Source organism: Arsenicicoccus cauae (assembly GCF_043162025.1).
Lineage (GTDB): Bacteria > Actinomycetota > Actinomycetes > Actinomycetales > Dermatophilaceae > Arsenicicoccus > Arsenicicoccus cauae.
On sequence record NZ_CP171001.1, the window covers coordinates 1,850,987 to 2,078,725 of the forward strand.

The following is a 227,739-nucleotide window of genomic DNA, read 5'->3' on the forward strand; positions in this document are numbered from 1 at the left end:
CTTCATCGACTTCCTGACCAACCCCGGGCTCGCGTGGAGCCTCACCGCGGCGGCCGCCGTCCTCACCGCCCGCCGCGACGAGACGGCGTGGGGCCGGGTCGGCCGGCTCGTCTGCGGCGGAGCCGGGTGGGCGGTGGGCTACGGCGCCACCTGGATGGCCAAGTGGCTGATCGTCGGGATCCACTCGGGGTTCGGGGCGATCCGTCGTGAGATCAGCGAGGTGGGCGGCAGCCGGCTCAGCGGGACGATGGAGGGCCGCGTCGACCTGAGCCCCGGCGCCGCCGTCCTCAAGAACTGGCGCACCTGGATGGAGGTGCCCACCGCCGGCACCCTCGCCGGGGCCTGCCTGGTCCTGCTGCTCGTCGGGCTGGTCGTGGGCCTCGTCCGGCGCCAAGCGCTGCTGGAGCCGCTGCTGCTGGTCGTCTGCGCCGCCATCGTGCCGGTGTGGTACGAGGTGCTCAAGAACCACAGCCAGATCCACGCGTTCTTCACCTACCGCAGCATGGCCGGCGCCGCGGGGATCCTGGCCATGGCCGGCGCGACGCTGCTCGCCTCTCGACGCGTGGGGTCGTCGCGACGGCATACAGCCGCATCGGAGCAGCCGTGAGGCGCGCCCTCCCGCTGCTCGTCGCCCTGGTCATCTCGATCGCGGGCAGCTGCTTCGCCGTGGCCCAGCCCCAGGTCTGGGGCGCGGACGAGGCCGCCCACCTGTTCCGGGCCTACCAGGTCTCGACGGGGGGCTGGGCGCCGCAGCGGCTGGAGGAGCGCGGTCCGATTCCCCGCTACGGCGGCCAGGTGCCTGCGTCCTTCGTCCGGCTGGCAGACTCCGGCACCGCGCGACAGTGGTCCAAGCCCCAGCGCGGTCCGGTCTTGGGCAACCCCGACGCGCGCCGCCCCCTGCTGGACGCTCCCGTCGGCACCGAGACCACCGAGGCCAAGTTCGTCAACACGGCGGCCTACGCGCCGACCAGCTACGCGCCGGCCGTGGTCGGGCTGTGGACGTCCAGGCTGGCCGGCCTCGACGTGGGAGGGACCATCCTGGTCGCGCGGCTGCTCGGGGTCCTGACCGCGGCGGTCGCCGGCGCGCTGGCCGTCTGGCTCCTGCGGGGCACAGGCTGGGAGTACCTCGCCGCCGTGGTGGCCTGCCTGCCCAGCGTCATCTTCCAGGCCGCGACCGTCTCCGCGGACACCATGACCAACGCCGTCACCCTCGTGCTGGCGGCGTCCTTCGTGCGGCTCACGCTGACCGACTCCCCGCCCTCGCGCGCCGCCACCTGGGCCCTGGCCCTCAGCGTGCTCCTCGTCGGCGTGGCCAAGCCGACATACGCGCCGATGGCCCTGCTGCTGCTCGTGGTCCCGGCGTCCAGGCTGGCCTGGGGGCGGAGCGCGACCGGGCGCGGCCCCTCCCGAGCCGTAGGTGCCGGGGTCGTGGGGACGTCCCTGGCCGTGTCCGTCGGGTGGCTGTCGCTGGCTGCGGGCACCACAGCGGGGATGGGGGTGGTCTGGGACCCCCGGGACCCGACGGCCGTGCGTCCGGACGACCAGCGCGCCTTCGTCCTGGGGCACCTCCCCGAGATGGTGCGGATCGCGTACCGCACCCTCGCGGACAGCACCCCCAAGTACCTCCGCGAGCTCTTCGTGCAGACCGGCTACCAGGTGGAGGGCTCGGGAGGCGCCATGATCCTGGTGCTGATGGCGCTCGCCCTGGCGTGGTTCCTGGCGCCCCGGCCGGTCGTCAGCCGCGGTCGGCTGGCGACGGTCGCGCTGGTCGTCGCCGCCTCGGGAGCGTTGATCTTCGGAGCGCTGTACCTCTCGTTCACCCCGGTCGGGCTGTGGGCCGTGGCAGGCGTTCAGGGCCGCTACTTCTACCCGCTCCTGCTGCCGGCTCTGCTGTGCCTCCGGGCGCTGCTGCCGGCACGCCTCGTCGGTGATGGCGCGACAGGGGCCGACGACGGGCGGGTCGCCGCCAGATGGGTCGTGGGCCTGGTCGTGGGAGCCTGCGCCCTGGCCGTCCTCAAGTACGTCCTGCTCACCTGGGCCACCGTCTCCTGAGCCCCGCCGGACGGTCAGCTGTCGACCGGGGTCGCCGACCCGCGACCGGGAGGCCGGATGCCGTCCGTGGTCGCGCACGCTCGGAGCCTAGGCGCATGACTTCCACCCCCATCAGCATCGGCCGGCACGTCATCGACCGGGACCACGCTCCCTGCGTGATCGCCGAGATGTCCGGCAACCACAACGGCCAGCTCGAGGGGGAGCAACCTCCACCAGCTCTACCAGGAGGCGCACACGCCCTGGGAGTGGCACCAGCCGATCTTCGACCGGGTCCGCGAGCACGGGATGATCCCCTTCTCCAGCCCGTTCGATCCGACCGCCGTCGGATTCATCGCGGGTCACGTCCGCCCGGGACACCCGGGCCCCCGCGCAGGGCGCTCGGGGTCAGGTGGGGTACGACGCAGGTGGGGCCCGCGCACGTCGCGGGAGCCCCACCTGCGGGTGCCGTCGTCAGGACTGCCAGACGTAGGCCAGGCCCCCCGAGCCCACCTGCTGCTGGTAGCTCGTCCATCCGAGCAGCGATTCGTCGACGAAGGGGACGTCACGAAGGACGCCGTCCTTGGCCATCATCAGGGCGCTCGCGTACCACCCCGTGAATCGCTCGGGGGCGGTGATCTGCGAGAGACCGCCGAGGCTGCCGCCCGGGAGCGGGTCGTACACGCTCTTGAAGGAACCGGCGGCGACCCCCTGAGAGGTGTAGACACGAAGGGTCCCGTCGGCGCGGTTGCGGGCCAGCAGGTCGAAGTGGTTGTCATAGCTCGCGTCGCCGATCCCCAGGATCACGTCGAAGGCGCCCCACCCGCTGGACAGGGCCTTGCGAGGGAGGAACATGCCTGCGCCGGGCGAGCTCACCTTGCCGTTGCCGGGGTACAGCCACAGGACCCCGGCGGCGTCGCGAGCGACGAGGTCGGGCTTGGTGTCGCCGTTCCAGTCGCCCCCGAAGGCCGGGACGTACTGCTGCCAGCCCCCGCCGAGCGACAGTCGCGCCTGCAGGCCACCTGCCGCGTTGCCGCGGTAGAGCCACAGGGCACCGTTGGGCTCACGTGCGGCGAGGTCGCCGTGCCCGTCGCCGTCCCAGTCGCCGACCGAGAACACGTGGTTGTAGATCCCCCAACCCGACCCGAGCGACGTGCGGCCGGCCGACAGCGGCGCCTGGGGGTTGGTGCTGTTGCGGTGGAGCCACAAGGTCCCCGAGGCGTCCTTGGCCACCACGTCGTTGTAGCCGTCCCCGGTGAAGTCGGAGGTCGACTTCGGCGAAGTCTGGCGCACGTCGAAATCCTTGGCGATGGCCTGCGGGTCGGCGACGGAGGCACCGGCCCGGGTCAGCTCGGGGGTGGTGCCGCTCAGCCGGTAGATGCCGGTGTAGGCGTCGCCGTTCCCCGTCTCGGCCGGCGTGGGGTCGGTGTCGATGCGCAGGTAGTAGGCCTGGCGGTCCTGGGTGAGGCGCGGGTTGGACACCTGCTGGCCGACGACGCCCCGCCACCGGACCGTCGCCTCGCCCGTGGCGCTGACGACGACGAGGGAGGACGACCGGTCCGTGTTGCGGACGGCGGCCAGGATCGCGCCGTTCGGGGCGACCGACACGTCATAGGCGCCGGGCGCGCCGAGGGTGGACTGCGCGCCGGTGGCAGTGCTCGTGCGCACCAGGACGCTCGAGCCGTCGGCGGCGTAGCGCACGCCGACCGCGGTGGTGCCGTCCGCGAGGAAGGTGGAGCGTTCCGGCACGACGCTGCCCGTGGGGCGCGGGACGGTGGTCGTGGCACCGGTGTCGAGGACCCGCACCATCGTGCGCAGGGGCACGCCCTGGCTGTCGTACACCGTCCACAGGAGCTTGCGCCCGTCGGGGGAGAAGGACGGCTCGGAGTGGTAGTCCGTCCCGCCGGCGGAGACGGCGGTCACGGCCCCGGTGCCGTCCGCGCGACGCAGGACCAGGTCACCGCCCTGGTCGGCGTTGGCGCGGGTGACCGCGAGCCACATGCCGTCGGGCGAGAACGCCGGGGTCTCCGTGCCGGCGTCGGAGCCCACGGGGATCCCGGCCGAGGTGTCGTTCTGCATGAGCAGGGGGCCGTTGTCCCACGTCGACACGGCGAGGTCGGGCGTGCCGCGACCGGCGTCCTCGAACATCGCCAGGCCGTCGACCGGGGTGCCGCTCGGGTCGGCGAAGACGCAGGTCTGCGTCCCGGTGGAGAAGGGCACCACCAGGCGGTACGCCACCGGGGCGTTCGGGGCCGTGTCTCGGTCGACGGCGATGCCGGTGGCCCCCGCGGCCACCGTCACGGTGCGCCACTGGGTGCCGGTCGAGATGCGGCGCTGCACCGTGATGCTGCCGGTCGGGGCGGCCGAGGGCTTCCACAGCAGCGCGGTGCGGTCGCGCAGCTGGGAGAGGTCGATCTCGAGCGCCGCGCACTGCGGGCTGACCGCCGCGGTGGTGGCGCGGGCCGAGCCCTGCGTGGTGCCGCTCGACTTGCGTGCGGCGGGGCTCTGCTGCAGGCGACCGGAAGTGACGTCGACGGTCTCGGGGGCGGTGGACGGCCGCGCCGGTGCGGGTCGGAGCCGCTCGTGCGACGACGACGTCGTCATCCGGTCCCTGACCTTGTCGTGACCATCGACGGCGGAGGCGAGCCCGACGGTGGGCGCGCCGAGCGCGACGACGAGCGAACCGGCGATGGCGAGGCCCAGGCGGGACCTCCCGCGCTGCAGGCGATGACGCTGATGCATATCTCCCCTTGTTACTACGAGTGATGATTGATTACATAGTGTCATGCCCGGGAGAATTCTGGCAGGCGGCCGGCGAGAGTTGTTGGCCGGGGTGTCGCGGGGCGCTCGTTAGGGTGTCGGCCATGACCTCGGGACTCAGGCACCAGATGAGCTACTTCGACGCGGTCCGGGGTCTGTCCGCGCAGCTCGTCGTCCTGGGCCACGCCGCCGTGCTGGCCTTCCCGGTGCTGTTCGCCGTCCGCGGGACGGACGGCCGGTTGGGCGCCCGCCCGGACCAGTTCCACGTCCAGTCCTACGGCGTCGTGATCTTCCTGGTGCTGTCGGGCTACCTGATCACCATGTCGGTGCAGCGACGGCGTCGGGACCCTGCCTACGGCTTCCGGGCGTACCTGGTGGACCGGTGGGCCCGCATCTTCACCCCGCTGCTGCCCGCCATGGTCGCCGTCGTGCTCATCGACCGGCTCGTCTTCTCCGGCGGGGCCACCTCGCGCTTCATCGTCCTTCGTCACGACCTCACCACCGTGGTGAGCAACCTGCTGATGCTTCAGGACAACGCGGTGCTGCGCCAGGCGGCCGCCGCCACCGGCCAGCCGCTCGCGGCGCGATCCCTCGGCAGCGCCGCCCCCTGGTGGACGGTCGCCCTCGAGTGGTGGATCTACGTCGGGTTCGGGGTGGTCGCCCTGGTGCTGTTGCACCGGCCCACGACCGCTCGCGGCCTGCTGGCCCTGCCCGCGCTGGTCTTCGCGGCGGCGACGGTCCTCGGGACCGTGGAGGGAGGCAGCGGGCTGATGCTCGCCTGGCTGGTCGGCTTCGCGTACGCCTGGTGGGCACCCGCGATGCAGGCGATCCCGCGGTCCGTGCACGCCGGCCTCACGCTGCTGACGGTCCTGTGGTTGTGGTGGTGCTTCGACGTCGTCCACCTCGGCGTCTACGCCCCCACCGTGTGCGTGCTCACCGGCGTCGCCGTCGTGTCGGGCTTCCACATGCTCGACTGGTCCGCGGTCCTCGGCCCCGTGCGCAGGCCGGTGGCCTTCGTCTCGGAGTTCTCCTACTCGCTGTACCTCGTGCACTTCTCGGTCATGATCTGGCTGGTGCACCTCGTCGAGGGGCGCGTGACGGGGCCGGAGCTCTACGTCCTGCTCGTGGCCGCGGGCAACGGGGCGGGCCTGCTCTGGTGGTGGTTGTTCGAGCGCCACTTCGGTCGGGTCCGCGACGCCCTGCGCCCGCTGGTCACCAGGCGGTCCAGCCCCCCGTCCACAGCGATCACCTGTCCTGTGACATAGGCTGATTCGTCCGACGCCAGCCAGCGCACGACGCCCCGGAAGTCGCCCTCGGTGGCCATGCGGCGCAACGGGGTCAGGCCCTCGTAGCGCTCCACGAACTCGTCGGCCTGGCCGCGCGCGATCCCGCCCGGCGCGAAGGCGTTGCACCGGACCTCGGGGGCCAGCACGGTGGCGAGATAGCGCGTCAGCTGGGCGATCCCGCCCTTGGAGGCCCCGTATGCCGCGGGGTTGCCCATGACGGTCCCGGCATACAGGCCCATGTTGGGGCCGACCAGGCCGTAGATGCTGGAGACGTTGACGACGCTGCCGTGACCGGTGCGTCGCAGGAGCGGGAGCAGCCGCCGGGTCAGGCTGAAGGGGACGGTGAGGTTGAGCCGCAGGGCCAGCTCGAAGGCGTCGTCGGTCTGCTCCTCGAACGGGACGGCGTAGCCGGGCACGCCCGAGGTGCCGGTGAAGGCGGCGTTGTTGACGAGCACGTCGCACGCGCCCAGCCGCTCGACCTGCGACACCACCGACCTCAGGGCGTCGGCGTCGAGCAGGTCCGCCGTGACGCCACGGTGGTCGCCGTCAGGCAGCTCGGCCAGGGCCTGGTCCACGAGACCGCCGTCGCGGTCGACCACGACCACCCGGGCACCCCCCTCGGCGAGAGCGGCGCACAGGGTGCGACCGAGCGGTCCGCCGCCGCCCGTCACGACCGCGGTCCGGCCCGTCAGGGCCGAGGCGCCGCCGCTCATCGTCCGGCCTGCTGCTCGTCGTCGGCGTCCAGCCACGGCAGCTCGAGCAGGCCGGCACCGAGCAGCGCCTCGATGAGCCGGAACTCGTACTCGTCGTCGATGGAGAAGGCCTGCGGCTCGGGGATCTCGTACATCCCGTGGCGTCCCTCGTCGAACCAGGACACCTGCAGACGGCGCACGAAGTCCGCGCGCCAGACGTAGAAGTTGCCGTTGATGCGCAGGAAACGACCGGTGTCCTGGCGGCGGGTCACACCCCTGCCCTCGGCGTAGTAGCGCTCCACGGGGCCCGACGGCGTGGTCTCTCGGACCCCGACCCAGGTCGGCTGAAAGGTCGGCTCGGACACGCTGATGACGCCGTCGAGGTCCGGTGACCCGTGCAGCTGCGAGATGGCCTCGGCGATCTGCTGCGGGACCCGCGAGGGGCTGGTCGGGTCGAGCAGGACGAAGACGTCGTAGGGCGAACCCTCCTGCTGCTCCACCGTCTCGAGCGCGTGCTGCATCACCGGGCCCATGGGGGTCCAGTCGGTGGCGAGCCGGTCCGGGCGCAGGAAGGGCACGTCCCCTCCGTGCGCGCGGGCCACCTCGGCGATCTCGGGGTCGTCGGTGGAGACGATGCAGCGGGTGATGCCCGGGCACAGGGCGGCGGCCTTGATGCTGTGGCAGATCAGGGGCAGGCCCGCGAGCTCACGGACGTTCTTGCCGGGCAGGCCCTTGGAGCCGCCCCGTGCGGGGATGACGGCCAGGACGCGCGGCGCCGCCACGCCGACGCCGTCGTCGGCATCTCCGGGGGCGGGGGCGGGGGCGGGAGCAGGGGTCGGGTCGGTCACGAGGTCCTCCGATCGGGACGGGTGGGGGTCGACCGGTGGTCGGCCCCACGGGCGCGGTCGCACAGACGCATGGTCTCGAGCGCCTCGGGGAGCGTGGGGGGCGCTGCGGGGTCCTCCTCGGCGCTGCGGTCGCCGAGGACCGCTGCGGCCTGACGGGCCATGACGACGTTGCGGTCGGCGTCGTCCGCGAACGCGTGCTCGTGCCGCCGTCCGTCGGCGCTGACATGGACCACCGTGTGGGACAGCAGGTCCCAGTCCAGGCGGAGGTCCGGGCCATCGAGGCTCAGGTGCCGGCGACCGGGGCGGGACACGTAGTCGAGCCGGGCCAGGACCCGGTCCTCGTCAGGCGTGGTCCAGGCGAGCGTGGCGGCCTGCTCGGCCGGCATCTGCAGTGGGCCGGATCGGTCCAGCGCCGCCCAGGACAGGTCAGGGGGGCCGAGGAGCGCCGTGGCGTAGTCCAGCTCGTGGACGAGGTCGCGCAGCACCCCGCCCTCGTCGGCGCGCGCCGAGTAGCTCTCGCGGTAGTCCCTGCCGGGCCGCCAGTCGGGGAGCCAGGACTGGCAGGCGACGTGGGCGGACAGCGGCCGGGCGGCCGCGCGCACGAGGCCGAGCACCAGGGCGTACGCCCGGTGGCCGCGCAGGGGGGCGGCCACGCGGACCCGGTCGGCGCGGTCGTGACGCGAGAGGGGGTCGGCGTCGACGGCGGCGGGGGACAGGGGCTTCTCCACCAGGACCCGGGCCGCCCCCGCGTCCAGCGCCACGAGCGCGTCGGCGACGTGCCGCCCGGTGTCGGTGGCCACGACGACGAGGTCGGCCGTGGCGCAGGCTGCCGGCCCGCCGTCGTCGCCCACCACCCCGTCGGCCTCGGGACGCGGCCGGACCGGCCAGAGGTCGACCGACAGACCCAGGGACCGCAGGACCTCGACGTGCCGCGCACCGATCGACCCGCCGCCTCGGACGACTGCGTGCACGGGCACCTCCTGGCTGTGATGTGCGCCCCATGCTGCCATGCGCCTCCGGGGCCGGCCGGGTCACACGCCGCCGCCCGGCGCTCGACCGGGGAGGGGCGCCGTCGCAACTATGCTGGGCGGGTGCCCGCACCCAGCCCTCAGACCGACGCCCGTTGGGCGGTGCTGGGGGCGGGGGGTCACGCGCGCAGCGTGGCGGACGTCCTGCGCCGCAGCGGGAAAGCGGTCGTCGCCGTGAGCGGAGCCCCCTCGGGGCCCTGGCCGGACGACGTCGAGCTGCTGGCCGACGACGCGCAGGCGCTGTCCTACGCCCAGCGCCACGGGGCCGCGCTCGTCCCCGGGATCGGCGCCAACCACGTGCGCCTCCGAGTGGTCGACCGCGCCCGGTCGCACGCCTGCGTGCCGCCCGTCGTGGCCACCACCGCCACCGTGGCACCGGACGCCGTCCTCGGCGACGGCACCGTGGTCCTGGAGCACGCGCACGTCGGTCCCCAGGCATCCCTGGGCCGGGCCGTCGTGGTCAACACGGCCGCTGTCGTGGAGCACGACGTCGTCGTGGGGGACGGGGTGCACGTGGCGCCGGGGGCCGTCGTGCTCGGCGGGGCGAGCGTGGGCGACCTGACCCTCCTCGGCAGCGGGGCGCGCATCCTGCCCGGCGTCCGCGTCGGGGCGGGGTGCGTGGTGGCGGCGGGCGCGGTCGTCATACGCGACGTCCCCGAGGGCGCCCGAGTGGCCGGTATCCCGGCCCGACCCATCCACGACCGGCAGGCCGAGCAGACCGAGGAGCAGCAGTGAGCGTGCGAGCAGCGAGCATCGGGGCGCGAACGATCCCGACCGAGCGGGACGTCTACGTCATCGCCGAGGCGGGGGTCAACCACAACGGCGACCTGGAGATCGCCCACCGCCTGGTGGACACCGCCGCGGACGCCGGTGCCGACGCCGTGAAGTTCCAGACCTTCGACGCGGCCAAGCTGGTGTCGAGCGTCGCGGCCACCACCCCCTACCAGCGGGACCGCGGCGGCGCCCAGGACCAGCGATCGCTGCTGGAGGCCCTGACCCTGCCGATGACCGCGTGGGCGGAGCTGCAGGCCCACACCCACGAGCGCGGGCTGGAGTTCCTCTCGACCCCCTTCGACGTCGACAGCGCCCACGCCCTCGCCGAGCTGGGCCTGCCCGCGATGAAGGTGTCCAGCGGCGAGCTCACCAACCTGCCCTACCTGCGCGAGATCGCCGCCCTCGGCGTCACGATGCTCGTCTCCACCGGGATGGGCACGGCCGACGAGGTCGCGGCCGCCGTGCAGGCCTGCTCCGCGGCCCCCGGGCTCGTGCTCTTCCACTGCGTCTCCGCCTACCCCGCCCCCATCGAGGAGTGCAACCTGCGCGCGATCCCGGCGATGCAGGAGGCCCACGAGGTGCCCGTCGGCTGGTCCGACCACACGCCCGGCCTGCAGACGGCCCTCGGCGCTGTCGCCCTGGGGGCACCCGTCCTCGAGAAGCACTTCACGCTCGACCGCACCATGCCCGGCCCGGACCACATGGCCAGCCTGGAGCCCGCCGAGCTCGCGGACTACGTGCGCTCGACCAAGGCCCTCGCCGTCGGGCTCGGCGACGGGGTCAAGGTGCGCCAGCCGTCCGAGCAGGACAATGCCGTGCTGGTCCGGCGCAGCTGGCACGCCGGGCGCGACCTCCGCGCCGGGGAGCGCCTGGAGGGCGCCGACCTGTCGCTCCTACGTCCCGAGGGGGGCATCAGCCCCGCCGTCGACATCCGCGGACGCGTGCTCGTTCGCGACGTCGCCGCGGGGGCCCAGATCGTCGACGCCGACCTCGCGGACGTCGCACCGCAGGCCGGGGCGGCCCGATGACGCAGGGATCCCGGACGGTGGCCGTCTTCGTCGGCACGCGGGCCGACCTGGGGCCGCTGTCGCCGGTCATCTCGGCGCTCGCCGACGACCCCGACGTCGAGCTGCACATTCTGACGGGCGTGGCCTACGACGTCGGCTCGCTCGCGTCGACGCTGCAGGACGTCGCGCCTCGCGCCCGGACCGAGGGGCGGCTGCACGCCCTCTGCCCCCCGGTCGAGCACCTCGACCCGCACGCCGTGGTCCGGCACGGCGCGCGCCTCGCCGAGGGGGCGGCGCGGCTGCTGCCCGAGCTGCGTCCCGACACGCTCGTGGTCCTCGGGGACCGCTGGGAGCTCCTCTACGTGGTGCCGGCGGCCTTCCTGCTCGGCATACCCGTCGTGCACCTGCACGGGGGAGAGGTGACCGAGGGGGCGGTCGACGAACGCGTCCGGCACGCCGTCACCAAGCTCGCCGACCAGCACTGCGTCGCGTCGCCCGACGCCGCCCGCCGGGTGCGGCAGATGGGGGAGCCCGCGGAGCGGGTGCACGTCACCGGAGCGCCCGGCCTGGACCGGCTGGCCTCCTCGACCGCCCTCAGCGACGCCGAGCTCGCCGACCTGCTCGGGGTGCCGGTCCTGCGGCCGCTCGCGCTGTTCACCTACCACCCGCCCACCGCCGAGGGCGAGGTCCCGGTCGCGCAGTGGGCGTCCGAGGCGCTCCGCGCGACCCTCGACACCTGCGGCACCGTGATCGCGACCCACCCCGGCCTCGACCCCGGCCGCGAGGAGATCCTCGCCGTCCTCGAGCAGGCCGCTCTCGAGCACCCCGAGCTCGTGGTCGTCGAGTCCCTCGGCAGCCGCTACCCCCGCGCCCTGCACGCCGTCGACGTCGTCGTCGGCAACTCCTCGTCCGGCATCATCGAGGCCGCCAGCGCCCACGTGCCCGCTGTCGACGTCGGTGAGCGGCAGCGGGGACGCCTGCGGGGCGACAACGTGATCCACGCCGCCGAGGGCTACGACGCCGTGCGGGCAGCCATCGAGCAGGCCCTGTCGCCCCAGGGGCGGGCGGCGGCAGCGGCGGCGGACAACCCCTATGGTCGGGGGGACGCCGCCGCGCGGGTCCTGGCGGTGGTCCGCCGGGCTCCGACGGGGGGCCGCACCAAGCCGTTCGCCGAGATCGAGGGAGCCGACCGATGACCGCGCGCGACCTGCACCGCACCTGCATCGCCGAGATGGGCACGATCCGTGAGGCCCTCGAGGTGATCGACGCGGCCGCGACCACGGTCGCGCTCATCACCTCTCCCGACGGCGTCCTGCAGGGCCTGCTCACCGACGGAGACATCCGGCGTGCCCTGCTGGCCGGCGCTGCGCTCGACGACCCGGCCCTGCCCTTCGCCACCAAGACCCCGTCCACGGTCAGCGCGGGTTCCCCCCGCGCGCTCGTGCTCGACCTCCTGCGAGCCCGCCACCTCAACGTCGTCCCCGAGGTCGACGAGGGCGGACGGCTCGTCGGGCTGCACACCCTCTTCGACGTGGTCGGCAGCGAGCCGCTGCCCAACGTGGCGGTCATCATGGCCGGTGGCAGGGGCACCCGCCTGGGCGAGCTGACCAGGGACCGGCCCAAGCCGCTCATGACCGTCGCCGGACGCACGATCCTCGAGTGGATCATCCTCAACCTCGTCGGCGACGGCATCCGCGAGATCTACGTCAGCGTCAACTACCTCGCCGAGCAGATCGAGGAGCACCTGGGGGACGGGTCCCGGCTCGGCTGCCAGGTGCACTACCTGCGCGAGGAGCCGCACAACCCCCTCGGCACCGCCGGCTCGCTCACCCTCCTGCGCGACCGCCGCCCGGACCTGCACGACCCCGTCCTGGTGATGAACGGCGACCTCATGGTCCAGTTCGGTGCCCAGGAGCTGATCGACCGGCACGAGCGCAGCGGTGCGCGCCTGACCATGGCGACCCGCAGCTACCAGCACGAGATCCCGTTCGGGGTCGTCGACTGCGACGACGCGGGCTTTGTGACCGGGATCAGCGAGAAGCCGACCATCAGTGTCGACATCAACACCGCGGTGTATGCCGTGGACGCCGACGCCCTCGAGCTCCTCCCGGACGGGCGTCCCAGCACGATGCCGGAGCTCGTGCAACAGTTGCTGGACCGTGGCGACCGCGTCGCCACCTGGACGATGTCATCGGATTGGATCGATGTGGGCACCCCCAAGGACCTTGCCCGCGCGAAAGGACAGGCGTGAAAATGACCGCACCGCAGCAGGACTCGTCCTCCGGGGCCACTCTCAAGGGCAAGCAGGTCCTGGTGACGGGCTCGGACGGGTTCATCGGCTCGCACCTCGTCGAGCGGCTCGTCGCCGACGGGGCTCAGGTCAAGGCCTTCTGCCTCTACAACTCCAACGGGTCCTTGGGCTGGCTCGACGAGTCACCGAGCTTCCAGCAGGCGCTGAAGGACGGTCAGGCCGAGGTGGTCCTCGGCGACATCCGCGACCCCGAGCACGTGCTGGCGTCCGTGGCGGGCATGGACGTCGTCCTGCACCTCGCGGCCCTCATCGCCATCCCCTTCTCCTACGTCGCGCCCCGGTCCTACGTCGAGACCAATGTCATCGGGACGCTCAACGTCCTCGAGGCCGTCCGTCGCCACGGCACGCCGAGGATGGTCAACACCTCCACCTCCGAGGTCTACGGCACCCCCAAGGAGGTGCCCATCACCGAGACCCACGAGCTGCGCGGCCAGTCCCCGTACTCCGCCACCAAGATCAGCGCGGACAAGATGTGCGAGTCCTACGCGTTGTCCTTCGAGACGCCGGTGACGATCCTGCGCCCGTTCAACACCTACGGCCCGCGCCAGTCGACCCGCGCGGTCATCCCGACGGTGCTGTCGCAGATGCTCGTCGGAGCCGAGGAGATCCGGCTCGGGGCCGTCTCGCCGAAGCGCGACTTCACCTTCGCGACCGACACCGCCGACGGCTTCGTGCGCGCCGCGCTCACCGACGTCGCCCCCGGCGAGGTCATCCAGCTCGGCACCGGTCGCACGGACTCCATCGGCGAGATCGTGGAGATCTGCAAGCAGGTCACCGGCTCGACCGCCCGCATCGTCACCGACGAGGACCGCCTCCGCCCGCCCGGCTCCGAGGTCGAGATCCTGCTCTCCGAGCCCCGCAAGGCCAAGGAGCTGCTGGGCTGGGAGCCCACGGTCTCGCTCGAGGACGGGCTGGCCCAGGTGGCCGAGTGGCTGCGTCCCCGGGTCGACGCCGACAAGGCCGCGAGGTACCACCGATGAGCGACGCCGAGACCGCCCGGCACAGCGTGGGCGGGGAGGCCAACGCCCCGAGCGCCTTCGAGCAGGGCTTCGTGCCGCTGTCCGTCCCCAACATCGGCGAGCTGGAGCGGCGCTACGTGCTCGAGGCCGTCGAGTCCGGCTTCGTGTCCTCGGTCGGACCGTTCGTGTCCGAGTTCGAGGAGCGCTTCGCAGAGTATGTCGGCGCCGGCTACGCCGTCGCGACCTCCTCGGGCACGGCCGCGCTGCACGTCGCGCTGATCCTGCTCGGGGTCGAGCGCGACGACGAGGTGATGGTCAGCGACTTCACGTTCGTCGGGTCGATCAACCCGATCGCCTACCTCGGAGCGCGTGCCGTCCTGGTGGACAGCGACGCCTCCTGGGACCTCGACCCCGACCTGGTGGAGCGCGAGCTGCAGCGTCGCGCCGACGCCGCCGAGCCCCTGCCCAAGGCCCTGGAGGTCGTGCACGTCCTCGGGCAGCCGGCCGACATGGGGCGGCTGCTCGAGGTCTGCGACCGCTTCGGCGTCGCCGTCCTGGAGGACGCCGCGGAGTCCCTCGGCGCCACCTGGACGAGCGGGGCGCTGGCGGGCCGTCATACGGGCACCGTCGGTCGGATCGGCTGCTACTCGTTCAACGGCAACAAGGTCGCCACCACCGGAGGCGGCGGGATGATCGTCACCGACGACGAGGCCCTCGCGCGCCGGGCCAAGCACCTCACGACCCAGGCCAAGGTCCCCGACATCGGTTACCTGCACGACGAGGTCGGCTACAACTACCGCCTCACCAACATCGCCGCCGGGCTCGGTCTGGCCCAGCTGGAGCGGCTGCCCGGCTTCCTCGAGGCGAAGCATCGCATCGCCCGTCGCTACGACGAGGCCTTCGCCGACCTGCCGCTCACGCTTCCCCCGCGTATCGAGGGCACCGAGTCCAACGACTGGCTCTACTCCGTCCTCGTGCCCGAGGACAAGGGCGGCCGGGACGCGTTCATCGCGCACCTGAAGTCGCACCGGGTCCAGGGACGCGCCTTGTGGCGCCCCCTGCACGCGCAGCCGCCGTTCGCGGGGTCGAGCACTCTCGGCGGTGCCGTGGGGGACGACCTGTTCGCTCGTGGCGTGTCCCTGCCGTGCTCCACCGACCTGACCGAGGCCGATCAGCAGCGGGTCGTCGAGGCCGTCCTGGCCTTCTTCGCCTGACCCGTCCGCGCGCTGGCCCGTCCGCCATGATGACGGGGCGCCGGAGGCAACCGCTGATCGGGCGAGGTCTCGGGCACCTGCCGCCGGGTCGGGGCCTGAGGAGGGCCGTATGGCGGTCCGCACCCCCATGCAGTGGACCCCCGAGTCGAACGCCGGCTCCAGCACGGCGGGGGTCCGCACGGCAGCGACCCCGACTCGCAGTACGCCTTCGTGCGGGACCTGATCTTCCGCTACCGCCAGCACCCGGAGCTGGGGTGGGGGCTCCACGAGGTCATCGATCGAGGTCGTTCTCTACGGCTACCGGTGGCCCCGGCGTGCACGGCCCGGACGGCCGCCGACTCTACTGATCCGTGCCCTCCCCCTTGCCGCGATCGTGAGGGTCTGGTCCGACATCCTCGGTCCAAACCCTCACGATTTCTGGGGGTGGCGAAGTCAGGCGGGGACGACGACCCCGGCGCGCAGGAGGGCCCGCGCGGCCTCCTGCCCCAGCTCGGCGGCGGTGGTCTCTCCGCCCTCCAGCATGATGTCGACGGCGGGCCGGCCGGTCGCGGCGATCCGCTGCAGCCCGAGGCGGCTGTCCAGCATGATCTGGGCGTCGTCGGCCGGGACCGGGGAGACCGTCACCCGCAGGTGCGGGCGCAGGCGGAGCCGCGACGCGTCGTCGAGGTCGAGCGCGGCCTGCACCTGCGCGATGGGGGAGATCGGCGAGAGTCGGCGGCTCGACTCGTCGCGGCGGGTCAGGGCGCGAGAGATCGCGGCGTCGTCGAGCTGCTCGATCGCGCGCACCAGCGCCTCCCGCGCGACGGCGAACCCGCTCGTGTCCGAGGCGATGTCGACGCCCAGCGCCAAGGACCGCCGGACCTGCAGGTCGGCGGCCGCCCGGTCGAGGGCGAGCTGGCCGATGACCTCGGCGGCGGCATACGGCGTCCAGGTGTGGACCCCGATGGTGACGTGCGAGGAGATCTCGCCGAAGGTCGAGGCCGCGTGGATCGTGCCCCGCGGGAGGTAGAGGACGTCGCCGGGCTCGAGGGTCACGTCGAGGATCGGCTCGGCCCGGGCAGCCTCCTCGACCTCGCTGCGTCGCTCGGCCCACGGGTGGTGCCGCAGCGGGGCCTCCAGCACGGGGGCGTGCAGGACCCAACGCTTGCGGCCGCTGGTCTGCACGACGAAGACGTCGTGGACGTCGTAGTGGTCGGCGAAGCCCTGGCTCTGCGGCGGCGTGATGTAGGCGTTGATCTGGACGGGGTGGCCGAGGTCGACGGCCAGCTGCTGCCCGAGGTCCACGAGTGGCGGCCAGGTGCGGTGCAGGCCCTGCGCGACGATCGTGGCCCCGCCCGCGAACTCGCGGTGGAGCTGGTCGTCCCCGACCTGGTCGCGCACGCTGGCCCCGACACCGCCCGCCGTGGTGAACAGGCTGTCGGGCAGCGGGGACCCGTCCTTGGCCAGCCGCAGGAAGGGCGCCCTCAGACCGCGACGGGACACCATCTCGTCCACCGCGCCGGGACCGAACAGGTCGGTGAAGTCCCGTCCGTCCTCGGCCAGGGCCTCGGCGCCCGTGCGCAGCAGCGGACGACGGCCCCAGACCTCGGCGGCGAAGGTCTCGACGTCGCCGACGAGGCGGGCGAGCGCCGGGCGGGCGCTCGCCTCCTCACCGGCGGGGGTGGTCGTGCGACTCGCGGTGCCGGCCGTCATGCCCCGGGCTCGATCGTGGGACCGCGTCCCTCGGACTGGTCCTCGTCGAGGTCGGCGCCGGCGAGCTCGGGGTCGTCCCCGTCCGTCGAGGGGGTGGTCTCGTCGGCGTCCCCCGACTGACCGGTGCTGCTCTCGTCCTGGGTGGGGTAGAGCCCGGAGCGCGACACCTGGCCGGCGTCTCCGTCCTGGGCCTGGTCCATCACCGAGGGCTCCTCGGGCTGCTGCGTGGTCATGCCTGCCTCCTCGCGTCGCGGATCTGGTGCCTGGACCATACCGAGCCGAGGCCCCCGGCATACGTGGCAGGTGGTGAGGGACACGCCTCCCGGCCGCCGCCGGGAGACCCGGGCGCAGGTAGGCTCGGCCCGTGGCTTCCAACACCGACTTCGACCTGTTCACGACCTCCGAGGAGCACGAGGAGCTCCGCGCGATGCTGCGCGAGGTGGTCGCCGACAAGATCGCCCCCGCTGCCGCCGAGGTGGACGAGCAGGGGGTCTTCCCCCAGGTCGCCTACGACGCCCTGCGCCAGGTCGACCTGCAGGCGCCGCACGTCGCCGAGGAGTACGACGGCGTGGGCCTGGACGCCCTCGGCACCTGCATCGTCATCGAGGAGGTGGCCCGCGGGTGCGCCTCCTCCTCGCTGATCCCCGCGGTCAACAAGCTCGGCTCGATGCCGGTGATCCTGGCCGGCTCGGAGGAGGTCAAGCGCCGCTACCTGCCGCCGATGGCCCGCGGCGAGGCGATGTTCTCCTACGGCCTGTCCGAGCGGGAGGCCGGGTCCGACACGGCCGGCATGCGTACCCGGGCCCGCCGCGAGGGCGACGACTGGATCCTCAACGGCACCAAGGCCTGGATCACCAACGCCGGGGTCTCGGAGTTCTACACCGTCCTCGCGGTCAGCGACCCCGACGGCCGCCGCGGCGCCAACGTCACCGCCTTCGTGGTGGAGAAGGGCGACGAGGGCTTCGGCTTCTCCGAGCCCGAGCGCAAGCTCGGCATCAAGGGCAGCCCCACCCGCGAGCTGCACCTCGACAACGTCCGCATCGGCGATGACCGCCGCGTGGGCGAGGTCGGCGACGGCCTCAAGATCGCGCTGCGCACCCTCGACCACACCCGCATCACGATCGGCGCCCAGGCCGTCGGCATCGCGCAAGGAGCCCTCGACGCGGCCGTGGCCTACGTCAAGGAGCGCAAGCAGTTCGGCAAGGCGATCGCGGAGTTCCAGGGCATGCAGTTCATGCTCGCGGACATGGCCATGGAGCTGGAGGTGGCGCGGCAGATGGTCTACGTCGCCGCCGCGAAGTCCGAGCGCGGCGACGCCGACCTGCCGTTCTTCGGCGCAGCCGCCAAGTGCTTCGCCTCCGACATGGCGATGAAGGTCACCACCGACGCGGTCCAGGCCCTCGGCGGCGCCGGCTACACCAAGGACTTCCCGGTCGAGCGGATGATGCGCGACGCCAAGATCACCCAGATCTACGAGGGCACCAACCAGGTGCAGCGCCTGGTCATGGCGCGTCAGCTGCTCAAGGGCTGACCGGCCGTATGACGCCCGACGCCTCCGTCGTCGCCGTGGTCGTGACCTGGAACCGCCACGACCTGCTCCTCGAGGTGCTGGGGGCGCTGCGCGCCCAGACCCTGCCGGTCTCGCGGGTCGTCGTCGTCGACAACGCCTCCACGGACGGCACCGCCGAGACCCTGCGGTCCCAGGCCGACGACGTCGTGACCGTCACCGCGCGCACCAACACCGGTGGCGCCGGGGGTTTCGCGCTCGGCATACGGCGGGCTCTCGAGCTGGGGTGCGACGCGGTCTGGCTCATGGACGACGACACCGTGCCGGAGCCCGGGGCGCTCGCCGCCCTCGTCCGGGCCCGCGACGAGTTCCCCCTCGGCACACCGGCCGTCGTGGCCAGCCGGGTCGTGTGGACCGACGGGCGCGACCACCCGATGAACACCCCTCGGCCGTCGCCGTTCGCGTCGTCGGGGGAGCGGGAGGCGGCGGCGTCGGTCGGCTGCGTGCCGGTGCGGTCCGCGTCCTTCGTGTCGATCCTGTGCGACGGCGCCGCGGTCCGGGAGCGGGGGCTGCCGGTGGCCGACTACTTCCTGTGGAACGACGACTTCGAGTACTCCACGCGCCTGATCCGGGGTGGTCACGGTCTGGCCTGCCCGGCATCCGTCGTCGTGCACAAGACGCGGACCTTCGGGTCGACCGACGCCGACCCGGGGCCACGCTTCTACTACGAGGTGCGCAACAAGGTGTGGATGTGGACGCGCTCGCGCTCGCTCTCTCCGGTGGAGAAGGCCGTCTACGGCGGCTCCTCGCTGCTGCGGTGGGGGCGGACCGTCGCGCGGTCGCGGGACCGGGGAACGCTGGTGCAGGGCCTGGTCAGGGGCCTGCGCGACGGGGTGGTCCGTGGCCCGCGACGCACGGAGGACGTACTGGCCGAGGCCGTGGGGGAGCAGGCGTGACCGAGGTGAGCGGGCTGCCGTTCAGCGTGCTGATGTGCGTCTACCGCGGCGACGACCCGGAGCACCTGCGCGAGGCCCTCGACTCCGTGACGGTGGAGCAGACGCGGCGCCCCGCGCAGGTCGTGCTGGTGCAGGACGGCCCGGTGCCGACCCCGCTCGACGAGGCGATCCAGCGGCTGGTGGCGGGGGCGGTGGTGCCGGTGGAGCTCGTGCGCCTGCCGGTCAACCGCGGTCTCGGGGTCGCCCTCACCGCTGGGCTCGCGCGATGCGCCCACGACGTGGTGGCCCGCATGGACGCCGACGACATCGCGCTGCCCGAGCGGTTCGCGGTGCAGCTGCCCGTCATCGAGCGGGGCGCCGACGTGGTGGGGTCGGGGATGCTGGAGATCGGGCGCGGTCGCGACGACGTGGTCGGTCGCCGGGTGCCGCCGCTGACCCCCGAGCGGATCGTCGAGTCCTCCCGGATGGCGCAGCCGTTCAACCACCCGACCGTGGTCTACCGCCGGTCTGCCGTCGAGGCCGCGGGGGGCTACCAGGACTTCAAGCAGATGGAGGACTACCTCCTGTTCGCCCGGATGATCCAGGGCGGGGCGCGGGTGGCCAACGTCGCCGACCCCCTGCTGTGCTACCGGGTGGGCGAGGGCGCCTACGCCCGGCGGGGCGGGTGGTCGATGCTGCGCACCGAGCTGGCCCTGCAGCGGCGCTTCCTCCGGATGGGGTTCACGACCCCGGCGCAGTGCGTGCGCAACGTGCTCGTCCGCGGGGTCTACCGCCTGGTGCCCGAGCAGCTGCGGCGTGTGGCCTACGGCGCGATCATGGCGCGCCGCGGCGAGCGCTGACCCGCCTCGGACCGGTCCTCAGGGAGGGGCTGGTCGTTCTTGATCTTGTCGAAGAACGCCTGCGCCTTGGTCGTGTCCCACTTGACCGCCACGCCGGCCGCCGTGGGGTAGGCCGGGTTGGAGATCGGCACGACCAGCGACTGGCCGTCTGCGCCGGACGAGGCCCGCATGGCCTGCAGGACGCGGGTGAGGTCGGCCGGGGAGGTGCCGTCCCCGATCTTGACGCCCTCGGCCGCGCTGTGCGTGAAGCCCCAGTACCGCCAGGGGAGCAGGACGGTGGCAGGGCTGGCGGCCTTGCGCATGATGGCGCCGAGGAACTGGCGCTGGCGCTTGGCCCGACCGAGGTCGCCCTCGGGGTCGGAGTACCGCGACCGCACGAAGCCCAGCGCCTGCGGCCCGCTGAGCGTCTGCTCGCCCTTCGTGAGGTTGATGCCGGCCTTCTCGTCGACCATGTCGAACGGCACGTTCACGGACACGCCGCCGAGCGAGTCCACGACCCTGGCGAACCCGCCGAAGCCGATCTCGACGTAGCCGTCCACGTGCACGCCGGTCGCCTGCTCCACGGTCTCGACGAGCAGCGTCGGCCCCCCGATGGAGTAGGCGGCGTTGATCTTGTTGCGGTGGTGTCCCGGGATCGGCACGTAGGAGTCGCGCGGCAGCGACACGAGCGCCGACCTCTGCCCGGTCTCGGAGACGTGGACGAGGATGATCGAGTCGGTCCGCTGCCCCGCGTCGTCGCCGGTCGCGAGCTGCTGCTGCTCCTCGGAGCTGAGCCCGGCCCGCGAGTCCGAGCCCACGAGCAGGTAGTTGAAGCCGCTCACCCGCGCGGGACGGTCCCCCGCAGGGGAGGCGTCCACGGTGGACACGGAGCTCCACGCGTGCAGCGGGGTGATGACGAGGAAGGCGATCCAGGCCAGCAGCGCCACGAGCAGCAGCGCCACCACCCGCCGACGGCGGTGCACCCGCCGCGGCGGGCGACCCGGTCGCGCGCCGTGGTGACGCTCCGGGGGCCGGGTCGGCGGCGGCTGGACGGGCCGGGGCGACTGGGCGGGCATCTGCCGGGTGCCGGAGCGGACGTCGTCCCCGTGGTCGTATGCCGCGCCCGCCGGGTAGGCCGGGCCGCCGTGACGGGGTTGGTCCCCCCAGCCGGCGTCGTGCCCGTCGCCCCGCCTGTCGTCAGGCATGTCATCACGGTCGCGGGATTCTTCAGGAGGGCGGCGACCGGTGATGCGACTCGCGCCCCCCAAAGGGTTGCGCGGGCTGGACATCCGGCCGCGACGCTTGCGCGTGTCGACGACGTAGGAATCGGTGTCGTCGTGCGGGTGTCGGTCGTCAGCGGGCGTCATCGGTCGGGCCGGCCTCCGGGTCGGGGACGTCGGTCATGTCTTCGGGACGCATCACCGTAGCCCCAGGTTGCCCCTGGGGCCTGGACGCCACCTCCGGGTGTCGGGCGGCGGCCTCGTCGAGGGCGATGCGGCGGGAGAGCCGGGTGAACCGCACGTCCATCTCGCGGAAGCGCAGGTGGGTGCTCATCATGTAGCCGAGGAAGGCGATCACCAGGATGTAGAGCACCAGGTCGGTGCCACGTCCGACGCCCACGGCCCGGGCCAGGCCGACCCAGACCGACGGGAAGATGATCGAGTACACCGCGAAGGCGGCGAACGCGAACATGCCGAGGCGGCGGATGGCCTGGGTGCGCGCACCCCGCGCCGTGGTCATCCGCAGGAGCACGACGACGACGGCGGCGATCAGCGCGAGCTGGATGAGGGCCTTCACTTGAACATCAGCTCCACGAGGATGTTGACCGAGTTCCACAGGGACTGGCCCTTGGAGACCGAGTAGTCGGTGTAGAGGATGTGGACCGGCTCCTCGGCGTATCGCACGCGTCGGCCGTCGATCTGCAGCGCCCCGATCTGCGCGACGATCTCCGAGGCGTGGGCCATGCGGTTCATCGTGATGTCGAGCCGCTCGACGACAGGCCTGGACAGCACCCGCAGCCCGTTGTGCGCGTCGGTGAGGCGGGTGCCGGTGGAGAGGTTGGTGTAGGCGACGGCCAGGCGCAGCACGAGCTTCTTGAGCGGGCTGGGCTGGGTGCGCTCGTCCAGGAACCGCGACCCGAAGATCACGTCGAGGTCGTCGCGGCGGATGCGGTCGAGCATCCGCAGGACGTCGTCCACCTGGTGCTGGCCGTCCGCGTCGAAGGTGACGACGTACTCCATCCCCGGGTCGGTCAGGGCGAACTCGAAACCGGTCTGCAGGGCGGCGCCCTGCCCCATGTTGACCGGGTGCTGGACGAGTCGGGCCCCGGCCGCGAGGGCGCGTGCCGCGCTCTCGTCCTTGGACCCGTCGTCGACGCACACGATGTTGGGGAAGGTCCGGCGGGCATGCGTGATGACGTCGCCGATCACCGTCGCCTCGTTGTAGAGGGGGACGACCAGCCAGACGTTCTCGTTCACGCGCGCCACGATACGTGCCTTTCCGCGGAGGCGGTCGGCGCCATGCGGGCGGGGAGGCGCGAGCGGTCGCGCACGCCCGTCTAGGGTGGGCGCATGACCGATCGGGCCGTCACCGTCCTGCTGACCGTGTATGCCGGGGTGCGGGCACCTCACCTGCGGGAGGCCCTGGAGAGCGTGGCCGCCCAGACCCGGGTGCCCGACGAACTGGTGGTCGTGGCCGACGGCCCGCTCACTCCCGAGCTCGAGGCCGTGCTCGCGACGCACCGCCCGGCGTGTCGATCGCGGCTGGTCCGCCTGCCCCGCAACCTTGGGTCCGGACCGGCCTCCCAGGCGGGCATGGCGGCCGTCACCGGGGACTGGGTCGCCAGGGCCGACGCCGATGACGTGTCCGTCCCCCACCGCCTGGAGCGTCAGCTCGCGGCGCTCGACGAGGCGCAGGCCGCGGGACGCCCGCTGGACGTCGTGGGTGCCGCGATGACCGAGTTCTCCGACGCGGGAGACCTGGCGGGCGCAGGCGGGGGCAGGCCTGCCGGGCGTCAGGTGCTGGGGGTGCGCAGGCTCCCCTCCGGCCACGACGCGATCGCGGCGTACCTGCGGATCAACAACCCGATCAACAACCCGACCCTGCTCGTCCGCGCGCAGGCCGTGAGGGCGGTCGGCGGGTATCGCGCGGTCCCGTTCATGGAGGACTACGACCTGATGGCGCGGCTCCTCGCCGCCGGCTGTCGCTTCGCCAACCTCGACGAGCCGCTCGTGCTCTTTCGCATGAGCGGCGAGACGATGAAGCGGCGCACGGGGGCCCGCATCCTGCAGGGGGAGTGGCAGATGCAGCGCAACCTCCAGGCGTACGGCATCACGCGGGGGTGGCAGCGCTGCCGTAACCTCGTGCTGCGCCTGGGGTTCCGACTCCTGCCGAGCGGGCTCCTGAACCGCGCGTACTCCGCTCTCTTCCGACGCTGAAGGACCCTCGTGGACATCCAGAACCACCACTACGGCCACGCCTCCGTCATGGCCCGCCACGCCGGCCTGTCCCGGCCCCGGCACGTGCGCGGTCTGCTGCAGCACGGCTGGACAGTGGAGTCACCCATGGCCACCCACTTCGCGGACTTCCCCGACGTCGAGGCGTCGGGACGTCGTGAGCTGTTCGTCTGGACCCACCACGCCCGGGGCTGGGACCCCGCGGAGGAGTCGCGCCGGACGCGGGCGGTCGGCGCGCCATGGGCCTACCTCGTGGCCGACGCCGCCCTGGACCTCACCCCGCCGGGGGAGGGCACGCTGATCTTTCCGCTGCACGGCTCGCACATCGACGCCGTGGTCGGTGACCAGGCCGCCCTGGCGCGCTACTACGCCGAGACCGAGGGGCCGTGCACGATCTCGGTGCACGTCGAGGACCTCGGCCGGCCCGAGGTGATCGAGGCCTGGACCTCGGCCGGTCACACCCTCGTGTCCGCGGGCGCGCGTGGCGACGTCGACTTCCTGCCCAGGATCCTGGCGATGATCCTGCGTCACCGCCGTGTCGTGTCCAACCGGCTCATGACCTCGATCCTGTATGCCGCGTCCATCGGTCGCGAGGTCGCGGTGCACGGTGACCCCCTGTCGTTCGCGTTCGAGAGCGACGCCGCGATCCGCCGGATCGAGGAGCTGTGGCCCGAGCTCCACGGCTCGCGCACCGACGGCGCCACCGTCCAGGCGATCGCCCGGGACGAGCTGGGCTTCCAGCACGTGCTGCCGGCGCGTGAGCTGCGCGAGGCCTTCGGCTGGGCGCGCCCGGTGAGCCCGGGCCCGGCCTTCGACTACTGGCTCCGCGCGCCGCTGCAGAAGGCCCTCAACGTCGTGGGCGTGGGCAGGCGTGACGAGGGGTTCGTGGCGGCCAAGGGACGACCGGACCCGATGCTGTGGCTGAGGCACCCCCTGTCCCACCTGCCCCGGGGGCTCCCGAGGCGCCTGCCCCAGGTGGACCCTTTGCCGGAGCCGCTGCACGTGGGCGACGCCCCGGTCCTGCCCTGAGCTCAGCCGCGCATGACGCGGACGAACCTCGCGCCGGCCAGCGCCACGCACAGCAGCGCCAGGGGCGCTCGGACGTACCACGCGGCGGCCCCCTCGATCGGTGCCAGGGCGCCGGCCACGCACAGCACGGTCCCGGTGGCGACGGCGGGCGCCATGGTCGCGGGCCGCCAGCGCTCCGAAGACACGTGGCGGGAGAGCAGCCAGGCGCCGAAGGCGAGCGCGGCGTAGGTCACGGTCATCCCGGCCGCGGTGACGGGGACGTCGCCGGTCCGGCTCAGGGCCACCGCGGCCAGGGTGCCGAGGATCACGCTGAGCGGCGTCACGACAGCGAGACCCGTGCTGCGACCCTCCGCGAAGACGAGGTGCACGCTGCCGAGATAGACCACGGAGAGAAGTCCCCCGAGCGCCATCCAGGCCACCGCCGGCGTCATGGAGGCCGGGTCGAAGCGCGCATCGGCGAGCACCACCAGCACGAGCGGTGCCACTGCCGACACGAAGCCGGAGGCCGCCGCCGTGATCAGGGCGATGTCGCGCCCGGTTCCCTCGATCAAGGGGGCGCGCTCACCCCTGGGCGCGGCGTAGACGAGCGGCGCCCACGCGTTGTTGAGCGCCGTGGTCAGGACGCTGGGGGCCGATCCGAGGAGGATCGCCAGCTGCATGCGACCGGCGTCGGTCGTCCCGAAGGCATGGTTGACGACGAACACGAGCACGGCCGTCGAGAGGTACAGCCCGACCGCGTGCGGGACGGTGGGGACGCCGATGCGCAGGGCACGGGTCAGGTCTCCCCGCTGGGGCCGTGGGCGGGCGCCCCGGACGGTGAGGGCCAGGCCCAGCACCCCTGCCAGGAGATAGCCTGCGGCCAGGCCCGCGACGTAGTCGACGGCGGTCGCGCGATGGAGCAGCACCAGGCCCAGACCGATGACCGGGCCCCCCAGCGTGGCCACGAGCGCCAGCGCGACGAAGGGCAGCGGCCGGTCGACGACGCGCAGGAAGGCCTGGGCGTTCGCCATACCGGCGAATCCCGCCGCCGCGACGCAGCCCAGCGCCACCAGCCAGGGGTCGTGGACGCGCACGACGAGGTCCAGCGCGGGCGCCGCGACCGCGGCGAGCACGCACAGGCCTGCCGCGATGGCCGAGGCCCGCACGGTGAGGGCCGAGGCCCCAGGCACCCCGGACGCCTCGATCAGACCGTGCCGCGTGATGGCTGCGGCCAGCCCGAGGCTGCAGACCAGCATGGTGACCTGGATGAGCTGGATGAGGAGCGAGACCCGGCCGAACTCCACGCTCCCCACCGCGCGGGTCACCGCCGGCGTCACGAGGGCGTTCGCCAGGATCGGTGCCGCGGTGCCGATGGTGTAGACCATGCCGCGTCCGAGGACCGCCCTGCTGCTGCCGTTCGCGGCCGTCGAGCTCATGGCGCAAGGCAACCACGACCCACGCCTCGGCCTCACCTCGGACACGCGACCGGCAGCCACCGAGCCGACTACAGGGGGTGAAGTAGGGTGAAGCGACACCTCGCCGCACACCTCTTGGGAGTATCGCGTGAACCCAGATCTCGTCGTCGTCGGCGCCGGCCTCTTCGGGCTGACCGTCGCCCAGCAGGTGGCGGAGCGCTTCGGCCGCAAGGTCCTGGTCCTGGACCGTCGCCGCCACGTGGGGGGCAACGCCTACAGCGAGATCGACCCCGAGACGGGGATCGAGGTGCACAAGTACGGCGCGCACCTGTTCCACACGTCCAACGAGCGGGTGTGGGACTACGTCAACCGGTTCACGTCCTTCACGGGCTACCAGCACCGCGTCTACACCAGCCACGGCGGCGAGGTCTACCCCATGCCGATCAACCTCGGCACGATCAACCAGTTCTTCCGCGCCGCTTACTCCCCGGACGAGGCACGGGCCCTGATCCGTGAGCAGTCTGCCGAGCTGGGCGACAAGGAGCCCGAGAACTTCGTCGAGAAGGGCGTCTCGCTGATCGGCCGACCGCTCTACGAGGCGTTCATCGCCCACTACACCGCAAAGCAGTGGCAGACGGACCCGGAGAAGCTGTCGGCCGACATCATCAGCCGCCTCCCCGTGCGCTTCACCTACGACAACCGCTACTTCAACGACACCTACGAGGGTCTGCCCACCCGTGGCTACACCCACTGGCTGCAGACCATGGCCGACCACCCGGGCATCGAGGTGCGCCTCGAGACGGACTTCTTCGACGAGAGCCAGGACCTGTCCAAGGGCAACGTCGTCGGCAACGTCCCCGTCGTCTACACCGGCCCCGTCGACCGTTACTTCGACTACCAGGCGGGCCGCCTCGGCTGGCGGACCATCGACCTGGAGGAGGAGCGCCTGGACGTCGGTGACTTCCAGGGGTGCCCGGTGATGAACTACCCGGACGCAGACGTGCCGTTCACACGCATCCTGGAGTTCCGCCACTTCCACCCCGAGCGGGACATGGCCAAGGACAAGACGATCATCCACCGCGAGTACTCCCGCTTCGCCGGTGACAGCGACGAGCCGTACTACCCGGTCAACACCCCCGAGGACCGCCAGCAGCTGCTGGCCTACCGCGACCTGGGGCGTGCGGAGCAGGGGGTCCTGTTCGGGGGCCGCCTCGGCACCTACAAGTACTTCGACATGCACATGGCCATCGGCGCCGCGCTCAGCATGGTCGACAACAAGCTCGCCCCGCACTTCGAGCGCGGCGAGGCGCTGGTCAGTGGAGGAGTGGACGCGTGAGCGAGGCTGGGACCACCATGACGACCCGACGTCCGATTCGTGGACGTCGCCCCGTCGACGATCTCGCTGGCGAGGGTCGACGCACGGCGATGCGGGTCATCTTCCCGTACGACGGCGACCTGGACACCCTCAACCTGTACATCGACCTGCCGAAAGGTGCCAGCCAGGAGGAGGTCCACCCCGACGACGTCCTGGGACGGCACAGCGTGCGCGTCCGCCCGGGTCGACGACTGTCCATGGGGTCCTACTTCAACGCCTTCCCGGCGTCCTACTGGCGACGGTGGACGGTGGCGACCGAGACCCGCCTGACGGTCCGCACGCGAGGCGAGGGCGCGGTGATCGTCTACCGCTCCAACGCGCGCGGCAACCAGCAGCGTGTGGACTCCGTGCGTGTGGACGGCGAGACCACGTCCACGTTCGACCTGCCGTTCACGACCTTCGGCGACGGCGGCTGGTACTGGTTCGACCTCGTGGCGGGGACCGACGGCATGGTCCTCGAGGGCGCCGACTGGTCCGTCGCCGAGAGCGACCGCCCCTACGGGACGGTCAGCCTGGGTGTCACGACCTTCAACCGGGCCGACTACTGCGTCCGCAACATCGGCGTGGTCGCCGACGACGAGGACCTGCGCGCCGTCCTCGACGAGATGATCATCGTCGACCAGGGCACCAAGCTGGTCGAGGACGAGCCCGAGTTCCCCGCGCTCGCAGAGCGGATGGGGGAGCAGCTGCGCGTCATCCGGCAGGACAACCTCGGTGGCTCGGGTGGGTTCGCCCGCAACCAGTACGAGGCGGCCGTGGGAGGCAGGAGCGACTACGTCGTCATGCTCGACGACGACATCCAGCTCGAGCCCGAGTCCATCATCCGCATCACGACCTTCGCCGACCTGTGCCGCAGGCCCACCCTGGTGGGCGGCCACATGTTCGACCTGCTCAACAAGTCGGTCCTGCACACCTTCGGCGAGATCGTCGATCCCTACCGCTGGCAGCCCGCGCTGCCGGGGCCCGACCAGTACCTTGGTCACGACTTCGCGCGGACCCCGCTGCGCAAGACGGCCTGGATGCACCAGCGCGTCGACGTCGACTACAACGGCTGGTGGATGTGCCTCATCCCCACCCAGGTCATCCGTGAGATCGGGCTGTCCCTGCCCGTCTTCATCAAGTGGGACGACGCCGAGTACGGCCTGCGCGCGAAGGCGGCGGGCTACCACACGGTCTCGCTGCCGGGGGCGGCCTGCTGGCACGTCTCCTGGATCGACAAGGACGACCTGGTGGGGTGGCAGGCCTACTTCCACACCCGCAACCGGCTCATCTCCGGCCTGCTCCACAGCCCGTACCCCTACGGTGGCGAGCTGGTCCGCCGGGCAGAGATGGACGACGTCAAGCACCTGGTCTCCATGCAGTACTACACGGTCGAGGGGCGTCTGCAGGCGCAACGAGACCTGCTGGCCGGTCCGGACCGTCTCCACGAGATCCTCCCTCAGCGCCTCCCGGAGCTCCGGGCCCGTATGGCGAACCACGACGACAGCACGCTGCGGCCCGAGGTGGACGAGTTCCCGCAGGTGCATGCGCCCAAGCCGCGTCGTCCACGCAGGTGGGGGACCCCGTCGATGAGCCGGATGGTCCTCGAAGGGGGCAAGGCCGTGGCCCGGCAGTTCCTCCCGCTGCGTGAGGGCGCCGAGCACAACCCGCAGACCCTGATCGCCCACAAGGACAACAAGTGGTGGAACGTCGCCCAGTACGACAGCGCGCTGGTGACGAACGCCGAGGGCACCGGCATCGCGTGGTACCGCCGCAAGCCGGAGCTCATGCGGTCCATGCTGCGTGAGTCGGCGACCAACCACGCCAGGATCCTCGCCGAGTTCCCCAGGCTCCGTCAGGCCTACCAGGAGGCTCTGCCCCGCATCACGTCCTTCGAGGCGTGGGAGCGGACCTTCGGCATCGAGCCGCGGGACCGCGGCACCGAGCAGTGAGGACGAGCAGCGCTCCGTGGACAACCCCTCGTCGATCACCGCACAACCCTTCCGGGAGCCCGGCCACAGCGCTGGGCTCCTGGAGATCCCGAAGTGGCGGTTCCTGCTCCGGCTCCTAGTCCGCAAGGAGCTGCGCGTGCGCTACCGCGGCTCCGCCCTCGGGCTGCTGTGGAGCTATGTCAAGCCGGCGGTCCAGATCGTGGTGTTCTACCTCGCCCTCGGCAAGTTCCTCCGGCTCGAGGAGTCGATACCGAACTACGTGATCTATATGTTCGGCGGCATCGTCATGATCAACTTCTTCAACGAGGTCTTCGGCAACACCACGAAGTCCATCGTGTGGAACGCCGACCTCGTCAAGAAGATCTACCTGCCCCGTGAGCTGTTCCCGGTGGCGAGCGTCTGGGTGGCCTTCGTGCACTTCGTCCCGCAGCTGCTGGTACTGCTGGTCGGGGCCCTGATCGCGGGGTGGCGGCCCGGCCCGCTCAACCTGCTGGCCGGCCTCGGGTGCGTGACCATCGTCGGTGTCCTCGCGCTCGGGATGGGGCTGCTCTTCGGGTCGATGAACGTCCTGTTCCGCGACGCCGAGAACTTCGTCGACCTGATCGTCATGGTGGCGACCTGGCTGTCGCCGGTGCTCTACACCTGGCAGAAGGTGCACGACGAGGTGCCGGGGTGGGCCTGGACGATCTACCAGGCCAATCCCCTCACCGCTGCCGTCGAGCTGGCGCACTACGCCTTCTGGATCCCCACGTCCGGCGTCGTGCCCGCCGGGCAGGATGCCGCGGTGCTGATGCCTCCCCACTGGGTGTGGTGGAGCGCGCTCGGCCTGGCGGTGTCGTCCCTCGTCCTGCTGCTCGGTCAGCTCGTCTTCCGCCGGCTCGAGGGCCGGTTCGCCCAGGAGCTGTGACCGTGACCGACACGCCTGCCGACCTCACCGTGGTCCGCGTCGACCACGTCGACAAGCGCTTCACGCTGCGGCACTCCCACTCGCTCAAGGAGTGGGCCATGTGGACCGTGCGCGGACGCAAGGGGGAGCTTTCCGAGACCTTCCTGGCCCTCGAGGACATCAGCCTCCAGATCGAGCGCGGCGAGTCCGTCGGGCTCCTGGGCTTCAACGGTTCCGGCAAGTCCACGCTGCTCAAGCTGCTGTCGGGCGTCATGCTGCCCGACCGGGGCACCGTCGGGATCCGGGGTCGGATCGCCGGGCTGATCGAGGTGGGCGCGGGCTTCCACCCTGACCTCACCGGCCGGGAGAACGTCTATCTCAACGGCTCGATCCTCGGCATGTCCGAGGCGGAGATCGACGCCAAGTTCGACGCCATCGTGGCGTTCAGCGAGATCGAGAAGTTCATCGACACCGAGGTGAAGTTCTACTCCTCCGGCATGTTCTTGCGCCTGGCCTTCGCGGTCGCCGCTCACTCGGAGCCGGACATCTTCCTCATCGACGAGATCCTCGCGGTGGGCGACGAGCCCTTCCAGCGCAAGTGCCTGGACCGCGTCGCCGAGCTCAAGGCCCAGGGGCAGACCCTGGTCGTCGTCACCCACGACCTCGACATGGTCCAGCGGGTGTGCGACCGGGGCGTGGTGCTCGAGCGCGGGCAGCTCGTGCACGACGGTCCCATCGGGTCCGCGGTCGAGCACCTGCGCGGCGGCCGGCCATGACCTGGGTGTCGTTCCTGCCGTCGCTCGTCCTGGCCGGGCTGCTCGTCATGGTCCCGGGGCTTGCGGCGGGAGCCGTCGCCGGTCTGCGACGGGACGCCCTGTGGGGTCTGGCTCCGCTGCTGTCCCTCACCGGCATCGCCCTCGGCGTCCTCCTGGGCCCGAGGCTGGGACTGGCGTGGGGGCTCGCCCCGGTCGCGGTCGGCAGCCTGGTCCTGTGCGCGGTGACCGCCGCGGTCGGGCTCGGCTCTTGGGCCTGGGGCCGCATGCGCGGCCCCGCAGGCGGCGCCGTGAGGGTGGCGCGCAGCCGGTCGTGGAGGGCATTGTTGCCCTCCGGCGCCTACGCCCTGGCGGTCCTGGCGACGAGCGGCTGGATGGCGGCGATCACCGTCCACGCGATCGGGGACGTGTCCTCGATGCCGCAGAACCTCGACGCAGTCTTTCACCTGAACGCCATCGAGCGGGTGGTCGCGCATCGCGACGCATCACCCGCGACGGTGTCCGCCACCGCGGTCAGCACGACCCCCGTCCCGTTCTACCCGCCGCTGTTCCACGCGATGGGTTCGCTCCTGGTCCTGGTGACCGGAGCCACCCCCTTCGCCGCGGCCAACGTCCTGGCCGTGGTGATCGCCGCGGTGGCCTGGCCGGTGAGCGTGCTGCTCCTGACCGGCGCGGTGCACGGTTCTCGGGTCCAGGTGCTGCTTCCAGCCGGTATGGCGGCGGCCACCCTCGCGGTCTTCCCCTATCTGCTGCTGTCCTTCGGCGTGCTGTGGCCCAACAGCCTCGGCCTGGCGGCGGTGCCCGCCGTCGTCGTCCTCGTCGCTGTCGTCCTGGGGCTCGTGCGGGTGCCGGGCCTCGGACGGGGGAGGGCCACGGCTCTCGGCCTGGTGTCGGCGATCGGTCTGGCCTATGCCCACCCCGGCACGGTCTTCTCCGTCGTGGCCCTGGCGGTGCCGATGGGAGCGGCCGCGCTGACCAAGCTCGTCCTGCGGTCCTGGCCGCGAGGTGGCGTGCGTCGCTGGGGTTCCCTGGCGCTCGTCGCCCTCGTGGCCGGCGCCGTGAAGTGGTACTGGCCGGGGATCCTGGACGACCCGCTGTTCAAGCCGGTCCGGTCCTTCGACTGGCCTGCGACCCGCACCCTCGAGCAGGCGTTCGGCGAGGCGATCGCCCTCAGCACGGAGTACTCCCCGGCAGCGTGGCTGGTCGCGGGCCTCGTCGTCGTGGGGGCCGGTCTCAGCCTGCACCGGCACCGGGGACGCTGGCTGGTCCTCACCCACGCGACGCTGGTCTACCTCTATGTGCAGGCGGCCGGCAGCGACGACCAGCTCTCGAGCGACCTGACGATGTTCTGGTACAACGACCGGTTCCGGCTGGCGGCCATGCTCGCCATCACTGCCGTGCCCCTCGCGGCCCTGGCGCTCGGCGAGGCGTTCGACCGCGTGCTGGTTGCGGCGCGTCACCTCTCCCGGCGACGTCCCCTGCCCCTGCCGCTCACGCGATGGGTCGCCCTGGGGCTCGTCGTCGTGGCGCTGGTGGCTCTGACCCCTGGCGACCTGTCGCCGTTCGGTCCGTACATCACGGTGACCAAGTCCTACCGGCCGGCGAGCGCCGACGAGGTCCTGCTGGACCCGCAGGAGCAGCGTCTGTATGCCGAGAAGCTCGCACCCACCGGGCCGCAGGACACCGCCACGGTGGTGGGCAACCCGTGGAACGGGTCCTCCCTCGCCGGCGCGGCCAGCGGGCGCGAGCCGGTCTTCGGGCACCTCGTCACGACGCCGGACGCCGACCGGGCCCTGCTCAAGGAGCGGTTCAACCAGCTGGACTCGGACCCCGCCGTCTGCGCGGCCGTTCGCCGGCTCCACGTGGGCTACGCGACGGAGGACACCGACTACTTCCAGCCCTGGGACCGCCGCACGCGCACCTACCCCGGTCTGGTCGACCTGCAGAAGGTACGCGGCCTGACGCCGATCGCCCACGAGGGCTCGGTGACGATCTATCGGGTGACGGGCTGCGGCCGAGGCTAGCCGTCGGCCGGGTGCGCGTGGGGGCGAGACGGCCGTCTCGCCCCCACCGCGTCGCCGGTCCAGGCGTCCGGGTCCCGTCGGTCAGTACACGTGGACCCGCGTGCCCTGGCCGCTCGCCCAGGTGATGTACCCGCCCTGGAAGTTCTGGCGCACGGCGCCGCGCGCCAGGCGCTTCTCGCCGGACGTGGGCAGGCCCAGGCTGGAGTTGCTCGAGCCCACGGAGTTGTAGGCGGACCGGATGCCCCCTGCCACCGGGTAGCCCGCGGTGCCGGGGATCGTGTAGATCGAGCCGCGCGTGAACGGCTGGGCGGTCCCACCGCGCACCGCTCCGACCGGGCCGGCGGCGGCGCCCAGGGTCGTGTTGCGCGAGCCGCCGCCCTTGAGCCACACCTGCAGGTAGCTGCCCGAGATGATGCCTCCCTGACCGCGGATGCCCCACGAGACGACTCGGCCCTGGGTGGTGGTCATGTAGGCCCCGTCGGCGGCGGGCAACTCGTCGCTGGCCGGGTAGCCCTGGTAGATGCCGCCGTAGCGGCCCCAGACGTTCTCGAGGTCCTGACCCAGGACACGGGTCCCGCCGGGCCCGGAGTAGATCCGTCGGCCGCCGGTGAAGATGGTCTTGAGCAGGCCGTTGGAGACGGTGCTCTCGCCGACGGCCACGCGTCCCAGCGAGCTCATGCCCCCCAGCGCGGCGTACCGCTTGTAGATCGGGCTGTTGAAGCCCGCGCCGTTCCAGCCGGCGAGGGCGGCGGCGCCGTCGCGCAGCTCGCCCATGCGCGGATAGAGGTAGCGACCGGGGCAGGCGGTGTTGCTGGACTCGCGGTGCGCGGCGATGTTCTTGGCGTAGTACGCGCTGCCCTTGGGGTACTTCGACGTGGTGCCGTTGTACTCCGAGTACAGCGTCGTGTTGCCGTAGGGGTTGATGTAGAACTGCGAGATGCGCATGGCGATGCCCTGCTTGAGGGCCCACATGCCCGCATCGGGGACGGGCGTGGTGTCGTAGTTGCCGAGGATCGAGATGCCGAACGTGTAGTTGTTGAACGAGTCGGCGTGCGCGCCCTTGACCGGGCGGTTGAGGCCGCCGTAGCGGCCCTCGAACCTCTGGCCGTACTTGTCGACGATCATGTTGTAGGCGACGTCGCACCAACCGAGGCCCCCCGTGTCGTACGCGTAGATGCCGCGGATGATCGAGGCCGACTGCGCCTTGGTGTAGGCGTTCTGGCCCGCGGTGTGGTGGACCACCACGACCTTGGACGTCTCGCGGGTCGAGGGCACGCAGCCTTTGCGCAGGGACTCGTCGGCTCCCCACCCTGCACGGGTGATCACGGACGGGACGTATGCCGCGTTCGCGGCACCGGGCACGTTTGTGGGGGTGAGCTGCGCGTCGGCCGCCGTCTCCTCGGACCTGACCGCCGCGAGCGACGCGGTCCTCAGCAGGTCCTTGGCCGAGGCGGCGACGCGGACCTGGACGCGGGTGGCGCCGTCGACCCAGATGGGCTCGGTGCCGTACTTGGTGACCTTGCCCGACTGCTGCTCCTTGACGGCGTCGACGGACAGCTCCTGCCAGTCCTGCCAGCCGGCGGCGGTCTGGGCGCGGACCGCGACGGTGGCCTTGGCGGCCATCGCGGTCGTGCCCGGCCAGGTGACGCCGACGAGGTTGCCGGTGGCGGGGAGGTCGACGACGGCGTCGGTCGCGGCGCCGGCCTCGAGGGCGGGGTCCACGGCTGCCTTGCCGGGGGTGGTCACGGGCTTGCCCGCGCCGTCCTTGGGGACGGAGGCGTCCTGCACGACCTTGGTCTGCGGCCCGGCCTGCTGGACGGTGGTGCGGACCTTGTCGCCGAGCGCGTGCTTGGTGACGTCGGGGGTGATCGGTCCGTTCTTGGCGGGCGCGGCGGTGGGGGCGGGACCCTGCACGGCCACGGACGGCAGGGCCACGAAGCCGAAGCTCAGGCCGAGGGTGGCGGAGAGCAGCGTGGTGCCCTTGACGAGGGTGGTGCGAGAGGTCTTCACGAGGGGGTCTCCAGTGGGTCGAGACGAACGGGTCACAGGGAGCTGACGGGCTTGAAGTACGTGGAGCGCAGGGCGGAGCCGCCGACGACGCTGCGCAGGCGGTCGCCGGTGATGTCGACGTATCCGCGGGAGCCCTGCAGCCGGAGCGTGAGGACACGGCCTCCCCACAGGCCCTTGCCGTCGCGCGCGAGCACGGTCAGGCGCTGGAAGGACCCGATGGCGGGGTAGGCCCGCTCGAGGGTGCTGACGGGGACCGAGATGGTCCAGGTGTTGACGGACGGGGCGAGGCCCGTCTCGTAGGGGTCCGCCTGGGCGGGCAGGTAGGACACGTTGCCGTAGACGGTCTGACCACCGTTGGAGGAGCCGAACTCGGTGTGGGCGGGGATGCCCGACCGGGTGAGGATGGTGCCGCTGCTGGCGGCCACGGCGGCGCGGGAGCTCGCCGTCTCTGCGGTGATCCCGCCGAAGACCTGGCACGCGGTGGTGTCGCAGATGTCGTAGGTCGAGGTGCGCGGCGCGCGCAGCCAGCTCGCGGCGTAGGAGCGGGCCGCGACCGACTGCGCGGCGAGGGCCTGGACGGGCCAGCTGCCGGGGCTCTCGAACGGCACGACCTGGCGGACGTAGCTCTCCATCGTCGTGGTGACGACGGGGGAGACGCCGGTGCCCGAGCGGATCCCCGTGAGGGAGCCGAGGTAGGTGGCGACGGGCTTGAGCGTGGACCCGAGCGCGGTGACGGTCCCGTCGGTCGCGCGGATGGTCCACCGACCGGAGGACGTCGAGCGCAGGGCCTTGCGCTGCCCGGTGGCGGTGGTGAACCAGAGCGTGGCGGTGGTGCTGGTGCCACCGGACGTCGGCAGCCCCACCTGCCAGGAGGTGACCGGGGTGGCGCCGTCGACCGTGGACAGGCGCACGGCCTGGCCCTTGCCGTCGTCGGCGACGAGCCCCGGCTCGGCCGCCACGCGGACGGCGTTGCCGAGCCGGCCGGCCACGCCGACGCGGATGGTGGGGTCGGACAGGCGCGTCTGCGTCGCGCCCGGGTAGTAGTGGCCGATGATCTGCTGCCACGTGCGGCCCTGCCTGGCGGCGTTCATGGCGCCGTACTGGGACATGCCGCGGCCGTGGCCGAAGCCGCGCCCGGTGATCTCGAGCGTGCCGTCGGCGGGTCGGCTGTAGGTCTCGGCCGCGGACGCGGGCGCTCCGGAGCCGGCGACGACGACGGCCGACATGGTGGCGACGACGGCGGCGCGTCGTGACGCTGGTGTGATGCGCATGGGTCTCCCAGGTCCTGGACGGGGGCTGGTCCAAGAACTCTCCTCGGCCGGTGCCGAGCTGGATGGCTAGTTCGCCCCGGAACGATCCAATTACTAAAAGTAATCGTCTCGTTACTGAGCGTATGTCATCACAGGCACACGCGATCCCGGAACCTTTGACGCCGATGTAGCCCTTTTTGGACTAATTACACGCGTGTGTCTTGTGAGGTTGATGGGGCACTTGTGACAGTTGAGGCGTGTTCGGCCTTCCCTCGGGGCCCAGGCTGACCCGATCGGGCAAACGCAGCATGATCGGGGGTGACTAGCCCGTCGACGGGCGAGTGACTACCTCACGAAGCCCGTCAGGCGTCCCGCCCCCGCACCAGCTCCGCCCGCTCCGCGGCGAGGATGCCGTCGAGCGCCGCCGGTAGGCGGGCGGCGCCGGTGGCGTGCCCCGTCCCCGCGGCCGTGGTGCGGACCAGCACGAGGCTGCCGTCGCCGCACCACGCGCGGACCATCCGGTCCAGGGCGTCCTCCAGGTCCTGGGCCGTATGCCGCCCGCCGGTGCCTCCCACCACCAGGCACGTGCGGCGGTCGTCGCCGGTCAGAGGATCGTCATACCGGCGGGTCCCGTCCCCCCGCCGCCAGGCCACGGCACCCTGGCCGGGAGAGTCGAGGGGATCGAACCGGTCGCCGTAGGTCGCGAGCTCGCGTGCCTCGTCCAGCACGCCGGCGGGCACGGGACCGGGGTGGGCGCGGGCCAGGCCGGCGAGCGTGACCAACGCCGCGTCGCCGGGGGCGTCGGCCGCCAGCGCCGGGTCGTCGGTCACGACGAGGTCAGCGTCGAGCGCCTCGGACCCGGTGACCAGCGTCGCCCCCGTCCACCATGTCGCCAGCGCCCAGTAGCCCGCGCGCCAGTGGGCGGGCAGCGCCAGACCCACGGTGCTGCCCGGCTCGAGGGCCCACTCGTCCTGCAGGGCGTTGCCGGCCTTGCTGGCCCAGGTGAGCAGGACCCGCGCGCTCAGCTCGATCCGCTCGCCGTCGCAGGCGCCCCCGGTGCGGTCGTAGCACGTGATCGCGGGGCGGCTCACGTCACGGGCCTGCAGGGCGGGGAGGAGTGTGCGCAGGGTCGGCATCGGCCCAGCCTAGCGAGGGGACCTACTAGGCTGACGGAGCCACATCTCGAGGACGACGGAGGATGACGGAGGATCACGGATGGCGCTGGGGCAGGTGGCGAGGACGCTGGGGCGGGTGGCCGGCGTCACCGCTGGGGCGGCGATCGCCACGGACGCCGCTCGGCGGCTGCACGCAAGCTCCCGCTGGGGCGTGCGGGCGCGGCTCGGAGCGGCCGGTGACCTGCCCGAGTGGGTGCTGCCGACGGACGTGCTCGCGTCGTACGCCGAGGCCGAGGAGCACCGCGAGGCGGCCGACGACCTGGGGCTCCCCATGGTGCTCGACGAGGTCAACGCGTGGGCGGCCCTGGGGGCGCTGGCCGCCCTGCTGCGTCTGGTCGACGACGGGACGCGCCGCAGCCACGTGGTCGACCTCGGGGGACGTTGGTCCCCGCTGTCCCGGTGGTGCCGCGCGCTGGGCTTCTCCGTCGCGCGCGAGGTCCCGCACGAGCGTGGCAGCGTCGACCTGCTGACCCGGCTGCACCCGGCCGGTGCCGTGGCGGCCGACGTGGACGCCGTGCTGGAGCTGGCCGGGGTGGTCCTGCGGCCGGGCGGGGTCGTCGTGGTGACCGTGCCCGTCGGGGACGCCGACGCCGAGGGCGCCATGGGGCGGGCGGACCTGCGGGCCCTGGAGGCTCGGGCCGACGGCTGGGGGCTCCGCCTCGTCGGCGACCTCGACGGCGAGGTGGGACGACGTCTGACCGCCGCCGTCCGGGTCGCTCGCGAGGACGAGCGGGACCGCACCGACGGCAGCGCCTACGCCCTGGCGCGGCTGACCTTGCGGCGCCGGTGACAGACGCCGGGAGCCGTCCCGTGCGCCGGATCCGGCTCACCCGCCCGCTGGACCTGCGGTCGACCCTCTCGAGGCTCCAGCGGGGCAGCGGCGACCCGACCGGTCGGCCCACCTCGACCGGCGGCTGGTGGCGGGCGATGCGCACCCCCGAGGGCCCGGTGACGATCCACGTCGAGCGACGAGCCGACGAGGTGGTGGCGGAGGCCTGGGGGCCGGGAGGCGGCTGGTCGCTGGATCACCTGCCGGGCCTCGTGGGAGAGCACGACGACCCGACCGGGCTGGTGCCGGTCCACGACGTCGTGCGGGATGCCCACCGTCACCACCCGGGCTTCCGGGTGGCGCGCACCGGCCTCGTCGTCGAGGCCCTCGTCCCGGCCGTCATCGAGCAGAAGGTCACCGGTCAGGAGGCCTTCGGCGGCTACCGCCGCCTCGTGCGGACGTATGGCGAGCCCGCCCCCGGTCCCGGCGAGGCGCTCGGCCTCGTGGTGGCACCCCCCGTGGCCGTCTGGCGCCAGGTGCCGTCCTGGGCGTGGCTGCAGGCCGGGGTCGACGGGGCCCGCTCGGCGACGATCCAGCGGGCGCTCGCGGTGGCGCCGCGCCTCGAGGAGTGCGTCGAGCTCGACCCGCGCGAGGCCCACCGTCGGCTGCGCGCCATACCGGGGATCGGGGTGTGGACGGCGGCCGAGGTGCGCCAGCGCGCGCTCGGGGACGCGGACGCGGTGAGCTTCGGTGACTACCACGTGGCCCGCAACGTCGGGTGGGCGTTGACGGGTCGCGACACCGACGACCAGGGGATGGCCGAGCTGCTCGAGCCCTATCGTGGGCACCGTTTCCGGGTCACCCGGCTGCTCGAGCTGAGCGGGCGGGTGCGCCCGCGCCGGGGGCCGCGCATGGCGCCGCGCACCCACCTGCCCCGCGCCTCCCGCAGGTAGGCACCGCTCCCAGACCTCGCACGCCCCGAGGCCGTCACGTGGCGATGCGCACCACCGTCGGTCGCGTCGAGGTCGGGTACCGCGCGTACCCCAGGTAGGCGCGACCCGGCTCCAGGCCCCGCCACACCAGCCAGGGGGTGGCCGTGACCCCGCCCGTCAGCAGCGAGGTCCGCGGGTTGACGGTGAACGACGCGTCCCGGCCACCCTGGACGGCACAGCTCTCGAGGGTGAAGGAGCCCACCCCCGTCACGGCATATCCCGTCACGACGAACCGGTAGGTCCCGGCGCTCGGGGCGGTGATGTCGAGCCGCTCGTCGGCCGACTCGGTCTCGGCGGTCGCGACGTGGCTCCACTGCCCGGCGACCAGCCGCTCGAGACCCAGGTCCAGGTCGTCGGCCGCCGTGGCGCCGTCCAGGTCGCCGCGCAGCAGGACAGCGCCGGCGGGCACGCTGATCGGGGGAGTCGTCCAGGCCGCGCCCTGGCTCACCGTCCCGGGGTCGCGGCGGATGGTCCCGAGCCCGGTCACGGGGGTGAACCGTCGCGACGCGGGGTTGGCCACGCGGATCGGCAGCCGGCCGGACCGTCCGGAGACCGACAGCTCGCCGGGCTGGCTGAAGCCTGCCCGGGACACGATCGGCAGGTGCAGCGTCGCGCCGCCCGCGGTGGGCGTCAGGGTGACTCGTCCCTTGGCCCAGGCGCCGTTGGTGGACGCGGACGGACGGAGGACGAGCGTGAGCGTCGCGGGCGACCCGGCGGTGGCGGTGATGCTGGCCGGGGCGGTCACGACATACCCGGGGAGGGTGGCGCGGACGGTCCAGGTGCCGCTCCGCGTCGCGGTGAACCGCCGGGTCACCGTGACGTCCCCGCCCTGCAGCGGCACTGCGAGCGAGGCGAGGTTGAGGTCGGTGGGGTCGAGCGGGGTGCGCCCGCTGTCCACGCCCTGGCCCTGCGCGAACCTCGCCATGTCCTCGGGCGTCGCGTCGAGCAGCAGCCCGGGGTCGAGGGCGGCGGCCGGGGCGACATACCCCGCCCCCTGCACGAAGGGGTCGCTCGTGGTCGTGTCGGCGCTGGTCATCATGAGCGCGGACCGGATGGCGCTGGGCGTCCACGCCGCCTCGCGCGCATGGCGAGCCTGCAGCAGGGCCGTCAGCCCGGCGACGTGCGGGCTCGCCATCGACGTGCCCGACATCGACTCGTACACCGAGGGCGCCGTGGTCGACCAGCCGGCCTTCCAGGGGACGGATGCCGCCACGATGCCGAGACCGGGGGCGGCCAGGTCCGGCTTGATGATCCCGGACCCCGCGGCGGGGGTGGGCCCACGCCCGGAGAAGTCCTGCACCGCCGTCGGAGAGGTGTGGCTCGCGGCCGCGACCGTGGTCACCCACGGCGCGGCGTGGTCGACCGTCCCGGCCGCCGGGCCGTCGTTGCTGGCCGCAGCGACGACGCTGATGCCGGCGGCGTCCGCACGCTGGAAGGCCAGCGACACGGGATCGGTCACTGCGTCGGAGGCCCCGGAGATCGAGTAGTTGAGCACGTCCACGCCGTCGAGCACGGCCTGGTCGACGGCGCCGACGGCCGCGTCGTCCAGGCAGTAGTTGTCCCACGCGCCGTCGCCGTCGGCGTCGACCCCCTGGTAGTCCCAGCAGACCTTGTACGCGGCGACGGCCGCCCCGGGGGCGATGCCCGCGCTGCGCCCCCACGTGCCGCCCATGTCGACCGACAGGCCGGCTGCGGTCGAGGCGGTGTGGCTGCCGTGCCCCTCGTTGTCCCTCGGTGACCAGTAGTCGGGGTTGGCTCCGCTGGGTGCCACCTTGACGAACCCCGGGTCGTGCGTCGGCACGGCCCGGGCGGAGACGAGCTTCTGGTTGCACAGGGTCGGCTGCCAGGCCTCGACGGGGTTCGTGCCCGCCTGCCCCGAGCAGCTGCCGCGGAAGGTGCCGCCGTCGGCCTTGGCCATCGTCGTCGTGGCGCCCCGGTCGAGGCTGTATGCCGTCCCCACCGCACTCGTGGCCGCCGTCGCGAGGGCGGAGCCCCGGAAGCTGGCGTTCTCCGGCCACACCCCCGTGTCGAGCACGCCGACCACGACGCCCAGACCGGCGGCCAGGGTGTTGGTGGTGGCGGGGACCTGGGCAGCGCCGACCTTGGCCCAGACGCCGGACGCGCCGGTCAGGCCGAGGGCGTCGGGGGTCTGGTAGACGGTCGGGCGCCGGCGCTGCACGGGGTCGACGGCGGCGACCTCGGGGTCTGCGTGCAGGGCGGTGACCTGCGCGGCGTCGAGCCGGGCGCTGAAGCCGTTGGTCGCCAGGGTGAACTGGCGCTCGATCCGGACCGCCCGCCGGGCGGCGACGGCGCGGTGGCTGTGCTCCAGCATCGTGCGGTAGTCGCGGACCGCGCTGCTCGTCGCCTGGAAGCGGCCACCCTGGGGCGCCTTCGTCCGCGGCGCCACGGCGGCCGGGGGCGCCTTGAGCGTCACGATGTAGTACCCAGGTGCAGTGCTCGCGCTGGACGCCGGCGCCTGGGTGCGGCTCGGGGCCGCCGGGGTCATCCGCGCCGCCGTGCTGCTCCCCGTCGTGCTGCTCCCCGCCGTGCTGCTCCCCGCCGCGGCGGGCGCGGTGAGCAGCAGGGTCAGGGCGCCGGCGAGGGCGATCCGTGACCACCGTGACAGGAGGGGGACTGGCATGGGGGCTCCGTTCGGAGGGCCGGACGCTACAGAGAATAAGCACGCAGAGTAGTCTGAAACCACCCTCAGTGATCGAATGGCGGCACGGTGCGAGTGGGTCGCTACCGGGCACGACGAAGGCCCGGTCCTGCAGGACCGGGCCTTCGCGTCGGGCGCCCCCAGTAGGATTCGAACCTACGCACCCGCCTCCGGAGGGCGGTGCTCTATCCCCTGAGCTATGGGGGCCCAGCAGCACGACCGAGCGGCGACTCCTCATGGAGCAGCGACAGGTTCGTGCGGAGATCGACCATAGCAGCCTAGGCTCGCAAACATGGAATGGGACCAGGGGGACGGTGAGCGGCCGGGCACGGTGCTGGTGTGCGACGACGCCGACCAGATCCGGACGCTGATCCGGCTCAACCTCGAGCTCGAGGGCTACGACGTCATCGAGGCGGGCGACGGGGTCGAGGCCCTGGAGATCCTGCGCGACCCGGGCATGCCCCGGCCCGACGTCATCACCGTCGACGCCCTGATGCCGCGCCGGGACGGCTGGTGGATGGTGGGGATGATCCGCGCCGACCCCGCGCTCGAGGACATCCCGATCGTCATGGTCACGGCGTCGGTCCAGCCGCACCACCGCGTCCAGGCCGAGCAGGCCGAGGTGGACGGGTTCATCGCCAAGCCCTTCGAGCCGGACGAGCTGCTGGCCATGGTCGGGATCCTCGCGGCCAGCGGGCGCGCGTGACCGGGAGCCTGCCGGACGGGTCGAGCTTCGCTCTCTCCCAGCAGATCTCGTATGCCGCCACGCACCTCGGGCACGCAGTCGACCCGCAGGCGGTGCCGCTCGCGCCGTCCCGGGACGGCGCGCACGACTGGGTCTCCGCGATGCCGCTGCGCCTGGCCGCGGGCGACCCGGACACCGCCGCCCACCACGCCACCCGCCTCGCCGGGGCTCTGGGGTCCATCGCCCCGGCGCTCGGGGTCGACGTCCTGCCGCGAGGGCTTGTCGGTCTGCGGCTGGACGACCCCACCCTGGTGACGCTGTCGCTCGCGCTGCCGCGCGGCTGGGCGGACGTCGCCCCCGCTCCCGTCGCCCCCGCCCACCGGCCGTCCTCCCGGCGCAGCCTGCAGGACCCGCGGTATGCCGCCCAGCTCGCTCACGCCCGGCTGTGCCGTCTCGCGGGGCAGCCGCCCGGCGCCGGGCTCCCGCCCCACGACGTCCTGGTCCGCCTGGTCGACGCCTGGCGCGTGCGGGACCGCCTCATGACGGACGGCCGGGCGCACCACCTGGCGGACTGGCTCGCGGCATACGGCGCGTCTGTGCTGGTCTGGACCCGAGAACCCCGCCCGCGCGACCTCGACCCCCGGGTCGTCGTCGCGGCCCGGGACGCGCTGGCCGACGGCCTGCGCGCGTCCGGGGCCAGGCCCACCGAGAGGTTGTGACCATGCACGCGCACGAGGCCGGCGCCCTGCACGCCGACGGCTACTCCGCCGCTCCCGAGTGGCTCCCGTGGCCGAGCGACGTCAACGAGCTCGAGCCCGGGCTGTGGGCACGCAACGTCACCAAGGACGAGGCGGGCGAGCTGGTGGTCGCGGGCGTGCCCGTCTCCCGGATCCGCGACGAGTTCGGCACCGCCGCCTATGTCATTGACGAGGACGACTTCCGCTCTCGCGCGAGGGAGTTCAAGCAGGCGTATGCCGCGGCCTTCGCCGACCCGGGGCTGGGCGGCGGCGCCGACGTCTACTACGCGGGCAAGGCCTTCCTGTGCACCGCGGTCGCGTCCTGGATCCGCGAGGAGGGGCTCTGCCTGGACGTGTGCACGGGCGGCGAGCTGGCCGTGGCGCTGCGCGCCGGGCTTCCAGGGGAGCGGATCGGTTTCCACGGCAACAACAAGACGGTCGCCGAGATCGAGGCGGCGGTCGACGCCGGCGTCGGGCGGATCATCGTCGACAGCCACGCCGAGATCGACCGGGTCGCCGCCGTCGCCCGCTCCCGCGGCGTCGAGGTCGGGGTCATGGTCCGCGTGACGGCCGGCGTCGAGGCGCACACCCACGAGTTCATCGCCACCTCCCACGAGGACCAGAAGTTCGGCTTCTCGCTGGCCGGGGGAGCGGCCTTTGCGGCCTGCGAGCGCATCGTCGCCCGCCCCGGCCTGCGCCTGCTCGGGCTGCACAGCCACATCGGGTCCCAGATCTTCGAGACCAGCGGGTTCGAGCTGTCGGCGCGGCGCGTCCTGGCGCTGCACGCCCGCGTCCGCGACGAGCTGGGCGTCGCCATGCCCGAGCTCGACCTCGGCGGCGGCTACGGCATCGCCTACACCACCCAGCACACCCCGCTGCCACCCGCCGAGCTCGCCCAGCAGATGGCGGAGATCGTGCGCCGCGAGGTGACCTCCCTCGGCATCGACGCCCCACGCGTCTCGATCGAGCCCGGCCGCGCCATCGCCGGTCCGTCGACCTTCACCCTCTACGAGGTCGGCACCGTCAAGCCCGTCCAGGTCGACCGCGGCGCCACCCGCCTCTACGTCTCGGTCGACGGCGGCATGAGCGACAACATCCGCACCGCCCTCTACGGCGCCGACTACTCCTGCACCATGGCCAACCGCCGCAGCGACGCCGCCCCCGTCATCTCCCGCGTCGTGGGTCGGCACTGCGAGAGCGGCGACGTGGTCGTGCGCGACGAGTACCTCCCCTCCGACGTCATCCCCGGCGACCTGATCGCGGTCCCCGGCACGGGCGCCTACTGCCGCGCCATGGCGAGCCAGTACAACCACACACCGCGGCCCCCCGTGGTGGCGGTGCGCGACGGCGAGGCCCGGCTGGTCGTGCGGCGCGAGACCGTCGAGGACCTCCTCGCCCTGGACGTCGCCGACGCCTGACGGCGGGTGGTGACACCTGGCGTGACAGGTCTCGCGTCGGGAGACACTGACGTCGGCCCCCAGCTGGTGAGGGCGCACCGTGTCTTCGCGGTGGTGGGCTACGGCCTGGGCATCACCATCGCCAACCTGACAGGTGTCACCGCAGCCGCCGCGGTTGCGGGCGCTGGAACGCTCGCGGCGCGGGGAGTGCTGGTCCTCGTGCAGCGACGCGTCAGTAGGATGGGGCCCGACCTAGGGTCATCCAGCGAGACGATGCCAGTCCAAGGAGTGGACGCAGGATCGGTGTGCCCATAGCCCGCAACAACACTGAGGGTGACCTCGGTGCACGTCATACGGGCACGTGGGTCTGTCGACCACCCGGACCATCTGAGGAGCAGCGCACGTGGAGGACAGCGACAAGCAGACCCCGATCCGGGTGGCCCTGCTGGGCTGCGGCGTCGTCGGATCGGCGGTGGCGCGGCTGCTGACCGAGCAGGCCGACGACTTCGAGGCCCGCATCGGCGCCCCGGTCGAGCTGGTCGGCATCGCCGTCCGACGCCTGGGCCGGGACAGGAGCGCCGCGGGCGTGGATCCCGAGCTGTTCACCACCGATGCCGAGGAGCTCGTGACCCGGGCCGACGTCGTCGTCGAGGTCATCGGCGGGATCGAGCCCGCCCGCAGCCTCATCCTGCGAGCCTTCGAGCACGGCGCCGGGGTCGTGACGGCCAACAAGGCGCTCCTCGCCGAGAGCGGTCCCGAGCTCTACGCCGCGGCCGAGGCCGTCGGCGTCGACCTCTACTACGAGGCGTCGGTGGCAGGCGCCATACCCCTGCTGCGTCCGCTGCGCGAGTCCCTGGCGGGCGACGACGTGCGCAAGGTCCTCGGGATCGTCAACGGCACCACCAACTACGTCCTCGACAAGATGCACACGACCGGGGCCGGCTTCGGCGAGGCCGTGGAGCAGGCCCAGGCCCTGGGCTACGCCGAGGCGGACCCGACCGCCGACGTCGAGGGCTTCGACGCGGCCGCGAAGGCCGCGATCCTCGCCTCGCTCGCCTTCCACAGCCGCGTGAGCGGCAACGACGTCTACCGCGAGGGCATCACCGAGGTGACCGCCGCCGACGTGCAGGCCGCCGAGGCGATGGGCTGCGTCGTCAAGCTGCTCGCGATCTGCGAGCGCGTCGAGGCCACCCCCGAGCGACCCTCGGGCATCAGCGTGCGGGTCCACCCGGCCATGATCCCGACCTCGCACCCGCTGGCCGGCGTCCGCGAGGCCTTCAACGCCGTCTTCGTCGAGGCCCGATCCGCGGGCGAGCTCATGTTCTACGGTCGTGGGGCCGGGGGCGATCCCACCGCGAGCGCCGTCCTCGGTGACGTCGTCGCCGTCGCCCGTCACCGCGTGCTGGGCGGGCGCGGACCGGGGGAGTCGGCCTACGCCGACCTGCCCACGCTCGACATGGGCGACGCCCGCACGCGCTACTTCATCAGCCTCGACGTGGCCGACGAGCCCGGCGTGCTCGCCGCCGTCGCAACGGAGTTCGCGCGTCACCAGGTGTCGATCGAGACGGTCCGGCAGCAGCAGCTGGCCGACGAGGACCACGACGTCGAGGAGCGCGCCGAGCTGGTCATCGTGACCCACGCCGCGCCCGACGCGGCCCTCGGCGCGACGGTCGAGGCGCTCGCCGCCCTGCCGCAGGTCCGTGAGGTGTCGTCCGTCATGCGCGTCGAAGGAGAGTGACATGGCCCACCAGTGGCAGGGCGTGATCGAGGAGTACCGCGAGCGGCTGCCGATGCTGGCCGGCGCGCCCACGGTGACCCTTCACGAGGGCGGGACCCCCCTGATCGAGGCCCGGCACCTCTCCGAGCTCGTCGGGGCGCAGGTCTACCTCAAGTATGAAGGCCTCAACCCCACCGGCTCGTTCAAGGACCGCGGGATGACGACGGCGATCTCCGTGGCGGCCCGCGCCGGGGCCAAGGCCGTCATCTGCGCCTCGACCGGCAACACGTCCGCGTCGGCCGCGGCCTACGCCACCAAGGCCGGCATGACCTGCGCCGTACTGGTCCCCGACGGCAAGATCGCCATGGGCAAGCTGTCCCAGGCCATCGCCCACGGCGCCACGCTGCTGCAGGTCGACGGCAACTTCGACGACTGCCTGACGGTGGCGCGCAAGCTCGCCGAGGCCTACCCCGTCGAGCTCGTCAACTCGGTCAACCCCGCCCGCATCGAGGGGCAGAAGACCGCAGCGTTCGAGGTCGTCGACGCGCTCGGCGACGCCCCCGAGATCCACTGCCTGCCCGTCGGCAACGCCGGCAACATCACCGCCTACTGGCGTGGCTACCGGCAGTATGCCGAGATCACCGACGGCCTCGCGCCGGTCGCCACGCGGCGTCCTCGCATGTGGGGCTTCCAGGCCGAGGGGGCCGCCCCGATCGTCAAGGGTCACCCCATCGACCACCCCGAGACCGTGGCCACCGCCATCCGCATCGGCAACCCCGCCTCCTGGCAGCAGGCCGAGGCCGCGCGCGACCAGTCCGAGGGGCTCATCGACGCCGTGACGGACGACCAGATCCTCGCCGCGCACCGCCTGCTGTCCTCGCGCGAGGGCGTCTTCGTCGAGCCGGGGTCGGCCGCCTCCGTCGCCGGACTGCTGAAGTCCGCCGAGGCGGGCCTGGTCCCGCGCGGCGCCAGCATCGTGTGCACCGTCACCGGGCACGGCCTCAAGGACCCCCAGTGGGCCCTGCGCATGGCGGACGGCTCCGAGGTCGAGCCGGTCAAGGTGTCCGTCGACGCCGTGTCCGTCGCGTCGGCGCTCGGGCTGGAGGGGTGACGTGGCCTCGGTGACCGTCCTGCCCGAGGGTGCCGCAGTCCGGGTGAACGTCCCGGGCAGCAGCGCCAACCTCGGGCCGGGCTTCGACGCGATCGGGCTCGCGCTCGGCGTGTGGGACTCCTACGACGTGGTCGTCGAGGGCGACGCGCTGGTCATCGACGTGACGGGGGAGAGCGCCGACGAGGTGCCCCGCGACGCCTCCCACCTGGTCCACCGCTGCCTCGCCTCCGGCCTGGCACGGCTGGGGGTCGACGTGCCTGCCGGCCTGCACCTGGTATGCCGCAACGGCGTCCCCCACTCGCGGGGGCTGGGCTCCTCCGCCACCGCCGTCGTGGCCGGGTATGCCGCCGCCACGGCGCTCGTCGACCTCGCCCGCGGTGGCGAGGGCGCCGTCGACCTCGACCTCGTCAACCAGCTGGCCGGCGAGCACGAGGGCCACCCCGACAACTCCTCCGCCAGCGTCTACGGCGGGATGACGCTGTCGTGGTCGACCCGGCCCCCGGCTGTGGCGCCCGTCCGCACCGTGCAGGTCGAGGTGCACCCGGACGTGGTGCCCGTGGTGCTCGTGCCCGACCTCACCCTGTCCACCTCGACCGCTCGCTCCGTGCTGCCGCAGGAGGTGCCGCTCAAGCACGCGGCGCTCAACTCCGCCCGGGCAGCCCTCCTCGTGGAGGCCGTGTCGCGCCGCCCCGAGCTGCTGCTGGACGCGACCGTCGAGTGGCTGCACCAGGAGCAGCGTCGCGAGGCCTACCCCGCGTCCATGCGGCTGCTGGACCAGCTGCGCGAGCTCGGCCACGCGGCCGTGGTCTCGGGGGCGGGTCCGACGGTCCTGGTGCTGACGACCGCGGACCGGGTCGGCGAGGTCCGCGCCCTGCCGCTGCCGCAGGGATGGCGGTCGGCGACCCCCGGCATACCGACCGTCGGCGTCAGCGCCGTCCGGCTAGGGGTGAGCCGCGGCGCGCCGCCCGTCTGACGCAGTCTTGGCGTCACCTGCGCACCCCGGGTGATAGATTGGGTCTGCATCGAGCACGACGGTGGTTCGGCCCGATGATCCCGGATCTGCAGGACGCACGTTCCTGCGCCCAGGCCCTCATCGCTTCCCGGCCGACCCGCGACGTCGCGGCTCCGACCTCATCGCCCACCACACCTGTGGGTGCGGCGCCGGGCGCGCGGGGACCCGACACGATGCGATCCCACCGACCGACCAGCGGTCAGAGGCCACCGGCCGCGGCGCGAGCGCTGCGAGGCGGGCTGAGCCGCCAGGTGGACCGAGCGCCGAGAGCTGTTCTCGGCTACATCACCTGCCCAGGCGCGGATGCCGGGCAGACGACGAGGGGGAAGGAACCTTCGTGACCGACAACACCGAGACCACCGTGACCGGTGGGACTCAGCGACGCACGACCGCGCTGTCGGCGATGCGTCTGCCCGAGCTGCAGGCCGTGGCCTCCGAGATGGGCATCCCCGGCACCGCCAAGATGCGCAAGAGCGACCTGGTCGCCGCCATCCGCGAGCGCCGGGGCGGCGGTCGCACCGCCACCGCCACTGCCGCCGACGCCACCGGCCCCACCGACACGGCCGGGGCAGCAGGCTCCGGCCCGGTGGCCACGGCGCCCGCCGCGGCAGCGACGGCCCCCGCCGCGCAGGCTCGAGGGGCTGGCAGCGAGGAGGCCCCGCAGCTGCGTCGCGACGAGGGCCAGGACCAGCCCCGCCGGGACGAGGCCCAGCGGCTGCGCCGCGACGAGGGCCACAAGGTCGTTCGCGACGAGGCTCCGCCGAGGGGCGCGCAGGTCGGGGACCGCCCCGAGGACCCCGAGCGCAACGACCGCGCCGACCGCGCCGACCGTAACGACCGCGAAGAGCCGGGGGAGCGCCCCGAGCGCCGGACCCGCCGGGGTCGCCGTGTCGCCTCGTCCCCGAGCGCGGCGCCGCAGGGTGAGCGCGGCACCGAGGCGGACCGCCGCACCGCCGACCTCGCCGCCGAGCTGCGGCGTCAGGCCGAGAGCCAGCAGGCAGGGGGCGACGTCGACGGGTCCGGCACCCCGGGCCGCGACCAGCGTGACGCCGGTGGACGCGACGACCAGCGGCCCCGCCGGGACCGTGACGGCCGGGACCGCGACAACCGGGACGGCGGCAGCCGCGACCGCGACAACGCCGGGCGCGACAACGTCGGGCGCGACAACGTCGGTGAGCAGCGTGACGCCAATCGCGACCGCGGAGGGCGGGACAACGGCGGGCGGGACCAGCGTGACGGCGGCCGCGACAGCAGCAACCGTGACCGCTCCGCCCGCGACAACGGCGGTCGGGACAACCGTGACGGCCGTGACGACAACCGGTTCGACGACGAGCAGGGCGGTCGGCGGCGTGGCCGCCAGCGCAACCGTGACCGCAAGCGGCGCGGACGCACCGACGACCTCCGCGTGGGTGAGGACGTGTCCTACAACGACGAGGACGTGCTGCTGCCCGTCGCCGGCGTGCTGGACGTGCTCGACAACTACGCCTTCCTGCGCACGAGCGGCTACCTGCCCGGCTCGGGCGACGTCTACGTCACGCTCGGGATGGTCAAGAAGTTCGGCCTGCGCAAGGGCGACGCCGTCCAGGGCGTCATCAAGGACCCGGGCGAGGACGGCACGGGTCAGCACCAGCACGGCAAGCAGGGCAAGTTCAGTGCGCTGGTGCGGGTGGACGCGATCAACGGCCAGACGCCTGACGAGGCGCGCAGCCGCGTGGACTTCGCCAAGCTCACGCCGCTCTACCCGCAGGAGCGTCTGCGTCTGGAGACCCAGCCCAACGTCCTCACGACGCGCATCATCGATCTGGTGTCGCCGATCGGCAAGGGTCAGCGCGGCCTGATCGTCGCTCCGGCCAAGGCCGGCAAGACGATGGTCATGCAGGCGCTGGCCAACGCGATCACGACCAACCACCCCGAGTGCCACCTGATGGTCGTCCTGGTCGACGAGCGTCCCGAGGAGGTCACCGACATGCAGCGCGCCGTGCGCGGCGAGGTCATCTCCTCGACCTTCGACCGGCCGGCGTCGGACCACACGACGGTCGCCGAGCTGGCCATCGAGCGGGCCAAGCGCCTCGTCGAGATGGGGCAGGACGTCGTCGTGCTCCTCGACTCGATCACCAAGCTCGGGCGCGCCTACAACCTGGCCGCCCCGGCGAGCGGGCGCATCCTGTCCGGTGGTGTGGACTCGGCCGCGCTGTACCCGCCCAAGCGCTTCTTCGGCGCGGCGCGCAACATCGAGCACGGCGGCTCGCTCACCATCCTCGCGACGGCTCTGGTCGAGACGGGCTCCAAGATGGACGAGGTGATCTTCGAGGAGTTCAAGGGCACCGGCAACATGGAGCTCAAGCTCGACCGGCAGCTCGCCAACCGCCGCATCTTCCCGGCGGTCGACATCAACGCCTCGAGCACGCGTCGCGAGGAGATCCTCCTGTCCAGCGAGGAGCTCAAGATCATGTGGAAGCTGCGCCGCGTGCTGGCAGCCCTCGACCAGCAGGCCGGTATCGAGCTCCTCCTCGACCGCCTCAAGAAGACCAAGAGCAACGTCGAGTTCCTGATGCAGGTGCAGTCCAACTCCCCCTTGAAGGGCGACGACGACTGAGCCGAGGACACGAGCGAGGGACGAGCGAGGCCCGCAGGCGAGGCAGAGTCGGCGCCGTCGAGCATGACGACGACTGAGCCGAGGACACGAGCGAGGGCCCGAGGTGACGCAGCACGCGTCCTCTCGGGCCCTCGATCGTGCGGGACCGACGCCTGGTCGCGGCCAACCGCCAGATCGAGCAGCCGCTCCAGGCGCGGGTCACGGCGTCGGTCAGGCGCACCTCGTCGGGGTTGAGGACACCGGCATCGGCATACCCGAGGAGGACCTGCGCGACGTCGGGCGACGGTTCTTCCGCGCCAGCAACGTCACGGCGCAGACGACCCCCGGGACGGGGCTCGGGCTGTCGATCGGGCAGTCCATCGCGGCGGCCCACGGGGGGTCGGATGAGCCTGGACTCGGTCGCCGGGCAGGGCACGACCGTCACCCCCCACCTCACCTCGGTGGCCGAGGGAGAGGCCCCCGAGGACGAGCACCACGGCGCCTCCTGACCCCGTCCGACCAGGAGCAGGAATGCCCGCGGCCGGGCCTGCGTTAGGTCAGGTGTGCCGCCGTCTGGCACAATGGAGAGGTTGCCGGTTCACGAGAACACGCTCGACCCGGCGCACGAGATCTCAGAGGGAGACCACCATGAAGAAGGACATCCACCCGGAGTACGTCGAGACGCTGGTCACCTGCACCTGCGGCTCGCAGTTCACCACCAGGAGCACGGCGACGTCCGGCAAGATCAGCGCCGACGTCTGCTCGCAGTGCCACCCGTTCTACACCGGCAAGCAGAAGATCCTCGACACCGGTGGTCGCGTCGCCCGCTTCGAGGCGCGCTACGGCAAGCGCCAGAAGTAAGCACCTCGCCTGGGCCGGTCCCATCCGACGTCACGTCGGGGGACCGGCCCTTGGCGTCCCACCCCGTCCTCGACAGGAGTCCTCATGCTGGAGTCCGCCCGCTCGATCGTCGACGAGCACGCCGACCTCGAGCGTCAGCTGGCCGACCCCGCGGTCCACGGTGACCAGGCCGCGTTGCGTCGCCTCAACAAGAGGTATGCCGCCCTGGCGCCCACCGTCGCGGCCTACCACGCCTGGCGCGCCGCGACCGAGGACGTGGGCGCCGCCGAGGAGCTGGCGGCGGACGACCCGAGCTTCGCGGAGGAGCTGCCCGCCCTGCGGGACGCCCGCGACCGGGCCGAGGACAGGTTGCGCCGCCTGCTGATCCCGCGCGACCCCGACGACGACCGGGACGTCATCCTCGAGGTCAAGGCGGGGGAGGGCGGGGAGGAGTCGGCGTTGTTCGCCGCCGACCTGCTGCGCATGTACCTCCGGTTCGCCGAGCGGCGCGGCTGGCGCACCGAGATCATCGACGCGACCGAGTCCGACCTCGGCGGCTACAAGGACGTGTCCGTGGCGGTCAAGGCCAAGGGCACGCTCGAGCCGGGCGACGCGCCCTGGGCTCTGCTCAAGTACGAGGGTGGGGTGCACCGCGTGCAGCGTGTCCCCGTCACCGAGTCGCAGGGCCGCATCCACACCTCCGCCGCGGGCGTGCTCGTCATGCCGGAGGTGGAGGACGTGGCCGAGGTGGAGATCCACGACAACGACCTCAAGATCGACGTCTACCGCTCGTCGGGGCCGGGCGGGCAGAGCGTCAACACGACCGACTCCGCCGTGCGGATCACCCACCTGCCGACCGGGACGGTGGTCTCCTGCCAGAACGAGAAGTCCCAGCTGCAGAACAAGGAGTCTGCGATGCGCGTGCTGCGCGCCCGGCTGCTGCAGGTGGCCCGGGACGAGGCGGCGGCCGCGGCGTCGGACGCGCGACGCTCCCAGGTCCGCACGGTGGACCGCTCGGAGCGGATCCGCACCTACAACTTCCCCGAGAACCGCATCGCCGACCATCGCACCGGCTACAAGGCCTACAACCTCGACCACGTCCTGGATGGCGACCTCGACCCGGTCGTGGCCTCCGCGGTCGAGCGGGACGAGGCCTCGCGGCTGGCCGCGGTGGCGGGGTCCGAGGCGTGACCGACCTGCGCGGCGTGGTCAGCGCGGCGACGGACCGCCTGGCGGTGGCCGGGGTGCCGTCACCGCAGGTCGACGCGGTGGCACTGGCGGCATACGTCCTCCGTTGCGACCCCGGCGAGGTGCACCGGGGCCTGGTCCTCGGGACCAGGCTGACCGAGGAGCAGAGCAGCCGGTATGCCGAGCTGCTCGACCACCGCGCCGCCCGTGTCCCCCTCCAGCACCTCACGGGCCGCGCGGGCTTCCGGCGGCTGGAGCTGTCCGTCGGGCCGGGGACCTTCGTGCCGCGCCCCGAGACTGAGCTCGCCGTCGAGCTGGTGCTGGCCGAGCTCGGGGCCACCGGGGCGACCGTCCACGGGAGAGCGCCTGTCGTCGTCGACCTGTGCACGGGCTCCGGGGCGATCGCGTTGGCGGTCAAGGACGAGCACCCGAGAGCGCAGGTCCATGCCGTAGAGGCCTCTGACCAGGCCTTTCGACGAGCCCGCCACAATGCAGGGAGGCTCGACCTCGACGTGACGGTGACCCTTGCGGACGCCACCGGGGACCCGCGCCACGCCGTGGACCTGGCGCCGCTGGAGCCGCTCGTGGGGCGCGTCGACGTGGTCGTGTCGAACCCGCCGTACGTCCCCGAGGACGCCGTGCCGCGCGAGCCCGAGGTCCGTGACCACGACCCCGCCATGGCGCTCTACGGCGGGGCGGGGGACGGGCTCGGCATACCGCTACAGGTGGCGCGCACCGCGGCCGTCCTGCTGCGCCCCGGCGGCCTGCTCGTCATGGAGCACGCGGACACGCAGGGGGAGACCCTGCCCGCCGCCCTGCGTGCCACGCGGGAGTGGGTGGACGTGCGCGACCACCTCGACCTGGCCGGTCGGCCGCGCACCACCACCGCTCGTCGTGCCGGACGCCTCGACGAGGGGGAGACCTCGGGCCGATAGGCTCACCGGCATGAGCGACAGCCCTGCCCACTTCGACTGCACGACGCCCGAGGGGCGACAGGAGGGCGTGGCCGCGGCGGCCGACGCCGTGCGACGCGGTGAGGTCGTCGTGCTGCCGACCGACACCGTCTACGGCGTCGGGGCCGACGCCTTCAACCCGGACGCGGTCGCGGCGGTGCTGGCGGCCAAGGGGCGCGACCGGCACATGCCCCCGCCCGTCCTCGTGCCGCACGCGCGCACCGTCGACGGCCTCGCCATCGACGTCCCGTCCTACGCCCGTGACCTCATGGACCGGTTCTGGCCTGGCCCGCTCACCCTCGTGCTGCTGGCCCAGCCGTCCCTGATGTGGGACCTCGGCGAGACCAACGGCACCGTGGCCCTGCGCATCCCGCGGGACGAGACCGCCATCGCCCTGCTGAGCGAGGTGGGTCCGATGGCCGTGACCAGCGCCAACCTCACCGGCGAGCCGGCCGCGATGACGGCCCGGGAGGCCGAGGCCATGCTCGGCGACGCGGTGGGGGTCTACCTCGACGGGGGCCCCTGCGAGGACGGCGAGGCCTCCACCATCCTCGACTGCACCCAGGAGCGGCCGCGCGTCCTGCGCGACGGGGCCGTCGACGAGGACGCCCTGCGCGAAGCGCTGGGCTCGGTGCGCCTCGAGGGCGACGACGCACCTGACGCGCCCGGGGGCCCCGGCACGCCGACCGAACGGCCCGGCGGCGCCAACCTCTAGGCTGAGGCCGAGGCACCGTCGCCCGTCACCGCCCACCCCTCGCACCCGGGAGCACACGCATGTCCGACACCCCGTTCTACGGCTCCGACTACGAGGCCCTCGAGGCTCTCGACCCCGAGATCGCCGGCGTCCTGCAGTCCGAGCTGACCCGCATCCGCAGCGGGCTGCAGCTGATCGCCAGCGAGAACCTCTCGAGCCCGGCCGTACTCACCGCTCTGGGGTCCACCCTCTCCAACAAGTACGCCGAGGGCTACCCGGGTCGCCGCTACTACGGCGGCTGCTCCGAGGTCGACAAGGCCGAGCAGATCGCGATCGACCGGTGCAAGGAGCTGTTCGGCGCCGAGCACGCCAACGTCCAGCCGCACTCCGGCGCGAGCGCCAACCAGGCGGTCTACGGCGCGTTCTGCCAGCCCGGCGACAAGCTCCTCGGCATGTCGCTGCCGCACGGTGGCCACCTGACCCACGGCGCCAAGGTGTCCTTCTCCGGCAAGTGGTTCGACATCGCGCACTACGGGGTCGACAAAGACACCGAGGACATCGACTACGACCAGGTTCGTGACCTTGCGCGGCAGCACCGCCCCAAGGTGATCCTCGCGGGCGGCTCGGCGATCCCGCGCCTCATCGACTTCCAGGCCTTCCGCGACATCGCGGACGAGGTCGGCGCGATCTTCTGGGTCGACGCCGCGCATTTCATCGGTCTCGTGGCCGGCAAGGCGATCCCGTCGCCGGTGCCGTATGCCGACGTCGTCACCTTCACGACGCACAAGGTGCTGCGTGGCCCCCGCTCGGGCGCGCTGGTCTGCAAGGAGGAGCACGCCGCCAAGCTCGACAAGGCCGTGTTCCCGCTGATGCAGGGCGGTCCGCAGATGCACACCGTGGCGGCCAAGGCCGTCAACTTCAAGGAGTGCATGCAGGCCGACTACCAGCAGTACGCCAAGGACGTCATCGCCAACGCGCAGCGCCTCGCGGCCGGGCTGGCCGAGCGCGACATCCGCCCGACGACCGGTGGCACCGACACGCACCTGGCGCTGCTCGACCTGCAGAAGGTCGGGGTCACCGGGGCGGACGCCGAGGCCCGCTGCGACGCGGCCGGGATCGTCCTCAACAAGAACGCCATCCCCTTCGACCCGCAGAAGGCCAACGTGGCCTCCGGCGTCCGCGTCGGGACCCCCTCGGTGACGACGCAGGGCATGGGGCTGCCGGAGATGGACGTGATCGCCGACGTCATCCACCGGGCCGTGACCCAGACCGACGGCGACCCCGAGCACGCGGTGGCCAAGGAGATCCGGGCGACGGTCGAGGACCTCTGCACGCGCTTCCCGGCCTACCCGCGCTGACCCGGCCGAGGGCGAGCCGGCGTGCGTGAGTACCTCTTCGTCATGGTGGTCGCAGCGGCGATCACCTTCCTGACGACGCCTCTCGTGCGCTGGCTCGCCGTCCGCACCGGGGCCATGACCGCGGTCCGGGACCGGGACGTCCACGTCGTCCCGATCCCGCGGCTGGGGGGAGTGGCGATCCTGCTGGGCTTCCTCGGGGCGGTGCTGCTGGCCTGGCGCCTGCCCTTCCTCGGGGGGCACGTCCAGGGGCGGGCGGCGGCCGAGAGCGTCTTCAGCGACGGCCGTATGACGGGGGTGGTCGTCGGCGCCGTCCTCGTGTGCCTGGTCGGTGCCGTGGACGACGTGCGCGAGCTCGACTGGCTGACCAAGCTCGCCGGGCAGGTCCTCGCGGCCGGGATCATGGCCTACCAGGGCCTGCAGCTGCTCTCGGTCCCGGTCTTCGGGCAGACGGTCCTGCCGCTCGCGGTGATGATCGCCCTCACCATCCTGGTGGTGGTGGTGACGACCAACGCCGTCAACTTCGTGGACGGCCTCGACGGGCTGGCCGCGGGCATCGTGGGCATCGCCGCGCTCACCTTCTTCGTCTACAGCTATGTCGTGTCCATGTCCTACAACCCGCCCAACGTCTTCTCCTCGGCGACGCTCATCTCCGCGGCCCTGGTCGGCTGCTGCGCCGGCTTCCTGCCCCACAACTTCCACCCCGCGCGGCTGTTCATGGGCGACAGCGGGGCGCTGCTGCTCGGCCTGCTGCTCGCCGCCGCCACGATCTCCATGACCTCCCTGGACCCCACGCAGGTGGGCATGGCGGCGGGCCGCTCGACGGAGGTGCTGGCGTGGCTGCCGCTCGTGCTGCCCCTCGCGATCCTCTCGCTGCCGCTGCTCGACGTGGTGCTGGCGGTCGTGCGGCGCACCCGCGCCGGCATCCGGCCCTGGCACCCCGACGCCCACCACCTCCACCACCGGATGCTGCGCGCCGGGCACAGCCACCCCCACGCGGTGCTGCTGCTCTACCTCTGGGCCGCGATCGTGTCGGTCGGCGTGCTGGCGGTCGCGATGTTCGACGGCTGGGCCCCCGTCATCGCCGTCGCGGCGGCCGTTCTCGTCGCGAGCTTCCTCACGTTCAGCCGTCGCAGCTCCCTGCGGCGACCGACCTTGTGATAGCGTTCACAAGCGCTCGACGGCGAGTGCGCGGAGGCTGATCACCCGCCCCGCCACCCCGTTGCTCGAGCCCCAACCGACCCGAGGACAGCCCCTTGCCCGCACGGCGCCCCCGCACCCCCAGCCCGGACGTCTCGTCCGCGATGCTGCGCACCGCGGTCCTCGGCTCCGTGGCGGCGCTGCCCCTCGTCGCCGGGGCCGGCGCGCTCTACCGCGGCTGGCGCGGCCTGGCCAGCGCCTCCCTCGGGGCCGCCACCACCACCGCCTTCTTCGCCGCCGGCGTCGTGGCCGTCTCGGCGCTCGTCAAGGGGCCTGCTGCAACGGTCCTGCCCGGCGCCTTCGTGGTCTACGCCACCCAGCTGGGCCTGCTGCTCCTCGTCCACCCGCTGCTGCGCGAGGCCGGGTTCATGGAGCCGATGGCCTTCGCCGGCGGGGCCGTCGCCGGCGTGCTGGTGTGGCAGGTGTGCCACACGGTCGCGTTCGCCCGGGGGCGTCACGAGATCTACCCTGGCCTGGGTGAGGGGGACCGCCGATGAGCGACCCCGACCAGCGCGAGCCGGCCGGCGAGCAGCACACCCCGCGCACCGCAGACGCCCTGGCGCACTCGACCGCCACCGACGTGACCTCCTACCTCATCTCGGGCCCCGTCGCCTTCGGTCTCATCGGCAAGGGCCTCGACGTCTGGTGGGGCACGGGGTTCGCCCTGCCGGTGGGCATCGCCGTCGGGTTCACCCTTTCTCTGTATGTCATATGGGTCCGGTACGGTAGGGCCTGACTGTGATGACGAGTCCACGCCCCGCCGCCGTTCGCGTCCACATCGTCCTGTTCAGCATCAACGAGGAGACACAGTGATCGTCACCGCCAGGCCTGCCGTCGGTAGCCTCCCGGCGTCCAGCGGCGAGGGATTCACCCCGCCCTCTCCCGGCGACTTCTACGTCCCGCTGATCGGTGACTGGTTCACCCGCCCGATGCTGCTGGCCCTGCTGTCGGTCGTCCTCCTGGTCGGGTGGCTCCTGTGGGCCTCCAAGCGCGTGGCCGTCGTCCCCACCAAGCGCCAGTGGTTCCTCGAGCAGGCCTACGACTTCGTCCGCAACGGCGTGGCCCGCGACATGATCGGCTCCCGCGACTTCAAGCGCTTCACCCCGCTGCTGTTCGCGCTGTTCCTGTTCATCATCGTCAACAACTGGTTCGGCTCCACGCCGTTCACCAACTTCCCGACGCTCAGCCGCATCGGCATGGTGATCCCGCTCGTCGCGATCGTCTACATCGGCTACCACTACGCCGGCATCAAGAAGCACGGCCTCGGCGGCTACTTCAAGATGCTCGTCCCCGCCGGCGTCCCGATCTTCCTCGCGCCGATCATCTTCATCCTCGAGTTCGCGAGCTTCTTCCTCATCCGGCCGCTCACGCTCACCCTCCGTCTGTTCGGCAACATGTTCGCCGGCCACATGCTGATGGGTGTGTTCATCCTCGGCGGTGCCTACCTCCTGCTGTCCGGCAACCCGGGCTTCATGGTCGCCGGCGTCGGCGCCTTCGTCATGGGCTTCCTCATGCAGCTCCTCGAGCTGCTGATCCAGGCCATCCAGGCCTACGTCTTCGTCATGCTGGCCGCCTCCTACTTCGGTGGCGCCGTGGCTGACGAGCACTGATCCACCGGCCCAGCGCCGTTCGACCACAACCAAATACACCCCACAGACTCCCGGGCGGGCAGCCTCCCGGGTCACCCACAGAGAGAGAAATCTAGAGATGCAGCACTTCCTGGAGATCAGCGGCTCGATGTCCCTCGTCGGCTACGGCATCGCGACGCTCGGCCCGGCCATCGCCATCGGTCTCATCTTCGCCGCCCTGATCAACGGCATCGCCCGCCAGCCCGAGGCCGCCGGTCTCCTGCGTCCGCAGGCCATCTTCGGCTTCGCCGTGGCCGAGGCCCTCGCGATCCTGGGCTTCGTCCTCTTCTTCATCAACAACTGACGACCTCGCGCGTCACCCGCTCGAAGTCCGTCGTCTAGGTAGGAGAAGAACGTGCAGCTAACTGCCACGTCGCTCGTCGCGGCCGTGCCTGCCGCCGAGGGCGGCAACGACATGCCGCTGATCCCGCACATCCCCGAGCTCATCTTCACCATCGTGGTGTTCGCGATCCTGTGGTTCGTCGTCGCCAAGAAGGTCGTGCCCAACCTCGAGCGTGCGTATGCCGAGCGCACCACCGCGATCGAGGGCGGTATGGACAAGGCCGAGGCCGCGCAGCGCGAGGCCGAGGCCGCCCTGGCGGAGTACAAGTCGCAGCTCGCCGAGGCTCGTGACGAGGCCGCTCGCATCCGCGAGGAGGCCAAGGAGCAGGGCGCGGCGATCGTCGCGGAGATGCGTGGTCAGGCCCAGGCCGAGGCCAACCGGATCACCGAGTCGGCGCACAAGCAGATCGAGGCCGAGCGCCAGCAGGCGGTCGTCTCGCTGCGCTCCGAGGTGGGCCGCATCTCGACCGACCTGGCGAGCCGCATCGTCGGCGAGTCGCTGCACGACGAGACCCGCCAGAAGGGCATCGTCGACCGCTTCCTCGCCGAGCTCGAGTCCGGTGACATCCGTCCCCAGGCCGTCGGCAGCGGTGCCGCCACCGGCTCGTCCCGCGCCGGCGAGCAGACGGACGGGGCGTTCTGATGCAGGGCGCGTCGCGCGGAGGACTCCTCGAGAGCCGCAAGGCCCTGCAGGGCGTCCTGGAGACGGGGGCCGACTGGTCCGCCGTGTCCGAGGACCTCTTCTCGGTCGCTGGGGTCATCGACGGGTCCGCCACCCTGCGCCGCGCGCTCGCCGATCCCTCGCGGGACGCGGAGAGCAAGCGGGGCCTGGTGCGCCGCCTGCTCGAGGGCAAGGTCCAGCCCGGCACGCTCGACGTGCTCGGTGCGGTCGCCTCCCAGCGCTGGACCAGCGAGCGGGACCTGTCCGACGCCGTGGAGCGGCTGGCCGTCGAGGCCCAGGTCGCCATGTCGGAGAGCGCGGGCCGTGCGGACGACGTCGAGGAGCAGCTGTTCCGCTTCGAGCGGGCGGTCGCCGGCTCGCCCGAGCTCCGCGAGGCGCTCGGCGACCCCCAGCTCCCGGCCGAGCGCAAGGGGCAGGTCGTCGACCAGCTCCTGGCGGGCAAGGCCCACCCCGAGACGCGCCGGCTGGTCCACCAGGCCGTCGTCGCGGGACGTGGGCGCAAGGTCTCCACGGCGATCGAGGAGTACCTCGCCGTCGCCGCCACACGGCGGGAGCAGCTGAGCGCGGTAGTCACCGTCGCCAGCCCCCTCTCGCAGGAGCAGCACGACCGCCTGGCCGCGGCGCTGGGCAAGACCTACGGCCGCCCCGTCCTGCTCAAGGTCGTCCTCGACCCGCAGGTCGTCGGCGGCATCCGGGTGCAGGTCGGCGACGAGGTCGTCGACGGCACCATCGTCACCAAGCTCGACGCAGCGCGCCGCCACTTCGGCGCCTGAGTGCGGGTCCGACGCACCACCAGACACACCAACGTCGGTCCGCGCGACCGCTACGAGGAGAGAAGTTAGAGATGACGGAGCTTTCGATCCGTCCGGACGAGATCCGGGACGCCCTGGACAGCTTCGTGCAGTCGTACCAGCCTGGTGCGGCCTCGCGCGAAGAGGTCGGCCGTGTCGTCGACGCCGGTGACGGTATCGCCCACGTCGAGGGCCTGCCCTCGGCCATGACCAACGAGCTGCTCGAGTTCGAGGACGGCACGCTCGGCCTCGCGCTCAACCTCGACGTGCACGAGATCGGTGTCGTCATCCTGGGTGACTTCTCCGGGATCGAGGAGGGCCAGCCGGTCAAGCGCACCGGTGAGGTCCTGTCCGTGCCCGTGGGCGACGCCTTCCTGGGTCGCGTGGTCAACCCGTTGGGCCAGCCCATCGACGGGCTCGGCGAGATCCAGGCCGAGGCTCGCCGCGCGCTGGAGCTGCAGGCCCCCAACGTCGTGTCGCGCAAGTCGGTCCACGAGCCGATGCAGACCGGCATCAAGGCCATCGACTCGATGATCCCGATCGGTCGCGGCCAGCGCCAGCTGATCATCGGCGACCGCCAGACCGGCAAGACCACGGTCGCGGTGGACACGATCATCAACCAGCGCGCCAACTGGGAGTCCGGCGACCCCGACAAGCAGGTGCGCTGCATCTACGTCGCCATCGGCCAGAAGGGCTCCACGATCGCCTCCGTGCGCGGGACCCTCGAGGAGGCCGGCGCGATGGAGTACACCACGATCGTCGCGGCCCCCGCGTCCGACGCCGCGGGCTTCAAGTACCTCGCGCCCTACACCGGTTCGGCCATCGGCCAGCACTGGATGTATGACGGCAAGCACGTCCTCATCGTCTTCGACGACCTGTCCAAGCAGGCCGAGGCCTATCGCGCCGTGTCGCTGCTGCTGCGCCGCCCGCCGGGCCGCGAGGCCTACCCCGGCGACGTCTTCTACCTGCACAGCCGCCTGCTGGAGCGTTGCGCCAAGCTGTCCGACGACCTCGGCCACGGCTCGATGACGGGTCTGCCGATCATCGAGACCAAGGCCGGTGACGTGTCGGCCTACATCCCGACCAACGTCATCTCCATCACCGACGGGCAGATCTACCTGCAGGGCGATCTGTTCAACGCCAACGTCCGCCCGGCCGTGGACGTGGGCATCTCGGTGTCCCGCGTCGGTGGCTCCGCGCAGATCAAGGCGATGAAGGAGGTCTCTGGCCGCCTCAAGGTCGACCTGGCGCAGTTCCGCGCCATGGAGGCCTTCGCGATGTTCGCCTCGGACCTCGACCCCGCCTCGCGCCAGCAGCTGGCCCGCGGCGCCCGTCTGGTCGAGCTGCTCAAGCAGCCGCAGGCGTCGCCGATGGCCGTCGAGGACCAGGTCCTGGTCGTGTGGGCCGGCACCTCCGGCAAGCTCGACGACGTCGAGGTCGACGACGTCCGCCGCTTCGAGGCGGAGTTCGTCGACTACGTCAAGCGCGAGCGCGGCGGCATCCTCGACGCGATCCGCGAGACCAAGAAGCTCGACGACGACACCAAGTCGGCGATGGACGACGCCATGACGGCCTTCAAGCAGCAGTTCCGTCCGGGCACCGAGCACGCGGGCATCCACCCCGGCCACGAGGAGTTCGACTCCATCGAGGACGACGAGATGGACCGCGCGCAGATCGAGCGCCACTGACCTGACGCGCGCGTCGGTGCCGGGGGAGACCCCGCGGGGACACCCCGGCACCGGCCACCGTCACCAGCGGCACCCCGGACACCAGACACTCCAGGCAAGAACCCCAGGAAGGCGGCAACTACATGGGTGGGCAGATGCGGGTCTACCGCCAGCGCATCCGGTCCGTCAGCGCGACCAAGAAGATCACCAAGGCGATGGAGCTCATCGCCGCCTCCCGCGTGGTCAAGGCCCGCGAGGCCGTCATGAGCGCAGCCCCCTACACCCACGCGCTGACGCGTGCGGTGTCGGCGGCGGCGTCATACGCAGGCGAGGATCACCCGCTGACCACACGCACGAGCGAGGGCCGACGGGCCGGCGTCCTCATCATCACCAGCGACCGCGGCCTGGCCGGGGCCTACTCGGCGTCTGCGCTCAAGACCGCCAACGAGCTCATGGAGCGCCTGCGCTCCGAGGGCAAGGAGGTCGTGCCCTACCTCGTCGGTCGCAAGGCCGTGGCGTGGTTCAAGTTCCGCGACCGCCAGTACGCCGAGGCGTGGGAGGGCTTCACCGACGCGCCGAAGTTCGAGCACGCCCGGGAGATCGGCGAGCGGGTCATGCGGGACTTCCTGCGGGACAGCGAGGACGGGGAGGGCGTCGACGAGATCCACGTCGTCTACACCCGCTTCCGCACGATGGTGACGCAGCAGCCTCGCGCGCTGCGGCTCCTGCCCCTGGAGGTCGTCGAGAAGGGCCAGCGTGTCGAGGTCGACGAGGGCTTCATGGAGGAGCCCGACGACGAGGGCCTGCAGCCGCAGTTCAGCTTCGAGCCGGACGCCGAGACGGTGCTGGACGCCCTGCTGCCCAGGTACGTCACGTCGCGCATCTACACCTGCCTGCTGGGTGCGGCCGCCTCCGAGCTCGCGTCGCGCCAGCGCGCGATGAAGTCGGCGACGGACAACGCCGAGGAGCTCATCAAGACCTACACCCGCCTGGCCAACCAGGCGCGTCAGGCCGAGATCACCCAAGAGATCAGCGAAATCGTGGGCGGCGCGAACGCCCTCGCGGACGCCAAGTAAGCCGCCCAAGACAAGAAGGTAGAGACAGCCATGACTGCCACCATGAACGAGGCCCAGCAGGGCGCCCCCGCCGAGGGCGGCGTCGGCCGGGTCTCCCGCTCCATCGGCCCCGTCGTCGACGTGGAGTTCCCCGTCGACGCCATGCCCGACATGTACAACCTGCTCAAGGTCGACGTCGAGCTCGGCGGCGAGACCAAGACGCTGAACCTCGAGGTCGCCCAGCACATCGGTGACAACCTCGTGCGCGCCGTGTCCCTGCAGCCGACCGACGGCCTCGTCCGCGGCGCGACGGTGCGCGACACCGGCGGCCCGATCACCGTCCCCGTCGGCGACGTGACGCTCGGCAAGGTCTTCAACACCACCGGCGAGGTGCTCAACCTCGCCGAGGGCGAGCGCTTCGAGGTCAACGAGCGCTGGGGCATCCACCGCCAGGCGCCGGCCTTCGACCAGCTCGAGTCCAAGACGCAGATGTTCCAGACCGGCATCAAGGTCATCGACCTGCTGACGCCGTACGTGCAGGGCGGCAAGATCGGCCTGTTCGGCGGCGCCGGCGTGGGCAAGACGGTCCTCATCCAGGAGATGATCGCCCGCGTCGCCCGCGACCACGGTGGCGTGTCGGTGTTCGCCGGGGTCGGCGAGCGCACCCGCGAGGGCAACGACCTCATGGTCGAGATGGAGGAGGCCGGCGTCCTCGGGCAGACCGCCCTCGTCTTCGGCCAGATGGACGAGCCGCCGGGCACCCGCCTGCGGGTCGCCCTGTCCGCGCTGACGATGGCGGAGTACTTCCGCGACGTCCAGAAGCAGGACGTGCTGCTCTTCATCGACAACATCTTCCGCTTCACGCAGGCCGGCTCGGAGGTCTCCACCCTCCTCGGCCGTATGCCGTCCGCCGTGGGCTACCAGCCCACGCTGGCCGACGAGATGGGTGTGCTCCAGGAGCGCATCACCTCGACGCGCGGCCACTCGATCACCTCGATGCAGGCGATCTACGTGCCCGCCGACGACTACACCGACCCGGCCCCGGCCACGACCTTCGCCCACCTGGACGCGACCACCGAGCTCTCTCGCGACATCGCCTCCATGGGCATCTACCCGGCCGTGGACCCGCTGACCTCGACCTCCCGCATCCTCGACCCGCGCTACATCTCCCAGGACCACTACAGCACCGCGGTCCGCGTCAAGGGGATCCTGCAGCGCAACAAGGAGCTGCAGGACATCATCGCGATCCTCGGCATGGACGAGCTCTCCGAGGAGGACAAGATCCTCGTCAACCGGGCTCGCCGCATCCAGCGCTTCCTCTCGCAGAACACCTACGTCGCCAAGCAGTTCACCGGCATCGAGGGTTCGACGGTCCCGCTGGAGGACACCATCGAGGCGTTCACCAAGATCTGCGACGGCGACTACGACCATGTCGCCGAGCAGGCCTTCTTCATGTGCGGTGGCCTCGACGACGTCGAGCGCCAGTGGGCGGAGATCCAGAAGAACCTCTGACCTGCACCCGTCAGCACGACGGCGGGCCATCTCCTCCAGGGAGATGGCCCGCCGTCGTCGTTCCCACCCGTATGCCGGGCGCCGGTCGGATCCGTGGTCAGCGCCTGTCGCGCGCCGCCCCGAAGCGGGCGAGGAAGGCCTGCATCTCCGGTGCTGCGGTGCCCGGGGTGAACTCCTGCAGCACGGCGGCCCGCCCGGCGGCGCCCTGGGTCGCCCGGCGGGCGGGATCGGCGGCCACCTCGCGCAGCGCCTGCGCCAGCAGGTCGGCGCGTCCGGCGGGGATCACGTGCCCGGTCTGACCGTCGCGGACCAGCTCCGAGACCCCGGCGATGCTGGTGGTGACGACCGGGAGCTCGGTGGACATCGCCTCCATGAGCACGACGGGCAGGCCCTCCTGGAAGCTCGGCAGGCAGAACACGTCGGCCTCGCGGTACTCGAGGGGGAGGTCGTCCTGGCCCAGCGGCCCCACGAGCTCGACGACGTCCTCCAGCGCGCGCGCGGCGATGGTGGCGGCCAGCGTCTCGTGCAGCGGCCCGGCGCCGACCATGCGGACCCGCAGGGGGACGCCGGCGTCGCGCAGCTCGGTCACGGCGTCGAGCAGGACCGGCCCGCCCTTCTCCGGGACCAGGCGACCGACATACAGAACCCGCAGGGGCTCGCCCTCGGTCCGCACGCGGCCCTCGGGCGGCGGGGGATAGGCCTCGGGGTCGACCGTCATCCGCACGACGTCGAGCCGTGGCCACACCGCGGGGTCGACCATGCGCATGAGCTGGCTGCGGCAGAAGTCTGAGATGCAGGCGACCCCGCCCGCGGACCGGACCTTGGCGGGGAGGTCGAAGCGCTGCACGGCCTCGAACTCGGTCGGGCCGTGCATGCTGAAGCTCCAGGACCAGTCCTCGCCGAGGTCCTTCGCGAGGGCCACCGTCAGCCGGGCGACGTCGGCGGCGGCGTTGGCGAAGTGCACGTGCACGTGCCGCAGCCCTCGTCGCCGCATCTCGCGATGCAAGGTGACGGCCTCGGCGAAGTAGAACAGCTGCCAGAGGCGGGCCCTCGGTGTCAGCTCGCCGGTGCGCAGGGCCCGGGAGAGGCCGCGCAGCCAGGCGTCGGGCTGGGTGCGCAGCAGGGCCAGGTTGGCCAGGGCGGCGCGGCGCTTGTCCTTGACGACGTAGGTCGTGCGTGCGTCCTCGCGCATCGCCTGGGAGGCCAGCTGCTGCTGAGGACAGGGGTTGAGCGTGAAGGTGTCGACCCGGGTGCCACGCTCCCGGAGCGCATGCACCTCACGCTCGATGAAGGCGTGCGAGAGGGCGGGGTACTGGCTGACGAGGTAGGCGACGGCGAGGTCGTCCGACCCCTGCGGCTGGGCGGTGGTCACGGAGCTCCTAGTGGTGACGGGCTGGTCAGCGCGTGGACGTGTCACGCTCCCACGCGGCGGTCGTCGTGCGACGGGCCTCGCGTCGGGCGTAGGCCGTGACGAGCACGTAGACGAGGGCGGACGGGATCATCGTCGGACGCCGCACGATCAGGTCGACGAGGGCCTTGGAGGTCGATCGCGTCGACGTGGAGAAGTCCGTCGTGCGGCCGTCGTCGACCATGGCGCCTGGATCTTCGTGCGCCAGCTGCGCGTTGCCGCGCGCCACGCGGGTGCGCACCTTGACGAGCTGGCGGAGCGTCCGTGGGACCTGCACCTCGAAGGTGCCGTCGACGATGATCCGCTCGTCGAGGGAGAAGATGCGCTGCGCGAACAGGTCGTCGCCGAGCAGGTCGGGGAACTCGACGAAGCGGGACCGGCCGGCGCGAGACATCCCGTAGACGCCGAGGCCAACCAGCTTGTCCTGCACGTAGGGCAGCTCGGCGAAGACGTCGTAGAACGCGCGCACGGGCCAGGTGGCCCGGGCGGTGGCGAACCGCACCTGGGGCGCGGCGGCTCGCGGCAGATCCGTGTCGAGGACGTGGACCATGGCGTCCAGGGCGTCCGCGTCGAGGACGATGTCGGCGTCCAGATAGATGCGGGGGAAGGCCGTGGCGACGGCGTCGGCCGCGTTGATGGCCTGGACCTTGGAGGGGGCGGGCAGGTCCAGCACCTGCACGCCCGTATGCCGGCGGGCGCGCTCCACCGTGTCGTCGGTGCAGCCGTTGGCCGCGACGATCACCTCGAGGCGCCCGGCGCGAGCGTCTTCGTCCAGGGCCTCGAGGCAGCGGTCGATCACCCCGCCCTCGTCGTGGGCGGGGATGATCACGGAGGCGCGTGGAGCATCGAGGGGCGTGCTCACGGGCGAACGTCCTCGTAGGTGCGGCCGGTCTCGCGGTCCTTGGCGGCGAGCCGCCGGGCATAGACGGCGCCGAGCGCAGGCGCCCTGCGCAGGACCTCGGCCTTGAGCCTGATGCGTCGAGCGCTGGGCATGAGCTGCGAGGCCACGGCGAAGTGCTCTGCGGCCGTCGGCACGTCACCGCGCCGTAGCGCGGACTCGCCGAGATCGACCTGCTGCACGGCCGAGCCTCGCTCGAGCCGCAGGTCCAGGAATCGGCGCTCCTCGGTGCTGAGACTCGCACCGTGGAGCTCCGCCACGTGGGCGAGGACCTGCTGCTCTCCGGCATACATGCGCTCGCTCTGCGTGGAGAGCGAGCCGGCGGCACGGCGGTAGAGCGCGTGGTGCGCCGTGACGAAGCGGGCGGTCCAGCCGGCGTAGATGGCGCGCGCCCAGAAGTCGTAGTCCTCGCAGACCCGCATCGACTCGTCGAAGCCACCGATCTCCTCCCACATCCGTCGCGGGAAGACGGAGAAGACCGAGACGAAGTTGTTCTCCAGGATGCGTCGGCGCTGCTCGGCCGCCGCAGGCGTTCCTGAGGGGAGGACGGTGCGGCCCTGCACGATGCCGGCGCCACTCATCAGATGCGCGTCGCAGGTGACGAAGGTGCGCTCGTCCCCGTCCGCCAGCCAGCTGTCGACCGCCGTCTGCACGTACGGCGGTAGAAGGATGTCGTCGGCGTCCAGCAGCGCGACCAGCTCACCGCGAGCTTCGCGGATGGCCGAGTTACGGGCACCCGGCAGGCCCCGGTTCTCCTGGGTGACCACCCGGACGAGGTCCCCGTAGGCCGCGGCGATGGCCCCGGTCCGGTCGTTCGAGCCATCGTTGGTGATGACGACCTCGATGTTCGGGTACGTCTGGGTGAGTGCGCTCGTCACGGCTGCGCCGAGGTAGGCCTCGGCCTGGTATGCCGGGATGATCACCGACACGAGCGGCTGGCGCGCTGGCATGGGTACTCCAATTCGTCGGCCGTGGGTGAGTCTAGTTCGGGGGGATCGGCAGAGGTCATGACCAGCATGCCAGCCCACCGCAGGTGCGCTCGCTCCGCGTGCGCACGGCCTACATCCTGTCATCTGGTGGGCGGCCTCGTGAGTGATTCTCGGCAGCCGGGGCCCTCTGACGTGCACAAAGATCCTGGAAGCTGGTGGGTCGAGGCGCGCGCGCTCGTAGGATGGTCGGGTGCTCCTCATCGTTCATGCTGCCCCTTCGCGCCCTGACGCGGACATGTCTGTGCCCCGAGGGGTGTGCGCGTGACGGCAGGTCCGGACGATGCCCCGGCGACGCCCAAGGGATCCACGTCGGCGGCCCGGGTGCTTCTCAGGGGTGCGAGCTGGCAGTCGCTGGCCTTCCTGGTGCCCCTGGCCCTGAACCTCATCCTGACCCCGTTCGTCTTCCACGGACTGGGTGTCGAGGCGTACGGCAAGTTCCTGGTCGTCAACAGCCTGGCCACGGCCATGGGTACCTTCGACGGGGGGATCGGGGCGAGCGCCCAGCGCTACTTCACCATCTACGCCGGTCGGGACGCCCGAGACGAGATGACCCGGCTGCTGGTTTCCCTGATCGGGATCGTGACCCTGGTGTCGGTGGTCGTCTTCACCGGCCTGTGGATGGCCTCACCGGCCATCGTGAGGTTCTTCAGGACGTCGGCCGAGCTCGAGGCCGAGACCACCTTCCTGCTACGGACCATGGTGGTCGTGGTCGGGGTCGCGCTGGTGCGGCAGCTCTTCGCCTGCGTGCTCTACAGCATGCAGAAGTTCTCGATCCCGAGCATCACAGGGATGATCGGCCACGCCATCTACGCCGCCGGCATGGTCTGGACCGTCAGGTCCGACCTCGGTCTGTACGGCGTCGCCTACACGTTCATGGCGCAGCAGGTGCTCAGCACCGTGGTGATCATTCCGTCCGCCATGCGCTTCCTGACCCGCAGCGGAGTGCGGTTCATCTCGGGCAGCGAGCTCAAGGACTTCTTCAGCTATGCCTGGAAGGCACAGATCGCCAGCGTGCTGGAGATGGCCGGCCTCCAGGGCGACATGCTGATCGTCGGACGGTTCGCGGCTGCACAGGTCGGCATCTTCGGCCCCGGGTCCCAGTTCGCCTTCCAGCTGCGGTCGTTGCCGGCCAACGCCGCAGGCACGCCGATGCAGGCGCTGATCGGTCGATGGGTGGGGGAGTCGGGCGAGGACGCGACTCTCCCGCGATTCGAGAAGCTGCAGCGTCTGTGGGTCAAGTTCGTCTCCGGCTGGGTTGCCGTGGGCGTGCCTGCCTGCCTCTTCGGCGTCACCGAGTGGCTCCGGCTGGACACCTCCCTGCCCGGCCAGGTGGCCGCTCTGGCGCTGGTGGGTCACTTCTTCCCGTTGCTGGCGATCCCCACGATCCTGTGGGTCCTGACCCTGGGGCGACCGGAGCTGGACATGCGGTACGGCCTGGTCAACGTCACGCTGAACCTCGGCCTCACGGTCGCGTTCATCATCCCGTTCGGGGTGCTGGGCTCCGTGGCCGCCACGGTCATCGCCCAGCTGATCTCGTTCCTCTTCCTGCTCAGGCAGGTTCGCCTGCGCCTGCCGCAGCGCCCTCGGACGCCGCTCGCGGAGGTTCCCTGGGCAGAGATGGCTCTCACTGCGTCGGTGTCCTATCTCTGCGTCTACGGCATGAGCCTGGTCATCGAGGCCGGCTTCATCCCCCAGGGCGCACTCGCCTTGGTGTGCTGCGGACTGGCGGCGGCGCCTGCGGGAATCATCTACGTCCTGTTGGTCGTTGGGCCACGAGAGATCAAGGACATGCTCGACCGGCGCCGTTCCGGACGCGACCTCGTGGCCTGACACCGATGCCCGAGAACCACTGCTCGACGAACCTGGGGACATGACATGACCACGAGACCCGCTCGCCGATCGCTGGGTGCTGCAGCGATCGTCCTGACCATGGGCGGGCTAGCCGCCTGCACCGGCTCGCCCGACTCGCCCGACACGCCGAGGTCGCCGTCCGCGACCCCGACGACGTCGACCGGCAGCGGCAGCAGGACGCAGATGGCTCGTGCCGAGGCGCCGACGAAGGTCGCGTCGCCCAAGGCCGCCAACACGCCGCCGAGCCGGCTGTTCGCCCCGGACAACGTGTTCAAGCTGGACATCACCAAGGCGCCGCTCGACAAGGACAGCGCCGCCATGATCAAGAACCTGCAGGGTCAGATCACCCCCCACTGGGGTGGGGTCGCCGCGTTCAACACGGACCAGTACAACGCGAGCTACTACGTGGTGGACAGCACCACTCCCAAGCAGGACGTCGCGTTCTACGACTGCCAGAAGAAGGGTGGGGCCCCGGCCGGCATCCTGGACGGCCCGGCCATGTTCAAGCAGGTGCCGATCCCGGCCAATGCCCAGCCGGCCAACGGGACGGACAAGGCGCTGTCGATCTACAACCGGGACACCGACCAGCTCTGGGAGTTCTGGGTCATGGAACGCACCAAGGGCGCGAAGCCGGGCTGGAGAGCGTGCTGGGGAGGCCGGATCGACCAGGTCTCGACGGCGCCGGGCTACTACGACCACCCGTTCGGGGTCGCCGCGTCCGGGCTCGCCCACGTCGGCTACATGGTCACGATCGATGAGGCCCGCAAGCGACAGATCGACCATGCCATGGGGCTCGTCCTGATCAGCACCGGCGATCCCAGCCGGACCTGGTATCCCGCTAACCGCAGCGACGGCAACTCCACCGACCCCACGGCCATCCCCGAGGGTGCGCGGCTGCGGCTCGACCCGTCCGTCGACGTCGAGAAGCTCCAGATCTCACCCATGGCCAAGGCGATCGCGCGCGCAGCCCAGAAGTACGGCTTCATCGTCGTGGACACGGCGGGCGCGGTATCCGTCATCGCAGAGTCGGGTCAGCGGGAGAAGGCTGCGACGGGCACGGACCCCTGGCCCCAGATCCTCGGGGGCCAGCCGAACTACAAGGCCCTCGAGGGATTCCCGTGGGACAAGGTGCAGGTGGTCCAGCGGGAGTACGGCAAGCCGGCCAGCTGACCGTACGTTGCGCAGCGAGAAGGCGCCCCCGCCCTGGTGGGTGGAGGCGCCTTCCGTTGTGTCGCCGGGATGGATCCTCACGGTCCTCAGCGGCGGCGGATCTCACGCGCAGGGGCGCCCGCCATGACGGCCCCGGGGGCCACCTCGCCGCGCACGACCGAATGGGCCGCGATGACCGCGCCGTCGCCGATCCGGGCACCGGGCAGGATCGTGCAGCCGGCGCCGATCCAGACGTCGTCACCGATGACCACCCCGTCCCCGGACCACGGCTGGTCCACGATCCTGGTGCCCGCCTCGATGCCGTGGTTGGACCCGATGATCGACGAGTGCTGGCTGATCAGGCAGTCCTGGCCGATGACGATCGGCGCGCCCGAGCAGCGGATGTTGTTGAACTCGCCGACGTAGGTGCGGTCCCCGATCACGAGCCTGGCGCCCGACAGACCGCCGCCGTCGTCGCAGAACACGACGGTAGGCCCCGAGATGTACACGCCCTTGCCCAGCGCGACGCGGGTCGGATCGCCACGGAAGATGGCTCGTGCCGTCACGTAGGCACCCGGGTTCCTCCGGCGGAGCTGCTCCTTGGGGAGCCACTCCTCCCGAGCGAGTCGGTAGACGTCCTTGAGGCCCATGGCTACCTTCCTGTCCCTGCGGGATCCGCTGCGTCGTTCGCTCGCTCTGCCAGGGCACCGGCGTCGCGCACCGGGCGCTTGATCATGAACTCCCGGCCCGCGATGCCGGCGACGAGCCAGACCAAAGTGTTGGGCAGCGGGAAGGGGTTGGGGCTGGTCATCGTGGGCACCAGCCAGGCGAAGAACGCCATCACGACGAACAGCCACCAGCCGTAGTGCTCGGGCGTCCGACGATCGGGGCGCAGCAGCACGATGAAGGGGCCCGCCAGGCACACCACGGCCCACAGGAGGCCGCCAACCAGACCGGTCTCCACGGCACGGGAGAGGAAGACGTTGTGGATCTCGATGGTGACGGTGGTGATGGGGTAGACCGGCGACTGCCGTACCCACTCGACGCCGTGGTCGATGAAGGTCGACCAGCCGACACCGAACAGAGGGTTCTGGTCCAGCGCACGCCAGCCGGCCTCGTACGTGTTGGCGCGGTCGTAGAGCGACCGCGACGTGCTGAACCGGGAGGTCACCAGCTCGTAGACCGTCGGGATCGCCACCACGGCGGCCGTACCCACGACGGCCACGGCGACCCCGGCAGGAACCAGCCAACGGCGCAGGGCCGGCACGAGGAGGGTCACGGCGAGGATCCCCAGGAGGGCGCCGGCCCAGGCCGAGCGGGTGGCCGTCAGCATGACACCGACCATGCATGCCGGGATGGTGACGAGCGCCAGCCAGCGCCACGGCCCGCGGAAGCGATACACCGCGAACCCAGCGGCGAACATGCACAGGTTCATGGTGAAGCCGTTGGCCTCGCCGGTCAGGAACGGGCCCACCGCCCGGCTGTCCCCCGCCACGAGCGGGTTCGTGTCGAGGAAGTCGACGATGTACCGGGGAAAGACCAGCTGGCGGGGGCCGACGATGGTGAACCAGGCGTTGGTGCCGAGGTACAGCCCCATCGGGACGAGGGTCTTGAGCAAGAGGTCCCGGCGTCGCCTGGTGGTGAAGACCAGGGCCCCGACGAGCAGCATGACGAAGGGAACGATGATGCGGTCCAGCAGGGCATAGAAGCCTTGGGACGTGAACAAGGTGTTGGCCGTCAGCGCCGACCAAGCCGTCCAGAGAGCGGTGAAGATCATGACTCCGTAGACCGGGCGCCAGCGCAGCCGGTCTCGCGCCGGCTCGAGGAGCAGGAGCGTCAGCGTCCCGAGGAGCATCACCCGGTCGAGGGGCACGGGGATGCCCAGGGAACCCCACTGGCCGGAGAACATGTTGGCCACCAGGTAGGCCAGCATGAGCCAGACGTAGAGCGGGACCGGCTCGGCCCCCACCGGTCGCGCGGTGGGGGTCGGCGCCGTGGCGACCTCGGTCACGCCTCGTCGCCTCGGGTGGCGCCGTGGTCGCGCAGGACGTCCACCTCGTGCTGCCCGCCCTGCCCGTGCCGGCCGACGACAACCGCCTCCGCGCGGCGCCCGGAGCGAGCGTTGCGGCGGTCGAGCAGCACGGCGAGCAGGAGCGCAAGACCGAGGCCGAGGACCAGGCCGCCGAGGGCATAGCGCTGCTGGTTGGAGGCCTTGGTCGACTCCGCGAGCTCGGCGGGCTTGACGACGATCAGGTTGGCGGCCTGGGAGCCCTGGGAGATCTGCTGACGGTACTTCTCCGACAGGGCGTCCATCTGCGCCTGCAGGACGGCTGTGCGCGACGCCGTCTGTGCAGCCCTCTGCTGGGCGGCGGCGACGGTGGCAGCCGGCCGATCCGCGCCGATGGCGCGCTGAGCGGTCGTGTTGGCGGCCTCGCTGGCTGCCTTGGCCTGGCCCCAGTCGGAGGCGACCTTGTTCAGCTGCTGGAGCGTGACGGCGGGGTCGCTCTCGCCCTTCTTGGAATTGACGGCCTCAGCGAGGTCGTCGGCAGCCTTCTGAGCCGACTGGACGGCAGCTTCCTTGTCCGGGCTCTTGGCCTCGATGCGGATGACGTTGGAGTCCGGGATGGGGGAGGCCGTGACCTCGGTGCCGGCTGGGATGTCGCCCTTGCCCTCGACGCCACGATCGTTGACCCACCGGGCGTAGTTGGCAGCCATCTGCTGGGTGGCCTGAGGAAATCCTGTGATAGCCCCGGCTGAGATGTTGCCGCTGCCCACGGTGGTGCGTGCCTCGGCGGTGTAGATGGGTGCCTTCGCCGCACCGAGCATGTAGCCCACGACGGCCAGCGCGAGCGGAATGGCCAGCGCGAGCCACCACCGCTTGGCGAGCGCCGAGAGTGGGGAGGACGGGGTGGGCTGGGGGTGTGCTGTGGTCACGAGACTCCTTCAGAGGGACGGTCGGACCGTCGTGGTGCTGTCGTTGGTGGTATCAGTGGTCGGTCGTTGGTGCAGGCGCCGCGTCGACCTGCCGCCCGGCAGCCACGACGTAGGCCTCTCTGCGCCGGCGGCTCACGCGCGTGCCCATCCCCAGGGGGAGCATGCTGAGCAGCGCGACCGAGATCGCGGCCGGCGTCGGGCGCACGCGGAGGCTGTCCAGAGCCGACCTCCGGGCGCGGCGTCCGTCGCCCAGCAGCAGATACTCGCGCGCCAACCTGGCATCGTCCTGAGCCATCCGCTGGCGGAAGACGTCCGCGTCACCGTGCCGACCCGATGCCATGGCCTCACGAAGGATCCACTGGGAGGCCTCCAGGCTCGGGACGACGTTCTTGACGCTGTCGTTGGCGCCGTGGATCCGGTAGCGCACCAATGCGCGCCGCACGTACCAGCTCGACGCTGCGTCCTCGGCGGCCGACAACACAAGGAAGAAGTCGTACGACGTCCCCGCCTGCGCAGGAACGGCATCCCAGTCGATGGCCGAGCGGCGGAGCAGCGCCCCGGCCAAGGTCACGGCGCCCTGGGCCGCGATCGCGCTGAAAGGTGTGTGCAACCCCTCAGGCAAGGACTCTCGGTGGGTGTCGTGCTGCAAGGTGGTGGTCGCCTCGACCAGGGGCCGGCCGGCGACGTCGACGAGCTGGAGGTCGCAGAACGACGCGGTCAGCTCGGGGCGGCCTGCGAAGGGGGCCGCGAGCGTCTCGAGCGCATCCGGCTCGAAGGCGTCGTCGTCGTCGAGCTTGATCACCAGCTCGCCGCTGGCCCGGCGGAAGCCGTCGATCGCGTTGGCCATCATCCCGATGTTCTCCGGACGGCCGACGTAGGTGATGCGGTCGTCGTCGAACGAGGTCACCACCTCGCGGGTCTCGGGGTCGTCGGCGTTGTCGCAGACGATGACCTCCAGGTCCCGCAGGGTCTGTCCGAGGACCGACCCCAGGGCCTCGCGCAGCATCGCGGGCCGCTTGTACGTCGGCACGACGACGGAGACCAGTGGCGGTCTGTCGTTCGCGGTCATGGTCGTCTCCCCCCAGAGGTGCTGGCACCACCCAGCGGCGACTCGCTCGAGCCCCATGCCTGGCTGGTCTTGGCATTCAGCGTCCAGGTTACCCAGCGTGGTCGTCTGACGGCAGCCTCTTGTCGAAGCCCACTCCATGTGTGGAATCAGGTGCTTCGTAGTAGTCGGAAATTACGCAATGTGTAAGCACAAGATGGGCATCTAGTCACCTTTCACCATTCTTTCGGACTAGTCACCACGCAACGGACAGCATCGTGGATTTCGTCCTCCCGGCGCGGTCCGTGGCTCCTCGTCCGGGCTTGTAGCATGAGACGAATCGTCCCCGAGGGTGGAGGAGCCTTCCGTGCCACTGCAGGTCCAACTCGTCTCCGCGGATCGTCCGGTCTGGGAGGGCGAGGCCTCCGCCGTCACCGCCCGCACCACCGAGGGCGAGCTCGGCATCCTGCCGGGCCACGCACCGCTGCTGGGTGTCCTGGTCGAGGGTCAGGTCTCCATCACCTCCGGCGAGGGGCGCCAGGTCGTCCAGATCGACTCCGGCTTCCTCTCCGTGCACGACGACAAGGTGACGTTGGTCGCGGAGCACGTTGACACCGACGCGGCACCTCGCGCCGAGCGCCACTAGGTCGCGACGGTGGCGGGCATGGAGGTCGCGGAGCTCGCGGTCGCCGGTGCCCTCCTGCTGCTCGTCGTGCTCACGACGCTGGTCTTCGTGCGTCGGCGCCTGATCTCCGACGGCGCACCGATGTTCCTCTGTGCCGTCCGTCCCACGCGTGAGGATCCGTGGCGCCTGCGCCTGGCGCGCTACGACACCGACGCTCTGCTCTTCTTCACCCTCTCCGGGGTGTCCCTCGTCCCGAGCCACGTCATGCCGCGAGCGGGGGTCGAGGTGCTGGGCGTCCACACGCCGTCCCGTGGAGAGTCCCCGTCCCTGATCGACGACCCGCTCGTCATGCGGTGCGCCCAGGGCGAGGTGGCCTTCGACCTGGCATTGCCTCGTGACGACTGCACCGCGGTCCGGTCCTGGCAAGAGGCGCGGCCACCAGGGCGTCCCCCGCGCGCAGCCTGAGCTCACCTCGCGCGCGGGGGCCGCAGAGCCCGTCAGCCGTGACTGGACGATCAGCTGGAACGACCGCCGCCCGGCTGCCAGAGGACGTCGCCACCTGCGTCGAGGTTCGCGACGCGGGCGAGGATGAACAGCAGGTCCGAGAGGCGGTTCAGGTACTTCGCGGTGAGCACGTTGACGCCGCCCTCGCCCTTGTCGGCTCCCTCGGGTGCGGGCTGTTCGCCATACCGCTCGAGGGCCGCCCAGGTGCTCCGCTCGGCCCTCCTCACGACGGTGCACGCGAGGTGCAGGTAGGCCGATCCGGGCGTCCCGCCCGGGAGGATGAACGACCGGAGCTTGTCGAGCTCGCCGTTGTAGCGGTCGCAGTCGGCCTCGAGCCCGTCGATCCACGGCGCCTGGACCCGCAGGGGCGGGTACTCCGGGGTCTCGCTCCGCAGCGGGTTGCACAGGTCCGCTCCGACGTCGAAGAGGTCGTTCTGGATCCGCGTGAGGGTGGAGACGACGTCCTCGCGCAGCGACCCGGCGGCGACCGCGATCCCGAGGGCCGCGTTCGCCTCGTTGCTGTCCGCGTAGGCCTGCAGTCGCGGGTCGGTCTTGCTGGTGCGCGAGAAGTCGCCGAGGTGGGTGGTGCCGTCGTCGCCGGTCCGGGTGTAGATGCGCGTGAGGTTGACCATGACGTCATCGTCCCACGCGGGCCTCCTCCGACCTGGACGGGGAAGCGACGCACTCCCACCGCGGACCGCGTCCGTGGTGTTCAATGGGTGACGACACATCACTTTGAGTATCCGGTCTGTCGGCGACGCACCGGCCGACCACGTGGGGGCCCGATGGTCAGAGCTCGTACGCACCCCTCGGTGACGACGGTGGAGGTCGTCGTGCCCGGGGCCGAGCTGCGGGTCACGGGGCGCCTGGACGCGGGCAACGACCACGCCCTGCGCGAGGAGCTGCACCGGGCCATCGTCTTCGGTGAGGGCGAGCTGATCCTCGACCTGGCGGGAGCCGAGATCCACGACTCGACGGCGCTGGCCCTGGTCGCGGGCGTGCACCACCGGGCCGCGCGCGCAGGACGGACCCTGGTCATCGTCGACCCGTCCGACCGCTTCGAGCGGGTGGTCGCCGCGATGCGGCTCGGCAAGGTCCTCCAGCGCCGCCGCCGCCCGGTGCCGGAGCCTGTGGCCACCGTCACCGTCGGCGGCCCTCCCGCCAGGGGCTGACGCGCCGGTAGTTTGCCGACATGGCTGACGAGCAGATGACCGAGCGCCCCAAGGACCGACCGTGGGTGATGAGGACCTACGCCGGCCACTCCTCGGCCGCCGCCAGCAACGCGCTCTACCGCCGCAACCTCGCCAAGGGACAGACCGGCCTCTCCGTGGCCTTCGACCTCCCCACCCAGACGGGGCACGACCCCGACCACGTGCTGGCGCGGGGCGAGGTCGGCAAGGTGGGCGTCCCCATCAGCCACGTCGGCGACATGCGGGCGTTGTTCGACGGCATACCCCTGGCCGAGATGAACACCTCGATGACGATCAACGCCACGGCCATGTGGCTGCTCGCGCTCTACGACGCGGTGGCCGAGGAGCAGGCCGAGGAGGCCGGAGCCGATCCCGGCGAGGCCCGGCGCCGACTGGCCGGGACCACGCAGAACGACATCGTCAAGGAGTACCTCAGCCGGGGGACCCACGTCTTCGGCCCGGGGCCGTCGCTGCGCCTGATCACCGACATGATCGCCTACACGGTGACCGAGATCCCACGCTGGAACCCCATCAACATCTGCAGCTATCACCTCCAGGAGGCGGGCGCGACGCCCGTGCAGGAGCTCGCCTACTCGCTGTCGACGGCCACGGCCGTGCTCGACGCCGTCGTCGCCGCGGGTCAGGTGCCTCAGGAGAGCCTGGGCGACGTCGTCGGCCGCATCTCCTTCTTCGCCAACGCCGGCGTGCGCTTCGTCGAGGAGATGTGCAAGATGCGGGCGTTCGTCCAGCTGTGGGACGAGCTGACGCAGGAGCGCTACGGAGTGCAGGACCCCAAGCAGCGCCGCTTCCGCTACGGCGTGCAGGTCAACAGCCTGGGTCTGACGGAGGCGCAGCCGGAGAACAACGTGCAGCGCATCGTCCTGGAGATGCTCGCCGTCACCCTGTCCAAGGACGCCCGCGCCAGGGCCGTGCAGCTGCCGGCCTGGAACGAGGCTCTCGGCCTGCCGCGGCCGTGGGACCAGCAGTGGTCGCTGCGGATCCAGCAGGTGCTGGCCTACGAGTCGGACCTGCTCGAGCACGAGGACATCTTTGCCGGCTCCACCGTGGTCGAGGCCAAGGTCGCCGAGCTGGTCGCCGGGGCCAAGGAGGAGATGGCGCGCATCGAGGCGATGGGGGGCGTGATCGAGGCGGTGGAGTCCGGCTACCTCAAGTCCGCGCTCGTCGCCTCGCACGCCGAGCGACGCCGGCGCATCGAGGCCGGCGTCGACAAGGTCGTCGGCGTCAACTGCTTCCAGGGCACCGAGCCCAGCCCGCTCACGGCGGACCTGGACACGGCCATCCACGTGGCCGACCCCGACGTGGAGGAGCGAGCCGTCGAGGCGGTGCGCCGCTGGCGGGACGAGCGCGACGCTGACCCGGACCGACGTGCGGCGGCCCGGGAAGCGTTGGAGCGGCTGCGCACCGACGCGGCCTCCACGACCAACCTGATGGCCGCGTCCATCGAGTGCGCCAGGGCCGGCGTCACCACGGGGGAGTGGACCGACGCGCTGCGGGAGGTCTTCGGCGAGTACCGCGCGCACACGGGCGTCTCCTCCGCGCCAGTGGCGGGCGGTCCTGACCGTATGTCGACCGCCGAGGACAGCGGGGTCACCGACTGGCGCGGTGAGCTGGCCGACGTCCGGGACGCGGTGCGGCGCACCGGCGACGAGCTCGGCACGCACCTGCGCTTCCTCGTGGGCAAGCCGGGGCTGGACGGGCACTCCAACGGCGCCGAGCAGGTGGCGGTACGAGCTCGAGACGCGGGGTTCGAGGTCGTCTACCAGGGGATCCGGCTCACCCCCGAGCAGATCGTGGCTGCCGCTGTCGCCGAGGACGTGCACGTCGTGGGCCTGTCGATCCTGTCCGGTTCGCACATGTCGCTCGTGCCCGAGGTGCTGACGGGCCTGCGTGAGGCCGGGGCGACGGACGTGCCCGTCGTCGTCGGGGGAATCATCCCGGACGCCGATGCCCGGCGGCTGCGCGAGCTCGGCGTCGCGGCGGTGTTCACGCCCAAGGACTTCGGGCTCAACGACATCATGGGTCAGGTGGTCGAGGTCATCCGTCGGGCGCGGGGCCTGGACTCGCGGCCAGAGTGAGGGACCATGAGCGACCTGCAGTGCCCTGCAACGCTGCTCGTCGCCCGGGATGGTTGTGCGGCCTATGCCCATCCGGGTCTGCTCACCGACGACGGCGGCTGGCTCACCGACGTCGGCGCGACCCAGATGGTCGTCCTCGCCGGTCGACTCGCCGCGGACCCCTCGGTGCGCATCGCTGCCGTCTACACCAGCCCCCTGGCACGCTCGGTGCAGAGCGGGCGACTCGTCTCCGAGACCCTCGGCGTGCCGCACGAGGTCGTGGGTGGGCTGGAGGAGCGGTCTGTCGGCGAGTTGGTCGGACAGCGGGTGGGCCACCCCGTCATGGCCCACGTGGTGCACGCCTGGCTGACGGGCGACCTCAGCGCCACCGTCCCCGGGGCCGAGGACGGCCACCAGGTGGCGCGGCGGGCCCGCCAGGCGATGGAGGCCATCGCCGACCAGCACCGTGGGGAGTCCGTGCTCGTGCTCGCGCACCGGTGGATCATGGCCGTGGTCCTGCCCCGGCTGTGCCACAACGTCCGGGACGACCTGGCGGTCGATCACGTGGTGCCGCACGGCGTGCCCGCACGGGTGCGCATCGACGCCGATGGCTGGGTCCTCGACGAGTGGCCGGGTCATCCGCCCCCCCAAGGGAGCAAGGGCTAGCGGCGAGCAGCCTCGTCCAGGGCTGCGAGGACCTCTGGGCCGGCGTCAGGGTGCAGCTTGCGCGCAAACGGTGGCCCAGCATCCCGGGCCTCGCGCACGTGCTGAGGCGTCAGCCACTCGGGGCTCGAGCCGTCCTCAGGGAAGTGGGCGAAGGTCGTGGGAGCCTCTGCCACGTCCACCCCCGCCGCGGTGAGCGTCGAGGCCACGTACAGCTCGTCCGGAACCTTGCAGCTGGCAAAGAACGCCCTCTCATGCGGGTCCTGGCGATAGTGCTGCAGCAGCACCTCGACGGCATGGCGGGACAGCACCTTCCACTGGCTCGCCTTGCGGACCATGCGACGTTCGCCGCGGCGCGGAACGCCGATCCACCACCGGTGATCCGCCCGCTTCGGAGAGTCATTGAGGTAGAGGCGGCCCCGAGCGGCCAGGGTGATCCTCCAGGCGACGGCGACCGCGGCCCGGTGCAGGGGGCGCGGAAGCGCCGGACCTCGAACGATGCGCCATGTGTTGTCAACGGTCACCGGGTCGGGGTCATGCAGCGCAAGCATGGCGTCGGCCCCACGTTGCGCCACCCGCTGCTCCCACGCCGCCAGGTCGGCGATGGGGTAGTCCTGACCGGACACAAGCACCACGTAATCAGGGTCGAACAGGCGCAGGGCCGCGGCGTAGCACTCCAGCTCGGCGTCGACAAGAGACCAGTCGCCCCACCAGGTCGGGATGTCGCTGACAAGCACGGTGGCGCCGGCCTCTTCCAGCATGGCGCGGTCCAGTGCCGCCGCCGAGCTGTAGCGGACCAGGACAGCAGCGTCGGGGGACAGCTGTCGAATTCTGCGCACGAGCCTGGCGACAGCGTCGGCCCGGGTGTGGCAGAGGACGACGTAGCAGAATCGGGGCTCGGTCACATCGATTAACCCTACCGGGCAGTGAGGGTTCGGGTCATCGTTACGGGCGAGCCAAGTGTCAGAACAGGCGCGAGGCGGACGTGTCGATGCCCTTGAGGTCGTCGTAGTCCAGGGTCACGCAGCGGATGCCCCGGTCGGTGGCCAGCATCCGGGCCTGCGGCTTGATGAGCTGGGCGGCGAAGACGCCGGTGACGGGAGCGAGGGCGGGGTCGCGGTTGAGGAGCTCGAGATAGCGCGTCAGCTGCTCGACGCCGTCGATCTCTCCGCGCCGCTTGATCTCGACCGCCACGTGGCCGCCGCTCTCGTCCTTGCACAGGATGTCGACGGGGCCGATCGCGGTCATGTACTCCCGTCGCACCAGGGAGTAGCCGTCGCCGAGGGTGTGGATGTGCTCGGCCAGCAGCCTCTGCAGGTGCGCCTCGACCCCGTCCTTGACCAGTCCGGGGTCCACGCCGAGGTCGTGGGAGCTGTCGTGCAGCACCTCGTGGATCACGATGCGCAGGGCGTCGCCCGACTTCGCGTTGCGGACGACCCACACGATGGTGGCGCCCTCGGCGGCCTCGGTCTCCTCGGGCGCGACCTCGGCGAGCGCGCACGGCGGCGTCATCCAGTTGAGCGGCTTGTAGCTGCCACCGTCGGAGTGCACCAGGACCGAGCCGTCCCCCTTGATCATCAGCAACCGGGTGGCCAGGGGCAGGTGGGCGGCGAGCCGACCCTCGTAGTCGACGGAGCAGCGGGAGATGACGAGTCGCACGACAGGTCACCCTAGTCCGCGGACACCGTCGAGGCCGTATGCCGCCGGCCCGCCGCGTGGCCGCGAGCGCCGGGCGACCGGCATACCCGCCAGTAGTTTTGTGACCAAGCCCGCAGTCCGTCAGTCTTGCCACCGACATCACCCCCCTCAAGACTTCCAGGCATGGAGCGATCGTTGGACACCATCGGAGTGGTCGGGCTCGGCACCATGGGTGCGGGCATCGTCGAGGTCTGCGCACGGCACGGCCTCGCCGTCGTCGCCGTCGACATGGACGACGCCGCCGTCGCCCGTGGGCGCGGGCACGTCGAGCGCTCGACGGGTCGCGCCGTCGAGCGCGGCAAGATGTCGGCCGAGGAGCAGCAGGAGGTCCTGGCGCGGGTGACCTTCGCCGCGGACCTCGAGGCGGTCGCGGACTGCGACCTGGTGGTCGAGGCCGTGCCGGAGATCCTGGCGATCAAGCGGGACCTGTTCGCCCGTCTCGACGGCATCGTCAAGGAGTCCTGCGTCCTTGCGACCAACACCTCGAGCCTGTCGGTCACCGAGCTCTCCGTGGCGACCAGCCACCCCGAGCGGGTGCTCGGCCTGCACTTCTTCAACCCCGCTCCGGTGCAGAAGCTCGTCGAGATCATCTCCACCGTGGTCACGGACCCCGACATCGTCACGGCCGCCCGTGAGCTCGCCGAGCGGCTGGGCAAGACCCCCGTCGTGGTCGGCGACAAGGCCGGGTTCATCGGCAACTACCTGCTCTTCGGCTACCTCAACCACGCGATGAGCATGTACGAGTCGCGCTACGCCACCCGCGAGGACCTCGACGCCGCCATGCAGTACGGCTGCGGCTACCCGATGGGACCGCTCGCACTGCTCGACCTGATCGGCCTGGACACGGCCTACCAGGTCCTCGACACGATGTATCGCGAGGGTCGGGACAAGCTGCACGCCCCCAGCCCGATCCTCAAGCAGATGGTCACGGCCGGGCTCCTCGGTCGCAAGACCGGACGCGGCTTCTACACCTACGAGGCACCCGGCTCCGGCACCATCGTCGCGGACGCGCTGACCCCCGTCGAGTCGGCGTCCCCCCGCCCCACCCGCGACGTCGCCACGGTCGGCGTGGTCGGCACCGGCACCATGGCCGCCGGCATCGTCGAGGTGTTCGCCAAGGCCGGCTACCCGGTCACCGTGGTCGGCCGCTCCGAGGACAAGGCCGCCGGCGTTGCCGCGGCGATCGGCGCGAGCCTGGACCGGGCGATCAGCAAGGGCCGGGCGACGGAGGAGACCAAGGCCGAGGCGCTCGGCCGGATCACGTCCGTGACCGACGTCGCGGCGCTGACCGACGTCGACCTGGTCGTCGAGGCGATCGCCGAGGACGTCGACGTCAAGACCGAGATGTTCCGCCGGCTCGACGCGGTCTGCAAGCAGGGGGCGATCCTCGCCACCACGACGAGCTCGCTGCCCGTGATCCAGGTGGCGGCGGCCACCAGCCGCCCCGCCGACGTCATCGGCATGCACTTCTTCAACCCCGCGCAGGTGATGAAGCTCGTCGAGGTGGTCACGACCGTCTCGACCGCCGGGGACGTCGAGGAGACCGTGCTGCAGCTGTGCAAGGCCATCGGCAAGGTGCCCGTCCGCTGCGGCGACCGGGCCGGGTTCATCGTCAACGCGCTGCTGTTCCCCTACCTCAACGACGCGGTCAAGATGCTCGAGGCGCACTACGCCACGGCTGACGACATCGACACCGCGATGAAGAACGGGTGTGCCCTTCCCATGGGGCCCTTCGAGCTGCTGGACGTGGTCGGCCTAGATGTCTCCTACGCCATCCAGCGCCAGCTCTACCTGGAGTTCCGCGACCGTGGCTACGCCCCGGCGCCGCTGCTGGAGCACATGGTCACCGCGGGCTACCTCGGCCGCAAGACCAGGCGGGGCTTCCGCACCTACTGACCATCGTCGGTATGCCGACGCGCCCTCCCGCCCGTCCCGGCGGAGGGAGGGCGCGATCTTTGCGACAATGGAGCCATGCCCAGAGCCAACCGCCGCAGCGAGCAGCACGTGCCGCTGGCGATGGGGCGCCTCTCGGGCATGGAACGCCGTGAGGTGCACCCCGACGGCGCCTGGATCGTGCGCCGCGTCCGGGGCGCCGCGACCGGCAAGGTCTATCGCTGCCCCGGGTGCCAGCAGACGCTGAGCGACGCGATCGCGCACGTCGTGGCGTGGCCCGCCGACGGGCTGCGCGGGCTGCCGGACCGGCGCCACTGGCACGGGCCGTGCTGGTCCGCGCGCGACCGGCGCCACTAGCCCCGTCATACAGCCCGAGGGACCGGACCGCACCGCCGGTGCGACCCGCCCACAGCCCACAGCCCACTGTCCACTGTCCGAGGAGTCGAGCTCGCTTGCCCAGCCACGAGATCCGCGCCAACACCGTCCTGCCGTCCCGCCGCGAGGAGATCGAGCTGCACACCGCCGACGGCCTGCGGCTCGTGGGCGAGCTGGCGCTCCCCGTCGACCGCGACCCCGTGGCAACCCTGGTGACGCTGCACCCCCTGCCGACCCACGGCGGGTTCATGGACAGTCACGTCTACAAGAAGGCCGCGAACCGGCTGCCGGCGCTCGCCGACATCGCCGTCCTGCGCTTCAACACCCGCGGCACGAGCTCGCCGCGGGGCACCAGCGAGGGAGAGTTCGACCACGCCGAGGGGGAGCGCTTCGACGTCGCCGCGGCCATCGAGTACGCCGAGTTCCACGAGACGCCGCCGCTGCCGCACCGGTGGCTGTTGGGCTGGTCCTTCGGCACGGACCTGACCCTGATGTACGGCCTCGACCCCGCCATCGAGGGGGCGATCCTGCTGAGCCCACCGCTGCGCTGGACCGGGGACCAGCACCTGCGGGAGTGGGCCGTCGACGGGCGCCCGCTCGTCGCGCTGGTGCCGGAGCACGATGACTACCTGCAGCCCGCGCAGGCGCGCGAGAGGTTCGCCGTCGTCCCCCAGGCCGAGGTCGTCGGGGTCGACGGGTGCAAGCATCTGTGGGTGGGGGAGACCTACGTGCGGCGGGCCCTGGACGAGATCGTCGCCCGGGTGCGGCCGGGCTTCGGTCCGCTGCCGACGCAGTGGGACGGCGAGGTCGAGGAGGGCTGACGGCCCGCGCTACGTCGCCGGCTCGGCCGGCTCGGCCGGCTGGGGTGCAGGGCCGTAGCCCAGCGCGGCGACGAGATGTTGCACGTAGTGCTCCGGCATCCGCCGGCCGAGCACCTCGGCGCGGGCGCGGGCCCCCATCCGGCGGTAGTGCTCGGCGTTGGCCGGGTCCATGACGTGGTCCATGGCCTCCCGCAGGCGGGCCGGGTCCGGCGGGACGACCACCCCGGTGACGCCGTCCTCGACGTAGTCCCGCACGCCCATGGCGTCGGTCACGATCACGGGCTTGCCGAGGACCATCGCGTTGAGGAAGGTCTGCTGGCCCGCGCTGCGCGAGGACCGCTCCAGCGGCGCCACCATCGCCCGGCACCCGAGCAGAAGCTCGGTGAACTCGTCGTGGGAGGTGGGGCGCGCGTGCAGCCCCGGCACGGGGGTGGGGGGCGTCCAGCGGCTCGCGACGTGGGCCTCATGGCCAGACCCTGCCAGGGCAGTCGCCAGCAGGTCGTAGTCGCGCAGCGAGTTGCCGCCCGCGAACAGGTAGCCGCCGTCGTGCGTCTGCCGGTCGTACTCGGCGTACAGGGTCATCGGGAAGGGGGTGAAGACCACGCGCTCGACCGGCACCCCCCAGGTCCGGGCGAAGACGGCTCGCTCCTCCTGCGACAGCACGGCGTAGTGCACGTGCGGGCCGTCCAGCGCGCGGATCATCAGCCGCGCGATCTGGGGGAGGTGGGGTTGCAGCCACGGCAGCCGTGCCGCCAGCGTCCGGCTGCCCGGCTCCCAGGTCGCGTCCGTGACGAGCATCCGGGGGCGTCGCCGACGGTGCCGCAGCGCCAGGGCGAAGACCAGGTCGCGGTAGAGGTCGCGGGCCGTCACGGAGCCCCGCAGCACCAGCGCCTCCCGGCGGTACGACCGGGCCCACAGCTCCAGCAGGGACAGCAGGGGACGTCCCGGGCGGGGGTGGGAGGCTTCCATGAGCCCGCGCCAGGCGGGCTCCTGCGGGTCTCCGACGGTGGACAGGATCGGCGGGCGGGCCGTCGTCACTGGGCCTCGACTCCTCGTCGCGGTGGGGGTTCGGCTGCGGGGCGTCGACCCATCCTCGCACCGATCAGGGGGCCCGCTCGAATCGGGTCACCACTCGGCACCCGCTCGTCATCCCCTCGTCACCCCCTCGTCGCCGCCGCGTCACCGCCTCGCCGGCGTCGATCAGAGGCGACGCTGTCGAGGGACCAGGACCTCCTCGTAGAGCAGGAGGAGGGCAGCCGCGGTCGGGATCGCCAGCAGGGCGCCCAGCATGCCCAGCAGGGTGCCCCCCGCCAGGGCCGCGACCACGGTGATGGCGCCGGGCACCGCCACGGTCCGCTGCATGATCCGGGGCACGATGATGTAGTTCTCGACCTGCTGGTAGACCACGTAGTAGACGAGTAGGACCAGGCCGGTCTGGGGGCTCTGGATCAGGCCGGCGGCCGTGACGAGCGCGCCGCCGAGGGTCGCTCCGACCATCGGGATCAGGCCGAGGAAGGCCACGGTGACGGCGAGCACCTCGGCGTACGGCACGCCGAGGACCCTCATCGCGATCCAGCTGAGCAGGCCGTTGATCGTGGCTACGCCCACCTGGCCGATGGCATAGCTGCCGACCCGGCGCATCATCTCCTCGGAGAGGTAGACCACGCGGGCACGGCGGGACGCGGGGACCACGGCGTAGGCCGCCTTCTTGGTCGTGGGGAGGCTGGCGAGGAAGTACAGCGTGAGGATCAGCACCGTGAAGGTCTGGAAGATGCCGCTCCCGAGGGCCTGCCCGGCCCCGATGATCCCGCCCGCCACCGTGGACAGGAAGGTCTGGTCGCGCAGGCGCTCGGTGAGCTGCTGCTGGATCTGGGCCGTGAGGTTGTAGTCCTTGTCGAGGTTCTGGACCCAGGGCTGCCCGAGGAGCTGGTTGACGTAGTCGGGAGCGTTCTGGATCAGGGCGGAGGACTGCTCGACGACGGGCGGGACGACGAGCCCCGCCAGGAGGGCGAACACCACGAGCAGGCCGAGGAAGACGATCCCGACCGCCGTGCCGCGGCGCAGCCCGCCCGTCACGAGGCGCTGGACCAGGGGGTCCAGGGCGAGGGTGAGGAAGAACGCCACCGTCAGCAGTGTCAGCGTGAGGCTCAGCGCGTCGATCATGTTCCACAGCGTCACGGCCGCCAGCACGCCGATGGCGCCGGCGAACCCGATGGCGAAGGGCGACTGGTGGAGCAGCGGGACCCGGTCGCGCGCGTCCGCCGTGGCCCCCTCCGGCGCCGCCTCGTCCGCCGTGACGGCCCGAGGCTCGGCCTCGGTCCCGTCCGCGACGTGGGTCGTGACGTCGGCCGTGATGTCGGCGGCGGGCTCCATCCGGTTGCTCTCGGCCAGGGCCGCGCGCTGCCGTTCTCGATAGGCGTGCCAGCGGCGTCGTGCGGCGACCGTCCGGTCGACCAGGGGGATCCTCACGCTCCGAGGGTATGCCGGGGGCCCGGCCGCCACGTGGGTCCCACGCGGGCGGCCGGGCCCCGGCATACGTCCGCTGCCGACGGCCGAGGGCTCAGACGTTGCGGAACCGGTCGATCTGCTCCTGCAGCTCGGCCCGCATCTGCGGCTTGGAGACGCCGAGCCCCGCCTCGGGGGCGAGGGTGAGCACACCGACCTTGCCCTGGTGGGCGTTGCGGTGGACGTCGAGCGCGGCCTGGCCGACCTCGTCCATCGTGTAGGTCTTGGACAGGGTCGGGTGGATCAGGCCCCGGCGGATCAGGGAGTTGGCCTCCCACGCCTCGCGGTAGTTGGCGAAGTGCGACCCGACGATGCTCTTGAGGTTCATCCACAGGTAGCGGTTGTCGAACTCGTGCAGGTAGCCCGACGTCGAGGCGCACGTGACGATCGTGCCTCCCTTGCGGGTGACGTAGACGGACGCGCCGAAGGTCTCGCGGCCCGGGTGCTCGAAGACGATGTCCGGGTCGTGGCCGTTGGTCAGCTCGCGGATCGTGGACCCGAGACGCTTCCACTCCTTGGGGTCCTGGGTGCGCTCGTCCTTCCAGAACCGGTATCCCTCGGCATTGCGGTCGATGACCAGCTCGGCGCCCATCTTGCGGCAGATCTCGGCCTTCTCCGGGGAGGAGACGACGCAGATCGGGGTGGCGCCGCCGGCCAGGGCCATCTGCGTGGCGTAGGACCCCAGGCCACCCGAGGCGCCCCAGATCAGGACCCGGTCACCGAGCTTCATCCCGGCGCCGTTGCGCGAGATGAGCTGACGGTAGGCCGTGGAGTTGACCAGGCCGGGGGAGGCGGCCTCCTCCCAGGTGAGGTGCTCCGCCTTGGGCATCAGCTGGTTGGCCTTGACGATCGCGAGCTCCGCGAGGCCGCCGAAGTTGGTCTCGAAGCCCCAGATGCGCTGCTCCGGGTCGAGCATCGTGTCGTTGTGGCCGTCGTGGTGCTCCAGCTCGACGGACAGGCAGTGCGCGACGACCTCGGTGCCGGGCGCCCAGATGTTCACCCCGGGACCGGTGCGCAGCACGATCCCGGCGAGGTCCGACCCGACGACGTGGTAGGGCAGGTCGTGGCGCTTGGCGGTCTCGCTCGTGCGGCCGTAGCGCTCGAGGAAGCCGAACGTCGAGACGGGCTCGAAGATCGAGGTCCACACCGTGTTGTAGTTGATCGAGCTCGCCATGACGGCGACCAGCGCCTCGCCGGGCGCGAGCTCGGGGAGGGCGACCTCGTCCAGGTGGAGGCTCTCGCGAGGGTCCTTGTCGCGGCTCGCCCGGCCCTCGAAGATCCCGACCTCGTCCTTGTGCACCGTCACGGCGCGGTAGGACTCCGGGACGGCTAGACCGGCATAGGTCTCGGCCGACCGGTCCCCGCTCATGATGGCGTCGCGGATGGCGGTCATGGCGTCGTTCGTCATGTCTGCTCCTGGGGCGTGGGGCACCACTGCGTGCCGCCTCAGCAGCGACGCTACTGGCGGGTTACGTCGTGGCGGTAGGGGTCTGAGACATCCGACACAGGCGTGACGTGCCTCACTCGGGGGCTAGCATGGCGGGGCGCGGACGAGCCGGGCGCGGCGGGGCAGGCGTTGGACGTCGTGCCCCGGGGATGCGGGGGACCATGCGGGTGGGCAGGACCGGGCCGGCGGCTCCGGCGGAACTCGTCGTCTCGCGGCGTACGGCGCTGACCGGCACCCTGCTCTGCGCCGTCTCCGGCACCGGCCTCGCCGTCGCGGACGACGGTCACCTGGAGCTGGCACTCGGCCCCACGTCCTCGCCGCAGGCGCGCCGCGCGGCCGACCGTGACTGCATCAACCACGTCCGGACCCACCGGCCCGTCCTGTCCCTTACCTTCGACGACGGGCCGGACCCCCGCTACACCCCCGCGGTCCTGGACCTCCTGCGCCGGTATGCCGCCCGCGCCACCTTCTTCGTCGTCGGCGCCAACGCCGCGGCCCACCCCGGGCTGGTGGCGCGCATGCGGGCGGAGGGCCACGAGGTGGCCAACCACACCCACGACCACGCCCACCTGACCGAGATCGGCGACGCCGAGGTCCGCGACCAGATCGTCCGCGGTCGTCGTGTCGTCGGTGACGTCGGCCCGCGGCTGCTGCGGCCGCCGGTGGGCCGGACGAGCGCATCGGTGTCGCGGGTCGCCCGGTCGCTGGGGGAGCGCCAGGCCTTCTGGAGCTCCTGCCTCGAGGCCTGCCTGCACGACGGCGCGCGGGTCGGTGGCACGGGCCTCGGCGAGGCGCTCGAGCCCGGTGCGGTGGTGCTGGCCCACGACGGAGGTCGGGTCGAGGGGCGCTGGGCCCAGGAATACCCCCGCGACCAGACGGTCGAGGCCCTCCCGCACCTGCTGGAGGCGCTGGCCGGTCGTGGGCTGAGCTCGGTGCCGGTGAGCGAGCTCGTGCGAGTGGGCCGCGTCCGCTGAGTCTGTGGTCGCCGCGCCCGGCGTGCCGTCCGTCGTCTGGGAGGAGAACTCGCGGGCGAGCAGGGCTGTCGGGATCGGCATGCCCACCACCATGGGGCCGTCGCGCCGGCGGCGACGCGAGCGCCCGGCCCCGCACGGGGTCGGGCGCTCCGGCATACGGCCAGGGCAGGCTCAGTGCATGCCACCCGGCGCGGGCTCGACGAGCTCGACCAGCACGCCCCCGGCGTCCTTGGGGTGGATGAAGTTGATGCGCGAGCCGGCGGTGCCGCGCCTGGGCTCGGGGTAGAGCAGGCGCAGGCCGCGCTCCTTGAGCGTGGCGCAGACGTCGTCGATGGACTCCACGCGGTAGGCCATCTGCTGGATCCCGACACCGGACTTGTCGATGAACTTGGCGATGGTGCTGTGCTCGTCGAGCGGGGCGAGCAGCTGGATGTGCGAGGTGGAGTCGCCGACGGCCATCATCGCCTCGGCGACGCCCTGCTCCTCGTTGACCTCACGGTGGGCCATGGTCATGCCGTACTTGGTCTCGTAGAACTCGATCGCCTCGTCGAGGTCGCGGACGGCGATGCCGACGTGGTCGATGTGCGTGAACAGTCCCTGCAGCGTGTTGTCAGCCATGCCTCCAGCCTAGGACCGGGGCTCGCGGGGACTCACCCGGGGGTCGACCGACGGCGCGGTATGACGAGGCTCACGCCGCACCGTGGCGCGACGCCGGTCACCCTCCGCCGGGCGGTGCCCCGGGACCCCGATAAGGTGGGCGGGCACCGAGCCCGACCCACCACCGCTGCTGGAGGCCTTCACATGTCCGCAACTGCCAGTCCGTCCGTCATCGTGGCCGGCGCCCGGACCCCGATGGGGCGGCTCATGGGCTCCCTCAAGGGGTTCTCCGGAGCCGACCTCGGCGCCGTCGCCATCAAGGGCGCCCTCGACAAGTCCGGCGTGGCCCCCGAGCAGGTCGAGTACGTCATCATGGGCCAGGTCCTCGGCGCCGGCGTCGGCCAGATCCCCGCCCGCCAGGCCGCCGTCAAGGCCGGCATCCCGATGACCGTCCCCGCCCTGACCGTCAACAAGGTCTGCCTCTCAGGGCTCGCCGCGATCGCCCTGGCCGACCAGCTGATCCGCGCGGGCGAGTTCGACATCGTCGTGGCGGGCGGCCAGGAGTCCATGACCAACGCACCGCACCTGCTCGCCAAGTCGCGTGACGGGTTCAAGTACGGCGACGCCACGCTCGCCGACTCGATGGTGGTGGACGGCCTGTGGGACGTCTTCACCGAGCAGCCGATGGGCCTGCTGACCGAGGCGGAGAACTCCGGCGACAAGGCCGTGTCCCGCGAGGAGCAGGACGCCTTCGCCGCGCGCTCGCACCAGCGGGCCGCGGCCGGGTGGGAGGCCGGGCGGTATGACGAGGAGGTCGTCCCCGTCACGATCCCGCAGCGCAAGGGCGACCCGATCGAGTTCCGGACCGACGAGGGGGTGCGGGGTGACACCACCGCCGAGTCCCTCGCCACGCTCAGGCCGGCGTTCAGCAAGGACGGCACCATCACCGCGGGCACGGCCTCGCAGATCTCCGACGGCGCCGCCGCCGTGGTCGTCATGAGCAAGGCCAAGGCCGAGGAGCTCGGCCTCACCTGGCTCGCCGAGATCGGTGCCCACGGCAACGTCGCCGGCCCGGACTCCTCGCTGCAGCAGCAGCCGGCCAACGCCATCGCCGCGGCCTGCCGCAAGGAGGGCATCGAGCCCACCGAGCTCGACCTCGTGGAGATCAACGAGGCGTTCGCCGCCGTCGGCATCGCCTCGGCCCGCGAGCTCGGCCTCGACGAGGAGCGGATCAACGTCGACGGCGGGGCGATCGCCCTTGGTCACCCCCTCGGCATGTCCGGCGCCCGCATCGTGCTGCACCTCGCGCTGGAGCTCAAGCGCCGGGGCGGCGGCACCGGCGTCGCCGCGCTGTGCGGTGGCGGTGGCCAGGGCGACGCGCTGATCGTCAAGGTCGCCAACTAGCAGACCCGCCGGGGGCGGGGGCATCGACCGGCCTTCGCACCGCAGGCTGATGCCCCTGCCCCCGGTAGGTACGACCACGCCGCTCGCCAGGCCGAGCGGCGCACCCCCAGGAGGAGCTGACAATCGTGTCCCGCCAGGTCGACATCCCGTCCCTCGTCGAGCAGGCCCGCGCCGGTCGTCCCCGCGCGGTCGCCCGCCTCATCTCGATGGTCGAGGACGCCCATCCGGCCCTTCGCGAGGTGATGGCGGCGCTCGCGCCCCACACCGGTCACGCGCACGTCATCGGCATCACGGGATCGCCCGGCGTCGGCAAGTCGACCTCCACCAATGCCCTGGTCACCGCCCTGCGCCAGCGTGACCTCCGCGTCGGCGTGCTCGCCGTGGACCCCTCGTCGCCGTTCTCCGGGGGCGCGCTGCTCGGCGACCGCATCCGCATGTCCGACCACGTGCTCGACCCGCAGGTCTACATCCGCTCCATGGCCTCCCGCGGCCATCTCGGGGGCCTGTCGTGGACCACGCCGCAGGCGCTGCGGGTGCTCGACGCCGCGGGCTGCGACGTGGTCCTCGTCGAGACGGTCGGCGTGGGGCAGAGCGAGGTCGAGGTGGTCGGGCTCGCCGACACGACCATCGTGCTGCTGGCGCCCGGCATGGGCGACGGCATCCAGGCCGCCAAGGCCGGCATCCTCGAGATCGGTGATGTCTTCGTCGTCAACAAGGCCGACCGCGACGGTGCCGACAACACCGTCCGCGACATCCGTCACATGATTTCCCTCGGCGACCGCACCGAGGCGGGCCTGTGGCGCCCGCCGGTGCTCAAGACCGTCGCCCACAGGCACGAGGGCGTCGACGAGGTCGTCGAGGCGCTCGACAAGCACGTCGCCTGGATGACCGACCGGGGCGTCCTGCGACAGCGGCGCCTCAAGCGAGCGACCGACGAGATCGAGTCGATCGTCATCAAGAACCTGCGCGAGCGGATGGGCGACCTGCGGGGCGATCACGGCATGGAAGCCCTCGCCGCGGCCGTCGTCGATGGTCGCAGCGACCCCTATGCCGCCGCGGACCAGGTCATCGGCGACCTCACCTGAGCGCGGCGCCAGCTCGTCGGGCGGGCTTGTTGGGCGGGCGCGTGGGTCGCGTCCGTGGGCCGCGTCCGTGGGCACCGTCACGATGTCCGCTCCGTCACGTGGTGCCGACACGCCGTTGCGTACAGTGGTGAGGTGCCGTTCACGCTCGCCCATCCCGCCCTGGTGCTGCCGCTGCGCCGCAGCGGGCTGCCGCTGACCGCGCTGGTGGCGGGCTCCCTGTCGCCAGACCTCCCGCTCTATGTCCCGGGGGGTCTGCTCGGCAGCCGGGACGAGGGACACTCGTGGACGCACACGTGGTTCGGTCTCGTCGCCTTCGACCTGCCCATGGGGATCCTGCTGGTCCTCGCGTGGACCTACCTGCTCAGCGAGCCCCTGCACGACGCCGCACCGGACGCGCTGCGGGACCGGCTGCGACCGCGCCGCGCCCGCCCGCGCTCGCGCTCGGTGTGGTGGTCGGTGCCCGTGGCCGTGCTGCTGGCCAACCTCGGGCACCTCGGCTGGGACCAGCTCACGCACGAGCCGAGCTGGACGACGGCCCGGCTGCCCGTGCTCGAGCAGGACCTCGCGGGCCTGCCCGTCGCGCGCTGGCTCATGTACGCCTTCTCCGTGCTCGGACTGGCCGCCATCGCGTGGGTGGTGTGGCGCGAGCTGCGGGACCGACCGGCGCGCCGCACGCCCCGCGTGAGCCCGGACCTGGCGCCGTGGATCGTGCGGGCACCGCTGGTCGTCGCGGTCGCGCTCGCGATCCGCACGATGATCACGATCGGCCCCTACCTGGGCACGCACGCCCTGCTCTACTACATGCTCACCTCGGCCATCGCCGCCGGCGTCGCGGTCCTGCTGGTGGTCTGCGTGGTGTGGCAGATGCTGGCCCCGGTGGACCGGCCGGAGGCGGTGTGATCGCCGAGCCCGACCAGCTCGCCGACGCCTTCGTCGAGGCGTGGAACCACCACGACCCCGACGCGCTGGCCGCGATGTTCACGGCGGATGCCGACTTCGTCAACGTCGTGGGCCTCTGGTGGCGCGACCGGGCCGGCATCCGTGGAGCCCACGCCTACGGCTTCGAGCGGATCTTCGGACAGAGCCGTATGACGCTCCGCCGTCGTCGCGTCCGCCGTCTCGGCGAGGTCGCCGTGGTCGTGGCGCAGTGGTCGCTGACCGGTCAGCTCTCGCCGACCGGGGACCCGGTCGGTGAGCGTCGCGGCGTGCTGACCCTGGTCGGACGCCGCGGCGAGGACGGGTGGTGTGCCGTCAGCGCGCACAACACCGACACCGTCCCCGGCATGGAGACGCACGTCGCGCGAGACGGAGGCCTCGCCCAGGCCGACTATCGGTAGCGACGGCGCACGCCGGGCGGCGGACGCGCCGGCACACGGCCCTCTATCCTGCCCAGGTGAGCACCCCCCTCAACCTGCCGTTCGACCCGATCGCTCGCGCCGAGAGCTCCTGGCGCGAGCGCTGGGGCGAGTCGGCGCCGTCCCGGCAGATGGCCACGGCCACGAGTCTGCTGCGGGTGGCGCAGATGCTGACGATCGCCTTCGACCAGGCGTGCGCGCAGCACGGGTTGACCTTCGCACGCTACGAGGCGCTGGTGCTCCTGACCTTCGGCCGGGACAGCGGCCTGCCGATGAGCGTCATCGGGGAGCGGCTCATGGTGCACCCCACGAGCGCGACGAGCATCGTGCAGCGGCTCGAGGCGCAGGGTTTCGTGCGGCGCGTGCCCAACCCGGCGGACGGCCGGGGGACGCTCGCGCAGATCACCGACGCCGGGCGCGCGGTGATGGAGGCGGCCACGCAGGACCTGCACCGGCTGGGCTTCGGGCTGGACGTGCTGACCACGCCCGAGCACGAGCAGCTCTTCGCCCTGCTGCGGCGGGTGCGCGTGGCGGCCGGGGACTTCACCGGCTGACGCCAGGGCTGGGTCTGGCGCGATCGGCGCTGGCAGCCTGGTGACAGATACTAGGACGTCCTAGTAAATTGGTGACCATGACGATCCAGGAGACCCAGCGCAGCGCCTCCGCGGCCCCCACCCCCGACTCGGCCGAGCGCCGCCGCGACGGGCGTCGCCGCTGGCAGCAGCGGTATGACGAGGCGGTCGCCAAGGGCCGCATCCGGGGCGGCGACTTCACCACCCTGTCCGGCGTCGAGGTCGACCCCGTCTACGGCCCCACCGACGAGCAGGCCGCCGCCGACGAGCGCATGGACCGCATCGGTTGGCCCGGCGAGTTCCCCTACACCCGAGGCCTGCACGCCACCGGCTACCGCGGCAAGAGCTGGACGATCCGGCAGTTCGCGGGCTTCGGCAACGCGGTGCAGACCAACGAGCGCTACAAGATGATCCTCGCCCGCGGGGGCGGCGGGCTGTCCGTGGCCTTCGACATGCCGACGCTCATGGGGCGCGACTCCGACGACCCGATGAGCCTCGGCGAGGTCGGCCACTGCGGCGTCGCGGTGGACTCCGCGGCCGACATGGACATCCTCTTTCGCGACATCCCGATGGGCGACACGACCACCTCGATGACCGTGTCCGGTCCTGCGGTGCCGGTCTTCTGCATGTATCTCGTCGCCGCCGAGCGTCAGGGCGTCGACATCTCCACCCTCAACGGCACGCTGCAGACTGACATCTTCAAGGAGTACATCGCGCAGAAGGAGTGGCTCTTCGCCCCCGAGCCGCACCTGCGGCTCATCGGCGACCTGATGGCCTACTGCGACGAGCACATCAAGGCCTACAAGCCGCTGTCCGTCTCGGGCTACCACATCCGCGAGGCCGGGGCGACGGCCGCCCAGGAGCTCGCCTTCACCCTCGCCGACGGCTTCGGCTACGTCGAGCTCGGGCTCTCCCGCGGCCTCGACGTCGACTCCTTCGCGCCCGGCCTGTCCTTCTTCTTCGACGCCCACGTCGACTTCTTCGAGGAGATCGCCAAGTTCCGCGCCGCCCGGCGCATCTGGGCGCGCTGGATGCGCGACGTCTACGGCGCCACCTCCGACAAGGCCATGCAGCTGCGCTTCCACACGCAGACCGCCGGGGTGTCGCTGACCGCCCAGCAGCCCTACAACAACGTCGTGCGGACGGCGATCGAGGCGCTCGCAGGCGTCCTCGGCGGCACCAACTCGCTGCACACCAATGCCCTTGACGAGACCCTCGCGCTGCCGACCGAGCAGTCCGCCGAGATCGCCCTGCGCACCCAGCAGGTGATCATGGAGGAGACCGGCGTCACCAATGTCGCCGACCCGCTGGGCGGTTCGTGGTACGTCGAGGCCCTGACCGACACGATCGAGGCCGAGGCGGAGGCGATCTTCACGCGCATCCTGTCGATGGGCCAGGTCCCGGTCGACTCCGCCGACAAGGCTCGCCTGGCCGAAGTCGTGCGCGACAACGTCGGCAAGGCCGAGGGCGGTGTCTGGCCCATGACCTCCGGCATCCTGCGCGGCATCGAGGAGGGCTGGTTCATGTCCGAGATCGGGGACGCCGCCTTCACCTACCAGCTCGCGCTGGAGTCCGGTCACAAGAGGATCGTCGGCGTCAACTGCCTCACCGAGTCGGTCAGCTCCGAGCTGGACATCCTGCGCGTCTCGCACGAGGTGGAGCGCGAGCAGGTCGCGACGCTCTCGCAGCGTCGTGCCGGTCGCAACGAGGACATCGCCGCGGACGCGGTCAAGCGGATGGTCGAGGTCTCCCGCACGCAGGACAACATGATCCCCGCCATGCTCGACGCGGTCCGCGCCGAGGCGACCCTCGGCGAGATCTGCGACGCGCTGCGCGAGGAGTGGGGCATCTACCGCGAGCCCGCCCGCTTCTGATCCGGTCTCGCCCGACCGCGGGCGTCGTTCGGTTACCCGGCGTCGGTCCGGGTGCGACACAATGCCCGTATGACGTCGCAGCCGTTCTCCACCGCCGCCGCTCGTGGCGCGGTCGACCTGTCCGGACTCAGCCAGCCGCAGCCCACGGGCACCCGTGCCCCCGCGCCCGCCCCCGACCAGGGTGGGGGCGCACGTCCGGGCTCACCGGTCGTGGTCGAGGCCACCGAGGCCACGATCCAGCAGATCATGCAGCAGTCGGTCAGCGTGCCGTCGGTGCTGCTGGTGTGGAGCGCCACCCGTGGCGGGCGTGAGGTCGTCGCCGACTTCGCGGCGGTGGCCGAGGCGAGCGGCGGCCGGTTCGTGCTCGCGACGGTGGACGTCGACGCCAACCCCGGTCTGGCGCAGGCCCTGCAGGTGCAGCAGATCCCGATGGCGGTCGGTCTGCTCCAGGGTCAGCCGGTGCCGCTGTTCGTCGGCAGCCAGCCCAAGGACGTGATCCAGCAGTACGTCGACGAGCTGCTCAAGGTCGCCGTGGCCAATGGCATCACCGGCCGCGTGGACGTGGGGGAGCAGGCCGACGCCGAGGGCGAGGTCCCCATGTCGCCCGAGCACGAGGAGGCCTTCACCGCCCTCGAGCGCGGCGACTTCGAGGGCGCGCGGGCGGCATACGACAAAGCCCTGGCCAAGGACCCCAAGGACCGGGACGCCCAGGTGGGCAAGGCCCAGGTCGACCTGCTGGAGCGGACCACCGGCGTCGACCTGCAGGTGGCTCGCACGGCCGCTGCCGACAACCCCGCCGACGTCGAAGCCCAGCTGCTCGTCGCGGACCTGGACGTCATGGGCGGGCATGTCGAGGACGCCTTCCTGCGGCTCGTCGACCTCGTCCGCTCGCTGGCGGGCGATGACCGCGAGAGGGTCCGTGTGCACCTGATCACGCTCTTCGACGTCGTGGGCAGCGAGGACCCCCGCGTCAAGAAGGGGCGCACGTCCCTCATGTCCGCCCTCTTCTGATCAGCGCGCGAACCGGCCGGGGTCGTCCCAGGTCGGTTCGTCCCAGCAGACCAACGCGTCCGCATCGCACCGCGACGATCACGTCGCGGTCGTCCGCTGACACGGGGCGCAGATGCGTCGCCGGTCTCCAGCATGGCGAACGCGAGGGCCACCCCCACCATGCTCCTCCCGGGCCAGGAGACGGGCCGCGCCGTGGAGTACCACGCGAAGGATGGCGGGCGCAGGACCTCGAGGGTGGGCGTGCGCCCAACCAGGGGGGCGCACGACAACCGTCAAGCAATTGTCTGGGGGTCAGCGCGTGGCGTGCCCGCCGTCCCACTCCAGCATCGTCGTGCCGTTGGACTCGCGGGCACCGAGCGCGCGGTAGGTCGCGAGGGCGGCCTGGTTGTCGGTCTCGGTGAGGGTCCACACGGCGTGGCACCCGCGCTCGGCCGCGACGGCCTGCAGCTCCCGCAGCAGGGCGCTGCCGATGCCGCGGCGCTGCTGCGCCGGGTCCACCGCGAGCTCGTAGACGAACATCTCGGTGCCCTTGTCGGGGTGGCACATCTCGACGCCGGTGACGAACCCGACCGGCCGATAGCCCTCGATCGCAAGGACGAGGTGGTGGCCGGGCATCGCGAGGAAGCGTCGTGCCCCCTCCTCGGAGGGAGGGGTGTCGAACAGGTCCCCGGCGGCCAGCACCAGCAACGCGTCGCGGGGTCCGAGGCGCGTCAGCCGCAACGCGCTCATCGGGCGGCGGCCTCGCGCTCGTCGCGGGGCAGGCACTGGATCATCGCGTCGGCCACCTGGCCGACGGCGGTGGGGGAGCCGGCGAGGTGCCAGGTGTGCCCGCCGACCGGCACGAGCCGGGTGACCCCGCCGGCCGCCTCGACGAGCGCCTGCCCGGGGTACCAGTCCCAGGGGTGGCAGTCCGCCTGGTACCACACGCCCACGCGACTGTCGGAGGTCCACGCAAGGTCCACCGACGCCGAGCCCAGCATCCGCACGGTGGCGCACAGCCGGGTCGCCTCGGCCCACGGCGCGATCATCTCGGGCCGCCCGAACCTCGTGGGGTGCAGGTAGGTCGCCGCGCTGACCAGGTCGAGCGGGAGGTCGCGGACCGGGTCCACGGGCACGCCGTTGCAGGTCGTGGGGTGGTCGCGGCCGCCGAGCCACAGCTGGTCGCTCTCGGGGTGGTAGACCGCGCCGAGGATCGGTCCGTCGTCGTCGACCAGGGCGAGGGCCGAGCACCAGTGCGTCATACCGTGCAGGAAGTTGTAGGTGCCGTCGACGGGGTCGATGAACCAGGTGCGCCCGCTCCCGGCCGGCGCGCTCGTGCCCTCCTCGCCGACGAGACCGTCGTTCGCGCGCTCACGGCGCAGCCGGGTGCCCACGAGCTCCTCGGCAGCGTGGTCGGCGGCGGTCACCACGTCCGACACGGAGGTCTTGCGGGTCCCCTCGAGACCCGCCGCGCGCATCTCCAGCGCCAGGGTGCCGGCGGAACGGACCAGGTCGGCGGCGAGAGCGAGGTCGTCGGCAGAGGTCATGGGGGCCAGCCTAGTGGTGCTCCCCGGGCGGTCCGCCTACCCGCCCAGCGCGGCGGAGACCACGGCGCGGGCCTCCTCCTGGACCTGGGCGAGGTGCTCGGGGCCCTTGAAGGACTCGGCGTAGATCTTGTAGACGTCCTCGGTGCCGGACGGGCGCGCTGCGAACCACGCGGACTCCGTCGTCACCTTGAGCCCGCCGATCGCCGCCCCGTTGCCGGGAGCCTCGGTCAGCTTGGCCGTGATCGGCTCTCCGGCCAGGGACTCCGCGGTGACGTCCGCGGGGGAGAGGGCCTTGAGCTTGGCCTTCTGGTCGCGGTCGGCGGGGGCGTCGACGCGGGCGTAGGCCGGGTCTCCGTGGCGCGCCACCAGCTCGGCGTAGTGCTGCGAGGGGCTCTTGCCGGTCTTGGCCTGGATCTCGCTCGCCAGCAGCGCGAGGATGATGCCGTCCTTGTCGGTCGACCACACCGAGCCGTCGAAGCGCAGGAAGGAAGCACCCGCCGACTCCTCGCCGCCGAACGGCCCGGAGCCGTCGAGCAGCCCCGGCACGAACCACTTGAAGCCCACCGGCACCTCGACGAGCCGCCGCCCGAGGTCCGCCGCGACCCGGTCGATCATGGACGACGACACCAGCGTCTTGCCGATGAACCCGTCGGCGGGCCACTGCGGGCGCGCGCCGCCGTAGAGGTACTGGATCGCCACGGCGAGGTAGTGGTTGGGGTTCATCAGCCCACCGTCGGGGGTGACGATCCCGTGCCGGTCGGCGTCGGCGTCATTGCCCGTCGCGATGTCGTAGCGGTCCTTCTGCGCGATGAGCGAGGCCATGGCGGACGGGGAGGAGCAGTCCATCCGGATCTTTTCGTCCCAGTCCAGGGTCATGAACCGCCAGGTCGGGTCGACGAGCGGGTTGACCACGGTCAGCTCGAGGCCGTAGTGCTCGCCGATGGCGCCCCAGTAGTCGACCGCCGCGCCGCCGAGGGGGTCGGCGCCGATGCGCACGCCCGCCTCCTTGATGGCGGCCAGGTCGATGACTTCGGCCAGGTCCTCGACGTAGATGCGCTTGAACTCATAGGGCTCGCACTGCGCCCGCGCCTCGGCGAAGGACACGCGCCGGACGCCCTCGAGCCCGGCCTTGATGTAGTCGTTGGCGCGCGCCGCGATCCACCCGGTCGCGTCGGTGTCGGCCGGGCCACCGTGCGGCGGGTTGTACTTGAAGCCGCCGTCGCTCGGCGGGTTGTGCGAGGGGGTGACGACGATGCCGTCGGCGAGTCCGCTGTCGGCGGGCAGGTCGTCGACCCCGCCGACCTTGCCCTTGTTGGCCCGCAGGATCGCGTGCGACACGGCGGGGGTGGGGGTGTAGCGGTCCTCGGCGTCCACCATGACGTGCACACCGTTGGCGACGAGCACCTCGAGCGCGGACGCCCACGCCGGCTCGGACAGGCCGTGGGTGTCGCGCCCGATGAACAGCGGCCCGTCGAAGCCCTGCTCGGTGCGGTAGTCCACGATCGCCTGCGTCGTCGCCAGGATGTGGTCCTCGTTGAACGCGGTCCGCAGGCTGCTGCCGCGGTGCCCCGACGTCCCGAAGGCGACCTGCTGGTCGACGTCGTCCGGGTCCGGCTTGCCGGTGTAGTAGGCGGTGACGAGGTGGGCCACGTCGACCAGGTCGCGGGGCTCGGCGGGCTGTCCTGCACGGTTCGCGGTCATGGGCTCATCCTTGCACCCGTCGGCCGGGGTGGCACCTGGCAGGCTCGCCAGGTGACGCACCCGGCCGGCGGGTCGCCGCAGCCGGATTCGCCGTACGACGGGCCGCGGGTCCGATCAGTAGGCGCCGCAGTTGGGCAGCTGCGTGAGCCCGTTGAACCGCGACTCGAAGAAGGTCGTCGCGTACGCCGCCGTCGGGATCGCTCCGCCCAGGTGGGTGGGGGTGATGATGGGCTGGAACCACACGTTGGCGCCCCGGGAGCACCAGTCCTTGGCCAGCTGCCGGGGGACGGCATACGGGATGACGTCGTCGGTCAGCGAGCTCGTGACGAGCACCGGCGCGTTGGGCTTGGTCCGCCCGATGCGGTTGTCGGCCACCAGGGAGCGCAGCGGCTCCTCGGTGAAGGCCTGGTCCATCGGGCGGCCGTCCTTGGTGAGGGTGCTGCTGCGGATGAAGGCAAGGTCGAACAGGTTGATGACGCAGTTGCCCTCCACCTTGGGCAGCAGCGCCACCCCCTTGGCGTTGAGGTAGGTCGAGGGGTCGACGTGGTAGGCCGAGAACAGCCCGGCGGTGGCGTAGAGCTCGAAGGCGGAGTAGAGCGACCCGTCGATCTGCTTGGAGACCGGCGCGAGGTCGGCGGGCGGAGCACCCGCCACCGTGCCCTTGACGTCCAGCTCGGGAGCGTAGCTGCCCGCCAGCTCGGCCGCGGCCGCCGCGGCGCCACCGCCCTGGGAGTAGCCGGACAGGCCCACCGGCGTGCGGGTGTCGGTGCCGGGCAGGCCGACCCGTTGCGTGGCGCGGGCGAGGTCGAGGACGGCGTGCCCCTGGGCCTCGCGGACCATGTAGGTGTGGGTGCCGGGGGTGCCGAGGCCCTGGTAGTCGGTCAGCGCCACCGTGTAGCCGCGGAACAGCAGGTCCTTGAAGAAGATCGTCTCGTACTCCGTCATGGCCTTGAGCTGGCGGGACGGGGCGCAGGCGTCGGCCATGCCCTGGGTGCCGGCCGCGTAGCTGATGATCGGGCGCTTGCCCGGGCCGACCCAGGGGGCCTTCGGCGAGACCACGACGGCCGTGACGGCGATCGGGGTGCCCTCGCGGTCCGTGGAGGAGTACATGACCCGCCGCGCGTCGTAGGACAGGGACGAGGCGTCGAGGGGGTCGAGGACGTTGTCCGCCTTCTCCTGGCGGATGACCGTGCCGGGCGTGCTGGGGATCTGGGCGGGCGGCTCGTAGAACGCCGGGCGCGCGGGCTCCGGGGTGTCGCTGAGGGTGCTGGCTCCGGCCGTGCCGGGGATGGCGTGCTCGTCGGCGGAGGCGGCCGGGGCGATGGCGCACAAGGACGCGAGGGAGGCGGCAAGGACGGCGGTCGCGACGGTGCGACGGCGGGGCAGGGCAGAGGACAACGGTGTCTCCTGTCGGGAGGTGAGGTGCCGCGAGGCTACCCACCGGTAGCGCCCTTTGCCTAGACCCTGTTACTCACGGGATCGCATGCCCATGCGGTGGCGTCCCGCCGACGTCGTGGCCTCCGAGCACGCCGAGGGGGCCCACCTCGGGTGGTGGGACCCCCTCGGGTCGTATGCCGCGCCGGCGTCCGTCAGGCCTGGGTCTCGCCCGGCGTGGCGTCCAGCTCGGGGCGGGACGCCGCGTCGGCCCCCACCTCGTCGGGGCTCGGGGCGCCCGTCCCGGCGCCCTCGTCCTGGGACGACGTCGAGGTGGAGGACAGCTCGGGGCGCGCCTGGCGCAGCACCGCGGCCCGCTCGGAGGGGACGGGCTCCTGCGCGCTGAACCACACCGTCGCAAACGGCGGCACGGTGATCTCGGCGGAGCAGGGCAGGCCGTGCCAGGGGATCTCCTCGGCGACGACCTGCCCGAGGTTGCCGACCCCGGAGCCGGCCCACTCGGTGGCGTCGGTGTTGAGCACCTCACGCCAGATGCCGGGGTGGGGCAGGCCGATGCGGTACTGGTGGTGGGGGCCTCCGGAGAAGTTCGACACGCACGCCATCGCGGGCCGGCCCTCGTCCTCGTCCTTGCCGTAGCGCAGGAACGAGAAGACGTTGCCCTGCGCGTCGTTGGCGTCGATCCAGCGGAATCCCTCGCCGGACGTGTCCAGCTGCCACAGGGCGGGGGACTCGCGGTAGGTCGCGTTCATCGACTTGACCATCTGGTGCACCGCGAGGTGCCAGGGCTGGTCCAGGAGCCACCAGTCCAGGCTCTGGGCGTCCGCCCACTCGGCCTCCTGGGCGAACTCCTGGCCCATGAACAGCAGCTGCTTGCCGGGGTGGGCCCACATGAAGCCGAGGTAGGCGCGCAGGTTGGCCAGCTGCTGCCAGCGGTCCCCGGGCATCTTGCGCAGCAGGGAGCCCTTGCCGTAGACGACCTCGTCGTGCGAGATCGGCAGCACGAAGTTCTCGCTGAAGGCGTAGACCAGGCCGAAGGTCATCTCGCCGTGGTGGTACTGCCGGTAGATGGCCTCGTGCTCGACGTAGTCGAGGGTGTCGTGCATCCAGCCCATGTTCCACTTGAAGCCGAACCCCAGGCCGCCGATCTCGGTCGGCCGGGTGACGCCGGGCCAGGACGTGGACTCCTCGGCGATGACCATGGCGCCCGGGTGGTGCTTGTAGACCGTGGCGTTGGTCTCCTGCAGCAGCTGGACCGCGTCGAGGTTCTCCCGGCCGCCGTACTGGTTGGGCAGCCACTCGCCGTCGTTGCGGGAGTAGTCCAGGTAGAGCATCGAGGCGACCGCGTCGACCCGCAGCCCGTCGACGTGGAACTCCTCCAGCCAGTACAGGGCGTTGGCGACGAGGAAGTTGCGCACCTGCGGGCGGCCGAAGTCGAACACGTGCGTGCCCCAGTCGGGCTGGTCCCCGCGGCGGGGGTCCGGGTGCTCGTAGAGCGCCTCGCCGTCGAACTTGGCCAGGGCGAAGGCGTCCTTGGGGAAGTGCGCCGGGACCCAGTCGAGGATGACCCCGACGCCGGCCTGGTGCAGCGTGTCCACGAGGTGCCGGAACTCGTCCGGCGACCCGAAGCGCGAGGTCGGGGCGTAGTAGCCGGTGACCTGGTAGCCCCAGGACGGGCCGTAAGGGTGCTCGGCGACGGGGAGGAACTCCACGTGGGTGAAGCCGAGGTCCTTGACGTAGGCGACGAGCTGGTCCGCGAGCTCGGTGTAGGTCAGCCCCTGCCGCCACGAGCCGAGGTGGACCTCGTAGATGCTCATGGGCTGCTCGTGGCGCTGCGTGGCGTCGCGCTCGGCGATCCAGGCATCGTCCGACCACGTGTAGGTCGACTCGTCGACCACCGAGGCGGTGGCCGGCGGGATCTCGGTGCGCCGGGCCAGCGGGTCGGCCTTGGCGCGCCACTGCCCGTCCTTGCCCAGGATCTCGTACTTGTAGCGCGCGCCCGGCTCGACGCCCGGGACGAAGAGCTCCCACAGGCCCGAGCCGCCGAGCGAGCGCATCGGGTGCCCCTGGGAGTCCCAGGTGTTGAAGTCGCCGGCGACGCGGACGGTGCGGGCGTTGGGTGCCCACACCGCGAAGCTCGTGCCGCGCGTCGTGCCGAGCGGGCCGTCGTAGGACCGGACGTGCGAGCCGAGGACGTCCCACAGCTGCTCGTGGCGGCCCTCGGAGATGAGGTGGATGTCGACCTCGCCGAGCGTCGGCCAGAAGCGGTAGGGGTCGTCGACGGTGTGCTTGAACCCGTCGCCGTAGTCCACCGCCACGCGATAGTCCGGGACCTGGTCGGCCTCGATCGTCGCGGTCCAGACACCCTCGTGCTGGTGCTCGAAGGGCACGACGCGGCCGTCCAGGACCAGGTCGACCGACGCCGCGCGCGGCTTGAAGGTGCGCACGGTGACGACGCCCTCGCCCTGGTGCGGCCCCAGCACCGAGTGCGGGTCGTGGTGGTGGCCGTGGACGAGCCGGTCGATCTCGTCGGTGTGCACGGGGACCGGCTGCGGGCCGGACGGCTTGACGGACGGGGCCGGCGCCGCCGGGGTCGGCGACGCCTCGGGTGCCGCGGCCGTGACGGGCGAGGGGAGGGGTGCCTCGGGGGCGACGGGCGGGACGACCGGCACCGTCGGGGCCCCCTGCGCCTCGGGGCCTGGGTCAGAGGTGTCGGGGCTCTCGGTGCCGCGGGCCGCGGCGCGCGAGCGGACCTCCTGGACGGCCGACCCGGCGGCGTTGCGGGCGACCTCGGCGACCTGCGAGGCCACCGCGGCGCCGACGGCGCCCACGACGCCGGACACCGCGCCCAGCAGTCGCGAGGGACGCTCGCCGTGCTCGCCGTGCTCGTCCTCCTTGGACGGCTGATCGTGCCGCGTGCTGCCGGAGCCGGTGGTGCCGGCGTCGGCGCTGCTCACGGTCGAGGCGTCGGTGCGGGGTTCGTCGTGGTCCTTCATCGGTGTTCCCTTCGCTGCAGCCACCAGGCGCTCGACGGCGCCGATGGGGATGGGGAGCCACGAGGGACGGTTACGTGCCTCGTAGACCACTTCGTACAGGGCCTTGTCGAGCTCCATGGCGCGCAGCACCTCGGGCTCGTGGCGGGGGTCTTGATCGGTGGCCTCGGCGTAGCCGTCGAGGAAGGCCTCGCGGGCGGCGTGCGCCCACGCGGCGGCCGTCTCGGACCGGCCCGCGTCCTCCTGCGCGACGGAGCCGGCCGCGTAGTCGAAGGACCGGAGCATGCCGGCCACGTCGCGCAGGGCCAGGTCGGGGACGGTGCGCTCGGCGAGGGGGCGCAGCGGCTCGCCCTCGAAGTCCAGGAGCACCCAGCCGCGGCCGGGCACGTCGAGCACCTGCCCGAGGTGGTAGTCGCCGTGGATGCGCTGCAGACGAGGCCAGACGGCGTCGCGGGCCGCGGCCAGGATCTCGTCGACCTCGGCCTCCATCGCGCGCAGCGGCGCGTGGGCCTCGGCGGCCAGGACCCAACGGCTGCGCATCGACAGCGCGAGGGTGCGGTGGTCCTCGTCGGTGGCCTCGGCGGTCTCCATGGCCTCGGCGAGCGTGCGGTGCACCTCTCCGGTCGCCCGGCCGAGGGCGCGGGCGCGCTCGGTGAAGTCCGTGCCCCGGCTCGCGGCCTCGAGCGCCACGCGCCAGGCGTCCCGCACGTCGGGCAGGAACTCCTGGGCGAAGGCGAGATGCCCGCGCAGGTCGTGACCGCCGTCGGACCAGCTGCCCCGCAGGGAGCCGAGGGGGCGCGGGACCAGCGTCGAGCCGGCCCCGGCCAGGGCCGTCTGCACGGTCACGTCCGGGTTGTCACCGGCGGACAGCACGCGAAAGACCTTGACGATCAAGGGGGACGGTGCACCGGAGGCGTCGTCCGCCTGGACGACGACCGAGGTGTTGGACTGCTCGCCGGACAGTACCTTGGCGCTGCGTATGTCGACGTGCCCGACGCCGTCCACGGGGCTGCCCTGTGCGCCGGCGTCGGCCTTGCCGTGGTCCGGGGTGGCCTCGGTGTCGCCCTCGACGATGGTGCGGACGAGCTCGGCGACGTAGACCGGGTCGTGCGGCGCGTCGTAGACGTAGCGGGTGCCGAGCACTGAGTGCTCCACCGTCGCGACGAGCGCGTGCTCGCCGCCCTCGAGCGGCGCCGCGCGGTAGGTGAGGGGCACCTGGTAGAGCACGGGAGGCTCGGCCGCGGTGTCCTTGACCAGCAGCGTCTCGATGCCGACCTCGCCCTCGGGGTCCTGGAAGCGGTAGCTGCCGACCCGCGCGAGCGCGGGGCCCTGCCCGGACCCCTTGCTGGTGTACCACCGCTGCTCGCCGATCCAGGCCTGGACGGCGTCGAGCTTGCTCGGCGTGATGCTGGCTCCCGCCTCGATCTTGGACGTGCCTGCCATGTCAGTCCTCGTTCCCGGTCCTGCGGACCAACTTGAGCCAGAAGAAGTCTCGCGAGCCCATGGTCACCGTGAAGCGTGCCTGCTCGTCGACGGGGACGAAACCGCTGCCGCCGAACAGGTCCTGGACCTGGGCGTCGGCATACTCGCTGGGGAGCTGGACCCGGGTGCCCTGGGGGCGCGGCGAGAGGTTGTTGACGCACAGGACGGTCTCGGCGGGGGTGTCCTCGTCGGCCTCGTCCGGGGTCACCTCGCGCAGGAACGCGAGGATCGCGTCGTTGTCGCTCGGCATGACGGTGAAGGTGCCCATCCCCATCACGGGGTGGTGGCGCCGCACCTGCAGCATCCCGCGCATCCAGTGCAGCAGCGAGGAGCTGGACGCCATCGCCGCCTCGACGTTGACGTTGTTGTGGTGGTAGACGAGCGACTGGATGACCGGCAGGTAGAGCTTGCCGGGGTCGGCGCTGGAGAAGCCGGCGTTGCGGTCGGGCGTCCACTGCATCGGCGTGCGCACGGCGTCGCGGTCGTTGAGCCAGATGTTGTCGCCCATGCCGATCTCGTCGCCGTAGTAGAGGCACGGCGACCCCGGCAAGGACAGCACCAGGGCGTTGATCAGCTCGATCTCGGCGCGCGAGTTGTCGAGCAGGGGCGCGAGCCGGCGCCGGATGCCGACGTTGGCCTTCATGCGGGGGTCGGGGGCGTACCAGCCGTACATCGCGGCGCGCTCCTCGTTGTCGACCATCTCGAGGGTGAGCTCGTCGTGGTTGCGCAAGAAGGTGCCCCACTGCGTGCCAGTCGGGATCTCGGGGGTGTCCTCGAGGACCTTGACGATGGGCGTGGCCTTGCCCTCGCGCAGCGCGTAGTACAGCCGCGGCATCACCGGGAAGTGGAAGCACATCTGGCACTCCGGCGCCTCCTCGGTGCCGAAGTAGTCCACCACCTCGTGCGGCATCTGGTTGGCCTCGGCCAGCAGGATCCGCCCGGGGTACTCCTCGTCCACCATGCGCCGCAGCTGCGCCAGGAACTCGTGGGTCCTCGGGTGGTTCTCGCCGTTGTGCCCGTCCTCCTCGAACAGGTAGGGGACGGCGTCGAGCCGGAACCCGTCGATGCCCATGTCCATCCAGTAGCGGACGATGTCGAACATCTCCTCCTGGACCTTGGGGTTCTCGAAGTTGAGGTCCGGCTGGTGGGAGAAGAAGCGGTGCCAGAAGAACTGCCGGCGCACCGGGTCGAAGGTCCAGTTGGACACCTCGGTGTCGACGAAGATGATGCGCGCGTCGGAGTACCTGGTGTCGTCGTCGGACCAGACGTAGTAGTCGCCGTAGGGGCCGTCCGGCTCGGAGCGGCTCGCCTGGAACCACGGGTGCTGGTCGCTGGTGTGGTTCATGACGAAGTCGGTGATGATCCGGATGCCGCGGGCGTGGGCCTGCGAGATCAGCTCCTTGAACTCCGGCAGCGTCCCGAACTCCGGCAGCACGGCGCGGTAGTCCGCGATGTCGTAGCCGCCGTCGCGCAGGGGCGACGCGTAGAACGGGGGCAGCCACAGGCAGTCGACGCCGAGCCACTGCAGGTAGTCGAGCTTGCCGAGCAGGCCGGTGAAGTCACCGGCGCCCGACCCGTTGCTGTCGGCGAAGGCGCGAACGAGCACCTCGTAGAAGACAGCCTTGCGGAACCAGCGCGGGTCGTGCTTGAGCCCGGGCTGGGCGAGGTTGAGGCCGTGCACCTGTCAGAACCTCCGGACGTGGATGATGTGGGCGGGTTCGGCGTCACGACCGAGTCGGACGAAGTTGTCCTGACCCCAGTGCCAGGACTGCTGGGTCATCTCGTCGTGCGCCACGAACCCATCACCGTAGCCCAGCCCGAGGGCCGGCATGTCCAGGTGGACCCAGGACTCCCGGGTCGAGTGCGGGTCGAGGTTGGCGACCACGATGACGGTGTCGTCGTGACCGCTGAGGGTGCGGGCGGTCTTGGAGAACACGATGATGTTCTCGTCGTCGCAGTGGTGAAAGGTGATGTTGCGCAGCAGCCGCAGCGAGGGGTGCCAGTGGCGGACCTGGTTGAGGGTGCGCAGGTAGCCGTCGAGCGACTGCCCCTCCTTGGCGCCGCCGGGCGCGTAGTCCGCCCAGCGGCGGTCCTTGAGCTGGTACTTCTCGTTGTCGACCTGCTCCTCGGCGCCTGGTCGGGCGACGTGCTCCATGAGCTCGTAGCCCGCGTAGATGCCGTAGGTCGGCACCAGGGTCGCCGCGAGCGCCGCCCGGACCTTCCAGGCCGCCGGGCCGCCATACTGCATGTAGGGCGTCAGGATGTCGTGCGTGGTCGGCCAGAAGGACGGGCGCATGTACGCGGCGGCGTCCCCGGCCAGCTCGCGGACATACTCCTCGATCTCCCACTTCTCGTTGCGCCAGGCGTAGTAGGTGTAGCTCTGCTGGAAGCCGATCTTGCCGAGCGTGTGCATCATGGCCGGCTTGGTGAACGCCTCGGCCAGCCAGATGATGTCCGGACGTGACGCCGCGACATCACTGATCAACCATTGCCAGAACTCCACGGGCTTGGTGTGCGGGTTGTCCACGCGGAACGCCGTCACGCCGTGGTCGATCCACACCTGGATCACGTCGCGGACGGCCTGGTAGATGCCGTCCGGGTCGTTGTCGAAGTTCAGCGGGTAGATGTCCTGGTACTTCTTGGGCGGGTTCTCGGCATACGCGATGGTCCCGTCCGCGCGGGTCGTGAACCACTCCGGGTGCTCGGTGACCCAGGGGTGGTCCGGGGAGCACTGCAGAGCGATGTCGAGGGCGACCTCCAGCCCCAGCTCGCGCGCCCGCGCCACGAAGGCGTCGAAGTCCTCGAAGGTCCCGAGGGACGGCTCGATCGCGTCGTGCCCGCCGGCGGCGGAGCCGATGGCATAGGGGGAGCCCGGGTCCAGCGGACCCGCGGTCAGGGTGTTGTTGGGGCCCTTGCGGTTGGTCGTGCCGATGGGGTGGACCGGGGTGAGGTAGACGACGTCGAAGCCCATGTCCCGGATGGCGGGGAGCCGCTCGGCCGCGGTGCGCAGCGTGCCGGTGTGCCAGGTGCCGTCCTCGTCCTGGTAGGCGCCCTCGGAGCGGGGGAAGATCTCGTACCACGCCCCGGCCAGCGCCAGCGGACGCTCGACCAGCCAGCTCTGCTCGGGGGAGGGAGACACGAAGTCGCGCAGCGGGCGGGCCGTGAGCTCACGAGCGACCGCGTCGCCCGCTCCGGCATACAGCCGCTCGGGGACCGGCCTGGAGGTGTCCCGCAGGGCGGCCACGGCCTCCCGCAGGACCTGCTGCTGCTCGTGGGAGCGCTCCACCTCGGCGAGGGCCCGCTCGAGGACGAGCGCGCCCTCCTCGAGCATGAGCTCGACGTCCACGCCGGCCTCGACCTTGATGACGGCGTCGTGGTGCCAGGTGCCGTACGGGTCGGACCAGCCCTCGACCCGGAAGGACCACAGGCCCTCCCGGTCGGCGGCCACCTGCGCCTCCCACAGGCTCAGGCCGACGTTGGTGGAGCGCATCGGGACGTATGCCGTGCGCCCGTCCGGATCGGTGATCGCCACGGAGGCGTTCACGGCGTCATGACCCTCGCGGAAGACCCGCGCGGTCACGGGGAACGGCTCGTGCACGACGGACTTGGCGGGGCGGAGGCCCCCGTCGACGCTGGGGGTGACGTCGAGCACGGGGATGCGGCCGATGGGGGTCTGGGGGGCTGATGACAGTCGAGGGGCGGTCACTCGCGTCACGGTACCCAAAGAGTGTGTCCGGCTCGCACCCGAGAGGCTGGCGTATCACCCAGCGGAGCGATTCCCGGGCCGTTCTCGCGGATGACGGCGCGGCGCGGCGAAGGTGGTCTCCGGAGGGGGCCCGTCCACTAGAGTTGGGCGCAGTCCCGGACCGCCCCAGGCCGCGCTGCAGCGGACCGTCGGATTCTTCGCGTCCGGGTGGACCACGACCCCGGAGGCGACATGACGCAGGACGCGACCCCGCTCGACCCCAGCTTGAGCTGGCTGGCGGACGAGACCCCCCTGCCTTACGACACCACGACGACCGGGCCGGCGCTCGAGCCGGCCAACCCGCTGGCCAAGGCCCCCGTCGGGCGCCCGCCGCGGACCGTGGACGGCTTCGCCCGCGAGTTCTTGCGCGAGCTCAACTTCGGCGAGGGCGTGGCCCTGTCGCGGTCCTCGCAGAACGACCAGTACCTCGCGCTCGCCCGCACGATCCGGCACTACCTCATGGCGGACTGGCTGGAGACGGCGCGGCGACGCCGTGAGCACCCGACCAAGATGGTGGGCTACCTGTCCGCGGAGTACCTCCTCGGACGGCAGATGGGCAACGCGCTGCTCGCGACCGACCTCGGCGCGATCGCCGACCAGGCGCTCAGGAGCCTCGGCCTGGACCTGCGCACGCTGCGCGCCCAGGAGGTCGAGCCCGGCCTCGGCAACGGCGGCCTGGGCCGCCTCGCCGCGTGCTTCGTCGACTCCCTCGCCACGATGGACGTCCCGTGCATCGGCTACGGCATCCGCTACGAGTACGGCATCTTCCGGCAGACCTTCGAGGGAGGGCGCCAGGTCGAGGTGCCCGACTCGTGGCTCTCGCTCGGTGGTCCGTGGGAGTTCCCGCACCCCGACCGTGCCGTGACGGTCGGCTTCGGCGGCAGCACCGAGACCTACGTCGAGGAGGCCGCCGACGGCTCCGGCCACCAGATCACGCGCAGCCGGTGGGTGCCGGCGTGGAACGTCCTCGGCGTGCCATACCACTACATGGTCCCGGGCTACCAGAACGGCGTCGTCAACACCCTGCGCCTGTGGAGCGCCCGGGCCACCCAGGCCTTCGACCTGCAGATCTTCAACTCCGGCGACTACGCCACGGCCGTGCGCGCCCAGACCTTCGCCGAGAACATCTCCAAGGTGCTCTACCCCGAGGACTCGACCCCGCAGGGCCGCGAGCTGCGCCTGCAGCAGCAGTACTTCTTCGTCGCGTGCTCGCTCAAGGACTTCATCGACCGCACGCTGGAGAAGGACTTCGACCTCCACCGCCTGCCCGAGCGGATCATCTTCCAGCTCAACGACACCCACCCCGTCATCGCCATCCCGGAGATGATGCGCCTGCTGATGGACGAGCACGGCATGGAGTGGGACGAGGCGTGGTCGGTCACCCAGCGGTGCTTCGCCTACACCTGCCACACCCTGCTGCCCGAGGCCCTCGAGGTCTGGCCGGTAGAGCTCGTCGGGCGCCTCCTGCCGCGCCACCTCGAGATCATCTACCGCATCAACGAGGAGTTCCTCGAGACGGTCCGCGAGACCTTCCCCGGCGACGAGCTGCGGGTGCGTCGTATGTCGATCATCCAGGACCACCCCGAGCGCGCCGTCCGCATGGCCAACCTGGCCACCGTCGCCGGGGTCAAGGTCAACGGCGTCGCCGAGCTGCACTCCCAGCTGCTGCGGGACAAGGTGCTGCCGGACTTCTCCGAGCTGTGGCCGGACAAGTTCACCAATGTCACCAACGGCGTGACCCCGCGGCGCTTCATCCGGCTGGCCAACCCGACGCTCTCCCAGCTCATCACCGACACCATCGGCGTGGGCTGGGAGACCAAGCTCGAGCGCCTGGAGAGCCTCGAGCCCTACGCCGAGGACGAGGAGTTCCGGGAGCGCTTCGCCGCGGCCAAGCAGGCCAACAAGACGCGGCTGCGGGAGCTGCTCGCGGTGCGGGACGGCATCGAGCTGCCCGAGCACGGCATGGTCGACGTGATGGTGAAGCGGCTGCACGAGTACAAGCGCCAGACGCTGAAGCTCCTGCACATCGTGTCGCTCTACGAGCAGATCATCTCGGGCAAGGTCGCCAAGGACGCGATCGTGCCCCGCACGTTCGTGTTCGGCGCCAAGGCGGCCCCCGGCTACCACATGGCCAAGGAGATCATCTACCTCATCAACTCCGTTGCCGCGACGGTCAACGCGGACGAGCGGGTCAAGGGTGTGCTGACGGTGGCCTTCCCGGCCAACTACAACGTCACCCTCGCCAACAAGCTCATCCCCGCGGCGGACCTGTCCGAGCAGATCTCGCTCGCGGGCAAGGAGGCGTCCGGCACCGGCAACATGAAGTTCGCCCTCAACGGGGCGCTCACGATCGGCACCGACGACGGCGCCAACGTCGAGATCCGCAAGCTCGTGGGCGACGACAACTTCTTCCTGTTCGGGATGGATGAGCCGCAGGTCGCGGCGCTGCAGGCCAAGGGCTACGTGCCCAGCGCGGTCTACGAGTCCAACCCCCAGCTCAGGAGCGCCATCGACCTGATCGCCTCCGGGCACTTCACCGGCGGCGACCGCGGCCTGGCGGCGACGGTCGTGGACGACCTGCTCTACAACGACCGGTTCATGACGCTCGCGGACTTCCAGTCCTACATCGACGTGCAGGGCGAGGTCGACGAGGCCTATCGCGACCAGGAGCGCTGGACGCGCTCGGCGATCCTCAACGTCGCCCGCAGCGGGTTCTTCTCCTCCGACCGGTCGATGAAGGACTACCTGCGGCGCATCTGGATGCCCACGCACGACTGACCGCCCGGACGCCGCGCCGCCGACCCCCACCCCCGACCCTCACGATCGTGGGGGGGGTGGGGGGCTGCCGCGTCTCGGTCACCGTCCTGCGTCAGGGCGAGGTGCCTGAGGTCGAGGTGGCGCAGGCCGGGCCGGCGGCGGCCGTGGTCGCCCGGATCGCCCTGGGGTGAACGGCCCCGCGCGATCCGCGGAGGCCGCTCGCGATCCGCCGAGGGGTGCGAGGGTGCGGTCAGCGGATCGCGCGGAAGATCTGCATCGACGGCCCCGCGGCGACGCGCTCCTCGCCGGGGACCAGGCGCTCGCCGGCGGCGTCAGGGCGCTCCCACGTGCTGTCCCACATCAGGCGGTAGGCCTTGACCGCGTCCACGTGGGGGAGCGTCACCGTGACGTCGTGCGCCGACCCGTGGAAGCACAGGAGGAAGGACTCGTCCTCCACGCAGTCGCCGTCGACGTACGCGAGCAGGGTCGCGTTGCCGGGGTCGTCCCAGCGCGACGCCGTCATCGGCTCCCCGTTGACGCCGAACCACATGAGGTCCGCCGTCCCGTCGGGGTGCCCGGGACGCACCCCGAAGAAGTGCCGCTGCCGCAGCGCCGGGTGCTCGCGACGCAGCCGCGCCAGCCAGGCCGTCGTCGCGACGAGGTCCTCCTGCCAGGGCTGCAGCGACCAGTCGACCCACGAGGCGCCGTTGTCCTGGCAGTACGCGTTGTTGTTGCCGCGCTGGGAACGCCCCAGCTCGTCGCCCGAGCCCAGCATGGGGATGCCGGCGGCGACGAAGAGGGTGCCGAGCAGGTTGCGCATCGAGCGGTGCCGCAGCGCCTGGGTGGCGGGGTCGGCGGGGCCCTCGGCGCCGTGGTTCCAGGACCGGTTGTTGTCGGTGCCGTCGCGGTTGTTCTCGCCGTTGGCGCCGTTGTGCTTGACGTCGTAGGCCGTCAGGTCGGCCAGGGTGAAGCCGTCGTGCGCCGCGACGAAGTTGACCGAGGCGACGGGGCTGCGGTCGTGGTGGCAGAAGAGGTCCTCCGACCCGGCGAGGCGCGTGGCGAGGTGCGAGACGCCGTGCCCGGACTGGCCGTGGGCGCTGCGGGCCTGGTCGACGAGCCAGAAGGTGCGCACGTCGTCGCGGAAGCGGTCGTTCCACTCGGCGAACGGCGGCGGGAACTGCCCCGTGCGCCACCCGTTGAAGCCGATGTCCCAGGGCTCGGCGATGAGCTTGGTCCGGGACAGCACGGGGTCCGACCGCAGGGCCATGAGGAAGGGGTGGTCGGGGTCGTAGCCGTCGTCCTTGCCGCGCCCGAGCGCGACGGCGAGGTCGAAGCGGAAGCCGTCGACGTGGCACTCGGTCACCCAGTAGCGCAGGGAGTCCAGCACCAGGCGCAGGGGCACGATGTGGCGGGTGTCGAGGGTGTTGCCGCAGCCCGTGACGTCGACGTCCCGGCCGCGTCCGTCGAGGCGGTAGTAGGTCGCGGCGTCCAGCCCCCGCAGCGACAGCGTGGCGCCGTCGACGCTCTGCTCGCACGTGTGGTTGTAGACGACGTCCAGGATGACCTCGATGCCCGCACGGTGCAGGGCCTTGACCATCCCCTTGAGCTCGGCGAGCACGCCCTGGGGGTTGGTCGCGGCGGCGTACGGCGCGTGAGGGGCGAAGAAGCCGAGCGTGTTGTATCCCCAGTAGTTGGCGAGGCCGCGCTGGACGAGCTGCGGCTCGGACTCGAAGGCGTGCACGGGCAGCAGCTCCAGGGCCGTCACGCCGATGCGCGTGAGGTGGGCGATGGTGGCGGGGTGGGCGATCCCGGCATACGTGCCCCTCAGGTGCTCGGGGACCCCGGGCAGCCGGGCGGTGAGGCTCCGCACGTGGGCCTCGTAGATGACCGTGGAGGAGATCGGGTTGCGCGGGTGGGTGTCGCCCTCCCACTCGAACCGGCCGTCGACGACCACCCCGCGGGGCACGTAGGGCGCGCTGTCGCGGGGGTCGATCACGTCGATGTCTCCGTGCAGCGAGGCGTCGACGCTGTGGCCGTAGACCTCGGGCCGCCAGGTGACCGAGCCCTCCACGGCCCGGGCGTAGGGGTCGAGCAGCAGCTTGGCGGGGTTGTGCCGGTGCCCCTCCCAGGGCCGCCAGGGCCCGTGCACCCGGTAGCCATAGCGCTGCCCCGCCCGCACCCCGGGGATGGTGTCGAACCACGTGCCGAAGGCCCTGTGCCGCAGCGGGATCCGTCGCTCCGACGCGCCCGTGCGGTCCTCGGGGTCGAACAGGCACAGCTCCACGGCGTCAGCGTGGCCGGCGTGGACCGCGACGTCCGCCACGTCCACCCCCGAGAGCGGATCGGCCCGCAGGGTGACGCCGAGCGCGGGGGTGTGGTCGGTGGTCGTCGGGGCCATGGCGCCGAGTGTAGGGCGGCCGCCGCTGCCGCCCCCTCACGTGGGTCGGTCGCGCGGGGCGGCGGGGGTGCTTCGCGTCTCCCCGTGCCGTTACGGTGGAGGTATGACGGATCCCACCTCCCTCCCCAGCTTCCCGCCGCCCGCCGACGAGCACCCCCTGCGCGGCCAGGTCCTCTCCGCCCTCCACGACGACGGCCTCATGGCGGACCTCGACGCCGACGGCGACGTCTCCTACAAGGTGCAGGGTCAGCAGCTGTTCGTCCGGTGCATCGAGGGCGACGTCACGATCATGCGCGTCTTCGGCCAGTGGCAGATCGGCGAGGACGTCCCGGCCGACGAGCTGACCCAGCTGCGCGCCTGCAACGAGCTGTCGCTGCGCATGAGCGTCGTCAAGGCCGGTCTCGCGGGCGGCACCCTCGTCGTGACCGCCGAGCACGTCATGCTGCCGGGCATGGACGTCAAGGTCCTGCTGCCCATGACGACCTCGGTCGTGCTCGCCGCCGTGCAGACCTGGCACCAGATCGCCACCGGCCAGGCGAGCTTCGAGGAGGACGTCGACGGCCAGGGCGGTTCCCAGCAGCCCTGAGCCAGGCCGTGCGCCTTCGCGCCCCTGCCCTCCCTCGTGAGGGGAGGGGCGCGCCCGTCCTCGCCCGGATCGTCCACGGACGAAGTTACCTGCGGGTAATATGGTGGGGAGAGGCCCTGGCGCGACGCGCCGCGGTGTGGTGACCACCACTGCGCCGGAGCGTCCCGTCAGGGCACAATGCCAACCGTGCGGCGTCGCCGTCCTGGCGCACGCCGCGAGCACCGAGAGAAGAGGACCCGCACGCATGGACATCGTTGTCTGCGTCAAGCACGTGCCGGACGCCCAGGGCGACCGCGGCTTCGACGACACCGACTGGACCACCGACCGCCAGGCCGTCGACGGCCTCATGTCCGAGCTCGACGAGTACCCCGTCGAGGAGGCGCTGCGGATCATCGAGGCCGGCGAGGGCACGCTGACCGTCATCACGATGGGCCCGGACGCCGCCGCCGACGCCGTCAAGAAGGCCCTGCAGATGGGCGCCGACAAGGGCGTCCACGTCAACGACGAGGCGCTGCACGGCAGCGACTCGGTCGCCACCTCGCTCGTCCTCGCCGAGGCCATCAAGAAGGTCGGGCAGCCCGACCTCGTGATGTTCGGGATGGCCTCGACCGACGGCGGCATGAGCGTCGTCCCGGCCATGGTCGCCGAGCGCCTGGGCCTGCCGCAGGTCACGCTGGCGTCCGAGCTGAGCGTCGAGGGGTCGTCCGTCTCGATCCGCCGCGACAGCGACACCGCCACCGAGCGCATCGAGGCCTCCCTGCCCGCCGTCGTCTCCGTCACCGACCAGACCGGCAACGAGCCGCGCTACCCCTCCTTCAAGGGGATCATGGCGGCCAAGAAGAAGCCCGTCGAGACCTGGTCGCTCGCCGACCTGGGCATCGACCCGGCGCAGGTGGGGCTGGACGCCGCGGCGACCAAGGTCGAGCAGGCCACCCCCCGCCCGCCGCGCGAGCAGGGCACGATCGTCAAGGACGAGGGCGAGGGCGGCAGCCAGCTCGCGGAGTTCCTCGCGTCCAAGAAGTTCATCTGAGCCGGCCACGGCGACAAAGGAGTTCACTGACATGGCTGAAGTTCTCGTGCTGGTCGACCACACCGACGGCAAGCTCAAGAAGACATCCGCCGAGCTGCTGACGCTGGCGCGCCGCATCGGCGAGCCGAGTGCCGTCTTCCTCGGCAAGGGCGTCGAGACCGCCCTGCCCGTCCTCGCCAAGTACGGCGCGGAGAAGGTCTACGTCAACGACGACGAGCAGATCGGGCAGTACCTCGTCGGCCCGACGGTCGACGCGCTGGCCGCGGTCGTCGCGCAGGCGTCCCCGGTGGCGGTGCTCATGACGACCGGCACCGACGCCAAGGAGGTCGCCGGTCGCCTCGCGGTCCGCTGCGGGGGTGGCGTCCTCACCGACGCGACCGACGTGCAGGCCGGCGGGGGCGGCGTCCTCACGACACAGTCCGTCTTCGCCGGCAACTGGACCGTCCAGGCCACCGGCACCAAGGGCCCGACCTTCGTGACGGTCAAGCCCGGCTCGACCGCTCCCGAGGCCGTCCAGGGCGCCGCCGCCCAGGAGTCCGTCGCCGCGGAGATCTCCGAGGCCTCCAAGGGCGCGCGCATCGTCGACAGCCAGCCCAAGCAGTCGACGGGTCGACCCGACCTGTCCACCGCGCAGATCGTCGTCTCCGGCGGTCGCGGCACCGGCGGCGACTTCTCCAAGGTCGAGGAGCTCGCCGACTCGATGAAGGCGGCCGTCGGCGCTTCCCGCGCGGCCGTCGACGCCGGTTGGTACCCGCACTCCTCGCAGGTCGGCCAGACCGGCAAGCAGGTCTCGCCGCAGCTCTACGTCGCGTGCGGGATCTCCGGCGCCATCCAGCACCGGGCGGGGATGCAGACGTCCAAGACGATCGTCGCGATCAACAAGGACGAGGAGGCGCCGATCTTCGAGCTCGTCGACTTCGGCGTCGTGGGCGACCTGTTCACGGTCCTGCCGCAGGCGACCGAGGCGATCCGCAAGCGCTGATCGATGCAGGGAGGGGCCCGGGGCCGTCGCCGCGCACGCGTGGGGGCGGCCCCTTCCCGTCATACGGGCTCTAGGGTGGGAACCACCCGGCGGGGTGCCGACGTCCACGGGAGGGCGCGGGCAGCAGCACGTGCAGCGGTGCAGAGGGGGAGATGCATGACCACGCGACGGTCCCAGGTCGTCGTGCTCGGGATGACGGCCGTCCTGGCGAGCACCCTCACCGGGTGCTCCCAGGAGACGCGCCGCACCAGCGCCGGCGTCTGCGTCGACGCCCAGACCAACGAGCGGCTGCCCGACAGCGAGTGCGACGGCCGCCGCACCCGAGCGGGGTTCGTGGGAAGCCCCGCGCGGTGGTACTACTACAACGACGGGGCGCGCGTGCCGGGGGTGGGGCAGCGGGTGAGCGGTGGGTCGTTCAGCGCCCCCAGCAACCACAGCTATGTCACCGGCGGCGTCGACCCCAAGGGCACCTCCACGCTCTCGTCCGCGTCGGTCAAGGGCGGCAAGGGGACGACGATCTCGCGAGGCGGCTTCGGCGGGTCCGGCGGCAAGGGCAGCAGCTGATGCGCCGCGTCCCCTCCGAGCCCCGGACCGGCTGGCGCGAGACGGTCGAGTCCCAGGGCCTGGTCTTTCCCGTCACCGTCCGACCCGACGGCACCGAGCGGCCGTACTGGAACGAGAACGCGTACTACGAGCTCGGCGCCGCGGAGGTGGACCAGCTCGAGGAGGCCACGGAGCAGCTGCACGGCATGTGCCTCGAGGCCGCCCGCCACCTGGCGTCCGGGGCCATGGGTCCCCTCGGGCTCCCGGAGGGGTCGCTGCGGCTCGCCCAGGCCTCCCTCGACGCGGGCACCCCGTCCCTCTACGGCCGGTTCGACCTGCGGTACGCCGGGGTCGACGAGGGGCCGCCCAAGCTGCTGGAGTACAACGCCGACACGCCCACGGGCCTGCTCGAGTCCGCGGTCGTCCAGTGGTTCTGGCTCGAGGACACCCACCCCGACCGCGACCAGTGGAACTCTCTGCACGAGAGGCTGGTCGCGGCGTGGCAGGACCTGGCGCCGCGCCTCACCCAGCCCGTCTGGTTCGCCCACCACGAGGGGGAGGCCACGGGCGAGGAGTGGATGACCGTGACCTACCTGCGCGACACGGCCGAGCAGGCGGGGCTCGCCACGCAGGGCATCACGATGGGGCAGATCGGCTACAACGAGGCCGCGGAGTACTTCGTCGGCCACGAGGCCCAGATGCTGCGCACCTGCTTCAAGCTCTACCCCTGGGAGGACATGCTCCGCGAGCCGTTCGGTCGGTGGGTCGAGCCGCGCCCCAACCCGATGTACGGCACCACCTGGCTCGAGCCGCCGTGGAAGGTCCTGCTGTCCAACAAGGCCCTGCTCGCCGCGCTCTGGCACCTCTACCCGGGGCACGAGCTGCTGCTGCCCGCGTACCTCGACGAGCCGCACGGCCTGACGGAGTGGGTCGCCAAGCCGCTGCACGGGCGCGAGGGCGCAAGCATCCGCGTCCACGCCGAGGGGATCGAGCACGAGCAGCCCGGCGGCTACGGCGCCGAGGGCTGGTGCTACCAGCAGTGGTGCCCGCTGCCGCAGCTCGACGGCAACAAGGTCGTGCTCGGCAGCTGGGTCGTGGACGGCCGCGCCGCGGGCGTCGGCATCCGGGAGAGCGACGGCTGGATCACCGACGACGACGCGCGCTTCGTGCCGCACCTGATCGACACCGCATCACCCAGCGAGGCCCAGCGTGCCGCCTGGGTCGACGACGACCGGAGGGGACCCCGCCGATGAGCGAGCTGCTCGAGTCACTGCTGTACGCCGCCCTCTACTGCCTCGCCGGGATCGCCCTGCTGGCCGGGGGATTCGTCACGATGGACCTCCTCACGCCGGGGCGGCTCGGCGCCCGCATCTACACCGAGCGGTCCATCAACGCCGCTCTCATCGTCGGCGCCGAGTTCCTCGGGCTCGGGGCGATCGCGTTCACGACCATCTGGACCAACGGCAGCGCCGGCGTCGGAGCGGCGCTGGCCTGGACGTTGGCGTTCGGTGTCCTCGGGATCGCGCTGCAGGCCGTGAGCTTCCTCGTGCTCGACGCCATCACGCCGGGGTCGTTGCGGGCCATCGCGGTCGAGCAGGCGCTGCACCCGGGCGCGATCGTCGCGGCGTCGGCGATGCTGGCGGTGAGCGCCATCGTGTGCGCGTCGATAGCCTGACCGGGTGACGGACGACACCCGCCGCGCCTGGCGGCCCCTGCCCACCGACCGACCCGTCCGCGTCGCCCTGCTCGGCCACGGTCTCGCGGGCAGCGTCTTCCACGGCCCCCTGCTGGCCGCCGACCCCCGGTATGCCGTCGCCGTCGTCATGACCTCGTCGCCCGAGCGAGCCGAGGCCGCGCGCGCCGCCCACGCCGACGTCGAGATCGTCCCGGACGCCGACGCCGTTTGGGAGCGGGCCGACGACCTGGACCTCGCGGTCGTGGCCACCCCCGGCGAGACTCACGCGCGGTTCGGCATACGGGCCCTGGAGTCCGGGCTGGCGTGCGTCCTCGACAAGCCGGCCTGCACCACGGACGTCGAGGGAGCGGAGCTCCTCGCGACCCGCGACCGGACCGGCGTGCCGCTCACCGTCTTTCACAACCGCCGCCTGGACGGAGACTTCCTCACGGCCGTGCGGCTGCTGCGGGAGGGCCGGCTGGGCGAGCTGGTGCGCCTCGAGTCCTCGTTCGAGACCTGGAAGCCCACCGTCACCAAGGCCTGGAAGGCCGGCGCGAGCCCCGCCGAGGGTGGCGGCGTGCTCTACGACCTCGGACCGCACCTGATCGACCAGGCGATCCGGCTCGCAGGCCCGGTCGAGGAGTCGTATGCCGAGCTGCGCGCGCTCCGCGCGGGAGCCGTCTCGGACGACGACGCCGTCGTGGTGCTGCGGCACGCGTCCGGCGTCGTGAGCCACCTGACCATGAGCACCCAGGCCCGCCGCCCGGGGCCGCGGATGCGGGTCCTCGGCACCGAGGGCGCCTGGAGCTGCTACGGCGTGGACGGGCAGGAGGGCGCCCTCGGTGCGGGCGCCTCGCCGCTCGACGCGGACTTCGGGCTCGCCGGGGCCGGGCGGGGGAGCGTGCTCACCACCGACGCAGGCGACAAGGCGGTGCCGATGGAGCGGGGGGACTACCCGCGGTTCTACGCCGAGCTGGCCGATGCGCTGCAGGGACGGGGCACGGTCCCGGTCGATCCCGCCGACGCCGTGGGCGTGGTGGGTCTCATCGCAGACCTGCATCGTCGTCACCCGGTCCGATCACGCCCGTAGACTCGATGGCGTGCTGCCGGATCACGCTGACCTCGCCTATCTCGACCATGCCGCCACGACCACCGTCCGCCCCGAGGTGATCGAGGCGGTCGCCGCACGCCGATCCGTGGTCGGCAACCCGTCCAGCCTGCACACGGCAGGCCGGGCCGCGCGGCGCGTGGTCGAGGAGTGCCGCGAGCAGATCGCCGAGGCGGCGGGGGCGCGCCCGTCCGAGGTCGTCTTCACCTCTGGCGGGACCGAGGCCGACAACCTGGCGGTGGTCGGCGGCTATCGCGCACGCCGCGCCGCGGACGCCCGACGACGCCGCGTCCTGGCCAGCCCGGTCGAGCACCCTGCCGTGCTCGATGCCGTCGAGCACCTGGTCACCCACGAGGACGCCGAGGTGACCTGGCTGGAGGTGGACGAGGTCGGCCGGGTGCGGCTCGACCAAGCCCGGGCGGCCCTCGAGGAGGACCCCGCGTCCGTCGCTCTGGTGAGCCTCATGTGGGCCAACAACGAGGTCGGCACGATCCAGCCGGTGCGCGAGCTGGCCGAGGCGGCCGCCGCCCACGGCATCCCCGTCCACACCGACGCCGTGCAGGCGGTGGGGCACGTGCCGGTGGACTTCGGGGCGTCCGGGGTGACCCTGCTGTCCCTCACCGCGCACAAGCTCGGCGGGCCCGTGGGGGTGGGCGCCCTCCTCGTGCGACGCGACGCGGCCGTGTCGCCGCTCACCCACGGCGGAGGTCAGGAGCGGCAGATCCGCTCCGGCACGCTGGACACCGCCGGCATCGTCGGCCTGGCCACGGCGCTCGAGATCGCCTGCCACGAGCGGGAGCCCGAGACCGAGCGACTCGTGGGGCTGCGCGACCAGCTGCTGCAGGGGGCACTGGGGCTCGGTCTCGGCATCCGCGTCGGGGGCGACTGGGAGCCCGGTGACGCGACCCGCCGACTGCCCGGCAACGCCCACCTGCTCGTGCCCGGCTGCGAGGGCGACTCGTTGCTCTATCTCATGGACGCGGCCGGCGTGCTCTGCTCCACGGGCTCGGCCTGCCACGCCGGCGTGCCGCAGCCCTCGCACGTCCTGCTCGCCATGGGGCTCAGCGAGACCGAGGCCCGTGGGGCCCTGCGGCTCACCCTCGGCCACACCTCGACCGAGGCCGACGTGGCTCGGGCGCTGGGAGCGCTGCCGGCCGCCGTCGAGCGTGCCCGACGCGCCGGGTCGCTCTCGGTCTCGGGGGAGGTCGCGAGCTGATGCGTGTCGTCGCCGCGATGAGCGGAGGCGTGGACTCGGCCGTCGCGGCCGCCCGCATGCTCGACGCCGGGCACGATGTCGTGGGCGTGCACCTGGCCCTGTCCACGTCCGCCGCGACGCTGCGCGAGTCCGCGCGCGGCTGCTGCACCCTCGAGGACGCCGGCGACGCCCGCCGGGTGGCCGACCGGCTCGGGATCCCGTTCTACGTCTGGGACATGGCCGCACGCTTCAGGGCCGATGTCGTCGAGGACTTCCTGCAGGAGTATGCCGCCGGCCGCACCCCCAACCCCTGCCTGCGCTGCAACGAGCGGATCAAGTTCGCGGCGCTGCTCGACAAGGCCCTGGCGCTCGGCTTCGACGGCGTCGCGACGGGGCACTACGCGCAGGTGGTTGAGGAGGTCGGCGCCGACGGGACGGTGCGGCGCGAGCTGCACCGCGCCGTCGACCCTGCCAAGGACCAGAGCTATGTGCTCGGTGTGCTCGACGCGGACCAGCTCGCGCGCTCGTTCTTTCCGCTCGGCGACTCCACCAAGCCGCAGATCCGCGAGGAGGCGGCGGACCGCGGCTTCGCGGTGGCCAAGAAGCCCGACTCGCACGACATCTGCTTCATCGCCGACGGCGACACCCGCGGCTGGCTGGCCGGGCGGCTGGGGGAGCAGCCGGGCGAGATCGTCGACGAGACGGGGTCGGTCGTCGGCAGCCACCAGGGCGCCTACGCCTACACCGTCGGGCAGCGACGCGGCCTGCGCCTCGGGCGGCCGGCCGCGGACGGTCAACCGCGGTATGTCGTGGACGTCGACGTCCCCCGCAACCAGGTGGTCATCGGCCCGGCGGACCTGCTCGGCATCGATGCCATCCGCGGCGACCATGCGCGGTGGTGCGGCGAGCCGCCCGCCGGCGAGGTCGAGGTCGGCGCGCAGCTGCGGGCCCATGGCGAGGAGCTGCCGGCCCGGGCCTGGGTCGACGGCGACGACGTGCAGGTCCGGCTGCAGGAGCGCACCCGGGGCGTGGCCCCCGGGCAGTCCGTCGTGCTCTACGACGGCACCCGGGTCGTGGGGTCGGCCACGATCGCCGAGACCTGGCGCACCTGAGACCTCCGCGGCATGAGGGCCGCCGGGGCCGGGTATGCGACGTACCCCATCAGCGGTCGGCACCCACGACGTCGGCCGCACGACCGCCAAGGAGACGACCATGACGGACATCGATCCGCAGAGCACGGAGCTGCGCAACCACGAGCTCGCCGACGAGGACACCCGCCAGCACACCGAGACCGCCGTCGAGGGTGACACGCAGGACCAGCAGGACACCGAGCGCGCGCACTCGGAGGACCCCGCCGAGGGCTGAACCTCCCTGGTGAGAGGCGACAGATGGGGGTCATCCGCGACGGGTGACCCCCATCTGTCGCCTCTCGGACGAAGTGCGAGGTGGGAGCCGGATCGCGCTACCGTCGGGGCGTGACGAGAGCGACAGGGATGGGTTCGTGGCCGGGCACCGACGTGCGCGAGACGCAGCGTGGGGTGCGCGAGCTCCTCGCCGAGCACGGCCTGCCCTACCTGCCCGAGCTGCCGGACCGCGGTCCTGGCGCCGACATGATCGGGCGCGCCGCGGCGCTCCTCGTGGACCTGCACGTCGACCTGCAGCCGATGGGCTGGCGGTTCGTCGACCGTCCCGGCCGCGACGCCGAGCGTGCGCGCACCTGGTGGCGCCAGGACCTCGACGAGCTGGCCGAGACCTTCGACGGCTACGAGGGCGAGCTCAAGGTCCAGGTCGCCGGGCCGTGGACCCTCGCGGCGTCGGTGTGGCTGCACCGCGGCGAGCGCAGCGTCGTCGACCCGGGCGCCGTGCGTGACCTGGCGGGCTCGCTCGCCGAGGGCATCAGGGGCCACGTGGCCGAGGTCGAGCGCCTCGTGCCGGGGGCCCGCGTCGTGCTCCAGCTCGACGAGCCGTCGCTGCCAGGCCTGCTCGCGGGCCGCCTGCCCACCGCCAGCGGCTTCGGCCGGATCCCCGCCGTCGACTCGTATGTCGCCGCCAACCTCGTGGGGGAGGTGCTGCAGGCGGCGGGGGATCGGCATACGGCCGTCCACTGCTGCGCCAAGGGCACGCCCCTGGCCATGCTGCGCACCACCGGCGCGTCCGCGCTGGCCGTCGACGCCACGGTGCTCGGCCCCAAGGGCTGGGAGTCCTTGGCGGCGACGCTGGAGTCGGGCACCGACGTGTGGCTCGGCAGCTATGCCTCGGCGTCGCCGCTGCCGACCGTCGCCGCCGTCCACGACGGGTTGGTCCGTCGTTGGCACGAGCTGGGCCTGGCCGCAGCCGATCTCGCGGAGGTGACGGTCTCCCCGGCGTGCGGGCTCGCGGGCCTGTCGCCGTCCGACGCCGTCGCCGCGCAGCGCCTCGCCGTGCAGGTCGCGGAGGCGGTCACCGAGACGGCCCTCGGGTGAGTGCTCCCGGGATCCCCTGGCAGCTCAAGTGGATCGGGCTCGTGCTCATCTGGGGATCCAGCTTCCTGCTGATGAAGGTCGGGCTCGACGCCCTGGCGCCCCTGCAGATCTCGACGCTGCGGGTGCTGTCCGGGGCGCTCGTCGTCATCACGCTGCTGCACCTCGGGCGGGGCCGGCTGCCCAGCCAGCGCCGCGCCTGGCTGCACCTGCAGGTCGTCGGATTCTTCCTGTGCACGGCGCCGTTCACGCTCTTTGCGCTCGGCGAGACGCGAGTCAGCTCGGCGCTCGCCGGCATCGGCAACGCGGTCACGCCCATCGCCACCGTCGTCCTCACCATGCTCTTCGTCCGGGACGAGCACTACTCGCTGCCGCGCCTGCTCGGGGTGGTGCTGGGCTTCCTGGGGGTCGTGGTGATCATGCAGCCGTGGGCGGTGCACGAGCGGCCGGACCTCCTGGGTTTCGGCATGACCTTGGCCGCAGGCATGTCCTACGGCGTCGGCTGGACCTGGCACCGCGTGCACCTCAAGCGCTACGACCCGGGTGGGCTCAGCATCCCGGCGGGCCAGCTCGTGAGCGCCTCGGGGCAGCTCGTGCTGCTGCTGACGGTGTGGTGGGCGCTCGGCGGTTCCGGGCTGGCGGCACCGTGGTCGGCGCGACTGGTGCGGCCCGAGGGGTCGGTGACGTGGTCGCTGCTCGCCGTGCTCGTGCTCGGGGCGGTCGGCACCGGGTGGGCGTTCACCGCGCAGTTCGACGTGGTGCGGGCGGCCGGGGCGACCGTGGGGACCTCGGTCACCTATCTCATCCCGGTCGTGTCAGTGCTCCTCGGGGTGCTCGTGCTGGGCGAGCACGTGACCGCGTGGACGTTGGTGGGATTCGCGTTCGTGCTCGCAGGTGCGCTGCTGATCGGCCTCGGCAACCGATGGGCCACGGCATACGGCGCCCGCCGAGGCGCGGGGCGCACCATCGGCTGATCACTTCGCGGGCAGGGACCGCGCGAAGCCCAGCCCCACCTCGAGCCAGCCTCGCAGACCCTCGTCCGTCGCCAGCGTCCGCTCGTCGACGACCAGCCAGTTGTGCAGCGCCCGGCCCTGCATCACCATGCGGCTGGTGCCGGGCTCGGTGGCCAGGCGGTCCGCCTCCTCCGGGTCGCAGCGCAGCATGAGGCTGCCGCGGCTGGTGGCGGCGACCGCCAGGTTGCCCGATGCCAGGAAGGCCAGCCCGCCGAACATCTTCTTCTCCGTCACGTCCAGGTCGTCCTGCACGTGCGCCCGGATGCGGGCGGCGAGGTTCTCGTCATACGCCATGACACCGATCATGACCCCGCGGGGCGCAGGCAGGGGCCTGTCGGACCTGTCTGGCACGATGCTCGTATGGCGAGGAGCAAGCCCCCCACCAGCGGGGTCACCGACGACGAGGCGGACATCCCGACGAGCGGCACCGAGGTCGCCGACGCGTCGGTCGCGGCTCGTCACGAGTGGACCGACCTGGCCCAGCGCGTGGTGGAGGCGCAGGAGGCCTACTACGGCCAGGACGCCCCGACGATCTCCGACGCCGAGTACGACCAGCTGATGCGTCGCCTGCAGGCGCTCGAGGACCAGTTCCCTGACCTGCGGACGCCGGACAGCCCGACCCAGCGGGTGGGGACCTTCCACCAGGCGACGGACTTCGCCCCGGTCACGCACCTGGAGCGGATGCTCAGCCTCGACAACGTCTTCTCCGCCGACGAGCTCGCCGAGTGGCTGGCGCGGGTCGAGCGGGGGCTGGAGGGGGCGCCGCACTACCTGTGCGAGCTCAAGATCGACGGGCTCGCGATCAACCTGCTCTACGAGGGCGGTCGTCTGACGACGGCGGCCACGCGCGGCGACGGCCGGGTGGGGGAGGACGTCACCCCCAACGTCCGCACGATCGAGGGGATCCCGCACCGGATCACCGGCGACGACGTGCCGGACGTGCTGGAGGTGCGCGGCGAGATCTTCTTCCCGATCGAGGCCTTCGGCGACCTCAACGCGAGCCTGGTCGAGCAGGGCCGGGCGCCGTTCGCCAACCCGCGCAACGCGGCGGCAGGATCCTTGCGGCAGAAGGACTCTCGTATCACCGCGACGCGCCCGCTGCACATGCTGGTGCATGGCATCGGCGCGCGGTCGGGCTTCCCGATCACCCGCCAGAGCGAGGCCTACGAGCTGCTCACGGCGTGGGGCTTCCCGACGTCCAGCCACTACCGGGTCTTCGGCAGCCCGCAGGAGGTGCTGGACTTCGTCGCTCACTACGGTGAGCACCGGCACGACGTCGAGCACGAGATCGACGGTGTCGTCGTCAAGGTCGACGAGATCGCGCTGCAGGGGCGGCTCGGGACGACCTCGCGGGCACCTCGGTGGGCCATCGCCTACAAGTACCCGCCCGAGGAGGTCAACACGACCCTGCTCGACATCCGGGTCAACGTCGGCCGGACGGGCCGGGTGACGCCCTACGGCGTGATGGAGCCGGTCAAGGTCGCCGGGTCGACCGTCGAGATGGCGACCCTGCACAACGCCTTCGAGGTCGTGCGCAAGGGCGTGCTCATCGGCGACACCGTCGTGCTGCGCAAGGCCGGCGACGTCATCCCCGAGATCCTCGGCCCGGTCGTGGACCTGCGCGACGGGTCCGAGCGGGAGTTCGTCATGCCGACCCACTGCCCGGCGTGCGGGACCGAGCTCGCCTACGAGAAGGAGGGTGACAAGGACATCCGCTGCCCCAACGCCCGGTCCTGCCCGAGCCAGCTGCGCGAGCGCATCTTCGGCCTGGCCTCGCGGGGAGGTTTCGACATCGAGGCGCTCGGGTGGGAGGGCGCGATCGCGCTCCTCGACGCGGGCGTCATCGCCGACGAGTCCACGCTGTTCGACCTCACCGCCGCCGACGTCGCCCGGGTGCCGCTCTACACCCGCGCCGCCACCAAGAAGGAGCTGGCCGATCCGGAGGCCGTGCCCGCGCCGGGCGTCGTGGACGGACGCGTGCTGTCGGCCAACGGCCGCAAGCTCGTGGACAACCTCGCCCACGCCAAGGAGCAGCCCCTGTGGCGCGTCCTTGTGGCGCTGTCGATCCGACACGTCGGACCGACAGCGGCCCGGGCGCTCGCCACGCACTTCGGGTCGATGGACGCCATCCGCGCGGCGTCGGTGGACGAGCTGGCGGACGTCGAAGGGGTCGGGGGCGTGATCGCCGAGTCGGTCGTGCAGTGGTTCGAGGTCGACTGGCACCGCGAGATCGTCGACCGGTGGGCGGCGGCCGGGGTGCGCATGGCGGACGAGCGGGACGCCTCCGTCGAGCGCACCCTCGAGGGTCTCACCGTCGTCGTGACCGGCTCGCTCGAGGGCTTCACCCGTGACTCCGCCAAGGAGGCGATCATCGCGCGCGGCGGCAAGGCGGCCGGTTCGGTCTCCAAGAAGACCGACTTCGTCGTCATCGGCGAGGGCGCGGGCAGCAAGGCCGCCAAGGCCGAGGAGCTGGGACGCCCGATCCTGGACGAGGCCGGGTTCGTGCGCCTGCTCGGGGAGGGCCCGGACGCGGTGTCCTGACGGGGCGTTGCGCCGGTTGCCTGATCCCCTCCATCTGGGGGCCCTCGGCAGCCCACCCCGCCGAGAGCGCCGGGAGCAGGCTTGAGGGCCCAGCGTCACGATCCGGCCACGCAGGCCGCGGAGGTCGAGGGACTCACCCGTTCAGCGGCATACTCGTGCGCACCGGCGCGGCAGGAGCAGGCGCCCTGAAGTGAGACTGGAGTCTCGGCCATGAGCGACCAGACGTGGCAGATCATCTCGATGGTGATCTACCTGATCGGCATGATCTACATCGGCTACTGGGCCTACCGGCGAACGGCGGGCCTCGGCGACTACATGCTCGGCGGGCGCGGCCTCGGCCCCGCCGTCACCGCCCTGTCCGCCGGAGCCGCCGACATGTCCGGCTGGCTGCTCATGGGTCTGCCCGGCGCGATCTACAAGACCGGGCTGGTCGAGGCCTGGATCGCCGTCGGCCTGACGATCGGCGCCTGGCTCAACTGGAAGCTCGTGGCACCCCGCCTGCGGGCCTACACCAAGGTGGCGAGCGACTCGATCACCATCCCGAGCTTCCTGGAGAACCGCCTGCGCGACCGCTCACGCCTGCTGCGGGTCGCCTCCGGCATCATCATCCTCGTCTTCTTCACGTTCTACGTGTCCTCCGGGATGGTCGCGAGCGGCGTCTTCATGGAGAAGTCCTTCGGGATGGAGTACCACGTCGGGATGCTCCTGATCGTGGCGGTGACGGTCGGCTACACCCTGTTCGGCGGCTTCCTGGCGGTGAGCTACACCGACTTCGTCCAGGGGCTGATGATGTTCCTGGCCCTGATCGCCGTGCCGCTGCTCGGGCTGTTCGCGGTCGGCGGGCCGTCCGGGGCGATGGAGTCCATCCGACAGGCCAACCCCGACGCCTTGTCGATGGTCAAGGGGGCCACCGCCGTCGGCGTCATCAGCTCGCTCGCCTGGGGCCTCGGCTACTTCGGGCAGCCGCACATCATCGTGCGCTTCATGGCGATCCGCACCGTCGAGGAGACCAAGCAGGGCCGTCGCATCGGCATCGGGTGGATGGTCCTGTCCTGCCTCGGTGCCATCGCGACCGCGTTGATCGGCCTCGCCTACTTCCAGCAGCACCCGGCCGACAAGATCACCAACCCCGAGACGGTCTACATCGCGATGGGGCAGATCCTCTTCCACCCGATCGTCGCCGGGTTCATGCTCGCCGCGGTCCTCGCCGCGATCATGAGCACCATCTCCTCGCAGCTGCTCGTGACCTCGTCCGCGCTGGTCGAGGACCTCTACCAGATCATCGCGCGCCGCGAGGGGTCGGACTCGTCATACGTCCTGCTCGGTCGCCTGGGCGTGCTCGCGATCTCGGTCATCGCCGCGGCCCTCGCCTGGACGACGGACTCGCCGATCCTCGCGCTCGTGGCCTTCGCCTGGGCCGGCTTCGGCGCCGCCTTCGGGCCGACGATCCTCATGGCGCTCTTCTGGCGCAAGCTCACCGCGCAGGGCGCCATCGCCGGGATGGTGGCCGGTGCCATCCTCGTCGGCATCTGGGGAACGCGCGACGGTGGCATCTTCGACCTCTACGAGATCCTGCCCGGCTTCGTCGGCAACCTGGTCGTCACCACCGTGGTCAGCCTGATGACCCACCGGCACGACGCGGAGATCCACGCCGAGTTCGACGAGACCGTCCGTCAGGTGCGTCGCGAGGAGCGTGCGGCCGCCGCAGAGGCCTGACCGGCAGGAGGGGCGGCGGCGCGCCACTAGACTGGCGACCATGTCTTCCCTGTCCCGTGACCAGGTCGCGCACCTGGCCAACCTCGCGCGCATCGAGATGACGGACGCCGAGCTCGACACGATGGCCGGGGAGCTGGCCGTCATCCTCGACTCGGTGGCCCAGGTGGGCGAGGTCGCCGCCGCCGACGTCCCCCCGATGTCGCACCCGATGCCCCTGACCAACGTGACCCGCCCTGACGTGGTCCGCCCCGGCCTGACCCGCGAGCAGGCTCTGTCCGGCGCGCCGGAGCAGGAGCTCGACCGGTTCCGGGTGCCGCGCATCCTGAGTGAGGACTGATCTCCCGTATGACGACCACCGACCTCACCCGCCTCACCGCTGCCCAGATGGCCGACGGCCTCGCGGCCGGTGACTTCACCTCCCTGCAGCTCACGCAGGCCCACCTCGAACGCATCGCCGCCGTCGACGGCTCCGTCCGGTCCTACCTGCACGTCGACGCCGAGGGCGCCCTCGCCACAGCCCGCGAGGTCGACGAGGCCCGCGCCGCCGGCGAGCCGCTGCACCCCCTCGCGGGCGTGCCGATCGCCGTGAAGGACGTCATGACGACCGTCGGGCTGCCGACGACCTGCGGCTCCAAGGTGCTCGAGGGCTGGATCCCACCGTACGACGCCACGGTGGTCAGCAAGATCAAGGCCGCGCGCCTGCCGATCCTCGGCAAGACCAACATGGACGAGTTCGCGATGGGGTCCTCCACCGAGCACTCGGCCTACGGCCCGTCGCACAACCCCTGGGACCTCGAGCGCACCCCCGGCGGCTCGGGCGGGGGCTCGAGCGCCGTGGTCGCGTCCTTCCAGGCGCCCCTCGCGACCGGCACCGACACCGGCGGCTCGATCCGCCAGCCCGCCTCGCTCACCGGCACGGTCGGCGCCAAGCCGACGTACGGGGGCGTCTCCCGCTACGGCCTCGTCGCGCTCGCCTCGTCCCTCGACCAGGCCGGCCCCTGCGCCCGTACCGTCCTGGACACCGCCCTGCTGCACGAGCTGATGGGTGGTCACGACCCGCGCGACTCGACGTCCATCGACCAGCCGGTGCCGCCGGTCGTCGAGGCCGCCCGCAGCGGCGACGTCTCCGGCCTGCGCGTCGGCATCGTCAGGGAGCTCACCGGCGAGGGCTACCAGGCGGGCGTCCAGCAGCGTTTCGACGAGGCCGTCGAGCTGCTCCGCGCCGGTGGCGCCGAGATCGTCGAGGTCTCTTGCCCCCACTTCGACTACGCCCTCGGCGCCTACTACCTGATCCTGCCGAGCGAGGCGTCGTCCAACCTCGCCAAGTTCGACGCCATGCGCTACGGCCTGCGCGTCGCCCCGGCCGGGGTCGAGGCGCCCAGCGCGGAGCAGGTCATGTCCGCCTCCCGCGAGGCGGGCTTCGGCGACGAGGTCAAGCGGCGCATCATCCTCGGCACCTACGCCCTGTCCAGCGGCTACTACGACGCCTACTACGGCCAGGCGCAGAAGGTCCGCACGCTCATCGCGCGCGACTTCGAGGCCGCCTTCGCACAGTGCGACGTGCTGATCTCCCCGACGATGCCGACCACTGCCTTCCGGCTGGGCGACAAGCTCGACGACCCGATGGCGATGTACCTCAACGACGTCGCCACCATCCCCGCCAACCTCGCCGGCATCCCCGGCATGTCGGTGCCCGTGGGGCTCGCGCCCGAGGACGACCTGCCCGTGGGGCTGCAGGTGCTCGCGCCGGCCATGGCCGACGACCGGCTGTACCGCGTGGCGGCCTACGTCGAGCGCGAGCTGGAGAAGGCCTGGGGCGAGCCGCTGCTCGCCAACGCGCCCGACCTGGGAGCCGCGACGCCTGCCCCCGGCACGCCCGACCAGACCTCCGAGACGCGGAAGGACGGCTGACCCATGGCCACCACGCACGTCGAGCCCGTCCTCGACTACGACGAGGTGCTCGAGCGCTTCGACCCGGTGATGGGCCTCGAGGTCCACGTCGAGCTGAGCACCGCGACCAAGATGTTCTGCTCCTGCGCCACGGAGTTCGGCGCCGAGCCCAACACCCAGGTGTGCCCGGTCTGCCTCGGCCTGCCCGGCGCGCTGCCCGTCGTCAACGCCAAGGGCGTCGAGTCGGCGATCCGGATCGGCCTGGCGCTCAACTGCGAGATCGCGCAGTGGTGCCGGTTCGCGCGCAAGAACTACTTCTACCCGGACATGCCCAAGAACTTCCAGACCTCCCAGTACGACGAGCCCATCGCGTTCGACGGCTACCTGGACGTGGAGCTCGAGGACGGCACCACCTGGCGGGTCGAGATCGAGCGGGCGCACATGGAGGAGGACACCGGCAAGTCGCTGCACATGGGCGGCGCGACCGGTCGCATCCACGGCGCCGACTACTCGCTGCTCGACTACAACCGGGCGGGGATCCCCCTGATCGAGATCGTCACCAAGCCGGTGGCCGGCGCGGGGGAGCGTATGCCGGAGGTCGCCAAGGCCTATGTCTCGGCGATCCGTGACCTCATGCGGGCGCTCGACGTGAGCGACGCGCGCATGGAGCAGGGCTCGATGCGCTGCGACGCCAACGTCTCGCTGATGCCCAAGGGGTCGACACAGCTCGGCACCCGCACCGAGACCAAGAACGTCAACTCGCTGCGGTCGGTCGAGCGGGCCGTGCGCTACGAGATGACCCGGCACGGCGCGATCCTGTCGTCCGGCGGCACGATCCTGCAGGAGACGCGGCACTGGCACGAGGACACCGGGGTCACGACCTCGGGGCGTGAGAAGTCCGACGCCGAGGACTACCGCTACTTCCCCGAGCCCGACCTGGTGCCCGTCGCCCCGAGCCGCGAGTGGGTCGAGGAGCTGCGCGCCACCCTGCCCGAGCCTCCCGGCCGGCGGCGCAAGCGGCTGCAGGGGGAGTGGGGCTACTCCGACCTGGAGATGCGCGACGTCGTCAACGCCGGCGCGGTGGAGCTGATCGAGTCCTCCGTCGCCGCCGGCGCCACGCCCGCCGCCGCCCGCAAGTGGTGGATGGGTGAGGTGTCCCGTCGCGCCAACGACCAGGTCCGTGACCTCGCCGACATGGGCGTCACGCCGGAGCACGTCGCCGAGCTGGACGGGATGGTCCGGGACGGCCGGCTCAACGACTCGATGGCCCGTCAGGTCATGGACGGCGTGCTGGCCGGCGAGGGGTCGCCTCGCGAGGTGGCCGACGCGCGGGGCCTCGAGCTGGTGCAGGACGACTCCGCGCTCGAGGCCGCGGTGGACGAGGTGCTCGGCCGCAACGCCGACATCGTCGCGAAGATCAAGGACGGCAAGGTGCAGGCCGCCGGGGCCCTGATCGGTCAGGTCATGAAGGCCATGAAGGGCCAGGCCGACGCCGGCAAGGTCCGCGAGCTGATCATGACCAAGTGCCAGTGACCGGGCGCGCGTAGCCATCGCAGCCGGGGTCACCCACCGAAGGTGACCCCGGCTGGGGCATACCGGCCTGCTAGGAGGCCCGCTGCGCCCGGGTTGGGCTGGCCGAGCCAGGCGGTGAACAACGCCTGCGAGGTGGCGGTGCGCATGGCCGAGCCCAGCGACGAAGTGCGGTCGGACCTCACGCACCCGCTCGTCATAGCTGCGGACGTCGAGCAGCAGCACCGCGCGGTCAGGGGTGACATTGCTCCTGGCCCAGGACTGGAGGGGCAGCGCGTCGGTGTCGGCGCGAAGAGCACGCACGGGCCCCTCGCCGTTGCGCAGCACGCCCACCACGTCGCTGGCCAGGACGTCGGCGACGGCGACCGCGACGGCTCTCGTGGTCGCTGCGTCCTCAGCGGCGGCCGGCGCCGAGCAGCCCGCCCAGCACGTCCCGGATGATCGTGCCCGTGTCGAAGCCCCGGGCCTCGCGCTGGTCGGCGTTCTGCTGGGTGCCCATCCCCGTCTGCCCGGTGGCTGAGCCGAGCACCGAGCCGAGGATGTCGCCGAGGACGGTGTCGCCCACGCCCCCACCCTGCGCCTGTCCCAGGCTGCCGCCGGCGCCGGCCTGGCCGAGGACCTGCTTGGCGAGCCAGGACATGACGATCGGGGCGAGGATCGGGATCAGGCGCTGCACGAGCGGCCCGCCGACGCCCTGCAGGCCGCCGAGCTGCTGGGCCACCTGCTCCTGGTTGCCCCCGAAGATGTGGGCGGCGATGGCCTCGCCGTCGCGGGTGTCCACGGCCCCCAGGTCGACGGGGCCGTCCGTCAGCCGGGGGTCGTGCTGGCTGAGGGCCCCGGAGATCGACCGGGCGCCCGCGGGGTCGGCCGCGTTGGCCTGCAGGCCCCCCAGCAGCGCGGGCAGGACCGCGGCGGCGGCGTGCTGCACGTCCTCGGGCCGGGCGTCGAGCTGCTGGGCCAGGTCGGCCACGGGAAGCGTGCGCAGGATCTCGTCGACGGCGGTCATGGGGGCTCCTCGGGATAGGGGTCGGGGTGGTCCACCGCCAACCTACGACAGGCGGGGGCCCGTGGGAGCACCCGCACCGCCCGCAGTGGAGCGAGGGCTTCGGCGGGGGGGGGGTGATCCACACGGTCCTGCCGCACCGACGGGGCCGACCTCGCCGCCGCCCTCGACGCGCTGCGTTCCTCACCCGCGCCACTTCCCCTGGTGGAGAGCAGGATCCGTGACGAGACGGATGAGCTGCGCAAGCACGTCAACGTCTTCGTGGACGGGGTCGACGTCGAGCGGGGCGCAGGCACCGGCACGGTGCTGCGTGAGGGGGCCACGGTGATCATCCTGTCCGCCGTCTCGGGCGGGTGAGCGAGCCTCGGCGGAACGACATACGGTGGGGGGCATGACCCTCGTGACCCTTGCCGACCAGGACTGGATCGACCGCGTGGGCCCGGTGCCCGGGGTCGAGATGATCCCGTGGGACCTCACGGGCCCGTGCCCGCGGGCGGACGAGGTGGAGATGGTCGTCGCCCCTTACACCCTGTCGGCGGACGGGTTCGAGCGGCTCGCCGACCTGCCGCGGCTGCGGGCCTTCCAGCTGCTGTCGGCCGGCTACGAGCACGCCGTCCCCTTCGTCCCTGAGGGGGCGAGCCTGCTCAACGCCCGTGGCGTCCACGCCGCCGGCACCTCCGAGCTCGCCCTCACGCTGACCCTGGCGGCGCAGCGTGGCGTCCCCTGGATGCTCGAGGGCCACCGCCGGCAGCACTGGCAGGACAAGCACTTCGAGCCCGGGCTGGCCGACCAGCGCGTCCTCGTGGTCGGCTACGGCGACATCGGGCAGGCCATCGTGCGCCGGCTGCAGCCGTTCGAGCCCGAGATCACCGTGGTCGCGAGCCGGGCCCGCGCCGGGGACGACCTCGTCGAGCGGGTGCACGGCATCGACGAGCTCGACGCCCTCGTGCCGCACCAGGACGTGATCATCCTCATCGTCCCGCACACGGACGCCACCGACCGGCTGGTGGACGCCGACTTCCTGGCCTCGATGCGCGAGGGGGCGCTCCTGGTCAACGTCGCCCGCGGGCGCGTCGTCGACACCGACGCCCTCGTCGCCGCGACGCGGTCGGGGCACGTGCGCGCCGCCCTGGACGTCGTCGACCCGGAGCCGCTGCCCGACGGTCACCCGCTGTGGTCCACCCCCGGGGTCCTGATCGCGCCGCACGTCGGCGGTCTGGCGCACGGGTTCTGGCGCCGCGCGAGCGATCTCGTCCGCCGACAGCTGCACCACATCGCGTCGGGCGAGCCCTTCGACAATGTCGTGGAGATCGCGCGGTGAGACACTGTCCGCATGGCTGAGCACATCACCGTGACCCGCGAGGACAGCCGGCACCGCTACGAGGTGCGGCTGGACGGCGAGCTCGCAGGCTTCGCCGACGCCTACGTCGAGGGTGACGAGGCCGGTGGGAGTGGGGTGGTCGTCGTGCCGCACACGGAGGTGGACCCCGCCTTCGGCGGGCAGGGGGTCGGCTCGGCCCTCGTCCAGGGGCTGCTCGAGGACGTGCGCGCTCGGGGTCTGGTCGTGCGGCCGCTCTGCTCCTTCGTGGCGGCCTACCTCGACAAGCACCCGGAGTACGCCGACCTGCGGGCCTGACCGGTCCGCCGAGCCGGGTGGATCAGGCGGGTGATGCCGTGCCGTCGGTGTCGTCGTCCCGGGTCAGCGCCGCCTCCAGCACCGCCACCAGATGGTTCTCGAGGTCGTCCGGGCCGACCTGGGCCGGGTCCAGCAGGTGCTGCAGGGCGCCCCCCTGAAAGGCCGCGAAGAGCAACCGGGCGAGCTCCAGGCTGCTGACCGGCAGCCGTATGCCGTGCCGCCGCAGGTAGCCCTCCAGCGTGGCCGCCGTCTCCTGATGGCCGCGGGCGACGACCTCGCGCCAGGCCGCCCCCGCCTCGGGGTCGCGGATGGCGTGCAGCATGAGCTCGGTCTGCAGCAGCAACCATTGCTGGCGCTCGCCGGGCTGGTCGGACCACAGGGTCAGCACCCCGTGCAGCAGCTCGCGTGGCGTGAGGTCGTCCTCCTCCGACAGCTCGCGGACGCGGTCGCGCAGCCGGGCGGTGCGCTGCGCGACGAGCTCGACCACCAGCTCGTCTCGGGACGCGAAGTTGGAGTAGAACGCCCCGCGTGTGAATCCCGCACGGTCGCAGACGTCCTCGACGCTCGTGCCGTGGAACCCCCGCTCCGCGAATGCCTGGGACGCCGCGGCGAGGATCCGCTGACGGGTGGCCTCGCGACGTGCGGACCGCGGCGGGGCATCACTGCGAGTGGTCATGCCCTCACGATACACCTGTGAATTGAATACGGGAATGAACCCGGATACGCTGGTGTATCAGAAGATGTCCCCAGTCCTCCCCGCAGGACGACCCGAGCCCGGTCGATCCCGGGCACCAAGGAGCAGTGCGTCATGGCGCTCATCGCCCACGCAGCAGCCGTCGACGGGCCGCACGGCCCGTTGCTCCTGCCGACCTCGCTGGCCGCCCGCAAGGGAGAGGTGACGGTCGTCGCCGGTGACCCGGGGCCTGCGGCCACCACCCTCGCGCTGGCCCTCGGCGGTCGCGTCCGTCTCGACGACGGGAGCATCACCTGCAACGGCGACCCCGAGCCGCACGTCCGTCGCCGTCGCGTCGCCCTCGTCGACGTCCCCGGCGTGACCGAGCCCGAGCCCGGTCTGCCGATCGAGGTCGTCGTGGGGGAGGAGCTGGCCCTTGCCGGCCTACCGTCCCGGCGAGCCGACATCCGCGCCTTCCTTCGTGAGCGTGGCGCCGAGGAACGCTCGGCGCAGCGGTGGGAGTCCCTCGAGCCGTCCGAGCACGTCCGCTGGCTGGCCGAGATCACCGCACAGCGTGAGGACGTCACCGCCGTCGTGCTGACCAGCCCGGACCGGTGGGGCGGCTCCCCGCACGCCTGGCACGGCGTCGCCCAGGTGCTGGCGGACCAGGGTCTGGTCGTCGTGGTCCTGGCGACCCACTCGAGCGTCCGTCTCCTCGGCCTCGAGAGCACCTACGAGCTGGGGGTGTCCGCATGAGGGCCCATCGTCTCGCCATGGCCGAGCTGCGACGGCTGACCAGCGGACCGCTGCTCCGCCTCGCCCTCGCCGCCATGCTGGTCATACCGAGCCTGTATGCCGGCCTGTACCTCTATGCGAACCGTGACCCCTATGCCAACCTGCGCAACGTCCCCGCCGCCGTCGTGGTGGAGGACGCCGGGACCACGCTGGCCTCCGGGGAGCGCCTGGCGGTGGGGGACCAGGTCGCACGGACCCTCCTCGACGGCCACACCTTCGACTGGCACCGCGTCTCGCGCGCGGACGCCGTCGCGGGCGTCGACGACGAGCACTACGACTTCGCGCTGATCATCCCGGCGGGATTCTCCGCCGACCTGGCCTCGGCGGGATCCACCTCGCCGCGGCAGGCCCACCTCGAGCAGTACACCAACGACACCAACGGCTATCTCGCCCGCACCATCTCCAGCACGGTCGTCGCGGAGGTGACGAAGTCCGTGGCCTCCCAGGTCAGCTCGACCGCCGCGGCCCAGCTGCTCGACGGGATGAGCACCATCCACGGCAAGATGCAGCAGGCCGTCGACGGCGCGGGGCAGCTCGCGACGGGCGTGGGGCAGCTGGGTGACGGGGCGGGACGGCTGTCCACCGGAGCCTCGTCGCTGCGCGACGGTGCGGTCCAGCTGCGGGACGGGGCGAACCGCCTGGCCAGTGGGGCGGACTCGGCCCGCTCCGGTGCGTCGGCGCTCGCCGACGGGGCCGGGCAGCTCGACGACGGCCTGGCGACGCTGGACACCAAGACCGCGGCGCTGCCGGGACAGACGGCACAGCTCGCCTCCGGCGCCCGTCAGGTCGCCGACGGCAACGCCGCCCTCGCCAAGGGTGCGACCCAGCTCGCGTCCGGCGCCACGGCGGCGTCCACGGGAGCCGGACAGCTCAAGGCCGGTGCGGACACCCTGCACAGCGGTGCGGCCAAGGTCGCGGCTGGCGCCCACCAGGTCGCCGCCGGCAACGCCAAGGTCGCCGAGGCGGGGTCGCTCGCCAAGGACGGCGCCGCCCAGATCGACCGGGCCCGCAAGCAGCACAAGGGTGAGCTCCAGGGGCAGATCGACGCCCTCAGCCAGCAGGTCGCGGCGCTGGGCGAGGCGATCGACGCGCTGCCCGCCGACGACCCCGCCCGCGCGCGCCTGCAGCGCATCCACGACACCCTGCAGACGCGCCTCGGGAGCGCGGACGACGACCTCGCGTCCCTCGACGCGGCCCTGGACCGGGCGTCCGCCACCGTCACGAGCGCGTCGGGCAAGCTCACGACCCTGGCCGAGGGGTCCCAGCAGGTCGCGGCGGGTGCTGACCAGCTCACGTCGGGCAGCGCCACGCTCGCCGACAAGCTGGGCGAGCTGCAGGCCGGGACGGGCCGGCTCGCCACGGGCGCCACCACGCTGTCGGCCGGCGCCACCAAGGCGGCCACCGGTGCCGGCCAGGTCGCCGACGGTGCGGACCGGCTGGCCGCCGGGTCCGTCCAGCTGCATGACGGGATCGCCGCGGCGCACGCCGGCAGCACCAAGCTCGACGACGGGGCCACGCGGCTGAGCGCGGGCCTGGACACCCTCGCCACCGGAGCCCACACCCTGGCGTCGGGCGAGGACAAGGCCGTCGCCGGGGCACAGCAGCTCGCCGCCGGGGCCGGGCAGCTCCGCGACGGCGCGACCAAGGCCCAGCAGGGTGCCCAGCAGCTGCACGACCAGCTGGCCGCCGGGGTCAAGCAGGTCCCGGCCTACACCCAGCAGCAGCGTGAGGCCGCGGCGCAGACGGTCGGCAACCCCGTCGCGGTGCGGGCGAGCAACCCCGCCCAGGCCGCGAACTACGGCGCCGGGCTGGCCCCGTTCTTCGTCAGCCTCTCCCTGTGGATCGGTGCCTACGTGCTCTTCCTCCTGGTCAAGTCCCTGTCCACCCGGGCCCTCGCCGCGCAGCAGCCGGCCTGGCGGGTCGCCCTCAGCGGGTGGATGACCCCCGCCCTGGTCGCCGGCGGCCAGTCCTTCCTGGTCTACTGGCTCGTGCTCCAGGGCCTCGGCTTCCACGTCGAGCACCCGGTGTGGGCCGTCCTGTTCATGGCCTTCGTCTCCATCACGTATGCCGCGGTCCTGCACGCCCTCACCGCCCGGTTCGGAGCCGTCGGCAAGTTCCTCGGCCTCGTGCTCCTGGTGGTGCAGCTCGTCTCCGCGGGCGGGACCTTCCCCTGGCAGACCCTCCCCGGGCCGCTCCGGGTGCTGCACCACCTCCTGCCCATGAGCTACGCCATCGACGGGCTGCGCCACCTGATGTATGGCGGCCGCATGGCCTTCGTCGCCCTCGACGTCGCCGTGCTGGCGGCATACCTCGGGGTCGCGCTGGCGGCCGCCGGCTGGGCGGCCCACCGGGCCCGCATCTGGACCCCGGCGAGGATCAAGCCCGACCTGGTCCTGTGATCTCGGCCGGCACCACCGCAAGGCCCCGAACTGCGGGTGGGTCCGGCACGCTGTAGCCAGCACCGGACCCACCCGCGCGCTCACCCCCACCAGCAGGAGAGCCCATGTCGGCCAGCCCGTTCGCCATCGATCCCTGGCGTCTCGTCGAGGAGCACGTCGACCCGCAGCGCCTCGGGCTGACCGAGGCGCTGCTGACCGTCTCCAACGGCGTCATCGGTCTGCGCGGCGCCCTCGAGGAGGGGGACCCGGCGTTCGAGACCGGGGTCTTCGTCAGCGGGGTCCACGAGACCTTCCCGCTGTCCTACCCGGAGAAGAGCTACGGCGACCCGGACCAGGGTCAGGCGCTGGTCAACGTCCCCGACGGGATGCGGGTCCGGCTGCTCGTCGGCGACGCGCCTCTGGACATCACGGCCGGCACCGTCCACGAGCACCGCCGGGTGCTGGACATGCGCACCGGCGCCCTCACCCGCGAGCTGGACTGGAGCGCACCGGGCGGCGACCGCATCCGGGTCACGACGGGCCGGCTCACGTCGCTGGTGGAGCGTTCGCTCGCGGCCGTGCGCTACGAGGTCGAGGCGGTGCAGGGGCCGGTGCGGCTGGTCGTGCAGTCGGACCTCGCCGCCAACGACACAGTGCCCATCATCGACAACGACGACCCGCAGGTCGCCGCGGCGCTGCGCCGGCCCTACCGCGGCGTGCGTCGCACCGCGTGCGGGGACGGTGGTGTCCTCGTCCACGAGACCATCCGCAGCGGCGTACAGGTCGGCTCGGGCTGCGACCACGTGATCACGGTCACCCGCGCGAACGGTCGGGTCGAGCGGGTCCACCCGCGGGTCGTCGTCGACGAGGACCACGTCCGCACCACCGCCGTCGTAGAGCTCGAGGCGGGGGACCGCCTGACCATCCTCAAGCTGCTGGCCTACGTCCGCGACGGGGACCGCCCCTTCGGCGTGCTCGGCGACCACGTGCGCGCCCACCTGGCCGTCGGGCACGACCTCGGGTGGGAGCAGCTGGTCGCCGGCAACCGCGAGCACCTCGACGCCTTCTGGGACGACGTGCACCTGGAGGTGGAGGGGGACGACGAGCTGCAGCAGGCGCTGCGCTACGCGCTCTTCCAGGTCTACCAGGCCAGCGCGCTGATCGAGGACGCCCCCATCGGCGCCAAGGGGCTCACGGGCGGCGGCTACAGCGGCCACACCTTCTGGGACATCGAGGGATTCGTCGTCCCGACGCTGACCATGGTCGCCCCCCGAGCGGCCCACAACCTCCTGCGCTGGCGGTCCTCCACGATCGGCGCAGCCCGCGAGCGCGCCGAGCAGCTGGGGCTGCGCGGCGCCTCCTTCCCCTGGCGCACCATCGACGGGCACGAGGCGTCGGGCTACTGGCCCGCAGGGACCGCCGCGATGCACGTCAACGCGGACATCGCCCGCGCGTTCGATCTCTACCGCCACGTCCGGGGCGAGCTGCAGTTCGAGCGGGCGCACGGCGTGGAGGTGCTCGTAGAGACGGCGCGGCTGTGGATCTCCCTGGGGCACAACGACCGTCAGGGACGCTGGCACCTCTACGGCCTCACCGGTCCGGACGAGTACACCGCGGTCGTCGACGACAACGTCTTCACCAACCTCATGGCGGCGCGCAACCTGCGGGCCGCGGTCGCCTCGTGCGGGCGGCACCCCGACCGGGCGCGCGAGCTGGGCGTGGGCAGCGAGGAGACGGCCACCTGGGCCCGGGCCGCCGACGCCGTGCACGTGCTCTACGACGAGCACCTCGGGGTCCATCCGCAGTGCGAGAGCTTCACCGAGTACGACGAGTGGGACTTCGCGTCGTGGGGCGACCGCTACCCGGTGCAGGAGCACGCGCCCTACGTCCAGATCTATCGCCACCAGATCGTCAAGCAGGCGGACCTGGTCCACGCCCTGTGGTGGTGCGGGGACGACTTCACCGACGAGCAGACCGCCCGCGACCTCGACTACTACGAGGCCCGCACCGTCCGCGACTCCTCCCTCTCGGCCGGGATCCAGTCGGTGGTCTGCATCCAGACCGGCCACCTCGGACTCGGCCTGGACTACCTGCGCGAGGCCGTGCAGGTCGACCTGCACGACCTGCAGGGCAACACCGAGCAGGGTCTGCACCTCGCGTCGCTGGCCGGGGCCTGGCTCGCCCTCACCGCCGGGCTCGGCGGCCTGCGCGAGGACGGTCCGCTGGTCCAGCTGTCCCCCCGCCTGCCCGACGGTCTGACGGGCTATCGCTTCAGGTTCCTGTGGCGGGACGCCCGGATCGAGGTGCACGCCCGCGAGCAGGTCACCGTGAGCGTGGCCGGCGTGGACTCCCTCGACCTCGTCCTCTACGGCGACCAGGTGACCATCACGCCCGACGAGCCGGCCGTGGTGCCGGTCCGGTCGGTCGAGCCGCTGCTGTCCACGCCGCGTCAACCGGTCGGACGATCGCCCCGCGACCTCGCCGGTGCGTGAGGATGGCGGTATGACGGACACCTCCCGCACCCTGCTGCTGATGCGTCACTCCGAGGCCGGCCACGGCGGCGGAGGCGACCACGCCCGCACCCTGACCAGCGGGGGCCGGGACGACTCGCGTATCGCCGGTCGGTGGATCGCCGAGCACGTCGGGGCCCTGGACCTCGCGGTCGTCTCGAGCGCGACCCGCACGCGCCAGACCTGGGAGGCGGCCACCGAGGGAGGCGCCCAGGCGGCGGCGGTGGACCTGTCGGACGAGGTCTACGACGCGGGTCTCGCCGAGCTGCTGGCCCTGCTCACGCACCTGCCCGACGAGGCTCGCACCGTCCTCGTCCTCGGGCATGCCCCCGGCATCCCCGCCCTCGCACGCACCATCGCCTCCAAGGACGGCCCGCGCGACGTGGCCGATGCCCTCCAGCGGGGGTTCCCGACCACCACGCTGTGTCGCTTCGAGGTCGAGGGGGACTGGCTCGACGTCGGGGCGGCCACCGCCGACCTCGTCGACGTGGTCGTGCGCCAGGACTGACCGGTGCGGCTCCTGGTCACCGGAGGCACGGGGTGGGTCGGCCGGCACGTGGTGCGGGCGGCGCGGGCTGCGGGGCACGACGTGGTGCACGCGTCGCGCACCCCCGGGCCGGACGGCGTGCGCCTCGACGTGCGGGACGGCGCCGAGGTCCGCCGGTGCCTCGAGACGGTCCGCCCCGACGCACTCGTGCACACGGCATACGACCAGCAGGACTGGGTCACGACGACCACCGGCACCGTCCACGTCGTGCGCGGCTGCGGGCTGGTCGGGGCGCGGCTGGTGGCACTGTCCACCGACCTGGTCCTGCCGAGCCGCGAGGCCTGGTCGGACGAGAGCGTGCCGCCCGCGCCCACCACGCCGTATGCCGCCGCGAAGGCCGCCTGCGAGGCCGCCGTGGCCGCCGCGCTCGACGACGCCGTGGTCGTCCGCACCTCGCTCGTCGTCGGGCGGGGCAGCACGCACCACGCGCTGGTGCACGCCGTCGCGGCGGGGCAAGGCGCGCTGCGCGGCGACGAGATCCGGTGTCCCGTCCACGTGCTCGACCTGTCCGCCGCCCTGGTGGAGCTGGCCACCGAGGCCCGCGGCGTGCGGGGTCTGGCCCACGTCGCCGGGGCGCAGGCGATGAGTCGCCACGACCTCGGCCTCCTGGTGGCCCGTCACGAGGGGCTGGACCCGGCCCGGCTGCCGGTCGCGTCGAGGGGGGACGCGCCCGGCCCGGCGTGCGTCCGCCTGGACTCCACCCGCGCGGCGTCCGTGCTGCGCACCAGGGTCCGCCCGGTCGCGGAGGCGCTGGCGGCCGAGGCCACGATCACGACGGCGGCAGGATGACGATCCGGTCGTCGCCGTCGCGCTCGTCCCCGCGAAAGGTGTTGCTCGTGATGATCCACAGCCGGCCGTCCGGGGCGCGCTCGACGGTCCGCAGCCGGCCGTAGGTCCCCTCCAGCAGCGCCTGCGGCTCCCCGGTTTTGCCGCCCTGCAGGGGAACGCGCCACAGGCGCTCGCCGCGCAGCGCTGCGACGTAGGCCGCGCCGTCGGTGCCGATCGCCAGCCCGCTGGGGGAGGCCTCGTCCGTGCGCCAGACCACGAGCGGGTCCGTGAAGCGCGTGTCGCGACCGCCTCCGTTGTCCTCCTGCCGGCCCTCGACCGTGGGCCAGCCGTAGTCGCGGCCCTCCTGGATCAGGTTGAGCTCGTCCCAGGTGTTCTGCCCGAACTCCGTGGCCCACAGGCGCTGCTCGGCGTCCCAGGCCAGGCCCTGCACGTTGCGGTGGCCGCGCGACCACACCGAGGACGAGGGGTCGGGGTTGCCGGGGGCGGGGGCGCCGTCGGCGGTGACCCGTAGGATCTTGCCGCCGAGCCAGGAGGCATCCGGGGCCCGGTCGCGCTCCGAGGCGTCCCCGGTCGGCACCCAGATCATCCCGTCCGGGCCGACCTTGATGCGACCGCCGTTGTGGATCCCGCCCGCCGGGATGCCCGACAGGACGACGCGCTCCGGCATCAGCCGGTCCCCCTCCAGGCGCAGCCGCACCACCCGGTTGTCCTGCCTGGTGGTGTGGTAGACGAAGACCCTCTGGTCCGTGGCGAACTCGCGCGACACGGCGATGCCCAGCAGCCCACCCTCGCCGTTGGCCTCGACGCCGTCGATGCGCCCGACCTCGACCGGCCGGGCGCCCTCCCGGACCCGCAGCACGCGCCCCTCGTCCCGGAGCGTGACGAGAGCCGATCCGTCGGGCAGGAAGGCGAGCCCCCACGGGACGTCGAGGCCGGTCGCCACCTCGACGGGGCTGCTGGCGGGGGCGGGGGCGGCGGGCGAGTCGGATGCCGGAGCCGTGCTCGAGGACGCCGGGGCCGAGGTGCCGGACGTGGCGGTGGAGATCGTGGAGGAGGAGGAGAAGGTAGCGGTGGAGCTGGCGGTGGTCTGCGTCGAGGCGGTGCAGGCCGTGACGGCGGTCAGGCCGACGAGCAGCGGCAGGGCGAGTCGGCGGGGCGTCGTCATACGACCAGTCTGCGACCCCGGCCAGGGAGGGACCACCCGGCCGCTGTCCGTGACCTGGGACATGATGCCCACATCGCGAGACTGCCGCGCGCCCCCTTTGACGCGGGGCCTCCCCTGGGGGACTGTTGACCCGTGGCCCAAATCCTCGTACTTCCCTAGCGCGCCGTCGACCTGCGACAGCGCGCCACCCCTGCGTCCCGGCACCCGGGTCAGGGGTTTTTTCATGGGTGGCCACGAGCGCACCGGACCCGCACAGGGTCGGCACCCGCCGACCCGACGACGATGTCATCCCGAAAGTGGTGAGACACAGTGACCGACACCACGTCGACCGCTGCCACGCCCGCTCCGCGTCCCGATGGCGCCCTTCCCGCCCCCAGCCCCTCCAGCGTCGCCGCAAACGTGCGGCACCGGACGCCGGTCCAGGTCACGGGTGCGCAGAGCCTGGTCCTCGCGCTCGAGGCGCTCGAGGTAGACACCGTCTTCGGCATCCCGGGCGGGGCGATCCTCCCGGCCTACGACCCGCTCATGGACTCCAGCTCGGTGCGCCACGTCCTGGTGCGCCACGAGCAGGGCGCGGGCCACGCCGCCCAGGGCTACGCCTCGGCGACCGGCAAGGTGGGTGTGTGCATGGCGACGAGCGGGCCGGGAGCCACCAACCTCGTCACGCCGCTGCTCGACGCCTACATGGACTCCGTCCCGATGGTCGCGATCACGGGCCAGGTCGGCAGCGCCTCGATCGGCACCGACGCCTTCCAGGAGGCCGACATCCGCGGCATCTCGATGCCGATCACCAAGCACAACTACCTCGTGACCGACCCGGCCAAGATCCCGCAGGCGCTGGCCGAGGCCTTCCACATCGCCGGCACCGGCCGCCCCGGTCCGGTCCTCGTCGACATCACCAAGGACGCGCTCCAGGCGAGCACCACGTTCTCCTGGCCGCCGACCTTCGAGCTGCCGGGCTACCACCCGGTGACCCGGCCGCACCACAAGCAGATCCGCGAGGCCGCGCGCCTCATGCGCACCTCGCGCCGTCCGATCTTCTACGTCGGGGGCGGCGTGATCCGCGCCGAGGCGCACGAGGACCTGCGCCGCCTGGTGGAGCTGACCGGCATCCCCGTCGTCACCACGCTGATGGCCCGCGGCGCCTTCCCCGACTCGCACCCCCTGCACCTGGGCATGCCCGGCATGCACGGCTCGGTGGCCGCGGTCACCGGCCTGCAGAAGGCCGACCTGCTGATCACCCTCGGCGCGCGCTTCGACGACCGGGTCACCGGCCAGCTGTCGACCTTCGCGCCGGGCGCGGCGGTCATCCACGCCGACATCGACCCCGCCGAGATCGGCAAGAACCGCGTCGCCGACGTGCCGATCGTGGGCGACGCCAAGGAGGTCATCCGCGACCTCATCGACACCATCAAGGCCGACCAGGCCGCGGGCGACGTCGCCGACTACAGCGAGTGGGTCGCGACCGCGCAGGGGTGGAAGGAGACCTACCCCGTCGGCTACGTCCACGAGGACGAGGCCACGATCGCCCCGCAGGCCGTCGTCGAGCGGCTCGGCGAGATCGTCGGCCCCGACGCGATCTACTGCGCCGGCGTCGGCCAGCACCAGATGTGGAGCTCGCAGTTCATCCGCTACGAGCGACCACGCCAGTGGCTCAACTCCGGTGGCGCCGGGACGATGGGCTACGCCGTGCCCGCCGCCATGGGCGCCAAGGCCGGCGACCCCGACCGCGTCGTCTGGGCCATCGACGGCGACGGCTGCTTCCAGATGACCAACCAGGAGCTGGCGACCTGCGTGGTCAACGACATCCCGATCAAGGTCGCCATCATCAACAACTCGAGCCTCGGCATGGTGCGGCAGTGGCAGACGCTCTTCTACAACGAGCGCTACTCCAACACCGACCTGCACACCTCCCACGACCAGATCCGCATCCCCGACTTCGTCAAGCTGGCCGAGGCCTACGGCTGCGTCGGGCTGCGGTGCGACGACCCCGCCAAGATCGACGAGACGATCCAGGCCGCCATGCAGATCAACGACCGTCCGGTCGTCGTCGACTTCGTGGTCAGCCGGGACGCCATGGTGTGGCCGATGGTCCCCGCGGGCGTGAGCAACGACGAGATCCAGATCGCCAAGGGCATGGCCCCGAAGTGGAGTGATGACGAGTGAGCAAGCACACCCTGTCCGTGCTCGTGGAGAACAAGCCCGGCGTCCTCACCCGCATCGCCGCGCTGTTCTCCCGCCGCGGCTACAACATCGAGGCGCTGGCGGTCGGTGAGACCGAGCACCCCGAGATCTCCCGCATGACGATCCGCGTCGACGTGGACGTGCTCCCGCTCGAGCAGGTCACCAAGCAGCTCAACAAGCTCGTCGAGGTGCTCAAGGTCGTCGAGCTGCAGGCCGACCAGGCGGTGGAGCGGCACATCATCCTGGTCAAGGTCCGCGCCGACGCCGCGCACCGCGGCCAGGTGATGGAGGTCGTCGAGATGTTCCGCGCCAAGGTGGTCGACGTGGGGCCCGACACGCTCGTCGTCGAGGCCACCGGTAACGTGCTCAAGCTGGAGGCGCTGCTGCGCACCCTCGAGCCCTTCGGCGTCAAGGAGCTGGTGCAGTCCGGCCTGGTCGCCATCGGGCGTGGCTCCCGCTCCATCACCGACCGCAGCAACCGCGGCTGACCGTCCATCGGTCGTATGCCGAGACGCCGGGTCTCGGCATACGGCCCCTCCCCGTTAGATAGACGCACGACCACCCACGAAGGAGACCAGCCCATGGCTGCTGAGATGTTCTACGACGACGACGCCGACCTGTCCCTGATCCAGGGGCGCAAGGTCGCGGTCATCGGCTACGGCTCGCAGGGTCACGCCCACGCGCTCAACCTGCGTGACTCCGGCGTCGACGTCCGCGTCGGCCTGGCGGAGGGCTCGCGCAGCCGCGCCAAGGCCGAGGCCGAGGGGCTGCGCGTCCTCACCGTCGCGGAGGCGGTCAAGGAGGCGGACGTCGTCGTCATCCTCACGCCGGACCAGGTGCAGCGCACCGTCTATGCCGAGGAGATCCAGCCCAACCTCAACGAGGGGACCGCGCTGGTCTTCGGCCATGGGTTCAACATCCGCTTCGGCTACATCACGCCCGAGCCCGGCTCCGATGTGCTGATGGTCGCGCCCAAGGGCCCCGGCCACCTCGTGCGCCGCGAGTACACCGACGGCCGCGGCGTCCCCGTGATCGTCGCGGTCGAGCAGGACCCGTCCGGCCAGGCCTGGGACCTCGCGAAGTCCTATGCCAAGGCCATCGGCGGGCTGCGCGCCGGCGGGATCCGGACGACGTTCACCGAGGAGACCGAGACCGACCTGTTCGGCGAGCAGGCCGTGCTGTGCGGCGGCGCCTCCCAGCTGGTGATGTACGGCTTCGAGACGTTGACCGAGGCGGGCTACCAGCCCGAGGTCGCGTACTTCGAGTGCCTGCACGAGCTCAAGCTGATCGTCGACCTCATGATCGAGGGCGGCATCGCCAAGCAGCGCTGGTCGATCTCGGACACGGCGGAGTTCGGGGACTACGTCTCCGGGCCGCGCGTCATCTCCCCGGAGGTCAAGGACAACATGAAGGCGGTCCTGGCGGACATCCAGGACGGGACCTTCGCCAAGCGCTTCATCGACGACCAGGACGCCGGTGCCCCGGAGTTCACGCGCCTGCGCGAGCAGGGCGCCCAGCACCCCATCGAAAAGACCGGCAAGCAGCTGCGCTCGCTGATGAGCTGGATCAAGGACGGCGCCTCCGACTCGGACTACGTCGAGGGCTCCGCCGCTCGCTGACCACCCGGCTGATCCGGCAGGGTCGGTGGGTCGATCGAGCGCGGCACCGAGGGCGCCTCACCCGTCGTGGGTGGGGTGCCCTCGGCCGTATGCCGACGCGAGCGGTCCCGTTCCTGGGCGGGCGTCCGCCATACGTCTGGTCGTCTGGTGCTGCGTCCCCCGTCTGGTGCGTCCCCCGTCTGGTGCTGCAGCCCAAGACGGGCGACGGCCGCGCAGACGGCAGACGCGGGCCGAGACCGAGAACGCCGCCGCCCGCCCGTCCCGCACCTACCGGGGGTAGGTACATCGGCCTGGGGGACGGGGGCCGGTCGATGCCCCTACCGGGGGTAGGTGTGTGGGTCAGGCCCAGGTGAGGTCGTCCAGCACGTCCTGCACCAGCGCGCGACCGGCCATGGTCGCCCCGTCCAGCCGTATGCCGCGACGCTGCGCGTCGAGCGCCCGGCGCACGACCACCTCATGCTCGGGGCGCTGCTCGAGCAGCCACTCGGCGCCGTCGACCTTGCTCACCAGCTCGCCGGTCTCGGCGAACCTCAGCGCCCGGCAGGCGTTGAGCACGGCATAGCCCTCGTCGGCGTTGTCGACGCCCCACCTCAGCTCGTCGACGAGCTGCGCGAGGACCTCGTCCCGGTCGATCGCCCCGACCAGCTCGGCGGGCGCCGGGCCGTGCAGGGCGATGCCGGCCGCCCGCACGACCGCGAGGTGCAGGAGCAGGTCCGGGTCGCCGTCGCCGCGGTCGAGCACGACCCGCGAGTCCGGCTGCGCCCCATCGGAGGCCGTCACGTGCACCGCGAAATCCCACGGTTCGTGCGGTGACTCGGCCAGGGAACGACGGATCACGCTGAGCTCCAAGGGGGTCCACTCATCCCCGACGGTCGAGACGGCGGCGCCCACGGCCGCCCAGTCACGCTCGTGGGGCTGGCCCTCGCCCTCGCCCTCGCTCACCACGGCCAGCACGTCCAGGTCGCTGCGCCCCCGGACGAAGCCTCCGAGCGCTGCGGAGCCGTGGACATAGACGCCGACCAGGTCGTCGCCGAGCTGCTCTCGCAGCGCCGCCAGGACGCGGTCGGCCAGAGGCTGCCAGGGGGTCGTCATGGGCCCCACTCCATCATGGCGGCGGCAGCCTGACCGCATCGGCGGGGCCACCGACGCAACCGGCGCAGCGGAGCCTGTCCTACGTCGACGGATGGAGGGTCACCTGCCCTCCATCGTTCACCCGGATGCAGCCTGGGCGGGCGCCACCTGCTCGTCATCAACAACGGCCAGGGCGTGCAGAGCCTGCAGCTCGTGCACGCCCAGACCGGCACGCTCACCCAGACATTGGAGCACCCCACGCCTCCCCCAGACGACGACCGAGCGTCGCGGCGCGCCTGCGCCTCGGGTCCGGGCGGTATGCCGAGTCGGTGGTCAGCACCTCGGCATGCCGCCCGTCGCCGTGCGGTCAGGCGAAGGGGTGGGTGGCGTGCTCGACGTGGCGGGCACGGCCACCGGCGCCCTGGCCGAGGTGCGACTCCACGAGCGTGAGGGTGTCCACGGTCCACGTCGGTCCGGCATACGTGTCCAGGACCTGCAGCCAGCGACGCACGTCGCGCGCGATCCCGAGCCGGGCCAGGGTCAGGTGCGCCCGGAAGGGCCCGCCCTCGACCTGCGTGCCCGCCGCGTTGGCGCTCGAGCGGCACAGACGGGCCAGGGGAGCCAGGCCGTCGAGCGGGTCGTCGACGCCCAGCCAGAGCACGCGGGCGTCCGCCGTGCCGGGGAAGGCCCCGCCCCCGGTCAGCCGCAGGTCGAAGGCCTCCGTCTGCAGGGTCAGCTCGTCGAGCCGCTCCTCGAGCCGCTCCAGGGACGAGGGGGACACCGACGGCAGGAAGGCCAGCGTCAGGTGCCACTGCTCGGGCCGCGCCCACCGCAGGTCGGGGTCGGCGTCCAGGCGGGGCTCGAGGAAGGCCTCGAGGTCCGCGAGCACCTCCTCCGGCGGGGTCACGGCGAGGAACATCCGGCGTCCACGGGGCATCCCCCCAGCATGCCAGCGCACATCCGCGCGAGCATCGTGGCACGGTCCCGGAATTCGTCGTAGGGTGAGCGCAACCAAGGAGGCCCCATGGACGTGAAGAAGACCTTCCTGTCATGGCCGGTGGTGCGTCAGCTCGCCGGCGGAGACCCGCTCGGTCGCGGCGCCGCCGCCCAGTCAGCCCGGACCGCGGCCCTGCAGCCCCGCACCGTCACCGCGGACTCGGTCGCCCACAGCGTGTGCCCCTACTGCGCCGTCGGCTGCGCGCAGAAGGTCTTCGTCAAGGACGGCAAGGTCGTCCAGATCGAGGGCAACCCCGACTCGCCCGTCTCGCGGGGCAAGCTCTGCCCCAAGGGGTCGGCGAGCGAGCAGCTCGTCAACTCCCCGACCCGGCAGACCCAGATGCTCTACCGCCGTCCCTTCGGGACGCAGTGGGAGTCGATCGAGCGGGACAAGGCCATCGACATGGTCGTGGACCGGCTCCTCGACACGCGACGGCGCACCTGGCAGGACCACGACGACGACGGTCGTCCGCTGCGCCGCACGATGGGCATCGCCGCCCTCGGAGGAGCGACCCTCGACAACGAGGAGAACTACCTCATCAAGAAGCTGTTCACGGCCATGGGTGCGATCCAGATCGAGAACCAGGCCCGTATTTGACACAGCGCCACGGTTCCCAGTCTGGGAGCCTCGTTCGGTCGTGGCGGTGCCACGAACTACGTGCAGGACCTGGCCAACTCCGACTGCATCGTGATCCAGGGCTCCAACATGGCGGAGGCCCACCCGGTTGCGTTCCAGTACGTCGTCGAGGCCAAGCGCCGCGGCGCGACGGTGATCCACGTCGACCCGAGGTTCAGCCGGACCTCGGCGCTGGCGCACCGGCACGTCGGCATCCGCGCGGGCAGCGACATCGTGTTCCTCGGCGCGATCATCAATGCCATCCTGTCCAAGGACCTGCACTTCGAGGAGTACGTCCGCGCCTACACCAACGGGCCGGTCATCCTGCGCGAGGACTTCCAGGACGTCGACGAGCTTGACGGTGTCTTCTCGGGGTACGACCCGGAGACCGCCAGCTACGACAACGACACCTGGATGTATGCCGACATCGGTGACGGCACGGAAGAGTCGCAGGCGTCCAAGCAGGAGCGCGCAGCCGGGGATGAGCACGGCTCGGGCGGACCGACCCTGCCCAGTGCGCACCGGGTGCGTCGCGACGAGTCCATGCAGGACCCGCGCTGCGTCTTCCAGGTGCTCAAGCGGCACTACGCCCGCTACACCCCTGAGGTGGTCGAGCAGACCTGCGGCATCTCCCGGGAGGACTTCGACTACGTCGTCCAGGCGATGACGCGCAACTCGGGCAGGGAGCGGACCACGGCGTTCTGCTACGCCGTCGGCTGGACCCAGCACTCGGTCGGAGCGCAGTACATCCGGACCGCCTGCATCATCCAGCTGCTGCTCGGCAACGTCGGCCGTCCCGGTGGTGGCGTCATGGCCCTGCGCGGCCACGCGTCGATCCAGGGCTCGACCGACATACCGACGCTGTTCAACCTGCTCCCGGGGTACCTGCCGATGCCCAAGGCCGGGGTCCACGATTCGCTGAAGGACTACCTGGGCACCATCTCCACCCACGACCAGAAGGGATTCTGGACCAAGGCCGACACCTACACGGTGAGCCTGCTCAAGGCGTGGTGGGGCGAGGCGGCCACGGCCGACAACGACTGGTGCTACGACTACCTGCCGCGCCTGACGGGCGACCACGGGACCTACCGCACGACCATGGACATGATCGACGGCAAGGTCGAGGGCTACTTCTTGCTGGGGCAGAACCCCGCGGTGGCCTCCGCCCATGGTCGGCTGCAGCGTGACGGGCTGGCCAGCCTCAAGTGGCTGGTCGTGCGGGACCTTCGTCTGATCGAGTCGGCCACCTTCTGGCACGACTCGCCCGAGATCGAGTCGGGGGAGCGCAGTCCCGAGACGATCGGCACGGAGGTCTTCTTCTTCCCCGCGGCCTCGCACGTCGAGAAGGCCGGCACCTTCACGCAGACGCAGCGCATGCTGCAGTGGCGTGAGCAGGCGGTGCTGCCGCCGGGGGATGCCCAGAGCGAGCTGGACTTCTTCCACGAGGTGGGGGTGCGGCTGCGCCGGCGCCTCGCGGGCTCGACCGACCAGCGGGACCGCCCGCTGCTCGACCTCACCTGGGACTACCCGGTCGACGAGCACGGCGAGGTCGACGGTGAGGCCGTCCTGATGGAGATCAACGGCCGCTACCTCACGGGGGACAAGGCCGGTCAGCCCCTGCCGCTGTTCACCGAGATGCAGGCCGACGGCTCCACCGAGGGCGGGTGCTGGATCTACACCGGCGTCTTCAAGGACGGGGTCAACCAGGCCAACCGTCGCAAGCCGCGCTTCGACCAGGACGAGACCGCGCTGGAGTGGGGCTGGTGCTGGCCGGCCAACCGGCGCATCCTCTACAACCGCGCCTCGGCCGACCCCGAGGGCAGGCCGTGGTCCGAGCGCAAGAAGCACCTCTGGTGGGACGCCGAGGCGGGGCGCTGGGCGGGGCCGGACGTGCCGGACTTCCCCGCGGACCGGGACCCGGCCTACCGCCCGCCCGAAGGTGCCACCGGGCCCGCCGCCATCGCCGGTGACGACCCGTTCATCATGCAGGCCGACGGCAAGGGCTGGCTGTTCGCCCCCAAGGGCCTGCTCGACGGGCCGTTGCCCTCGCACTACGAGCCGCAGGAGGGTCGCGTCCGCAACCCCTTCTACAGCCAGCAGGCGAGCCCCACCCGCAAGGTCTACGAGCGGCCGGACAACCTCACCGCGCCGTCCGGCGGGCGGCCGCCGGAGGACGAGGTGGCCCGGGAGCATCCCGGGGTCTACCCCTACGTCTTCACGACCTACCGGCTCACCGAGCACCACACGGCGGGCGGCATGAGCCGCTGGTTGCCCTACCTGGCCGAGCTGCAGCCCGAGATGTTCTGCGAGGTGTCGCCCGAGCTGGCGGCCGAGCGAGGGCTGGAGCACCTGGGCTGGGCCACGTTGGTGTCGCCGCGGTCGGCGATCGAGACGCGGGTCCTCGTGACCTCGCGCATGAAGCCGCTGACCGTCGACGGGCGTACCTTTCACCAGATCGGCCTGCCCTACCACTGGGCGACGGGTGGCACGGGCGCCGTCGTCAGCGGCGACTCCGCCAACGACCTGATGGGCGTCACGCTCGACCCCAACGTGCTCATCCAGGAGTCCAAGGTCGGCGCCTGCGACATCCGTCCCGGGCGTCGACCGCGCGGACCCGAGCTGCTGGAGCTGGTCGACTCCTACCGGCGACGGTCCGGCGTCACCGAGGAGACCGGCAACGAGCTGCGCTCCGGGGTGGACGCGGACCACGCCGAGCAGGAGCGCGAGACCAAGGTCAAGGAGCGCGACGACAGCGGCGCCGACGTCAAGGGCGCCTCCGAGGTCGGACACGACGACAAGAACGGTGACCGCTGATGCCCAACTCCCTCTTCGGCCCGCTGGACCCGGCGCCCGACGCTGGCTGGCAGGATGCGCCGGACCGCGAGGGCTTCCTCACCGACACGTCGGTCTGCATCGGCTGCAAGGCCTGCGAGGTCGCGTGCAAGGAGTGGAACCAGCTCCCCGAGGACGGCCTGGACCTGCTCGGGTCGTCCTTCGACAACTCCAAGAGCCTCGGGGCCAGCACCTGGCGTCAGGTCAAGTTCATCGAGCAGCCGGGCCGGGCCGACGACACCGTGCTGGGTCGCCAGCCGGTGGACCTCGGTATGCCGGGCCTGCGGCCGGACGACGCGTCGCTGCCCGGCGCGCTCGACGCCGCTCCCGCGGCCGACGGCAAGCCGGACTTCCGCTGGCTGATGAGCTCGGACGTGTGCAAGCACTGCACCCATGCCGGCTGCCTGGACGTGTGCCCGACCGGCTCGTTGTTCCGCACGGAGTTCGGCACCGTGGTCGTGCAGGACGAGATCTGCAACGGCTGCGGCTATTGCGTGGCGGCGTGCCCGTTCGGCGTGATCGAGCGACGCCCCGGCAGCAAGGGCGAGGTCACCAATGCCGGTGTCGCCCAGAAGTGCACGCTGTGCTACGACCGGATCGGGGCGGGTCAGACGCCCGCGTGCGCCCAGGCCTGCCCGACGGAGTCCATCCAGTTCGGTGACGTGACCGAGCTGCGCGAGCGGGGCCGGGCCCGGGTGGCGACGCTGCACGAGCAGGGCTACACGTCCGCCCGGATGTACGGCGACGACCCACGCGACGGCGTCGGGGGGACGGGGGCGATGTTCCTGCTCCTCGACGAGCCCGAGGTCTACGGCCTGCCGCCGGACCCGGTCGTGACGACCAAGGACCTCGCCGACATCTTCCGCAAGGGCGGCGTCGGTGGTCTGACCCTGCTCGTCGGCGTCGCCCTGTCCTTCCTCGGAGGCCGTCGATGACCAACCCTGCCCAGCAGGAGACGCGCGAGGGCCTGTGGCCCGACGAGCCCGGGGACCGCGGTCCGCGCAGGCCGCGGCGTGGATCAGGCGTGTTCGGCGTGCGCCGGTTCGCCGGCAACGGCCGCGGCGAGGAGTCGATGGTCCCCGAGGCCGAGTTCACCTCCTACTACGGCCGACCCATCGTCAAGCCCGCCCCGTGGTCGGACGAGATTCCCGCCTACCTGTTCGTCGGAGGGCTCGCGGCGGGCTCGTCGCTGCTCGCCGCGGGCGCCGACCTGGCCGACCTGCCCGGCCTGCGCCGCCAGTCGCGCTGGACGGCCCTCGGCTCGATCGGGCTGGCGACCTACTTCCTGGTCGCCGACCTCGGCCGGCCCGAGCGGTTCCTCAACATGCTGCGCATGGTCAAGCTGACCTCCCCCATGAGCGTGGGCTCGTGGATCCTCGCGGGCTACGGCCCGCTGGCCGGGGTCGCCGCCGTGGCCGAGCTGGCCGGGCCCGTCGAGGAGGTGCTGCCGCAGACCCTCAAGCCCGCCGCGCGCCTGCTCGGCCGGGCCGGTCGTCCTGCCGGCCTCGGAGCGGCCTTCTTTGCCCCGCCGCTGGCCGCCTACACCGCCGTGCTGCTCGGCAACACCGCCACCCCCGCCTGGCACAGCGCCTACAAGGAGCTGCCCATGGTCTTTGCGGGCTCGGCGGCGGCTGCCGCGGCCGGGGCGGCGATGATCGCCGCGCCCCACGAGCAGGCTTGGCCCGCAGGGCGGCTCGCCGTCGGGGGCGCCCTGTGGGAGCTCGGCTCGGCCCAGGTCATGGAGCACTCCATGGGCCTGAGCGCCGAGCTGCTCCACGAGGGCGAGGCGGGGCGGTGGTGGACCGCGAGCAAGGCCCTGACCCTCGGCGGGGCTGCGCTGTCCCTCGTCGCCGGACGGCGCGGCAAGCCCGCTGCCGCCGTGGCCGGAGCTGCGCTGCTCGCCGGGTCGGTGTGCACCCGGTTCGCCATCTTCCGCGCCGGGATCGCCTCGGCCAAGGACCCCAAGTACACCGTCGTCCCGCAGCGCGCCCGCCTCGACCGCGGCGAGCGCACCCTGGGGTGACCCCTCTGCACGCCATCCGACCTCGCTCCATAGACAGGAACCCACGATGAGCTCGACCACTCGGGAGGCGGCACCCGCACCCACCGCCACCCCCAACCGCTGGCTGCTGCTGCTCGGCGGCGTGCTCGTGCAGATGGCCATCGGTGCCGTCTATGCGTGGAGCGTCTTCGGAAAGGCCCTGCAGTCGGACTCGTCGCTGCTGCACCTGAGCAAGACGCAGGCCGCGATCCCGTTCGAGGTCGCCATCGGCATGATCTTCGTCGGGTCCTTCATCGGCGGGCGCATCCAGGACCGCAAGGGCCCGCGCGTGGTCGCCCTGACCGGCGTGGTCATCTACGCGATCGGCATCATCCTCAGCTCGTTCGCCCGCGACGAGGGCCAGTTCTGGCTGCTCGTGCTGGGCTACGGGCTGCTCTCGGGGTTCGGTCTGGGGATGGCCTACATCGTCCCGATCGCCATGCTGCAGAAGTGGTTTCCCGACAAGGCCGGGCTCATCACCGGCCTCGCCGTCGGCGGCTTCGGCTTCGGTGCCGTCATCACCGCGCCGCTCGCGACCAGGCTCATCGCGGGCGACCCGGCGCACCCGACCTCGCCCTTCCTGTGGCTCGGCATCGCCTACCTGATCGCCGGCGTCCTCGGCGCCTCGGTCTTTCGCAACCCGCCCCAGGGCTACGCGGTGGGTGGGGCCCCCGCCGCGAGTACCGCCAAGACCGCCGCCTCGGCTCCGGCCGGCGGGCGCGCTGACTTCACGCAGAACGAGGCGCTGCGCACGCCCCAGTGGTACCTCCTCACCCTGGTCCTCACCATCAGCGTCACCGCGGGCATCTCGCTGATCTCGGTCGCCGCGGGCAGCGCCACCGACATCGCCGGGTACTCCGCGGCGGGCGCCGGTGCCCTCGTGGGCATCATGGGGCTGTTCAACGGGGTCGGGCGCATCCTGTGGGCGTCGCTGTCGGACCGGATCGGCAAGATGACGGCCTTCGTCGGCATCCTCGGCCTGCAGGGGCTGGCGCTGATCGCGCTGCCGCACGTCGGCAGCGCCGCCATGTTCGCCGTGCTCGCCGCGATCATCTACACCTGCTACGGCGGTGGCTTCGGCACGATGCCCTCCACGGCGGGGCGCTTCTTCGGCATCAAGAACGCCGGCGGCATCTACGGCCTCATGCTCATCGGCTGGAGTATCGGCGGGGTGGCCGGGCCGCTGCTCGCGACCGCGCTCATCGGCAACGACAAGAACTACACCCTGGCCTTCACCACGCTCGGCGTCATCGCGCTCGTGGGCGCGGTGATCCCGTTGATCACCAAGGCTCCTCGTCGACACTAGGTCCCCGGCCGGTATGCCGACCGGCCCCGACCGCCCGCGCCGCGCCGCAGCGGGCCGGCCGGGGCCGGTCTGGCCATCAGCGGCGCACGTCGGCCGGCTCGGTGGTGGTGGGCAGCCCCGCGGCCACCCAGGCCTCGACGCCGCCCACGACGTCGGACGCGTTGCGCAGCCCCAGGTCTCGCAACGACCGGACCGCCAGGCTCGAGCTGTAGCCCTGGCGGCAGAGCAGGACATAGGGGACGTCCCAGCCCGTGGCCTCGGGGATGCGCCACGCGGAGGTCGGGTCGAGCCGCCACTCCAGCACGGTCCGGTCGATCACGAGCGCGCCGGGGACCTCGGCGGTCTCGGCCCGCTGCTCGGGCGTGCGGGTGTCCACGAGGATGGCGCCGGCCCGCTGGGCGGCATACGCCTCCTGCGGCGTCAGCCGCGTCCAGCCCTGCCGGGAGCGCGCGAGGTGCCCGTCGACGCCGACCGGCTCGGTCATCGCACCCGGATGGTGTGCTGGCCGCCCGCCACGACCTCGCCGATCACCGGGGCACCCGGCACCTCGCCGACCACCAGCAGGCCCCCGCTGGTCTGCGCGTCCGCGAGCAGCAGCAGCTCGTCCTGGTCGACGGACGCCTCGAGGTGCGGGCGCACCCAGTCGAGGTTGCGGCGCGTCCCGCCGCTGACGTAGCCGTCGCGCAGCGCCTCGCGCGCGCCCTCGAGGTAGGGGACGGCGGCGGCGTCGAGGACGGCCGACACCTCCGAGGCCCGCATCATCTTGTGCAGGTGCCCGAGCAGCCCGAACCCCGTGACGTCGGTGGCCGCCTCGACCCCCGCCTCGACGGCGGCCCGCCCGGCGTCGGCGTTGAGGGTCGTCATGGACGCGATCGCCTGCGGAAACAGCTCGCCGGTCGCCTTGTGGCGGTTGTTGAGGACCCCGACGCCGAGGGGCTTGGTCAGGCTGATCGGGAGGCCCGCGCGGGCCCGGTCGTTGCGCAGCAGCCGGTCGGGGTCGACCAGACCGGTGACGGCGAGGCCGTACTTGGGCTCGGGGTCGTCGATCGAGTGGCCGCCGCCGACGGGGCAGCGCGCCTCGCGGGCGATGTCGAGGCCACCGCGCAGGACCTCGCGCAGCAGCTCGGCGGGCAGCACCTCGCGCGGCCACCCCACCAGGTTGACGGCCACGATCGGGCGTCCGCCCATGGCATAGACGTCGGACAGGGCGTTGGCCGCCGCGATCCGTCCCCAGTCGTAGGCGTCGTCGACGACGGGCGTGAAGAAGTCGGTGGTGACGACGACGGCCTGGCCGGGGCCGATGCGGACGACCGCGGCGTCGTCCCCGTCGTCCAGACCGACGACCATCTCGGAGCCCTCGGGGCTGTCCACGCCGACGAGACCGCTGACGATCTCCTCGAGCTCGCCAGGGGGGATCTTGCACGCGCAGCCGCCTCCGTGGGCGGTCTGGGTCAGTCGGACGGGGGCGGTGGTCGTCATACGATCCACTGTAGATCGACGACCCGCCTCTCAGTGCTCGCGCAGGGCGTCGATCAGCTCGTCCTTGTTCATCGAGGACCGGCCCTCGATGCCGACCTCACGGGCCCGGTCGAGCAGCTCGTCCTTGGTCCAGTCGTCATAGCTGCCGTGCTCGCCGCCCCGCGCCCCGACCGTCGAATGGCCCTGGGCGGCGGCGGCATTGGCGATGCGCGCCGACTTCTCCTTGCTGTTGCCCTCGTCGCGGAGCGTCTCGTAGAGCTCCTTGTCCCTGACGCTGGGCCCTGGGTCGTCCTGGCGCTGGTCCTTGCTCGCGTCTTCGCTCGGTGCCATGGCTCGACGATACCCCGAGGGTGCGTCTGAGGTGGTCTGGCGGCGGGTAGGATCTGCCGCGGAGGCGTACAGGTGCCTGGTGGTCCTCCCGGTCTTCAAAACCGGTGTGCGGCGGCATCCGTCGCAGGCGGGTTCGATTCCCGTCCGCCTCTGCCACATTCGTGGTGTCGTCGAGATGGGTGGTCCGCCGGGCGGCTAGGCCTTGACGACGATGACCGGACGGCGCGCCGGGTCCAGCCACCGCACCGTGGCGGTCAGCTCGGACATGCTGTCGATGCCGACGCAACCTCCGGTGTAGGACCGGGCGTAGTGCAGGAAGATGCCGGCGCCGGAATGGGCGCCGTGGCGGTCGGGGGTCGTGTAGTTGTAGCGAATCACGACGGCCTGGCGGTAGAGCCCGCTGTCGACGTAGGACTGCAGCCGCTCGGACGAGCGCGCGACGGACGCCGGGACGGAGCACGACTCGCGCCACCGGTTGTAGTCGCGCTGGCCCGGGTCCTGGATCCACCAGCTGCAGCCCGTGACGCGGCGGTAGGGCAGGCGGGTGCCCGGGTTGCCGGCGCCGAAGGCGTGCACGAGCGAGAAGGTCCCGGCAGGGGTGGTGCTGGTGCCCTGGCGTCGTTGCGCGCTCGGGACGACGCCCCCGCGGCCAAAGACGGCGGTGGCGGGGGCGTTGACCCGGACCCAGCGAGCTCCGTTCCAGGAGTAGCGGGCCCAGGTCCCCTTGGTGCCCGCGGTGCGGTCCGCGACCATCACCTGGGTGGACTGGAGCTGGCTGACGGACGTGCCGGGGACGTAGACCGGTCGTGGCGCGGCGGCGGAGGAGGGGAGGGCGGGCGAGGCGGGGGAGGCCGGCCCGAGGGCGACGGCCGTGACGGCCGCGGCGAGGGCGGCGACCGAGGCGCGGAGGGAACGGTGACGGGGGCGGGTGTGTCGGGTCACGCGCCCACTATGACCCAGAAAAATACTCTGAGTGAATAGTGGTGACGGAATGTCACGGAAGGTCACGGAAGGTCGTGCGCTTCGGTCACGGTTGCGCGGCGTAGAGGTCGTACTCCCGGCGGTAGCGCTCGTAGTCCTCGCGGTAGCGGGCCCAGGCCAGGTCGTAGGCCTGCTGCTCCAGGGCGTGGGCCCTGCGCGCCGACACCTCCGCGCCGAAGGCTGCCTCCAGGTCCTCGCAGCTGAGCCGGTAGCCGTAGCGCGGGTTGTCCGCACCGTGACAGCGCGCCCACGTGGAGGCCCCGGCCTCGACGACGCGCGCGAAGTACGGCCCGTCGTTCCAGGCCCCGCGGCTGCTCCCCATGGCCCGGGCCAGGGCATCGCCGCAGGTCCAGGTGTCGCACCGTTGGCGCAGCTCCTGGTGCCCGCGCTCGTGCATGGCCACGAGGTAGGTGTCCTCGGTGCTCATCCCGCGCTCCACGTGGACGACCTGGTGCTCGTCCGTCAGGCCCACCGTGGACTCGCCGGCCACCACCGTCTGGGCGCGCAGGGCCGGGTCGCCGGGCTCTGCGCAACGGGCGGCCGAGCCGTTGACGGCCTGCACCAGCTGGTCGCACGACCATCCCTGCACCGCCGCGCGCGACGGCACCTTCGGCAGGGGTGCGGGGGGAGGGGCCGGCGTGTGCAGGGGGGTGGGGCGGGGGAGCGCCGGGGGCCGCGGCGCCGCCGGGGCGGTCCGCGTGGGGGTGGGTGAGCCCGGGTCCACGGGCCGGCCTGCGACGGTGCGCGCTGCGGGGGCGGGGGACGTCGTCCCGGGCGGGGCGCCCGAGACCGACAGCACGGGGGCCACGCATCCGGCCAGCCACGCCGTGCCGGTGAGCAGCCCGACCACCCGGACCACGAGCGCTTCCCGCCGGGTGGCCGACGGGCGACGGCGGACGGCGGTCGCGTGCCCGTCCATCTGCCCCTCCGATCCCGGCCTTCCTGCCCGACCTCCTCATGATGGTTGCTGAGCGTAATCTGATCATTACTAAGGAATGTCGGGTCACCCTTTCGGAGTGACTTGGTGGGCTGTCCGCCAGAGCTCCACCTGACGCGCGGGCGGCATAGGGTCGAGACATGGCCACCACCGACCCGCGCCGCCGGGTGCCCCGCACCGATGCCGTGCTGGCCGACCCGCTGCTCGCCGACCTGCAGTCCTCGCTGGGGCGCGACCGGGTCCGGGACGTGGTGCGCGAGGTGCAGGACCAGGTCCGTCGTGGCGACCTCGCCCCGGAGGACGTCGTGGCGGCGGTGCGCGACGACCTGCGGCGGCGCGTCCGGCATACCCAGGTCCTCAACGCGACCGGGGTTGTCCTGCACACCAACCTCGGCCGGGCTCAGCTGGCCCCCGCCGCCGTCGAGGCGCTGGTGGCCTCGGCCGGGTGCACGGACGTCGAGCTCGACCTCGTCACCGGCGTGCGCGCGCGCCGCGGTCGCCGCGCCCTGGACGCCCTCGGCCGCGCGGTGCCGGCCGCCGGTGGTGCCCTCGTCGTCAACAACGGCGCCGCCGCGCTCAGCCTCGTGCTCACCACGCTGGCCCAGGGGCGGGAGGTGCTGGTCAGCCGCGGCGAGATGGTCGAGATCGGTGACGGCTTCCGGCTCCCCGACCTCATCGAGTCCACCGGCGTGCGGCTGCGCGAGGTCGGCACGACCAACCGCACGCGGCTCGCGGACTACGCCGGCGCCGTCACGGAGCGGACCGCCGCGATCCTCAAGGTCCACCCGAGCAACTTCCGGGTCGAGGGCTTCACGAGCGAGGCGACGGTGGCCGAGCTGGCCGGGTTGTCTCGCGACACCGGGCTACCCCTGGTGGTCGACATCGGCAGCGGCCTGCTGCAGCCCGACGCCCTGCTGCCCGACGAGCCCGACGCCGACACCGCCCTGCGCGCGGGGGCCACCCTCGTCACGTGCAGCGGGGACAAGCTCCTCGGCGGTCCTCAGGCCGGCATCGTCCTCGGCGCGGCCGACGAGGTGGAGCGCGTGCGCCGGCATCCGCTGCAGCGCGCCTTCCGCGCCGACAAGCTCACGCTGGCCGCGCTGGCCGCCACGCTCGGGTCGGCGACGACCCCGACCTACGAGGCCGTCCACGTCCCGGAGGGCGAGCTGCGCACGCGTGCCGAGGACCTCGGCCGTCGGCTGGCGGCCCCGGTCGTGCCCTCGGTCGGCCGGGTGGGTGGGGGATCGGCGCCGGGGCTGGACCTGCCCGGATGGGCCGTCGTCCTGCCCGAGCCGTATGCCGAGCGACTGCGGCTCGGCAGCCCCGCCGTGGTCGCGCGGGTGGAGGGCGGACGCACGCTGCTCGACGTGCGCTGCCTGCCGACGGAGCGTCTTGACGAGGTGACCGCGGCGGTCCTGGCGGCGCGCGACCACCTGGCCGACGCCGGGGGGTCGAGCGGCGCATGATGCACATCGTCGCCACCGCCGGGCACGTCGACCACGGCAAGTCCCGCCTCGTGCGACGGCTCACGGGCATGGAGCCCGATCGCTGGGCCGAGGAACGACGCCGGGGGATGACGATCGACCTCGGTTTTGCCTGGACCTCGCTCGACTCGGGGGAGCGGGTCGCGTTCGTCGACGTGCCTGGGCACGAGCGCTTCATCGGCAACATGCTCGCGGGGCTGGGTCCGGCCCCGGCGGTGCTCGTCGTGGTCGCGGCCGACGAGGGCTGGCGCGAGCAGAGCGAGGAGCACCTCGAGGCGGTGAACGCCCTCGGCCTGCGGCACGGTGTCCTCGTGGTGACCCGCAGCGACCTGGCCGACCCCGCGCCCGCGCTCGCCCAGGCCCGGGAGCGCGTGGCCCGCTCGAGCCTGGGGGCGTGCGAGGCCCTGGCGGTGTCCGCCGAGACGGGCGAGGGCATCGACGAGCTGCGCTCCGCCTTGCGGCGTCTCGTCGCCCGCCTGCCCGAGCCGGACCACGGGGCACGGGTGCGGCTGTGGGTCGACCGGACCTTCACCATCCCGGGCGCGGGCACGGTGGTCACGGGCACCCTCGGTGAGGGCTCGTTGCGGGTGGGGGACGCCCTGGAGCTGGGTCGTCGCCCGGTGCGGGTGCGGGGGCTGCAGTCGCTCGGCGAGGACCACGACGCGGTCCCGGCGCGGGCGCGGGTCGCGGTCAACCTGCGGTCCACGCCGGTCGACGCGGTGGGCCGCGGCGACGTGCTCGTCACCCCGCACGCCTGGCACTGGACGCGTGAGGTCGACGCCTGCCTGCACGGCTGCGTGGCCGCCGACCTGCCGGGCGAGCTGACCGCCCACGTCGGATCGGGATCCTGGACGGCGCGGGTCCGGCCCCTCGGTGACGGGTTCGTCCGGCTGCGCCTGCCCGAGCCCCTCCCGCTGCAGGCGGGGGACCGCCTCATCCTGCGCGACCCCGGTCGTCGCGCGGTGCTGGCTGGCGCCACCGTCCTTGACGTCGACCCGCCCGCGCTGCGACGACGCGGCGCCGCGGCCAGGCGCGCGGGAGACCTCGCGTCGACCGAGCCGCTCGGCCCCTCGGGCCCGCGCCGGGTCGACATCGCCCGCGAGGTCGAGCGTCGAGGCGCCATGCGCCCCCGTGACCTCGCGGTCCTCGGCGTGCCGCCCCAGGACCTCCTCGCGGACGTCCTGGGCGTCCGGCACGTGGGGGAGTGGCTGGTGGGCGAGTCCGCCTGGCAGCAGTGGCAGTCCGAGCTGCTCGCCGCGGTCCAGCGCCGCATCGCAGAGGTCCCCCTGGACCCCTGGCTGCGCCTGGAGGAGGCGCGGCGCCTCACCGGTGCCCCGGACGTCGCAACGCTCACCGCCGCCGCTCGCGACGCGGGGCTCGAGGTTGGCGAGGGCAAGGTCTCGCGCCCCGGCGTGCGGCCCAGCCTCGGCGCCGCCGAGCCGGGGCTGCAGGCTCTCGAGCGGCAGCTGACCGAGCACCCCTTCGCCGCGCCCGAGCGGGGCCAGCTCGACGCCTGGGGGCTGGGAGCGCGCGAGCTGGCCGCCGCCGAGACCGCCGGGCGCCTCGTGCGGCTCGTCGACGACATCGTGCTGCTGCCCCGCGGGCCGGCGCTGGCGATGCGCGAGCTGGCGGCCCTGGACCAGCCCTTCACCACGAGTGCTGCGCGGCAGGCGCTCGGCACGACGCGGCGGGTCGTCATACCGCTCCTCGAGCACCTGGACGCGCGAGGCTGGACCCGCAGGGTCGACCCGACCCACCGGGAGGTCGCGCGCTGAGGCACCGTGCCGACCGGGCCGCCGCCATGGGCCGGGCAGACGGCGCCGCACGACAGATCCTGAGACGCCGTTTCGCTGGGTGAGATCGCTGCCTAGCCTCGGGCCTATGACCAGCCAGCCCACCGCCGCGCCCACCAGCCTCGACCTCGCCGTCGTGGGGGGTGACGGCATCGGCCCCGAGGTCGTGGCCGAGGGCCTGCGCGTCCTGCGGACGGTGACGCAGGCCGAGGGAGTCCAGGTCCGCACCACGGACTACGCTCTCGGCGCGCAGCGCTGGCACGCGACCGGCGAGACGCTCACCGACGCCGACCTCGAGGCGCTGCGCGGGCACGACGCCATCCTGCTCGGCGCGATCGGTGACCCCAGCGTCCCCTCCGGCGTCCTCGAGCGTGGCGTCCTGCTGCCGCTGCGCTTCGCGCTCGACCACTGCGTCAACCTGCGCCCCTCCACGCTGTACCCCGGCGCGCAGAGCCCCCTGGACCTGCCGCGCGTCGCGCCCGACGGCTTCGACTTCGTGGTGGTGCGCGAGGGCACCGAGGGGCCGTACGTCGGCAACGGCGGCGCCCTGCGCGTCGGCACCCCCCACGAGATCGCCACGGAGGTCAGCGTCAACACGGCGTTCGGCGTCGAGCGGGTCGTGCGCGACGCCTTCGCCCGTGCGCAGGCCCGCCCCCGCAGGAAGCTCACGCTGGTCCACAAGCACAACGTCCTGGTCCACGCCGGGCACCTGTGGCGTCGGACCGTCGAGGCCGTCGCGCCCGAGTTCCCCGAGGTCACCGTGGACTACCTGCACGTCGACGCGGCCACGATCTTTCTCACGACAGACCCCGCGCGGTTCGACGTGATCGTGACGGACAACCTGTTCGGCGACATCCTGACCGACCTGGCCGCCGCGGTCTCGGGCGGCATCGGGCTCGCGGCGAGCGGCAACATCGACCCCTCCCGCACCAACCCGTCGATGTTCGAGCCGGTGCACGGCTCGGCGCCCGACATCGCCGGGCAGGGCAAGGCCGACCCGACCGCCGCGATCCTGTCCGTCGCGCTGCTGCTGCGCCACGTCGGCCTGGTCCCGGCGGCCGAGCGCGTCGAGGCGGCGGTGCTGGCCGACCTCACCGAGCGCGGCGCGGCGGCGCGTTCCACCCCCGGCTCCACGCCCCGATCGACGCAGCAGGTCGGCGAGGCCATCACCGCGCGCCTGGCCTGACGTCCTCGACCCTGGCCCGTCCGCCGGGGTCCGCAGGCCAGGTCGATACGTCCCCCTCTGGCGGATCCCGACGATCGATGGCGCGGTAGCCTTCGAGGCGATCACCGTGCGACAAGGAGCACCCCATGACGACGCCGTCCCTGTCCTTCCCGCTGGACCGCACCACCACCCCGGTGCCCGACGCCGACCGCGAGCAGATCCTCGCCAACCCCGGCTTCGGCAAGACCTTCACCGACCACATGGCCGTGGCGACGTGGACCGCCGACGCCGGCTGGCACGACGACGCGGTCCGCCCCTACGGCCCCTTCCAGCTCGACCCCGCCGCGGCCGTCCTGCACTACGGCCAGGAGGTCTTCGAGGGGCTCAAGGCCTTCCGCCACGCGGACGGCTCGGTCTGGAGCTTCCGTCCCGAGGCCAACGCCGAGCGCATGCAGCGCAGCGCGCGCCGCCTCGCCCTGCCCGAGCTGCCCGCCGAGGACTTCCTCGAGTCGGTCCGCGCGCTCGTCTCCGCCGACGAGGTCTGGGTGCCGGCCGCCGGGTCCGGGGAGACCTCGCTCTACCTGCGTCCCTTCATGTTCGCCTCGGAGCCCTTCCTCGGGGTGCGCCCCGCCCGGGAGGTCACGTATGCCGTGATCGCGTCCCCCGCGGGCGCGTACTTCTCCGGCGGCCTGGAGCCGGTGACGCTGTGGATCTCCACCGACTACGCCCGGGCCGGCGCCGGCGGCACGGGCGCCGCCAAGTGCGGGGGCAACTACGCCTCCAGCCTCGCCGGCCAGCTCGAGGGCATCGAGAACGGTTGCGACCAGGCGGTCTTCCTCGACTCCGAGACGCACGAGTACATCGAGGAGCTCGGCGGCATGAACCTCTTCCTCGTCTACCGCGACGGGCGCCTCGTGACGCCGGAGCTCACCGGCTCGATCCTTGAGGGCGTCACCCGCAGCTCCATCCTGCGGCTCGCCACGGAGCTCGGCCTGACCCCCGAGGAGCGCCGCATCCCGATCCAGGAGTGGAAGGACGCCGCCGAGTCCGGTGAGCTGGCCGAGGTCTTCGCCTGCGGCACGGCCGCCGTCATCACGCCCGTCGGCGAGCTGCGCTGGAACGGCGGCTCGGTCAACCACCGCACAGCCGCCACCGACGACAAGGTCGCCCTGTCCATCCGCAACCAGCTCCTGGACATCCAGTACGGCCGCGCCGAGGACCCCCACGGCTGGATGACCCGACTGGTCTGAGCCCTCGGCGGAGGTCGCCACAAAAGGTTTGACACCAGACCATTGACGCGGCCCGGGGCATCCGGTTCACTGGGTCCACCCGCCCCTCAGGGCGAGGTCCCCTGAGCCAGAAGGGATGCCCCGTGGCTGCTCGACGACTGTTCGCCCGCCGGGACGACACCGACTACAGCGAGGACGACGCCGCGCAGCTCGCGGCCCTGGGCTACAAGCAGGAGCTCAACCGGACGATGTCCGGCTTCAGCAACTTCGCGGTGTCGTTCTCGATCATCTCCATCCTGTCCGGCTGCATCACGTCCTTCGGCATCGCCATGAATGCCGGTGGCCCCGTGGCGATCTCGCTGGGGTGGCCGCTGGTCGGCGTCTTCGTCATGTGCGTCGCCCTGGCCATGGCCGAGGTCTGCTCGGTCTACCCGACCGCGGGCGGGCTCTACTTCTGGGCCGGTCGGCTGGCGCGGACGCACAAGCGCGAGTGGGCCTGGGTGGTGGGCTGGTTCAACTTCCTGGGCGAGGTCGCCGTCACGGCCGCCGTCGACTTCGGAGCCGCCACGACGTGGATGGCCTTCCTGGACCTCACGATCGGCGTCGACGTCACGCCGCTCACGACCTTCGTCTGCTTCTGCGTCATCCTGCTGCTCCACGGCCTGCTCAACGCCTTCGGGGTCGGGCTGGTCCAGATCCTCTCGGCGGTCTCCGCCTGGTGGCACCTCGCCGGCGCCGCGGTGATCTTCGTCGTCCTCGCCCTGGTGCCGGACCACCACCAGTCGCCGGGCTGGACGCTCACCCACTTCGTCAACAACACCGGCTGGGGCAACCCCCTCTACGTCTTCCTCATCGGTCTGCTGATGGCCCAATACACCTTCACCGGCTTCGATGCCTCCGCGCACGTCGCGGAGGAGACGCGCAACGCCTCCGTCAACGCCCCCAAGGGCATCGTCAACTCCGTCCTGGTCTCCCTCGTCGCCGGCTGGATCCTGCTCCTCGCGGTGACCTCGGCGATCCAGGACTACGACAAGGCGGTCGGCACGGAGATCGGCCTGCCACCGGCCCAGATCTTCATCGACGCCACGGGGCACGCGGTCGGCCTGATGCTGGTCCTGATCTGCGCGGTGGCCCAGTTCTTCTGCGGTATGGCGTGCGTGACCTCCGCCTCGCGAATGTCCTTCGCCTTCAGCCGTGACAACGCGCTCCCGGGGTCCCGGTGGTGGTCCAGGGTCAACCCGCGCACCGGCACCCCGACCAACTCGATCTGGCTCGTGACGGCCTTGGCGATCGTGCTGACCAGCCCCTCGTTGGTCTCCACCACGGCCTACCTCGCGGTCACCTCCATCGCCGTGATCGGGCTCTACATCGCCTACGTCACGCCCGTCCTGCTGCGGCGCATCAACCCGGACTTCGTCCCCGGCAGGTGGAACCTCGGCCGCTGGAGCGCCCTCATCGGGTGGGTGGCGGTCGGCTGGGTGGCGTTCATCGTGGTGCTCTTCATGCTGCCGCCCGCCTCGCCGGTGACCATCGACACCTTCAACTACGCCCCCGTGGCCGTCGCCATCGTGCTCGTCTTCGCTGGGGCCACCTGGCTGCTCGGCGGCCGCAAGCACTTCATGCGCGAGGACCCGGGCCACCACGACACGGTGCAGCCGACGGAGATCTTCCGTTGACCCAGCCGACGGCCGTGCCGGCGCAGGACCTGGTCCCCGAGGTGGTGCTCCGTCCGGTCCGGGAGGGGCAGGCCTTCGAGGCGACCCTGGAGCAGCTCGCCACCGCCGTGCGGCTCGGCGTGCTGCCCGCCGGCTCCCAGCTGCCCCCGGAGCGCGAGCTCGCGGCGCGGCTCGGGGTCTCCAGGGTGACGCTGCGGGAGGCCATCGCGACGCTGCGGGACCTCGGGATGGTGGAGACCCGGCGCGGTCGCGGTGGCGGCAGCTTCATCACCTACGACTGGGCCGTCCACGACGCCGGGTCGGCCGACCTCGCCGGGGTCACGGCGGACCTGGAGGATGTCCTGGGCTTCCGGCGCGTCGTCGAGCCGGGCACGGCCTACCTCGCCGCGTCGCGCGCGCTGCCCGCGGCGGACCGGGGGTGGCTCAAGGAGTGCCTGCGCGACGTCGCCGAGGCGAGCGGCCGGGACACCGCCGAGCACCGGCAGGCCGACTCGCGCCTGCACCTCGCGATCGCGGGGCTGTCGGGCAGCGCCTCGCTCGTGGAGGCGGTGAGTCGTTCCCGGTCGGTGCTGCATCAGCTGCTGGCCGCCATACCGGTCCTGGCCCGCAACATCGAGCACTCCAACGCCGACCACGCGGCCATCGTGGACGCGATCCTGTCAGGCGAGCCCGAGGACGCCCGCGAGCTTGCCGAGGAGCACTGCGACAAGACGGCGGCGCTGCTGCGCGGCCTGCTCGCCCACCCGACCACGCCCGCGCCTACCCAACCAGGAGGCACCCCGTGAAAGCACCCACCCTCACGCTGGACCAGCTGCGGCAGGAGTGCGAGGACGGCAGCATCGACACGATCGTCGTCGCCTTCCCCGACATGCAGGGCCGCCTCCTCGGCAAGCGGCTGCACCCGCAGTTCTTCCTCGACCACGTGCTGGAGGACGGCACCGAGGGGTGCAACTACCTGCTCGCGCTGGACGTGGAGATGAACACCGTCGAGGGCTACGCCATCTCCTCCTGGGAGAAGGGCTACGGCGACATGATGTTCGACCTCGACCTCGCCAGCCTGCGCCGCACCCCGGGCTGCCCCGGCTCGGCGACGATCCTGTGCGACCTGTCCTGGCTGGACGGGACGGGGAGGGTGCGGCAGGCCCCACGGACCGTGCTGCGCGCCCAGCAGGACGCCGCGGCCGAGCTCGGCTACCGCGCCTACGCTGGCACCGAGCTGGAGTTCATCGTCTTCGAGGACACCTACGAGCAGGCCTGGGACGCCCGCTACCAGGGGCTGACGCCCGCCAACCGCTACAACGTCGACTACTCCATCCTCGGCGGCGCCAAGGTCGAGCCGCTGCTGCGCGACATCCGCAACGCGATGTACGCCAGCGGCGCCGTCGTCGAGAGCGCCAAGGGGGAGTGCAACCTCGGCCAGCACGAGATCGTGTTCCGCTACGAGGAGGTCCACCGGACCTGCGACACGCACACCGTCTACAAGACCGCGGCCAAGGAGATCGCCGGCCAGCACGGCCAGTCGCTCACCTTCATGGCCAAGTATGACGAGCGCGAGGGCAGCTCCTGCCACATCCACCTGTCGCTGCAGGACGAGGCGGGGCGCAACGTCTTCGCCGACCCCGACCGCGAGGGTGGACGCAGCGAGGTGTTCGAGCACTTCATGGCCGGGGTGCTGGCGACCATGGCGGACCTGACCGTCCTCTACGCGCCGAACATCAACTCGTACAAACGGTTCGCCGAGGGCTCCTTCGCCCCCACGGCCATCGCCTGGGGCACCGACAACCGCACCTGCGCGCTGCGGGTGGTCGGTCACGGGCAGGGCATCCGGGTCGAGAACCGCGTGCCCGGCGGCGACGTGAACCCCTACCTGGCGACCGCCGCCATGCTCGCGGGCGGCCTGCACGGGATCCGCGAGCAGCTCACGCTGCCACCGGCGCTCGTGGGCAACGCCTACACGTCGGGGGCCGAGCGCGTGCCTGCCACGCTGCAGCAGGCGCGCGACCGCTTCGACGGGTCCGAGGTGGCCCGGCGGCTGCTCGGTGACGACGTGGTGGACCACTACGTCCACGCGGCAGACGTCGAGATCGCCGCGTTCGGGGCCGCCGTGACCGACTGGGAACGCATCCGAGGATTCGAGAGGCTGTGACGTGACGACCCACGAGATCATCAACCCCGCCACCGGCGAGCGGCTGCGGGAGGTCGAGCTCGTCGACGAGGAGGCGACCGACGAGGCGATCGCCCGGGCCGTCACCGCCCAGCGCGCCTGGGCCGGTATGCCGCCGGCCGACCGCGGACGCCTGCTGCGGCACTTCGCCGACGTGGTGGACGACCACGTGGAGGAGCTGGCCCGGCTGGAGGTCGCCAACGCCGGCCACACGATCGGCAACGCCCGCTGGGAGGCGGGCAACGTCCGCGACGTCCTGCACTACTACGCCGCCGCCCCAGAACGCCTGTGCGGCAGGCAGATCCCTGTGGCCGGCGGTCTCGACGTGACCTTCAAGGAGCCGCTCGGCGTCGTCGGGGTCATCGTCCCGTGGAACTTCCCCATGCCCATCGCCGGATGGGGCCTCGCGCCGGCCCTCGCCGCGGGCAACGCCGTCGTCCTCAAGCCGGCCGAGCTGACCCCGCTGACCGCCATCCGGATCGGCGAGCTCGCCCTGCAGGCCGGGCTGCCCGAGCACGTCCTGACGATCCTGCCCGGCAAGGGCTCGGTCGTGGGGGAGCGGTTCGTCACCCATGACGACGTCGCCAAGGTCTGCTTCACCGGGTCGACCGCCGTGGGGCAGCGCATCATGCGCGGCGCCGCCGACCGGATCAAGCGCATCACCCTCGAGCTCGGCGGGAAGTCCGCCAACATCGTCTTCGCGGACGCGGACCTCGACCAGGCCGCCGCCAGCGCCCCGATGGGTGTCTTCGACAACGCCGGCCAGGACTGCTGCGCCCGCAGCCGGATCCTGGTGCAGCGCAGCGTCCTCGACGCCTTCATGGAACGTTTCGAGCCGGCGGTGAAGGGCGTCGTGGTGGCCGACCCGGGCGACGAGGCCACGCAGATGGGTCCGCTCGTCAGCGCCGAGCACCGCGACCGTGTCTCGGCCTACGTCGAGGGGACGGACGTCGACGTGGCCTTCCGGGGCACGCGCCCCGACGGCGGGGGCCACTGGTACGCCCCGACCGTCGTCCTGCCGCGCGCCACGACCGACCCTGTGTGGCAGGAGGAGATCTTCGGCCCCGTCGTGGCGGTGCTGCCCTTCGACGACGAGGCCGACGCGATCCGCATGGCCAACGACACGGCCTACGGCCTGTCCGGGTCCATCTGGACCCGCGACGTGGGCCGGGCGCTGCGGGTGTCCCGCGCGGTCCAGGCCGGCAACCTGTCGGTGAACTCCCACTCCAGCGTGCGCTACTCGACGCCCTTCGGCGGCTTCAAGCAGTCCGGGCTGGGCCGCGAGCTCGGCCCGGACGCGCTCGACTCCTTCACCGAGGTCAAGAACGTCTTCATCGCCGACGCGTGACGCCGGCTCCCGGCACGGCATACGACCTGATCGACCAGCTCACCACCAGCCATCCCAGGCACCGACGAAAGGAACTGCCCACCATGGGTGCTCGACTCCAAGGAAAGGTCGCCGTGGTCACCGGCGGCTGCAGCGGCATCGGTCTCGCCACCGTCCGGCGGTTCGCCGACGAGGGGGCCCGCGTCGTCGTCGGCGACCTCGACACCACCCACGGCCCGCGCGTGGCGCAGGAGGTCGACGGGCTCTTCGTGGAGTGCGACGTGACGGACGCCGAGCAGGTGGAGGCACTGTTCCGCACCGCGTTCGACACCTACGGCTCGGTCGACGTGGCCTTCAACAACGCCGGGATCTCCCCGCCCGAGGACGACTCGATCCTCACCACCGACCTCGACGCGTGGCGCAAGGTGCAGGAGGTCAACCTCACCAGCGTCTACCTGTGCTGCAAGGCCGCGCTGCCCTACATGCTCGAGCAGAAGCGCGGATCCATCATCAACACAGCGTCTTTCGTCGCCGTGATGGGGGCAGCGACCTCCCAGATCTCCTATACCGCCAGCAAGGGCGGGGTGCTGTCCATGTCCCGCGAGCTCGGCGTGCAGTTCGCCCGTGAGGGGGTGCGCGTCAACGCGCTGTGCCCCGGCCCGGTCAACACCCCGCTGCTGCAGGAGCTCTTTGCCAAGGACCCCGAGCGGGCCGCCCGGCGGATGGTCCACATCCCCATGGGCCGGTTCGCCGAGCCGGAGGAGCTCGCCGACGCCGTGGTCTTCCTCGCCAGCGACGAGTCCTCCTTCATCACCGCGTCGCAGTTCCTCGTCGACGGCGGGATCTCGGGCGCCTATGTCACCCCGCTCTGACGCGCCGATCGTCGCGCTGACGACCTATGTCGAGGAGGTCTCGCGGCCGCCCTGGGTCGACCAGCCGTCCGCGGTGCTGCCGCGGGACTACACCCTCGCGGTCGAGCGGGCGGGCGCCCTGCCCGTCCTGCTCGTGCCACGGCTCGACGTCACCCCGCAGGTGGTCGGGGGCTGGCTGGACCGCGTGGACGCCCTGATCATCAGCGGTGGCGTCGACGTGGAGGCGAGCCGGTATGGCGCGCAACCGCATCCGTCGGTGCAGGAGGCCCGCCCGGACCGCGACGAGACCGAGCTGCTGCTGGTCGCCGAGGCCCGCCGGCGCGGCCTGCCACTGCTCGGGATCTGCCGCGGGATGCAGGTCATGGCGGTCCAGGCGGGTGGGACGCTCGAGCAGCACGTCCCCGACCGGGTCGGGCACGACGAGCACTCGCCCGCACCAGGGGTGTTCGGGACGCACCCCGTGTCGCTGCGACCCGGGTCGCGGCTCGCGCGGCTGGTCGGGGAGCAGGCGGAGGTGCCGACCTACCACCACCAGTCGGTGCTGACCCACCCCGGCTACGAGGCCACGGCGTGGGCGGCGGACGGCACCCTCGAGGGCATGGAGGACCCGGACGCGGACTTCTGCCTCGCCGTGCAGTGGCACCCCGAGGCGGGGACCGACCCCGCCCTCTTCGACGCCCTGGTGGCGGCCGCGAGGCGGTGAGACGAGGAGGCGGGGGAGCGGCATACGCCGTCATCATGGGCCGGACCACCGCCCCCCGCCCGAGAGGACGAGCCATGGGAGACCGGCCCGCACTGCAGGTCTACGACACCACCCTGCGCGACGGCGCCCAGCAGGAGGGGCTGCACCTGACGGTCCAGGACAAGATCGCGATCGCGCGGCACCTGGACGAGCTGGGCGTGGGGTTCATCGAGGGCGGCTGGCCCGGCGCCAACCCGCGAGACACCGAGTTCTTTGCCGGGGCAAAGGATCTGCGGCTGCACAACGCGGTGCTGACCGCCTTCGGCGCCACGCGCAAGGCGGGCGGACAGGCGCACAGCGACGCGCAGGTGCGAGCGTTGCTCGACTCCGGTGCGCCGGCGATCACCCTCGTCGCCAAGGCGCACACCCGGCACGTGGAGCAGGCGCTGCGCACCACGCTCGAGGAGAACCTCGCCATGATCCGCGACACGGTGACCTTCCTCGTGGGGGAGGGTCGGCGCGTGTTCCTCGACGCCGAGCACTTCTTCGACGGCTACCAGCTGGACCGCGCCTACGCGCTGGAGGCGGTGCGGGCCGCGGTCGAGTCCGGGGCCGAGGTGGTGGCGCTGTGCGACACCAACGGCGGGATGCTGCCCTCGCGGATCGCCGACGTGGTCGACGACGTCACCCGCACCACGGGCGCGCCCCTGGGCATCCACTGCCACAACGACACCGGCTGCGCCGTCGCCAACTCCCTCGCGGCGGTCGACGCGGGCGTCGTGCAGGTGCAGGGCACCGTCAACGGGTATGGCGAGCGCACCGGCAATGCGGACCTGCTCACCATCATCAGCAACCTGCAGCTCAAGCTCGCCCGCCCCGTCGTGGCCGACGCCCAGCTCGCCGAGGCCTCGCGGATCTCCCACTCCATCAGCGAGATCACCAACATCACCCCCTACGGCCGACAGCCGTACGTCGGGTCGTCCGCGTTCGCGCACAAGGCGGGGCTGCACGCGTCGGCGCTCAAGGTCGACCCCGACCTCTACCAGCACGCCGACCCCTCCTCGGTCGGCAACCGGATGCGAACCCTGGTGTCCGACATGGCCGGTCGGGCGTCCATCGAGCTGCGGGCGCGCGAGCTCGGGCTGGACCTGGCCGGCCAGGGGGAGGTGCAGGCGCGGATCGTGGCGCTGGTCAAGGACCTCGAGCTGCGCGGCTGGACCTTCGACGCCGCCGACGCGTCCTTCGAGCTGCTGCTGCGCCGCGAGGTCAGCGGGGAGCCGATCTCCTACTGCGAGGTCGAGTCCTGGCGGGTCATCGCCGAGGCGCGCGGCGATGGGGTGGCCGTGTCGGAGGCGACCGTCAAGCTGCGCGCCGGCGGGCGCCGGCTCGTCGCCACCGGTGAGGGCAACGGCCCGGTCAACGCGCTCGACGAGGGGCTGCGCCACGCCCTCGTCGGCGTCTACCCCGAGATCGACGGTGTCGAGCTCGTGGACTACAAGGTCCGCATCCTCGACTCCGCGCACGGCTCGGACGCCGTCACCCGCGTGCTCATCGAGATGGCCGACGACAACCAGTCGTGGACCACGGTGGGCGTCGCCGCCAACATCGTCGAGGCGTCCTGGATGGCGCTGCTGGACGGGCTCACCTATGGCCTGCACAGCGCCGGCGTGCCCGTCCGCTGACGGCCAGGCTGCGCAGCGCCGCCTCGGGGGCCGAGCACGAGCATCACGGGCGGGCCGCCCGGTGGATGGCGCAGGTGGCGGCTCAGCCACGGCCACGCGGCTCAGGTCGGGGCGATCAGGGCGTCGCACGCCGCGATCAGTCGCTCCCGCACCGGCGCCGCGGCCTCGCTGATGGCGCGCTGCCGGCGCACGTGCTCCGCCTTGCCCTGGGGCGTCTCGATCGCGATGTTGGGCAACCCCAGAGACTCCGTGTCGTAGGGCGAGCTCATCATGTCCAGCAGCCTTGCCTCGCGGGCGATCTCGAAGCAGTCGAGGACCAGGTCACCCGGGATGCCGGGCGCCAGCTTGAACGCCCAGCGGTAGAGATCCATCGCCCCGCCGTGCAGGCAGCCGGGCTGCTCGTGGTCCCGGACCGTCTCGCGGGTGGGGCGGCTCTCGTTGCGACCCACCGCGGCCGGGGTGAAGAAGCGGTAGGCGTCGAAGTGCGAGCAGCGGATGTCGTGGGCCTCCACCACCGCGTCGGTGCCGGCGTGCCCGAGCCGCAGCGGCAGCGAGCCGTGCCGCACCTCGTCCCGCGGGATGCGGTAGACCATCGCCCACTCGTGCAGCCCGAAGCACCCGAAGCGGGCCTCGCGCCCGTGGGTGCGGGCCAGCAGGTCGCGGACGAATCTCACGGTGGCGCCACGCTTCTCGGCATACGACGGGACGTCGAGCGAGGTGAGCCCCGCCGAGGTGACGTAAGAGGACCAGGCCGCGTGCTCCGGCGAGTCCGTCAGCGCCACACCAGGACCCGGGTGCCAACGCGCGAGATGGCCTGGGCGGAAACCGTAGTACTCGAACAGGAAGTCCTCGACCGGGTGCTTCTCGCCTCGTGCACGTCGCGCCAGGTGCGGCGACGTCGCCGCTTCGGCCCGCGCCCGGTGGGCGGCGGCGAGCGGCTCCCACTCGGCCCGGGTCAGCACGTCCACCCGCCGATCCTAGGTGCGCGCCGCGTCGGTGGGACAATGGGCCGATGGACCCGCACCACGTCGAGACCATCGCGGAGAGGCGCATCCGGGAGGCCCAGGAGCGTGGGGAGCTCGACAACCTTCCCGGCGCGGGCAAGCCGCTGCCCAGCCTCGACCGGCCCTACCACGAGGACTGGTGGATCAACGGGTTGATCGAGCGCGAGCAGCTCGACCTGACCGGCGCGATGAACCCGACCATGGCGCTGCGCAGGGAGGCTCACGACATGCCGGCCACGCTGCGGGACGTGCCGCGCGAGGAGTCGGTGCGCGCGATCGTCGAGGACTACAACCGGCGGGTCAAGCTGGACCGCCTGCGTCCCGCGGCCGGCCCCCAGATGCCGCCCATCGCCAAGGTCCTCGACGTCGAGGAGACGGTGGCCGTATGGCGCGAGCACCGCCGCCACGTGGAGGAGCAGGCACGGGCCCGGGCGGAGGACGAGCGGCGAGGGTGGGAGCAGGCCGAGGCGGAGCGTCGGGCCGCGGTGTGGTGGCGGCGCCTGCTGCGCACCTACCGGGGGTAGGTTGGGGTTGTGCGTATCGCGAGATTCACCCTTGGGGAAGATCCGGCCTTCGGCGTCGTCGAGCAGGAGGGGGACGACCTCGTCGTCGCCCAGATCGGCGGCGACCCGATCTACCAGCAGATCACCTACACGGGGCAGCGCTACCCGCTGGACGACGTCCGGCTGCTCGCCCCGGTGATCCCGCGCAGCAAGGTGATCGGCATCGGCCGCAACTATGCCGACCACGCCAAGGAGATGGGCAACGACCTGCCCACGGAGCCCCTGATGTTCCTGGTGCCCAACACCGCGGTGAGCGGGCCGGGTGACCCGGTGCCGATGCTGGCGACCAGCAGCAACATCCACTACGAGGGCGAGCTGGCCGTCGTCATCGGCAAGATGGTGCGCAACGTCGAGCCCGAGCTCGCGCTGGCGACCGTCTTCGGCTACACGTGCGCCAACGACGTCACCGCCCGCGACCACCAGAAGTCCGACGGGCAGTGGTCGCGCGCCAAGGGGTTCGACGGCTCGAAGCCGCTGGGCCCGTGGATCGAGACCACCCTGGACCCGAGCGACCTGCGGGTGCAGACTCGCCTCGACGGGCGGACGGTGCAGGACGGATCGACCCGCGACCTGATCTTCGACGTCGCGACGCTGATCTCCTATGTCTCCCAGTCGTTCACGCTGCTGCCGGGGGACGTGATCCTGACCGGTACCCCTGCCGGCGTCGGGCCGGTGCAGGAGGGGCAGCGCGTCGAGGTGGAGGTCGAGGGGATCGGGACGCTGTCCAACCCCTTCGTCCGCGCCCGCTGAGACCCTCCCCGACTGGTGGGCGGGGTGGGGGGTGTCAGAGGGTGGCGAGCCAGAGGCCGGCGGCGGCCGCCAGCACCGAGACCACCAGCGTGCCCAGCCCGTTGAGCAGGGCCGCCCCGCGCCGTCCGTCGACGGCCAGCCGGACCGTCTCCAGGCTCGCCGTCGAGAACGTCGTGTAGCCCCCGCACAGCCCGGTTCCCAGCACCAGCGCCCACGGCGCGCCCAGCGCGTGCCGGGCCGCGAGCCCGGAGACGAGCCCCAGCAGCAGCGAGCCGGTCACGTTGATCAGCAGGGTGCCGAGCGGGTACGCCGATGCCACCCGCTCGCGCACCACCGCGTCGAGCACGAACCGCAGCGCCGCACCCACGCCGCCCCCGACCGCCACCCCGAGGAAGACCAGCGGCGTCACGCCGGCCGCCGGCGTCCGAGGGCGGCCCCGCAGCGGATGCCCGCCACGCTCGCGACCGCCCCGAGCAGCACGGTGGTGAGACCGTAGGCGATCGCCATACCGACCTCGCCGCGCTGCAGCAGGTGCACCGTGTCCAGCGCCAGGGTCGAGTAGGTCGTGAAACCGCCCAGCACGCCGGTGCCGAGCAGCAGCCGGGCCGCGCGCCGCCGGCCCCGGTCGGGCCCGGCGAGCAGCAGCCGCTCCAGCAGCAGCCCCAGCGCGAAGGCCCCGACCAGGTTGATCATGAGCACGACGGTGTCGAACCCCTCGGCCGGGACGGCCAGCACCAGGGCTTCCCGCGTCGCCGCTCCGGCGGCGCCGCCCGCGGCGACGAGGGCGACATACCGCCCCTGCAGGTGCATCGGGCGCGCCGGGGAGGCGCCGAGGACGTCGACGTCGGGGTCCGGCGTCGGCACCGGCTCCGACGCGCTCGGGGGCCGTCGCGGTGGGGGAGGGCTGGGAGGCATCGCCACCCATGATGCCTCCTCGCGGCCGATAGTCTGTGCCCACCATGACTGACGCTGCTCTCACCCCTGCCCGCACCCGCGTCGCCCCGTCGCCCACCGGCGACCCGCACGTGGGGACCGCCTACATGGCCCTGTTCGACCTCGCCTGGGCCCGCAAGACCGGCGGCCGGTTCGTCCTGCGGATCGAGGACACCGACCAGGCGCGCTACGTCGAGGGCAGCGAGCAGCAGATCTACGACACGCTCGGCTGGCTGGGGCTGTCCGCGGACGAGGGGCCGGACGTGGGTGGCCCCTACGCCCCCTACCGACAGAGCGAGCGGCTCGACACCTACAAGCCGTATGTCGATCAGCTCGTCGAGGCCGGCCACGCGTACTACTGCTGGTGCTCGACCGAGCGCCTCGCCGAGATGCGCGAGCTGCAGCAGAAGGCCAAGCTGCCGACCGGCTACGACCGCCTCTGCCACGGCAAGACGCGCGAGGAGCGCGCCGCCCTGCCGGGATTCACCGACAAGCCCGTCGTGCGCATGCTCGTCCCCGAGGACGTCGAGACCCGCTTCGAGGACGTCATCCGAGGGTGGGTCAACGCCCCCAGGCCCGACGACCAGGTGATCCTCAAGGCCGACGGCTTCCCGACCTACCACCTGGCCGTCGTCGTGGACGACCACCTGATGGGGATCACCACCGTCGTGCGGGGCGAGGAGTGGATCTCCTCGACCCCCAAGCACGTCCTGCTCTACCGCTGGCTCGGCTGGGACGTGCCGCAGTTCGCGCACATGCCGTTGCTGCGCAACCCCGACAAGTCCAAGATCTCCAAGCGCAAGAACCCCGCCGCCCGCCTCACGTGGTTCCGCGAGGAGGGCTACCTGCCGGAGGCGCTGCTCAACTTCCTGCAGCTCGTGGGCTACCCGCCGGTGGCGGACGGCCAGGAGGTCAGCTCCTTCGAGGAGTTCGTCGAGCGGTTCGACTGGACCAAGGTCAACACTGTCGGCCCGATCTTCGACATGGACAAGCTCAACTGGCTCAACGGGCACTACATCCGCGCGCTGTCGCCGCAGGACCTGGCGGGGCGGATCGTCGCCCACCTCGTCCGCACCGGCGAGCTGCCGGGCGAGCCGACCCCGGAGCAGATGGACCTGGTCACCAAGGCCACGCCGCTGGTGCAGGAGCGCATGCAGCTGCTGGGGGAGGCCGGGCCGATGCTGGGCTTCCTCTTCGTCACCGACGACGAGCTGGCCTTCGACCCCGACTCCGTCGCCGCGCTCAAGGACGACGCCCCGCAGGTGCTCGACGCCTCGATCGCCGCCCTGGAGGCTCTGGACGACTTCACCGCCGAGCCGATCCAGGCAGCCCTGCGCGCCGCGATCGTCGACGGGCTCGGCATCAAGCCGAAGTTCGCCTTCGCCCCCGCCCGCGTCGCCGTCACCGGGCGTCGGGTCTCGCCGCCGCTCTTCGAGTCCATGGAGATCCTCGGCCGCGACTCCACGCTGGCCCGCCTGCGCCGGCTGCGCGCCACGCTGTGAGGGGGGCGCGCCAGGCCGAGACGGCGCAGGGCGGGGCGTCGTCGACCCGGATCGCCGCGCTGCTGCTGGACATCGACGACACCCTGCTCGACACCCGGTCGGCCATGCGTCGTGCGGCCGCCCGCTGCATCGCGCAGGTGTGGCCCGAGGCGACGGACCGCGCGGAGGAGCTCGGCGTGCGCTACCACGCCGACCCGGGGGGCTTCTTCGGCGGCTACACGCGGGGGGAGCTGACCTTCGCCGCGATGCGGGAGTCACGCCTGCGGGAGGTGGCGACGCACGGCGGGCTGCCCTGGGGTGCGGACGCGTTCGCGGGGTTCGAGCAGGGGTGGCCGGCCGCCTTCCGCGCCGGGACCCGCGCCTTCGACGACGTGGCCGGGCTGCTCGACCGGGCCCGCGCCGACGGGATCTTCGTCGGGGCCCTGACCAACTCGTCCACGGAGTTCACCACCCTCAAGCTCGAGGTCGTGGGGCTGAGCGACGCCTTCACGGCCATCGCGACGACGGACACGTTGGGCTACGGCAAGCCCGACGCCCGCGCCTTCTGGCGGGCCTGCGAGCTGCTCGGGTCCGCGCCCGAGCAGACGGTGTATGTCGGGGACGACCTCGCCGTCGACGCGCAGGCGGCGGTCGCGGCGGGGCTGCACGGCGTCTGGCTGGACCGTCGCGGGCAGTGGGGCGGCGGCGGCGTCGGGGTGCCCGTCGCGGCCTCCTTGGACGCCGTGTCCTGGTGAGTTCGGCGGTCGGGTCCGGCATACGGCCGATTTGGGGAGGGGCGCCGCCCTCCGGTAGAGTTCTCTCTTGGTTCGCCCGCGCGTCAGAGCCTGTCCTCAGGCCCCTGATGATGGGGTGAATTCCTTTGGGGTATGGTGTAATTGGCAGCACGACTGATTCTGGTTCAGTTAGTCTAGGTTCGAGTCCTGGTACCCCAGCCAATCGCCGGTCGGTCCGACAGGGTCCGGCCCGATTGGGAGAAATCCTAAGCTTCGGCTAGAGTTTCTCCTCGTTGCTCACCGCCCCGCAAGGGATCGGAGCAGCTGTTCGCCCCCGTTGTGTAGTGGCCTAGCACGCCGCCCTCTCACGGCGGTAGCGCCGGTTCGAATCCGGTCGGGGGTACGTCGACAAGGTCCCTCTCCCACTCGGGAGGGGGACCTTTCGCGTGGTCTGGCGCGGGGCCGGCGGGTGTGGTGGTGTGGTCCCCATGAAGAAGTTCCTGAACGACGCCGGCAGCTTCGTCCGAGAGAGCCTCGAGGGCCTGGCCCTCACCCAGCCCGGGCTCGCGCTCCTCGAAGGCCGGACCATCGCGGTGCAGGCGGACCGGGTCGTGACGGGTGCCGCTGGCCCGGGTGCCGCAGGCCGCGACTCCGTGCCCGTGGCGCTGATCTCCGGCGGGGGAGCCGGGCACGAGCCCGCGCACGCCGGCTTCGTCGCCGACGGGATGCTGACGGCGGCGGTCAGCGGCGGGGTGTTCGCCTCGCCGAGCGTCGACGCCGTCCTCGACGGCATCCGCGCCGTCACCGGGACGGCCGGGGCGCTGCTGATCGTCAAGAGCTACACCGGGGACCGGCTCAACTTCGGTCTCGCCGCCCAGCTCGCCCAGGACGAGGGGTATGCCGTGGAGACCGTCGTCGTGGGCGACGACATCGCCCTGGGCGACGCCGACACGCATGCCGGGGCTCGTGGGCTCGCCGGGACGGTGCTGGTGCACAAGATCGCCGGCGCCCTCGCAGCCTCCGGCGCGGACCTCGCCGAGGTGTCCGGACGCGCCCGCTCGGTCGCGAGCAGGCTGGCCACGATGGGGGTCGCCCTGCGGCCGGGCACCATGCCGGGGTCGGGGGAGGCGACCTTCGAGATCGACGAGGACCGGATCGAGCTGGGTCTGGGGATCCACGGCGAGTCTGGCGTCGAGCAGGTCGGGCACCGCCCGGCCGACGACCTCGCGGCCGAGCTGGCGGACCGGGTCCTGGCTGCCCGCCCGCTGGACGACGGGGCGCGAGTCGCCCTGCTGGTCAACGGGCTCGGCGGCACGCCGCCGGCCGAGCTGGCGGTGCTCACCCGGGCGGTGCACCGGATCCTCGGCGAGCGTGGACTGACCGTGGAGCGCGCCTATCAGGGGTCGGTGATGACGAGCCTGGAGATGGCAGGCGCCTCGGTCACGGTCCTGCCCCTCGAGGACGGAGAGACGGAGCTGCTCGACGCACCCACCGCATCCCTGGCCTGGCCCGGTGGTGGAGGTCCGGTCGCGCACCATGCCGACGTGGCCGTCCCCGACGCCGACGCGGGCCAGGTCGACCCCGGGGAGCCCGACGAGCGGGCGCGGGCCGCGATCGACGCCGCCTGCCAGGCCCTCCTCGGCGACGAGCACCGGCTCACCGAACTGGACCAGGTCGTGGGCGACGGTGACCTCGGGGAGGCGCTGGCGCGGGGCGCCCGAGCCTGGCAGGACGACCCGGCCGACGGCTCCGCGGCCTCCCTCCTGCGCGTCCTGTCCGCCCGCTGCCGGCGGGCCATCGGCGGCACCAGCGGCCCGTTGTATGCCGCGGGCCTCGTGGCGGCGGCCCAGGCGCTCGAGGACGGCGCCGACTGGCCCCGCGCCCTCGCGGCGGGGGTCGACGGCATCCAGGACCTCGGCGGTGCCTCGCCCGGCGACGGGACGATGGTCGACGCGCTGCGACCCGCCGCCGACGCCGCGCCGGACGGGTGGGAGGCCGTCCTGGCCGCGGCCGAGGAGGGGGTGCGCGGCACGGTGGAGGGTGTCTCGCGCAAGGGCCGCGCCAGCTATGTCGGCGTGCGGGGCCAGGGCCACGCCGACCCGGGCGCCGAGGCGGTGCTCACCTGGTTGCGGGCGGTCCGTGAGGCGGTCCGCGTCGGATAGCGGCGGTGTGGCGGCGGTGGCGGACGCGGGACGGCATACGTGGCCGGTGACTTGGGACACGCACCCCGGTGGTTGAGGGATAAATCGGCCAGGGCAGAGTTGAGTCACAACCGGCCAACCGACCGGCGCAAGCACCCAGCTAGGAAGCATCATGCGTCGCAAGACCCTCGACACCCTCCTGTCCGCCACCGGCCTGCTGCTCGCCCTCGTCCTGCTGGTCGCGGGCGGGCTGCTCACCTGGGCCTCGACCTTCGCGCAGGGTCAGGTCCACGACCAGCTCGCCGCGCAGAAGATCACGATGCCGTCCGGCAAGGCCCTCGAGGATCCGCAGATCAAGCCTTACCTCGAGAAGTACGCCGGTCAGGAGATGACCACCGGCGACCAGGCCAAGGCCTTCGCCGACCACTACATCCTCGTCCACATGAACAAGTCCTCCCAGGGCCGCACCTACGAGGAGGTCTCGGGCGAGTTCTTGAACAAGTCCAAGGACCCCGCCGCGGACAAGACCGAGGTCGCCCAGCTCGGCGAGCTGCGGCAGAGCCTGTTCATGGGCAACGCGCTGCGCAGCATGCTGCTCACCGCCTACGCCTTCGGCACCATCGGGCTCATCGCCAAGATCGCCTCGATCGTCGCGTACGTCGGCGGCGCGCTCCTGCTGCTGCTCGGGCTGCTCGGCCTGCGGCACGCGAAGCGGGCGGGCGACGCCGTCGTCTGACCCCCTGCGAGCCGGGACGCGCTGTCCGGCAGATCACACCGGGCGCCGGTGCCGCACGATTGCGGCGCCGGCGCCCCGGCGATTGGATGATGCACGACCTTCGAGGGCGCCTATCGGCGCAAGCTCGCCAGCCCCCACGACGCGGTCCGTCCGGAGCCACGTCGTGACCGATCACGGCGTGGCTCACCTGCGGGGCAAGACCGACGCCGAGCGGGCCGAGGCGCTCATGGCGCTCGCCGACCCGGCCTTCCGCGCGCAGCTGGGGGAGCAGGCCCAGGAGATGCACCTCCTCTGACCCCCATGGCCCCCAACCACCTCTCCCGAGATCGTGAGTGCTCGGTCAACATTCTTGGACCAGACACACACGATCTCCTGGTGAGGGCGTCGCTTTTCGAGCGATCGGATGACGAGACGAGCGTCCCGGAACGTGGAACGGCGGGTCACAGTGTGTGGTCCGTCCTAGGAGGTCCCCATGTCTAGCCCCGCGTCCACCCAGCAGAGCGACCCGTCCACCGCAGCCGAGGACCGCTCGGCCCGGATGGCCGTCACCCTCTTCCCGATCCTGATCCTGGCGGCCGCAGCGTTCGGCTATCTGGCCCCGTCGTCGGCCAAACCCCTTCTGCCACACGTCAACACGTTGCTGGGGATCATCATGTTCGGGATGGGGCTCAGCCTGCGCGGGCAGGACTTCGCGCTCGTGGCCCGCCGGCCGCTTCCCGTCCTCATCGGTGTCGTCGCCCAGTACCTCGTGATGCCCCTGCTCGGTTGGGCGCTGGCCAAGACGCTCGGGCTGTCCCCGGAGCTGGCCGCCGGTGTCATCCTCGTGGGCTGCGCGCCCGGCGGCACCGCCTCCAACGTGGTGAGCTATCTCGCCAAGGCGGACACCGCGCTGTCGGTGGCGATGACCTCGGTGTCGACCCTGCTGGCCCCGATCCTCACCCCGCTGCTGACGTTGTGGCTCGCGGGGACCTACCTCCCCGTCGACGCGCGCAGCATGGCCTCCAGCATCCTGTGGATCGTGCTCGTCCCCGTCGTGCTGGGCCTGCTGGTGCGCACCTTCCTCGGCCGGGCCGTCGAGCGGGTGCTTCCCGCCCTGCCCTGGGTGTCCGTCGTCGCCATCTCGCTGGTCGTGGCCGCCGTCGTCTCGGGCTCGGCGTCCAAGGTCGTCGCTGCCGGCGGGATCGTCCTGCTCGCCGTCGTCCTGCACAACGGTCTCGGCTACCTGCTGGGCTACGGCCTTGCCGCCCTCACCGGACAGCGTGAGCGGGCCCGGCGCACCGTCGCCATCGAGGTCGGGATGCAGAACTCCGGTCTGGCCGCCGGCCTTGCGTCGCAGTACTTCTCGCCGGCGGCCGCCCTGCCGGGCGCCGTGTTCTCGATCTGGCACAACCTCTCCGGCGCCATGCTCGCGGCGTACTTCCGGCGCCGCCCGATCCGCGACTGACCACCAACGCCCCCACCCAGGATCGTGAGTGCTCGGTCCAAGAATCCTGGAAGGACACTCACGATCTTGCGAGGGGGCGGCCGTCCGTCAGTGATCCGTGACGAGGCGGAGGAGCTCGTCCCAGGTCGACACCTTGACCCGCTCGCGACCCTCGCCGCGGCCGAGCTCGATCTCGGCCGCGTCGATGGCGCGCCAGTCGGCCAGGGTGCTCGGGTGGTGGCCGCGGGCGCGCAGGACGGGGCCGACACCGTCTCGAGACGCGACGGGTCGATGACCCTCGCCGGTCCGAGGGTCCGCGACGGAGCCAGGCTCCTCGACCCACCCACCCTGCAGGTCCCGTGGAGCGTCCTCGTCTGCCTGCAGGTCGGCGAGCACGTGCGCCACGGTCTGCGCGGCGTCGGACTTGTTGGTGCCGATGACGCCGATCGGTCCGCGCTTGACCCAGCCCGTGCAGTACTCCCGCGGCTGCCTCGCGCCCGCCTCGTCGACGACGCGGCCCTCGACGTTGGGGATGATCGCCCGCGTCCCGTCGAACGGCACGTCGGGCAGCGGGCTCCCGCGATAACCCACCGCGCGCAGCACGAGCTGCACGTCGAGCGTCTCGAGCGAGCCCGTCCCCTCGACCGATCCGTCGGGAAGCAGCCGGGTGCGTTCGACCGTCAGACCGTCCACCCGCCCGTCGCACTCGATCATCTCCACCGGCCGGGCGTAGAACGCGAAGTGCAGCCGTCGCCGGCCCCCGTCCGATGCGGGGGCGCCGTCGCCCTCGATGGGCAGGCCGCGCAGCAGCTCGACGTTGGCGCGCGTGCGGCGGTCGAGGGCGTCCTCGTCCAGCCCGTCGAAGGCCCCGGACGAGACGGTGACGTCGATCCCGGGGGTGGCCACCAGCTCGCGCAGCTCCTTGGTGGTGTAGCTCGCGTGCTGCGGACCCCGCCGCCCGACGATCCACACGTCACGGACCTCGCTGCGGGCGAGCTCCTCCAGCACGGGCTCGGCCATGTCCGTCACCCGCAGGGCCTGGGCCTGCTTGAGCAGGATCCGGGCCAGGTCGACGGCGACGTTGCCGACACCGACCGTCGCGACCGCCCGCACACCGTCGAGCGGTTGAGGTCGCGCGTCGGGGTGCCCGCCATACCAGGCGACGAACTCGCGCGCGGAGCGGCTGCCGCTCAGGTCCTCCCCGGGTATGCCGAGGCGCACGTCCTCGCTCGCCCCGACCGCGTAGATCACCGCGTCGTAGGCCTCGAGCAGCTCGGCCCGGGACACGTCCCGACCCACCTCCACGAGCCCCCAGAAGGTGACGGCCTCCAGGTCGAGGGTGCGGGCGAGCGCCGTCGCCACCGAGCGGATGCTCTCGTGGTCCGGGGCGACGCCGTAGCGCAGCAGGCCGAAGGGCGTCGGCATCCGGTCGAGCAGGTCCACGTGGACCGGCAGCTCGTCCTGACCGGCCAGCGCCTGGGCGGCGAAGAGCCCAGCGGGTCCGGCGCCAATCACGGCGACCCGTCGGACGCGGTGCGCGTTCGTCATACGGTCCGGGTCCACGCTCAGCCGCGCAGCTCGGGGAAGTCGTCCTCGTGGAAGTCCCCGCTCGGACGGGCGTCCGCCGTGGCGTAGCCGGCGTCCTCGGCCTGACGCAGCTCCACCCGGCGGATCTTGCCCGAGATCGTCTTGGGCAGCTCTGAGAAGGACAGGCGCCGGATCCGCTTGTAGGGCGCCAGGTGTGCCCGGGAGTGGCGGAAGATCTCGCGGGCGGTGTCGGCGTTCGCCTCGACGCCCGGCACGAGCACCACGACCGCCTTGGGTACGGCGAGACGCACCGGGTCGGGGGAGGGGACCACGGCCGCCTCGGCCACGAGGTCGTGCTCCAGCAGGACGGACTCGAGCTCGAACGGCGAGATGCGGTAGTCCGAGGCCTTGAAGACGTCGTCCGCGCGCCCGACGTAGGTCAGGTAGCCGTCCTCGTCGATGCTCGCCACGTCGCCGGTGTGGTAGAAGCCGTCCCGCATGACCTCAGCGTTCTTGTCCGGGTCACCGTTGTAGCCGACCATCAGGCCGAGGGGGCGGTGAGCCAGGTCGAGGCAGATCTCGCCCTCCTGCACGCCGACCTCGCCGGTCGCGGGGTCGACGAGCCGCACGACGTAGCCGGGGGAGGGCCGTCCCATGGCGCCGGGCTTGACCGGCTGGCCGGGGGAGTTGGACACGGCGAGCGTTGTCTCGGTCTGGCCGAAGCCGTCGCGAACCGTTGCGCCCCAGCCCTTCTCGACCTGCTCGATGACCTCGGGGTTGAGCGGCTCGCCGGCCCCGACCACCTTGGTCGGGGGTGTGCGCAGCGACCCCAGGTCGGACTGGATCAGCATGCGCCACACGGTCGGCGGGGCGCAGAAGCTGGTCACGCCGCACCGGTCCATGTGATGCATGAGCGCCGCTGGGTCGAACCGCGTGTAGCTGTAGATGAACACGCACGCCTCGGCGTTCCAGGGGGCGAAGACGTTGGACCAGGCGTGCTTGGCCCACCCCGGCGAGGAGATGTTGAGGTGGATGTCGCCGGGCTCCAGGCCGACCCAGTACATCGTCGTGAGGTGCCCGATGGGGTAGGACGCCTGAGTGTGCTCCACCAGCTTGGGCTTGGAGGTCGTCCCCGACGTGAAGTAAAGCAGCATCGACTCGTCCCCGCGAGTGGGCACCTCGGGCGTGTAGGTGTCGGGGGAGGCGGCGGAGTCGGCATACGACGACCACCCCTCGGCCGGCTCACCGACGGCGATGCGGGTGTAGTCGCCGGTCACGCCGTCGAAGATGCCCACGTCCTGCGAGCGGACGATCGCGTGCTGCGCGCCGCCGCGCTCGATCCGGTCGCGGACGTCGGCCGGGCCGAGGAGGGTCGTGGTCGGGATGATGACGGCGCCGAGCTTGATGCAGGCGAGCATCGACTCCCACAGCTCGACCTGGTTGCCGAGCATGACGATCACGCGCTCGCCACGCCGCACCCCCTGGTCGCGCAGCCAGCAGGCCACCTGCGACGAGCGACGGGACATCTCGGCGAACCAGACCTTGGCCTCCGACCCGTCCTGCTCGACGATCCACAGGCAGGGCGCTTCGTTGCCGAGCGCGATCTGGTCGAACCAGTCCAGGGCCCAGTTGAACTCCTCGATCTGGGGCCAGGTGAACCGCTCCTTGGCGGCGGCGTAGTCGGTGCGCAGGTCCAGGAGCAGGTCCCGGGCCTCGCGGAAGGTCTCGGTCGCAGCGGTCATCGTCTCTCCTCGTCGAGTCGGATGGACGGCGGAAGCCTGCGACCAACGTAGGACGGGAGGGCGTGAGGTGCGGTGGCTGAATCGCCCAGCGGTCGAGGTGACCCGCCGGGCGGCTCGCTCCGCGTCAGGAGGAGGAGGTGCGGCGCAGGATCTCGGTCAACTTGTTGGCGCCGGCGACGACGGTGGCGGCGTGCAGCCGTCCCGGCTGGCGCGAGATGCGCTCGATGGCTCCCGAGATGGAGACGGCGGCGACCACGCGGCCGGACGGGCCGCGGACGGGGGCGGAGACGGACGCGACGCCGAGCTCGCGCTCGCTGACGCTCTGGGCCCAGCCGCGGCGACGGACGCCGGACAAGGTGGTGGCGGTGAACTTCGCGCCCTGCAGGCCGCGGTGCAGCCGGTCCGGCTCCTCCCACGCCAGCAGGACCTGCGCGGCGGACCCGGCGAGCATGGACAGCGAGGCGCCGACGGGGATGGAGTCGCGCAGCCCCATCGGGCGCTCGGCCGCGGCGACGCAGATGCGGTGGTCGCCCTGGCGGCGAAAGAGCTGGGCGCTCTCCGAGGTGTGGTCGCGCAGCGCGCCCAGCACGGGGCCGGCGGCCGCGAGGAGACGGTCCTCGCCGGCGGCGCTGGACAGCTCCCCGAGGCGGGGCCCCAGCACGAAGCGTCCCTGCATGTCGCGGGCCACGAGGCGGTGGTGCTCGAGGGCGACGGCCAGGCGGTGGGCGGTGGGTCGGGCCAGTCCGGTGGCCGCGACGAGCTGGGCCAGGGTGGCCGGTCCGGCCTCGAGCGCCCCCAGCACGACGGCGGCCTTGTCGAGAACACCGACCCCAGAAGAGTTGTCCATAGGATGATACTGCCGTCTCGCTGCCTGAGACGCAAATCCGAGCGGTGCCGATATGAGAAAGCCTGCCACTCAGCCGGGCGCTCAGCCCGTCAACGCACGCTCGAAAGCGTCGTCACAGCCAGCACCAGCCGGAGGAATCTCATGAGCGGCACCCTTGCCGAGAAAGTGTGGGACGCCCACGTCGTCCGCCGTGCTGACGGCGAGCCCGACCTGCTCTACATCGACCTGCACCTCCTGCACGAGGTGACCAGTCCTCAGGCCTTCGACGGGCTGCGGCTCGAGGGGCGCCAGGTGCGCCGCCCGGAGCTGACGCTCGCGACCGAGGACCACAACGTCCCCACCACACCGGGCCCCATCACCGACCCGGTGAGCCTGACCCAGGTCAACACCCTACGCCGCAACTGCGAGGAATTCGGCATCCGCCTCTATCCCATGGGGGACGCCGAGCAGGGGATCGTCCACGTGGTGGGCCCTCAGCTCGGCCTCACGCAGCCCGGGATGACGGTGGTGTGCGGGGACTCGCACACCTCGACCCACGGAGCCTTCGGGGCGCTGGCCTTCGGCATCGGCACCTCCGAGGTCGAGCACGTCCTGGCCACCCAGACGTTGCCGCTCAAGCCGTTCCGCACGATGGCGATCACCGTCGAGGGCGAGCTGCCGGACGGCGTCACCGCCAAGGACGTGATCCTCGCGGTCATCGCCGAGATCGGCACCGGCGGCGGCCAGGGCTACGTGCTGGAGTATCGCGGCTCCGCCATCCGCGGCCTGTCCATGGAGGCGCGGATGACCATCTGCAACATGTCGATCGAGGCGGGCGCCCGCGCAGGCATGATCGCCCCCGACGAGGTGACCTTCGACTTCCTGCGCGACAAGCCGCACGCCCCGCAGGGCGCCGACTGGGACGCCGCCGTCGAGGCCTGGACCGCGCTGCGCACCGACGACGACGCCACCTTCGACCGCGAGGTCACGATCGATGCGAGCACCCTCACCCCCTACGTGACCTGGGGGACCAACCCCGGCCAGGGGTTGCCGCTGTCGGCGTCCGTCCCCGACCCGGACCAGCTGGGGGACGACAACGACAAGGCCGCTGCGCAGCGGGCCCTGGACTACATGGGCCTGCGGGCCGGCCAGCCGCTCAAGGAGATCGCGGTCGACACCGTCTTCGTCGGCTCCTGCACCAACGGTCGGATCGAGGACCTGCGCGAGGTCGCGGGCATCCTGCAGGGCCGGCGGGTCGCCGAGACCGTGCGGATGCTGGTCGTTCCCGGGTCGGCCCGCGTGCAGCTGCAGGCCGAGGCCGAGGGCCTCGACGCGGTGTTCACCGAGGCCGGTGCCGAGTGGCGCCTCCCGGGCTGCTCGATGTGCCTCGCCATGAACCCCGACAAGCTCGCGCCGGGGGAGCGCAGCGCCTCCACGTCCAACCGCAACTTCGAGGGGCGCCAGGGCACGGGCGGTCGCACGCACCTCGTGTCTCCGGCCGTGGCCGCCGCCACCGCCGTGCGCGGCACCCTGTCCAGCCCCGCCGACCTGGAGCCGGTCCGTGAGCCGGCCGCCCGCTGAGGAGACCGCCATGGATGCCTTCACCACGCACACCGGCGTCGGAGTCCCGTTGCGTCGCAGCAACGTCGACACCGACCAGATCATCCCGGCGGAGTACCTCAAGCGGGTCACGCGGTCGGGCTTCGAGGACGGCCTCTTCGCGGCCTGGCGGGGCGACCCCGGCTTCGTCCTCAACCAGGAGCCGTATGCCGGGGGCTCGGTCCTGGTCGCCGGCCCCGACTTCGGCACCGGCTCGTCGCGCGAGCACGCGGTCTGGGCGCTGATGAACTACGGCTTCCGCGTGGTGATCTCCAGCAGGTTCGCCGACATCTTTCGTGGCAACTCCGGCAAGGCGGGGCTGCTCACGGCCGTTGCGTCCCAGGGGGACGTCGACCTGCTCTGGAAGGCGCTGGAGAACGAGCCCGGCACCGAGATCACCGTCGACCTGCAGGACAAGACGATCACCTGTGGCGACGTGGTTGCCCCGTTCGAGGTCGACGACTACACCCGCTGGCGCCTGCTGGAGGGGCTCGACGACATCGGCCTGACGCTGCGGCACGAGGACGCGATCGAGGCCTACGAGGCGCGCCGGCCGGCCTACAAGCCTCGGACGACCGTCTAGGGGACCCGGCCCGGCGCTCGTCGAGGACACTGCTCACCCGGACGGCGTAACGCCACGCCCGATGGCGGACAACGGATCTCGGCTCCTTGGGGACCCCTCACGAGGCGCTGCTGCGGTGCCGTGCGGCTCGTCCTGGCGCGTTCGTGCGGCCCGCCTGCATCCCGGTCGTGTCGCGTGGCAGGACGAACTCCCGTGTGGCGCAACGACCTTCGGCGGGAGCTGCCGGGCGCGGCCCAGCCGCGGGACGACCCGGACCGACCAGGACCGACCCGGACCGGCTCGGGTCGGCCGGTGCGCCTCCTGACCGGGGACCGGGTCCGGTGCCCAATGTCGTTGCCGCGCAAGGCTGCCAAGTTCGAGAAACCGTAGACGCCGCGACCGGTTACCCCTACCGTCGATGTCAGGTCGAACGTCGTTGCCGTGCAGGCCTGTTGCGGCGAGCTGACCTGCGACGACCGGTAACCGCCGGGCGTTCATCGGGATTCGTGGAGGAATCGTGAACAAGGCAGATCTGCTCGACGCCCTCGAGGACCGTCTCGGCAGCCGCAAGGCCGCGTCCGACGCGGTCGAGGCCCTCGTCGACGTCGTCATCCGTGAGGTGGCCAAGGGCGGCAAGGTCGGCATCACCGGCTTCGGCACCTTCGAGCGCGCCGCGCGGGCGGCCCGCACCGGCCGCAACCCGCGCACCGGGGAGTCCGTGCGCATCAAGAAGACCAACGTCCCGAAGTTCCGCCCGGGTACGCAGTTCAAGGACGTCGTGTCCGACCCCAAGAAGCTGCCGAAGTCCGGCGTCGCGGGTGCTCGCGCCAACTCGGCCTCGGCGCTCGGTGCCAGCACGACCTCCGCGCCAGCCAGGAAGGCCGCCACCAAGAAGGCGACGACGAGCACGACCAAGGCCGCCTCCGCCAAGCGCACCGCCAAGGCGACGACGGCCAAGAGCACGACCGCCAAGAGCACGACGGCCAAGAAGACGTCCGCCGCGAAGGTGGCGACCCCGCGCCCCGCGGCCCGGTCCACCGCCAAGAAGGCCGCGCCCAAGAAGTGACGGGCGCCTCGCCCGAGGACCCGAGGAGGGGACGCCACGACGGTGGCATCCCCTCCTCTCGTCGTCGCCGGTGGCGACGCACGGCCGGCACCGCACCTGGCTCGCCTGGCTGCTCTTCGCGGGGTTCTCGGTCGTCTGCACGGTCTGTCTCTCGCTGGACGCGACCGCCTTGCTGCTGCCCCCGGCTCGCCCTCGCGGGTGGTGCGTGCGCCGTCCTCGCGGTCGCCCTCGTCAACGGTGACCCTGGGGCTGCTCGGCGGCTGACGGCGCGGGGGTGCCCAGCGAGAGGACCATGGCCGTATGCCGACCCACCCCCATCGCCGCCACGCGGGCCAGCGACGCACGGTCGTCGACGTCCAGGCGCAGGCGGTCCGGCACCGGCCCGAGCGTCGTCAGGTCCACCGCCCCCGCGCCGTGCCGGCCCGCCGAGCCCGCACCGAACGCCGGGTCCAGCGCCACACCGGGACGCGCCGTCAGCAGCACGGTGCCCGTGCCCTCGTGGTCGGGGACGTAGCCACGCTCGACGCCCTCCGCCAGCCGCAGCACGGCCGCGAGGTCGTCCGGGTGGAGGCCGGGCAGGTCCCCGAGCAGGGCGGCGACTGCCGGGGCGGGCAGCCCCGAGGCGGCGGCGCGCTCCTCGGCATACGACGCCCCGGCCCGCAGGGCCGCATCCAGCCCTGCGCCCGGGTCGGCGAGGACGGGGACCTGCCACGACCTGGCGTGCGACGCGACCGCGTCGTCCGAGGTGACGACGACGACCGCGGCGCCACCCAGGCAGTGCCGGGCGGCGTTGATGGTGTCGAGGGCGAGGCTCATGGCCAGCAGGTGGCGGGGCACCCCGTCGGGTGGCTGGAGGCGGGACTTGCCCCGTCGGGTGTCCTTGACGGGGATGACGAACCGCCAGGAGACGGGGTGCGCGGGGCAGACGTGACCGGACATCGCCTGCAGTCTTGCAGGCGCGGCGCGCGGTGCGCTGAGGTCGACAGCACGCGGGACGCTCCGCGAAGATGTGTCGGCGGGCCACCTGGCCGGGAGCTCCGGCCAGCCCGCGTGTCGAAGGGACTGACGTGGGTCGATCGCCGAAGGTTCGGCTGCCGTGGGCCTATCGCGTGTGCGTCGCGATCGCCAAGTCCGGCGTCGTGCCGCTGACCAGGCGCGACTGGCGTGGGGCCGAGCACCTCGACCGGCCCGGTGGCGTGGTCGTCTGCTGCAACCACGTGTCCCACCTGGACTTCATCATGCTGGCGCACTTCCTCTACGACAACGGCCGGCCGCCGTTCTTCCTCGCCAAGGACGCGGCCTTCCGGGTGCCCGTCCTCGGGCGGCTGATCGGCCTGGCCGGCCAGATCCCCGTCTACCGCAACACCGGTCGGGCGGTCGAGGCCTACCGGGCGGCCACCAGGGCCATCCAGCAGGGCAAGACCGTGCCGATCTATCCCGAGGGCACCATCACCCGTGACCCGCGGATGTGGCCGATGACGGGCAAGACCGGTGCCGCCCGGGTCGCCCTCGAGACCGGGTGCGCAGTGATCCCCGTCGCCCAGTGGGGCGTCCAGGAGCTGCTCGCGCCCTACTCCGGGCGGCTGCGCCCCTTCCCCCGCAAGACGATGCGGGTGCTCGCCGGGCCGCCGGTGGACCTCTCCGACCTGCAGGGCCGGCCGGTCACCGGCGAGGTCGTCCGCGAGGCGACCGACCGCATCATGCGCGACGTCGTGGGCCTGCTCGAGCAGCTGCGCGGCGAGCAGGCTCCCGCGACGCGCTACGACATGCGTCGTCACGGGGAGTCCGGGTGAGCACCACCGGGACGTCCCTCCGGGTCGCGGTGCTCGGCACGGGCAGCTGGGGGACGGCCTTCTCGATGATCCTGGCCGACGCCGGCAACGACGTCACCATGTGGGGTCGCCGCGCCGAGGTCACCGACGAGATCCGCCGGCAGCACACCAACGGTCAATACCTCCCCGGCCTGACCCTCTCGCGCCGCATCACCGCGACCCAGGACGTGGCCGAGGCGCTCGACGGGGCGCAGGTGGTGGTGCTGGCGGTCCCGTCGCAGAGTCTGCGCGCCAACCTCGAGCGGTGGCGCCCGCACCTGCCCGGCGACGCGCTGCACGTCTCCCTGATGAAGGGCATCGAGCTCGGCACCGGTCGGCGCATGTCAGAGGTGATCTGCGAGGTCGGGGACGTCGACCCGGAGCGCGTGTCCGTCGTGACCGGCCCCAACCTGGCGCGCGAGATCGCGCGTCGCGATCCCGCCGCCAGCGTGGTCGCCTCCGCCTCCAAGGACACGGCCGAGGCGGTGGCGCACGCCTGCGCGACCCCCTACTTCCGTCCCTACACCGAGACCGACGTCGTCGGGTGCGAGCTCGGCGGCGCGACCAAGAACGTCGTCGCGCTCGCCGTCGGCATGGCCGAGGGCCTCGGCATGGGCGACAACTCCAAGGCCTCGATCATCACCCGCGGCCTCGCCGAGACCACGCGCCTCGGCGTGCGGCTAGGGGCCAAGCCCCTGACCTTCTCCGGGCTCGCGGGGGTCGGCGACCTCATCGCCACATGCATGTCACCGCTGTCGCGCAACCACTCCTTCGGCGTCAAGCTCGGTCAGGGGATGACCGTCGACGAGGTCGTCGCCGAGACCCGTCAGGTGGCCGAGGGCGTGAAGTCGGCCGAGTCGATCCTGGCCCTCGCGGGCAGCGTCGGGGTGGACATGCCCATCGTCGAGCAGGTCGCGGCAGTCGTCCACGACGGGCGCGACCCGAGCGAGGTCGCCACGCAGCTGATGTCGCGCGCTCGCAAGGACGAGCGCCGCTAGCGCCTGACGGGGCGGGCGCGCGGGCGGCGCTAGATCCCGCGCAGCGCCTGGTCCAGGTCGCGCCACAGGTCGTCGACGTCCTCGATGCCGACCGACAGGCGCACGAGCTCCGCCGGCACGACGAGTGGCTCGTTGGGGTGACGTCGGCGTCGCTCGAGCAGCGACTCCACGCCGCCAAGGCTCGTGGCGTGCGTCCACAGTCGCGTGGCCGCGCACACCTGGTCCGCCGCCTCGGGTCCCCCCGCCACCTCGATCGACACGATCGCTCCGACGCCCGGGTAGCGCACCCGGCTCACCGCGGGGTGCCCCCGCAGCCGCCGGGCCAGCTCCGCGGCGTTCGCCGACGCTCGCTCGACCCGCAGGGCCAGGGTGCGCATGCCACGCAGCGCCAGCCAGGTCTCGTACGGTCCGGGGATCGCCCCGTGCAGGGTCCGGTGCGTGCGCAGCCGCTCGGCCAGCTCGGGGTGGTCGGTGACGGCGGCCCCGAGGAGGACGTCGGAGTGGCCCGCGAGGTACTTCGTGACCGAGTGGACGGCCACGTCTACGCCCAGACCGAGCGGACGCTGCCCGACGGGAGTGGCAAAGGTGTTGTCGCACACGACGATCGCGGCGGCGTCGTGGGCGGCCGCGGCGATCCCGGCCAGGTCGGCCACCTCCAGGAGCGGGTTGGTGGGCGACTCCAGCCACACCAGGTCCGCGCCGGGCAGGGCCCCCACCACCGCGTCCAGGTCCGCCGGGTCCACCCGCCGCAGCTCGCGCAGCGTCCCGTCGGACTCGAACGACTCGAGCAGCGAGAGCGTCGTGTTGTAGGCCCCGTCCGGCGCCACCACCACCCCGCCGCGCGGGACGAGGGACAGGACGGCGGCCACGGCCGCCATACCGCTGGCGAAGGCGAGGCACCGCCCACCCTCGAGCGCCCCCAGGGTCTGCTCGAAGGCGTCCCACGTGCGGTTGCCCGCGCGGCCGTAGACCGGATCCCCTCCGGCGACGAAGGTGCTCGACAGCTCCAGCGGGGGGTTGACCGGCGCGCCCGGCTCGTGCGCCGGGCGGCCGAGCGCGACCGTGCGGGTGGCCAGGGTCCAGTCCTCGTCCATGCCCACACCGTATGCCGAGGAGCGCCGGGGCCCCCGTCAGGTGATCAGGAGGGCTGCACGCGGTAGTGGTAGCGGTGGTGCCGCCGCCAGCCGAGCGCGTCGTAGAGGCCGGTGGCCGCGGCGTTGGTCTGGAGCACCTGCAGGTAGCCGAAGCGCGCCCCCGCCGCGCGTCCGGCCCGGGTCAGCTCGCCCATCGCCCGGCGGCCGGTCCCGCGCCCGCGCGCGCCCTCGTCCACCACGAGCTCGGTGATGCCGCACCAGTCCTCGGTGACCACCAGGCGCGCCCGAGCCACGAAGTCCCCGTGGGAGCGCAGCGTGAGGTAGCGAGCGGGGCACGCGGTGATCACGTCCACCGCCCGGGGGTGGCGGCCGTGCAGGGGGCTCTCGGGGGCGAGCCACTCCTCGTCGGGCTGCTCGGACCAGGAGGCGGTCAGGCCGTCCAGCGGCGCAGGCTCGAGGGATCGCAGGTCTGCCACGTAGGTGAAGGTCGGCGTCACCACCTCGTAGCCGCGGGCGGCGAGAAGAGCGTCCACGGCGCCGGCGGGGTCGTCGGGACCAGTCATCGGATAGGCCACCTGGAAGCGCGCTCGCGTCCCGCGCTCGGCGTAGAAGGCCTCCACGCGCGCCACGGCGTCCTCGACCGGCAGGCCGGGATCTCCTGCGACCAGAGCGGAGTTCGCGCGCCCCGTGTAGCCCGCGCCCGCCCGCAGCAGCCACCCGCCCAGGCGGTGCTGCTCGAGGCCCGGCCAGCCGCGCGCGGCGAGGCGCTGCACGTCGTCGACGGACGAGCTCGGACGCACGACGCGGGGCGGCACCTCGCGTGCAGCCCGCACGTCGGCGACCGCCACCGTCTCGGGGGCGCGGTCCTCGGGCAGCAGCGTCCAGGTGCTCGTGTCCGCGGCGACCAGGACGCCTACCACGTCCCGCGCCCCGGACCCGGTGACGGGGTGGCCGGTGACGGGGTGGCCGGTGGCCACGCGGACGGCATACCGCCGCCCGGGGCGGACCTGGGGGAGAGGCATGGGCTCACTCTCCCACGGTGCCGCTCGGCCGGGCGGCACCCGCCTCAGCCGAGCGGCACGCGCACGTAGGACAGGACGTCCTGGGAGCCCTTCTTGGCCTTGGGGTCCACCGTGACCTTGAGGTAGTCGTCCGCGGCGTCCGACCCGTCGACCGTGATGCGGCGCAGCCGGGGCGCCGGGGTGGTCAGGCCGTAGCGCTGCAGCCACACCGAACCGGGGGCCAGCGGGTGGTCGTCGTTGTACTTGTGCGAGTCGCCGTCGAACAGGTAGCTGGCGCCCTCGAACCGGTTGGACTCGTCGGTGAGCGCCTTGATGACGGGGATGAACGCGGAGTTCTGGTCGAGGGACCAGCCGTCGTACGTGCCGTCGAACATGTCGGCCTGGATGGCGATGACGACGGCCTTGGCGCGGGTGCGGCGCGCCTCGGCGTAGGCCTGGTGGATCTGAGTCACCGCGGCGGCGGTGCGGTCCACGGCCTCCGCCAGCTGCTGCGGGGTGGCGGCGGTCTTGCCGGTCCAGGGGGCGAAGCCGTTGTTGGAGCCGACCACGTGGGCAGTGGCGAACTCCACGCCCGCGCGAGACCACATGACGTTCTCGGGGAAGCCGATCTCGGTCTGCGGGTTGACGTCGAGGGGGTGCTTGCCCAGCGTGCGGCCGTGCTGGGGGTAGAAGGTGGCGCGCACCGCGGCGAGCCGCTCGAGCGGGTCGTAGGCGCCGTTGTTGGGGCGGTGGCAGTCGGTCCACTCGTTGTCGCCGGGGGTGTAGACGAGGGGGTCCTCGAACCGGTCGAGCTGGCCGCGGACGAAGCGGAAGTACTCGTCGGAGCAGACGGTCGAGCCGTTCTTGATGTCACCGACGTGGATCACCAGCCGGACGTCGGGGTCGGCGTTGATCGTGTCCACGTCGTGGGGGAAGCGCGCGATCTTGGCTGCGCCGTAAGGGGTGTCGCCGATGACGGCGAAGGTGTAGGCCTTGTCGTTGCCCTGGACCTGGCCCCTGCCGGGGCCGTCGTGGCCCGGGCCGCGACCGTCGGTGCCCTGCCCGGCGAGGGCGGGGGCGCTCGCGGACAGGCACAGGGCGAGGGTGCCGAGACCGGCGAGGGCGTGGCGGGTGCGCATGGCGGACCTCCGGGGGAGTCGGGTCGAGACCCCGCATGCTGCTCCCCTCAGGTGACGGTCGGGCATCCCGGGGACGACCGCCAGGCCAACACGGGGAGGCGTCGGCCCAACAGGGGGAGGCGTCAGTCCAGCACGAGCGAGGGCCGGTCCGGCGTGGCGAGGGTGAGGACGGCCTCCTCGACCAGCTCGTGGGTCCGCAGCTCCTCGCCCAACCGGTCCAGGGTCACGGCGAGGTCGTGCTCGGGGGCGTCGCCCGTGAGGTCGACCGCCGCCACCATGAAGACCTTGTCCGGGCCCACCCACTCGAGGTGGAGGTAGGTCACCCGCTCGATCTCGGCGTGGCCCAGCAGCGCGGCGAGCGCCTTGCGACGGAGGTCCGGCGACACCGCCTGGCCGGTGAGGAAGTCGCGGTTGCGGTCGATCAGGAAGCAGGCGACGATCCCGAGCAAGATGCCGACGAGGATCGAGCCGACCGCGTCCCACACGGGGTTGCCGGTGAGCTCGTGCAGCACGATCCCGAGCGCGGCCAGCACGATGCCGATCAGCGCGGCGCTGTCCTCCGCCACCACGGCCCGCAGCGTCGGGTTGGGCGTGCGCCACACGTAGCGCGCCGGCGACAGGCCGCGTTCGCGGGCCTCGCGCCGCGTCTGGCGCATGGCCTGCAGCCAGGAGATGCCCTCCAGCACGAAGGCGACGGCCAGCACGGCATACGCGAGGAGGTAGTCGGTCTCGGCCTCCTCGGAGGTCAGGGACGTGATGCCGTGCCAGATGGAGACGATCGAGCCGGCGGTGAACAGGCCGAATGCCGCGAACATCGACCAGACGTAGGCCTCGCGGCCGTAGCCGAGCGGGTGCGAGCGGTCCCGGGGGCGTCCCGACTTGCGCTCGGCGAGCAGCAGGAAGATCTCGTTGCCCGCGTCGGCCCACGAGTGCGCGGCCTCGGCCACCATCGACGCCGACCCGGTGATCACGGCGACCACGGTCTTGGCGACGGCGATCAGCGCGTTGGCGCCGAGGGCGACGAGGACGGTGAGCAGGCTCTCGCCGCCCTTGTGCTCTGCCGGAGCGGCGGTGCCTGGAGAGTCGGTCATGCGACCCAGTGTGCCCCTGGTTCAGGTGCAGCGTCGGCCGGTCGAGGGGAGAGATCTCACGGCGTCGGCGAAGGCGCCGACCCGCAGGGGCGCGGGGGCGTAGCGCTCGGGCACGAGCACCTCGATGGCGGGGTCGGTGCCGTATGACGTCAGCCGCGTCCCGTCCGTCAGCCGCTGCACGACCCAGTCGGTCCCGCTGACGTCGATGCACTGGTCGGTGCTGGGCGGCTGGGGCGCCAGGCCGCAGCGCGCGATGATCGCCGGGGACCCCCAGGCCGCCGCGCTCTCGGCGCCGACCAGGTCGTCCCGTCGCGGCTCGCCCGCGACGGAGGTGGGCCAGTGCGCCCGTGCCGCCACGCAGGCGCTCGAGGTGTCGGCGGGGCCGGCGGCCACCTCGACCGGACGCGGACGGAGCAGGAGCAGCGTCACGGCCACCGCCGCGAGTGCGCAGACGGTGGCCGTGACGAGGATGCGCCGGTCGAGCAGACCCTGCACGGTCTCCTGCTCAGCCGTGGACGACGGTGCAGGTCAGCGTGCGGGTGATGCCCTGGATGTCCTGGATCTTGGCGATGACGAGCTGCCCCAGCTCGTTGACGTTGTCCGCCTCCACGCGGGCGATCACGTCGTAGGGTCCGGTGACCTCCTCGGCCTTGACGACCCCGTCGATCGCACCGACGGACTCGGACACCTGGGACGACTTGCCGACCTCGGACTGGATCAGGATGTAGGCCTGGACCATCGAATCCTCCACTCGTTCTGGGCTGCCGCCGCGTCGCTGCGGCGGGTGCGGGACCAAGGGCGGTGCCGCGTCGCGACCACGGTAGCGTGTCGCTCCCGAAGGCTCGCACTGGAGGTCCGCATGTCAGAAGCCCACGTCGGGGACGGGCCGTGCCTGCGGGACCTGTCGGAGGAGGAGCTGCTCGCGCGGATCTTCCCGCACTTCGCCCGGGGCGAGGACGTGCTGGTCCCGCCCGGGGACGACGCGGCCGTGGTGCGGGCCGCGTCGGGGTCGGTGGTGGCGACGACGGACACGATGGTGCTGGGCCACGACTGGCGCGACGAGTGGTCCGCACCGGCCGAGGTCGGCGCCAAGCTCGTGACGCAGAACGTCGCCGACCTCGCCGCCATGGGCGCCCGCCCCACCGGTCTGCTGGTCACGCTCGCGGCGCACCGCGACCTGCCGGTGTCGTGGGCGGTCGAGCTCGCCCGGGGGGTCGGCTCCCAGGCCGAGCGGTATGCCGTGAGCGTCGTCGGCGGTGACCTCTCGGGCGCGCCCGACGGCGTGGTGATGGTCTCGATCACGGCGCTCGGCGACCTGGAGGGCCGTGACCCCGTGCTGAGGTCGGGCGCCCGGGTCGGCGACGTGCTGGCCGTCCACGGCAGCCTCGGACGCTCCGGAGCGGGGTGGTGGCTGCTCGAGCAGGGGGAGGGCCCCGAGCCAGGGACCGGGGCGTGGAGACTCGTCCGGGACCACCTCGTGCCCACGACCGACGTCGGGGCCGGGCGCGACGCCGCCGCTGCCGGGGCCACGGCCATGATGGACGTCTCCGACGGGCTGGTGCGCGACGCCGGGCGGATCGCGCGCGCCTCGGGGGTGCGCATAGACCTGGACCGCGCCGGGCTGCTCGACCTGGTCGAGGGCCTCGCGTCGAGCATCCCGCTCGACGTGGCGTGGCAGCAGGTCCTGACCGGGGGGAGGAACACTCGTTGATCGCGACCTTCCCGCCCGGCGCGGCCGCCGTGTCGCCCGACGAGGCGGGGCCGGTGCGGTGGCGGCCGATCGGGCGGGTCGTCGAGGCGGACGATGCCCTGCCGCGGGTCACGCTGGACGGCGTGGCGGTCCAGGGGCAGGGCTTCGACCACTTCGCGGGGTGACGGCGGCGACCGCCCGTCGGGTGGCCCACTCCAGCGGCCCGGACGACAGGGGGCTCGGCAGGGTGCGCCGCCAGGTGAGCAGCACGACCGCGATGATCGTCACGTGCGCCGCCCACAGCCACCACGGGCCCAGCCCCGGGTGGGCCTCCAGCACGCGCTCGGTGCCGGGCAGCAGCAGGACGTGCAGGGTGTAGGCCGACAGGGTCATGGAGCCGAGGTCCGCGGCACCGCGCACAAGGGCCGACTCCCGGACCCGGGGCCGCCGGCACAGGGCGATGACGCCGGCGAGCACCAGGAGCGCGAGGCCACCGCTGACGAGCAGGCTGGGTGTCGACGGCAGATAGGCCCCGACGAGGGTGAGCCGGTCGACGTCGTCGGGCAGGCTCGACGCCTCGACCGCGGCCCGCCGCTCCGCCTCCAGCAGGGCCGTGCGACGGGTCAGGACGAGAGCGAGGATGCTGCCGACCCGTCCGACGAGCACCAGGCAGAGCCCGGCCAGGGCCAGCGCGGCGGGCCGTGCCGGGCGATCGCCGTCGGGCAGGCTGGCCCGCGCGGCGAGGACGCCGAGCAAGCCATAGGCCGTCCAGAGCACCGCGGGGTAGGACGTCGCGAACGACGCGGTGGACAGGGCGTGCGAGGGGTCGAGCAGGTCGCTCCACCCCACGTCGGGGAGCCATCGACCGGCCAGGCCCCGGCGCCCGAGGTGGGCGACGAGGGGTGCCAGCAGAGCGACGGAGGTCGTCACACCGAGCAGGACGCGGGTGGTGCGCCGAACGGCCCAGGTGACGACGACGGTGACGACCGCGAGGGGCACCAGCACGATCGCGGCCCGGGTCCCGAGGTCGGCGAGGGTCAGCCCCACGACGGCGAGGGCGCCCGCGCGCACGAGACCGGCCCGAGCCGTCGACCCGCGCCGGTGCGCGGACCACCCGAGCTGAGCCCCGACCCCGACGAGCACCGCGAACAGCACGGCGTGCACGTCCCACAGGACGGCGCTCGCGAGGCCGCCGACCAGGTGGTTGACCAGGATCCCCAGCAGGGCCAGGCAGCGGGCCACGTCGACCACCGCGACCCGGGAGGGGGAGGCGAGCGTCATACGGCCTCCTGCCCGGTGGACGGCCCCGACGACGCCGAGGGCGGCCCTCCCGTGGAGAGCCGCCCTCGGCGGTGCTGCGGTGCTGGTGTCAGCGCTTGACCTTGCCCGCCTTGAGGCAGGAGGTGCAGACGTTGAGACGCTTGGGGGTCACACCCGCGTCGCCGACCAGAGCCTTGACACGCTGGATGTTGGGGGTCCAGGTGCGCTTGGTGCGACGGTGCGAGTGCGAGATGCTGTGACCGAAGGACGGTCCCTTGCCGCAGACATCGCAGTTGGCAGCCACGGTGATCTCCTACATTCGTTGACAGTCGGGGTGCGCCCCGACGAGCACGCCGACGGCGCGGAGTTGGTGGGGCAACCGCTCTAGCGTAGCCGACGGGGGCAGTGGGATCCAAACCTGGCGTAGCTGACCTCGGCCGAGCAGCTCTCGCAGCTCTCGCGGGTCTGGCAGCCCTCACGGGTCTGGCAGGTGTGTCGGTGCCCTCGCGTAGGCTCGACGCGAGCCGAGCGTGAGTCGAGCCGGAGTCGAGCCGAGGAGGCGCGGATGGGTGAGCAGCAGCGCGGTGAGCCAGGTGCTCCGCGCGGTGCGCGTGGCCCGCGTGGCCCGCGTGGCCCGCGTGGCCCGCGTGGCCCGCTTAGCGTGCTCGACCGCCACGCCCTGCGGCTGTGGGCCGTCCGGTCGCGCGCGGCGCTGGCCGAGCGGCGCGAGGAGATCGACGCGCTCAACGTCTTTCCCGTCCCCGACGGGGACACCGGCACCAACATGTTCCTGACGCTGGACTCCGCCGTGGAGCGGTCGGTCGCGGCCGAGCCCGAGGAAGAGCTCACGGCCTTCGCCCGCGCAGCCGTCCTCGGCGCGCGCGGCAACTCCGGCGTCATCGTCAGCCAGCTCGTCCGGGGCCTGCTCGACGTCGTCGAGCGCCCCGCGCATGACGGCGGCGCCGACGCCGGCGTCGTGGCCCAGGCCTTCCGCCGGGCCTCGGACCTGGCCTACGCCTGCGTCGGGGACCCCGCCGAGGGCACGATCCTGACCGTCGCCCGCAGCGCCGCCGAGGCGGCCGAGGCGCGGGCCCGTCAGGCGCAGGCCAGCCTCAGCGCCGTGGTCGACGCGGCCGTGGCCGCGGCGCGGGCGGCGCTGGACCGCACCCCCACCCAGCTCGCCGCCCTGAGGACCGCCGGGGTCGTCGACGCCGGCGCCTCCGGCCTCGTCACGGTCCTCGACGCGCTCAAGCGGGTGGTCGACGGCGGTGGGAGCGACGTGGACGACCCCCGCGACGGCGACCAGGCAGACCCCGTGGCGGAGGCGGACCGGCTGGCCGCGCTCGCCCGCGAGGCCCACGACGGGCCCGAGGTGGGGGAGGACTACCGCGGTCCCCAGCACGAGGTGATGCTGGTGCTCCACCCGTCCACGACCTCGGCCGTGGACCACCTGCGCTCCGCCCTCGGTGCCCTCGGCGACAGCGTCGTGGTGGCGGTCGACGGCGACCTGGCCCGCGTGCACGTGCACGCCGACGACCCCGACGCCGTGCTGCGGGCCGCAGACCAGGCGGGTGCGGTCTCGGGGGTCACCGTGACCGACCTGCACGCCCAGGCCGCGACCGTGCGAGAGAGCCGGGAGGCCACCGGTGCCCTGGCCGCCCAGGACGGCCCCCTCGTCGTGGTCTGCACCGACGGGCGCGGGTTGCGCGAGCTCTTCGTCGACGAGGGCGCGCTCGTCGTGCCGAGCAGCCCCGGCGCTCGGGCCAGCGTCGGCGCCATCGTGGACGTGGTCGAGCACCACCCCGACCGTCCCGTGCTGCTGCTGCCCAACGACCCCGACGTCCTGCTCACCGCCACGAGCGCGGCCGACGAGCTGACCACCGCCGGTCGCGAGGTGCACGTCGTGCCCTCCCGGTCCGACGTCGCCGGCCTCGCGTGCCTGGCGGTCCTCGACCGGAGCGCCCCCGCACACGAGGCGGCCGAGGCGATGCGGACCGCCGTGGAGGAGGTCCGCAGCGGAGCGATCGCCCGCGCGGCCCGGGACGCGTCGACGGCGGCAGGACCCTGTCGGGCCGGGGACCTGCTCGGCATCGTCGAGGGTGACATCGTCCTGGTGGGGCAGTCCGCGGCGGCGGTCGGGACCGAGCTGCTGGACCGTCTGCTGGAGCAGGGTGGAGAGCTGGTCACCCTCGTGACCGCAGGGCTGCCCGACGCGGACGTCGCGGCCGTGCGCGAGCACCTCACGCGCCGGTGGCCCGACGTGGAGGTGGGCGTCCACAGGGGTGGGCAGGCGGCATACCTGCTGATGGTGGGGGTCGAATAGGTGCCGGAGGAGACGACCTGGGTGGACCGGGAGGGCGCGGACCGCGCCTGGCCGGGCAGCTCCCTGCGCTCCCTGCTGGGCAAGCGCACCGCGGACGTGCTGGCCAAGGCCGGTCTGGTCACGGCCGGTGACCTGCTGGGGTGGTACCCCCGGGACTATCTCGAGGCCCGGCTCTCGACTGCCCGGCTGCGCGAGGGGGAGCACCTGGTCGTGGTGGCCGAGGTGCTCAAGGCCGTCGTCGCGCCGGTCCGCTCCAACCCGCGCAAGAAGCTGCTGCGGGCCACGGTGACGGACGGCACGACCGAGATCGACCTCACCTTCTTCAGCCACTGGGGACCGGCCAAGGACCTCACCCCCGGCACGCTCGCGGTGTTCTCCGGGCGAGCCGGCACCTTCAACGGACGCTGGCAGCTGTCGCACCCCGACTACCAGGTCATCCAGGACTCGGTGCGCCACCAGCAGATCCTGCCCGTCTACCGGAGCGTCGACCGGCTGACCTCCTGGCAGATCGGGACGGCGATGGGCATCGTGCTCGACGCGGTCGGCGAGCTCGAGGACCCCGTCCCGGACGAGCTGGTCCGCCGCCACGGACTCTGCGACCGGACGACGGCGGTGCGCCTGATCCACCAGCCCCGCGCCTGGGGCGACCTCACGACCGCCCGCGCCCGGCTGCGCTACGACGAGGCCCTGGTGCTGCAGACGGCCCTCGTCCAGCGGCGCCTCACGGCAGCCCGGGACGAGGGCACCGCCCGTCCCGGCCGGTCCGGTGGCCTGCTCGACGCGTTCGACGCGGCGCTGCCGTTCCCCCTCACCGAGGGGCAACGGGTCGTCGGCGAGGAGCTCGCCCACGACCTGGCCTCGCCCGTCCCCATGCACCGCCTCCTGCAGGGAGACGTGGGCTCCGGCAAGACGGTCGTGGCGCTGCGCGCCATGCTGCAGGTCGTCGACTCCGGCGGCCAGGCCGCCCTGCTCGCCCCGACCGAGGTGCTCGCCGCCCAGCACGAGCGCTCGGTCCGCGCGATCATGGGTCCGCTCGCCGAGGGTGGCCTGCTCGGCGGGGCGGACGAGGCGACCCGGGTGGTGCTGCTCACCGGGTCGATGAGCGCCGACGCGCGCCGCCGAGCACTGTCCGAGGCGGCCTCCGGGCAGGCCGGCATCGTCATCGGCACGCACGCGCTGATCCAGGAGCACGTGCAGCTGGCCGACCTCGGGCTCGTGGTCGTGGACGAGCAGCACCGGTTCGGCGTCGAGCAGCGAGATGCCCTGCGGGCCAAGGCATCCCGGCCACCGCACGTGCTGGTCATGACGGCGACGCCGATCCCGCGCTCGGTCGCCATGACGGTCTTCGGGGACATGGAGACCGCGATCCTGCGCGAGCTGCCGGCGGGCCGGTCACCGATCAGGACCCACGTGGTCCGTCAGGGCTCCGGCACCTGGATGGCCCGCATGTGGCAGGTCGTGGCCGAGGCCGTGGCCGCTGGGCGGCAGGCCTATGTCGTGTGCGGACGGATCGGTGACAGCGACAGCCCGAGCGGCGAGGAGACCGAGGACGGCTTCGTCGAGGCCCCGCCCGAGGGGGTCGGAGGTGCCGCGGGTGCCGAGGACGACCTGGGCGCTAGGGGCCACGAGGGCGCCGACGCCCGCGCGGGGGCCCGGCGACCGGACGCCGTGAGCCTCCTGCAGGCCTACGACCTGCTCGTGCACGCCACCCCCCAGCTCGAGGGGGTGCGGCTCGGACTCCTGCACGGGCGGCTCGCGGGCGACGACAAGGATGCGGTCATGCGGAGGTTCGCCGCGGGCGAGATCGACGTGCTCGTGGCGACCACGGTCATCGAGGTGGGGGTCGACGTGCCCAACGCGACCGTCATGGTGGTCCTCGACGCCGACCGCTTCGGGATCAGCCAGCTGCACCAGCTGCGCGGCCGGGTCGGTCGCGGTGAGCACGCGGGCACCTGCTTCCTCGCGAGCACGGTCGAGCCCACCGGCGCCGACGGGGACGTGCCCGTCGCCTGGCAGCGGCTGCAGGCCGTCGCTGGCACCACCGACGGATTCGTGCTCGCCGAGCACGACCTCGAGCTGCGCGGCGAGGGCGACGTCCTGGGGGCGAGCCAGAGCGGGCGCCGACGCCGCATCCGGATGCTGCGCCTGGCCGACCCCCGCGACGTCGAGCTGATCGCCGAGGCCCGGGACGACGCCCAGGACCTGCTGCGGGACGACGTGGGCCTCGCGGCGCACCCGCGGCTCGCGGCGTGGCTCGCCGACACGCTCGACGACGAGAGCGCTGCCTACCTCGAGCGGGGGTGACCGTAGGCTGCCCGAGTGACCAGGATCATCGCCGGCAGCGTCGGCGGCCGGCGCCTCAGCACCCCCACCGGCCGTGGCACCCGTCCCACGAGCGACCGCGTGCGCGAGGCGGTCTACTCCCGCCTGGCCCACCTCGACGTCCTGGCCGGCGCTCACGTCGCCGACCTGTATGCCGGGTCCGGCGCGCTCGGGCTCGAGGCCGCCTCGCGGGGGGCCGCGAGCGTGCTGCTGGTCGAGCACGACCGGTCCGCGGCGCAGGTGGCGACCCGCAACGCCAGGGAGCTCGGCCTCCGCGAGGTGACCGTGCGCCGGGACACGGTCGAGCGCGTGCTCGCGGGTCCGCGAGCCGGGGAGCGGTTGGACGTGGTGCTGGTCGACCCGCCGTACGACCTCTCCGAGGAGGCCCTGGCGGCCGTCCTCGGCCGCCTCGTCGACGGGGACTGGCTCGCCCCCGAGGCCGTCGTCGTCGTCGAGCGGTCCTCCCGGTCGCCCGAGCCGCGCTGGCCGCAGGGGCTGTCAGTCGTGGACCACAAGCGCTACGGCGAGACCTCCGTGTGGTACGCCGAGCACGCGGTAGGTTTCACGCCATGAGCGAGGTCCGCCGCTGCATCTGCCCGGGCTCCTACGACCCCATGACCCTGGGCCACCTCGACATCGTCGAGCGCGCCACGCGTCTCTACGACGAGGTGGTGGTCGGGGTGCTCTACAACCCAGCCAAGGCCGACTCGGGGATGTTCGGCATCGACGAGCGGGTCCGCCTCGTCGAGGAGTCGGTCGCTCACCTGCGGGGGGTGTCCGTGGGGGCCTACGCCGACGGCCTGCTGGTGGACCTTTGCACGAGGCTCGGGATCGGCGCCGTCGTCAAGGGTCTGCGGTCGGGCACCGACTTCGCCTACGAGCTGCCCATGGCCCTGATGAACAAGCACCTCACCGGGATCGAGACGGTCTTCCTGCCCGGCAACCCGGCCTTCGAGCACGTGTCCAGCTCGCTGGTCAAGGAGGTATGGCGCCTCGGCGGCTACGGCCTCGACCTCGTCCCGGAGCCGGTGGCGCAGGCGCTGCGGGCGCGAGGCGCCTGAGCCCTGGACGACCGCCCGGACGACCGCCCGGGCGGCCCGTGGTCGCATTTGGGGCAGCCCGCCACGTCCGGTAGTCTTGTGCGTCGGTCTGTGTGCCGGCGCCCGGGGTGCCGACGACGGGCCGGCAGCACCGACGTGCACGATCTCGACGACCGTGCGCTCACCATCCTCGACCGCTCGGACTGGAGCCATGTCCCGACTCGACCCCCGCTCGCCCCTGGTGTTCGACACCCGGGAGCTCGGTCGTCGCCCCGGGTTCATGCACGCCGAGCAGCGCGTCGTGGACGCCCCGGAGGACCTCGGGACCGACGTCATCGCGGTGGCGCCCGACACCCCCGTGACGATCGACGTGCGCTACGAGTCCGTGCTCGAGGGCGTGCTCGTGACCGGCACCATCACCACCACGGCGACCGGCGCCTGCGTGCGGTGCCTGGACCCGGTGACCCTCCCCGTGGAGGCCACCTTCCAGGAGCTGTTCGCCTACGCCGAGCGTGCTGCTCGGCACGAGCAGGTGGCGACGGACGACGAGGACGACGACGTGCGTGAGCTCGAGGGAGACCTGCTCGACCTCGAGCCGGTGCTGCGGGACGCAGTGGTGCCCACCCTGCCGTTCCAGCCGGTGTGCCGGGACGACTGCCCAGGGCTGTGCTCCGAGTGCGGAGCGCACCTGGCGGACGACCTGGACCACCACCACGAGGTGCTCGACCCCCGGTGGTCGGCCCTGCAAGCTCTGACCAGCAACGAAGAGAAGAGGAACTGACGTGGCTGTCCCGAAGCGGAAGATGTCGCGCTCCAACACCCGTTCGCGTCGCGCGAACTGGCGCACCACGGCGACCGCCCTCATGGCGTGCCCGCAGTGCCGCTCGATGAAGCAGCCGCACATGGCCTGCCCGTCCTGCGGTTCCTACAACGGCCGTCACTACGCGGCCGCGGAGCGCACCGAGCTCCAGGGCTGACCGGGGTCGCCGAGCGCATGAGCACCACGTCACGCGCCGGGACCGGTCCGGAGGGTTCGCAGCAGCGGCCCGTCGGCGCCCTCGTCGACCACCTCGCGCAGGTGGTCGGAGAGCGCGTCGACGAGTCGCTGCTGTCGCGCGCCCTGACCCACCGGTCCTACGCCTACGAGCACGGCGGCCTGCCGCACAACGAGCGCCTGGAGTTCCTGGGCGACTCCGTGCTGGGGCTCGTCGTCACCGATACGCTCTATCGCACCCACCCCGACGAGGCGGAGGGGCAGCTCGCCAAGCTGCGGGCCGCCGTGGTCAACATGCGCGCCCTCGCCGGCGTCGCGCGCGGGCTCGACCTCGGCGCCTACCTCCTGCTCGGTCGCGGTGAGGAGAGCACAGGAGGTCGCGACAAGACGTCCATCCTTGCCGACACGACCGAGGCCGTGATCGGCGCCGTCTACCTGTCGTGCGGCGCGGCGGCGGCCTGGACGCTCGTCCACCACCTCCTCGACCCCCTCATGGCGTCCTCCGCGCGCATGGGCGCGGCCCTGGACTGGAAGACCTCCTTGCAGGAGCTCACATCCACCCTCGGGATCGGCGTCCCGGAGTACGCCATCACCGACGAAGGACCCGATCACCTCAAGGTCTTCACGGCCCAGGCCGTGGTGGGCACCGAGGTGCTCGGCGAGGGCGTGGGGCGCTCCAAGAAGGAGGCCGAGCAGAAGGCTGCCGAGGTTGCCTGGACCGAGCTCAGCGCCCGAGGCACCTCGCCGACCGCCGACGACTCCGTCGCCACGGACCTCGACGGGACTCCGTCGGGGGAGATCCCCGAGCGCGGCTGATCGAGCCGTATGCCGGAGCTGCCCGAGGTCGAGGTGGTCCGCCGCGGGCTCGCCGAGCACGTGGTCGGGCGACGCGTCGCCGAGGTCAGCCTGCGTGGCGCTCGGGTCGCTCGCCGGCACGCGCCCGGACCTCGCGACCTGGAGGACCGCCTCCGGGGTCGCCTGGTCCGGGCCGCCGAGCGCCGCGGCAAGTACCTCTGGCTCGTCGTCGAGGACGAGACGGGGCAGGCGGACGCGCTGATCCTGCACCTGGGCATGAGTGGCCAGCTGCTCGTCGAGCCGCCCGACGCGCCCGCCGAGAAGCACCTCCACGCCACGTTCGACCTCGTCGAGACGTCGGGCGAGCCGGCCCCGCAGCTCCGCTTCGTGGACCAACGGACCTTCGGCGGGCTCGCCTGGTCCGAGCTCGTCGCGGGAGGGCGGGCGTTCGGCATACCGGAGTCCATCGCCCACATCGCCCCGGACCCCCTCGAGCCGGCCTATGACCAGGCGGACGTGGTCCGTCGGATGAAGGCCCGGCACGTGGCGGTCAAGCGGGCGCTGCTGGACCAGCGGCTGGTCAGCGGCATCGGCAACATCTACGCCGACGAGGCGCTGTGGCGGGCGCGGGTCAACGGCGTCCGCGACACGGACTCGCTGACCAGGCCGACGCTCGCGCGGGTCCTGGACCACGCCGCCGAGGTGATGCGCGAGGCGCTGAAGCAGGGCGGGACGAGCTTCGACGCCCTGTACGTCAACGTCAACGGGGCGAGCGGCTACTTCGACCGCTCCCTCGCGGTCTACGGCCAGCAGGGTCGTCCGTGCCCACGCTGCGGGACGCCGGTCCGGCGCGAGGCGTTCATGAACCGCTCCAGCCACTACTGCCCCCGCTGCCAGCGGAGACGTTAGCCGAAGCTCTGGTCCAGGTCGGCCCGGTCAACGGGGAACCTCGTCCGCCCCGGCGGACGCCGATCGGTCTCGGCGGCCTCTTTCGCCACAACGTCCGCATGGCGGGCGGGCCAGCTCCCGTGCGGGCCCATATCGACGAGCTGCTGCCGACCATCCTCGACGGGTCCGTCGAGCCGGGCAGGGTCTTCGACGCCGTGACGGACCTCGCCGGTGTGCCCGCCGGCTACCGCGACAGGGATGAGCGGAGGAGCCTCGAGGTGCTCGTCCGCCCCTGATCCGCCGGACATAGGGGCCGTCGTGTCGTCGTGCTGGCCCCGCCTCCTCATCAGACGTTAACGGATCGTTCAGCGGGGACCTGCTGGACGGTTGCCCGGCGGGAGGACGCTGAGGGCGCCCGCCCGGGACGCAGGCCCCCGGACGACCCACCTCGTCGGAGCGACGAGATGGCCCTGACCACGCCGCGAAGGACGCCTCATGGGTCACCACCACGACCACCCCCACGGTCACGCGCACAGCCACAGCCACAGCCACGAACTCGACCTGCCCGTCGGCCCCGCCGAGGACCTGCGGGTGCCGGACGCCGAGCTCGCCCCGTCCGACCTCGGGCGGCGCAACTTCCTGCGGGCGGCCGGGGTGCTGGGCGCCGGCGTGGCCGCGGCCGGCTTCGTCACCGAGCAGGGGACCGGCACCGCCGCCGCGTCCGAGCAGGAGGCGTGGCACCGCAGCCGCCGGCACGGCAAGGGCCAGCGCTGGCTCGCCGGCGACCACCACATCCACACGCAGTTCTCCTCCGACGGCAAGTACCGCGTGATCGACCACGTCCAGCACGCCAGCGCCTACGGCCTCGACTGGATGGTCATCACCGACCACGGCTCGGACCAGCACGCCAAGATCGGCGTCGACACGGTCAACCCGCTGATCCGGGCGGCCCGCCAGGAGTTCGACGACATGCTCGTCTTCCAGGGCCTGGAGTGGAACATCCCCGCAGCCGAGCACGGCACGGTCTTCGTGCACCCCGGCGCCAACGAGGTCGCGGTGCTCAAGACCTTCGAGAGCTCCTTCGACGGGTCGGTCAAGAAGGCCACCGGCTCCACCCCGGCCAACGAGGCGCTCGCGCTGCAGGGCTTGGCCTACCTCGCGTCGGCCGTCGGGTCCCGCGAGGTCAAGGACGCCCTCATGCTGGCCAACCACCCGGCGCGCAAGGGCATCGACTCGCCCCACGAGATCCGCGGCTGGCGCGACGCGCCCGGACGGATCGCCGTCGGCATGGAGGGCGCCCCCGGTCACCAGGCGGCCGGCCTGCCCAAGCCGCTCGGCCCGGGCAGCGGGCGCGGCTACTACGACAACGCGCCCGGCAAGGACAGCTTCGCGGGCTACCCGCTGGAGAGCTACCGCACCTTCGGCGGGTTCGACTGGATGACCGCCACCGTCGGCGGCCTGTGGGACAGCCTCCTCGCCGAGGGCAAGCCCTGGTGGATCACCGCCAACTCCGACAGCCACAGCATCTACCTGGACACCGCGGTGCGCGGCGGACCCGACAGCGACTTCGCCAAGCAGGGCTACTACGCCGACCCGGTCAACGGCCCGACGCCGGACACCGGCAGCGGCGACTACTGGCCCGGCTACTACAGCCGCACCCACGTCGGCGCCGACCACCGCGACTACGCCGCGGTGATGCAGGGCCTGCGCGACGGCCGCGTCTGGGTCGACCACGGCCGCCTCGTGCAGGACCTGGACGTGCGGGTCCGCGCCGGCGGCCGCGAGGTCGGCCTCGGTGGGGTGCTCACCGTCAAACGGGGCACCCAGGCCCAGCTGGTCGTGCGCATCCGCAAGCAGTCCCTGCCCAACTGGGCTCAGTTCGTCCCGCAGCTCGCCAAGGTGGACGCCATCGGCGGCACGGTGACCGGCCCGGTCGCCGACCGGGACACCTTCGCCGCGCCGCAGACGCGCGTCCTGCGCAGCTGGGACGTCAGCACCGTCGCCGCCGGTGAGTGGGTCGAGCTCAGCTATGGGCCGGTGACCGTCGGCGACGCCGGCGTCTACGTCCGGCTGCGTGGATCGGACGGCAAGCGCACCGCCCCCGGCCTGCGCGGCGCCGCGGTCGACCCTGCCGGTCCGGCCATCGATGTCGAGGGCAACGCCAACCCGTGGGACGACCTGTGGTTCTACACCAACCCGATCTGGGTGCTCCCGCGCGCGTGAGCGCCCGGACCGACGCGGCCGACGCGCTCGACCCGACCGACGCGCTGACGCGCGCGGTCGAGCCCGACCCCACAACGGTGGCGGTCGGGCTCGACCCCGTCGCCGCGACGGTCACGGAGGCGGACCACCTGGCGGAGCACCTCGGCGAGGCGCTGGCCGAGCACGGGCACGTCACCATCGTGTCCACGCACCTGGTGCCGGGGCCCGGCGGTGCGTCGTCGCACCTGGCCCTGTCGATCCGGTGGTGCTCCCCGCCGCCGGGGGAGCGCGACCTGGTGGCGGTCGTCGACCGGCTCTGCGAACGTCTCGTCCCCGAGACCGCCGCGGCAGCCGCGCACGAGATCGGCGCGGCCACGGGCGGATCGCAGCAGCTCCGCCGCGGCTATGCCGACCTCGCGGACAGCGCGGCCGAGGTGGCCCTGCTGGCGCGGGACGGCACGACCGGCCGCGCCGTCGTCTACCCGGGCCGACAGCGGCTCGTCGGCGAGCTCACGGTCGCCGAGCTGGTCGACCGCTGCGCCATCGACGCCGTGGAGGGCATCGCCGGGACGGTCGTCACCCACGCGACCGTGGTGCGCACCCGGGACTTCGTCCGGCCCGTATGGCGCGACGGCAGGCTCGTGCTGCTCGTCCAGCCGGCGGCCGACGACACCGTCGTCCCCTTCGAGAATCCGGCACCGACACCCTGCTGCGCCGACCACGCGTGAGGGCGGGCGCGACGGCATACGGTCCGGGGGGGCCAAGCACGGCTGATGCTCCTGCCGGGGGCGGGATCATCAGCCTGGGGGACGAAGCCCGGTCGATGCCCCTGCCCCCGGCGGGGCTTGAGCCTGGTCACCGGCGGCAGGCCCGGCTGGGGACGCTGCTCGCTGGTCGAGCCGTCCCCGATCGGGGCCCCGAGCCCGGCGCCGGGGCTCGGGGTCGCCGCCGGGCTGGTCGACGTGGCTCCGGGACTCGCCGGACGGGTGCTCGAGGCGGTGTCCGCCGGCTTGGTTGACGTCCTGCAGCACAGCCTCTGCCCAAGATGACGTCCCGGGGCGCCTGCGGTTGGAGGTGCGGCAGGCCGAGCGCGGCGTAGGGTGAGGCGCATGACCGGGAGCACCGTGAGGACGACCTACTTCGTGCGGGGGACGGTGCAGGGCGTGGGATTTCGCTGGTGGACCCGCGCCCAGGCGCTCGAGCTGGGACTGACCGGCCATGCTCGCAACATGAGCGACGGCCGGGTCGAGATCGTCGCCGAGGGGCCGCAGGAGGCCGTGGAGGAGATGGGTCGGCGGCTGTCCCCGACGGCCGCGCCTCCGTCGGGTCGGCGCCGGCCGGGGCACGTGGAGTCCTGCACAGCCGTCCCTGGGGAGCCCCGCGGGCAGGCCTCCGGGTTCGTCGAGAAGTAGCGGCTCGTCATAGGACATCACCGTGCGTGAGCCGGCGGTGAGCCGGCCGGGGGCCGGCCGGCCGCTAGAGTGACGACCTGACCGCGTCCCCGCCGAGGAAGTCGCCGCCGACCGTGTACGTCAAGCAGCTGACGATGAAGGGCTTCAAGTCCTTCGCGTCCGCGACGACCTTCAAGCTCGAGCCCGGGATCACCTGCGTCGTCGGCCCCAACGGGTCCGGCAAGTCCAACGTCGTCGACGCCCTCGCCTGGGTCATGGGCGAGCAGGGCGCCAAGAGCCTGCGCGGCGGCAAGATGGAGGACGTCATCTTTGCCGGCACGGCCGGACGGCCACCGCTGGGACGGGCCGAGGTCGCGCTCACGATCGACAACACCGACGGGGCGCTGCCGATCGACTACACCGAGGTGACGATCCGGCGGACGATGTTCCGCAACGGCGGGTCGGACTACGCCATCAACGGCACGGCCTGCCGCCTGCTCGACATCCAGGAGCTGCTGTCCGACTCCGGCATCGGTCGCGAGATGCACGTCATCGTCGGGCAGGGCCAGCTCGACACCGTGCTGCGGGCCACCCCGGAGGAGCGCCGCGGCTTCGTCGAGGAGGCTGCCGGGGTCCTCAAGCACCGCAAGCGCAAGGAACGCGCGCTGCGCAAGCTCGAGCAGATGGAGGGCAACCTCCGACGCGTCCAGGACCTCACGGGGGAGATCCGGCGGCAGCTGGGACCGCTCGGACGCCAGGCCGAGACGGCCCGTCGCGCCGCCACCATCCAGGCCGACGCGCGCGACGCGCGGCTGCGGCTGCTGGCCGACGATCTCGTGCAGCTGACCAGCACGCTGGAGCAGGAGGTGGCCGACGAGACGGCTCTGCTGGCCCGCCGCGGCGAGGTCGAGGCCTCCCTGCGCGCCGCGCAGGCCGAGCTGGCCACCCTGGAAGCGGCGCTCGCCGAGATCACGCCGCAGGTGGCGCGGGCGCAGGAGCAGTGGTTCGCGCTGTCGTCGTTGCGCGACCGCATCGCCGGCACCGGCAACCTCGCCGCCGAGCGCGCCCGGCTCCTCGCCGAGGACGACGTCCACCCGCCGACCCAGGCCCCCCGGGATCCCGAGGCCCTGCGCGGCGAGGCCGCCCAGGTGCGGGCGCAGGAGCAGGCGCTGGCCGGGGAGGTCGAGCGGGTCAAGGCCCAGCTGGCCGAGACCGTGACGCGTCGCGGAGAGCTGGAGCAGGCCCACCAGGACGAGGTCGAGCGGCTGGCCCGGCTCGCGAGGGCCGCGGCCGACCGGCGCGAGGGGCTCGCGCGGCTCGCGGGCCAGGTGGCGGCACGGCGGTCGCGGATCGAGGCGGCCGAGGCCGAGCTCGGACGACTCGACGAGGTCGTCGCCGCGTCCGGCGAGCGAGCAGCGGCTGCCGACAGGGAGTTCCACGCCCTCGAGATGTCCATCGCCGACCACGAGCAGGGCGAGGAGGACCTCGACGGGACGTACGAGCGGGCGGAGGCCGAGCGCGAGGCCGCGCAGGCCGAGGTCGACCGCCTGCAGGAGGTCGTGCGCGCCGCCGACCGCGACCGGTCGTCCTCCGCGGCCCGCCTCGAGGCCCTGCAGCTCGGGCTGCGGCGCAAGGACGGCGCGGGTGCGCTGCTGGAGGGAGCCGACGGCGTCGGCCCGACCGGCGTGCTCGGTTCCCTGGCCTCGCTGGTGCAGGTGCGCGGCGGCTACGAGGGCAGGGTGGCCGCGGCCCTCGGCTGGGCCTCCGACGCGGTGGCGGTCGCCGGCCGCGCCGACGCGGTCGGCGCCCTGCAGCTTCTGCGTGACGAGGACGCCGGCCAGGCGTCGCTGGTCGTGGCCGGGGCGTCCGAGCCGTCGGGACCGCCGTGGCCGCAGCTGCCCGCCGGGGCCGTCTGGGCCATCGACACGGTCGAGGCCGCCCCCGACGAGGTGCGGCCGGCCCTGGTGCGGCTCCTCGAGCAGGTGGCCCTGGTCGAGGACGTCGCGTCCGTGGAGGCGGTCGTGGCCCTGGGGGCGACGGCGGTCACTCCCGAGGGGGACGTGCACGCACCGGGGTTTGCGCGGGGCGGGTCCGCCTCCGCGCCCAGCCTGCTGGAGGTGCAGGCCGCGGTCGAAGAGGCCCAGGCGGCGGTCGACGCCGCCACGAGGGCGGGGGAGCGGGCGACCTTCGAGCTGCAGGGGGCCGCCCGACAGCTCGAGCAGGCAGGCGCGGCGCTCGACGCGGCGCTGGACCGGCTCAACGACAACGACGCCCAGCTCTCGGCCGTGGCCGAGAAGCTCGGCTCGCTCGCCGCCACCGCCCGCTCGGCCCGGGCCGAGGCCGAGCGCACGGAGCGGCGGCGCACCGAGATCACCGCGGGGCTCGACCGGGACCGGTCCGACCTGGCCGAGCTCGAGCAGCGGCTCGAGGACGCCCAGGCCGAGGACGACCCGGGCGAGAGCGAGCCGTCCACCGAGCAGCGCGACGAGCTCGCCGCCGCCGCGTCGGCCACGCGGCACCAGGAGACCGAGCTGCGCCTCACCCTTCGGACCCGTGAGGAGCGCGTGCGCGGGCTCGGTGGCCGTGCTGCCGGGCTGGAGCGCGCCGCTCAGCAGGAGGAGCTCGCCCGCCAGCAGGCCGCCCAGCGCCTGGCCCGTCGCCGCCGGGAGGCGCAGGTCGCCCGCGCGGTCCGGGCGGGCGCCGAGCAGGCCGTCACCGTCGTGGGCCGGCTGGTCGAGCAGGCCGCCGACCGGCGTGCCCGGGCCGAGGCCGAGCGGGCGACCCGCGAGGCCGGGCTTGTCGACATACGACGCACGGTCACCACGCTGGCCGACGAGCTCCGCGAGCTCACCGACTCCGTCCACAAGGACGAGGTCGCCCGCGCGCAGCAGCGGCTGCGGATCGAGCAGCTGCAGACCCGCGCGCTCGACGAGCTCGGGATCGAGCCGGACGTCCTGGTCGAGGAGTACGGGCCGCACCAGCCCGTGCCCGTCCTGGACCAGCCGGCTGCGGCCGGGCCGATCGGCGACGAGGCGCCCACGCCGGACGACCGGCACGAGCACCACAGCGTCCCCTACGTCAGGGACGAGCAGGAGAAGCGCCTGCGCAAGGCCGAGCGTGGGCTGGCCGCCCTCGGTCGGGTGAACCCGCTGGCGCTCGAGGAGTTCGCCGCCCTCGAGGAGCGCCACACCTTCTTGACCGAGCAGCTCGACGACCTCAAGCGCTCCAAGCGCGACCTGCTGGACATCGTCAAGGAGGTCGACGACCGGGTCCAGCGCGTCTTCGCGGAGGCCTTCGAGGACACCGCCCGGGAGTTCGTCGGGGTCTTCTCGCGCCTCTTCCCCGGCGGCGAGGGGCGGCTGCTGCTGACCGACCCCGACGACATGCTCACGACCGGCATCGAGGTCGAGGCCCGCCCTCCCGGCAAGAAGATCAAGCGGCTCTCGCTGCTGTCCGGCGGCGAGCGCTCCCTGGTCGCCGTGGCCCTGCTCGTCGCGATCTTCAAGGCCAGGCCGAGCCCGTTCTACATCATGGACGAGGTCGAGGCGGCGCTGGACGACGCCAACCTCGGTCGGCTCATCGGACTGTTCGAGGAGCTGCGGGACTCCAGCCAGCTGATCGTCATCACGCACCAGAAGCGGACGATGGAGGTCGCCGATGCCTTGTATGGCGTGACCATGCGCGGCGACGGCGTCACGACGGTGGTGTCCCAGCGGATCCGCGACCTGGACGACGATGCCGGCTCTGCTGACAGTGCTGGCGCCGACGACTCCGGTGGGGATGCTCACTCGGATGGCGCAGCCTGATCACAGTCCGGACGCGATGCAGCGATTCCTGGACGGGCGCCCAGGTGGGCACGCCACACTGGGTGCCATGGTCGTCGTCATCCTTGGCATGCTCCTCGCCCTCGCCCTCGCCCTCGTCGTGGTGGCGCTCGTCGCCATCCCCGCCGCCCGGGAGGGCGACACCCTGCTGACCGCCGAGGGGCAGGAGCGTGTCGCCGACACGATGACCGCAGCCCGGGACAAGGTCACCAGCCGCTGATCGGCGCACGACCCGCCGCCCGGGTCGCCATGACTCCCTCGCGCACCACCTGCTGCCCGCCCGGCGTCACGTCGGACGGGCGGCGCGTTGTGTCGCGGGCGCCGACCTTTGCGAGGATGGCGGCGTGGACACCCTCCAGGACTACCTGCTCCTCATCGTCGGCATCCTCGTCGTGGCCGTCGTCGCGGTCGTCGGCCTCGTGCGCGGCCGCGGTGGCCGGACCAGGCACGCACCCCCGCCCCCGTCGACCCGGCCCGAGTCCCGCCGGGACGCCCCCGCCCCGACCTGGGGGGACGTCCTCGAGCCCAAAGCCCCCCGTCGCGACGCCGGCGAGCCCGACGCCGCTGGCGATTCCGGCGCCACGACCGACCCCGCGAGGTCCGGGGGCGCCACCAGCGCGTCGGCGACGGATGCCGGCCTCGTCGACGAGGCCAGGGCGGCCTCGACGGCCTCGACCTCCTCGACGGTCGGCGCGCCCGCGCCGGACCGGGACCCCGAGGGGCTGACCTCCCGCACCTCCACGCTTCACCCCGGGGACCGCGACGGCGGGTCCGCCGCAGCCGCGTCCACGGCACCCGCGCCCTCCACCGAGCGCCCCGAGTCGGCCCGCGGCCGGATGCACAAGCTGCGCTCCCGCCTCGCCCGGTCCAACACGGCCTTCGGTCGCGCCTTGCTGACGCTGCTGTCGAGCGGCCGGCTCGACGAGGAGGCGTGGGAGGAGGTCGAGGACACCCTGCTGGCCTCCGACCTCGGCGTCCAGGCCACCTCCGAGCTCGTCGAGACGCTGCGCACGCACGTGCGGGTCGACGGCACCACGGACGAGGCCGAGGCCCGGGAGTGGCTTCGCGAGGACCTGCTGACCCTGGTCGATCCCACGATGGACCGCCGCATCGCCTCCACGCGGCGCGGTGATCGCCCCGCCGTGATCATGGTCGTCGGCGTCAACGGCACCGGCAAGACCACGACGGTCGGCAAGCTCGCCCGCGTGCTCGTCGCCGAGGACCGCGACGTGATCCTGGGCGCCGCCGACACCTTCCGCGCCGCCGCGGCGGACCAGCTCGAGACCTGGGGCGAGCGCGTCGGCGTGCCCACCGTGCGCTCCCACCGCGACGGCGCCGACCCGGCATCCGTGGCCTTCGACGCCGTCAAGGCCGGCATCGAGCAGGAGGTCGACGTCGTCATCCTCGACACCGCCGGTCGCCTGCACAACAAGGTCGGCCTGATGGACGAGCTCGGCAAGATCAAGCGGGTGGTGGAAAAGACCTCCGAGGTCGACGAGGTCATCCTCGTCCTCGACGCCACCACCGGGCAGAACGGCCTCAAGCAGGCCGAGGCCTTCGCCAAGGAGGTCGACATCACCGGCATCGCCCTGACCAAGCTCGACGGCACCGCCAAGGGTGGCATCGTCGTCGCCATCCAGCGCGCCCTCGGCGTCCCGGTCAAGCTGGTCGGCCTGGGCGAGGGCCCGGACGACCTCGCGCCGTTCGACGCGGTGGCCTTCGTCGATGCGATCGTCGAGTAGTGGTCTCGCAGCACCCGAGCGGGAGCCCGTCGCCTCAAGAGGCGGCGGGCTCCTCGGCATACGTCGTCGGTCGTCGCCCCACGGCCGCGGAGCTCGAGCTGGCCCGGGGGCGGGCCATCGCCGACCTGCTGCCGGACCCCCTGCGCCTCCTGGTCGTCGGCATCAACCCGTCCCTGTGGTCGGGGGCCGTGGACGCGCACTACGCCCGGCCGGGCAACCGGTTCTGGCCGGCGCTGCACCGGGCCGGGTTGGTCCCGCGGGTCATCGACCCGAGCGCGGGGCTGGCGGCCCACGACCGGGTCGCCCTGTGCGACAGGGGGATCGGTATGACGAACCTGGTCGCCCGGGCCACGGCGCGCGCCGACGAGGTGAGCCCGGACGAGCTGCGTGCCGGCCTCGAGCGGCTCGCGACGCTGGTGGGGGAGCGGGGTCCTGCGGTCGTGGCGTTCGCCGGGATCTCGACCTACCGCATCGCCTTCGGGGTCCGGCAGGTCGAGCGCGGACGACAGCCGCAGCGCTGGCGCGGGGCGATCGTGCACGTCGTCCCCAACCCCAGCGGGCTCAACGCCCACGACACGGTGGACTCGATCGGGCTGGCGCTGCGGGCGGCCGGGGCGGACGCGGGCCTGGTGCCGCCGATGGGCGGGCACTGGGGCGGCGAAACCCGAGGTTAACCGGGGAGTCGTCGGGTTAACGTCGCGGAAACACGCTGGCGACGCGTCACGAAACGCGGCCCCACCAGGGTGGAGCCCATGGACGCGATCAACACCGGCGACACCGCCTGGGTCCTCGTCAGCGCCGCGTTGGTGCTGCTCATGACCCCCGGTCTCGCCTTCTTCTACGGCGGCATGGTGCGCTCCAAGAGCGTGCTCAACATGATGATGATGAGCTTCGCGGCGATGGGGATCGTCGGCGTGCTCTGGATCCTGGTCGGCTACTCGATGGCCTTCGGCGACAGCATCGGCGGGGTGCTCGGCAACCCCCTCGAGTTCGCCGGGCTCAACCACATGCTCAACCCCGACTCGGTCGTCGGCACCGTGCCCTCGACGGTCTTCGCCGGCTTCCAGGCGGCGTTCGCGATCATCGCGGTCGCGCTGATCTCCGGCGCCATCGCGGACCGCGCACGGTTCGGCGCCTGGTGCGCCTTCGCGGCCGTGTGGTCGCTGCTCGTCTACTTCCCGGCCGCGCACTGGGTGTTCTCCTTCGACGGCGTCGTCTCCGAGCGCGGCGGCTGGATCGCCAACACGGTCAAGGCGATCGACTTCGCGGGGGGCACGGCGATCCACATCAACGCCGGCGCGGCGGCCCTCGCCCTGGCGCTGGTCCTCGGCAGGCGTCGCGGCTTCGGCAAGGACCCGATGCGGCCGCACAACCTGACGCTGGTCATGCTCGGCGTGGGCCTGCTGTGGTTCGGCTGGTTCGGCTTCAACGCGGGCTCCGCCCTCGGCGCCGGCCCCCTCGCCGGCATCGCCTGGATCAACACCCTCGGCGCCACCGCCGCCGGCATGTGCGGCTGGCTGCTCACCGAGCGGCTGCGTGACGGTCACGCGACCTCCCTCGGTGCGGCCTCGGGCGTCGTCGCGGGCCTGGTGGCCATCACCCCCGCGTGCTCCACCGTCAGCCCGGTCGGCGGGATCGTCATCGGCCTCGTGGCCGGCATCGTCTGCGCCTACGCGGTCGGGCTGAAGTTCCGTCTCGGCTTCGACGACTCGCTCGACGTCGTCGGCGTCCACCTCGTCGGCGGGCTCGTCGGCACCCTCGCGGTCGGCTTCCTCGCCACCGACGCGGCGCCGGTCAACACCGTCAACGGCCTCTTCTACGGCGGCGGGGTCGACCAGCTGTGGCGCCAGGCCGTCGGCGCGGTCGCGGTGATGCTCTACTCCTTCGTGGTCAGCTGGGTCATCGCCAAGGTCATCGATGTCACGATGGGCTTCCGGGCCAGCGACGAGGACGAGCTGCAGGGCGTCGACCAGACGCAGCACGCCGAGACGGGCTACGACCTGACCCCCATCGCCATCGGTCGTCGCCCCGGCACGGCCGCCCCGCTCGCCGACGCCATCGGTGCCAGCTCGCACTGGGGCCAGGGCACCCGCACCACGGAGGACGTGAACTCATGAAGCTGATCACCGCCATCATCAAGCCCCACATGCTCGACCCGGTCAAGGAGGCCCTGGAGGCCTTCGGGCTGGCCGGGATGACGGTCAGCGAGGCCTCGGGCTACGGCCGGCAGCGCGGCCACAGCGAGGTCTACCGCGGTGCCGAGTACACCGTGGACTTCGTCCCCAAGCTGCGCCTGGAGCTGCTGGTCGACGACCGCGACGCCCAGGACGTCATGGACCTGGTCGTGCGGCAGGCGTCCACCGGACGCATCGGCGACGGCAAGGTCTGGTCCGTGCCGGTCGAGGACGTCGTCCGGGTCCGCACCGGCGAGCGCGGGGTCGACGCGCTGTGACCTCGCCCGTCGGTCCGGGGCGCGGGGAGACCGGTGTGGCACCAGCGCCAGCACCAGCAGGAGCAGATGGAGCAGGTATGACGACCGCCACCGCGTCCACCGCCGCTGCCGGCCCGGCTGCCCCCGCCACCCTGCGCGACCGACGCCTGAGCCTGGCCGGCACCCGCGAGCACTCCGCTCGCGGGGCCGGCCGGGCCCGTCGGGAGGCCGTGACGGCGCTCACCGACGTGACCCTGCGACGGCTGTGGGCCGAGGCGACGTCCGGTCGTCTGCTGCCCGGCGTCGCCCTCGCCGCGACGGGCAGCCTCGCGCGCGGCGACGGGGGACCCCTGTCGGACCTCGACCTGGTCCTGCTCCACGAGGGGCGTGTCCCGCAGGGGGAGCTCGCCGCCCTCGCCGACCGCCTCTGGTATCCCCTCTGGGACAGCGGGCTCGGCCTCGACCACTCCGTGCGGTCGCTGGCGCAGTGCCGCAGGGCCGCGACCGACGACCTCACCGCGGCGGTGGGCCTGCTCGACCTGCGCCTGCTCGCCGGGGACGAGGAGATCGTCACCGCGGTGCGAGCGGCCCTCGCCCACGACTGGCGCGCCAACGCCCGCATGCGGCTGCCGGAGCTCGTCGAGTCCGCCCGGGCGAGGCACGCGCGGTTCGGCGACCTGGCGCAGAGCCTGGACCCCGACCTCAAGGAGGCCAGGGGCGGGCTGCGGGACATGACGATCCTGCGCGCCCTCGCGGTGGCCTGGCTCGCGGAGCGGCCACGCGGGGAGGTGCTCGCGGCCTACGACCGGCTCCTCGACGTCCGCGATGCCCTGCACGTGGTCACCGGCCGCGGGCGGACGCGGCTCAACCTGGCGGACCAGGATGCCGTGGCGGCGCTGACCTCCGAGCCCGACAGCGACACGATGCTCGCCGGCGTGACCACCGCCGCTCGAGCCGTCGCGCACGACCTCGACGCCGCGCTGCGCAGCGCCGGGCAGGCGCAACGGGCCCGGACCCTCCGGGTGCGCACGCGCCGCCCCGTCCTGACCCCCCTCGGCCATGGCCTGCACGCCCACGACGGAGAGGTCGTCCTCGGGCCGCGGGTGGACCCCGCGCGGGACGCCCTCCTGCCCCTGCGGGCCGCGGTCGCGTCGGCGAGAGCCGGTATGCCGCTGGCCCCCGCCACCGCGGCCAACCTCGCGAGCCGCTGCCCCGACCTGCCGGTGCCGTGGCCCCAGGACGCCCGTGACCTGCTCGGCGACCTGCTCGCCGCCGGCCCCGGGCTCGTCGCCACCTGGGAGGACCTCGACCAGGCCGGGTTGGTCAGCCGCTGGCTCCCCGAGTGGGACGACGTGCGGAGCCGCCCACAGCGCAACGGGATCCACCGTCACACCGTCGACCGCCACTGCGTCGAGACCGCTGTCGAGGCGTCCCGGCTCGCCCGCGAGGTGGCCCGCCCCGACCTGCTGGGTGTGGCCGCCCTCCTGCACGACCTCGGCAAGGTGGCCGGGGCCGGGGACCACAGCGAGGAGGGCGCGACCCGGGCGCGCCCGGTGCTCGAGCGGTGGGGCTACCCGCCGGACGAGGTCGACACCGTGGTGGCGCTGGTGCGCCAGCACCTGACCCTCGTCGAGCTGGCCACCCGGCGCAACCCGGACGACCCGGCTACCGTCACGGCCGCCGTCGAGGCGGTCGCCGGCGATCCCGAGCGCCTCGCCCTGCTGCGGGCCCTCACCGAGGCCGACGCCCGGGCGGCGGGGGAGCAGGCCTGGTCCGGCTGGCGGGAGTCGCTGCTCGCCCGGCTCGTCGCCGGCACCCGCGCACGCCTCGACGGCACCTCGGCGCCCACCCCCGACATCGCCGAGTCGGACCCGGCCCAGGTCGTGGTCCCCTCGGCCGCCGCCGCGGAGGTCGAGGCCGGCCGACCCTGGGTGGGCGTCGAGCGCGAGGGGTCGGTGGACCGGGTCAGCGTCGTCTGCCCGGACCGCCCAGGCCTGTTCGCCGACCTGGCCGGGCTCCTCGCCGTGCACGGCCTCGAGGTCCGCAGCGCCGCCATCCGCACCATCGGCGGACTGGCGGTCGACGACTGGCACGTCGTGTCGCCCTCGCAGGACCCGGTCGACGTCGCCGTCCTCCGACGCGCGCTCACGCGGCTGGCCGCCGGGGACCGCTCCCCGCTCGCGGCCCTGGACCGGCGCACGCATCGGCGCGCCCTCACCGCCAGCTCCCGCGCCGCCTCGGCCGCGCCCGGACAGACCCGCGTGCTCGTCGTGCCGGCCGGCGGCACGGACGCCACGGTGCTCGAGGTCCGGGCCGGCGACGCCTTCGGCCTGCTGCACGACCTGGGGCGGGCCCTGACCGCCGTGGGGGTCGCGGTGCGCAGCGCCCACGTGGCGACCTACGCCGGGCAGACGCTCGACACCTTCTACCTCACTGACGCCGCCGGCGAGCCCCTGTCGCCGGGCCTCGTGGGGCGGACGGTCTCCGCCCTCATCGACGCCTGCGACGGCGGCTCGTGAGGGGCCCCGGGCGGGCGGCATACGGCCCGGGGCCGAGGTTCGGCCGCCGTCGCCTGGTCGGCAGCCGACCCGTCACCCGTTAGCCTTGTCTGGTGTTCACGAGCCTCTCCGACCGCCTGACAGACACCTTCCGCCACCTGCGCAGCAAGGGCCGGATCACGGAGTCCGACGTCAACTCGACGATCCGCGACATCCGGGTCGCCCTGCTCGACGCCGACGTGGCGCTGCCCGTGGTCCGGCACTTCACCGGGGCGGTGCGGGAGCGGGCGCTCGGGGCCGAGGTGCACGAGGCCCTCAACCCCGCCCAGCAGGTCGTCAAGATCGTCAACGACGAGCTCGTCACCATCCTCGGCGGCGAGACCCGGCGCATCGCCTTCGCCAAGCAGCCGCCGACCGTGATCATGCTCGCGGGCCTGCAGGGCTCCGGCAAGACGACGCTGGCGGGCAAGCTCGCCTACTGGCTCAAGGACCAGGGGCACACCCCGATGCTGGTCGCCGCCGACCTCCAGCGCCCCAACGCGGTGACCCAGCTCCAGGTCGTGGGGGAGCGCGCCGGCGTGCCGGTCTACGCGCCCGAGCGCGGCAACGTCTCCGGCTACGACGCGGCGATCGAGAGCCGCTCGGGCACGCAGGGCTTCGGCGACCCCATCGAGGTCGCGCGCCGGGGCGTCGAGGAGGCCCGTCGCCAGCAGCGCGACGTCGTGATCGTCGACACCGCCGGTCGCCTGGCGATCGACGAGGCCCTCATGCGGCAGGCCTCCGACATCCGGACCGCGATCGACCCCGACGAGGTGCTCTTCGTCATCGACGCCATGATCGGCCAGGCCGCGGTGGAGACCGCCGACGCCTTCCAGCGCGGGGTGGACTTCACCGGCGTCGTGCTCACCAAGCTCGACGGCGACGCCCGCGGCGGCGCGGCCCTCTCGGTCGCCCAGACCACCGGGCGACCGATCATGTTCGCCTCGACGGGTGAGGGCGTCAAGGAGTTCGAGGTCTTTCACCCCGACCGCATGGCGAGCCGCATCCTCGACATGGGCGACGTCCTCACCCTGATCGAGCAGGCCGAGCGGGCGTTCGACCGCCGCCAGGCCGACGAGATGGCCCGCAAGTTCATGGCGGAGGAGGACTTCACCTTCGACGACTTCCTCCAGCAGATGGCCGCCATCAAGAAGATGGGCAACCTCAAGTCCATGCTCGGCATGATGCCGGGGATGAACCAGATGCGGGACGCCATCAACGCCCTCGACGAGCGGGAGTTCGACCGGGTCGAGGCGATGGTCCGCTCGATGACGCCGTTCGAGCGCACGCACCCCAAGCAGATCAACGGCTCCCGGCGCGCCCGCATCGCCCGCGGCTCCGGAGTGCAGGTGTCCGAGGTGAACGCCCTGCTCGAGCGCTTCACCGAGGCGCAGAAGATGATGCGTCAGATGCGTCGCGGCGGCGGCATGCCGGGCATGCCCGGGCTGCCCGGCGGCAGCAAGAAGGGCAAGCAGGCCCCCCAGCGCAAGAAGGGGAAGTCGGGCAACCCGGCCAAGCGCGCGGAGCAGGAGCGCGCGGCGGCGGACAAGGCCAAGGCGGCCAAGGGTAACGCGTTCGGGTCCGCGTTCGGCGCGGACGGCGCAGGCGGGGCGGACGGCGCCGGGTTCGACGCCTCCCAGCTGCCCAAGGGCTTCGACTCGTTCCTCGGCCGGTGACGCCCGCCGCCCGGCCTCAGGGCTGGCGCGGCTTGAGGATCGGGGTCGCTACCGCCGAGCGCAGCCCCGCGGTGGCGCCGGACGAGCTCGTGACGCGCCAGTTGCGCTCCTTGTCCACGTCAAAGATCACCACGGCCTGCACGTTGCGGTAGCCCGTGCGCATCCGCGCGAAGGCGTCCAGCCACCAGGCGGCTTTGCTCTGGCCACGCGGGGCGCTGACGGCGACGCTGGACACCCCCGCCGAGGCGGGGTCGGCGGACGAGATCTCGCAGATCCAGACCGGCTTGCGCGGTGCCAGCGCCACGAGACGCTGGTACTGCGCCGCATAGACGTCGTCGAAACTGCGCCACCCGAGGTTGCGGGCCTGGGTCGTGCCCCAGTTGTAGCCGTCGAGCCCGAGGATGTCGACGACGTCGTTGCCGGGATAGATCGTGCGGACGTCCGTGGTCCCGGCATACGTGTCGGTGGTGGGGTTGAAGGCCCAGCGGACGTTG

General features: G+C 72.4%; 203 protein-coding genes, 4 tRNA genes and 2 pseudogenes (2 of these 209 only partly in view). 145 read left to right on the plus strand and 64 right to left on the minus strand.

Annotation, left to right across the window (positions count from 1 at the left end; all coding sequences use genetic code 11):
• Window positions 1–607, plus strand: partial view of a hypothetical protein gene (locus tag ACF3NS_RS08680; RefSeq protein ID WP_392465558.1) — the end only. The gene continues 707 nt to the left of window position 1, outside the view; 607 of the gene's 1,314 nt are visible here — the last part of the coding sequence; its start codon lies off the left edge, out of view; it ends in the stop codon at window positions 605–607.
• Window positions 604–2,052 carry a DUF2142 domain-containing protein gene (locus tag ACF3NS_RS08685; protein WP_392465559.1) on the plus strand — a complete coding sequence of 483 codons (1,449 nt, stop codon included), beginning with the start codon at window positions 604–606 and terminating at the stop codon, window positions 2,050–2,052. Before ACF3NS_RS08680 ends, ACF3NS_RS08685 begins: the two co-directional genes overlap by 4 nt.
• A 450-nt stretch (window positions 2,053–2,502) precedes the next feature.
• Here ACF3NS_RS08685 and ACF3NS_RS08690 read toward each other — a convergent pair whose 3' ends face one another.
• Window positions 2,503–4,770, minus strand: a complete 2,268-nt coding sequence (locus tag ACF3NS_RS08690) for an FG-GAP-like repeat-containing protein (protein ID WP_392465561.1) — start codon at window positions 4,768–4,770, stop codon at window positions 2,503–2,505.
• A gap of 146 nt (window positions 4,771–4,916) precedes the next feature.
• Between ACF3NS_RS08690 and ACF3NS_RS08695 the strand changes: the two are divergent.
• A pseudogene (locus ACF3NS_RS08695) lies at window positions 4,917–5,894 on the plus strand (acyltransferase family protein); the annotation flags it as partial.
• 5 nt (window positions 5,895–5,899) lie between these two features.
• Here the strand turns inward: ACF3NS_RS08695 and ACF3NS_RS08700 are convergent.
• The 3 genes from ACF3NS_RS08700 to ACF3NS_RS08710 are packed head-to-tail and all read right to left on the minus strand — an operon-like array spanning window position 5,900 to window position 8,585.
• Complete coding sequence (locus ACF3NS_RS08700; RefSeq protein WP_392465563.1) at window positions 5,900–6,787, minus strand: SDR family oxidoreductase; 888 nt, start codon at window positions 6,785–6,787, stop codon at window positions 5,900–5,902.
• The gene (locus tag ACF3NS_RS08705) at window positions 6,784–7,614 is read right to left on the minus strand and encodes an acylneuraminate cytidylyltransferase family protein (protein ID WP_311966590.1); all 831 of its coding nucleotides are present in this window, start codon (window positions 7,612–7,614) and stop codon (window positions 6,784–6,786) included. The genes ACF3NS_RS08700 and ACF3NS_RS08705 overlap by 4 nt, the downstream gene beginning before the upstream one ends.
• Entirely contained in the window at window positions 7,611–8,585 is a 975-nt protein-coding gene (locus ACF3NS_RS08710; protein WP_288797888.1) for an oxidoreductase, read from the minus strand. Before ACF3NS_RS08710 ends, ACF3NS_RS08705 begins: the two co-directional genes overlap by 4 nt.
• Before the next feature lie 120 nt (window positions 8,586–8,705).
• On the opposite strand from ACF3NS_RS08710, the gene ACF3NS_RS08715 reads away from it, so the two are divergent.
• Genes ACF3NS_RS08715 through ACF3NS_RS08740 form a run of 6 tightly spaced genes read left to right on the plus strand, consistent with a single transcriptional unit; the run spans window position 8,706 to window position 14,907 of the window.
• Complete coding sequence (locus tag ACF3NS_RS08715) at window positions 8,706–9,377, plus strand: NeuD/PglB/VioB family sugar acetyltransferase (protein ID WP_311966589.1); 672 nt, start codon at window positions 8,706–8,708, stop codon at window positions 9,375–9,377.
• On the plus strand, window positions 9,374–10,444 hold the full coding sequence (locus ACF3NS_RS08720) for an N-acetylneuraminate synthase family protein (RefSeq protein ID WP_288797891.1): 1,071 nt from the start codon (window positions 9,374–9,376) through the stop codon (window positions 10,442–10,444). Before ACF3NS_RS08715 ends, ACF3NS_RS08720 begins: the two co-directional genes overlap by 4 nt.
• Window positions 10,441–11,619 (plus strand): UDP-N-acetylglucosamine 2-epimerase, encoded by a 1,179-nt coding sequence (neuC, locus tag ACF3NS_RS08725; protein WP_154593548.1) that lies wholly within the window; start codon window positions 10,441–10,443, stop codon window positions 11,617–11,619. The genes ACF3NS_RS08720 and neuC overlap by 4 nt, the downstream gene beginning before the upstream one ends.
• A complete protein-coding gene (locus tag ACF3NS_RS08730; RefSeq protein ID WP_154593547.1) occupies window positions 11,616–12,674 on the plus strand; it encodes a sugar phosphate nucleotidyltransferase in 1,059 nt (352 codons plus the stop codon). The genes neuC and ACF3NS_RS08730 overlap by 4 nt, the downstream gene beginning before the upstream one ends.
• Window positions 12,675–12,676: 2 nt before the next feature.
• On the plus strand, window positions 12,677–13,714 hold the full coding sequence (locus tag ACF3NS_RS08735; RefSeq protein WP_154593546.1) for a GDP-mannose 4,6-dehydratase: 1,038 nt from the start codon (window positions 12,677–12,679) through the stop codon (window positions 13,712–13,714).
• The gene (locus ACF3NS_RS08740; RefSeq protein WP_154593545.1) at window positions 13,711–14,907 is read left to right on the plus strand and encodes an aminotransferase class I/II-fold pyridoxal phosphate-dependent enzyme; all 1,197 of its coding nucleotides are present in this window, start codon (window positions 13,711–13,713) and stop codon (window positions 14,905–14,907) included. The genes ACF3NS_RS08735 and ACF3NS_RS08740 overlap by 4 nt, the downstream gene beginning before the upstream one ends.
• Window positions 14,908–15,339: 432 nt before the next feature.
• Here the strand turns inward: ACF3NS_RS08740 and ACF3NS_RS08745 are convergent, their stop codons facing one another.
• Together ACF3NS_RS08745 and ACF3NS_RS08750 are read right to left on the minus strand one after the other, a co-directional pair.
• Entirely contained in the window at window positions 15,340–16,599 is a 1,260-nt protein-coding gene (locus ACF3NS_RS08745) for a cupin domain-containing protein (RefSeq protein ID WP_154593544.1), read from the minus strand.
• Window positions 16,596–16,832, minus strand: a complete 237-nt coding sequence (locus ACF3NS_RS08750; protein WP_154593543.1) for a hypothetical protein — start codon at window positions 16,830–16,832, stop codon at window positions 16,596–16,598. The genes ACF3NS_RS08745 and ACF3NS_RS08750 overlap by 4 nt, the downstream gene beginning before the upstream one ends.
• A gap of 131 nt (window positions 16,833–16,963) precedes the next feature.
• Between ACF3NS_RS08750 and ACF3NS_RS08755 the strand changes: the two genes are divergently transcribed.
• The 3 genes from ACF3NS_RS08755 to ACF3NS_RS08765 are packed head-to-tail and all read left to right on the plus strand — an operon-like array spanning window position 16,964 to window position 19,901.
• Window positions 16,964–18,130 carry an acyl-CoA dehydrogenase family protein gene (locus ACF3NS_RS08755; RefSeq protein ID WP_392465567.1) on the plus strand — a complete coding sequence of 389 codons (1,167 nt, stop codon included), beginning with the start codon at window positions 16,964–16,966 and terminating at the stop codon, window positions 18,128–18,130.
• 8 nt (window positions 18,131–18,138) lie between these two features.
• A complete protein-coding gene (locus ACF3NS_RS08760; RefSeq protein ID WP_195849192.1) occupies window positions 18,139–19,062 on the plus strand; it encodes a glycosyltransferase family 2 protein in 924 nt (307 codons plus the stop codon).
• A complete protein-coding gene (locus tag ACF3NS_RS08765) occupies window positions 19,059–19,901 on the plus strand; it encodes a glycosyltransferase (protein WP_311966586.1) in 843 nt (280 codons plus the stop codon). The genes ACF3NS_RS08760 and ACF3NS_RS08765 overlap by 4 nt, the downstream gene beginning before the upstream one ends.
• Here the strand turns inward: ACF3NS_RS08765 and ACF3NS_RS08770 are convergent.
• The 3 genes from ACF3NS_RS08770 to ACF3NS_RS08780 form a co-directional block, all read right to left on the minus strand.
• Window positions 19,865–21,085 carry an LCP family protein gene (locus ACF3NS_RS08770; protein ID WP_392465569.1) on the minus strand — a complete coding sequence of 407 codons (1,221 nt, stop codon included), beginning with the start codon at window positions 21,083–21,085 and terminating at the stop codon, window positions 19,865–19,867. The two genes, ACF3NS_RS08765 and ACF3NS_RS08770, sit on opposite strands and share 37 nt — an antisense overlap.
• 148 nt (window positions 21,086–21,233) lie before the next feature.
• Entirely contained in the window at window positions 21,234–21,677 is a 444-nt protein-coding gene (locus ACF3NS_RS08775; RefSeq protein WP_286959036.1) for a DUF2304 domain-containing protein, read from the minus strand.
• On the minus strand, window positions 21,674–22,357 hold the full coding sequence (locus ACF3NS_RS08780) for a glycosyltransferase family 2 protein (protein WP_288798609.1): 684 nt from the start codon (window positions 22,355–22,357) through the stop codon (window positions 21,674–21,676). Before ACF3NS_RS08780 ends, ACF3NS_RS08775 begins: the two co-directional genes overlap by 4 nt.
• Window positions 22,358–22,450: 93 nt before the next feature.
• On the opposite strand from ACF3NS_RS08780, the gene ACF3NS_RS08785 reads away from it, so the two are divergent.
• Together ACF3NS_RS08785 and ACF3NS_RS08790 are read left to right on the plus strand one after the other, a co-directional pair.
• Window positions 22,451–23,317 (plus strand): glycosyltransferase, encoded by an 867-nt coding sequence (locus ACF3NS_RS08785; RefSeq protein WP_154593542.1) that lies wholly within the window; start codon window positions 22,451–22,453, stop codon window positions 23,315–23,317.
• Window positions 23,318–23,326: 9 nt separating this feature from the next.
• Complete coding sequence (locus tag ACF3NS_RS08790; RefSeq protein WP_154593541.1) at window positions 23,327–24,364, plus strand: hypothetical protein; 1,038 nt, start codon at window positions 23,327–23,329, stop codon at window positions 24,362–24,364.
• A gap of 2 nt (window positions 24,365–24,366) precedes the next feature.
• Here ACF3NS_RS08790 and ACF3NS_RS08795 read toward each other — a convergent pair whose 3' ends face one another.
• On the minus strand, window positions 24,367–25,779 hold the full coding sequence (locus ACF3NS_RS08795) for a lipopolysaccharide biosynthesis protein (protein ID WP_154593540.1): 1,413 nt from the start codon (window positions 25,777–25,779) through the stop codon (window positions 24,367–24,369).
• Window positions 25,780–25,906: 127 nt separating this feature from the next.
• Here ACF3NS_RS08795 and glf point away from each other — a divergent pair, with 127 nt between their 5' ends.
• Genes glf through ACF3NS_RS08820 form a run of 5 tightly spaced genes read left to right on the plus strand, consistent with a single transcriptional unit; the run spans window position 25,907 to window position 32,747 of the window.
• Window positions 25,907–27,094, plus strand: coding sequence for a UDP-galactopyranose mutase (gene glf / locus ACF3NS_RS08800; protein WP_311966585.1), 1,188 nt, complete (start codon window positions 25,907–25,909; stop codon window positions 27,092–27,094).
• Window positions 27,091–29,064 (plus strand): glycosyltransferase, encoded by a 1,974-nt coding sequence (locus tag ACF3NS_RS08805; RefSeq protein ID WP_392465572.1) that lies wholly within the window; start codon window positions 27,091–27,093, stop codon window positions 29,062–29,064. Before glf ends, ACF3NS_RS08805 begins: the two co-directional genes overlap by 4 nt.
• A 16-nt stretch (window positions 29,065–29,080) precedes the next feature.
• Window positions 29,081–29,971, plus strand: coding sequence for an ABC transporter permease (locus ACF3NS_RS08810; RefSeq protein WP_288798615.1), 891 nt, complete (start codon window positions 29,081–29,083; stop codon window positions 29,969–29,971).
• Window positions 29,972–29,973: 2 nt separating this feature from the next.
• A complete protein-coding gene (locus ACF3NS_RS08815; RefSeq protein ID WP_311966583.1) occupies window positions 29,974–30,726 on the plus strand; it encodes an ABC transporter ATP-binding protein in 753 nt (250 codons plus the stop codon).
• Window positions 30,723–32,747: a DUF6541 family protein gene (locus ACF3NS_RS08820; protein ID WP_154593539.1), complete on the plus strand. Its 2,025-nt coding sequence runs from the start codon at window positions 30,723–30,725 to the stop codon at window positions 32,745–32,747. The genes ACF3NS_RS08815 and ACF3NS_RS08820 overlap by 4 nt, the downstream gene beginning before the upstream one ends.
• Window positions 32,748–32,828: 81 nt before the next feature.
• On the opposite strand, the gene ACF3NS_RS08825 is transcribed toward ACF3NS_RS08820, so the two are convergent.
• From ACF3NS_RS08825 to ACF3NS_RS08835, 3 genes are all read right to left on the minus strand, one after another.
• Window positions 32,829–34,757, minus strand: coding sequence for an N-acetylmuramoyl-L-alanine amidase (locus ACF3NS_RS08825; RefSeq protein WP_154593538.1), 1,929 nt, complete (start codon window positions 34,755–34,757; stop codon window positions 32,829–32,831).
• A 32-nt stretch (window positions 34,758–34,789) separates the two neighbouring features.
• Complete coding sequence (locus tag ACF3NS_RS08830; RefSeq protein ID WP_154593537.1) at window positions 34,790–36,028, minus strand: SpoIID/LytB domain-containing protein; 1,239 nt, start codon at window positions 36,026–36,028, stop codon at window positions 34,790–34,792.
• Between the two features lie 341 nt (window positions 36,029–36,369).
• A complete protein-coding gene (locus tag ACF3NS_RS08835) occupies window positions 36,370–37,143 on the minus strand; it encodes a TIGR03089 family protein (protein ID WP_154593536.1) in 774 nt (257 codons plus the stop codon).
• A 79-nt stretch (window positions 37,144–37,222) separates the two neighbouring features.
• On the opposite strand from ACF3NS_RS08835, the gene ACF3NS_RS08840 reads away from it, so the two are divergent.
• Entirely contained in the window at window positions 37,223–37,972 is a 750-nt protein-coding gene (locus ACF3NS_RS08840; protein ID WP_154593535.1) for a hypothetical protein, read from the plus strand.
• A gap of 20 nt (window positions 37,973–37,992) precedes the next feature.
• Entirely contained in the window at window positions 37,993–38,904 is a 912-nt protein-coding gene (locus tag ACF3NS_RS08845; RefSeq protein ID WP_392465576.1) for a DNA-3-methyladenine glycosylase family protein, read from the plus strand.
• A gap of 34 nt (window positions 38,905–38,938) precedes the next feature.
• Here the strand turns inward: ACF3NS_RS08845 and ACF3NS_RS08850 are convergent, their stop codons facing one another.
• Window positions 38,939–41,584 (minus strand): S8 family serine peptidase, encoded by a 2,646-nt coding sequence (locus ACF3NS_RS08850; protein ID WP_392465578.1) that lies wholly within the window; start codon window positions 41,582–41,584, stop codon window positions 38,939–38,941.
• Window positions 41,585–41,737: 153 nt separating this feature from the next.
• Window positions 41,738–41,809, minus strand: a tRNA-Arg gene (locus ACF3NS_RS08855).
• An 85-nt stretch (window positions 41,810–41,894) separates the two neighbouring features.
• Here ACF3NS_RS08855 and ACF3NS_RS08860 point away from each other — a divergent pair.
• From ACF3NS_RS08860 to atpD, 23 genes and pseudogenes are all read left to right on the plus strand, one after another.
• A complete protein-coding gene (locus ACF3NS_RS08860; RefSeq protein ID WP_154593533.1) occupies window positions 41,895–42,308 on the plus strand; it encodes a PleD family two-component system response regulator in 414 nt (137 codons plus the stop codon).
• Complete coding sequence (locus ACF3NS_RS08865) at window positions 42,305–43,006, plus strand: hypothetical protein (protein WP_392465580.1); 702 nt, start codon at window positions 42,305–42,307, stop codon at window positions 43,004–43,006. The genes ACF3NS_RS08860 and ACF3NS_RS08865 overlap by 4 nt, the downstream gene beginning before the upstream one ends.
• Before the next feature lie 2 nt (window positions 43,007–43,008).
• A complete protein-coding gene (gene lysA / locus ACF3NS_RS08870) occupies window positions 43,009–44,442 on the plus strand; it encodes a diaminopimelate decarboxylase (protein ID WP_392465583.1) in 1,434 nt (477 codons plus the stop codon).
• 382 nt (window positions 44,443–44,824) lie between these two features.
• Window positions 44,825–46,159 (plus strand): homoserine dehydrogenase, encoded by a 1,335-nt coding sequence (locus ACF3NS_RS08875; protein WP_288799350.1) that lies wholly within the window; start codon window positions 44,825–44,827, stop codon window positions 46,157–46,159.
• Window position 46,160: 1 nt separating this feature from the next.
• The gene (gene thrC / locus ACF3NS_RS08880; protein ID WP_288799351.1) at window positions 46,161–47,249 is read left to right on the plus strand and encodes a threonine synthase; all 1,089 of its coding nucleotides are present in this window, start codon (window positions 46,161–46,163) and stop codon (window positions 47,247–47,249) included.
• A 1-nt stretch (window position 47,250) separates the two neighbouring features.
• Window positions 47,251–48,222, plus strand: coding sequence for a homoserine kinase (gene thrB / locus ACF3NS_RS08885; RefSeq protein ID WP_392465584.1), 972 nt, complete (start codon window positions 47,251–47,253; stop codon window positions 48,220–48,222).
• Window positions 48,223–48,664: 442 nt separating this feature from the next.
• Entirely contained in the window at window positions 48,665–50,857 is a 2,193-nt protein-coding gene (rho, locus tag ACF3NS_RS08890; RefSeq protein ID WP_392469103.1) for a transcription termination factor Rho, read from the plus strand.
• A gap of 103 nt (window positions 50,858–50,960) precedes the next feature.
• Window positions 50,961–51,227 (plus strand): annotated as a pseudogene (locus ACF3NS_RS08895) (ATP-binding protein); the annotation flags it as partial.
• A gap of 257 nt (window positions 51,228–51,484) precedes the next feature.
• Complete coding sequence (gene rpmE, locus ACF3NS_RS08900) at window positions 51,485–51,697, plus strand: 50S ribosomal protein L31 (RefSeq protein ID WP_050349057.1); 213 nt, start codon at window positions 51,485–51,487, stop codon at window positions 51,695–51,697.
• Between the two features lie 84 nt (window positions 51,698–51,781).
• Window positions 51,782–52,867, plus strand: coding sequence for a peptide chain release factor 1 (gene prfA / locus ACF3NS_RS08905; RefSeq protein ID WP_392465587.1), 1,086 nt, complete (start codon window positions 51,782–51,784; stop codon window positions 52,865–52,867).
• Window positions 52,864–53,799: a peptide chain release factor N(5)-glutamine methyltransferase gene (gene prmC, locus ACF3NS_RS08910; RefSeq protein WP_392465589.1), complete on the plus strand. Its 936-nt coding sequence runs from the start codon at window positions 52,864–52,866 to the stop codon at window positions 53,797–53,799. Before prfA ends, prmC begins: the two co-directional genes overlap by 4 nt.
• A gap of 10 nt (window positions 53,800–53,809) precedes the next feature.
• On the plus strand, window positions 53,810–54,532 hold the full coding sequence (locus tag ACF3NS_RS08915; RefSeq protein WP_392465590.1) for an L-threonylcarbamoyladenylate synthase: 723 nt from the start codon (window positions 53,810–53,812) through the stop codon (window positions 54,530–54,532).
• 59 nt (window positions 54,533–54,591) lie between these two features.
• Window positions 54,592–55,869: a serine hydroxymethyltransferase gene (gene glyA, locus ACF3NS_RS08920; RefSeq protein ID WP_154593526.1), complete on the plus strand. Its 1,278-nt coding sequence runs from the start codon at window positions 54,592–54,594 to the stop codon at window positions 55,867–55,869.
• 21 nt (window positions 55,870–55,890) lie between these two features.
• Window positions 55,891–57,027, plus strand: a complete 1,137-nt coding sequence (locus ACF3NS_RS08925; protein WP_311966579.1) for an MraY family glycosyltransferase — start codon at window positions 55,891–55,893, stop codon at window positions 57,025–57,027.
• Between the two features lie 95 nt (window positions 57,028–57,122).
• On the plus strand, window positions 57,123–57,563 hold the full coding sequence (locus ACF3NS_RS08930; protein WP_392465593.1) for a hypothetical protein: 441 nt from the start codon (window positions 57,123–57,125) through the stop codon (window positions 57,561–57,563).
• Window positions 57,560–57,802 carry a hypothetical protein gene (locus ACF3NS_RS08935; protein WP_230082855.1) on the plus strand — a complete coding sequence of 81 codons (243 nt, stop codon included), beginning with the start codon at window positions 57,560–57,562 and terminating at the stop codon, window positions 57,800–57,802. The genes ACF3NS_RS08930 and ACF3NS_RS08935 overlap by 4 nt, the downstream gene beginning before the upstream one ends.
• Before the next feature lie 73 nt (window positions 57,803–57,875).
• Window positions 57,876–58,676, plus strand: coding sequence for a F0F1 ATP synthase subunit A (gene atpB / locus ACF3NS_RS08940; protein ID WP_019285668.1), 801 nt, complete (start codon window positions 57,876–57,878; stop codon window positions 58,674–58,676).
• Between the two features lie 109 nt (window positions 58,677–58,785).
• Complete coding sequence (locus ACF3NS_RS08945) at window positions 58,786–58,998, plus strand: F0F1 ATP synthase subunit C (protein ID WP_205621819.1); 213 nt, start codon at window positions 58,786–58,788, stop codon at window positions 58,996–58,998.
• Between the two features lie 51 nt (window positions 58,999–59,049).
• The gene (locus ACF3NS_RS08950; RefSeq protein ID WP_392465595.1) at window positions 59,050–59,679 is read left to right on the plus strand and encodes a F0F1 ATP synthase subunit B; all 630 of its coding nucleotides are present in this window, start codon (window positions 59,050–59,052) and stop codon (window positions 59,677–59,679) included.
• Complete coding sequence (locus tag ACF3NS_RS08955) at window positions 59,679–60,491, plus strand: F0F1 ATP synthase subunit delta (protein ID WP_154593523.1); 813 nt, start codon at window positions 59,679–59,681, stop codon at window positions 60,489–60,491. The genes ACF3NS_RS08950 and ACF3NS_RS08955 overlap by 1 nt, the downstream gene beginning before the upstream one ends.
• Before the next feature lie 71 nt (window positions 60,492–60,562).
• Window positions 60,563–62,197, plus strand: a complete 1,635-nt coding sequence (gene atpA / locus ACF3NS_RS08960; protein WP_154593522.1) for a F0F1 ATP synthase subunit alpha — start codon at window positions 60,563–60,565, stop codon at window positions 62,195–62,197.
• 122 nt (window positions 62,198–62,319) lie between these two features.
• Complete coding sequence (locus ACF3NS_RS08965) at window positions 62,320–63,252, plus strand: F0F1 ATP synthase subunit gamma (RefSeq protein WP_288798532.1); 933 nt, start codon at window positions 62,320–62,322, stop codon at window positions 63,250–63,252.
• Window positions 63,253–63,282: 30 nt separating this feature from the next.
• Window positions 63,283–64,743, plus strand: a complete 1,461-nt coding sequence (atpD, locus tag ACF3NS_RS08970) for a F0F1 ATP synthase subunit beta (RefSeq protein ID WP_392465597.1) — start codon at window positions 63,283–63,285, stop codon at window positions 64,741–64,743.
• Window positions 64,744–64,840: 97 nt separating this feature from the next.
• Here atpD and ACF3NS_RS08975 read toward each other — a convergent pair whose 3' ends face one another.
• The 3 genes from ACF3NS_RS08975 to ACF3NS_RS08985 are packed head-to-tail and all read right to left on the minus strand — an operon-like array spanning window position 64,841 to window position 67,999.
• Complete coding sequence (locus ACF3NS_RS08975) at window positions 64,841–66,115, minus strand: glycosyltransferase family 4 protein (RefSeq protein WP_288798432.1); 1,275 nt, start codon at window positions 66,113–66,115, stop codon at window positions 64,841–64,843.
• Window positions 66,116–66,140: 25 nt separating this feature from the next.
• Window positions 66,141–67,013: a glycosyltransferase gene (locus ACF3NS_RS08980; protein WP_392465599.1), complete on the minus strand. Its 873-nt coding sequence runs from the start codon at window positions 67,011–67,013 to the stop codon at window positions 66,141–66,143.
• Window positions 67,010–67,999: a glycosyltransferase gene (locus tag ACF3NS_RS08985; RefSeq protein WP_288798434.1), complete on the minus strand. Its 990-nt coding sequence runs from the start codon at window positions 67,997–67,999 to the stop codon at window positions 67,010–67,012. The genes ACF3NS_RS08980 and ACF3NS_RS08985 overlap by 4 nt, the downstream gene beginning before the upstream one ends.
• A gap of 300 nt (window positions 68,000–68,299) precedes the next feature.
• On the opposite strand from ACF3NS_RS08985, the gene ACF3NS_RS08990 reads away from it, so the two are divergent.
• Together ACF3NS_RS08990 and ACF3NS_RS08995 are read left to right on the plus strand one after the other, a co-directional pair.
• Window positions 68,300–69,868 carry an oligosaccharide flippase family protein gene (locus tag ACF3NS_RS08990; protein WP_288798435.1) on the plus strand — a complete coding sequence of 523 codons (1,569 nt, stop codon included), beginning with the start codon at window positions 68,300–68,302 and terminating at the stop codon, window positions 69,866–69,868.
• A gap of 45 nt (window positions 69,869–69,913) precedes the next feature.
• Complete coding sequence (locus tag ACF3NS_RS08995) at window positions 69,914–71,059, plus strand: hypothetical protein (RefSeq protein WP_392465602.1); 1,146 nt, start codon at window positions 69,914–69,916, stop codon at window positions 71,057–71,059.
• An 86-nt stretch (window positions 71,060–71,145) separates the two neighbouring features.
• Here ACF3NS_RS08995 and ACF3NS_RS09000 read toward each other — a convergent pair whose 3' ends face one another.
• The 4 genes from ACF3NS_RS09000 to ACF3NS_RS09015 are packed head-to-tail and all read right to left on the minus strand — an operon-like array spanning window position 71,146 to window position 75,041.
• Window positions 71,146–71,688, minus strand: a complete 543-nt coding sequence (locus ACF3NS_RS09000) for an acyltransferase (RefSeq protein ID WP_392465605.1) — start codon at window positions 71,686–71,688, stop codon at window positions 71,146–71,148.
• A gap of 2 nt (window positions 71,689–71,690) precedes the next feature.
• Window positions 71,691–73,049, minus strand: a complete 1,359-nt coding sequence (locus ACF3NS_RS09005; RefSeq protein WP_392465606.1) for an O-antigen ligase family protein — start codon at window positions 73,047–73,049, stop codon at window positions 71,691–71,693.
• Window positions 73,046–73,972, minus strand: a complete 927-nt coding sequence (locus tag ACF3NS_RS09010; protein ID WP_392465607.1) for a hypothetical protein — start codon at window positions 73,970–73,972, stop codon at window positions 73,046–73,048. Before ACF3NS_RS09010 ends, ACF3NS_RS09005 begins: the two co-directional genes overlap by 4 nt.
• A gap of 52 nt (window positions 73,973–74,024) precedes the next feature.
• Window positions 74,025–75,041 (minus strand): glycosyltransferase family 2 protein, encoded by a 1,017-nt coding sequence (locus ACF3NS_RS09015; RefSeq protein ID WP_392465608.1) that lies wholly within the window; start codon window positions 75,039–75,041, stop codon window positions 74,025–74,027.
• Window positions 75,042–75,384: 343 nt separating this feature from the next.
• On the opposite strand from ACF3NS_RS09015, the gene ACF3NS_RS09020 reads away from it, so the two are divergent.
• A complete protein-coding gene (locus ACF3NS_RS09020; protein ID WP_019285651.1) occupies window positions 75,385–75,663 on the plus strand; it encodes a F0F1 ATP synthase subunit epsilon in 279 nt (92 codons plus the stop codon).
• Window positions 75,664–75,681: 18 nt separating this feature from the next.
• Complete coding sequence (locus tag ACF3NS_RS09025; RefSeq protein ID WP_288798446.1) at window positions 75,682–76,107, plus strand: DUF2550 family protein; 426 nt, start codon at window positions 75,682–75,684, stop codon at window positions 76,105–76,107.
• A gap of 50 nt (window positions 76,108–76,157) precedes the next feature.
• Here the strand turns inward: ACF3NS_RS09025 and ACF3NS_RS09030 are convergent, their stop codons facing one another.
• The gene (locus tag ACF3NS_RS09030) at window positions 76,158–76,778 is read right to left on the minus strand and encodes a cob(I)yrinic acid a,c-diamide adenosyltransferase (protein WP_392465611.1); all 621 of its coding nucleotides are present in this window, start codon (window positions 76,776–76,778) and stop codon (window positions 76,158–76,160) included.
• Window positions 76,779–76,958: 180 nt separating this feature from the next.
• Between ACF3NS_RS09030 and ACF3NS_RS09035 the strand changes: the two genes are divergently transcribed.
• The 3 genes from ACF3NS_RS09035 to ACF3NS_RS09045 all read left to right on the plus strand — a co-directional run bounded on the left by ACF3NS_RS09035 (window position 76,959) and on the right by ACF3NS_RS09045 (window position 80,077).
• Window positions 76,959–77,318 (plus strand): STAS domain-containing protein, encoded by a 360-nt coding sequence (locus ACF3NS_RS09035; protein WP_195849187.1) that lies wholly within the window; start codon window positions 76,959–76,961, stop codon window positions 77,316–77,318.
• A gap of 68 nt (window positions 77,319–77,386) precedes the next feature.
• Entirely contained in the window at window positions 77,387–79,432 is a 2,046-nt protein-coding gene (locus ACF3NS_RS09040; protein WP_392469105.1) for a protein meaA, read from the plus strand.
• A 6-nt stretch (window positions 79,433–79,438) separates the two neighbouring features.
• Window positions 79,439–80,077 (plus strand): histidine phosphatase family protein, encoded by a 639-nt coding sequence (locus ACF3NS_RS09045; RefSeq protein WP_392465614.1) that lies wholly within the window; start codon window positions 79,439–79,441, stop codon window positions 80,075–80,077.
• On the opposite strand, the gene ACF3NS_RS09050 is transcribed toward ACF3NS_RS09045, so the two are convergent.
• Window positions 80,074–80,979 (minus strand): beta-1,6-N-acetylglucosaminyltransferase, encoded by a 906-nt coding sequence (locus tag ACF3NS_RS09050; protein ID WP_392465616.1) that lies wholly within the window; start codon window positions 80,977–80,979, stop codon window positions 80,074–80,076. The two genes, ACF3NS_RS09045 and ACF3NS_RS09050, sit on opposite strands and share 4 nt — an antisense overlap.
• Window positions 80,980–81,037: 58 nt before the next feature.
• A complete protein-coding gene (nucS, locus tag ACF3NS_RS09055; RefSeq protein ID WP_392465618.1) occupies window positions 81,038–81,733 on the minus strand; it encodes an endonuclease NucS in 696 nt (231 codons plus the stop codon).
• A 162-nt stretch (window positions 81,734–81,895) separates the two neighbouring features.
• Here nucS and ACF3NS_RS09060 point away from each other — a divergent pair, with 162 nt between their 5' ends.
• The 3 genes from ACF3NS_RS09060 (at window position 81,896) to ACF3NS_RS09070 (ending at window position 84,861) form a co-directional block, all read left to right on the plus strand.
• A complete protein-coding gene (locus ACF3NS_RS09060; RefSeq protein WP_392465620.1) occupies window positions 81,896–83,668 on the plus strand; it encodes a 3-hydroxyacyl-CoA dehydrogenase family protein in 1,773 nt (590 codons plus the stop codon).
• A gap of 75 nt (window positions 83,669–83,743) precedes the next feature.
• Window positions 83,744–84,022, plus strand: coding sequence for a hypothetical protein (locus ACF3NS_RS09065; protein ID WP_392465622.1), 279 nt, complete (start codon window positions 83,744–83,746; stop codon window positions 84,020–84,022).
• Window positions 84,023–84,117: 95 nt separating this feature from the next.
• Window positions 84,118–84,861 (plus strand): alpha/beta hydrolase, encoded by a 744-nt coding sequence (locus ACF3NS_RS09070; RefSeq protein ID WP_392465624.1) that lies wholly within the window; start codon window positions 84,118–84,120, stop codon window positions 84,859–84,861.
• A 9-nt stretch (window positions 84,862–84,870) separates the two neighbouring features.
• Here the strand turns inward: ACF3NS_RS09070 and ACF3NS_RS09075 are convergent, their stop codons facing one another.
• The 3 genes from ACF3NS_RS09075 to ccrA form a co-directional block, all read right to left on the minus strand.
• Window positions 84,871–85,899, minus strand: coding sequence for a glycosyltransferase (locus ACF3NS_RS09075; protein WP_392465626.1), 1,029 nt, complete (start codon window positions 85,897–85,899; stop codon window positions 84,871–84,873).
• 162 nt (window positions 85,900–86,061) lie between these two features.
• Window positions 86,062–87,330 carry an AI-2E family transporter gene (locus ACF3NS_RS09080; protein WP_392465628.1) on the minus strand — a complete coding sequence of 423 codons (1,269 nt, stop codon included), beginning with the start codon at window positions 87,328–87,330 and terminating at the stop codon, window positions 86,062–86,064.
• A 91-nt stretch (window positions 87,331–87,421) separates the two neighbouring features.
• Window positions 87,422–88,759, minus strand: a complete 1,338-nt coding sequence (ccrA, locus tag ACF3NS_RS09085) for a crotonyl-CoA carboxylase/reductase (RefSeq protein ID WP_154593613.1) — start codon at window positions 88,757–88,759, stop codon at window positions 87,422–87,424.
• A gap of 215 nt (window positions 88,760–88,974) precedes the next feature.
• Between ccrA and ACF3NS_RS09090 the strand changes: the two genes are divergently transcribed.
• Complete coding sequence (locus ACF3NS_RS09090; protein ID WP_392465631.1) at window positions 88,975–89,787, plus strand: polysaccharide deacetylase family protein; 813 nt, start codon at window positions 88,975–88,977, stop codon at window positions 89,785–89,787.
• Window positions 89,788–89,958: 171 nt separating this feature from the next.
• Here the strand turns inward: ACF3NS_RS09090 and mce are convergent, their stop codons facing one another.
• The gene (gene mce / locus ACF3NS_RS09095; RefSeq protein WP_288797399.1) at window positions 89,959–90,405 is read right to left on the minus strand and encodes a methylmalonyl-CoA epimerase; all 447 of its coding nucleotides are present in this window, start codon (window positions 90,403–90,405) and stop codon (window positions 89,959–89,961) included.
• 183 nt (window positions 90,406–90,588) lie between these two features.
• Between mce and ACF3NS_RS09100 the strand changes: the two genes are divergently transcribed.
• From ACF3NS_RS09100 to ACF3NS_RS09130, 7 genes are all read left to right on the plus strand, one after another.
• Entirely contained in the window at window positions 90,589–91,788 is a 1,200-nt protein-coding gene (locus tag ACF3NS_RS09100) for an acetyl-CoA C-acetyltransferase (protein ID WP_154593499.1), read from the plus strand.
• 122 nt (window positions 91,789–91,910) lie between these two features.
• The gene (gene meaB / locus ACF3NS_RS09105; protein WP_392469107.1) at window positions 91,911–92,873 is read left to right on the plus strand and encodes a methylmalonyl Co-A mutase-associated GTPase MeaB; all 963 of its coding nucleotides are present in this window, start codon (window positions 91,911–91,913) and stop codon (window positions 92,871–92,873) included.
• Window positions 92,874–93,005: 132 nt separating this feature from the next.
• Entirely contained in the window at window positions 93,006–93,773 is a 768-nt protein-coding gene (locus ACF3NS_RS09110; protein ID WP_392465634.1) for a DUF4184 family protein, read from the plus strand.
• Window positions 93,770–94,210: an SgcJ/EcaC family oxidoreductase gene (locus ACF3NS_RS09115; RefSeq protein ID WP_311966574.1), complete on the plus strand. Its 441-nt coding sequence runs from the start codon at window positions 93,770–93,772 to the stop codon at window positions 94,208–94,210. Before ACF3NS_RS09110 ends, ACF3NS_RS09115 begins: the two co-directional genes overlap by 4 nt.
• Before the next feature lie 56 nt (window positions 94,211–94,266).
• Complete coding sequence (locus tag ACF3NS_RS09120) at window positions 94,267–94,782, plus strand: MarR family winged helix-turn-helix transcriptional regulator (protein ID WP_289032552.1); 516 nt, start codon at window positions 94,267–94,269, stop codon at window positions 94,780–94,782.
• Between the two features lie 71 nt (window positions 94,783–94,853).
• Entirely contained in the window at window positions 94,854–96,674 is a 1,821-nt protein-coding gene (locus ACF3NS_RS09125) for a methylmalonyl-CoA mutase (protein WP_375804515.1), read from the plus strand.
• 69 nt (window positions 96,675–96,743) lie between these two features.
• Window positions 96,744–97,685 carry a tetratricopeptide repeat protein gene (locus ACF3NS_RS09130; protein ID WP_392465636.1) on the plus strand — a complete coding sequence of 314 codons (942 nt, stop codon included), beginning with the start codon at window positions 96,744–96,746 and terminating at the stop codon, window positions 97,683–97,685.
• A gap of 291 nt (window positions 97,686–97,976) precedes the next feature.
• Here the strand turns inward: ACF3NS_RS09130 and ACF3NS_RS09135 are convergent, their stop codons facing one another.
• The 7 genes from ACF3NS_RS09135 to ACF3NS_RS09165 form a co-directional block, all read right to left on the minus strand.
• Window positions 97,977–98,414 (minus strand): GNAT family N-acetyltransferase, encoded by a 438-nt coding sequence (locus ACF3NS_RS09135; protein WP_154593495.1) that lies wholly within the window; start codon window positions 98,412–98,414, stop codon window positions 97,977–97,979.
• Window positions 98,411–99,211, minus strand: coding sequence for an inositol monophosphatase family protein (locus tag ACF3NS_RS09140; protein WP_154593494.1), 801 nt, complete (start codon window positions 99,209–99,211; stop codon window positions 98,411–98,413). Before ACF3NS_RS09140 ends, ACF3NS_RS09135 begins: the two co-directional genes overlap by 4 nt.
• A 36-nt stretch (window positions 99,212–99,247) precedes the next feature.
• Entirely contained in the window at window positions 99,248–100,912 is a 1,665-nt protein-coding gene (pgm, locus tag ACF3NS_RS09145; RefSeq protein ID WP_154593493.1) for a phosphoglucomutase (alpha-D-glucose-1,6-bisphosphate-dependent), read from the minus strand.
• Window positions 100,913–101,026: 114 nt separating this feature from the next.
• On the minus strand, window positions 101,027–102,310 hold the full coding sequence (locus tag ACF3NS_RS09150) for a lipase family protein (protein ID WP_392465639.1): 1,284 nt from the start codon (window positions 102,308–102,310) through the stop codon (window positions 101,027–101,029).
• A gap of 191 nt (window positions 102,311–102,501) precedes the next feature.
• Complete coding sequence (gene glgB, locus ACF3NS_RS09155) at window positions 102,502–106,740, minus strand: 1,4-alpha-glucan branching protein GlgB (RefSeq protein WP_392465642.1); 4,239 nt, start codon at window positions 106,738–106,740, stop codon at window positions 102,502–102,504.
• Window position 106,741: 1 nt separating this feature from the next.
• Entirely contained in the window at window positions 106,742–108,460 is a 1,719-nt protein-coding gene (gene treS / locus ACF3NS_RS09160) for a maltose alpha-D-glucosyltransferase (protein ID WP_311966572.1), read from the minus strand.
• A gap of 3 nt (window positions 108,461–108,463) precedes the next feature.
• Window positions 108,464–110,485, minus strand: a complete 2,022-nt coding sequence (locus ACF3NS_RS09165) for an alpha-1,4-glucan--maltose-1-phosphate maltosyltransferase (protein ID WP_311966571.1) — start codon at window positions 110,483–110,485, stop codon at window positions 108,464–108,466.
• A 231-nt stretch (window positions 110,486–110,716) separates the two neighbouring features.
• Between ACF3NS_RS09165 and ACF3NS_RS09170 the strand changes: the two genes are divergently transcribed.
• A complete protein-coding gene (locus ACF3NS_RS09170; RefSeq protein ID WP_288797410.1) occupies window positions 110,717–113,302 on the plus strand; it encodes a glycogen/starch/alpha-glucan phosphorylase in 2,586 nt (861 codons plus the stop codon).
• A 47-nt stretch (window positions 113,303–113,349) separates the two neighbouring features.
• A complete protein-coding gene (locus tag ACF3NS_RS09175) occupies window positions 113,350–113,472 on the plus strand; it encodes a hypothetical protein (RefSeq protein ID WP_392465645.1) in 123 nt (40 codons plus the stop codon).
• 59 nt (window positions 113,473–113,531) lie between these two features.
• On the opposite strand, the gene glgX is transcribed toward ACF3NS_RS09175, so the two are convergent.
• Entirely contained in the window at window positions 113,532–115,679 is a 2,148-nt protein-coding gene (gene glgX, locus ACF3NS_RS09180) for a glycogen debranching protein GlgX (protein ID WP_392465647.1), read from the minus strand.
• A 103-nt stretch (window positions 115,680–115,782) separates the two neighbouring features.
• On the opposite strand from glgX, the gene ACF3NS_RS09185 reads away from it, so the two are divergent.
• From ACF3NS_RS09185 to ACF3NS_RS09240, 12 genes are all read left to right on the plus strand, one after another.
• Window positions 115,783–116,265 carry a hypothetical protein gene (locus tag ACF3NS_RS09185; protein ID WP_154593487.1) on the plus strand — a complete coding sequence of 161 codons (483 nt, stop codon included), beginning with the start codon at window positions 115,783–115,785 and terminating at the stop codon, window positions 116,263–116,265.
• 244 nt (window positions 116,266–116,509) lie between these two features.
• Window positions 116,510–117,295 (plus strand): electron transfer flavoprotein subunit beta/FixA family protein, encoded by a 786-nt coding sequence (locus ACF3NS_RS09190; protein ID WP_154593486.1) that lies wholly within the window; start codon window positions 116,510–116,512, stop codon window positions 117,293–117,295.
• Window positions 117,296–117,326: 31 nt separating this feature from the next.
• Complete coding sequence (locus ACF3NS_RS09195) at window positions 117,327–118,277, plus strand: electron transfer flavoprotein subunit alpha/FixB family protein (RefSeq protein WP_289032606.1); 951 nt, start codon at window positions 117,327–117,329, stop codon at window positions 118,275–118,277.
• Between the two features lie 156 nt (window positions 118,278–118,433).
• Window positions 118,434–118,841, plus strand: a complete 408-nt coding sequence (locus tag ACF3NS_RS09200; protein ID WP_154593484.1) for a tRNA-dihydrouridine synthase — start codon at window positions 118,434–118,436, stop codon at window positions 118,839–118,841.
• The gene (locus tag ACF3NS_RS09205) at window positions 118,841–120,073 is read left to right on the plus strand and encodes a glutathionylspermidine synthase family protein (protein WP_392465649.1); all 1,233 of its coding nucleotides are present in this window, start codon (window positions 118,841–118,843) and stop codon (window positions 120,071–120,073) included. Before ACF3NS_RS09200 ends, ACF3NS_RS09205 begins: the two co-directional genes overlap by 1 nt.
• Complete coding sequence (locus ACF3NS_RS09210) at window positions 120,070–120,495, plus strand: DUF350 domain-containing protein (protein WP_230082853.1); 426 nt, start codon at window positions 120,070–120,072, stop codon at window positions 120,493–120,495. Before ACF3NS_RS09205 ends, ACF3NS_RS09210 begins: the two co-directional genes overlap by 4 nt.
• A gap of 4 nt (window positions 120,496–120,499) precedes the next feature.
• The gene (locus tag ACF3NS_RS09215; protein WP_392465651.1) at window positions 120,500–121,585 is read left to right on the plus strand and encodes a Gfo/Idh/MocA family oxidoreductase; all 1,086 of its coding nucleotides are present in this window, start codon (window positions 120,500–120,502) and stop codon (window positions 121,583–121,585) included.
• Between the two features lie 10 nt (window positions 121,586–121,595).
• Window positions 121,596–122,819, plus strand: coding sequence for a cysteine desulfurase family protein (locus ACF3NS_RS09220; protein WP_392465654.1), 1,224 nt, complete (start codon window positions 121,596–121,598; stop codon window positions 122,817–122,819).
• Window positions 122,819–123,910, plus strand: a complete 1,092-nt coding sequence (gene mnmA, locus ACF3NS_RS09225) for a tRNA 2-thiouridine(34) synthase MnmA (protein ID WP_392465655.1) — start codon at window positions 122,819–122,821, stop codon at window positions 123,908–123,910. The genes ACF3NS_RS09220 and mnmA overlap by 1 nt, the downstream gene beginning before the upstream one ends.
• Window positions 123,911–124,010: 100 nt before the next feature.
• Window positions 124,011–124,163 (plus strand): hypothetical protein, encoded by a 153-nt coding sequence (locus ACF3NS_RS09230; protein WP_288797420.1) that lies wholly within the window; start codon window positions 124,011–124,013, stop codon window positions 124,161–124,163.
• A gap of 110 nt (window positions 124,164–124,273) precedes the next feature.
• Window positions 124,274–125,260, plus strand: a complete 987-nt coding sequence (locus ACF3NS_RS09235) for a methionine synthase (RefSeq protein ID WP_288797421.1) — start codon at window positions 124,274–124,276, stop codon at window positions 125,258–125,260.
• A complete protein-coding gene (locus tag ACF3NS_RS09240) occupies window positions 125,257–126,231 on the plus strand; it encodes a DMT family transporter (RefSeq protein WP_392465657.1) in 975 nt (324 codons plus the stop codon). The genes ACF3NS_RS09235 and ACF3NS_RS09240 overlap by 4 nt, the downstream gene beginning before the upstream one ends.
• Here ACF3NS_RS09240 and ACF3NS_RS09245 read toward each other — a convergent pair whose 3' ends face one another.
• Complete coding sequence (locus ACF3NS_RS09245; RefSeq protein WP_392465659.1) at window positions 126,232–126,564, minus strand: TfoX/Sxy family protein; 333 nt, start codon at window positions 126,562–126,564, stop codon at window positions 126,232–126,234.
• Between the two features lie 66 nt (window positions 126,565–126,630).
• Here ACF3NS_RS09245 and ligA point away from each other — a divergent pair, with 66 nt between their 5' ends.
• The 5 genes from ligA to gatB all read left to right on the plus strand — a co-directional run bounded on the left by ligA (window position 126,631) and on the right by gatB (window position 133,950).
• Window positions 126,631–128,811, plus strand: coding sequence for an NAD-dependent DNA ligase LigA (gene ligA / locus ACF3NS_RS09250; protein WP_392465662.1), 2,181 nt, complete (start codon window positions 126,631–126,633; stop codon window positions 128,809–128,811).
• A 210-nt stretch (window positions 128,812–129,021) separates the two neighbouring features.
• Window positions 129,022–130,527 (plus strand): sodium/proline symporter PutP, encoded by a 1,506-nt coding sequence (gene putP / locus ACF3NS_RS09255; protein ID WP_392465663.1) that lies wholly within the window; start codon window positions 129,022–129,024, stop codon window positions 130,525–130,527.
• Between the two features lie 40 nt (window positions 130,528–130,567).
• Window positions 130,568–130,864, plus strand: a complete 297-nt coding sequence (gatC, locus tag ACF3NS_RS09260; protein WP_154593475.1) for an Asp-tRNA(Asn)/Glu-tRNA(Gln) amidotransferase subunit GatC — start codon at window positions 130,568–130,570, stop codon at window positions 130,862–130,864.
• A gap of 8 nt (window positions 130,865–130,872) precedes the next feature.
• Window positions 130,873–132,438 carry an Asp-tRNA(Asn)/Glu-tRNA(Gln) amidotransferase subunit GatA gene (gene gatA, locus ACF3NS_RS09265; RefSeq protein WP_392465665.1) on the plus strand — a complete coding sequence of 522 codons (1,566 nt, stop codon included), beginning with the start codon at window positions 130,873–130,875 and terminating at the stop codon, window positions 132,436–132,438.
• Window positions 132,439–132,441: 3 nt separating this feature from the next.
• Window positions 132,442–133,950, plus strand: coding sequence for an Asp-tRNA(Asn)/Glu-tRNA(Gln) amidotransferase subunit GatB (gatB, locus tag ACF3NS_RS09270; protein WP_392465668.1), 1,509 nt, complete (start codon window positions 132,442–132,444; stop codon window positions 133,948–133,950).
• A gap of 391 nt (window positions 133,951–134,341) precedes the next feature.
• On the opposite strand, the gene ACF3NS_RS09275 is transcribed toward gatB, so the two are convergent.
• On the minus strand, window positions 134,342–134,953 hold the full coding sequence (locus ACF3NS_RS09275) for a DUF937 domain-containing protein (RefSeq protein ID WP_154593472.1): 612 nt from the start codon (window positions 134,951–134,953) through the stop codon (window positions 134,342–134,344).
• Window positions 134,954–135,151: 198 nt separating this feature from the next.
• Here ACF3NS_RS09275 and ACF3NS_RS09280 point away from each other — a divergent pair, with 198 nt between their 5' ends.
• Genes ACF3NS_RS09280 through ACF3NS_RS09290 form a run of 3 tightly spaced genes read left to right on the plus strand, consistent with a single transcriptional unit; the run spans window position 135,152 to window position 136,586 of the window.
• Window positions 135,152–135,307, plus strand: a complete 156-nt coding sequence (locus ACF3NS_RS09280) for a MoaD/ThiS family protein (protein WP_230082871.1) — start codon at window positions 135,152–135,154, stop codon at window positions 135,305–135,307.
• A gap of 34 nt (window positions 135,308–135,341) precedes the next feature.
• Window positions 135,342–136,271 (plus strand): 2-hydroxyacid dehydrogenase, encoded by a 930-nt coding sequence (locus ACF3NS_RS09285; protein WP_154593470.1) that lies wholly within the window; start codon window positions 135,342–135,344, stop codon window positions 136,269–136,271.
• A 12-nt stretch (window positions 136,272–136,283) separates the two neighbouring features.
• Complete coding sequence (locus tag ACF3NS_RS09290; RefSeq protein ID WP_019287852.1) at window positions 136,284–136,586, plus strand: GNAT family N-acetyltransferase; 303 nt, start codon at window positions 136,284–136,286, stop codon at window positions 136,584–136,586.
• Between the two features lie 22 nt (window positions 136,587–136,608).
• Here the strand turns inward: ACF3NS_RS09290 and ACF3NS_RS09295 are convergent, their stop codons facing one another.
• Window positions 136,609–137,262 (minus strand): TetR/AcrR family transcriptional regulator, encoded by a 654-nt coding sequence (locus ACF3NS_RS09295; protein ID WP_154593469.1) that lies wholly within the window; start codon window positions 137,260–137,262, stop codon window positions 136,609–136,611.
• A gap of 132 nt (window positions 137,263–137,394) precedes the next feature.
• Here ACF3NS_RS09295 and ACF3NS_RS09300 point away from each other — a divergent pair, with 132 nt between their 5' ends.
• The 5 genes from ACF3NS_RS09300 (at window position 137,395) to ACF3NS_RS09320 (ending at window position 144,278) form a co-directional block, all read left to right on the plus strand.
• Window positions 137,395–138,015, plus strand: coding sequence for an ABC transporter ATP-binding protein (locus ACF3NS_RS09300; RefSeq protein WP_154593468.1), 621 nt, complete (start codon window positions 137,395–137,397; stop codon window positions 138,013–138,015).
• 17 nt (window positions 138,016–138,032) lie between these two features.
• A complete protein-coding gene (locus ACF3NS_RS09305) occupies window positions 138,033–140,453 on the plus strand; it encodes a YhgE/Pip family protein (protein ID WP_392465672.1) in 2,421 nt (806 codons plus the stop codon).
• A gap of 104 nt (window positions 140,454–140,557) precedes the next feature.
• Window positions 140,558–142,924, plus strand: coding sequence for a glycoside hydrolase family 65 protein (locus tag ACF3NS_RS09310; RefSeq protein ID WP_392465675.1), 2,367 nt, complete (start codon window positions 140,558–140,560; stop codon window positions 142,922–142,924).
• Between the two features lie 10 nt (window positions 142,925–142,934).
• A complete protein-coding gene (locus tag ACF3NS_RS09315) occupies window positions 142,935–143,450 on the plus strand; it encodes a histidine phosphatase family protein (protein WP_288797433.1) in 516 nt (171 codons plus the stop codon).
• Between the two features lie 3 nt (window positions 143,451–143,453).
• Complete coding sequence (locus ACF3NS_RS09320) at window positions 143,454–144,278, plus strand: sugar nucleotide-binding protein (RefSeq protein ID WP_288797434.1); 825 nt, start codon at window positions 143,454–143,456, stop codon at window positions 144,276–144,278.
• Here ACF3NS_RS09320 and ACF3NS_RS09325 read toward each other — a convergent pair.
• Window positions 144,259–145,443: a PQQ-dependent sugar dehydrogenase gene (locus tag ACF3NS_RS09325; protein WP_392465679.1), complete on the minus strand. Its 1,185-nt coding sequence runs from the start codon at window positions 145,441–145,443 to the stop codon at window positions 144,259–144,261. The genes ACF3NS_RS09320 and ACF3NS_RS09325 overlap by 20 nt on opposite strands.
• A gap of 309 nt (window positions 145,444–145,752) precedes the next feature.
• On the opposite strand from ACF3NS_RS09325, the gene ACF3NS_RS09330 reads away from it, so the two are divergent.
• From ACF3NS_RS09330 to ilvC, 3 genes are read left to right on the plus strand one after another with little or no spacing between them, the layout of a single operon-like run.
• The gene (locus ACF3NS_RS09330) at window positions 145,753–147,609 is read left to right on the plus strand and encodes an acetolactate synthase large subunit (protein WP_375804514.1); all 1,857 of its coding nucleotides are present in this window, start codon (window positions 145,753–145,755) and stop codon (window positions 147,607–147,609) included.
• Entirely contained in the window at window positions 147,606–148,115 is a 510-nt protein-coding gene (gene ilvN / locus ACF3NS_RS09335; protein ID WP_288797437.1) for an acetolactate synthase small subunit, read from the plus strand. The genes ACF3NS_RS09330 and ilvN overlap by 4 nt, the downstream gene beginning before the upstream one ends.
• Before the next feature lie 15 nt (window positions 148,116–148,130).
• Complete coding sequence (gene ilvC, locus ACF3NS_RS09340) at window positions 148,131–149,246, plus strand: ketol-acid reductoisomerase (protein ID WP_392465682.1); 1,116 nt, start codon at window positions 148,131–148,133, stop codon at window positions 149,244–149,246.
• Window positions 149,247–149,585: 339 nt separating this feature from the next.
• Here the strand turns inward: ilvC and ACF3NS_RS09345 are convergent, their stop codons facing one another.
• Both ACF3NS_RS09345 and thpR read right to left on the minus strand, forming a co-directional pair.
• Complete coding sequence (locus tag ACF3NS_RS09345) at window positions 149,586–150,338, minus strand: aminoglycoside adenylyltransferase domain-containing protein (RefSeq protein ID WP_195849184.1); 753 nt, start codon at window positions 150,336–150,338, stop codon at window positions 149,586–149,588.
• Window positions 150,339–150,684: 346 nt separating this feature from the next.
• The gene (thpR, locus tag ACF3NS_RS09350) at window positions 150,685–151,254 is read right to left on the minus strand and encodes an RNA 2',3'-cyclic phosphodiesterase (protein ID WP_392465684.1); all 570 of its coding nucleotides are present in this window, start codon (window positions 151,252–151,254) and stop codon (window positions 150,685–150,687) included.
• An 87-nt stretch (window positions 151,255–151,341) separates the two neighbouring features.
• On the opposite strand from thpR, the gene fdh reads away from it, so the two are divergent.
• The 4 genes from fdh to ACF3NS_RS09370 are packed head-to-tail and all read left to right on the plus strand — an operon-like array spanning window position 151,342 to window position 158,108.
• Complete coding sequence (gene fdh, locus ACF3NS_RS09355) at window positions 151,342–154,743, plus strand: formate dehydrogenase (RefSeq protein WP_392465685.1); 3,402 nt, start codon at window positions 151,342–151,344, stop codon at window positions 154,741–154,743.
• Window positions 154,743–155,696: a 4Fe-4S dicluster domain-containing protein gene (locus tag ACF3NS_RS09360; protein WP_392465688.1), complete on the plus strand. Its 954-nt coding sequence runs from the start codon at window positions 154,743–154,745 to the stop codon at window positions 155,694–155,696. The genes fdh and ACF3NS_RS09360 overlap by 1 nt, the downstream gene beginning before the upstream one ends.
• Complete coding sequence (gene nrfD, locus ACF3NS_RS09365) at window positions 155,693–156,784, plus strand: NrfD/PsrC family molybdoenzyme membrane anchor subunit (RefSeq protein ID WP_392465690.1); 1,092 nt, start codon at window positions 155,693–155,695, stop codon at window positions 156,782–156,784. The genes ACF3NS_RS09360 and nrfD overlap by 4 nt, the downstream gene beginning before the upstream one ends.
• Before the next feature lie 46 nt (window positions 156,785–156,830).
• A complete protein-coding gene (locus ACF3NS_RS09370) occupies window positions 156,831–158,108 on the plus strand; it encodes an OFA family MFS transporter (protein ID WP_392465692.1) in 1,278 nt (425 codons plus the stop codon).
• 76 nt (window positions 158,109–158,184) lie between these two features.
• On the opposite strand, the gene ACF3NS_RS09375 is transcribed toward ACF3NS_RS09370, so the two are convergent.
• The 3 genes from ACF3NS_RS09375 to ACF3NS_RS09385 are packed head-to-tail and all read right to left on the minus strand — an operon-like array spanning window position 158,185 to window position 159,917.
• Window positions 158,185–158,592, minus strand: a complete 408-nt coding sequence (locus ACF3NS_RS09375; protein WP_392465694.1) for a rhodanese-like domain-containing protein — start codon at window positions 158,590–158,592, stop codon at window positions 158,185–158,187.
• Window positions 158,589–159,587, minus strand: coding sequence for a selenide, water dikinase SelD (gene selD, locus ACF3NS_RS09380; protein WP_392465697.1), 999 nt, complete (start codon window positions 159,585–159,587; stop codon window positions 158,589–158,591). The genes ACF3NS_RS09375 and selD overlap by 4 nt, the downstream gene beginning before the upstream one ends.
• Before the next feature lie 30 nt (window positions 159,588–159,617).
• Window positions 159,618–159,917 (minus strand): Rho termination factor N-terminal domain-containing protein, encoded by a 300-nt coding sequence (locus ACF3NS_RS09385; protein ID WP_392465699.1) that lies wholly within the window; start codon window positions 159,915–159,917, stop codon window positions 159,618–159,620.
• A gap of 60 nt (window positions 159,918–159,977) precedes the next feature.
• On the opposite strand from ACF3NS_RS09385, the gene ACF3NS_RS09390 reads away from it, so the two are divergent.
• Window positions 159,978–160,073: transfer RNA gene (locus ACF3NS_RS09390), tRNA-Sec, on the plus strand.
• A gap of 39 nt (window positions 160,074–160,112) precedes the next feature.
• On the opposite strand, the gene ACF3NS_RS09395 is transcribed toward ACF3NS_RS09390, so the two are convergent.
• Together ACF3NS_RS09395 and ACF3NS_RS09400 are read right to left on the minus strand one after the other, a co-directional pair.
• Window positions 160,113–160,859, minus strand: coding sequence for a hypothetical protein (locus ACF3NS_RS09395; protein WP_392465701.1), 747 nt, complete (start codon window positions 160,857–160,859; stop codon window positions 160,113–160,115).
• Between the two features lie 85 nt (window positions 160,860–160,944).
• Window positions 160,945–161,817, minus strand: coding sequence for a hypothetical protein (locus tag ACF3NS_RS09400; protein ID WP_392465703.1), 873 nt, complete (start codon window positions 161,815–161,817; stop codon window positions 160,945–160,947).
• Window positions 161,818–161,975: 158 nt separating this feature from the next.
• On the opposite strand from ACF3NS_RS09400, the gene selA reads away from it, so the two are divergent.
• From selA to cimA, 11 genes are all read left to right on the plus strand, one after another.
• The gene (selA, locus tag ACF3NS_RS09405; protein WP_288798229.1) at window positions 161,976–163,301 is read left to right on the plus strand and encodes an L-seryl-tRNA(Sec) selenium transferase; all 1,326 of its coding nucleotides are present in this window, start codon (window positions 161,976–161,978) and stop codon (window positions 163,299–163,301) included.
• Complete coding sequence (gene selB, locus ACF3NS_RS09410; protein WP_353889942.1) at window positions 163,298–165,094, plus strand: selenocysteine-specific translation elongation factor; 1,797 nt, start codon at window positions 163,298–163,300, stop codon at window positions 165,092–165,094. The genes selA and selB overlap by 4 nt, the downstream gene beginning before the upstream one ends.
• A gap of 106 nt (window positions 165,095–165,200) precedes the next feature.
• Window positions 165,201–166,298, plus strand: coding sequence for a 3-isopropylmalate dehydrogenase (locus ACF3NS_RS09415; protein ID WP_288798228.1), 1,098 nt, complete (start codon window positions 165,201–165,203; stop codon window positions 166,296–166,298).
• Between the two features lie 125 nt (window positions 166,299–166,423).
• Entirely contained in the window at window positions 166,424–167,527 is a 1,104-nt protein-coding gene (locus tag ACF3NS_RS09420; protein ID WP_154593448.1) for a branched-chain amino acid aminotransferase, read from the plus strand.
• 122 nt (window positions 167,528–167,649) lie between these two features.
• On the plus strand, window positions 167,650–169,182 hold the full coding sequence (locus ACF3NS_RS09425) for an amino acid permease (protein ID WP_392465708.1): 1,533 nt from the start codon (window positions 167,650–167,652) through the stop codon (window positions 169,180–169,182).
• Window positions 169,179–169,967: a FadR/GntR family transcriptional regulator gene (locus ACF3NS_RS09430; protein ID WP_195849182.1), complete on the plus strand. Its 789-nt coding sequence runs from the start codon at window positions 169,179–169,181 to the stop codon at window positions 169,965–169,967. Before ACF3NS_RS09425 ends, ACF3NS_RS09430 begins: the two co-directional genes overlap by 4 nt.
• Complete coding sequence (locus ACF3NS_RS09435; protein WP_288798222.1) at window positions 169,964–171,328, plus strand: glutamine synthetase family protein; 1,365 nt, start codon at window positions 169,964–169,966, stop codon at window positions 171,326–171,328. Before ACF3NS_RS09430 ends, ACF3NS_RS09435 begins: the two co-directional genes overlap by 4 nt.
• Before the next feature lies 1 nt (window position 171,329).
• Window positions 171,330–172,694 carry an aldehyde dehydrogenase family protein gene (locus ACF3NS_RS09440; protein WP_392465711.1) on the plus strand — a complete coding sequence of 455 codons (1,365 nt, stop codon included), beginning with the start codon at window positions 171,330–171,332 and terminating at the stop codon, window positions 172,692–172,694.
• An 83-nt stretch (window positions 172,695–172,777) separates the two neighbouring features.
• Window positions 172,778–173,545, plus strand: coding sequence for a 3-oxoacyl-ACP reductase (locus ACF3NS_RS09445; protein ID WP_288798231.1), 768 nt, complete (start codon window positions 172,778–172,780; stop codon window positions 173,543–173,545).
• Window positions 173,529–174,248 (plus strand): gamma-glutamyl-gamma-aminobutyrate hydrolase family protein, encoded by a 720-nt coding sequence (locus ACF3NS_RS09450; protein ID WP_392465714.1) that lies wholly within the window; start codon window positions 173,529–173,531, stop codon window positions 174,246–174,248. The genes ACF3NS_RS09445 and ACF3NS_RS09450 overlap by 17 nt, the downstream gene beginning before the upstream one ends.
• A 74-nt stretch (window positions 174,249–174,322) precedes the next feature.
• Entirely contained in the window at window positions 174,323–175,909 is a 1,587-nt protein-coding gene (cimA, locus tag ACF3NS_RS09455; RefSeq protein ID WP_288798217.1) for a citramalate synthase, read from the plus strand.
• Window positions 175,910–176,010: 101 nt separating this feature from the next.
• Here cimA and ACF3NS_RS09460 read toward each other — a convergent pair whose 3' ends face one another.
• Window positions 176,011–176,877 carry a 3-methyladenine DNA glycosylase gene (locus tag ACF3NS_RS09460; RefSeq protein ID WP_392465717.1) on the minus strand — a complete coding sequence of 289 codons (867 nt, stop codon included), beginning with the start codon at window positions 176,875–176,877 and terminating at the stop codon, window positions 176,011–176,013.
• 44 nt (window positions 176,878–176,921) lie between these two features.
• Between ACF3NS_RS09460 and ACF3NS_RS09465 the strand changes: the two genes are divergently transcribed.
• Window positions 176,922–177,437 carry a DUF1992 domain-containing protein gene (locus tag ACF3NS_RS09465; RefSeq protein ID WP_288798215.1) on the plus strand — a complete coding sequence of 172 codons (516 nt, stop codon included), beginning with the start codon at window positions 176,922–176,924 and terminating at the stop codon, window positions 177,435–177,437.
• Between the two features lie 9 nt (window positions 177,438–177,446).
• Complete coding sequence (locus ACF3NS_RS09470) at window positions 177,447–178,226, plus strand: fumarylacetoacetate hydrolase family protein (protein ID WP_288798214.1); 780 nt, start codon at window positions 177,447–177,449, stop codon at window positions 178,224–178,226.
• Window positions 178,227–178,260: 34 nt separating this feature from the next.
• Here the strand turns inward: ACF3NS_RS09470 and crcB are convergent, their stop codons facing one another.
• Entirely contained in the window at window positions 178,261–178,635 is a 375-nt protein-coding gene (gene crcB / locus ACF3NS_RS09475; RefSeq protein WP_392465720.1) for a fluoride efflux transporter CrcB, read from the minus strand.
• The gene (locus tag ACF3NS_RS09480) at window positions 178,632–179,090 is read right to left on the minus strand and encodes a fluoride efflux transporter FluC (protein ID WP_392465722.1); all 459 of its coding nucleotides are present in this window, start codon (window positions 179,088–179,090) and stop codon (window positions 178,632–178,634) included. The genes crcB and ACF3NS_RS09480 overlap by 4 nt, the downstream gene beginning before the upstream one ends.
• A 95-nt stretch (window positions 179,091–179,185) precedes the next feature.
• Here ACF3NS_RS09480 and gltX point away from each other — a divergent pair, with 95 nt between their 5' ends.
• The 8 genes from gltX to ACF3NS_RS09520 all read left to right on the plus strand — a co-directional run bounded on the left by gltX (window position 179,186) and on the right by ACF3NS_RS09520 (window position 185,695).
• Window positions 179,186–180,661 (plus strand): glutamate--tRNA ligase, encoded by a 1,476-nt coding sequence (gltX, locus tag ACF3NS_RS09485; RefSeq protein ID WP_154593442.1) that lies wholly within the window; start codon window positions 179,186–179,188, stop codon window positions 180,659–180,661.
• Window positions 180,658–181,395, plus strand: coding sequence for an HAD family hydrolase (locus ACF3NS_RS09490; RefSeq protein ID WP_392465726.1), 738 nt, complete (start codon window positions 180,658–180,660; stop codon window positions 181,393–181,395). The genes gltX and ACF3NS_RS09490 overlap by 4 nt, the downstream gene beginning before the upstream one ends.
• 126 nt (window positions 181,396–181,521) lie before the next feature.
• A tRNA-Gln gene (locus ACF3NS_RS09495) sits at window positions 181,522–181,596 on the plus strand.
• Between the two features lie 108 nt (window positions 181,597–181,704).
• A tRNA-Glu gene (locus ACF3NS_RS09500) sits at window positions 181,705–181,777 on the plus strand.
• Window positions 181,778–181,862: 85 nt separating this feature from the next.
• Window positions 181,863–183,536 (plus strand): dihydroxyacetone kinase family protein, encoded by a 1,674-nt coding sequence (locus tag ACF3NS_RS09505; RefSeq protein WP_392465728.1) that lies wholly within the window; start codon window positions 181,863–181,865, stop codon window positions 183,534–183,536.
• 151 nt (window positions 183,537–183,687) lie between these two features.
• Entirely contained in the window at window positions 183,688–184,251 is a 564-nt protein-coding gene (locus tag ACF3NS_RS09510; RefSeq protein ID WP_288798282.1) for a hypothetical protein, read from the plus strand.
• An 82-nt stretch (window positions 184,252–184,333) separates the two neighbouring features.
• Window positions 184,334–184,546 carry an acetyl-CoA hydrolase/transferase C-terminal domain-containing protein gene (locus ACF3NS_RS09515; RefSeq protein WP_288798280.1) on the plus strand — a complete coding sequence of 71 codons (213 nt, stop codon included), beginning with the start codon at window positions 184,334–184,336 and terminating at the stop codon, window positions 184,544–184,546.
• A gap of 177 nt (window positions 184,547–184,723) precedes the next feature.
• On the plus strand, window positions 184,724–185,695 hold the full coding sequence (locus tag ACF3NS_RS09520) for a bile acid:sodium symporter family protein (protein WP_392465732.1): 972 nt from the start codon (window positions 184,724–184,726) through the stop codon (window positions 185,693–185,695).
• A gap of 87 nt (window positions 185,696–185,782) precedes the next feature.
• On the opposite strand, the gene ACF3NS_RS09525 is transcribed toward ACF3NS_RS09520, so the two are convergent.
• From ACF3NS_RS09525 to ACF3NS_RS09535, 3 genes are all read right to left on the minus strand, one after another.
• Window positions 185,783–187,222, minus strand: coding sequence for an FAD-dependent oxidoreductase (locus tag ACF3NS_RS09525; protein ID WP_392465735.1), 1,440 nt, complete (start codon window positions 187,220–187,222; stop codon window positions 185,783–185,785).
• Between the two features lie 17 nt (window positions 187,223–187,239).
• Window positions 187,240–188,943: an AMP-binding protein gene (locus ACF3NS_RS09530; protein ID WP_392465738.1), complete on the minus strand. Its 1,704-nt coding sequence runs from the start codon at window positions 188,941–188,943 to the stop codon at window positions 187,240–187,242.
• Window positions 188,944–189,067: 124 nt separating this feature from the next.
• Window positions 189,068–189,790 carry an IclR family transcriptional regulator gene (locus tag ACF3NS_RS09535; protein ID WP_154593434.1) on the minus strand — a complete coding sequence of 241 codons (723 nt, stop codon included), beginning with the start codon at window positions 189,788–189,790 and terminating at the stop codon, window positions 189,068–189,070.
• A 141-nt stretch (window positions 189,791–189,931) separates the two neighbouring features.
• Here ACF3NS_RS09535 and leuC point away from each other — a divergent pair, with 141 nt between their 5' ends.
• From leuC to ACF3NS_RS09550, 3 genes are all read left to right on the plus strand, one after another.
• A complete protein-coding gene (gene leuC, locus ACF3NS_RS09540; RefSeq protein ID WP_392465742.1) occupies window positions 189,932–191,350 on the plus strand; it encodes a 3-isopropylmalate dehydratase large subunit in 1,419 nt (472 codons plus the stop codon).
• A gap of 10 nt (window positions 191,351–191,360) precedes the next feature.
• Window positions 191,361–191,951, plus strand: a complete 591-nt coding sequence (gene leuD / locus ACF3NS_RS09545) for a 3-isopropylmalate dehydratase small subunit (protein WP_392465744.1) — start codon at window positions 191,361–191,363, stop codon at window positions 191,949–191,951.
• A 496-nt stretch (window positions 191,952–192,447) separates the two neighbouring features.
• Window positions 192,448–192,996, plus strand: coding sequence for an HU family DNA-binding protein (locus tag ACF3NS_RS09550; protein ID WP_288798274.1), 549 nt, complete (start codon window positions 192,448–192,450; stop codon window positions 192,994–192,996).
• Window positions 192,997–193,227: 231 nt separating this feature from the next.
• On the opposite strand, the gene cofC is transcribed toward ACF3NS_RS09550, so the two are convergent.
• Window positions 193,228–193,935, minus strand: a complete 708-nt coding sequence (gene cofC, locus ACF3NS_RS09555) for a 2-phospho-L-lactate guanylyltransferase (RefSeq protein ID WP_392465746.1) — start codon at window positions 193,933–193,935, stop codon at window positions 193,228–193,230.
• A gap of 128 nt (window positions 193,936–194,063) precedes the next feature.
• Between cofC and ACF3NS_RS09560 the strand changes: the two genes are divergently transcribed.
• Together ACF3NS_RS09560 and ACF3NS_RS09565 are read left to right on the plus strand one after the other, a co-directional pair.
• Window positions 194,064–194,789: a 1-acyl-sn-glycerol-3-phosphate acyltransferase gene (locus ACF3NS_RS09560; protein ID WP_288798272.1), complete on the plus strand. Its 726-nt coding sequence runs from the start codon at window positions 194,064–194,066 to the stop codon at window positions 194,787–194,789.
• Window positions 194,786–195,805, plus strand: coding sequence for an NAD(P)H-dependent glycerol-3-phosphate dehydrogenase (locus ACF3NS_RS09565; protein WP_288798271.1), 1,020 nt, complete (start codon window positions 194,786–194,788; stop codon window positions 195,803–195,805). Before ACF3NS_RS09560 ends, ACF3NS_RS09565 begins: the two co-directional genes overlap by 4 nt.
• A 29-nt stretch (window positions 195,806–195,834) precedes the next feature.
• Here the strand turns inward: ACF3NS_RS09565 and ACF3NS_RS09570 are convergent, their stop codons facing one another.
• The 6 genes from ACF3NS_RS09570 to ACF3NS_RS09595 all read right to left on the minus strand — a co-directional run bounded on the left by ACF3NS_RS09570 (window position 195,835) and on the right by ACF3NS_RS09595 (window position 200,869).
• Complete coding sequence (locus ACF3NS_RS09570) at window positions 195,835–196,899, minus strand: trans-sulfuration enzyme family protein (protein WP_392465748.1); 1,065 nt, start codon at window positions 196,897–196,899, stop codon at window positions 195,835–195,837.
• Between the two features lie 44 nt (window positions 196,900–196,943).
• A complete protein-coding gene (locus ACF3NS_RS09575) occupies window positions 196,944–197,921 on the minus strand; it encodes a GNAT family N-acetyltransferase (RefSeq protein WP_392465750.1) in 978 nt (325 codons plus the stop codon).
• A 44-nt stretch (window positions 197,922–197,965) separates the two neighbouring features.
• Window positions 197,966–199,039: a metallophosphoesterase family protein gene (locus tag ACF3NS_RS09580; RefSeq protein ID WP_392465752.1), complete on the minus strand. Its 1,074-nt coding sequence runs from the start codon at window positions 199,037–199,039 to the stop codon at window positions 197,966–197,968.
• A 122-nt stretch (window positions 199,040–199,161) separates the two neighbouring features.
• Window positions 199,162–200,130: a cation diffusion facilitator family transporter gene (locus tag ACF3NS_RS09585; protein ID WP_392465754.1), complete on the minus strand. Its 969-nt coding sequence runs from the start codon at window positions 200,128–200,130 to the stop codon at window positions 199,162–199,164.
• A gap of 21 nt (window positions 200,131–200,151) precedes the next feature.
• A complete protein-coding gene (locus ACF3NS_RS09590) occupies window positions 200,152–200,625 on the minus strand; it encodes a DUF3515 family protein (protein ID WP_288798267.1) in 474 nt (157 codons plus the stop codon).
• Between the two features lie 10 nt (window positions 200,626–200,635).
• Window positions 200,636–200,869 (minus strand): Lrp/AsnC family transcriptional regulator, encoded by a 234-nt coding sequence (locus ACF3NS_RS09595; protein ID WP_154593425.1) that lies wholly within the window; start codon window positions 200,867–200,869, stop codon window positions 200,636–200,638.
• A 120-nt stretch (window positions 200,870–200,989) separates the two neighbouring features.
• Between ACF3NS_RS09595 and thiL the strand changes: the two genes are divergently transcribed.
• On the plus strand, window positions 200,990–201,841 hold the full coding sequence (gene thiL, locus ACF3NS_RS09600) for a thiamine-phosphate kinase (RefSeq protein WP_392465757.1): 852 nt from the start codon (window positions 200,990–200,992) through the stop codon (window positions 201,839–201,841).
• Window positions 201,838–202,005, plus strand: coding sequence for a hypothetical protein (locus ACF3NS_RS09605; RefSeq protein ID WP_392465760.1), 168 nt, complete (start codon window positions 201,838–201,840; stop codon window positions 202,003–202,005). The genes thiL and ACF3NS_RS09605 overlap by 4 nt, the downstream gene beginning before the upstream one ends.
• On the opposite strand, the gene ACF3NS_RS09610 is transcribed toward ACF3NS_RS09605, so the two are convergent.
• Both ACF3NS_RS09610 and rpmB read right to left on the minus strand, forming a co-directional pair.
• Window positions 201,950–203,101, minus strand: coding sequence for a DUF418 domain-containing protein (locus ACF3NS_RS09610; RefSeq protein ID WP_392465762.1), 1,152 nt, complete (start codon window positions 203,099–203,101; stop codon window positions 201,950–201,952). The two genes, ACF3NS_RS09605 and ACF3NS_RS09610, sit on opposite strands and share 56 nt — an antisense overlap.
• A gap of 88 nt (window positions 203,102–203,189) precedes the next feature.
• A complete protein-coding gene (rpmB, locus tag ACF3NS_RS09615) occupies window positions 203,190–203,384 on the minus strand; it encodes a 50S ribosomal protein L28 (RefSeq protein WP_019287942.1) in 195 nt (64 codons plus the stop codon).
• 357 nt (window positions 203,385–203,741) lie between these two features.
• Here rpmB and ACF3NS_RS09620 point away from each other — a divergent pair, with 357 nt between their 5' ends.
• From ACF3NS_RS09620 to ffh, 20 genes are all read left to right on the plus strand, one after another.
• A complete protein-coding gene (locus ACF3NS_RS09620; protein ID WP_392465764.1) occupies window positions 203,742–205,403 on the plus strand; it encodes a DAK2 domain-containing protein in 1,662 nt (553 codons plus the stop codon).
• The gene (locus tag ACF3NS_RS09625; RefSeq protein WP_392465766.1) at window positions 205,404–207,707 is read left to right on the plus strand and encodes an ATP-dependent DNA helicase RecG; all 2,304 of its coding nucleotides are present in this window, start codon (window positions 205,404–205,406) and stop codon (window positions 207,705–207,707) included.
• Window positions 207,708–207,722: 15 nt separating this feature from the next.
• Complete coding sequence (gene rsmD, locus ACF3NS_RS09630) at window positions 207,723–208,298, plus strand: 16S rRNA (guanine(966)-N(2))-methyltransferase RsmD (RefSeq protein WP_288798874.1); 576 nt, start codon at window positions 207,723–207,725, stop codon at window positions 208,296–208,298.
• Window positions 208,295–208,786 carry a pantetheine-phosphate adenylyltransferase gene (gene coaD, locus ACF3NS_RS09635; protein ID WP_392465769.1) on the plus strand — a complete coding sequence of 164 codons (492 nt, stop codon included), beginning with the start codon at window positions 208,295–208,297 and terminating at the stop codon, window positions 208,784–208,786. The genes rsmD and coaD overlap by 4 nt, the downstream gene beginning before the upstream one ends.
• A 190-nt stretch (window positions 208,787–208,976) precedes the next feature.
• Window positions 208,977–209,546, plus strand: a complete 570-nt coding sequence (locus tag ACF3NS_RS09640) for a DUF177 domain-containing protein (RefSeq protein ID WP_288798878.1) — start codon at window positions 208,977–208,979, stop codon at window positions 209,544–209,546.
• A gap of 1 nt (window position 209,547) precedes the next feature.
• Window positions 209,548–209,742 (plus strand): 50S ribosomal protein L32, encoded by a 195-nt coding sequence (rpmF, locus tag ACF3NS_RS09645; protein ID WP_288798879.1) that lies wholly within the window; start codon window positions 209,548–209,550, stop codon window positions 209,740–209,742.
• A gap of 17 nt (window positions 209,743–209,759) precedes the next feature.
• On the plus strand, window positions 209,760–210,575 hold the full coding sequence (rnc, locus tag ACF3NS_RS09650; RefSeq protein WP_392465772.1) for a ribonuclease III: 816 nt from the start codon (window positions 209,760–209,762) through the stop codon (window positions 210,573–210,575).
• Window positions 210,576–210,584: 9 nt separating this feature from the next.
• Window positions 210,585–211,463, plus strand: coding sequence for a bifunctional DNA-formamidopyrimidine glycosylase/DNA-(apurinic or apyrimidinic site) lyase (gene mutM / locus ACF3NS_RS09655; protein ID WP_392465775.1), 879 nt, complete (start codon window positions 210,585–210,587; stop codon window positions 211,461–211,463).
• A 98-nt stretch (window positions 211,464–211,561) separates the two neighbouring features.
• Window positions 211,562–211,738: a hypothetical protein gene (locus tag ACF3NS_RS09660; protein WP_230082849.1), complete on the plus strand. Its 177-nt coding sequence runs from the start codon at window positions 211,562–211,564 to the stop codon at window positions 211,736–211,738.
• Window positions 211,739–211,937: 199 nt separating this feature from the next.
• The gene (locus tag ACF3NS_RS09665) at window positions 211,938–213,665 is read left to right on the plus strand and encodes a PHP domain-containing protein (RefSeq protein ID WP_392465778.1); all 1,728 of its coding nucleotides are present in this window, start codon (window positions 211,938–211,940) and stop codon (window positions 213,663–213,665) included.
• Window positions 213,662–214,372, plus strand: coding sequence for a hypothetical protein (locus ACF3NS_RS09670; RefSeq protein ID WP_392465779.1), 711 nt, complete (start codon window positions 213,662–213,664; stop codon window positions 214,370–214,372). The genes ACF3NS_RS09665 and ACF3NS_RS09670 overlap by 4 nt, the downstream gene beginning before the upstream one ends.
• A 381-nt stretch (window positions 214,373–214,753) precedes the next feature.
• Complete coding sequence (locus ACF3NS_RS09675) at window positions 214,754–215,056, plus strand: acylphosphatase (protein WP_154593415.1); 303 nt, start codon at window positions 214,754–214,756, stop codon at window positions 215,054–215,056.
• A 113-nt stretch (window positions 215,057–215,169) separates the two neighbouring features.
• Window positions 215,170–218,841 (plus strand): chromosome segregation protein SMC, encoded by a 3,672-nt coding sequence (gene smc / locus ACF3NS_RS09680; protein WP_392465782.1) that lies wholly within the window; start codon window positions 215,170–215,172, stop codon window positions 218,839–218,841.
• Window positions 218,842–218,908: 67 nt separating this feature from the next.
• On the plus strand, window positions 218,909–219,079 hold the full coding sequence (locus ACF3NS_RS09685) for a hypothetical protein (RefSeq protein ID WP_154593414.1): 171 nt from the start codon (window positions 218,909–218,911) through the stop codon (window positions 219,077–219,079).
• 124 nt (window positions 219,080–219,203) lie between these two features.
• Complete coding sequence (ftsY, locus tag ACF3NS_RS09690; protein WP_311966554.1) at window positions 219,204–220,601, plus strand: signal recognition particle-docking protein FtsY; 1,398 nt, start codon at window positions 219,204–219,206, stop codon at window positions 220,599–220,601.
• Window positions 220,601–221,275: a mismatch-specific DNA-glycosylase gene (locus tag ACF3NS_RS09695; protein ID WP_311966553.1), complete on the plus strand. Its 675-nt coding sequence runs from the start codon at window positions 220,601–220,603 to the stop codon at window positions 221,273–221,275. The genes ftsY and ACF3NS_RS09695 overlap by 1 nt, the downstream gene beginning before the upstream one ends.
• A 78-nt stretch (window positions 221,276–221,353) precedes the next feature.
• Window positions 221,354–222,718 (plus strand): ammonium transporter, encoded by a 1,365-nt coding sequence (locus ACF3NS_RS09700; RefSeq protein WP_154593413.1) that lies wholly within the window; start codon window positions 221,354–221,356, stop codon window positions 222,716–222,718.
• On the plus strand, window positions 222,715–223,053 hold the full coding sequence (locus ACF3NS_RS09705) for a P-II family nitrogen regulator (protein WP_154593412.1): 339 nt from the start codon (window positions 222,715–222,717) through the stop codon (window positions 223,051–223,053). The genes ACF3NS_RS09700 and ACF3NS_RS09705 overlap by 4 nt, the downstream gene beginning before the upstream one ends.
• 77 nt (window positions 223,054–223,130) lie before the next feature.
• The gene (locus ACF3NS_RS09710; RefSeq protein WP_392465787.1) at window positions 223,131–225,551 is read left to right on the plus strand and encodes a [protein-PII] uridylyltransferase; all 2,421 of its coding nucleotides are present in this window, start codon (window positions 223,131–223,133) and stop codon (window positions 225,549–225,551) included.
• A 92-nt stretch (window positions 225,552–225,643) separates the two neighbouring features.
• Window positions 225,644–227,245, plus strand: coding sequence for a signal recognition particle protein (gene ffh, locus ACF3NS_RS09715; RefSeq protein WP_288798476.1), 1,602 nt, complete (start codon window positions 225,644–225,646; stop codon window positions 227,243–227,245).
• Between the two features lie 16 nt (window positions 227,246–227,261).
• On the opposite strand, the gene ACF3NS_RS09720 is transcribed toward ffh, so the two are convergent.
• Window positions 227,262–227,739: the end of a glycoside hydrolase family 26 protein gene (locus ACF3NS_RS09720; RefSeq protein ID WP_392465789.1), read on the minus strand. The gene runs 602 nt beyond the window's last position; 478 of the gene's 1,080 nt are visible here — the last part of the coding sequence; its start codon lies off the right edge, out of view — the gene reads right to left on this strand; its stop codon occupies window positions 227,262–227,264.

Coding starts and splice junctions, on each gene's coding strand:
- ACF3NS_RS08955 (WP_154593523.1), top strand. CDS start 59,679: ATGCAGGGCGCGTCGCGCGGAGGACTCCTCGAGAGCCGCAAGGCCCTG.
- ACF3NS_RS08860 (WP_154593533.1), top strand. CDS start 41,895: ATGGAATGGGACCAGGGGGACGGTGAGCGGCCGGGCACGGTGCTGGTG.
- ACF3NS_RS09315 (WP_288797433.1), top strand. CDS start 142,935: ATGACGGACACCTCCCGCACCCTGCTGCTGATGCGTCACTCCGAGGCC.
- ACF3NS_RS08965 (WP_288798532.1), top strand. CDS start 62,320: ATGGGTGGGCAGATGCGGGTCTACCGCCAGCGCATCCGGTCCGTCAGC.
- ACF3NS_RS09190 (WP_154593486.1), top strand. CDS start 116,510: ATGGACATCGTTGTCTGCGTCAAGCACGTGCCGGACGCCCAGGGCGAC.
- ACF3NS_RS09640 (WP_288798878.1), top strand. CDS start 208,977: ATGTCCCGACTCGACCCCCGCTCGCCCCTGGTGTTCGACACCCGGGAG.
- ACF3NS_RS08915 (WP_392465590.1), top strand. CDS start 53,810: ATGAGCGACAGCCCTGCCCACTTCGACTGCACGACGCCCGAGGGGCGA.
- ACF3NS_RS09285 (WP_154593470.1), top strand. CDS start 135,342: ATGACCCTCGTGACCCTTGCCGACCAGGACTGGATCGACCGCGTGGGC.
- ACF3NS_RS09230 (WP_288797420.1), top strand. CDS start 124,011: ATGACGGACATCGATCCGCAGAGCACGGAGCTGCGCAACCACGAGCTC.
- ACF3NS_RS09210 (WP_230082853.1), top strand. CDS start 120,070: ATGAGCGAGCTGCTCGAGTCACTGCTGTACGCCGCCCTCTACTGCCTC.
- ACF3NS_RS09520 (WP_392465732.1), top strand. CDS start 184,724: ATGTCTAGCCCCGCGTCCACCCAGCAGAGCGACCCGTCCACCGCAGCC.
- cofC (WP_392465746.1), bottom strand. CDS start 193,935: ATGTCCGGTCACGTCTGCCCCGCGCACCCCGTCTCCTGGCGGTTCGTC.
- rpmE (WP_050349057.1), top strand. CDS start 51,485: ATGAAGAAGGACATCCACCCGGAGTACGTCGAGACGCTGGTCACCTGC.
- ACF3NS_RS09000 (WP_392465605.1), bottom strand. CDS start 71,688: ATGGGCCTCAAGGACGTCTACCGACTCGCTCGGGAGGAGTGGCTCCCC.
- ACF3NS_RS08735 (WP_154593546.1), top strand. CDS start 12,677: ATGACCGCACCGCAGCAGGACTCGTCCTCCGGGGCCACTCTCAAGGGC.
- ACF3NS_RS09450 (WP_392465714.1), top strand. CDS start 173,529: ATGTCACCCCGCTCTGACGCGCCGATCGTCGCGCTGACGACCTATGTC.
- glyA (WP_154593526.1), top strand. CDS start 54,592: ATGTCCGACACCCCGTTCTACGGCTCCGACTACGAGGCCCTCGAGGCT.
- ACF3NS_RS09170 (WP_288797410.1), top strand. CDS start 110,717: ATGACGCAGGACGCGACCCCGCTCGACCCCAGCTTGAGCTGGCTGGCG.
- ACF3NS_RS08985 (WP_288798434.1), bottom strand. CDS start 67,999: ATGCCAGCGCGCCAGCCGCTCGTGTCGGTGATCATCCCGGCATACCAG.
- putP (WP_392465663.1), top strand. CDS start 129,022: ATGAGCGACCAGACGTGGCAGATCATCTCGATGGTGATCTACCTGATC.
- ACF3NS_RS09610 (WP_392465762.1), bottom strand. CDS start 203,101: ATGACGCTCGCCTCCCCCTCCCGGGTCGCGGTGGTCGACGTGGCCCGC.
- mutM (WP_392465775.1), top strand. CDS start 210,585: ATGCCGGAGCTGCCCGAGGTCGAGGTGGTCCGCCGCGGGCTCGCCGAG.
- ACF3NS_RS09295 (WP_154593469.1), bottom strand. CDS start 137,262: ATGACCACTCGCAGTGATGCCCCGCCGCGGTCCGCACGTCGCGAGGCC.
- ACF3NS_RS08740 (WP_154593545.1), top strand. CDS start 13,711: ATGAGCGACGCCGAGACCGCCCGGCACAGCGTGGGCGGGGAGGCCAAC.
- ACF3NS_RS09700 (WP_154593413.1), top strand. CDS start 221,354: ATGGACGCGATCAACACCGGCGACACCGCCTGGGTCCTCGTCAGCGCC.
- ACF3NS_RS09445 (WP_288798231.1), top strand. CDS start 172,778: ATGGGTGCTCGACTCCAAGGAAAGGTCGCCGTGGTCACCGGCGGCTGC.
- ACF3NS_RS09525 (WP_392465735.1), bottom strand. CDS start 187,222: ATGACGAACGCGCACCGCGTCCGACGGGTCGCCGTGATTGGCGCCGGA.
- ACF3NS_RS08830 (WP_154593537.1), bottom strand. CDS start 36,028: ATGCGCATCACACCAGCGTCACGACGCGCCGCCGTCGTCGCCACCATG.
- selB (WP_353889942.1), top strand. CDS start 163,298: ATGATGCACATCGTCGCCACCGCCGGGCACGTCGACCACGGCAAGTCC.
- ACF3NS_RS08690 (WP_392465561.1), bottom strand. CDS start 4,770: ATGCATCAGCGTCATCGCCTGCAGCGCGGGAGGTCCCGCCTGGGCCTC.
- ACF3NS_RS09660 (WP_230082849.1), top strand. CDS start 211,562: ATGGCGGGCGGGCCAGCTCCCGTGCGGGCCCATATCGACGAGCTGCTG.
- ACF3NS_RS09665 (WP_392465778.1), top strand. CDS start 211,938: ATGGGTCACCACCACGACCACCCCCACGGTCACGCGCACAGCCACAGC.
- ACF3NS_RS08935 (WP_230082855.1), top strand. CDS start 57,560: ATGAGCGACCCCGACCAGCGCGAGCCGGCCGGCGAGCAGCACACCCCG.
- ACF3NS_RS09030 (WP_392465611.1), bottom strand. CDS start 76,778: ATGGTCAACCTCACGCGCATCTACACCCGGACCGGCGACGACGGCACC.
- ACF3NS_RS09510 (WP_288798282.1), top strand. CDS start 183,688: ATGCGTCGCAAGACCCTCGACACCCTCCTGTCCGCCACCGGCCTGCTG.
- atpA (WP_154593522.1), top strand. CDS start 60,563: ATGACGGAGCTTTCGATCCGTCCGGACGAGATCCGGGACGCCCTGGAC.
- ACF3NS_RS08785 (WP_154593542.1), top strand. CDS start 22,451: ATGACCGATCGGGCCGTCACCGTCCTGCTGACCGTGTATGCCGGGGTG.
- ACF3NS_RS09245 (WP_392465659.1), bottom strand. CDS start 126,564: ATGGCGTATGACGAGAACCTCGCCGCCCGCATCCGGGCGCACGTGCAG.
- ACF3NS_RS09135 (WP_154593495.1), bottom strand. CDS start 98,414: ATGAGCGCGTTGCGGCTGACGCGCCTCGGACCCCGCGACGCGTTGCTG.
- mce (WP_288797399.1), bottom strand. CDS start 90,405: ATGGCTGACAACACGCTGCAGGGACTGTTCACGCACATCGACCACGTC.
- ACF3NS_RS09130 (WP_392465636.1), top strand. CDS start 96,744: ATGACGTCGCAGCCGTTCTCCACCGCCGCCGCTCGTGGCGCGGTCGAC.
- selA (WP_288798229.1), top strand. CDS start 161,976: ATGGCCACCACCGACCCGCGCCGCCGGGTGCCCCGCACCGATGCCGTG.
- ACF3NS_RS09575 (WP_392465750.1), bottom strand. CDS start 197,921: ATGCCTCTCCCCCAGGTCCGCCCCGGGCGGCGGTATGCCGTCCGCGTG.
- ACF3NS_RS09100 (WP_154593499.1), top strand. CDS start 90,589: ATGTCCGCAACTGCCAGTCCGTCCGTCATCGTGGCCGGCGCCCGGACC.
- gatA (WP_392465665.1), top strand. CDS start 130,873: ATGACGACCACCGACCTCACCCGCCTCACCGCTGCCCAGATGGCCGAC.
- ACF3NS_RS08770 (WP_392465569.1), bottom strand. CDS start 21,085: ATGCCTGACGACAGGCGGGGCGACGGGCACGACGCCGGCTGGGGGGAC.
- thpR (WP_392465684.1), bottom strand. CDS start 151,254: ATGCCCCGTGGACGCCGGATGTTCCTCGCCGTGACCCCGCCGGAGGAG.
- ACF3NS_RS09200 (WP_154593484.1), top strand. CDS start 118,434: ATGACCACGCGACGGTCCCAGGTCGTCGTGCTCGGGATGACGGCCGTC.
- ACF3NS_RS08835 (WP_154593536.1), bottom strand. CDS start 37,143: ATGCCGACCCTGCGCACACTCCTCCCCGCCCTGCAGGCCCGTGACGTG.
- nrfD (WP_392465690.1), top strand. CDS start 155,693: ATGACCAACCCTGCCCAGCAGGAGACGCGCGAGGGCCTGTGGCCCGAC.
- ilvC (WP_392465682.1), top strand. CDS start 148,131: ATGCCGAGACGCCGGGTCTCGGCATACGGCCCCTCCCCGTTAGATAGA.
- gltX (WP_154593442.1), top strand. CDS start 179,186: ATGACTGACGCTGCTCTCACCCCTGCCCGCACCCGCGTCGCCCCGTCG.
- ACF3NS_RS09505 (WP_392465728.1), top strand. CDS start 181,863: ATGAAGAAGTTCCTGAACGACGCCGGCAGCTTCGTCCGAGAGAGCCTC.
- ACF3NS_RS09360 (WP_392465688.1), top strand. CDS start 154,743: ATGCCCAACTCCCTCTTCGGCCCGCTGGACCCGGCGCCCGACGCTGGC.
- thiL (WP_392465757.1), top strand. CDS start 200,990: ATGTCAGAAGCCCACGTCGGGGACGGGCCGTGCCTGCGGGACCTGTCG.
- ACF3NS_RS09025 (WP_288798446.1), top strand. CDS start 75,682: ATGGAGGTCGCGGAGCTCGCGGTCGCCGGTGCCCTCCTGCTGCTCGTC.
- ACF3NS_RS09060 (WP_392465620.1), top strand. CDS start 81,896: ATGGAGCGATCGTTGGACACCATCGGAGTGGTCGGGCTCGGCACCATG.
- ACF3NS_RS09400 (WP_392465703.1), bottom strand. CDS start 161,817: ATGGACGGGCACGCGACCGCCGTCCGCCGTCGCCCGTCGGCCACCCGG.
- ACF3NS_RS09040 (WP_392469105.1), top strand. CDS start 77,387: ATGAGGACCTACGCCGGCCACTCCTCGGCCGCCGCCAGCAACGCGCTC.
- ACF3NS_RS08700 (WP_392465563.1), bottom strand. CDS start 6,787: ATGAGCGGCGGCGCCTCGGCCCTGACGGGCCGGACCGCGGTCGTGACG.
- leuC (WP_392465742.1), top strand. CDS start 189,932: ATGAGCGGCACCCTTGCCGAGAAAGTGTGGGACGCCCACGTCGTCCGC.
- ACF3NS_RS09185 (WP_154593487.1), top strand. CDS start 115,783: ATGACGGATCCCACCTCCCTCCCCAGCTTCCCGCCGCCCGCCGACGAG.
- prfA (WP_392465587.1), top strand. CDS start 51,782: ATGCTGGAGTCCGCCCGCTCGATCGTCGACGAGCACGCCGACCTCGAG.
- selD (WP_392465697.1), bottom strand. CDS start 159,587: ATGACGACCACCGCCCCCGTCCGACTGACCCAGACCGCCCACGGAGGC.
- ACF3NS_RS09275 (WP_154593472.1), bottom strand. CDS start 134,953: ATGACCGCCGTCGACGAGATCCTGCGCACGCTTCCCGTGGCCGACCTG.
- ACF3NS_RS08995 (WP_392465602.1), top strand. CDS start 69,914: ATGACCACGAGACCCGCTCGCCGATCGCTGGGTGCTGCAGCGATCGTC.
- cimA (WP_288798217.1), top strand. CDS start 174,323: ATGGGAGACCGGCCCGCACTGCAGGTCTACGACACCACCCTGCGCGAC.
- pgm (WP_154593493.1), bottom strand. CDS start 100,912: ATGACCGCGAACCGTGCAGGACAGCCCGCCGAGCCCCGCGACCTGGTC.
- ACF3NS_RS09290 (WP_019287852.1), top strand. CDS start 136,284: ATGGCTGAGCACATCACCGTGACCCGCGAGGACAGCCGGCACCGCTAC.
- ACF3NS_RS09595 (WP_154593425.1), bottom strand. CDS start 200,869: ATGGTCCAGGCCTACATCCTGATCCAGTCCGAGGTCGGCAAGTCGTCC.
- ACF3NS_RS09205 (WP_392465649.1), top strand. CDS start 118,841: ATGCGCCGCGTCCCCTCCGAGCCCCGGACCGGCTGGCGCGAGACGGTC.
- ACF3NS_RS08840 (WP_154593535.1), top strand. CDS start 37,223: ATGGCGCTGGGGCAGGTGGCGAGGACGCTGGGGCGGGTGGCCGGCGTC.
- ACF3NS_RS09580 (WP_392465752.1), bottom strand. CDS start 199,039: ATGCGCACCCGCCACGCCCTCGCCGGTCTCGGCACCCTCGCCCTGTGC.
- thrC (WP_288799351.1), top strand. CDS start 46,161: ATGGCCCACCAGTGGCAGGGCGTGATCGAGGAGTACCGCGAGCGGCTG.
- ccrA (WP_154593613.1), bottom strand. CDS start 88,759: ATGACCGCCATCCGCGACGCCATCATGAGCGGGGACCGGTCGGCCGAG.
- gatB (WP_392465668.1), top strand. CDS start 132,442: ATGGCCACCACGCACGTCGAGCCCGTCCTCGACTACGACGAGGTGCTC.
- rnc (WP_392465772.1), top strand. CDS start 209,760: ATGAGCACCACGTCACGCGCCGGGACCGGTCCGGAGGGTTCGCAGCAG.
- ACF3NS_RS08850 (WP_392465578.1), bottom strand. CDS start 41,584: ATGCCAGTCCCCCTCCTGTCACGGTGGTCACGGATCGCCCTCGCCGGC.
- ACF3NS_RS09385 (WP_392465699.1), bottom strand. CDS start 159,917: ATGGCACCGAGCGAAGACGCGAGCAAGGACCAGCGCCAGGACGACCCA.
- ACF3NS_RS09045 (WP_392465614.1), top strand. CDS start 79,439: ATGAGCGACCTGCAGTGCCCTGCAACGCTGCTCGTCGCCCGGGATGGT.
- glgB (WP_392465642.1), bottom strand. CDS start 106,740: ATGGCAGGCACGTCCAAGATCGAGGCGGGAGCCAGCATCACGCCGAGC.
- ligA (WP_392465662.1), top strand. CDS start 126,631: ATGGCGAGGAGCAAGCCCCCCACCAGCGGGGTCACCGACGACGAGGCG.
- ACF3NS_RS09535 (WP_154593434.1), bottom strand. CDS start 189,790: ATGGACAACTCTTCTGGGGTCGGTGTTCTCGACAAGGCCGCCGTCGTG.
- neuC (WP_154593548.1), top strand. CDS start 10,441: ATGACGCAGGGATCCCGGACGGTGGCCGTCTTCGTCGGCACGCGGGCC.
- atpD (WP_392465597.1), top strand. CDS start 63,283: ATGACTGCCACCATGAACGAGGCCCAGCAGGGCGCCCCCGCCGAGGGC.
- leuD (WP_392465744.1), top strand. CDS start 191,361: ATGGATGCCTTCACCACGCACACCGGCGTCGGAGTCCCGTTGCGTCGC.
- ACF3NS_RS09675 (WP_154593415.1), top strand. CDS start 214,754: ATGACCGGGAGCACCGTGAGGACGACCTACTTCGTGCGGGGGACGGTG.
- ACF3NS_RS09710 (WP_392465787.1), top strand. CDS start 223,131: ATGACGACCGCCACCGCGTCCACCGCCGCTGCCGGCCCGGCTGCCCCC.
- ACF3NS_RS09705 (WP_154593412.1), top strand. CDS start 222,715: ATGAAGCTGATCACCGCCATCATCAAGCCCCACATGCTCGACCCGGTC.
- glgX (WP_392465647.1), bottom strand. CDS start 115,679: ATGGCCCCGACGACCACCGACCACACCCCCGCGCTCGGCGTCACCCTG.
- ACF3NS_RS09140 (WP_154593494.1), bottom strand. CDS start 99,211: ATGACCTCTGCCGACGACCTCGCTCTCGCCGCCGACCTGGTCCGTTCC.
- ACF3NS_RS09065 (WP_392465622.1), top strand. CDS start 83,744: ATGCCCAGAGCCAACCGCCGCAGCGAGCAGCACGTGCCGCTGGCGATG.
- ACF3NS_RS09375 (WP_392465694.1), bottom strand. CDS start 158,592: ATGACCGAGCCGGTCGGCGTCGACGGGCACCTCGCGCGCTCCCGGCAG.
- ACF3NS_RS09370 (WP_392465692.1), top strand. CDS start 156,831: ATGAGCTCGACCACTCGGGAGGCGGCACCCGCACCCACCGCCACCCCC.
- ACF3NS_RS09685 (WP_154593414.1), top strand. CDS start 218,909: ATGGTCGTCGTCATCCTTGGCATGCTCCTCGCCCTCGCCCTCGCCCTC.
- mnmA (WP_392465655.1), top strand. CDS start 122,819: ATGCGTGTCGTCGCCGCGATGAGCGGAGGCGTGGACTCGGCCGTCGCG.
- coaD (WP_392465769.1), top strand. CDS start 208,295: ATGAGCGAGGTCCGCCGCTGCATCTGCCCGGGCTCCTACGACCCCATG.
- ACF3NS_RS09415 (WP_288798228.1), top strand. CDS start 165,201: ATGACCAGCCAGCCCACCGCCGCGCCCACCAGCCTCGACCTCGCCGTC.
- gatC (WP_154593475.1), top strand. CDS start 130,568: ATGTCTTCCCTGTCCCGTGACCAGGTCGCGCACCTGGCCAACCTCGCG.
- ACF3NS_RS08760 (WP_195849192.1), top strand. CDS start 18,139: ATGACGCCCGACGCCTCCGTCGTCGCCGTGGTCGTGACCTGGAACCGC.
- rho (WP_392469103.1), top strand. CDS start 48,665: ATGCGTCTGCCCGAGCTGCAGGCCGTGGCCTCCGAGATGGGCATCCCC.
- ACF3NS_RS09570 (WP_392465748.1), bottom strand. CDS start 196,899: ATGGACGAGGACTGGACCCTGGCCACCCGCACGGTCGCGCTCGGCCGC.
- ACF3NS_RS09310 (WP_392465675.1), top strand. CDS start 140,558: ATGTCGGCCAGCCCGTTCGCCATCGATCCCTGGCGTCTCGTCGAGGAG.
- ACF3NS_RS08820 (WP_154593539.1), top strand. CDS start 30,723: ATGACCTGGGTGTCGTTCCTGCCGTCGCTCGTCCTGGCCGGGCTGCTC.
- ACF3NS_RS09345 (WP_195849184.1), bottom strand. CDS start 150,338: ATGACGACCCCCTGGCAGCCTCTGGCCGACCGCGTCCTGGCGGCGCTG.
- ACF3NS_RS08795 (WP_154593540.1), bottom strand. CDS start 25,779: ATGAGCTCGACGGCCGCGAACGGCAGCAGCAGGGCGGTCCTCGGACGC.
- lysA (WP_392465583.1), top strand. CDS start 43,009: ATGCACGCGCACGAGGCCGGCGCCCTGCACGCCGACGGCTACTCCGCC.
- ACF3NS_RS09585 (WP_392465754.1), bottom strand. CDS start 200,130: ATGACCGACTCTCCAGGCACCGCCGCTCCGGCAGAGCACAAGGGCGGC.
- ACF3NS_RS09300 (WP_154593468.1), top strand. CDS start 137,395: ATGGCGCTCATCGCCCACGCAGCAGCCGTCGACGGGCCGCACGGCCCG.
- ACF3NS_RS09015 (WP_392465608.1), bottom strand. CDS start 75,041: ATGACCGCGAACGACAGACCGCCACTGGTCTCCGTCGTCGTGCCGACG.
- ACF3NS_RS09420 (WP_154593448.1), top strand. CDS start 166,424: ATGACGACGCCGTCCCTGTCCTTCCCGCTGGACCGCACCACCACCCCG.
- ACF3NS_RS09305 (WP_392465672.1), top strand. CDS start 138,033: ATGGCCGAGCTGCGACGGCTGACCAGCGGACCGCTGCTCCGCCTCGCC.
- ACF3NS_RS09195 (WP_289032606.1), top strand. CDS start 117,327: ATGGCTGAAGTTCTCGTGCTGGTCGACCACACCGACGGCAAGCTCAAG.
- ACF3NS_RS08745 (WP_154593544.1), bottom strand. CDS start 16,599: ATGACGGCCGGCACCGCGAGTCGCACGACCACCCCCGCCGGTGAGGAG.
- ACF3NS_RS09465 (WP_288798215.1), top strand. CDS start 176,922: ATGGACCCGCACCACGTCGAGACCATCGCGGAGAGGCGCATCCGGGAG.
- ACF3NS_RS09530 (WP_392465738.1), bottom strand. CDS start 188,943: ATGACCGCTGCGACCGAGACCTTCCGCGAGGCCCGGGACCTGCTCCTG.
- ACF3NS_RS09325 (WP_392465679.1), bottom strand. CDS start 145,443: ATGACGACGCCCCGCCGACTCGCCCTGCCGCTGCTCGTCGGCCTGACC.
- ACF3NS_RS09090 (WP_392465631.1), top strand. CDS start 88,975: ATGCGGGTGGGCAGGACCGGGCCGGCGGCTCCGGCGGAACTCGTCGTC.
- ACF3NS_RS08750 (WP_154593543.1), bottom strand. CDS start 16,832: ATGACCACGCAGCAGCCCGAGGAGCCCTCGGTGATGGACCAGGCCCAG.
- ACF3NS_RS08730 (WP_154593547.1), top strand. CDS start 11,616: ATGACCGCGCGCGACCTGCACCGCACCTGCATCGCCGAGATGGGCACG.